This window comes from Barnesiella sp. An55 (assembly GCF_002161555.1).
GTDB lineage: Bacteria > Bacteroidota > Bacteroidia > Bacteroidales > Barnesiellaceae > Barnesiella > Barnesiella merdipullorum.
On sequence record NZ_NFHZ01000005.1, the window covers coordinates 1 to 194,923 of the forward strand.

Here is a 194,923-nt window from a genome sequence, read left to right on the forward strand (position 1 = left end):
TCCATTGCCCTGCCCGAAATTCCCGAAGGAGCCTACTTGGGTACACCCTCGGGCGACACCCGCATACTCGACGCCCACATAGCCGACGGCTACCTCTACTATACGGGTAGCGACGACATTGAACCGGGTGAGGTATATACGCTCTTTGTCCCCGTGGGCGAAGGGGTGAACTACCGTATCTTTGCCATTCTCGTGCAGCTCACCGGCAACGAGGTGAGCGGTATCCAGTCGGTCGATGGGGATAACCTCCGCATCTTCACTACCCCCGGCCAGTTGCATATAGCGGGTACGGCAGCCCCGGCTACCGTCTATAACCTGCAAGGTCGCCCGGTATATCGGGGAACCGACCGTACCATCACGCTGCCCGGTGGGGTTTATATCGTGCAGGTGGGCGATACCGTGCAGAAAGCGGTCGTGCGGTAAGTGCTGTCGTTGTAGCGGCATGTTGCCTGCGATAGCATGAGAAACAGAAATCGCGTAATGCACAAGATCAAGTCTCGGCTCTTGAGGTCGGGACTTTGCTTTATCGAGAACCGGGCATCGCCGCCTACGGGTCGCCCTTCGCCTCGCCGGCCGGGGAGGTATAAATATGCCGGTTCCCTTATTTTTTTGATGCGATTGCCCGGGGAAAGCCCTTGTTTACATGAAGAAAAAAACTTATCTTTGCATCGCTGAAAAGAGCATAAAAATACTCATCAAATAAAAAGAGCGAATTATGGTTTATTCACACGAAGTAGAACACATGTGTGTTGTAAAGAAAGGTCCTAATCACGGACCGGCTCCTATCCCCGAAGAGGGAAAATGGGTGAAAGCAAAAGAAGTGATTGATATTTCGGGCTTGACCCATGGTATCGGTTGGTGCGCTCCTCAACAAGGTGCTTGCAAACTGACGTTGAATGTAAAGAACGGTGTTATCCAAGAAGCTCTGGTAGAGACTATCGGTTGCTCGGGTATGACTCACTCGGCCGCCATGGCATCGGAGATTCTCCCCGGTAAAACCATCTTGGAAGCCTTGAATACCGACCTCGTTTGCGATGCCATCAACACGGCTATGCGCGAACTCTTCCTGCAAATCGTTTACGGTCGTACTCAGTCGGCCTTCTCGGAAGGCGGTCTGATGATCGGTGCCGGTCTCGAAGACCTCGGTAAAGGATTGCGCAGCCAGGTAGGTACGCTGTATGGAACATTGGCCAAAGGTCCCCGTTACCTCGAAATGACCGAGGGTTACATCAAGACTCTGGCTCTCGACGAGAACGACGAAATCATCGGTTACGAATTTGTTCACATGGGCAAATTCATGGAAGAGGTGAAAAAAGGAACCGACGCCAACGAGGCTCTCAAGAAAGTAACCGGTACCTACGGTCGTTTCACCAAAGAAGCCGGCGCAGTGAAATATATTGATCCCCGTAACGAATAAAATAAGGAGGAAGAGACTATGATTAGAGAAGTGAAATTTGAAAGTCAAGACCGTCGTATCAAGCAAATTCTTGCTGCCTTGAACGCTAACGGCATCAAAGATATTGAAGAGGCCAACGCCATCTGCGAATCTTACGGACTCGATCCTTATAAAACTTGCGAGGAGACTCAACCCATCTGCTTCGAGAACGCCAAGTGGGCCTATGTAGTAGGAGCTGCCATCGCCTTGAAGAAAGGTTGCAAAAACGCCGCCGACGCTGCCGAGGCCATCGGTATCGGTCTGCAGTCGTTCTGTATCCCCGGTTCGGTAGCCGACGACCGTAAAGTAGGTCTCGGTCACGGTAACCTCGCTGCCCGTCTGCTCCGCGAAGAGACCAAATGCTTCGCCTTCCTGGCCGGTCACGAGTCGTTTGCCGCTGCCGAAGGTGCTATCAAAATTGCCGCCAAAGCCGACAAAGTACGTAAAGAGCCCCTCCGTTGCATCCTCAACGGTCTGGGTAAAGACGCCGCACAAATCATCTCGCGTATCAATGGTTTCACCTATGTACAAACTCAGTTCGACTACTATACGGGCGAATTGAAAGTAGTTCGTGAAATCCCCTACTCCAAAGGCGAACGCGCCAAAGTAAAATGCTATGGCGCCGACGATGTACGCGAAGGTGTAGCCATCATGTGGCACGAAGGTGTGGACGTATCGATCACGGGTAACTCGACGAACCCCACGCGTTTCCAACACCCCGTAGCCGGTACTTACAAGAAAGAGTGCGTAGAGAGAGGTAAGAAATACTTCTCTGTTGCATCGGGTGGTGGCACGGGCCGTACCCTGCACCCCGACAACATGGCTGCCGGTCCCGCCTCTTACGGTATGACCGACACGATGGGTCGTATGCACAGCGACGCTCAGTTCGCCGGTTCTTCGTCGGTACCTGCCCACGTAGAGATGATGGGCTTCCTCGGTATCGGTAACAACCCCATGGTAGGTTGCACCGTAGCTTGCGCCGTAGATGTAGCTACCGCCCTGAACAAGTAATCGATAACACACAAGTATCGATACAGCAAAACCCCGTGACTCCTGTGAGTCGCGGGGTTTTTTGTTAGTGGCATACCGTGCTGCCACGGCGGCATCCATGCCGGGTGTGGCTGCCAAAATGTCCAGCAGAGAATCGGACAAGATTGCGCCGGTGGCGAAAATACGGCACGAAAATAGGGGTGGAGCAGTGCCTTGGAACTGACAGTGGGGCATACTGGTTGCTGGTTTGGTAGGTGGTACAGTTTTTGTAGAACTATCTGTGGTTTTGAAAACTGAATATTAAACTTAAAAAATATAGCATTATGATCTCACAGAAATTACAAGAAGCCATTAACGTACAGATTACGGCCGAGATGTGGTCGTCGAACCTTTATCTGTCGATGTCGTTCTATTTCAAGAAATTGGGATATGACGGATTTGCCAACTGGATGCGTAAACAGTCGCAGGAAGAGTTGACTCACGCCTACGAACTGGCCGACTATATGGCTAAACGTGGTGGTGTGGCCAAAGTGGATAAAATCGATGTAGTTCCTCAAGAGTGGGAAAACGTGCTCGATGCTTTCGAGAACGTATATCAACACGAGTGCCACGTATCGTCGCTGATCGACGAGTTGGTCAATGTGGCTTCGGCCGAGAAGGATAAAGCTACCCAAGACTTCCTCTGGGGCTATGTTCGCGAACAGGTTGAAGAAGAGGCCACTGCCTTGAATATTGTTGAGAAACTGAAACGTTGCAAAGACGAATCGGGTATCCTCTTCCTGGATGACAAACTGGGTGAGAGAGAATAATCGATCGTTGAGTCTAAACCTCAGTTGTGATTGAAAAAAATGCTCCGATAGAAACAGTGTTCCTGTCGGGGTATTTTTTTGTGTAATCAAATAGGGAGTGAACGATGAAAAAGTTGTTATGCCCGCAGTGTAAGGTATCGGCCCTGTATGTGAAGAACGGGCAGGGCGATCGGCGGTCGGTTTATGTAACGGACGACTATCGGGTGGTGCCCCGCAACGATGGCGAAAGTCTCGAGGGGTTCGACCTGGAGACGGTCTATTGCCTGGGTTGCTCGTGGAGCGGTTCGCCCAGGCGATTGGTTCTCAGGTAGTATCGATGGCCTGATGACCGTGACGCAACGAAAAAGTCCGGTTCCGCAGGTGTGCGGGGCCGGACTTTTTTTGTAGCGATAACCCTATCGAGGCAGAGCCAGCGGGGGTATGTGGTTGCGGTCGCCTGCCACGGTTATGTAGAACTGTTGAGGGCAGAGGTAGCGGCGGGCGGCCTCCAGCAGGTCGTGGGCGGTGAGCCGGCGTATAGCCTCGTCCTGGCGGGCAAAGTAGTCGATGGTGAGGGCGTTGGCCTTGAGCGACAGGTAATAGTCGGCAATGGAGAAAGGCGAGTCGAGAGTGCGGGCCATCTCGCCACGCAGATAGTTCTTGACGACCGTCAGCTCGTCGGCGGGGATGGCTTCGTTGCGCAGCCGTTCTATCTCGGCAAAGGTCTCGTCGATGAGGGGACGGGTAAACTCGGTGCCGGTCTGGGTCGAGATGACCAGGTAGCTGCCGTATCGCATGGCGGCTACCGACGAGGCGATGCCGTAGGTGTAGCCCTTCTCTTCGCGTATGTTCGACATGAGACGGCTGCCGAAGTACCCGCCCAGCGCCGTGCATAGCATTTTGAGGGCGAAGAAGTCGGGGTGGTCTCGGTTGATGACCGGCAGTCCCATCCGTATGCCCGATTGCAGGGCGTGCTCTTTGTGGGTGATGACAATGTGTTGCCCGGAGGGGCAGATGGGATAACGAGCCTCGGGTTGCAGGGCTTCGACGGGGTAGGGCCACGACTGGCCGAAGTGTTGCTCCAGATTGTCGAGCAGGCGGTCGGTCACTTTGCCGGCGATGAAGATGTGGCATCGGTCGGGGCGGATGTGCTGTCGGTGATAGGCCTTGAGGTCGGCGGTTGTGATGCGCTCGAGATGAGCCGGGGTGACGGTGCGCCCGTAGGGATGTTCCGACCCGAAAATCTGGGCGAGGAAGGTGTCGGAGGCGAGCGAGTCCACCTTTTCGTTCTGCACGAGCAGTTGCTGGATGCGGCGCTCCCGTAACCGGTCAAATTCGGCCTGTGGAAAATCGGGACGCACAACCAGGTCGGCCAGCAGGCCGATGCAGGTGTCGAGATGCCGGTTGAGGGTATAGAGGGTCACATACTGGTAGTGGCTCGAGGTGGTGGTTTGCAGCCAGGCTCCGTGGTAGTCGAAGGCCTCGGCTATCGTTTCGGAACTTTTCCCGGCGGCTCCCTCCTTGAGCATGAGCAGCGTGAGCGAGGCGGTGCCGGGCAGCGTGTCGGCATAGTATCCGCCGTCGAACATGAGGTCGATGCGGCACACCTCTTCGTCGCCCTGGTTGCAAGCGACAACCTCTATGCCGTTGGAGAGGCGGTAGCGGTCGGGCTCGGGCAGCGAGAGGGGCGGAAAGGCCCCGACTGCCGGTGGTGTAATGCGGTCGAGAATCGTGTTCATGGCAGTAGGGCGATAGCTTTTTGCAGGTCGGCGGGGGTGTCGATACCGATGGTCTCCTGGGTGGTGATACCTACCTTGATGGTGTAGCCGTTTTGCAGCCAGCGCAGCTGTTCGAGCGACTCGGCCAGCTCGAGCGACGACTGAGGCAGACGGGTAATCTGGGCCAGCACGTCGGCACGGTATCCATACATGCCTATGTGTTTGTAGTAGGTGTGGCGAGCCAGCCATTCAGCCGGTTCCACGCCTCGCAGATAGGGGATAACCGAGCGGCTGAAGTAGAGTGCCTCGTGACGTTCGTTCATCACCACCTTGGGCGAGTTGGGGTTGGCCAGCGCCTCGTAGCCCTCTGTTGCCTCAAAGGGGCGAACGAGGGTAGCAATTTGGGTTTGCGGCGAATCGAAGCAGGCGATGAGGCTTTCGATTTGCTCGGGTTTGATAAAGGGCTCGTCGCCCTGGATGTTGATGACCACATCTTCGTGCCCGCCTAGGTTGTTGTAGGCCTCGAAACAGCGGTCGGTCCCGCTGCGGTGCAGGGTCGAGGTCATCACCACCTGCCCGCCAAACGACTGCACGGCGTTGAAGATGCGGTCGTCGTCGGTAGCTACGCACACGCGGTCGAGCACTTTACTGGCCTGCTCATAGACCCGCTGAATCATGTATTTCCCTTTCATGTCGGCCAGCGGTTTCCCGGGGAATCGGGTCGATGCATAGCGGGCCGGAATGATGCCTATGAATTTCATATCGATAGTTGTTTTTATAATTGTTTTTTATTTGTCTTCAACTACATACAGTTGGGCATTCTCATACTTGACTACCCGCACGGTGGCTCCCTGCTCGATATAGCCGTGCAGAGCTACGGCGTCGAACTGGTTGCCATCGATGACAATCTTGCCCGCAGGGCGCAGTATGGTAGCTGCCACGCCTGTGCTGCCGATGTATTGTTGCAATTCGGTGGGTACACCTATATAACCCTCCTCCTTGTCTTGGACCGATTGCAGGGCCAGTCGGCCGATGGGACCTTTGCTCGTGAGTTTCTTGAAGAAGAGGAGCAGCAGCACGGCATAGACGATGATACCCGAGGTGACGATGATGAGTCCTTTGCCTATCTCGTGGGCCGGGACGAACTCGAAGTTGAAGTTGACATTCCCCACCAGTGCCAGTACGAGGGCGGCCAGGATGAGGATGAAGCCCGAGATGCCGGCAATGCCGAAGCCCGGGATGACGAATATTTCGAAGATGAGCAGGATGATGCCCACGACAAAGATGAGTATCTCCCAGTTGGCCGCCAGCCCGTCGATGTAGAGCGGGGCAAAGTAGAGCACCGCGGCGGTGCAGGCTACGGCGGCGGGCAGACCCACGCCGGGGGTCTTCAGCTCCATGAATATGCCGCCGAAGATGAGGGTGACCAGGATGGCTTGCAGGGCGGGATTGGTGAGGAAGCCGGCAATCTCGTCGAAGAGCGTGGGCTCGAACTGCCGCAGCGTGTAATGGGAGCGGTGCAGCTGTTGGGTGACAAGCTCATCGACATTCTCGACCACCCCTTCGCAATAGCGTTGGGCCATGGCCTCGCTGGCCGTGAGGGTAAGCACCTTGCCCGAGTCGCACAGGTGGGGCACGACAATACGTTCATCGACCATGGCTTCGGCAATGAGGGGATTGCGCCGCCAGTTACCGGTCGAGTCTTTGCCATGTGCTTCGGCCGTGGCCCGCATGGTAGCCCGCATGTACGACTGGTATTTGTCGGGCATGGCGGCCCCCGTCTCGTTGACCACCGTGGCGGCTCCCATGCTGGCGCTGCTGCGCATGTAGATGCTGTCGCAGGCGATGGCGATGAGGGCACCCGCCGAGGCGGCGTTGTTGTCGATGAAGGCATAGACCGGCAGAGGGTAGTTGAGGATGGCGGTGCGCATGGAATCGGCATGAACTACGGTGCCCCCGTAGGTATTGAGCCTGAGTATGATGGCTTTGGCTCCCTCTTGTTGGGCCCGATGCAGGCCGGTACGCAGGTATCGCCAGGTGGTGCTGCCTATCTCCTTGTCGATATCTATCTGGTATATAGTATCTTGTGAATTCGCCGCAAAGAGAGTGAAAAAGAATGAGATAAAAAGTATGTATTTGTGAAACTTTTTCATAAACGAATGTGTTTATTGTCAGGAAACAAAATTAAAGCGACGAGAAACATGTTACAAAGTAAATAAAAAAATAAAAAGAAGTGATATTGTTGTGTTGTATTTTGCGAAAATAGAATCTTTTGGACTTTCATCGAGGTGGTTGTAAATCTCGGGATTGTTTTGAGAATATGGAATTTCAGATAGTAGTAGTTGATAACAGATTTTCGATGCATTTTCGTAATACAAAGTAGTAGTAAAAGGGATAAACAGAAATTACAAAAGTCATCAGGAGAATTATCAAATATGAACTCTTTAAAATTTCAAGATCGATTGCTCGACCTGCAAGACAATCTGTTGAATTTTGCCTATATGCTCACTGCCAATCGCGAGGAGGCGAAAGATTTGCTCCAGGATACTACGCTCAAAGCGCTTGACAACGAGGATAAATATATCGACAATGTCAATTTCAAAGGATGGGTGTTTACCATCATGCGAAATATTTTTATCAACAACTACCGCCGGGTAGTACGCAACCAAACCATCATCGACCAGACCGAGGATTTGTATCACCTGAATTTGCCTCAGGACTCGGGTTTCACTTCGCCCGAAGGATCGTTTACCGTCAAGGAGATTACCAAGGCCATCAACAGTTTCGGCGAGGAGTATCGGGTGCCTTTTGCCATGCATGTGGCGGGGTATAAGTATCACGAGATTGCCGAGAAGATGGATTTGCCGTTGGGCACGGTCAAGAGCCGCATCTTTTTTGCCCGGCAACGGTTGCAGGAGATTTTGAAAGACTATAAATAATCTGTCATTGTTATGGGTCAAACCGCGGGTTGCCCGCGATGAAACGCTCTCGACACCCTTTCCAGCAGGGGGTGTTCAGAGCGTTTTTTCGGTAATGGCCCGGACGAGTTGCTCGATGTTGCGGCGGTTGTCGTAGGGCTCGAGCAGGCGGATGCGCTTCTCCCTCTCGGCCTGTCCGAAGGGGGCCTTCAGCAGGGTGGTTACCGCATGGCTCAGGGCTTGCGGGGTATCGGCTACGGTGCAGGCTCGGTCGAGCCCTGTGCCTACGAGCATCTTGCTGTTGACGATGCAGTGGCCTCCCGCATAGAGGGCATGGAGCAGCTTCAGTTTGAGGCCCGTGGGCTGGAAGGTGATGAGTACGTTGGCCGCGGCTCGGGCGATGAGTTGTTCTATCTCCTCGTCCGAAGGGTTGGCTACCAGCCGGGTGTCGGGTGTATCGGCAATCTTTCGGGCCAGGCGTTCAGCGGGGTTCTTGCCGGCAAAGATCCATTTCACACCGGGGGTAGCCGGTACCACCTGTTGCAGCAGGTATTCGGCGGCCTCGATATTCTCTTCGACCGACAGGTTGCCGTGGTAGAGGACATACTCTTCGCGGGGCCCGAGGGGAGCTACCGTGTGGTGTGCCTGGAAGGCCGGGAGCCACAGCGAAGCAATCTGCGGATATTTCGAAGCAAAGTAGCAGCGGTCGCTCTCGGTAATGGCCAGGATGAGGTCGGCCTGGTTGAGGATGTGTTCGTAGCGTTTCAGCCGGGCGGCCTCGAGCCGGTAGTAGAGGCGTCGCCATCCGGTGGCTTTGCGGGCCAGCTCGGTGTAGTATTCGTGCTCGACGTTGTGCATGCGCACCAGTTTGTAACGGCCGGCCAGTCGGGGATCGGCCAAAAAGGCGCAGCAGTGTATCCCCTCGAAGAGGATGGGGGCATCGTCGCTCAGCAGGTCGTCGAGCAGTTTTGCCGAGCGTCGGCTCGAGACGATATAGGGCTCGACCGAAAATTGGCGCATGAGCGAGCGGTTGCGGGGATAGTAAAACACGCGGTCGGCCACCTCGTCGAGTTGCGGAGCCTGCTGCCGGTCGTACTGGTAGGTGTGCAGATAGACCTCACAGCCGGCGTCCTTGAGGGCCTTGAGCTTGTAGTAGATGTCGATTACTCCTCCGTAGTCGGGGGGGAAGGGTACTTGTAGCGATACTACATGGATGCGCAGGCGAGGAGACGACAGCGGCATGGCGGTCAGAATTTATACCCCAGACCGATGGAGACATGGGCCTGGTGGAATTTGTCGATGAAGATATATTTCCCTTCGATGTGGAGGTCGAGCCGTCGCGAGAGGTTCATCTCGAATCCGGCACCGGCGTTTATTCCAAATTTGTTTATGGTGTTGGAGAGTTCCTTGTCGGTTTGCAATGCGTTTCCTCGCCAACTCTGGAAGGTGATACCGGCCAGCGGATAGAACGAGAAGCGACCGGCAAAGGGTATCAGATAGTGTACATCGCCGTTGATATCGAGGTTGTATCGGTTGTGGTTCGAAAAGGCATAGTTGATCGAGGGGGCTACCCGCCAGTGTTTGGAGACGGGCAGATGGATGAAAATGCCGCCTTGCACGTTTTCGGTGTCGAACAGATATCCGGCCGCAACGCCCAGGCTCTTGGTGTTATAGGTTTGGGCTTGGGCCAACTGTACAGTCAACAATACAGCTAATGCTAAAAGTCCTATTATTTTTTTCATCTTCAAAAGTTTGAGCAACAAATATACGGTATCTTTCTGGGAATGTGCGCACGATGAAATTTTTTTTGTTCTGGGAAGGGTTAAATAAAAAAAATTTTTCGGTCCTTGTCGGTGACGACAGGATGGTTTGCTTCCCGAATCTTTGACAAAAAAGGTTAATAACTTGGGATAGAGGAGATAAATGTAGCTACATTCTTGGTAATTTTGTGACGGTTTTTAGAAAGGTAAGTTATGAAAGGTAAAAATACGGGAATATTCTTGTTTATTCTTTTGGGAGCATTGACGGCATTCGGGCCATTTGTTACCGATATGTATCTGCCCAGTTTGCCGTCGATGGTCGATTATTTCGACACGCAGGCCTCGATGGTCCAGTTGGGCCTTACGTCGAGTATGATCGGGTTGGCTCTGGGTCAGCTCTTTTTCGGTCCGTTGAGCGATCGGTATGGTCGTCGTCCTCCGCTGCTGGCCGCCATGTTGCTCTTTATCGTATCGACGGTGTGCTGTCTCTTCTCGAGCACGATCGAGAGTTTCATCTTCTTCCGATTGATACAGGGTGTGGCCGGTGCCGGCGGCATAGTGATTTCGCGCTCGATAGCTACCGACCTCTTTACCGGTAAAGATCTGGCCAAGGTCATGGCTATTATCGGGGCCATCAACGGTGTGGCACCGGTCGCCTCGCCGGTGTTGGGTGGATTCCTTACCGACTCGATCGGGTGGAAAGGCATCTTTGTGGTCTTGTTGGGTATCGGGGTCTTACTGCTGCTGGGGAACCTGCGGTTCAGGGAGTCACTGTCTGTCGAACGCCGCAAACAGGGCAGCCTGAAGGGGATGCTCACCGGTTTCGGTATCGTGTTGCGCAACCGCCGTTATCTCTACTATGTCTTGCAGATGGGCTTTGCCATGGGTGTGCTCTTTGCCAATATCTCTTCGTCGCCCTTTATCATGCAGCAGCACTACGGATTTTCGGCTTTCGGTTTCAGCCTGTTTTTCGGAATCAATGCGTTGGCAATCGGGGTAGCTGCCGGATTGTCGGTCAAGTTCAGCAATCCCGAGCATGCCATGTTTGCGGGTTGTGTGGGCATGACGCTGCTGTCGATTCTCGAGTTTGTCGCACTCAGTTTGGGTTGCAGTTTTGCCGTGTATGAGCTGTTGCTCTTCCTGCTGCTTTTTGCTTTGGGGCTCACTTTCACGGCCAGTACCACACTGGCCATGGATTGCGAGCGAGCCAATTCGGGCACGGCTTCGGCCCTCTTCGGGGCTGCGGGATTTGCTTTCGGTGGCATTGTTTCGCCTCTGGTAGGGTTGGGCAACATACTCTCTACTACGGGGCTGCTTTTCCTGATCTGTTCGCTGTGTTCGTTGGGGTTTGGCCTGTTGGCATTGCGGCAGACACATCCCAGTTTGTGGCACAGCTTCAAGGGGCGCTTGCGTCCCGTCGTGCGGCTGGTTTTTCTGCGACGTGCAAAATAGTAAGCCGGTCGATATGAATCGAATAAAACAAGGGGCTGTACCTCGCGGTACGGCCCCTTGGCACTTAAAAAAATAGAGGGCTAATCGGTCCCCGGGCTGATGGGTAACAGCCCGGAGCCGACTAATGAACAATTATCGTTTGATTACCTTCACGGCCTTGCTGTCGTTTACTCTGACAAAGTAGATACCGCTGGCCAGATCGGAGAGGTCGATCGATACCGTGTGGGCACCGACGTGAGCCACTCTCATCACTTGAGCACCGGCGATGTCGTAAACCTCGACATTCTCGATTTCGGCAGTCGCCGAGATGTGAATGAGCCCGGTCGTGGGGTTGGGAGCGATGCGGGCGGTTACCTCTACATCTTCGATACCGGTGTAAACGCTATTGAGGACGAGCGATTTCTTGGCCGGGGTGATGCAGCTGTTGTTCGATGTAGGCATGGCCCATACCGACAGGCGTTCGCCAGCGTTGGAAACGGCATAGAGGTTACCGGCGTAGTCGAACTCAAAGTCGTTGATCGACCCGCTCATCTCGGGCATCACAATCTTGAACTCTTCGGTTACTTCGGGGATACCCTCTTTCATCTTGTAGGAGTAGATGGCTACGCCGCCGTTTACACTCAAGGCTACGAGCGACTCTTTCTCGTTGACAGCCAATGCGCCGTTTTGCGACGATTCGCTGATGATGTTGGGTTCGGCCGAGTTGAATACGGCATCGCCATACTGGTCGCTGTAATAGAACATGCAGGGGTTGGCGGTCGTGTTACTGCCGGCACCGCGGTAGCTGGCAGCCCAGTAACCGGTCGAAACGGGAACGATGCTGCTGTTGTCGTTGCCTACATAGCTGCTGGCAGCTTTCGATTCGTTGGGAGCGGCAGTCCAGGTGTTGTTCTCGCCGATGTTATAGACATTGACAAACTTCTTCCACGAAGAGCCCGAAGCCGTTTTGTCCACGGCATAGAGTTGGGTCGATTCACCTTCGCCGCGTATGCCGATAGCCGTAATCTGGCCGCATACATACGTGCCGCCGATGGAGAGGCTGCCGGTGTTGTTGGTAGCACCCGGGAACAGGGTAGCGATTTCGAAGGTTTCGGGATTCATGTAGTAGATGCCGGCGTTATCGGCACTGGCATCGCACAGGAATACACGACCGTCGGCTGCTACGGCAGCTTTGCGGGGCCCCATACCGGAGGTGCCTGTCCACGAAATCGTGCCGGTGTAGGCGGCAGAGCCTTGGGCCGTGATGTCGCTGATGTCGGCACCCAGTACATATACACCTACACTCGAGGTTTGCGGTTGTGCGGGGTTACCGGCGCTTACGGTACCGGCTGCGGTATTGGTCACATAGATGCGTCCGAAGTAGTCGCTCTCGGGCGATTTGTCGATAGCCACGCCGTAGGGCGAGTAGTATTGATAGAGGGCGCTGTCGTCAGACAGTTTGGTAAACCGGGTTACATTGTCGGCCGTAGCCTTGATGCTCCAGTTGAGTTGTTCTGCAGGCAGTTCAGTGCGCGAGAGGGTTGTTTCGTTTTCACCCTTCTCAAGAGCGCCCAGCGAGATGGTCTTCACTGTTTCGCCACTCTCGGGATCGGTGAGGAGCAGATCGACTGCCGTGGCATTCTCGTTGAGTTTGAAGCTGATGGTATAGCTGTTTTCATCCTCGGTGTAGGCGAGGTCGTAGGCAAAGATGCGAGCCGGCGAGGTGGCTTGCTCAATGCCCTTGGTCGTGTATCGCACGATGTTGTTGCCCGCCATCAGGTAGAGGTCGATGTCGGCATTGTCAACGACGCCGGTGCTGGCCATGGGCAGCAGGTCGGTCGAGGTGATAACCGGCTCGGTGTCGCCTACGTTCTGGGCGTGGTCGATACCGTTGGTGATATCGTACAAGCGTACTTTGTAGGAGTAGCTTCCTTCGTTTTCTTCACAGATGGGAGCACTCATGTAAATCTTGTCGGCATAGCGGAAGTAGTTGGCTCCGTTTGATTCTACCGGAATATCGTCGGAGAATTCGGCAAGTATTACACCCGTCTCGCTCATCCAGTCGAGCACAAACTCTTGAGGTTTGGTAATGGCGCCGTCGATGATGAAGCGGCTCTTGGCCAGCGGCGATAGGGTCATTTGGGCCTGTTCGCCAATTTGGGGAGCCGAGAAGGATGCATTGTTTTTCTGATATCCAATCCACTCTCCGTTCTTGAAGTTCCAGCAGAGGTAGCGCATGTCGTAGTCGGTTGTCCAGTCGTTGCCGGGGTGAGAGTCGAAGTAGAGCTGGAATTCGGCGCTCGAGCCGCTCACGGCAATGGTGTTGGCAATGAAGTTAGAGTTGTTGTTACCGGCTGCGGCCAGGCTGTTGCTGGTGTTGGTAGGCAGGGTGGCCAGTACGACGGGGGTAGCATCCTCGAGTGGAGTGGTGTCGTCGCCTTGCCATTTATAGACATAGAAGTCGCCCGTCTGGTACGCGTTGTCTTCTTTGCCGATAATGGTCGAGTTGGTACCGATGAGGGCTCCGTCGGTGGTGAAGCCGATATCGGAGAGTACATAAGGCATGGTCTTGCCGTTGTATCCCTCGGTCACGATACCCGTGGTGCTCATCTCTTTGATGAGTGTGCCCGTAGTGGGGTCGAGAACCATCAGTTTGGGAGCCTTTTCGGCATCCACGGCCAGCACATAGTATTTGCTGTCGCGCAGGATAGCCCGGCGCACGGTGAGACCCTCAAGGGCAGCTACGTTGGTGAGTTCGAGGTCTTTGGTGAAGTTGTAGTGGCCGGCGGCAGCGATATCGCCATCCTGTTCGGGATGCGGATAGTCGAGCACCTCTTCTACCACCTCTTCGTCAGAGGGTTCCTCGTGTTCGAGGTCGGTGAGGCGTTGGTTGATAAAGGCCGTTTCGTTGGCAACGACTTCGATGGGTTCGGTCTCGGGCCAGAAACCTTCGATGTCGAATACCAGGTTGTAGGTGCCGGGTTCAAGGTCGGTAAATACAAACACGCCGTTGTATTCGTTGTCGGTGGTGTATCGTCCCACTTCCTGGCCTTCGGCATCCTGAAGAACAACCGTTACGTTGTTGAGCGGTGCATAGGCATCGACCGAGTTTACCTTGTAGTTGTAGAGGTTGTTTTCGAGGCTGTTGTATTTATCTTTCACGGTACCCATGATGCAGCCCTGGGTCTCGCTGTTGTCGCCAAACCAGGCGCGTATGGCACGGGCATAGCGCATACCCTCCTGTTTGCAATAGTCCTTGTTGAGCAGGCGTTGGCGCTCGGGCTGGTAGGTGTGGAAGCACCCTTCGCTCAAGAATCCGTCGCAACTGTGCTTGAGCACGCCCAGATAGCCGGTGTAGCCCATGCTGTTGGTCGAGGAGCTGCCATAGAACGAGATATCGCCCCGGCTGTTGTTGGAGGTCTCGCTGGTGTAGGCCGACTTGTAGGTGATATCGTTTTTGTTGATATACTGCCAGGCTTCGCGAGCCATGTCGCGGGCGTTGGTCAAGCCGTTGCCCGAGGCGTCGTCGGTACCACGGTAGAGCAGCAGCGGGTAGTTGGTGCTGGTACCTTCGGTGGCGGCGTTACTGTGTATCGAGATGAAGTAGTCCATGTTGTTGGCCTCGACATCCTGGGTGATTACCGAGAGGGTAACCAGCTGTTGCGTGCCGCTTTCGCCGGGTTGAGTCTCGGTGTATTGGTCGTTTTCGGTTTTGTTTTTGTCGTCGGGGGCCACTACGCCGTTCACGGTACGCGACATTCTCACGTATCCCACGCCGGCCTTTTCGAGTTCGTCTTTAAGCGAGAGAGCCTTTACCAGGTTGGTGTTTGTCTCGAAAAATCCGAGGGTGTCCAGTACGGGATGGTTGATGGTGGCCATGGGACGGTCGTTGGGACCCCAGCCGCCATGCCCCGGGTTGATGTATATGCGGGCTTCGTTCAGATCGCTTGCATTGGCCGAGAATGCCAGCAGCACACCCAAACCCGCGCCAAGAAGTGTATGAAGTTTCATGGTGATGATTATTTAGAGGTTGCTACTTTCATTAAATAAATTTCTCCTTTTTGCGTAGTATAGACGATTTTCGAGGCATCGTCCGAGGCCGAGGGGTACATGCAGATTTGCGATTTGTCGGTCAAGGCCGTGCGGTGGGTGCCTTGTGCCGTTACGGCGAAGATTTGAGAGTAGGTTACGACTTCGCCATTGTCATAATCGACCATGCCTACTACCCAGTCGTTGCCCATCCATACGGGAGCCCGCAGGGTGCCCAGCGATACGGGGTTGGAGCCGTCGATGTTGCACACATAGGCTTTGGCTTCGTCGATGACATAGTAGAGCAGTTTGGTCCCGTCGGGCGAAACCGAAGGCCACAGGTAGCCTACGTTTGTGCCGTTGGGCGAGAGTTGGCGGGTCTTGCCGTTGACCGTGATGTAGAGTTGGCTGTTCTTGATGCTGGGAATGGCAGGAATCGTTTTCAATTTTGCGCCTGCAATTCGTTTGGTCACCAGTTTGCCGTTGTTCACGGCGAGAACCGTGCCGTCTTTTACGCTCACCCCCTCAAGGTTGCGGGTGGGTTTGATGAGCCGTTTGGTCTCACCCGATTGCAGGTTCACGCTGTTTAACGACGTGTAGCGCAGGCGCCCTTTGTATTCGCTTTTGCGATAGACAATGGTCGAACCTCCGTCGGCAAATTGTGCGTTGAATCCGGCGTTGCGATCGGTGGTGATGGTGGTCATTTCGCCGGTGGCGAGATCGAATTTTCGTAAGCCGCTCATGTCGTCGCCGGTCACCAGGATGTAGTCTCCCTTGGGACTTATTTTCGGGAGGAATGCTCCTTGCCCGTCGAGTGTGAGCGCTTGGGTACTGATTACCTCAATTCCTTGAGCAAAAATCAGCTGACTCATGAAAACGAGTACTCCTAAGAATGTTTTTCTCATAATGATTAAAATTACGTGGTTAATATAGATTATTAAGGATAATTTAGTGTCGTTTCGAGTCTTTGTGAAAATTTCAGATATTCAAAAGTAGTAAAATTTCTTTGATATTCTCGACTTTTAAATATAAAAAGTGTTTCTAATATGTAATAAATATGAATAAAGATAGGCCTTATTATTTTCTCGATGAGTCTTCGTCCCCAAACGGAATAAGGTTCGGACAGGTATAGCGTAGGAGCCGATGGCGTGGAGTGTGAAATGGCTCGAGTGTGGCAGATTGAAGTTGTGCCTTTGTCGTTGTTTTGTTGACTTGGGACCGGATATATAAAGATAGACTGGAATCTCCCCGATGCAGGGATAATTCCAGTCTGCTGTCTCTTCGCCTGTTTTCAATGGCGATCGTTCCTTTTGGGGTATCTCTCCTTTGCGGGGGAGGCGAGAGCTGATGACTTGTTTATCGAATGAAATGGGTGGGAGTCCACGGCTCACGTTCGGGAATAGCTTCTCCGCCCTGCTTCAGGTTTTTCAACATCCAGGCCATGTTGCGACCCAGGGTGCGCATGGTTTGCAATCCCTCGATGTCTTGGGTGGCTTCACCGGGCCGGCGGCCGTGTACGCTGTTCCAGTATTGCGACGAAACCACGGGCATGTTGTTGATGGTAAAGTACTTGTTCAGACGGTCGAATGTGGCGCTGGCTCCACCGCGGCGACACACGGCCACTGCGGCTGCCGGTTTGTAGGCGAGCAACTCACCTGCCGAGTAGAACAGACGATCGAGCAAGGCGCACAGCGAGCCGTTGGGGCCTGCGTAATAGACGGGTGAGCCCACGACTATTCCATCGGCATCGGCCAACTTGTTTCTGATTTTATCGTACAGTTCGTCGTTGAATACGCATCGTCCCAATTCGACACATCGTCCACAGGCGATGCAACCTTGTACGGCCTTGGTGCCGATAGAGACGATTTCGGCTTCGACGCCGTTGGCTTCCAATGCCTTTGCTACTTCCGATAAGGCGATGAAGGTGTTCCCCTCTTTATGGGGGCTACCGTTGATGAGTAAAACTTTCATATGCAGTTCCTATGTCTATTATAAAAATGATGACTTTTTCACGTAAGTTCATATTCCCTCTTCAAAGATAACACTTCCTTGTCTTGTTTGTTTTTTTGCTTTCGAGTTTAGTCTCTTCCTTAAGGGGAATGTAAAAAGAAAAGGCCCGATAATCAATCGATTATCGGGCCTTTCATTCAGTCGGGGTGACAAGATTCGAACTTGCGACCACACGCCCCCCAGACGCGTACTCTAAACCGGGCTGAGCTACACCCCGCTGATTTGGTGATGCAAAAGTAGCTCTATTTTTTACAATGACAAAATTTTTGTGGACTTTTTTTCGAACTTTTTTCGTTCCATTTCTTAACTGCTTGCAGGTGAGGATGCAACGTTTATAGCTTGAAAAGGTCGCGATAGAGGTCGAAGGCGACGAATATCTGCTCTTTGTCGGCATGCTGGTCGATGACGGGGTGGCCGATGGCCTGCAGCAGGGTGAAATTGATGTGTCCGCCCTCGTTTTTCTTGTCGTGGGTCATCAGTTCGTAGAGGGTCTCGTAGTCTTTGCAGGTGATGGCAAAGGCCCCGTAGTGGCGATAGATATAGTCGGCAAGTCCGGTAATGATGTCGCTGGGGAAGTGCAGGTAGTGGTGCGAGAGCAACAGTTCGCACACGAGCCCCCAGGCCACGGCATACCCGTGGGCAATGGGTTTGCCCCGGCGGTGCGAGAGGCTTTCGAAGGCGTGCCCTACGGTGTGCCCCAGGTTGAGTGCTTTGCGTATTCCTGTTTCGCAAGGGTCTTGGGCTACGATGCGCTGTTTTACCTGCACCGACTCTTCGAGCAGGAGGAGCAGTCGGTCCCAGTCGGGGTTCGAGAGATCGTAGTCGAGCAGGGCATGATAGGTGTCGGGGTTCTCGATGAGGGCGTGTTTCAGCATCTCGGCGTAGCCCGAGAGCAACTCTTCGTGAGGCAGAGTGTGGAAGAACCGGGTGGAGACGACGACGGCATCGGCCGGTCGAAAGGCGCCTATTTCGTTTTTTAATCCGTTGAAGTTGATACCCGTTTTTCCTCCTACGGCCGCATCGACGGCACCGAGCAGGGTGGTGGGGATGTTGACGAAACGGATGCCCCGCTTGAAACAGGCGGCGGCAAAACCGCCCAGGTCGGTAACCATACCGCCGCCCAGATTCACGAGCAGCGATTTGCGGCTGGCGCCGTGGCGGCTCAACTCGTCCCACACATGGGCAAGCGCCTCGAGGGTCTTGTGGGTATCGCCGGCCTCGATGTCGATATATTGGGTCGAGGGGGGCAGAGCCTCGGCAATGACGGGCAGCGCCAAAGCCCGGGTGTGAGTGTCGCAGAGGATAAAGAGGGCATCGGGGGCGATGCTGCGGGCTACGTTGGCGAGCGCTTCGCCGGGGTTGGGGGTGAATATGATTTTTTGCGGCTCCATAGCGGTGCGGGTATTATCGGGTATTTCTGAGTGATTCGATGAGCGAGTCCACCTGGTCGGCAAACTCGGGCATGGAGGGATATACCAGGTCGGCTCCGGCCTCGGTGAGCGCTTGTGCCGGGATGGGCCCGGTATTGACGGCCACGGTAAATACCTGGGCGGCCACGCCGGCTACGACACCCAGGGGAGCGTTTTCGATAACGATGGCCTCGTTGGCGTTCACCCTGGCTTTGGAGAGCCCCATCAGATAGGGCTCAGGGCTGGGTTTGCCCACCTTCACGTCGTAGGCCGTTACCTTGTAGGCGGGGGCAAACACGTCGGGATAATCGTGGTCGAGCCGGTCGAGCAGCGAACCTTGTCCCGAGCCGGTAACCAGCACGGGGCGTATGCCGTTGGCGATGATGCGTTGCAGCATGCGGTCGGCTCCCGGCATGGGAGCGATTTCGGGCAGTTCGTTGAAATATTTTTCTTTGATGGCATAAATCTCGGTGCACTCCTCGTCGGTGAGTTGCCGGTTGAATTGCTTGTCGAACAGGTATTTGATGGTGCTGTTGCCGGTGCGGCCCTCGTAGAGGTAAAACTCGTCTTTGCTACATTTGATACCCATGGGGATGAGGGTGCGGTACCAGGCCTCGACGTGGTTCTTCATCGAGTCGTAGAGGACGCCGTCCATGTCGATGAGAGCGGCTTTGGGGGTGATGCACGGTACCTGGTGCTTGTCGAGATAATTCTTGATAGCTTTATTTACCAACATGTTATATCTTTTGTTTTCTCTTGCAAAAGTAGAACTTTTGGGGCAAATGGTCAAGGGGAAGGTGGTTTCACTCGAAAAATCTTGAGCGACTTTCTCTCACTTTTTTCTGTGGAAGAGTGCTGAACAGAAGATAATTTGGCAAAAAAACTCACACAGGTTTAGCTTTTTCTACTCGCCTTTCACTATTTTTGCGGAAAATAGGTGCGGCCTGGCTTTGCCAGGTTTGAAATTCAGGGAGTTTTAGGTTGTCTCTGTTCGGGTCGTTCACTATTTTTGTAGAAAATTATGGATAGATATATGAGTACAGTTTTGAAAAGATGGATTCCGGCTTGCGCACTGGGTATGTTGCTGTGCGCTTGTGGGAGCAAGGTTGCCGATGGCGATTATGCAGGAGCGTTCAAGGAATATGTAAAATCGGAATTGGAGGCCGGGACGTGGGTCTTGACGGCCGACGAGGGGCTGACCCCCGATCAGGTCGATTCGATTCAGGTCGAGGAGCTGCATCCGGTGACGATTGCCGACAGTTTGCGGGTAGGTCGTCAGATGGCTATCGATACCTATATTTCTACCGAACAGCAGTTGAAATACGATATGGAGGTGGCCGAGCATAACTATAAACTCGACGAGAACAGTCTCTTTGCCCGTCGTGCCGAGTATGCCCGCCGACTGGCCGAGGCGCGTCGTACTCACGGCAACGATATCAATTATGCCTCGAAAATCAAGAGCTATGAGGAGTCGATGGAGAGCCTGCCCAAGGATCACCAGGCGTATGTCAAGTTTGATACCGATCGCGATTTCTCCTACATCCGCAAATATGAGGAGGCCAAGACGGCTTATGACCAGTTCGTGTCGGTGAGTGTCGAGAATTATATCGACTCCTGCATGGTACAGTATGCCGGACGAGATACAACCGAGGTGCTGGGTAAGGTGGCCCGTGTAGAGTTTATTACCCCCGACGGATACCAGTCGGCCGTGGTGCTGTTTAACGAGTCGCCCACCTATGTAAAATCGATTATTACCGACTCGCAGGCTATGGAAGACGACGATGTCGAAGTCGATGCCATGGAGTATGAGGCTGATGAATAATTGCGCCAATCGACAAGGTGGGGAGAGGTGAGCGCGCTTCTCCTTCGGTCCCGATACAAGCGAGGGCTCCACAAGGAATGTGGAGCCCTCTTTATTATCTTATCGGTGCAAGGTACGGTCGAGTGGCTGTCAACGTACCACGACTTTGGTAGCGTAGCTGCCGCAGCGCAACAGGTAGAGCCCCGGTTGCAGGGCGATGGTGTTGTCGCCCTCGTGGCCGACCCGTTGCACGACGAGGTGCCCTTGCAGGTCATAGACGGCCAGGGAGGTAGCCTCGGTCAATTGTACCACCAGGCTGCCGGGCAGGGTGATGACTTTCACCGGGGTGTCGTTGCCGGTTATCTGTTCGACCCCAGCCGGGATGGGAACCTCGGTCAGTGGAGTCCAGTCCGATTGGTAGAGCTTGCCATCGGCCTCGGCATAGGCACTCATGCGGAAGGCAAAGCGGTCGCCCCAGGCTTGAGGCAGATCGGTGAAGGTGCAGCTGTTGGTGCGCCGTCCCTCGATGAGAGCGTAGTCGTAGTTGTAGCTGAAGCTGTCGCCTTGTGCGAGATCTTGCGTGAGGGTAATTTCGTCGAGATACATCTCTTGGGTATAGTCTTTCTGGCGGAAGTAAATCTCGAGATAGGTTGCCTCGCTGCTATGGTCGAAGGTAATCGATATCACGTTGTAACCCGAGTTCATGAGGGTAGCGCTTTTCTTCTCGGCGGTTCCCGACAGGTAGTAGTTGTTGAAGTCGATTTGGTCGCCCATGTTGCCATACACGCGGGCTGTGACCGTGTAGCCGCTGCTGTTGCTCATGGCGATGGTGGGACTGGTGATGCTGATGCCGCCGAGCATGCCGCCGGTCCAGCAGCCGTAGAAGGCCGACCAGTCGGGCACGGTAGTATAGTCGTCGTAGTTGGTGGCCCCCATGTCATCGACCGGCAGGTCTATGGTGCCGCCGGTGAAGGCGTCGAAGTTCTCATGGAGTACCGTCTGTGCCGGTTCGTTGCGCTGTGCGGTGTGTGTATAGACGTTGTAAACGACGTAACCGTCGGCTCCGATTACCGTATTCCAGTTGGCGGTATATTGCCCGCCATGCACCTCGGTGAAGTCGTTGAGCCGAGGTTGCTCGAGACTGCCGGCAAAGGCAAAGACATCGACGATGTTCGACTCGGCCGAGCTCTCTGCCTCCAGCGTGCTCTGTACGGTGTAGAAGTAGTCGGTATTCTCTTGCAGACCCGTTACGGAGGCCGAGGTGTTGGGGGTGGCTTGGCCTTCGACCAGGTAGTCGCGGGTCTTGACCATACCGCCATAGGTGATGGATACGTCGTCGATGGCGGTGGGACTGTTCATGTCGGGAGCATCGTCGGTATAGGTGATTTTGAACTGGATGCACCCCACGGGAATTTCGCGGGTATATTCTACGATACCGCCGGTGGGGTAGTAGATGGTCGAGGTCTCGCCCAGCAGTGTCCACGTGGAACCGTCGTATCCATAGACGGCCACGTTACCGTTGCCATTGGCATTCTTAACCCAGAACGAGAATCGCGAAGCGGGAGCCGGTAGCACCGGGGTGACAATCGAGTCGCGCTCGGAGTCGAAGGCGAGGGCTATCGAGCCCGAGTGGACCGAGGTGGTGTCGGTGGCAACCGAGGTGGTGTAGAGCTGACGTACCGATCCGCCGGTTACGTCGAGGCTCCACCCTTCGGGTAGAACCGACTGCTCGAAGTCGATGTATTTGTTACGCTTTGAACCCAGGATGGTGGGGACCAATCCTTCGAAACTCTCGGTGAGTGTGGTCTCGGGAGAACCCGAGTCGGCCATTTTGTAGGCAAAGACGTGGAGCAGGTAGCCCGTAGCCTCTTCGGCCGGCTGCCAGTTGGCGGTGAACGAGTTGGCGGTCACATCGGTGGCCGGGAGAGCGACTGGTGCCTGAAGCGCGGCATGGGTAGCTTGAAGCCCACCGAGCGACAGGAGGATGACAATCAATTTTTTCATGGCTCGGGTGAATAAAGTTTACTCGGTAAAGATAGGTAAATATGTGGAAAAATGTTACCGAAAGGCTATTTAAAGTAAAAGCCTGCCAAGAATTGGCAGGCTTTTGTATAAAGTCTCTATAAAACGGATAATCAGAGACGGGCTTGGATGGCTTTGCTCTCCTCTTCGTAACCCGGTTTGTTGAGCAGGGCAAACATGTTGCGCTTGTAGGCCTCTACGCCCGGTTGGTTGAAGGGGTTCACGCCCAGTATGTAGCCGCTGATTCCGCAGGCTTTCTCGAAGAAGTAGATGAGTTGGCCCAGATAGGTTTCGTTGAGTTCGGGAACCACAATCTTGAGGTTGGGTACACCGCCATCGACGTGGGCGATTTGCGTGCCGAGCTCGGCCATCTTGTTGACTTCGTCCACCCGTTTGCCGGCCAGGTAATTGAGGCCGTCGAGGTTCTCCTGGTCGGAGGGAATGGTGACGGTGTGCTTCATCTGGGCCACCGAGAGTACGGTCTCGAAGATGATGCGTTCGCCCTCTTGAATCCATTGCCCCATCGAGTGGAGGTCGGTAGTGAAATCGACCGATGCCGGGAAGATGCCCAGGTGGTCTTTACCCTCGCTCTCGCCGTAGAGTTGTTTCCACCACTCGGCGAAGTAGTGCAGTTTGGGGTTGAAGTTGACCAGAATCTCGATCTTCTTGCCACTTTGGTAGAGGGCATTGCGGGTAGCCGCATAGATGGCGGCGGGGTTCTGCTCGAAGGGAACCTCTTCGCCGCAGGCTTTCTCCATGGCTACGGCACCGGCTACGAGGGCACGGATGTCGAATCCGGCAATGGCGATGGGCAGCAGACCTACGGGGGTGAGTACCGAGAAGCGGCCGCCTACGTTGTCGGCGATAACGAAAGTCTTGTAACCCTCGGTATCGGCCAGTTTGCGCAAGGCGCCTTTGTGTGCGTCGGTAACGGCCACGATGCGATGTTTGGCCTCCTCTTTACCTACTTGAGCCTCGAGTTGCTCTTTGAGCAGACGGAAGGCGATGGCGGGCTCGGTAGTCGTTCCCGACTTGGAGATAACGACGATGCCAAACGATTTGCCCTTCAGGAGGGTTTGCAGTTCAAACAGGTAGTCTTCGCCAATATTCTGTCCGGCAAAGAGGACAATGGGGTTTTTATGTTCGTGGCGGAGGAACTCGAAGGAGTCGGAGAGGGCTTCGATCACGGCTTTGGCACCCAGATAGCTGCCGCCAATACCGATAACCACTACGATTTCGCAGCGCTCTCTCAGTTGTTTTGCTGCGGCTTCGAGGTCGGCCAGATGGGCTTCGGATATCTCGGAAGGCAGGTGCAGCCAACCCAGAAAATCATTACCCTTACCGGTGCCTTTGTGCAGCATTTCGATGCCGTTGTCGGCTTTGTCTTTCAAAGCGAAAACGTCGCTCTTGGATACGGTTCCTAAAGCTTTTTCGATGTTCAATTCGATTGATTTCATAGCTTTGTCTCTATTTGTTTATTATAGAAATGTATCGTAAATATTTTCGATGGCATGCCGGGGCAATACTTTTTTGTAGAGTATATCATAAACGCATTGCAGGATGGGCATGTTCACGTGGTAACGTTCGTTTATTTCGTAGATGCATTTGGTGCCATAGTATCCCTCGGCAATCATCTCCATCTCCATCTTGGCGGCGTTGACCGAGTAGCCTCGCCCGATCATGGAGCCGAAGTTGTGGTTGCGGCTGAAGCGGGAGTAGGCGGTGACCAGCAGGTCGCCCAGATAGACCGAGTCGCTGATGTTGCGCCGCTCGCAGGGCGATACGGCCTGCAAGAAGCGATCCATCTCGTTGAGGGCATTGGAGACGAGCATGGCCTGGAAGTTGTCGCCGCTCTTCATGCCGTGGCAGATGCCGGCGGCGATGGCATAGACGTTCTTCAGCACGGCCGAGTATTCGATGCCTTTCACGTCGGACGATACGATGGTTTTCAACTTGGCACTGTTGAGGGCATTGGCCAAACAGTGCGCCTTTTCCAGGTCGTTGCAGCCTATGGTGAGGTAGGAGAGTCGCTCGAGAGCCACCTCCTCGGCATGGCAGGGGCCGCCGATGACGGCCAGTTGCGACTCGGGCACATGGTAGAAATCTTTCAGATACTCGGTGACAATCATGTTTTCGTCGGGGACGATGCCTTTGATGGCGGTCACCACAAACTTGCCGCTGATATCGGTCGTGAGTTTCTTGAAATGGGCCTTCATGTAGGGCGATGGCGTCACCAGTATCAAGGTGTCGGCCGCCTGGGCAATCTCGTTGATATCGGAGCTGAAATAGATGCGCGAGGTGTCGAAGGCGACATCCGACAGATATACCGGGTTGTGGCCGGTCTGTTTGAAGTCGGCGATTCGGTCGTCGCGCCGCATGTACCACAAGATACTGTCGGCATTATTCAGCGTCAACTTGGCCAAAGCCGTAGCCCAGCTTCCGCCTCCCATGATTGCTATTTTACCAGGGATGGTCATGGCTTTGAGAAATAAGGTTTGTTGGTTATTTTTTTGCGTTCTCTACCCAGTTCTTTACCTCCTCGGCCGTGGGGTTGGCCAGGTCGAGTTTGTATTTCTTGTTGATACCGCAAATCTCCTGATGCATCTTGTTGGGGTTGGCTTCGGCCAGATCGGCTACGGTAAGGTAGCCGGCTTTCTGGATGGGAGCCACCCATTGTGCCGGTACGCCCAGGGCCGTGTAGGCGGCCTCTTTGTCGCGTTTCTGTACCTTCTCGGGACGCATCTGCGGGAAGAAGAGAACCTCTTGTATAGTGGTCTGTCCGGTCATGAGCATGACGAGACGGTCCATACCGATACCCATTCCCGACGTGGGGGGCATGCCGTATTCGAGGGCGCGGATGAAGTCGTTGTCGATGAACATGGCTTCGTCGTCGCCTTTCTCCGACAGGCGCAGCTGCTCTTCGAAGCGCAGGCGCTGGTCGATGGGGTCGTTCAGCTCGGAGTAGGCGTTGCACAGCTCCTTGCCGTTGACCATGAGCTCGAAGCGTTCGGTCAGTTCGGGGTTGTTGCGGTGACGCTTGGTGAGAGGAGACATCTCGATGGGGTAGTCGGTAATGAAGGTCGGTTGTATGTAGTTGGCCTCGCATTTGGCACCGAAGATTTCGTCGATGATTTTGCCTTTGCCCATGGTCTCGTCAATCTCCACACCAATCTTTTTGCACACTTCTCTCAACTGCTCTTCGTTCATGCCGCTGATGTCGATGCCGGTGTGCTCTTTGATGGCGTCGAGCATGGTGATGCGCTTGAACGGCGGTTTGAAGCTGATGACGTTGTCGCACACCTTGATTTGGTCGGTGCCGTTCACATCGAGGCAGATCTTTTCGAGCATCTTCTCGGTGAAGTCCATCATCCAGTTATAGTCTTTGTACGAGACGTAAATCTCCATGCAGGTGAACTCGGGGTTGTGGGTGCGGTCCATACCCTCGTTGCGGAAGTTCTTGGAGAACTCATATACCCCCTCGAAGCCACCTACAATGAGGCGTTTGAGGTACAGCTCGTCGGCAATGCGCAGGTAGAGCGGGATGTCGAGGGCATTGTGGTGGGTGATGAAGGGACGTGCGGCGGCACCACCGGGAATCGATTGCAGAATGGGGGTCTCGACCTCGAGGTAGCCGCGGGCGTTGAAATATTCGCGCATCGAGGTGTAAATCTTGGTGCGTTTGATGAAGATATCTTTTACTCCCTCGTTGACTACCAAATCGACGTAGCGTTGGCGGTAACGCAACTCGGGGTCTTCGAACGAGTCGTAGGCTACACCGTCTTTCATCTTGACGATGGGCAGCGGGCGCAGCGACTTGGCCAGAACCGTCAGCTCCTGGGCGTGCACGGTGATTTCGCCCGTCTGAGTGCGGAACACGAAACCGCGTATGCCTACAAAGTCGCCAATATCGAGCAACTTTTTGAATACCGTGTTGTACAACTCCTTGTCCTCGCTGGGGCAAAGGTCGTCGCGCGAGATATATACCTGGATGCGGCCTACCGAGTCCTTCAACTCGATAAACGAGGCCTTGCCCATGATACGGCGGCTCATGATGCGGCCGGCGATAGATACCTGGCGGGGAGGTTCGGCCCCATCGACAAAATTATCTTTTATTTCCTGTGAGTAAGCATTTACCGGATATTCGGCTGCGGGATAGGGTTCTATGCCCATTTTGCGCAACTCGTCAAGACTGTTGCGGCGAATGATCTCTTGTTCGCTCAGATCGAGAATATTCATAGACGTAAGTTTGTAAATTTTCGCAAAAATACAAACTTTTGAGCGAAAACGGCTACGATTTGGCGTAAATTATTGTTATCGAGCGGCCGTTCAGGCGGTTGTGCCGGGTTGGGTCGGGTCGTCGTCCCGGGGTTTGTCGGTATCGTCGGGGGCGATGATGTCGCTCTTCCCCTTGAACCACTTGAAGATGTTGATGCGCACCCGGCTGCCGTGAGCCTCGAAGTAGTTGTTGAAACACGAGTTGATTTCGCAGCCATAGACTACCAGCAGCACGATGGCCGGTAGCACGGGTATGCCGAAGGGGGTACCAAAGGCCTCGCCAAAACTTGTGGCCACCAGTATCCAGCACAGGTAGTCGATAATCTTGTTGATGCTGCGACGCACGGCGCGGCTCTTGCGGATGACTTCGCCCCGATGGCGGGCGGCGTCGATACCAAATTTCAGGTCGGCCACGACCAGGGCCAGGGCCGCCAGCAGAAACCAGCGGATGGGAGAGACGAAGTCGGCCACCCACGCCAAATACGAGGCCAGGGTGCCGTTGATTACGTTGCGTTCGTTCATATCGAAATTTGCATTTAAGTGGTTCTGCTGCAAATTTCGTCTGCTCGCCAAGCCTATCTGTGGCGTGGTGATAAAAAGAGCGGGGGCTCCCGCACGACGATGCACCCGGTGTCACCCCGCACAGCGATGCGGGGTCCAGGAGGTGTCGCAACGAGGGAAGTAGGGGCGCACGGCTCGTGTGTCCTGAGGAGAATCCTTTGCCGGTATTCCCCTGGTTTGGGTATTCCCTGGATTCCGCGTCGTGGCGCGGAATGACGAGCCCCTTTCGCGTCGTGGTGCAGGAAGGAGCCAGGTGCGGGAAAAAGAAAAATCCCGCGGGCTCGCCGGTGGTAGCGGGGCTCCGCGGGATGTGTATGGATGGTTGGAGGTATTGTTATTGTGCGCTGTTCTTTTTCAGCCATTCGAGGCGGCGCAGGTCGGGCAGGTGCTTTACCTTGAAGTGCTCGAAGGTAGCCTGGAAGCCTTCGCCGTCGGGGCTGGCACCCATGAGTCCCACTTGCACGGGGGGGTTGTCTTGCAGCCAGGCGTTGCGCATGAGGGTGTATTCGTTGTCGTCGAACGAGTAGAATATCTCGACGGCATCGAGACGGCGCACGGCCTTGATCCAGATGTAGGGCACGGCCCGGTCGAGGGTGATGACGCTCCAGTCGGAGGTGTGGTGGGTGACTACGGTGCTGAGGTTGAATTTGCCATCGACAAACTCGATGCCGGCTTTGATGTAGTTCTCATGGTCGATGCGCAGCATGATGCCGGCCTGGTCGAAGCGGGCCTTGTAGTCGCCCGAGACTTTGACCTTGACCTCGAACTCACCGCCATAGGTGGCGTAGTAGAAGGGGGCGTCATCGACGGTGAAGCCGTAGTGCGAGATGCGCCAGTAGTCGGTCTTGGGGGTTACAAACATGGAGAGGGTCTTGTCGTTGATTTCCCATTGTTCGGGTTCGTTGAACCATTGCATTTTTTCTAACGATTGGGCCATGCCAGGCATGATGGCCAGCAGCATGGCGAGGTTTAACAGAATTGAGTGTTTCATTTGTATTATTCGGTGTAGGTAAATAACCATTAAATTTTTTACATTTGCAAATGTAGAGTCTTGAAAAAGAATGTACAATGATTATAAATAACCATTTTTTGCCGAACCATGGGTATTGTCGATAAACTGAACCGCCTGATGCTCTCGCAGGATAGCGCCAAAGGCAAATGCTATCGCGATGAGATGGAGCGCTACAAGGCGGCGGCTCGCAGTTACAGCCTCGTCGAGGGGACGGTGGCGGTGTTGAGCGACATGCATGCCAACGTGAGTTACATCTATTATGGAGGGTTTGCCCAGGCGCTCGGTCTGGCAGGTGCCGATACCGAGGAGTTGATTGGCTCGATATGGGAGGAGCGCATCTTGGGGCTGATTCCGCAGGAAGATCTATATGATAAGTATTTGCAGGAGTTGCGTTTTTTCAATTTTGTGAAGCGCATGCCCAAGGGCCGGCGGTCGCACTATTTCCTGGTGAGCAAGTTGCGGATGAAGTCTTCCTCGGGCGACTACCTGTGGGTGTGCCACCGCATGGCTTACGTTCCCGACCCGTTCAACAACACGCTGTGGCTCACTCTGTGCCTGTATGGTCCGTTGACTTTCGACTGGCCGGGGGGTGGTCGGGCGGTCGATACATACACGGGCACGGTGACCGAGTTGGGGTTGCAGGGAAAGTCGAAGGTCTTGTCCGACAGGGAGACTCAGGTGCTTCGTCTTATCGATAAGGGTTTGATGAGTAAACAGATTGCCGATACGCTATCGATCAGTGTGTACACGGTGAGCCGTCACCGGCAGGAGATTCTGGCCAAGTTGCAGGTGAAAAACTCGATCGAGGCGTGCCGCGTGGCCAAGGATCTGGGGCTCTTGTGACACGATGGCGTGCCGGTGGGGTGGCTTGTATGTGGCCGCCGGTCGGCCGGGGTTACGCTTTGGGTTGGTAGGGTTCGATGTGCACGTTGACTTGGGTGCGTTTGCCAAAGGCTGCCTTGAGGTTGTTTTCTACCTGAGTAGCAATGTTGTGTGCCTCGACAATCGATGAGCGGGCATCGACCTTGATGTGCATGTCGATGATGAAGGTATTGCCGTTCTTACGGGTGCGCAGGTGGTGGAAGGTGATGACTCCGGGAGTCTCTTGTATCTTCTGTTCGATATTCCGCTCGATTTCCTGTGGCAGCGACATCTCGAGCAACTCCTGTATGCTGGGGCGGGCCAGTTTGTAGGCTACGCCTATGATGAAGATGCCCACGATGACCGAGGTGATAGGGTCGAGTATGCGCCAGCGTTCGCCCAGGAACATGGCGCCCGAGATGCCGATGAGGGTGCCTATCGACGAAAAGGCATCCGACCGGTGGTGCCAGCCGTTGGCAATGACGGCGGGGCTCTCGATCTTGCGCCCGATGATGATGGTGTACCAGTAGAGCGCCTCTTTCACCACAATCGAGACGGCGGCCATGATGAGGGCCAGGTAGGTGGGGCGCTCGATGGTGCGGCCGTTGAGTACCTCGTAGATTTTCACGCTGCCCGAGTAGAAGATGCCGATGGCCACGATGAAGAGGGCAAAGCTGATGAGCATGGTGGCAAAGGTTTCGAACTTGCCGTGCCCGTAGGGGTGGTCGCTATCTTCGTGTTTGGAGGAGATGCGGATAAAGATGATGACGATAAAATCGGTCACAAAGTCCGACAGAGAGTGGATACCGTCGGCAATCATGGCGCTGCTTCGGCCTACGACACCGGCTACAATCTTGGCGGCCGAGAGGATGAGGTTGGTGAAAAAACCTACCCAAGTGACCCGGGCTGCTTTTTTCTCCCGGGCAATATCGGTCATTTGGTCTGTCTCGTTCATCGAGGTTTGGATAAAAAACAATGCAAATATAGAGCGTTTTGTGCTATGTTATATCGTTTTTTGTTTCAAGAGTATTAATTTATACCTGTTCTATATAGCGTTTTGCTTGAGGAAGTGAAGAAAAAAGAATACAATCGTTCTGCATTTATCGGGTTTTTTGTAAATTTGTAAGAAACAAATACGAAGGAATATGCATAGCGAGTCATTACACATACGCCGACAATTGATTGAACCTCACCGGGGAGCCCTGCTTGTGGCCGAGCCTTTTCTCGACGAGGGGTGTTTCCGCCGGGCGGTCATCTGTTTGGCCGAGTATTCCGAGAAGGGGGCGGTGGGCTTCGTGCTCAACAGCCCCACACATTATCATCTGAATGAATTGCTCGAGGGGTTGGGTTCTATCCCCTCGATACCCGTCTATTGTGGTGGGCCGGTGGGTACCGACCATCTGTTTTTTCTGCACGATATAGCCTCGTTGCCGGGAGCGGTCGAGGTGGCATCGGGGCTTTTTGCCAACGGCGACTTCGATATGTTGCTCGATTTCATGCGAAGTGACGAAGGGGTGTGCCGGCATGTGAAATTTCTCATCGGGTACAGCGGCTGGTCGCCCGGTCAGCTCGACGGGGAGCTGCGGCAGGAGTCGTGGGCGGTCACTACTATGCAGTCGGCAGCCAGTTGTCTGGCGGCAACCGACGATGCCTTTTGGCGCGAGACGGTGCGCAGCATGGGCGAGGGCTATCTGTTGTGGCTCAATTCGCCTCAGGAGCCGTCGCTTAATTAGCCGATTTCGGCCGGATTGATTTTCTGGAGAACGATCGCGTCGGCATAGCCGTGAGGTAGCCGCACCCAGTCGGTCAGGTGGCCGCACTCGTTGAATCCGCAGGTGCGGAAGAGGGCCAGGCTGGCCGTGTTGCACGCAGCAATGTGTACATAGAGCTGGTGCAGTTGCAGTAGCCCGAAGGCATATTCCATGAAGGTTTCAAGGGCATCACGCCCCAGTCCCCGGCGGGTATGGTTGGGGTCGATGAGTAGCCCTAAGGCGGCCCGGCGGTTTGTGGCGTCGTAGTCGAAGCAGTCGAGCACCCCCACACGTTCAAGACTGTCTCGCAGCACAATCATGAGTCGCAACTGGTTGTCGCGGGTAATGTCGGCGCTGTAGCTCTCGATATAGCGTTTGATCAGGTAGCGCGAGTAGGGGGATACGGTGCAGCCATACTGCCACAGCGAGGTATCGTTTTCCCAGCGGTAGAGGTCGTCGAGATCTTCGGGCTCGAGGGCCCGCAAGGCTATCTGTTTTCCCGATAGGTAGTTCATGGTTGCTTGTAGATTTCTTTGGGTGAAACAATTACATGGGCGTGTGGGTTGTAGATGAGGAACCGGTTGCGGTCGTGGCAGCCCTGCTGTATGGTGTCGATAATTTCGCGGTAGGAGAGCCAGCCCGAGTCGAGTATGATGTAGCGCAGGGCCGACCCTTTGCGGGGCATCGGTAGCTGTTGAACCGACTCGATGGTCGTGACATGTGGGCCGCCGGGGATGAGACCGGCAATGCGTTCGGCCTCGTTGGAGAGGATGTACCATTCACCCCGTTCCCGTTTCTCGCCCTGGCGACGATGGCGGAAGGGATAGGCGACGATGCGGTGGGCGGCGGCCAGCATGGCCCTGAAGAAGATCGAGAACTTCACCGCCAGGTAGTAGCCCTTGCTGTAGTGGGGATAGTGTTTCTTGAAAAAGATGAGCATCGCCTCGTAGAAGATGCGCACGTAGCGCAGACTCCCCTTCTTGGTGCTCTCGCCCTTGTAGTGGATGATGGGCGTGGGCATGTAGTAGTTGTGATATCCCGCCAGTACCAGCCGGTAGGAGAGGTCGATGTCCTCGCCATACATGAAGAAGTCCTCGTCGAGCAGACCGCTCTTGTCGAGCGTAGCCCGTCGCATGAGCATGAAGGCCCCCGAGAGGATGTCGATGCGGTGGTACTCGTCGGGCGAGAGGTATTTCATGTGGTAGCGTCCGAAGAGAGGCGAGCGGGGGAACAGGGACGCCAGTCCGAATATCTTGCAGAACGACACCCACGGCGAAGGAAATCCCCGTTTCGACTCGGGCAGGAAACGCCCGTTGCCGTCGAGCATCTTCACCCCTACGCCACCGGCATCGGGGTGCGTGTCCATGAACTGGCATACCTCCTGGAGCGTATCTTCGGCGATGACCGTGTCGGGGTTGAGCAGCAAGACATACTCGCCCGTGGCCAGTGCCATGGCCTGGTTGTTGGCCCGGGCAAAGCCCACATTCTCGGCGTTGGCTATGAAGCGCACCTCGGGAAATAGGGGGGTGAGGTAGTCGAGCGAATCGTCCTGCGAGTGGTTATCGACTACGAAAATCTCGGCCTCCATGGGATGAACCGTCAGTGCAGCCCGCACCGACCGGAGCGCCTGCTCCAGAAAGTGTTTCACCCGGTAGTTGACAATGACGATGCTGATTTTTACCACGGAACCCGACTCCTCTTATTTATATAATGTATAACGATGCCCTGCCGAAAATAGTGTGCGCTATCCCTTGAAACTTTCGCTGAAGAGCGTGCGGTTGAGAATCGAGCGACCCAGCGTGATTTCGTCGGTATATTCCAGTTCTCCTCCCACCGAAACCCCTCGGGCAATGATGGTAATCTTCACGTCGAAGGGGGCCAGTTTGCGGAAGATGTAGAAGTTGGTCGTGTCGCCCTCCATCGTGGCGCTCAAGGCCAGAATCACCTCCTTGATACCGCCTGCCGCCACCCGATCGACCAGACTCTCGATTTCGAGGTCGGCCGGCCCTATGCCGTCCATGGGCGAGATGACCCCACCCAGCACATGATAGAGCCCGTGGAATTGGCGGGTATTCTCGACCACCATCACCTCCTTCACGTTCTCGACCACACACAGGGTCGAGGTATCGCGCGACGGGTCGCTGCAAATGGCGCAGGTGTCGGTGTCGGATATGTTGTGGCACACATGGCAGTGCTTGATCTCCTTGCACAGTTTGATAATGGTATTCCCGAATTTCTCGGCCTCGCCCTCCTCCTGCCGCAACAGGTAGAGCACCAGGCGCAGCGCCGTCTTGCGGCCGATGCCCGGCAGCTTGGCAAACTCGCTCACCGCGTTTTCGAGAAGAACCGAAGAGTATTGTTGATCCATATGAATAGACATCCTTTCGCGGCTCTCCGCCGGGTTGTCGCAGCACTTTGCCACCCTATTCCCCGGCAGAACCGTGGTACAAAGATAGTGAAAGGTGAGAGCAGAGGCAAAGGAAAACGCAGTTTTCAACTTTGCCTGGGCCGAGCCGCATCCTGTCTTATTCAAAGATAGTGAAAGGTGAGCGAGTAGGAAATCCGGGAAAAAACTGTATATTTGTCCTCCCTGAAAATTCTGAAAACAAGAGATCGATATGGAGATTAAAAATGCCAAGTTTGTGGTGAGCAGCAGTCGGGTGCAGGATTGCCCGTCGCATCGGTTGCCCGAGTATGCCTTTATCGGACGCTCCAATGTGGGCAAGTCGTCGCTCATCAACATGCTCACCCGCCAGAAGGGGTTGGCCATGACCTCGGCCACGCCGGGAAAGACGATGCTCATCAACCACTTTCTCATCGACAACAGCTGGTATCTGGTCGATTTGCCCGGTTATGGCTATGCCCGCCGGGGCAAGGAGAGCCGCGAGGCGTTGCGCCAGATGATCGAGGGGTATGCCCTCTACCGGCACGAGCTCACCTGTCTATTTGTGCTGCTCGACTGTCGGCACAAACCGCAGAAAATTGACCTCGAGTTTATGGAGTGGCTGGGCGAGAACGGCGTGCCTTTTGCCATCGTCTTTACCAAGACCGATAAGGTGGGTCCCGTGGCGCTCAGAGACAGTATCGAACACTATAAATCGGTATTGCACGAGACGTGGGAGGAGCTGCCCCCTATCTTCACTACCTCGTCGGAGCGGGGAACGGGTCGTGACGAGCTGCTAGACTACATCGACCGGGTGAACAGGAGTTTGACGGCCGAGGCGAACCCCGACTGAAATCGGGTGGGGGAGGGAGAATAACCCCCTTTAAGACAGGCTCGATGCCGCAGCCGTGTGGACCGACCACGGAAATTGTCGAATGTCAATATTTCGACGGGCGGTTCTTTTTCGGCGAGAGTTCTTTTGTTCGTCCAATCTGTTTTGTATCTTTGCATTTGGCGCGTGTCGAAATCGACTTCGGTCGAGGCAGCACCAATTTTTAGAGTAAAAGATTATGTGTGAGAAAGATACCTTTATGCGCGAGGCCATAGACCTCTCGCTCGACAACATAGACCATGGCGGCGGTCCCTTCGGAGCCGTAATCGTGAAGGATGGCAAAATCATTGCCCGCGGAGCCAACCGGGTGACGGCCTCGAACGACCCTACGGCCCATGCCGAGGTGAATGCCATTCGCGAGGCGGCCCGTGTGCTGGGCACTTTCGACTTGAGAGGCTGCGAGATATACACCTCGTGCGAGCCTTGCCCCATGTGCCTGGGTGCCATCTATTGGGCCCATCTCGACAAGGTATATTATGGTAACACCAAGGCCGACGCCAAGGCCATCGGCTTCGACGACTCGTTTATTTACGACGAGTTGGCCCTGCCACTGGAGAAACGCCACCTCAAAATAGTTTCCCTCATGCGCGACCAGGCCATCAAAGCCTTCGAAAAGTGGGACAACAAGAGCGATAAAATAGAGTATTAAACGATATAACGAACACACCTCCTTTTTTTGAATAGAAACGTATGGCAAACTGGTTTGAATGTAGAGTCAAGTATGATAAGATGCTGGAAAACGGCATGCAGAAAAAAGTAACCGAACCCTATCTCGTCGATGCCCTCTCCTTTACCGAGGCCGAGGCCCGTATTATCGAGGAAGTGTCGCCCTTCATCTCGGGCGAGTTTTCGGTGTCGGCCGTGAAACGGGCCAACTTCAGCGAACTCTTCTTCGACGAGACGGGCGACCGCTGGTACAAGTGCAAACTCAACTTCATCACCCTCGACGAGAAGAGCGGCATGGAGAAACGCACCGCATCGTATATGCTGGTACAGGCTGCCGACTTCGAAACCGCACTCAAGAATCTGAACGCCGGCATGAAAGGCACCATGGCCGACTGGGTAATCGTGTCGATAGCCGAGACCCCGCTCATGGATGTCTATCCGTTTAATCCCGAAGGCAAGACGCAGGAGGAGGACCGTCCGAAAGAACAATGAACGAGATAGCCCAACATATAGCCACCATACGACAGGAGCTGCCGGCGGGTACCCGCCTGGTGGCCGTGTCGAAGTTTCACCCTGCCGAGGCCCTGATGGAGGCCTACGAGTCGGGACAGCGCATCTTCGGCGAGAGTCGGGTGCAGGAACTCGTGGGTAAATACGAGGCCTTGCCCAAGGATATCGAGTGGCACTTCATCGGCCACTTGCAAACCAACAAGGTAAAATATATTGTGCCCTTCATCACCCTTATCCACAGTGTCGATAGCGAGAAACTGCTTGCGGTAATCGACAGCGAGGCGGCCAAGTGCGGCCGGGTAGTCGATTGTTTGCTCGAGATACATGTGGCTCGCGAGGAGAGCAAGTATGGATTCACCCCCGAGTCGTGTCGCGAGTGGTTGCAAGGGAATCCCCTGGCTCGATATCCCCATGTGCAGGTGTGTGGCCTCATGGGTATGGCATCGCTCACCGACGACGAGCAGTGTATCGACCGGGAGTTTGGCGAGTTGAAGAGCCTGTTCGATGAATTGAAAGCTTCGGGCAAGGTCGATGCCGAAGCCTTCAAAGAGTTGTCGATGGGTATGTCGCACGACTATCGGCTGGCCTTACGCCACGGCAGTACGCTGGTGCGCATAGGGACCTCGATATTCGGCGAGCGGGCCTATTAACCGCTCCGTGGCGTAGGCATGCGGCGGGGAATAATCTGTTTTTATGTTCAAGAACATATCTTTTTCGCGTCCGTGGCTAAATAATAAGCATTAATTTTGTCCTTAATTTTAAGTAGCCAGAAAACAGAAGGTCTAAAGAAAACAGTCCATGAAATAGACACGCTTATATCAATAGAAACATTTACATCTACTAAATACATTAATTAAAATCTTATAAAATGAGTACGGTACAAGAAAAGAGAAATTATACATTGCCTATCATAGTAATGTTTTTTCTGTTTGCAATGATCTCGTTTGTAACCGGTTTTCAAAACCCGTTCGGCGTAATTCTTAAAGAACAATTCCATTTGAGTAACTTGGAATCTCAACTGGGCAATGCGGCAAACTTTATTGCATATGCCTTTATGGGAATTCCTGCGGGACTCATTCTTCAGAAGAAAGGCTATCGCTACTCGGCTATTGCCGCAGTTCTCGTAGGCTTGGTAGGCGTGTTGTTGATGTTTGTGTCGAGCATGCTGGAGACAGGAGTATTTGCCGTGTATTTGATGGGCGCTTTTGTTGCCGGTTTTTCGATGTGTATGCTTAATACGGTAGTAAACCCCATGCTGAATACACTCGGTGGTGGTGGTAAAAAAGGTAATCAACTCATCCAGTTTGGTGGGGCCACTAATTCATTGGCCGCTACGATATGCCCTGTGTTGGTTGGTTATCTCATGGGCGATACGATGAAGGGTCTCACTCTTGAAGCCGCCCGTCCCGCCTTGTATATTGCCATGGGCATATTTGCTTTGGCTTTTGTTGTGCTCCTCCTCTCGAAGTTACCCGAGCCTATTTTGGAAGAGGCAGCCAAGGGCGAGAAGAGCAAGGCCGAGAAGGTATCGGTAAAAGGAGCATTGAAATATCGCCATTTTGCCTTGGGTGTTGTCGCTATCTTCCTGTATGTAGGTATTGAGGTGGGTATTCCCAACATGGCCAACCTCTATATGACTACCCAGACTCAAGCGAGCGCTCAGGCTACAGTCGATGAGTACAACAAGCAGCAGAGCGATCCCCTGTATCTGGCTTCGTTGCAAGCCGCCGATGCCCAGAATGCCGAGCAGATGAAAGCTTATCAACACGATAAAGGCCTCTTTACCCCGGCCGAGGTAGAGAAACTGGTGAATTATGAAAACAAAGTTATTTCACTCTCGCAGTACGAGGTAGCTTCTGAAATTGTGAGTGGCGTGAAATCGCCGGGTGAAGGCATGAACCCGTCGGCCGCAGGCACACTTATCGGCATGTATTGGCTGTTGATGCTCGTGGGCCGTCTGATTGGAGGTTCGATAGGAGCCAAAGTGTCGAGCAAGGTACAGTTGATGGTTGTCTCTGCTCTGGCCATTTTGTTTGTCCTCATCTCGATGTATGTGCCCGACAAGACAATACCTATCCCGGGATTCCAAAATATGAGTTTTACTCTCATCGACGCTCCCATTAGCATCCTCTTCTTTATCCTGTGCGGTCTGTGTACGTCGGTAATGTGGGGTGGTATCTTTAACTTGGCAGTCGAGGGCCTGGGCAAATATACAGCAGTAGCTTCGGGTTTCTTCATGGTGATGGTTTGTGGCGGCGGTATCTTGCCGTTGGTTCAGAGCGGTATCGCCGACGTAGCCGGCTTCCTCAGCAGCTACTGGGTGATTATCGTAGCGCTGGCCTATATTCTGCTGTATGCGCTGGTAGGCAGCACTCCTAAGAAAGTAGAAGAGTAAAATACTGTTAAATAAGATATTGATTCTGTTTATTTCGAAGAGGCCGGAGTAAAAACTCTCGGCCTCTTTTCCTTTTTGTGAACTTTTGACCGTTTTTGTAGGTATATACTCGTGAATTGTATTATTTTTGTAAAAAAAATTCCATGAACGATACGAACTTGTTGAACAGAGCGGCCGACAATATAAGAGTATTGACGGCGGCAATGGTTGAAAAGGCAAAATCGGGACACCCCGGAGGTGCTATGGGCGGTGCCGATTTTACCAATGTGTTGTATTCCGAGTTTCTGGTGTACGATCCCCAAGACCCGAAGTGGATCAATCGCGACCGCTTCTTCCTGGATCCCGGGCACATGTCGCCCATGCTGTACAGCGTGTTGGCCATGGCGGGCTTCTATACGATGGACGATTTGAAGTCGTTCCGTCAATGGGGCAGTATCACCCCCGGGCACCCCGAGGTTGATGTGATGCACGGCATCGAGAACACATCGGGACCTCTGGGACAGGGGCATACGATGGCCGTAGGTGCCGCAATTGCCGAACGCTTCCTGGCTGCCCGGTTTGGTGAATGGTGCAGCCACAAGATCTATGCGTTTATCTCCGACGGTGGTATTCAGGAAGAGATTTCGCAGGGCGCCGGCCGAGTGGCAGGTTTCCTGGGCTTGCACAACCTGATTATGTTTTTCGACAGCAACGATGTGCAGCTCTCGACCGACACCGATGCCGTGACCGACGAAGATACGGCTGCCAAGTATCGTGCCTGGAATTGGAATGTGATAGAAATCGACGGGTGCGACCCTGCCGCTATACGCGATGCTTTGGCTCTGGCCAACCGCGAGACCGAGCGGCCTACGCTCATCATCGGCAAGACCATCATGGGCCGTGGCTGTGTGACGGCTACGGGCGAGAAGTTCGAGGGGAAATATTCGACTCACGGTCAGCCCCTGAGCAAGTCGGGAGCTTCGTATGAAAAGACCATCGAAAATTTGGGTGGAGACGTAGAGAATCCCTTTGTCATATTTCCCGAGGTGGTCGATCTCTATGCTCGCCGGGCCGAAGAGTTGAAGAAAATCGTAGCCGAGCGTAAAGCCGTACAGGCTGCTTGGGAGAAAGAGAATCCCGAGTTGGCTAAAGAATTGCACGACTTCTATGCCGGCAAACTGCCCGAACTCGACTTTGAGTCGATTGAGTATAAACCCAACGTGGCTACCCGTACGGCCTCGGCCAACGTGCTCTCTTACTTGGGCGAGCGGGTGAAAAATATGATTGTGTCGTCGGCCGACCTGGCCAACTCGGACAAGACCGAGGCCTTCTTGAAAAAGACCGGAGCCTTTGTCAAGGGCGATTTCAGAGGGGCTTTCCTGCACGCCGGCGTAGCCGAGTTGACGATGGCCTCGATCATGAACGGTATCTTGCTGCATGGTGGCATGCAGGCTGCCTGCGGTACCTTCTTTGTCTTCTCGGACTATATGAAGCCCGCCGTGCGCATGGCTGCCCTGATGGAGCTGCCTGTGAAATATGTGTGGACTCACGATGCCTTCAGAGTCGGTGAGGATGGACCTACACACGAGCCGGTAGAACAGGAGGCTCAGATACGACTCTTGGAACAACTGAAAAACCATAGCGGCAAGAACAGCGTGCTGGTATTGCGCCCTGCCGACAGCGCCGAGACTCTCGTCGCCTGGAAGCTGGCTATGGAAAACAGCGATACCCCCACGGCTTTGATTCTTTCTCGTCAGGATGTGCCCGATTTGCCGTCGGCTACGGGCAACCGCTATGCCGATGCCTTGCAGGCCGAGAAGGGAGCCTATGTGCTGATGCGTGACGAGAATCCCGACGTAGTGCTGGTGGCCAATGGTTCGGAAGTATCGACCCTGGTAGGAGCCAGTGAAATACTGCACGAACAGGGTGTGCGGGTACAAATTGTGTCGGTACCCTCGATAGGGCTCTTCCTGAATCAGCCACAGTCGTATCGCGAGGGTGTGATACCTCCCGGATTGCCCGTGTTTGGCTTGACGGCCGGTCTGCCCTCGACGCTGCTGCAACTGGTAGGGTGCAAAGGTAAAGTCTATGGATTGGATCGCTTTGGCTACTCGGCTCCTTACAAGGTGCTCGATGAAAAGTTGGGATTCACTCCTGCGAACATCGCTCGCGAGATAGCCGCTTTTATAGGCAAATAGACCCGAAACTGTTGTCATATGTAATCAAAAACGCTTCCCTGTCTTACAGAGAAGCGTTTTTCTTGTAAAATTAAATAAAAAATCCTTGTTGAGCCCAAAAAAAACGCTTACCTTTATCCGAAATTTTAGTTGGGTCTATGAAGCAGCCCATTCTTTTTTAACGAAAGAGATAGGTTGCAGATATTAAGTAGTTTAATTCTAAAAAGGAAAGAGTATGAAGAAGACTGTATTTGCGGCTTTGCTTATGACTACGGCAGTAGCTACGCCGGCAATGCTCGCAGCAGCTCCCCAAGAGGAAGCTAAAACAGAGCCTTCCAAAGAGATTGTCTTGAATAGCTTTAAAGACAATTGGATGATTTCGCTTGAAGGGGGTGCCGATTTTAGCTTAGGACGCTTTGACAGTCATGCTGCTTTTGGGAAGCGTATTGCACCGGTTTTTGGGCTTAATGTCGAGAAATGGTTCTCTCCGGTTATCGGTTTGCGCTTAGGTGCCGATTACTATGGCTTGAAAGGAGCCGCCTTGTGGGGCAATGGTATTGGTGGCGAAAAATTTGATAACGGTTATTACAAACAATCCTATGCCCTTGTAACACCTGCACTTGATGTGATGGGCGATTTGGCCAGCCTGTTCTGCGGATATCGTGAGCGGGTTTACTCGCCTATCCTGTATATTGGTATGGGTATTCCTGTTGTTGTCGCAGGCGATGGTACGACCGTCGATGGCGTCAATATGGGGATGCGAGGTGGTTTGCTCAACCGGTTCCGCTTGAGCGATGCCTGGGCTATTAACCTCGATTTGCGCTTTGACGTGCTGGAGGCAACAATCGCCGATGAAGGTAATCATGCCAAGACATTCTCGGCTTTGGTAGGAGTCACTTATAAATTCAAAGATCGTGGCTGGAATTCGCCCGAGGTTCCCGTCGTAGCTCCCGTGGTAGGCAAGTATAGCGATGCCGAGGGCGATGCGCTGGTAGCTCAGTTGCGCGATGCCAACCGCAAGATTGCCAATCTGGAGCAACAGTTGGCCGAGTGCAAGAATCGTCCGGCCGAAAAGGTTGCCGAGGAGCAGGCTCCTGTTGTTACCGTTTATTACAACATCAACAGCTCCGACCTGCAATCGAAAGATCGCGTGGTGCTGAAAGCCGTAGCAAAGGCTATCAAAGCCAACGAAGGTAAAAAATATGTCATCACCGGTTATGCCGATAGCGAAACCGGTACGGCTGCCTTTAACAACAAGTTGCGTAAAGCTCGTGCCGAAAGAGTTTACGATGCTTTGGTTTCTTACGGCGTAAATCCCGACCAACTGGAGCAAAAGACCAGCGATGCCAAACTCGATCGCTTTGGTTCTTATATTCTCGATCGTGCCGCTACTATCTCGCCGGCCGAGTAACTCTAAACGACAGATTTAACAAGATAATAGAGAGGTTGCCCAATAAGTGGTAGCCTCTCTCTTTTTTTGAAAAGGGGGAGGGGTGGTGAAGTCCCTTTCGAGCTGGCAGGGCATAGCACTTTGGAGCCCGGATAGAAAGGCAGAGGAGGAGTTCTGGAGGTTTGAAAGAATGTTAAAACAAAAGGTAATATCTTCTATTTTGGTATAAATTGTAAGGTCGGCTTGCCAAAACGGCCAGCTTTTATTACCTTTGCTCCCTGTTTAAGAGAGAAGCCGTGGAATCGTTTTATAGGACACACAAGTATCTCGTTGAGCATGTCGAGTCGCCGGTCAAACGCGACTTGATGTATCAAATCAACAAAAACAGCCGTCTGGTAGGCATCAAGGGCAGCCGGGGCGTGGGCAAAACCACCTTTCTGTTGCAATATGCCAAGGAAAATTACGGCTTGGATAGGTCGTGCCTGTATATCAATCTCAATAACCTCTATTTTACCGAACATACCTTAAAGGAGTTTGCCGAGCGTTTCTATGCCCAGGGAGGCCGGGTGTTGCTCATCGACCAGGTGTTCAAGTATCCCGGGTGGTCCGAGGAGCTGAAATACTGCTACGACAACCTGCCCGAGCTGAAGATTATCTTCTCGGGGTCGTCGGTCATGCGGTTGAAGGAGGAGAACCCGGTCTTGGTCGGGCTGGTCGATTCGTACAACCTGCGGGGCTTCTCGTTCAGAGAGTATCTGAACCTGATGGCATCGACCCACTTCCCCGCCTATACGCTCGACGATATCATGGCCCACCACAAGACGATTGCCCAGGAGATATGCAGCAGGGTCAATCCGCTCGACTACTTCCCCGGCTATCTGCACCACGGTTATTACCCCTTCTTTCTCGATAAGGCCAATTTCTCGGAGAATCTGGTAAAGAACATCAACATGATTATGGAGGTCGATATACTCCTGATCAAGCAGATCGAGCTGTCGTATCTGCCCAAGGTGCGCCGGCTCATGTACCTGCTTTCGGTTCAGTCGCCGGCACCCACCAATGTGAGCCAGTTGAGCAAGGACATACAGATATCGCGAGCCACGGTCATGAACTACATCAAGAGTCTGAAGGACGCCCGCCTCATCAACATGCTCTATCGCGATGGCGAGGAGTTCCCCAAGAAGCCGGCCATGGTCTATATGCACAACACCAACATTATATACTCCAACCGCTCGGTCGAGGTCGATGACCAGGCCGTGCGCGAGACCTTCTTCTACAACACACTGCACAAGGACCACCGGCTGAACATGGGCAGTAAAAACGCCCAGTTCCTGGTCAATCGGGAGAAACTGTTCCGCATCCAGGGCAATGCACCCCGCAACCGCATCAACCCCAATTTCTATTATGCCATCGATAATATGAAGATTGGAAGCGAAAACTTGATACCTTTGTGGCTGTTTGGGTTTGTATATTGACGTAACGATGAAAAAACAATATTAATTACTTAATAACAGAAAAGATGAGTAAACAGAAAAAATTCTTAACTTGTGATGGTAACCAAGCCGCTGCACATATCTCGTATATGTTTTCCGAGGTGGCTGCCATCTATCCTATCACTCCGTCTTCGACCATGGCCGAGTACGTAGATGAATGGGCCGCTGCTGGTCGTAAAAACATCTTTGGCGAAACCGTTCTCGTACAGGAAATGCAGTCTGAGGGTGGTGCTGCCGGAGCCGTTCACGGTTCGTTGCAGGCCGGAGCCTTGACGACCACCTATACCGCGTCGCAAGGTCTTTTGCTGATGATCCCCAACATGTACAAGATTGCCGGTGAGCTGCTCCCCTGCGTGTTCCACGTATCGGCTCGTACATTGGCTTCTCACTCGCTTTCTATTTTCGGTGACCACCAGGATGTCATGTCCACTCGTCAAACCGGTTTCGCCATGTTGTGCGAAGGTTCGGTGCAAGAGGTTATGGACCTGGCCGGTGTAGCTCACCTGTCCACGATTCGTTCGCGGGTACCGTTCATCAACTTCTTCGACGGTTTCCGTACCTCGCACGAGATTCAAAAAATCGAAGCTCTCGAGAACGACGACCTGGCTCCGCTCATCGACCAAGAGGCTTTGGCCGAATTCCGTGCCCGCGCTTTGAATCCCGAGAAACCGGTAATGCGTGGTATGGCCGAGAACCCCGATACCTTCTTCCAACATCGTGAGGCTGCCAACAAATTCTACGAGGCTGTACCTGCCATCGTCGAGGATTACATGCAGAAAATCAACGAAATCACGGGCCGTGACTATCACCTGTTCAACTACTACGGTGCCGAGGATGCCGATCGCGTAATCATTGCCATGGGTTCGGTAACCGAAGCTGCTCGCGAAGCCATCGATTACCTCATGGCCAAAGGCGAGAAGGTAGGTTTGGTAGCCGTTCACCTGTATCGTCCTTTCTCGGCCGAACACTTCTTGGCTGCTGTGCCCAAGACGGCCAAACGCATTGCTGTTCTCGACCGTACCAAAGAGCCCGGTTCGAACGGCGAGCCTCTCTACCTCGATGTAAGAGACGTATTCTATGGCAAGGCCGACGCTCCGCTTATCGTAGGCGGTCGTTACGGTCTGGCTTCGAAAGATACTACCCCCACTCAAATCCTGTCGGTTTACGAAAACCTCGCTTTGCCCGAGCCTAAAGATCACTTCACCATCGGTATCGTCGATGACGTTACCTTTACCTCGCTGCCCCCGAAAGAGGAGCTCGCTCTCGGTGGCGAAGGTATGTTCGAGGCCAAATTCTATGGCTTGGGTGCCGACGGTACGGTAGGTGCCAACAAGAACTCGGTAAAAATCATCGGTGACAATACCGACAAATATTGCCAGGCTTATTTCTCCTACGACTCGAAGAAATCGGGTGGTTTCACCTGCTCGCACCTGCGTTTCGGCGATACACCCATTCGCTCGACCTACTTGGTAAATACGCCTAATTTTGTTGCTTGCCACGTTCAGGCCTACCTGCACATGTACGATGTATTGCGTGGTATCCGTCAGAACGGTACCTTCCTGCTCAATACCATCTGGACGGCCGACGAGTTGGCAAAACACATGCCCAACAACGTAAAACGTACGCTGGCACAGAAGAATATCTCGTTCTATATTATCAATGCAACGAAGATTGCTCAGGAAATCGGGTTGGGTAACCGCACCAATACCATCCTGCAATCGGCCTTCTTCCGCATCACCCAGGTAATCCCCGTCGATCTGGCCATCGAGCAGATGAAGAAATTCATCGTGAAATCCTATGGTAAGAAAGGTGAGGATGTAGTCAACAAGAACTACGCTGCCGTAGATCGTGGTGGTGAATATGAAAAAGTAGCCGTAGATCCCGCATGGGCCAATCTCCCCGACGATGAGGTAGTTGAAAGCAAGGCTCCCGAGTTTGTAGAGAAGGTAGTGAAGGTTATCAACGCCCAGGCTGGCGACGACCTGCCCGTATCGGCCTTCTCGGGTATCGAAGATGGTACCTGGCCTGCCGGCACCGCCAAATATGAGAAACGTGGCGTATCGACCTTCGTGCCGGTATGGAACAGCGCCAACTGTATCCAATGTAACAAGTGTGCCTACGTTTGTCCTCACGCTTCGATTCGTCCCTTTGTACTCGACGAGAACGAACTCGCCGCTTCGCCTTTCAAAGAGGGTGAGACGCTCGAGATGAAAGTCCCGGCCACGATGAAGGGCATGCACTTCCGCATGCAAGTCGATGTGCTCGACTGTCTGGGTTGCGGCAACTGTGTGGATGTATGTCCGGGCAACAAGAACGGCAAGGCTCTCTCGATGGCCGATCTGGAAAGCCAGTTGAGCGAAGCTCCCCGCTGGGAATACTGCGCCGACGAGGTGAAGAGCAAACAACACCTGGTAGATATCAAATCGAATGTGAAGAACTCGCAGTTCGCTACCCCGTTGTTCGAATTCTCGGGCGCTTGCTCGGGTTGCGGTGAGACTCCGTATGTGAAACTCATTTCGCAACTCTTCGGCGACCGTGAGATGGTATCCAACGCCACGGGTTGCTCGTCGATCTATTCGGGTTCGATTCCTTCGACTCCTTATACTACCAACGAAAAAGGTAAAGGTGTGGCTTGGGCCAACTCGCTGTTCGAAGACTTCTGCGAGTTCGGTCTGGGTATGACGCTTGCCGTTGAGAAGATGCGTGACCGTCTGGAAAAACTCATGAAACAGGCTATCGAAAGCGACAGCTGCCCGGCTGAGACCAAAGAGCTGTTTGCCGACTGGATTGCCAACCGTGAGGATACCGACCGCACCGTCGAGCTCGAGGCTAAGATCACGCCTATCGTAAAAGCCAATGCCGACAAATGCGAAATCTGCAAGGAGATTGCATCGCTCAGCCAGTACCTCATCAAGAAATCGCAATGGATTATCGGTGGTGACGGTGCTTCCTACGATATCGGTTTCGGTGGTCTCGACCACGTATTGGCATCGGGCAAGAATGTAAATGTGCTCGTTCTCGATACCGAGGTTTACTCCAACACCGGTGGTCAGGCTTCGAAAGCTACCCCGATGGGTGCCATCGCCAAATTTGCCGCTGCCGGTAAACGTGTACGCAAGAAAGACCTCGGTCTCATCGCTTCGACCTACGGTTATGTATATTGCGCACAGGTAGCCATGGGCGCCGATCAGGCTCAAACCTTGAAAGCCATCCGTGAAGCCGAGGCCTACAACGGTCCTTCGATCATCATCGCCTATGCACCCTGTATCAACCACGGTTTGAAAGCCGGTATGGGTAAATCGCAGGCCGAAGAGGCTGCTGCCGTAGCTTGCGGTTACTGGCACCTGTGGCGTTACAACCCCGAGTTGGAAGCCGAGGGCAAGAATCCCTTCACGCTCGACAGCAAAGAGCCCGACTGGTCGAAGTTCCAAGACTTTCTCAAAGGCGAGGTTCGTTTCGCTTCGGTAATGAAACAATATCCCAACGAGGCAGCCGAACTGTTCAAAGCCGCCGAAGATAATGCAAGATGGCGTTACAACAACTACCGCCGTCTGGCTAAACAACAGTGGGGCGTAGAGCAGGAAGACTAAAAACTGCAAGCGTTTAATCGCTCAATAACACAAGAGGCCCGGGTCCTTGATTGGTCCCGGGTCTCTTTTTTGTCGCTAAATGAAATCGACGTGTATATGAAACTTTGGGGATAGGAGTATATTGGTAATGTTCTTGCCGGGTGGAATAATAAAGATATTTATTTAGTTTAGACTTTTTATGTATTTTCTTTTGGATAAATTGGACAAGCAGGGAAAGCCGGTCAAGATTGCATGGTGTGACAATCTTTGTTAATCGTTTGTGTTTTAGCTCGAATTGGAATTGAGGTGCGATGTCTTTTGGGAAATATTTAAATTTTTAAAGGAATGTATTGTAAAACATATTTTTGCAGATAATAAAAATATTTATTTAATATGAGTTTTTAAATGCAATATTTGTATATTTGCGCCACGTTTCATATTAATTCACATAATATCATGAAGTTTACTAATTATGTACTGCCTGCAGTCATGTTATTGACCAGCTATACTGCGGCTTTTTCTCAACCACAAAGCTATATTGAGTTTAATGGGACTGATCAATATGCTATGATTCCTTCTCATGAAGACTTCGATATTACTTCGGAAAAGAGTTTCTCAATCACCTGCTGGGCAAGTGTCGATGCCCTTATAAACGGCCAACGGTTTGTATCGCGCCGAGTAATGGGTGAAAGCTCTCAAACCACAGGTTATGAAATGTGGGGAGGTGAAACCAGTTCCCAGTATTATGCCGTGAATACACCTATTCCCGGTGGAGGCAATATCTTCTCGGACTGGTGTAAAGCCGGAACAGGAACTACCGATACCTGGATGCACCTGGCTATGGTCATCAATCGCGCCGACAATACCGTGACCCTCTATCGCGACGGTATGCAAGGAAATCAAAAACAAAACGATGCCCTCGACACGTGGACGGTAGTCAACAGCAACGACATCTATATGGGATGCTGTTTCAATGTCACTTCCAATGATGTTGAGCACCTGATGGATGGCAAGTTGGGTAACGTGCGTTTCTGGAACAAGGCGCTGACTGCCGCCGAGGTGACCGCCGATATGACCGCTACGGTGGGCCCCGATACCGAAGGCCTCATAGCCGCCTATGACTTTACCGGCATATCGGGTGTAACTGTTCCCGATATCAGTGGTCATGGCCATGCCGCCACCCTCTCAGGCTTCGATCCCGTAGGTTCCGACCTCTCTCTCTATTCGGTTACGGCAAAAGCCGATCCCAACTTTACCGGTCGTGGTAACACCAATGAACTCGCCTCTTCGATGGTTGTAGCCATCACGGGCCAAGACGACAGCAGCTATACCTTTGGCAACCTTTCGCTCGATTTGACAGGTACCACCAACGTGCAGGACATTGCTGCCATCAAGGTCTATATGACCAGCCAAAACTCGTTCGACAGCCGCAACCTGTCGGGCGCCGAACTGTTGGGTACTTGTGTCCCCGAGGGTAATACCGTAGAATGTACGCTGGAGGGTTCGAGCCCCGTAGGAACCAAATACCTGTGGGTAACATTCGATGTTGCCGAAAACGCTACTGAAGGCAACCGCATCGCTATCAAACCGACTATGCTCGACACCAAGGCCGTGAGCAACATGACCACGGGCAGTCGCGAAATCCTGTTGGCTCGCAAACTGCTCTTCGCTCCCGGCGATTACAGCTCGGTAGCCTATCGTATCCCGGGTATCATTACGGCTTGGGATGGTTCGCTCGTGGCCGTTACCGACAAACGTAAATATAATCAGGGCGATATTCCCGAAGACATCGATATTGTGGTACGCCGCAGTACCGACAATGGTAAGACTTGGTCCGAGCCCGTAACCATGGCTCAAGGTACGGGCGTGGGACATGGTTATGGCGATGCCGCTATCGTGAGAACCAATACCGAAAACGAGTTGCTCTGTATCTTTATCGGTGGTAACGGCTTGTTTGCCTCGACGACTTCCAACCGCATCAGAACCTATATCTCGCGCAGTGCCGATAATGGTCAATCCTGGAGCGAACCCGAGGATATTACCGACCAACTTTTCAGTGGCGAGCGTGCCTCGTGGACCGCTTCGTTCTGCGCTGCCGGTAACGGTCTGAAGACCCGCAACGGTGTGCTGATGTTTGTGGCCGCCATGCGTCACGATTCGGGCAATACCCTCTACAACCATGTAGTTTATTCGAATGACAACGGTGTAACCTGGAATGTATCGAACAGTGCCATGATGGGCGGTGACGAGTCGAAGGTGGTAGAGCTGAACGACGGCCACATCTTGATGAGTATCCGTCGCCAATCGAAAGGTGCCCGCTACTACACGATTTCGGACAACGTGCCCAGCAAGACCGAGCCCGTCAGCTGGACCGAGAAGAATACCAACACCGTAAGTTCGTGGCCCGAGATGATCGAGCCTGCCTGCAACGGCGACATCGTAAGATATACCTCGAAACTCGACGGTTACGATAAGGACCGTATTCTCCACACGGTTCCCAACCACGCTTCCGAAAGACAAAATGTATCGCTTTTCCTCAGCTACGATGAGGGCAAGACCTGGGATGTGAAGAAGACGCTTTGCGCTACCGGTTCGGCCTATTCGTCGATTGCCATACTCGACGATGGGACCATTGGCGTATATCTCGAAGAGAACTACAATACGACGAATTACAGTACCTATTTCTTGAACGTGTCGCTCGACTGGCTCACCGACCATGCCGATACTTATACCGAACCGTCGGGTATGGAGTCGGTAGCTACTCCCGTATTCTCGCTCGAAGGCGGATACTATACCGAGGAGCAGACCCTCACCATTACCACCGAGACCGAAGATGCTCAAATCTATTACACGCTCGATGGAACGACTCCTACTACCGAATCGATTCTCTACGAAGGCCCTATCACACTGAACCAAACCGTAACGGTGAAAGCCATTGCCGTGAAAGAGGGCATGTCGAACAGTGTGATGGCTTCGGCCACCTACACCTTCCTTACCGGATGGGAACAACCTACCGGTACGATTCACTCGACCGAGAATCGTTATGTGACTTCGGCTACTACAACCGATGCCGTTGACAATCTCAGTTACAGCCAGTCGTCCAAACCTTCGACCGTGTTTATCGACACCGAGGCTCCCTTCACGGTTGAGGCCGGTCAAACCTTTACGCTGCGTGTACAATGTACAGCCCAAATGGTTTGGTGTCATGCTGTTCTCTTTGCCGATTGGAACCGCGACTACGACTTCAATGACGAGGGTGAGATGATCGAGCGAGTAGGTAAAGAACCGTTTGAAGATAGCAATCTGTCCTCCAATGGTAATACCATGATGAAAGATTTCTCGCTCGATATCGCCGTTCCTGCCGATGCCAAGATTGCCGAGACTCGTTTGAGAATTCAGTTTACTGATGCATGGCATAAGAAAGATGACCAAGGCCATACCCACACGGCTATGGACAACATCGATAAAGGTGGTTGCTACGACTTCGTGATGAATATCGTGGAACCTGCTCCTGTAGATTTGGCTGTGTTGACTTTCAATTCGCCCGCCAATGGTACCATCGAGGTTCGCTATGCCGGTGAAGATGCTTTGCTCAACAACAACGACGAGGTAATCGTTGGCGAGCAGGTAGAGATAACCCTTATCCCCGATGAGAACTATCAGGTAGCAAGCCTTATGGTTAACTCGGTTGATAGAACTGCCGACGTGGTGGCCAACAAACTCACCGTGGATGTACCTGCCGAAAGTCTCGACATTGCAGCCGAGTTCGAAGATGTTCCTTCGGCTATCGAAGAGAACCCGATGGCTCAAACGAAGGTTTATCCCACGCTGTTCACTCAGTCTGTCAACCTCTTCTCGACAGCTGCCGGTGAGGCTCGCATCTACGACTTGGCCGGATGTCTGCTCAAGAGCGTGGCTGTAGCCGAAGGCGAGAACACGATCGAGGCCAATACGCTCCCGACCGGTAGCATGATTATGGTTGTGACTACCGCCGAGGGTACGAAGAGCTTCCACATTGTGAAGAAGTAAACCTCTGCACGGTTTCCCGGCACAGACCGGGAAACTGCTTGAAATACAAAAGAACCCCAAAAGTCAAATAGACTTTTGGGGTTCTTTCTTTATGCAGGGACGCTTGACAAGACTCCGTTTCAGGTGGTTGTCTCTGCGATAGTGCCCTTAGCCTATGATGCGATTGGCAGGCCGGTTAGAAATCTTCCTGGCTCGAGCTGAGCAGTAAATCTTTCAGGCGGGAGCGGTCGAGCACGACAATTTCTTTGGTGTCATAGTCGATAATACCCTCCTCTTTGAGTCGGTCGAGCGTTGAGAGAAATACCGATCGCTGTACCCCAAAGAAAGAGTAGAGGTCTTTCTGTTTGCAGATGACGTGAATATCGGTCGATTTCTGTTGCGTAAGGCTCAGAATCCAAAATGCCAGTCTCTCTTTCAGGTCGCTCGACGAGAAAGAGGTGAAACTTTCGAGCGCTTTTTGAGACCGCCGGGAAAGAATATTCAACAGGTTAATCAGGAAGATAGGCTCTTCTTGTAGCATCTGTACTACCGAGGCTTTTTCGATTTGCATGATACCTACGGTGCCTACGGCATAGAGGTTAGCCGGGAAATAAGTATCTCGGCCAAAGAGGTGCTCGGGTGCTATAACGTTGGGTGCCAGTATCTTTTCTGAGATTTTCATCTTTTCGTTTTGGGTAACCAGCTCAGATCTTATCTCTCCCGAGATGAGGAATTTCAAGTGATTACATTCTTCACCGCAGGTAACGATTTTTTCGCCGTCGGGGTATTTGAGAAAATGGAATTTCATCTTCTCAATCAACTCCGATATTTTATTTCGGCTTACTCCCTGGAAGATAGGGAGCTGTAATAAAACATCATACATGCTGTCCATATACTGTCTCCTTTAGATTTTTCAAAACTAACAAAATTTTTTTACTATGTTTCGTCAGAAATGCTAAAACATCTTCTTTGTTTAGAAAGTATTGATTTCTTTTTTTTTCATTAACTTTGCGGCGGCCCGAAAAGGAGCAAAGCCAAGTGAGGAGCGCTTTTGAACCCTTTTGGAAGAAGAGGATAAACACACCTAAACTATATGGAATATGGATATACTGTCGTTTAAATTTCAGGATTTCCTGAGTGCATTTATTATTTTGTTTGCCGTGATCGATATTACGGGTCTTACCCCTATCATTATCGACATGAAACAAAAGGGTCATAACATTGTGGCATGGAAGGCTGCCGTCTATTCGCTCATTACCTTCCTGGCTTTCCTGTTCATGGGGAACATGATACTCGAGCTGTTCCAGGTCGATATCTCGTCGTTTGCCATCGCCGGTGCGTTGGTAATCTTTGTGATGGCCATTGAGATGCTGCTGGGTATCGAAATTTTCAGAAACGACGGTCCCGAGGGCGCTGCATCGATTGTACCCATCGTATTCCCGCTCATCGCCGGTGCCGGTTCGTTTACCACCCTGTTGTCGTTGCGGGCCCTTTATGGGTTGGGCAGTATATTGGCAGCCCTGGTACTCAACATCGTCGTGATTTATATTGTCATTCGCAACGTGCATATTCTGGAGCGTGTGTTGGGTAAGACGGGAGTGTATGTGCTGCGCAAGTTTTTTGGTATCATTCTGCTGGCCCTCTCGGTGCGCATGTTCCTGCAGAATCTGGCCGTAGCGCTCGAGTCATTCAAATAAGTCATATTGTTCCACTTTATAGTCAAGGGGGAGACATCGACCGATGTCTCCCCCTTGACGCTTTTATAAATTGCAACCTTTTGTGTCTTTTCATTTTGCATGTGTTGTCAAACGGGGAAAAAGAGTTGAACTTTACAGAGAAAAGGTCTCGATTCGGGTCGGAACCTTTTTCATTTTATAACCGTTCTAAGCTACTGATATATTGCCATTTGTGAATATATGTTTAAGAACATACCTTTTTCGGTTGAAAAATGTTTGCATTTTATTTCGGTATATGTTAAATTCGAGTCAAATATGAATTGCTTGTTTCGGGTTCTTTGAAATAGGGCAAGGGGATATAGAACTTGCAAGAAGAAAAGGAGCCGATACAATTGTGAAAAAGAGAGAGTAAGAGAATTTTAATAGAAAGATATGAGTTATCTGAAATTTGACAAGAACCTGATGATAAACCTCGAATGGTCGCTGCCCAAGGAGATGCTGCGTACCAACAAATCGGGCGCCTATCATTGCACAACAATCGTCGATTGCAACACTCGCAAACAACACGGGTTGCTGGTGATTCCTATTCCCGAGCTGGACAAGGATAACCATGTGATGCTGTCGTCGCTGGACGAAACGGTGATTCAGCACGGTGCAGCGTTCAACTTGGGTTTGCACAAGTACAAGGGCGATTGCTTCAGCCCCAACGGGCACAAGTACATTCGAGAGTTTAATTGCGAGTCGGTACCCCAGACAATGTATCGTGTGGGCGGTGTGATTTTGACCAAGGAGAAAGTGTTTATCTCGCACGAGAACCGTATATTGATCAAATATACGCTCGTCGATGCCCACTCGCCGACGATTTTGCAATTCCGTCCGTTTCTTGCCTTCCGTAATGCCAACGATCTGTGCGTGGAAAACTATGCGCTCGACCAGCGCTACGAAGAGGTTGCCAACGGCATAAGCTGCTGCCTGTATCAGGGATATCCCCGGTTGTACATGCAGTTCAACAAGCCGCCCAAGTTTGTGTTCGATCCCCATTGGTACAAGGGTATAGAGTATATCAAGGACCAGGAGCGAGGCTATCCCTACCAGGAAGACCTCTATGTGCCCGGTTATTTCGAGATTCCCATCAAGAAGGGCGAGAGCATTATCTTCTCGGCCGGAACCGTCGAAGCCAAACCGCGTTCGATGGCCCGCACCTATGAAGAGGAGCTGGCCAATCGCCATATGTGCCGCTCGAGTTTCTATAACTGCCTGAAGAACTCGGCCCAGCAGTTCTACTTCAAACAGAAGAAGGGGCACTACCTGCTGGCCGGTTATCCCTGGTTCAGGGTGCGTGCCCGCGACCAGTTCATCGCCCTGCCGGGTTGTACGTTGGCCATAGGCGACGACCAGACGTTTGAAGATGTCATGAACTCGTCGGAGAAAGCCTTGCGTCACTTCATGACCACCGGCGAGCTCGACGAGAACATAGGCGAACTCGATTTGCCCGATATCCCCCTGTGGGCCATCTGGACGGTCTATCATTATGCCAAGGAGAAGGGCATGGAGGTTTGCCGTGAGAAGTACGGCCGCTTTGTGTGTGATATTCTCGACTACATCATCAAGGGCAAGCACCCCAACCTCTTCCTGCACGACAACGGGTTGCTCTACTCCAACGGCAAGGACCGGGTTATTTCGTGGATGAATGCCGTAGTCAACGGTCGTCCCGTGAACCCGCGTAGCGGCTATCTGGTAGAGTTCAATGCCCTGTGGTACAATGCCCTGAAGTTTGCTGCCGCACTCTTTGCCGAAGATAAGGATTTGGCTTCGAAGGTAGAACAGTGGAACACGATTGCCGACAAGGCCGGCGAAACCTTTATCGCTACCTTCCTGAACGATTATGGCTACCTCATCGACTATGTAGATGGGTCGATGTCAGATTGGAGCGTAAGACCCAATATGCTGATTGCCCTGGCTCTCGACTATTCGCCGCTCGACAAGCGTCAGCGCAAACGCGCGCTCGAGGTTGTTACTCGCGAGTTGCTCACTCCCAAGGGTATCCGCACGCTCAGTCCCAAGAGCTATGGATATAACCCCACCTATGTGGGTTCGCAAACCGAACGTGAGTATGCCTACCATCAGGGCCCCGCACGTCCCTGGCTCATGGGCGCTTATGCCGAAGCCTACCTCAAGGTATTTGGTATCAGCGGTGTGTCGTTCCTGGAGCGGATGCTCATTGGCTTTGAAGATGAGATGTCGCAAACCTGCATCGGCTCCATCTCCGAGTTGTTCGACGGAAATCCGCCCTTTGCCGGTCGAGGCGCCATCAGCTACGCCGCCAACGTGGGCGAGATCTTGAGAGTGTTGAAATTGTTGAAAAAGTATAATATGTAAAGCCTAATTCCTATATCTATGAAAGCGCTAATGTTTGGTTGGGAATTTCCCCCTCATATCCTGGGAGGTTTAGGCACGGCCAGTTATGGTTTGACCAAAGGCATGGCAGAGTGTGGCGGTATCGAAATCACCTTTGTCATACCTAAGCCTTATGGAGACGAGGATAAAACTTTTGCTCATATAATCGGGGCCGCCAATACCCCCGTCGCCTGGCGCGATGTAAGTTGGGACTATGTGCAGCAGCGGTATGGCTACTGTATGGATCCCCAGGAGTATTTCGACCTGCGCAGTCATATCTATGCAGATTTCAATTATCTGAAGACCAATGACCTGGGTTGTATCGAGTTCTCGGGACGTTATCCCGACAATCTCATGGAAGAGATCAATAACTATTCTATCGTAGCCGGTGTGATAGCCCGTACCGAGCAGTTCGATATCATTCACTCGCACGACTGGCTCACCTATCCTGCAGGCATCCATGCCAAGCAGGTGAGTGGCAAGCCGCTGGTGATTCACGTGCATGCGACCGACTTTGACCGCAGCCGGGGTAATGTGAACCCTACCGTTTACAACATCGAACGCGACGGCATGCTGCACGCCGACCACATTATCACGGTGAGCAACCTCACGCGCCAGACCGTTATCGAGAAGTATCACATCGACCCGGCCAAGGTGACCACGGTACACAATGCCGTGGAACCGTTGAGCGATGAAATCAAGTCTATCGAGATGCCCCACAATCCCAAGGAGAAGGTGGTTACCTTCCTGGGACGTATTACCATGCAGAAGGGGCCCGAATACTTTGTTGAGGCTGCTGCCCGGGTATTGCGCAAGACCAACAATGTGCGTTTCGTGATGGCCGGTAACGGCGACATGATGAACAAGATGATCATGCTGTCGGCCCAGCGAAACATTTCGGACCGCTTCCACTTTACCGGTTTTTTGCGGGGACGTCAGGTCTATGAAATGCTGAAGGCGAGCGATGTGTATGTGATGCCTTCGGTTTCCGAGCCCTTCGGCATCTCGCCCCTCGAGGCCATGCAAGTAGGAGTGCCCTCGATTATCTCGAAACAGTCGGGGTGTGCCGAGATTCTTACCAATGTCATCAAAATCGACTATTGGGATATCGATGCCATGGCCGACGCCATCTACTCGATAATCACCTATCCCGCCATTTATAAACAATTGCGCGAAGAGGGCGAGCGGGAAGTCAATGAGATTAAGTGGAAATATGCCGGACAAAAGGTACTCGACATTTACCATAATGTGCTGCGCAATTATAATTAATGAAAAAACACAACCTTATATGAAAACAATTTGTTTCTATTTTCAAATTCATCAACCGTTTCGTCTGAAACGCTATCGTTTCTTCGACATTGGTAACGATCATTACTACTACGACGACTTTGCCAACGACGATATCATTACCCGCATTGCGCAACGCTCGTATCTGCCGGCCAATGCCACTCTGCTCGAGATGATCAAAAATGCCAACGGCAAGTTCAAGGTAGCCTTCTCGATATCGGGTGTGGCTCTTGAGCAACTCGAACTCTATGTGCCCGAGTTTATCGACAGCATGAAGGAGCTGGTCAAGACCGATTGCGTGGAGATTCTCTCGGAGACTTATGCCCACTCGTTGGCTTCGTTGGCCGATCCCGAGGAGTTTAAGATTCAGGTGCAACATCACGACGAGAAAATCGAGCAGCTCTTTGGCGTGAAGCCCAAGGTATTCCGCAATACCGAGTTGATATTCTCCGACGATATTGCCTCGATGATTGCTGCCATGGGGTTCAAAGGTGTGATTACCGAAGGTGCCAAGCACATACTGGGTTGGAAGAGTCCCAACTATCTCTACTGTTCGGCTGCGGCTCCCAAACTGAAAATGCTGCTGAAGAACTACAAGATGAGCGACGATATCTCGTTCCGCTTCTCCAACTACGAGTGGAGCGATTATCCGCTCACGGCCGACAAGTTTATTTCGTGGATAAAGAACACCCCGGCCGAGGAGCCCATTGTCAACCTCTTCATGAACTACGAGACGTTGGGCGAGTTGCAACCGCGCGAGTCGGGCATCTTTGAATTCATGAAAGCTCTGCCGCGTTTCGCCGAGCAAGAAGGTATAGGTTTCTGCACGCCTACCGAGGCCATCAGCAAGCTCAAGCCGGTCGATGCATTGTCGGTACCATACCCCATGTCGTGGGCCGACGAGGCACGCGATACCAGTGCCTGGTTGGGTAACACGCTGCAAAACGAGGCCTTCAACAAGCTCTATTCGGTGGCCGAGCGGGTGCGCCTGTGCGACGACCGTCGGTTGAAACAAGACTGGAACTATCTGCAAGCCAGTGACCACTTCTATTACATGTGCACCAAATATCTCTCCGATGGTGCCGTGCACAGCCATTACAGCCCATACGACAGCCCCTATGAGGCCTTCACCAACTACATGAACGTGTTGAGCGACTTTATCGTGCGGGTTGAGGCTCAATATCCCGAGTCGATCGAGAATGAGGAGTTGAATGCTCTGCTGACCACCATCAAGAACCAGGCTGCCGAGATAGAGATGCTGCAGAAGGAACTGAAGTCGGCTCGCACCGAGCGTCACTCCAAACGGGCCGAGGCCAAGAAGGAGAAAGAGACCAAGAGCGAAGCTCCCAAGAAAGCCGCCGAGAAGAAAGAGTAGTCCTTGTCGGGCGAGCCCCCGGGCCGTACTGCCGCTATCGGTGAGGCGTGCGGTAGGCAATCGGCGTTATTTTAGACAAAATTAGAACAAACAATTTCGCAGATTCATACACAATCTGTATATTCGTACCACGCCGTCCTCCGATAGGGCGGCGTGGTAAAATTTTTAGCACTATGAAACATTTCCCAGAGTCAGAATTTATTATCAATGCCGATGGCAGTGCGTTCCATTTGCATTTGCTCCCCGAGCAGTTGAGAGACAAGGTAATCTTGGTAGGAGACCCGGGCCGGGTCAATTTGGTCGCTTCGTTTTTCGACACGCGCGATTTCGAGGTATCGAGCCGGGAGTTTCATACCATAGGCGGAACCTATAAGGGCAAGCAGGTGATGTGCCTCTCGCACGGAATCGGCACCGACAATATCGACATTGTGGTCAACGAGCTAGATGCCTTGGCCAATATCGATTTTGCCACACGTTACGAGAAGCCCCAGTTCCGCCAGTTGACCCTCGTGCGGGTAGGAACCTCGGGTGGTTTGCAGCCCCATGTACCCATTGGTACACCGGTCATTGCCGAGAAGGCCATCGGGTTCGACGGCGTGCTCAATTTCTATGCCGGGCGTAACGAGATATGCGATCTTGAGTTCGAGAAAGCCTTTTGCGAGGCAGTCAAGTGGAACCCCTTGTGGGCAGCCCCCTATGTGGTCGATAGCGATCCCGAGCTGGTGGCCCGTATCGGGGGTGACGATATGGTGCGGGGCGTGACCATATCGGCCAACGGGTTCTATGGCCCTCAAGGGCGTGAACTGCGTTTGCCGCTGGCCGATCCCGACCTGAACAAGAAAATCGAAGCCTTCAAGTATGGCCGTTATGTGGTGACCAATTATGAGATGGAGAGTTCGGCACTTGCCGGTTTATCGAAACTGATGGGGCACAAAGCCATGACCGTGTGCAGCATCATTGCCAACCGGGTGGCCCACCATGCCAATCCCAATTACAAGACAGCCGTATCTGATCTGATTCAAACCGTACTGGACCGTATATAATAAGACCAGAACCGCAACGAATAGTCAGGGCCGCGATTATACTCAATAGTCGCGGCCTTGTCGTTTTTTATTTCGACAGATAAATCGGTGAATTTGTGCCATAAAAGGTCTGTGAGAAAACAGAAAAAAGGGGCAATCCCCGTCATGTTGTTTGTGAAAAATGGTTACCTTTGAAGCACAAAACCGGGATAGAACAATCATCATATTAGGAGAATAGCAAATGGTAGCATTAAAAAGACTTTCGAGCGTATTGCTGTGCATGGCGGCATTGCTCTCTTTTACTTCGTGTAGTGAGTTGATGGACGAACTTTTTGGGGGAGACGACGAGCCCATACAGAACAACTATTCGACAGCCCTGGCCGGTAAATGGCGGGTAGTGAGCGCTGGCAGTATTCGTAGCGTATCGGGCGAAGTAGAGAGTGTCGAATCGGGTACCGAGGTAGCCACCTCGCTCGAGTGGATCGAGTTTTCCGACGGAAAGGCTCATTTCCATTTTTCACAACCGGTTGACCTTGAATATTGGGTCTTGGGTGGCACGCACATTCCCTCCACTCAAATCACCGACTATACCTGCAATTGTGAACTCGATGGTCGCGGATTCGGCAACTTTGTCTTTGGATTCAAGTCAAACGAAACGGGCGAAGGCTATGTCGAGACTTATACCGAGTATGTCATGGGCGACAGCGATTACCAGATTTACAATTCGGCCCGGTTGTGTGCCTATGGTCGGGACGAGGATTACGCCACTACGCTGATACTCTATGTCACTACCGACGAGTGTGTCGATTACGGTTATGTCATGGAGCGTTACGACAAGTAGTGTCATACGGTGTGCCGGGTATGTTTTTGTCGCGCCGGGGCCAACCGGCGTGTGGACCTTTCGCACACGACGAGATAAACAAGAGAATAAGAAAAGAGCGGCTCGAATTTCGAGTCGCTCTTTTCTTTGTGGTTGTGAGACCAATTACTTTCTGATACCCAGCTCTTTTTGAGCAATGATGGCACGGTAGCGGTTGATGTCAACCTTGATGAGGTAGTCGAGCAAACGACGACGTTTACCTACCAACATTTTAAGGGCTCGTTCGGTGCTATGATCTTTGTGATTTGACTTCAAGTGCTCAGTCAAATGGGCTATACGGTAGGAAAATAATGCAATCTGCGCTTCGGGTGAGCCAGTATCAGTATTGGACTTTCCGTATTTCCCAAAGATCTCTTTCTTTTTCTCAGAATCTAAGTACATTTCTTTGAGTTTTGTTGTTAATAAAATTATTGAGCGCACAAAGGTAAGCATTTGTTCTTGAGTTACAAAAAAATCGATACTCTTTTTTAGACTGGATTTCTGCTTTGCTCTATTTATTACATTGGTAGGCCGGGACAGGAGGGGATGACCACGCGTCGAGGGGAACACTAAAAATGGCAGAGAGATGCATCATTTAAAAAAATATAGTAACTTTGCACCTTGAAACGTGGAGGCTGGCGCATGCGTAACCCGCGTGACGGGCAGCTCTTTACTTGGTTAAAATAGGTTATATGCAGAAAATCAGAAACATTGCGATTATCGCTCACGTCGATCACGGCAAGACGACCCTGGTTGACAAAATGCTTTTGGCCGGACACCTTTTTCGCGAGAACCAGAACTCCGGTGAGTTGATATTGGATAACAATGATTTGGAGCGTGAACGAGGTATCACGATTCTCTCCAAGAATGTTTCTATTCGGTACAAAGATTACAAAATCAATATTATAGATACTCCGGGGCACGCCGATTTCGGTGGCGAGGTGGAGCGTGTGCTCAACATGGCCGACGGCTGTCTGCTGCTGGTCGATGCCTTCGAAGGCCCCATGCCGCAAACCCGATTCGTGTTGCAAAAGGCTATCGAGATAGGATTGAAACCCATTGTGGTTATCAACAAGGTCGATAAGCCCAACTGTCGCCCCGACGAGGTGCAGGAGATGGTGCTCGACCTCATGTTCAGTCTCGATGCTACCGAAGACCAGCTCGATTTCCCCACCATATATGGTTCGGCCAAGCAGGGGTGGTTCTCGACCGACTGGCGTAAGCCTACCGACAACATCACTCCGTTGCTCGATGCCATTATCAAATACATTCCCGAGCCCCAGTATCTCGAGGGTACCCCTCAGATGCTTATCACCTCGCTCGACTATTCGCCCTATGTAGGCCGTATAGCCGTAGGCCGTGTGCACCGCGGTGAGTTGAAAGAGGGGATGGAGGTTTCGCTGTGCAAGAAAGATGGCTCGACGGTCAAGCAACGCATCAAGGAGCTCGACGTGTTCGAGGGTATGGGTCGCACGAAAGTGCAATCGGTAGGCTCGGGCGACATTTGCGCGCTCGTGGGTATCGAGAATTTTGAGATTGGCGATACCATTGCCGATGCCAACGAGCCTGAGGCTTTGCCGCGAATTGCCATCGACGAGCCCACGATGTCGATGTTGTTCACGATTAACGATTCGCCTTTCTTCGGGAAAGACGGTAAATATGTCACTTCGCGTCACATTGCCGAGCGCCTGAAACGGGAACTCGACAAGAACCTGGCGTTGCGTGTAGAGCGTGGCGACAGCGACGATGCCTGGACGGTCTATGGTCGTGGCGTGTTGCACTTGTCGGTCCTGATCGAGACGATGCGTCGCGAGGGCTATGAACTCCAGGTAGGACAGCCGCAGGTAATCATCAAGGAAATCGATGGACAGAAGTGCGAACCTGTCGAGTTGCTCACCATCAATTTGCCCGAGGAATATGCCAGCAAGATTATCGATATGGTTACCCGCCGCAAGGGCGAGATGGTATCGATGACCACGCAAAACGACCGCATCCATATCGAGTTCCAGATTCCTTCGCGCGGTATCATCGGGTTGCGTACCAATGTGCTCACGGCTTCGGCCGGCGAAGCCATCATGGCACACCGTTTCCTCGAATACCAACCTTGGAAAGGAAATATCGATCGCCGCACCAACGGGTCGCTCATCGCCATGGAGTCGGGCACAGCCTATGCCTATGCCATCGACAAGCTGCAAGACCGGGGGCGTTTCTTCATCTTCCCGCAAGAGGAGGTCTATGCCGGTCAGGTAGTGGGCGAGAATGCCAAGGAAAACGATATCGTGGTGAACGTAACCAAGTCGAAGAAGCTGACCAACATGCGTGCGTCGGGTGCCGACGACAAGGCTCATATCGTTCCGCCGGTAATCTTCAGCCTCGAGGAGGCTCTTGAGTATATCAAGGAGGATGAGTATGTAGAGGTAACGCCTCACCACTTGCGCTTGCGCAAGATTATTCTCGACGAAACCGAGCGTAAACGCGCCAATCGTTAATCTGTTTCAGAAGGCCCGTTGCCGGGCTTGTAAGATATACGGGATGCGAAACAATTCGTGTCCCGTTTTTTTTGAGGGGTGGGGTGGTGGTCTATCTCCAAAAAATTGACTACCTTCACCAACGTTTCGCCGATGGTTCTATTCCCCACGCGATACTTGTTATGGAAAAGAAACGAGCCAAGAACAACAGAACCCTGACCGTCGAGCCCGACGAGATAGAGCGTTTGCAGCGCCTCATTACCCCGGCCGAGCAGTTGACCGTGGGGCTCGACTTCGATAACCGCATCATCCAGGGCGACCTTCTGTGCGTGCTCGATCGCATCCCCGACGGGGTGGCCGACCTTATTATCATCGACCCCCCTTATAACCTGTCGAAAAACTTTCACGGGCTCAATTTTCAGGCCCGTTCGCACGACGCCTATCTGGCCTATCTGCGCAGCTGGTTCCACCGGGTGTGTGCCAAGCTGAAGCCTGCCGGCTCGCTCTACCTGTGTGGCGACTGGCGTTGCACGGCGGCCCTGCAGACGGTGATGAGCGAGGAGCTCACGGTGCTCAATCGCATCACCTGGCAGCGCGAGAAGGGCAAGGGGGCGATGCACAACTGGAAGAATGGTATGGAGGATATCTGGTTTGGCGTGAAGGATGCCCGGCATTACTATTTCGATGTCGAGGCTGTCAAGCAGAAGCGCCGGGTGATAGCTCCTTACCGGCAAAATGGCAAGCCCAAGGATTGGGTGGAGACGAGCGAAGGAAACTTCCGCCTCACCTATCCCTCTAATTTCTGGGACGATATAAGTGTCCCCTTCTGGTCGATGCCCGAGAATACCGACCATCCTACCCAGAAGCCCGAAAAACTTTATGCCAAGCTCATCCTGGCTTCGTCGCGCGAGGGCGACCTCGTGTTCGATCCCTTCCTGGGCAGCGGCACGGCGGCCGTGGTGGCCAAGAAGCTGAACCGTCGTTATCTGGGCGTGGAGCTGAACGGTGAGTATTGTCTGTGGGCGGCCAAGCGGCTTTGCCTGGCCGAGCAGGATGCGTCGATACAGGGGTATGTCGATGGAGTGTTTTGGGAGCGCAACACATTGGCGGTGCAACGGTCGCATACGGCCTTGCCCGATGAGGAGTGATGGTTTGCCGTGAGCCAGAGATGGCCGATGAAAATCAGTCGATAGACTCTTGTACCAGCATACGCTCCAGGTCTTTACCCGAAATCTTGGTGGTGATTTTTCCGTTGTGGGCGAGCGAGATGTTGCCTGTCTCCTCCGACACGACGATGGCGAGGGCGTCGGTTACCTCGGTAATGCCCAGAGCCGAGCGGTGGCGCAGGCCCATCGATTTGGGTATCTTGTTGTTGTGCGACACAGGCAGAATGCAGGCGGCCGAGGCTATGCGGTTGTCGGCAATGATGAGGGCTCCGTCATGCAGGGGACTGTTCTTGAAAAAGATATTCTCGATGAGCCGGGCGTTTACGTTGGCATTGATGGTGTCGCCGGTGCTTTTGTAGTTGTCGAGCGACACCCCTTGCTCGATGACGATGAGGGCGCCGGTCTTGGTCTTGGACATGTTCATGCAGGCATAGACCACGGGTATGATGTAGGGTTTCTCGCCCGTCTCTTTGTGCTTGAGGAAGAAGTTGAAGAAAAACCTCCATCGCTTGTGCGAGCCCAGCTGCACGAGAAATCGCTTGATTTCGTCCTGGAACAGAATGACGAGAATGAGCAGACCCACGCTCATGAACTTGTCCATGATGGAGCCGATAAGCCGCATGTCGAGAATCTGTTTGACCACGATCCACACGCCCACAAAGGCCAATACACCGGTAAAGATGCTTATCGTGCCCGACTCTTTCATCATCTTGTAGAGCGTGTAGAGCAGCAGAGCCACGATGAGTATGTCGATAATGTCTTTTATGCCGAATGAAAACATGCTATTCTGTCGATTGTAAGGTTTTAGAAACTATTTTTATCGTCTCGACGGCCTCTTTCACATCGTGTACCCGCAGAATGTGAGCGCCACCCAGCAGGGCGAGCGTGTTGAGTACCGAGGTGCCGTTGAGACTCTCGTCGGGCGATGTGCCCAGCATCTTGTATATCATCGATTTGCGCGATATACCCACCAGCAGGGGGAGTCCTATGCGGGCAAATTCGTCGAGCCGGTTCATGAGCCGGTAGTTGTCGTCGAGTGTTTTGCTGAATCCGAATCCCGGGTCGATGATGATGTCGTTGACCCCGAGGTTCTCGAGCCGGGCAATGCGTTCGGCAAAGTAGTAGAGCATCTCGGCCATGAGGTGGTCGTAGCGGGTTTGCTGCATCATCGTTTGCGGGGTTCCCTTCATGTGCATGAGGATATAGGCTACCTTGAGATCGGCTACGGTCTCGAACATGTGGGAATCGAGTTCGCCGCCCGATATGTCGTTGACGATTTGTACCCCGTATTCCCGCACGCAGCGCGAGGCGATTTCGGCACGGAAGGTATCGACCGAGACGTGGGCCCGAGGGTAGAGTGTGCGTATGATTTCGAGGCCGGTGGCAAGACGCCGCATCTCTTCGTCGGGCGAAATGTCGGTAGCCTGGGGACGCGACGAGTAGGCTCCTATGTCGATGATGTCGGCACCCTCGTCGATAATCTGGCGCACCCGTGCGGCAATTTGCTCCCGCTCGGGGGTGCGGCTGCCGGCATAGAACGAGTCGGGGGTCACGTTGAGTATGCCCATGACCCGCGGCCTCGAGAGCGAGACGAGTTCCCCTCCCAGGTTCAACGATAGTGGTTTGTTAGGTACGTTGCGAAGTATCATATACACAGTCTCTTGCGGGCGCTGCCTCTGTGACCGGCCGGGCCGGTTGACTCCGGTTTAGGCGCCTCCGCTTTAGTTAAGCGAAGATAACGCTTTTTGTTGAATCGCGAGGTATGATTGGGACAAAAATTCGCCTGGGGTTACTCTTCTCTCGGTACCGGGTCCAGCTCTTTGGGTCGGCGGGGCTCCCGGGTTGTCGTTTGTTGGTGACGAGAGGCTTTGGGTTGTTCGTAGCGAAGCGAGTCGCCAAACTCTTTCAACTCCTGGCGGAAGGTTTCATGCACACTGGGCTCGCCGGTAGCCTGCCGGGGTGGCCGGTTTTGCTGCACAATGCGGGCCGCGACGAGAATCACCAGCACGACGACCAGCCACAGGGTGGCCCGTCGCTCACCTTTCGAGAGGTTGAAAAAGGAGTCGTGTTTGAGAGCCATATCAGATAATACCGAATCCCGACAAGAAGATGAGTATGATGATAATTGGTGCTATATATTTGATACTGAAAAATATAGCATTGAACAGTGGCTCGTGCAACTTGTTGCGGTTGGTGAGCTCCTCGCGGGAGATATGGCGCTTCAACACCCACCCGATGAAAATGCTGATGAGCAGCCCACCTACAGGTAGCAGGATGATGGCCGAGAAGTAGTCGCAGGCATCGAAGATAGTTTTCCCCAGGATGCGCACCTGGCTCCACGAGCCGATGGATAGCGAGAAGATGGTGCTCAGCACGGCAACAATGAGCATCATGATGCGAGTAGCCTTTTTGCGGCTCATGTGCATGTAGTTGATGAGGAATGCAACCGTTACCTCAAAGAGCGATACCGTCGAGGTGAGTGCCGCTACCGTGAGCAGCAGGAAAAAGAGTACCGACCACAGGGTCGATACGGGCATCTGGTTGAAGACGTTGGGCAGGGTCACAAACACGAGGTCGGGACCAACCACAGAGGCGGAATCGGTTGCGGGGTTTAGCCCGCAGGCAAACATGGCGGGGAAGATAATGACTCCGGCCAGGATAGCCACCGAGGTGTCGAGCAGGGCCACTGTGGTAGCGGTCTTGATGAGGTGGGTCTTGGCATTGAAATAGGAGGAGTAGGTGATGAGGATGCCCATACCCAGACTTAACGAGAAGAAGGCTTGCCCCATGGCCCGTATGATGACTTGTGGCGTGATCTTGGAGAAGTCGGGGTGGAGGAAGAAAGAGAGCCCTTTGCTGGAACCTGGCAGCGTGAGCGAGCGCACGCAAAAGACAACGAGTATGACAAAGAGCAGTGGCATGAGTATGTTGGACATCTTCTCGATACCTTTCTGTACCCCTCGCGACAAGATGATATAGTTGATAAAGAGGAATATATATGCCCACAGCAACGGGCGGAAATCACTTTGGATGAAGGCATTCTGCTCGGCTTTGAACTCGGCGGCCGTTTTCCCAGCCAGGTCGTTGGTAAAGGCCTTGAACAGATATTCGAGCGTCCACCCCGAGATGACCATGTAGTAGCCCAGGATAAGTACCGAGGCCAATATGCCTATGTAGCCTATGTAGTGCCAGCGGGTACCAGGAGCCAGTTTGCGAAATGCATCGACCGTGTCGCTCTTGGAGCGCCGGCCAATGACAAACTCGGCACACATGACCGGGATACCCAATATCAGCACGCACAGAATATAGACCATCAGGAAGGCACCGCCCCCGTTCATGCCGGCCTCATAGGGGAAGCGCCAGATATTTCCCAAACCTACCGCCGAACCTACAGTGGTAGCGATAATACCCAGTTTGGTTGCAAATTTTGTTTGTTCTCCCATTGTGTAGTAACTTGAATTTGGATGCAAAAATATAAAATTTAAATATATTGGCTGTAAAAAGCAACGATAAAAAAGCTGTGAGTCTCTGTTTTAACGAAAATGTAATTTGCTTGCGTCGTAATCGTTTGAAAACGTGTGCTTGGTTTTGCCGCGAGCAAACATTATCTTTGCCGACAATTTGAACGATAAGCATAGGTTCATGGTTGTTTCGTATGGATTCTTTGATGAGAATCTGCAAAAAAAAGATGTCGTATGCGATTTTTTAAAAAATGGGCTTTTGGTCCCACGGCTCTGGTATTGATAGTGATAACTTACCTGTCATTGGCCGAGGATCCCATGCATGCACAGGAGTTGCACCTTTTCAAGGGAGCCGACAAGTTGGTGCATGGATGTATGTATCTGGCGTTGGTCGTAGTGGGGTGTTTCGATATGTATCGGGCCAAGTTGCTCCCTTTCAGAACGAGCTGTGTGTGGTGTCTGGTTGTGGCCGTGGTCTGGGGCGGATTGATGGAGTTGTTGCAGGGGGCCCTGACGATGGGTCGTACGGCCGACTGGTTTGATTTCTTGGCCAACAGTTGCGGAGCGTTGCTGGGGGTACTTGCGGGCTTGTATGTAGTGCCCCGTATTCTTGACAGGAGGCATTAATCCATGTCGTCGATAATATCGGTGAGTTCGGTGCGCAGGGCCTTGAGGCGCTCGACCACCTGCTGGGTGCGGGCCACGCTATCCCGTTTGCTCTTGAGCACCTGTTTTGCCCCCTCGATTTTGAGTTTGCGCTCCTTGAGCAGGTAGTGGATGAGTTTTATCTCTTCGATATCTTTTTGTGAATAGTAGCGGGTGCCTTTGGGCGAGCGCTTGGGTTTGATGGTTTTGAACTCTGTTTCCCAAAAACGGAGTAACGACGGGTTCACATCGAGCATCTCGGACACTTCGCCGATGGTGTAGTACAGTTTTTGTTTTTCGGGGTCAGTCTCTTTCATGCGATAGTGTTTTTAGGTTAGTCCATAACGCGTCCCTGGTTCTCGGCCAGTTGAATCATGCGGTCGTAGTCTTCGGGCGACAAATCGAAGAAATAGTAGTTGATGGGGTTCTCGGGTTTCCCTTTGTAGAGCACCTCGTAGTGCAGGTGCGGACCGGTCGATTTGCCGGTGTTGCCCACCTCGGCAATCTCTTCGCCACGAACGACTTGTTGCCCCTGTCGCACCAGAATCTTGTTCAGGTGGGCATAGCGGGTTTTGTAGTCGTAGCCGTGGTCGATCACGACTGTGTTGCCGTAGCCCTGTTGCCAGCCGGTCTCGACCACCTGGCCGTTGCCGGTGGCATAGACGGGGGTCCCTATGTTGGCGGCAAAGTCCATGCCTTCGTGAAACTTGGTAGTCTTGTAAACCGGATCGACCCGATAGCCATAACCCGAGGCCGTGCGTTTCAAGTCCTTGTTGGCTACCGGCTGTATGGCGGGCAGGTGCTTGATGCGCTCTTCCTGGCCATGAGCCAGTTTCACAAGCTCGTTCATCGAGTTGCATTGCACATATACCTGTCGGGTGAGGTTATCGACCTTTTGGCTGGTCGATACCACCAGTTGGGCGTCGCTCATTTTCAGCAGGTCGGCATAACGGCTGGGGTTGTAGATGCCGTTGTCTCTCACCTCGGCGTTTATGGGGTCGGCCTGCAAGACCACCCGATACATGTTGTCGTCGCGTTGTTGCAGGTCGCTCATCACTTCGAGGGCGGCATCGACTCGTTTGGAGAGAAGCTTGTACTGGGTTTTCATCTGTTCGTTTTCGAGTTTGAGAATCTCTTCCTTGGGTGAGCCCAGCCAAAAGTAAAAGCCGGCGATGAGCACGATACTGAGCAGACTGCCAACGAGCAGGTGGCGCAACACCACGACAATGCGCTGGCGCAACGAGGGATATACCCGTTCGTAGGTCAGAGTCTTGGGATTGTATATGTAGAAAATCTTTTTGCTCATTGATATTGTTTAATCGGGCCTGTCCCGTCGGCACTAATTGGGATAAGTGCTCAAAAAAAAGATGTTATTGAACATTTTTTTAGCTGCACATGGGCACAAAAATAATAATTTGAGCTATTTTTGCAAATTGTTTTTGGTAATATTAATATACCAGGTGGATGATTTCGGTTTCGGTAACGGCCCGGGTCGCCACGAGAACTTAATTTAATTAGATTGTTATGCTTACAGCAAAAGAGATTCGTGAATCTTTTAAGGATTTTTTCAGGGAACGAGGCCATCAGATTGTGCCGTCGGCTCCCATGGTCATTAAAGACGACCCCACATTGATGTTTACCAATGCGGGCATGAACCAGTTCAAGGATATCATCCTGGGTAACGTTCCTGCCAAATACAAGAGAGTCGCGGATTCACAGAAATGCCTGCGCGTGAGCGGGAAGCACAACGATTTGGAAGAGGTGGGTCTCGATACCTATCACCACACCATGTTTGAGATGCTGGGCAACTGGTCGTTTGGCGACTACTTCAAGAAAGAGGCCATCAACTGGGCATGGGAATATTTGGTCGATGTGCTTAAAATCAACCCCGACCGGCTGTATGCCACCGTTTTTGAAGGGTATGCTCCCGAGGGGCTCGAACGTGACAACGAGGCGGCCTCTTACTGGGAGGCTCATCTGCCCAAAGAACACATTATCAACGGTAACCGCCACGACAATTTCTGGGAAATGGGCGACACGGGACCCTGCGGCCCCTGCTCCGAAATCCATATCGACTTGCGTAGCGATGCCGAACGGGCCGAGGTCGATGGCCTCACGCTGGTCAACCAGAGCCACCCGCAGGTAATCGAGATATGGAATCTCGTGTTTATGCAATACAACCGCAAGGCCGACGGTTCGCTCGAGCCGCTGCCTGCCCGGGTTATCGATACCGGTATGGGCTTTGAACGCTTGTGTATGGCTTTGCAGGGCAAGACCTCGAACTACGATACCGACGTGTTCCAACCCATTATCAAAGAGATTGGCCGCCTGTGTGGCAAGACCTATGGCGACGACCCCAAGGTCGATATCGCCATGCGTGTGATTGCCGACCACATCCGCACCATAGCCTTCTCGATTACCGACGGTCAGTTGCCCTCGAACGCCAAGGCCGGTTATGTGATTCGTCGTATCCTGCGCCGGGCCGTTCGTTACGGCTATACTTTCCTGGGTCAGAAGCAGGCCTTCCTGTACAAGCTGCTCGATATCCTCATCGAGACGATGGGCGATGCCTATCCCGAGTTGAAAGAGCAGAAGGTGCTCATCGGTAAGGTGATCAAGGAGGAAGAGGATGCGTTCTTGCGTACCCTCGAAACGGGTATCAAGTTGCTCGACAAGGTGATGGCCGATGCCAAGGCTGCCGGCAAGAACGAGATAAGCGGTGTCGATGCCTTTACCCTCTACGATACCTACGGTTTCCCCATAGACCTCACCGAGCTCATCTTGAAAGAGAAGGGGATGGGAGTCGATATCGCAGCCTTCGATGCCGAGATGCAGAAGCAGAAAGAGCGTGCCCGCAATGCCGCCGCCGTAGAGACTGGCGACTGGGTGGTATTGAGAGAGGGCGAGCCCGAGTTTGTGGGTTATGACCAGCTCGAGTGCGACTGCCACATTTTGCGTTACCGCAAGGTGAAACAAAAATCGCGTGAATATTATCAAATCGTGCTCGACCGCACGCCTTTCTATGCCGAGATGGGTGGTCAGGTAGGCGATACGGGCAAACTGATTTCGGCTAACGAGACGGTAGAGATTCTGCAAACGAAACGGGAAAACAACCTGAGTATCCACATAACCGAGCACATGCCCGAGGATGTAACGGCCCTCTTCCATGCCGTTATCGACAAGGAGGCCCGCCAGGCTACGGCCTGCAATCACACGGCTACGCACCTGTTGCACGAGGCTCTGCGCGAGGTTCTAGGAACGCATGTCGAGCAAAAGGGTTCGTATGTATCGCCCCAGTCGTTGCGTTTCGACTTCTCGCATTTCAAGAAGGTGACCGACGAGGAGTTGCGTCAGGTCGAGATGCTGGCCAACCGTAAGGTGCGCGAGGCTATTCCGCTGGACGAGCGTCGCCATGTGCCTATTGTCGAGGCTAAGGCCATGGGTGCCATGGCACTCTTTGGCGAGAAGTATGGCGAAGAGGTACGTGTCATCCGCTTCGGGTCGTCGGTCGAGCTGTGTGGTGGAACCCACGTGGCCAATACCGGTAATATTGGTATGATCAAGATTGTATCCGAGAGTTCGATTGCTGCCGGTATTCGCCGTATCGAGGCCATCACCGGGGCTCGTGTCGAGGAGACAATGAACTCGTTGCAGGATTCTTTGAAAGAGATCGCTACTCTGTTCAACAATGCTCCCAACCTGTTGCAGGCTATCCACAAGGCTATCGACGAGAATGCCGAGTTGCGCAAGCAGGCCGAGGAGTATGTGAAGGAGAAGATGGTTGCCATGAAGGATCGTCTGATCAAGACGGCCGAGAATGTCGATGGCTTGAAACTGATTCGCTTCGTAGGTCCTATGCCTGCCGATGTAGTGAAGGGCATTGCCTTCATGTTGCGAAACGAAGTGCCCGAGCATCTGGCCTTTGTGGCTGCCACGAAAGAGAATGAGAAACCGCTGCTCACGGTGATGTTCAGCAACGATGTGGTAGCCGACGGGAAGAACGCCTCGGCTATCGTGCGCGAAGCTGCCAAACTGATACAGGGTGGCGGTGGCGGACAGCCTTACTTCGCCCAGGCTGGCGGTAAGAATGTCGAGCATCTCTCCGACGCTTTGGAAAAGATGGTTTCGCTGGTTGTGGGCTGATAGTCCGCGACCAACGACGCGATATACAAAAAAACTCCGGTTCAATAAGAATCGGAGTTTTTTTGTGGTATTGTTTACAATTCCCGGGTTACAGCAACATGGCGGCTCTCACCTCTTTGGCCTTCTCTTCTCCGGCAATTTGAGTGATGATGGCGGTAGCGAAGGGGATGGCGGCACCCGGACCCTTGCCCGTGGTGATGTTGCGGTCGATGGTTACGAGTTCGCCCGTGACGGTGGCTCCCGTCAAGAATTGTTCGAAGCCGGGATAACACGTGGCCTTATAGCCCTCGAGCAAGCCGGCTTGACCCAGAACCGAGGGGGCAGCGCAAATGGCGGCGATATGTTTGTTGGCAGCGGCATGGCGTTGCAGCAGCGAAACCAGGGGCTTACATTCGCCCAAGTGTTTGGTGCCGGGCATACCGCCGGGCAGAACAAGCCATTCAACATCGTCGGCCGACAACTCTACCCAAGTACAGTCGGCAGTTACAGTTACTCCGTGGGATCCCTCGACTTGAAGATTTCGCGAGATGGAAACCGTGGTGATATCGATACCGGCACGGCGCAACATATCTACGACCGTGAGGGCTTCCAACTCTTCAAATCCTGTAGCGAGAAATAGATAAACAGTTTTCATTATTTCAAGTTTTTTATTGTCAGTAAAGATTGGTAGAGGCTCATGTACAACCCGGCCGGCCGCACTGGGGCAGCCGCCCGAAATCTGTAATGCAACTGCCGGCAACTGGCACCGGCAGTGCTATGAGTCTTGTGGAACGCTTAGAGTGTCCCGGCCTCGGCTTGTTGAATCATCTGCTGGCTGGCATAGAGATATACCTCTACGCGGCGGTTTTCCTGACGGCCAGCCTCGGTCGAGTTGTCGGCCACGGGATTGGCTTCGCCCATGCCTTCGACGGTCTTGATTTGAGTCGATGAAACACCGCAACCCAGCAGATAGCTGGCTACGCTTTGAGCCCGTTCTTGCGACAGGTTCAAGTTCTTTTGTTTGCTTTGCTCGGCTGTCGAGTTTTTCCAACCTTGGTTGTCGGTATATCCGTAAATGGCGACATCCATGTCGCGGTTTTGATTCAACACGTTGTTGGCAAACTTGCTCAACGAGGCTTTGGCCGATGCGCTGAGGGTGGCACTGCTCGTCGAGAAGAGGATTCCCGAGTCGAAGGTTACCTTGACAGCTTGCAGACCGTTGTTATCGGTTACCTGCTCGACTTGTGCGCCTTCTACCTGTTTGGCTTGCTCGGCGGCTTTGTCCATTTTCTTACCGATGAGGGCTCCGGCAGTGGTACCCACGGCAGCGCCCACGGCAGCTCCAATAGCGGCTCCTTTGCCTTTTCCGAAAATTGCGCCTAAACCGGCACCTACGGCTGCGCCGCTACCACCTCCGATGAGGGCTCCTTTTCCGGTGTTTGACATGTTACAGCCTGTCAATAGCATACCGGCTACCAGGACACAAGAGAGAACTTTGATGCATTTCATATCTGTTGGTTTTAGAATTTGCTTTACAAAAGTAAGAAAAAAAACGATATGGTATTTGATAATAATTATAATAAATGAGTGGGAAAATAGTTTGCTCCCGGTGAATTTTCGAATTTTTATTTATCTTTGCCCGGCCTAAGCAAGTGTCGCTTTGTTTGAAGAGCAAGCCTGAAGTGGCTGAATATGTGTGACTATCGGTAACAAGAAGCTGTTGATACCGCTGGATGTGAAGATGCAGATGCGGTTGTGTGCCGCAAGTGAGACCAGAATATATAGTGTCATAGACACTCTTTTTATCTTGAATTGAATAATAACCGTAACTTAGTAATATAAGAACGAATGAGAAAACCAGATTCCCTTATTTTGTGGTACTCGTGTGTGCCTTGTCGTGTACCTTGTGTGCCCAAGCTGCCGAAAAATGGTATATGAATACCGATACCGGTGTGAGTGTGGCCATGGACGAGGTCGATTATCTGTTGCGAAGCGACGACTCGACCCATTTTTCGGTCATCGTTAAAAATGGCAATCCCGTAGTGGATGTGCAGCGAGTCACATTCAGCAAGAAACAGGCTACCGAAGTCGATGATGTTGTGGCTGAGCAGGTGCGTATCTATCCCAATCCGGTGCAGGAGAGTCTGCATATGAGTGGCTTGAGCGAAGGTTGTCGAGTAGAGATTGTGGCTCTCGATGGCCGAGTGGTAAAGAGTGTGGTCGCTACCGGGAGCAAAGTGTCTATATTGGTGAACGATTTGCCGCAAGGCAGTTATCTGCTCAAGACTGCCGGAACTACGCTCAAATTCATAAAACGATAAACGATTAACAACAAACCCCGAAACATGATGAAGAAGTTTTTAATAATAATATGTGTATTGACAATTGTGTCGGCTCGGGCGCAGTTTGTCGTGGAGAAGCAAGACGGTAACCCGGTAACGGTCGAGGGCAATCTGCATTTTGCCAAAGATGTTACGGGCGAGAACTGGTCGGTAGGCGAGACTTACGACCCGGCTATGGATTTGAGCCAAATAAAGGGTATCGAAGCCCAAAAATGATACGGTTGATCCTTTTGCCGGTAAAACCTGCTGGGTGTATGGTGTGAAGGCTCCCGATTTCCCGGTAAAGGAGAACGTGAAGAGTTACCCGCCGGCAGTGGACGTCTTCCCGGCCGGGGAGTGGCTGCGCTACGACTATGAGAGTATGGGGGTTGACTTTGAGAAACAGCAACTCACTTGGTGCGATACCTGCGCCTGGTACGACTGCAACAAGACTTATGAGTTTGACGATGCTCCCGACGGCAGTATGTGTTGGGCTGCCTCGGCTTCGAATTTGCTGCACTGGTGGATTGTGAACAACAAGAAATATGTCGATCGTTATGACGAGATGTATGGCCAGCAGTATGACTTTGCCCGTCCGTCGGAGGTCTATAAGGCTCCCAATCCGGGCGACTATGCCAGCAACAAGAGCGAAATATTCAACTTCTTTATTTCCAGCTTCCAAGATCGGTCGGGATGGGAAGGCGGTGGAGTCAACTGGTTTATCAGCGGAAATTCGACCAATATTTCGGCTCCGTTCCGCGACCCCGATATGGAAAACAGTTTCCACGGTTTCTTTTCCAAAGTCTTCTCTCCGGAAGATGTTATTATCGAGGATAGCCGCAACATGTCCAAGGAGAATTTCAATAAACTCATGAAGAAAGCTTTTACCGAGAACAAGGCAATTGGGTTTACGGCATATAAATTTACCACCGGAGGCGAAAGCCTGCATGCCATGACCATTTGGGGCGCCGAGTTTGACGAGGAGGGGTATGTGTCGCACATCTACTATTGCGACAACAACCTGGTCGATCAGGACGCCAACGGGGCTGCGATTATTCGACTGGGAATTACATATGCGCAAAATCCGACACTCCCTTCCATGGGCGACGTGGCTTATACCATTCAATTGCCTAAACCTTTTGGAGGAACACGGAGGACGTCTCTTATCACGGCTCTCGTCCTGGTCGATTTGCGACAGGATATATGGAAGGAGAAGTTAGGCGATATAGAGTAATGAATAATGGATAATGGCCGGGACAATACCGACCATGCAGATAACGACAGGAGCTCCCTCTTAAGGAGGAAGTTCCTGTCGCTTTTTGGGGGGGCTTTGGTACTCAATATATGGGCACGGTTAATCGAATCGGCTGAATAGGATGGAGTCCTGGTGTATTGAATTCTCTCCATTATCCGTTCGGCTCTTTCGCTATCTGGGATGGTGGTAGGATGCGGCTTGGTAAAGTAGAACATTGAAAATCGTGCTTTTTGTTTGTCTCTACGCTCACCTTTCACTATCTTTGGATAGCCTAACATATAACCGTCAGAGGCAACACGATGAATACGATAGGAAATCTTTTTACCCTCACCTCGTTTGGCGAGTCACACGGCCCGGCCATCGGGGGGGTGGTCGATGGTATGCCTGCTGGCATATCGGTCGATATGGAGTTTATTCAGCACGAGCTCGACCGTCGTCGGCCGGGACAGTCGTCCATAGTGACTCCCCGCAAGGAGAGCGACCGGGTCGAGTTCCTGTCGGGAATCTTCGAGGGCAAGACTACTGGTGCCCCCATTGGGTTTGTGGTGCGGAACGAAAATCAACACTCTGCCGACTACGACAATATGCGGGATCTCTTTCGTCCTTCGCATGCCGATTATACTTATACCCGCAAATACGGTCTGCGCGACCATCGGGGTGGAGGCCGTTCGTCGGCTCGCGAGACGATAGCCCGCTGTGTAGCCGGGGCGTTGGCCAAGCTGGTGCTTGCTCGCCTGGGCATCGAGGTGTGGGCCTATACCTCGCAGGTGGGCGAGTTGTCGCTGTCGGGCGACTATCGCAGCTACGACCTGTCCGAGATTGAGAAAAACGCGGTGCGTTGTCCCGATGCCGAGATGGCCCGGCAGATGGAGCAATATATTGCCGGGGTGAAGTCGCAGGGCGATACCGTGGGTGGAGTCATCACCGGGGTTATTCGTCACGTGCCTGTGGGTTTGGGCGAACCGGTATTCAACAAACTGCATGCTGCCCTGGGCAGTGCCATGCTCGGTATCAACGCTGTCAAGGGGTTTGAGTATGGTATGGGATTCGAGGGAGCGAAGTGCCGGGGCTCGCAGGTGAACGACGTGTTCGAGATGTGCGACGGTCGTGTGACGACTCGCACCAACTATTCGGGCGGGATACAGGGAGGAATTTCCAATGGCGAGGATATCTACTTCAGGGTGGCTTTCAAGCCTGTGGCAACTTTGCTGCGCGATATTGAAACGGTCGATGCCCAGGGAAATCCCACCGTGTTGAAGGCCAAAGGGCGTCATGACCCTTGTGTGCTCCCGCGGGCAGTCCCCGTGGTAGAGGCCATGGCGGCGATGGTGATGCTCGACTACTATTTGCTGGCACAGAGTCATAAACTGTAAAAAACATAAAACATACCCCTATATGGATACAAGAAAGTATATAGCCGATCATCGCGATCGTTTCTTCGATGAGCTGTTTTCGTTGTTGCGCATACCCTCGATAAGTGCTTTGCCCGAGCACCGGGACGATATGCTGCGTTGTGCCGACCGGTGGCGTGAGTTGCTGCTCGAGGCCGGAGCCGACCGTGCCGAGGTGATGCCTACATCGGCCTCGCCGGTGGTTTTTGCCGAGAAGGTGGTCAACCCCGACTACCCCACGGTGTTGGTCTATGCCCACTACGACGTGATGCCGGTCGAACCGTTGGAGCTGTGGCACACCGAGCCTTTTGAACCGGTCATTAAGGAAGATCGCCTGTGGGGACGTGGTGCCGACGACGACAAGGGGCAGGGATTCATCCAGTTGAAAGCGTTTGAGATTGCCGTGCGCGAAGGTCTGTTGCGCTGCAACGTGAAGTTCCTGATCGAGGGCGGCGAAGAGATAGGCTCGCCCGGAGTGGAGGAGTTCTGCAAAAGTCACCTCGACCTGCTGCGTTGCGATGTGATTCTGGTCTCCGACACCAGTATGGTGGGGCTCGATACTCCGTCGATTACGACGGGTCTGCGTGGCCTGGCCTATTGGGAGATCGAAGTGACCGGTCCCAACCGCGACTTGCACTCGGGTATCTTTGGCGGTACGGTGGCCAATCCCATCAACGAACTCTGCAAGATGATGGCCGGTATTGTCGATGGCAACGGCCGCATTGTCATTCCTCATTTCTATGACGATGTCGAGGAGGTGTCGGCCCAGGAGCGAGCCATGCTGGGTGCCGTACCCTACGACGAAGAGAAATATAAACAGGCCATCGAGGTCGATGAATTGGCCGGTGAAGCTGGTTTCTCGCCGCTGGAACGCACCGCCATTCGCCCCACGTTCGATATCTGCGGTATCTGGGGCGGTTATACGGGCGAAGGGGCCAAGACGGTGTTGCCCTCGAAGGCCTATGCCAAGGTGTCGTGCCGACTGGTCCCCCACCAGAATCATGAGCAGATTTCGAAACTCTTTATCGACTATATCGAGTCGGTGGCTCCCCGCAGCGTGAAGGTAAAGGTTACCCCCATGCACGGTGGCGAGAGCTATGTATGCCCCATTGACTTGCCGGCCTATAAGGCGGCCGAGCAGGGATATACGCTGGCATTCGGCAAACAGCCGTTGGCCGTGCGCCGTGGAGGCAGTATTCCCATTATCGCCACGTTCGAAAAGGTGTTGGGTGTGAAATCGGTCTTGATGGGCTTTGGCCTCGAGTCGGATGCTACCCACTCACCCAACGAGAATTTCCGCATGGAGATGTATGAAAAGGGAATCGTTGCCGTGGTCGAGTTTTACAACCGGTTTGGACATTAATCGGCATGGAGCAGAAGCGATATCGCGATTTTGCCGATTTTCTGAGCGAACATTTCGACGGCAAGGTGCAGAAAATCTCGCTGCATGCCGGCTTTACCTGTCCCAACCGCGACGGCAGTATAGGGGTGGGGGGCTGCACCTATTGCAATAACCAGACTTTCAGCCCCGACTATTGCCACACGGGCAAGAGCATCACCTGCCAGCTTGACGAGGGTATTGCCTTCTTTGCCCGCAAGTATCCCGAGATGCGCTACCTGGCCTATTTTCAGGCTTATACCAATACCTATGGCGAGCTTGAGGAGTTGAGACGCAAGTACGAAGAGGCTCTGGCTCATCCCGGTGTGGTGGGTCTCATCATTGGCACCCGTCCCGATTGCATGCCGGCTGGTCTGCTCGACTACCTGGCCGAGTTGTCGCGGCGCACCTTCGTGTTGGTGGAGTATGGAGTGGAGAGTACCTGCGACGAGACTTTGCATCGCATCAACCGGGGGCACGACTTTGCCACCTCGGCCGATGCCATTCGCCGCACCTCGGCCGCCGGGGTGCTGGTGGGTGCCCACATGATACTGGGGTTGCCGGGCGAGACTCGTGCGATGATGCTCGATCATGCCCGCCGCATGTCGCAACTGCCTCTAGATACCATCAAACTGCACCAGTTGCAGCTTATCCGCCACACCCGCATGGCCCGCGAGTATGAGACTCGTCCGCAGGATTTTCACCTGTATGATGTCGATGAGTATATCGACCTGGCTATCGACTTTGCCGAACGGCTGTCGCCCCGCATCGCCATCGAGCGGTTTGTGTCGCAGTCGCCGGCCGAGCTGCTCATTGCACCCAACTGGGGGCTCAAGAATCATGAGTTCACCGCCCGCTTGTTGCGTCGCATGCGCGAACGCGATACCTGGCAGGGACGCTTGTGCGAGGAGGGTGTGTGAATAGCCGCGAGATTAAAACCGGGTCAGGAATTTGACCAGGTCCTCTTTTTCGGAGAGTCCCAGCTTTTTGCGCAACCGGTTTCGGCCCGATTCGATGCTGCGCACCTCCTTGAAGGTGATGGCGGCAATCTCCTTGGTCGAGAGGCCCAGCCTCAGCAGGGCGCAGAGGTGCTGGTCGTTGGTCGTCAAGTCGGGGTATTGAGCCGACAGCTTTTGGAAGAACGAGTCTTGTACGTTTTCAAATCGGTAGCGGAACTCCTCCCAGCTGCTTTGGGTGTTGTATTGATTGATTTTCGAGATAATCTCTTTGATGTGTTTCCGTTTTTCGGTCTCCTTGACATTGATTTCGAGTAGGAGTCTCTTCATCTCTTCGTTTAGTTTCTCGATGTAGTTTTCGTTCTGTACCGATTGAATCGAGAGCGAAACCATCTCTCTCTTTTGTTGCAGAAGCATTTCGTCTTGAGAAGCAAGTTGCTTTTCCAGTTGCGCTTTTTCCTCCTCCTTGCGTTGCAGTTCGGCCTCGAACTGGCGGTGAGCCTCCTGCAGCGATTCGGCCGAGGCGGCACGTTTCCGGGCCGACGATAGTCGGTTGCGCAGAAGCATGACGACGAGGCTCACGATAATCACAATCAACAGGGTGTAGACGATGGCGTTTTTCTTCCGCTCCTGTTCGGCTGCGACCGACTCCTGCCGGTTGCGCTCCTGCCCGGCCAGATACATCTCTTCAATATCGGTAACCTGGTGTCGGTTCTCGATGTCGGACAGGGAATCTTTGATCGATACGGCCCGGGCCAGGTTGCGGTAGGCGTTGGCATATTCGTTTTTCTCGGCATAGATTTCGGCAAACAGACTCAGCAAAGGCACCTGCTCCTTGTCGTTGTGGCAAAGGTCGGCTTGTTGCTTTGCCTTTTGCAGGGCTTCCAGTGCCGCGTCGGTGCGGTTGAGGTGCAGATATATTTGAGCCAACAGCCGGTAGGTATAGATGAGGAAGGGACTTTGCCCTTTCTGGCGCTGGTATTTCTCCACCTCTTGTATGATTTTCAGAGCCAGCAGCGGTTCGTTGCGATTGAGATAGATCGAGGCAATGCTCTGTTGCATGAGCATAATCATGTCTTTGTCCTTCTCGGCATCGAGCTGGTGTATGGCCAGGAAGGCGTATTCCAAGGCCTTGTCGTGATTTTGCTGTTTGGCGTAGGTGATAGCCAGGTTGTTGTAGTTGACAAACAGTTTCTGCTTGTCTTTATGAGCCTCGTTGAGTTGTATCGCCTTGTTGAAAAAGGTATCGGCTTGAGCATACTCTTTTTGATGCTGAAACGTGCTGCCCAGGTTGTTGTAGATGATGGCCGTCATATCGTCCATGCGATACTTTTTGGTCTCTTCGAGGGTGTTGAAGTAGATGTTGATGGCCGGGGTCGACATGCCCAACGACTGATAGGCCGAAGCCTGGATAAGAGCCAGATTGACGATGGCCTTCTCCTTGTCGAGCCCGTCGGAAAAGTTCTCCTGCAGGAAGCGCCGGGCCAGTTTGGTGTATTCGATGGTGGGGTTGTAAAGTCGGCTCTCACTGAGCTTGACCGCCATGTCGTACAGGGTGGCTATCGCAGTCGAGTCGGGGAGCGATGCCGTTTGCAACAGGTGTGTTGTTGAGTCGATATAGGCTTGGTTCTGAGAGGCATGACTCTTGTCTTTGAGGTTTCCGGCTGTATATATTTGTTGGGTCTCTTGGAGAAACTGTTTCAGGTTGGATGAGTAGTTTCGAGCCAGGCAGTAGTTGGAGGCAAGACCTATGAATAGAACTCCGCATAAGATAATTTTCAGGGGAAGAGGTTTTCGATAGGGTTCTTTCATGATCGTAGCACTTTGAATGTGTATGACAAAGATACGAAATATTTATAATTTATTATTTTCATTGCTGTGTGGAAAATGAATTTTTATCGCCCTTGAACTCCATTATGCTTTTTTATTACGCGCGAATCTATTTTAAATGGATATATAAACAACTGATTATTATATAAATGCAGTATTGTGCCGTAGTGTTTTATCGAATCGAATTTAATTTGCAGTAGTTGGCTGGGGGGATAAAACTTTATGGTTTATCAGTTTTTGTCTTCATTTGTAAAAAGACCGACAGATTGGAGAATTTGTCACACTGATTACCTCTATTTGGTTTTTGTTTATTTAATGGTTGTTTTTATGAAAAAGAGTTTACTGATTGTTTTACTTGTGCTATTGAATGTAAACCTTGGGTTTGCCGAATTGCACGAGACTTTCGATGGTGGAACATTCCCTCCAGAGGGTTGGACAACGACTTGCATACCGAGTACGCTGAACGATTATCCTCGATGGAGTTCGACCGCAGATATCGATCCGTTTGTATTGGGATACACCACCGGCGGCTATGCTGCCTATTCCAGGTCGGGTGGTTTCGGCGAAGGACTGGAGACCGACTCGTGGCTGGTGACCCCTCAAGTCGAAATCAAAGCGGGAGAGTATTTGCACTTCATGTTGGGTGCCAATTGGGCATCCGGTATTGAGTCCGAAGAGCGGGCGTTTGAGGTGCTTGTTTCCCAGTCCGATACGGCAAGAGTCAATTTTACCGATACCCTGATGTGCATCTCGCCGCAGAATTTATTGCCGTGGGGCGCCTATGTGTTCGACCTGTCGAAGTATGCCGGCAAGTCTATCTATGTGGCATTCCATGAAAGAGGTCACGGAGGATACTCTTTTGTTTCCAATTTGACCTATGTAGACGATGTGAACATCGATGGAAATCCGGGTGCCGACATGGCTATCTACGTGGTAGAGGGGTTGGGCACATCCTGCGATACGGAACACCCTGTCCAAGTCGAAGTTGTCAATACCGGTTTGTCGGTCACCTCGTATCGGCTGAACTATCGGGTAGGCGATGGCGACGTGGTTTCGGAGGTAGTGACGGAGCCGTTGCTTTCCGGCGAACATAAAACGTATCTCTTTGCCCTGAAAGCTCTGTGTGTAGAAAATGAGACGAGTGTGATAACGGCTTGGGTCGATGGTGTTTCGAACGACTTGAATGTCGAGAACGATACCCTTTCGACCGAGATTGAGGTGAGACCGTCGATTGAGTACCCGTATGAGATGAATACCGAGAATGCCACGACCGATTTCTCGAGTTCCAGTACACCCTCCATGCGCTCGGCCTATTGGGCATACAGCACCGATAACGAAGGTTGGGTTTCGGTACCGTATAAAGGCAACACGGCGTTGTTGAGAAGCAACTGTATCTCGCTGCCGGCCGGGAGTGTGCGGGTCGAATTTGAATACATGTCGAGTCTCGACTTTACCATGTCGGTCAAGACCGGCTATTTCGTAAAGAAAGAGTATGTCGAGGTGGGTGTATCGGACAAGTTGCCGGCATCGGAAACCGAATTTGCCAAAGCGGCGATTGTCTGCTCGATCGAAGAGGCCGGATTGGTTTCGCTGGCTTTGCAGGCCAACACCGAGGCTCAGGTTGTCGTGAAGAATATCCAGATAAAAGACCCCTACGAAGATATTATCGCCGAGCGCATCACCTCGCCCAAGCTGTCGGCCAAGCTGGTCAACAACCAGGTGACGGTTGCGGCCCGGTTCAAGAATGGCGGCAAGATGGCACAAAGCCATATCCCGGTCTATTTCCAGGTCGACAACGGTGAAATCGTATCGGGCGAGATCGACCAGTTGGCTGCCAACGAAAGCAAGGAGTATGTATTTGAAACTACGTGCGACTGGAGCACCCCGGGCGAGAAGGTGGTGAAAGTATGGTCGGCCATGGCTGCCGATGGTGACTTGACGAATGATACCGTCTCTACCCGCGTGGAGGTATATACGGCGCGCCCCTTCCCGCACGATATGGGATTCAACGACGACTCGTCCGACGTGATTTACTGGTCGTCGTATAATCCCGACCAGGACGGGGTTTACTGGGAACCCGTATTGAATGCCACGAAAGGTTTGCCCAAAGAGGGGAGCGGTATAGGTTACATCGATTCTTTTGCAGGCATCACGCACAACGACTGGTACATCAGTCCGGCCATTGCGATGCCGCAGGGAAAAGCCCGCATTTCGTTCTACTATGCAACCATCTATTCGACCGGCGAAAGCTCGCTGCAGGTCTATATGGGCCGCAGCGACGACCCCGACGAGATGACTACGCTCCTGTGCTCTTATCCGCTGGATGTGGCCGGGCAGTATCATTACGGGTATGCCAGTTTCGATATACCCGAGGCCGGCAATTACTATTTCGCCTTCTACAACGAAGGTACGGGCCGCAATGTGATTCTCGACGATGTGCGTATCGATGCGGCCGAGGATATAGCCATGACCTCGGTTTCGCTCGACTGCCAGAGCGGGTTCAACTTGAGCGAGGCAGCCGTGACCATGCGCTTCGTCAATGCGGGTGTTTCGCCTCAGGAGAACGTGAAGGTCTCGTATACGGTCAATAACAGCGAGACCTCCGTGACGGAACTGTTTGCCGGTCCGCTGGCTCCGGGCGACACGGCCACCTATACCTTTACCCAAAAGGCCGATATTTCGGCCAAGGGAAGCTACGTCTTTACCTGCTCGGCGAAGAGTTCGGCCGATACCGACAGCTACAACGATGCTCTGCCGAGTGCTACCTTGCAGAATTGGCCCAATGCTACCCTGCCGTACAAGGAGGATTTCGAAGATACCGCAACCGACCAGTACTGGAGCCTGCATTCGTCTACGTCGGCCACTCTGGTGATTGCCCACTCCCAGTGGGGTTCGGGCTCGGCCTACGATGGCACGGGACTGTTGGGTTGCACCGACCAGATGAGTGCCGATGTCGATGCCTGGGCCCGGTCGCAGTGCATAGAGATTCCGGCCGGCGAATATGAGTTCTCGATGTTCTATCGTACGATGTTGAATCAACCCTCGTCGCCGGATAGCCCTCTGTCTTATGTACAGAGATTCAGAGTCTATTTGACGACCGACCCCGACGACATGTCTCAGGCCACGCTGCTGTATGACAACGACAGCGTAATCGTGAAAGACAAGTATTATGCCAAGCTGCTGGTACCGGTAACGGTAGCTGCCGACGGTAACTATTATATTGTCATCAACTGCTATTCGCCCAAGGGTAACGGTTGCCTCTATCTCGACGATATTGAACTGAAGCCGACCTCTGAGGCCCAGACGACCCTCCCGTACAGTTCCGACTTCCTGACACACGAAGATGAGTGGTACCACTACAGCCCGGCCTCCAACATCGAGCAGTGGTCGGCCCAGACCGAGGGCGACGAGACCTTCATGGAGTCGATGTATATCTGGTACGACTACGACGTGGAGTCGAATGCGCTGCCGGGTCTGCTGGTGGCTCCCTCGGTGGCCTTGTCGGCCGGCGATTCGGTGAAGGTGACGATGGATTACATGATCATGATCGACGACCCCTCGAGCAACCACGGGCAGAACCTGAAGATCTACATGGCCGACAAAGATACCCCCGACTCCTATACCACGCTGGTGGCTGAGGGCGATGTGATAGACGAACGCAGCGAGGTATCGGGTACGGTTTGCATTCCTCACGACGGCATCTACTATTTTGGTGTGAAGGCCGATTGCCCGCCGGAGTTCTCGGCTACCCTGATGCGCATCTACGCCTTCGATATGGAGCGCACTCATACCGTATCGGGTGTGGAGGATGTGAACAACGATGCAGCCTCGTTCTTCTTCGATGGCGAGCGGCTTCACATCGTGGGCGACTATACGGAGGTGGCGCTCTACGACTGTCGGGGTGTTGCGATGGGTACCTATCGCGACGAGTCGATTATCGATTTGAGCAGCCTCTCGTCCGGAGTCTATATTGTCCGACTGCTTACCGGCAACCGGGTAATTTCGGGAAAGATACTTGTTCCATAATTTCAGATAACTAAGCAAGAGAGGGGTATGCTCTCACAGGCATGCCCCTCTCGTATTTAATTGGATTTTCGCATGAATAAGTTTTGTTTTGCAGGGCTCGCCATGGCGTTGAGCCTGGGAGTTTCGGCACAACCGATGTATGAGTTGCCCCGGATAAACACGTTGCTCCGGGAGCGTCCGTTGGATTCGAAAGTCATCTGTTATTCGACGGCGGGTGCCACCCTGCCGTATACCGAGAATTTCGACACCCCCGATGTGTCGACCGCTTTGCCCGCGGGCTGGAGCGTATCCGACGCGAGTGCTACCGCGGCGTTCACCATACAGGTAAATGCGTTGAGCGGAATTACGGCACACTCGGGCAAGTATTATCTGGTTTCGGGTCCCGACCGTCGCGGGAATGCCCGGGATGCCTGGGCCTTTTCGCCGGCCTTGAGTCTGGAGGCGGGCAAGCCGTATTATATTGCCTTGTATTGTTTTGCCCCCGGTTACCAAGGTGTGGCCGACCAGTTTGAGATTACGGTGGGCTCCGAGGCTTCGGCAGCCGCGCAGACGCAGCGCCTGGTCGACCGCACCGGCGAGCAGGCCGAGATATGTACCGAGTGGACCAAGGTAGAAGGGGTATTTACCCCCGAGACGGCGGGCGAGTATTACTTTGCCATACACCATTGTACCCCGGCCGGGACGCAGGGCAATGCGGTCGGCTTCGATGACTTTACGGTATCGAGTGAACCTCTCGTGGAGTTGCCGTCGGTCGAGGCCTACTATACGGGCGGCCTCTGGTCGTTTACGGCCGATACGGTCTATGTGGGCGATTCGGAGCCGTTGAACTACGGAGCTACCGGGCAGAACGTCGATTCGTACAGCTGGGAGTTCGGTACCGATGCCACTCCCGCGTCGGTACAGGCAGCCTCGGCCTCGGTCGTGTATGTCACCGATGGGGTGAAACAGGGTGTAGTGACAGCCACCAATGAGAACGGGACGGCCAGCGATACGCTGGAGACCGGGGTCGTGCACCTGTCGCCTGCCGTGATGGACTATGTGTGCAACCGTCGGAAATCGGACGAGCTGACGACCTATCAGGTGAGCGAGTATGGTTTCATGCTGGGCTTGAACTCGAATTACACGACGATTGCCGAGAAGTTTACCCTCCCCGACAATGCCCGGGGCGAGGTCGACGAGGTGGTCATCTATACCTACCTCTATGCTCTGGATGCCGCGAACCAGGAGAAGAGTTTGATTTTGAGTATCTATGACGAGGGTCCCGACGGTCTGCCGGGCGAAGCTGTCGCTTCGTTCTCGGGGCGCCTGGGCGAACTCTTCGGGAGTGAAAACTCGGTGGGCCAGTTCTGTACGGCATTCTTCCCGGCCGTAGAGGTGACGGGCAGTTTCTTCGTGGTGCTGGAATTCCCCGAGATTACACCCGATGCCGACAATATGCTCGGGTTGGTTTCGACGAAGAGCCGTACCCAAGACGACTGCACGGCTTATGCCAACTATCAGGGCCGCTGGTATGCGATGAACAGCCTCTATGGCGGCGCCAATCTGTCGTCGATGATTTCGCCCCGCTATCGGTTTGTAGCGGTTTCGGCGGTTCAGAATGTCGCAAACGACTCGGCCCTCTCGCTGAGTATGACGGGCGAGACACTGTATATACGGGGAACCGTTGCCGGTGACCTCTATCGCGTGTTCGACCTGTCGGGCCGTATGGTGGCCACCGGTGCTACAGATGAGGCCGAAACGGTCGTATCGCTGTCGGGCCTTTCGAGTGGCGTCTATGTGGTTTGTGTTGGCGGTAGGCCTGTGGGGAAGATGGTGAGATAGTATTTTTTTGACGACCAGTTGCTGTCCTGGAGAGCAGGAGGACAACCGGTCAAATTTCATAACGTGTGGGCCCTGTCGGAGCTGTAAAGGCAACCGATAGGGCTTACACGTGTATACAGGGTAGGGACTCCCGACCAGGCGGGAGGTCTTGTGTTACTGGTGGTTTTGCAACCGTTGGCGGGCCATCTGCTCATATTCGGTGCCGGGGCGTCCGTAGTTGCAATAGGGATAGATGCTGATACCGCCGCGAGGTGTGAAAAAGCCGGTTACCTCGATATACTTGGGCTCCATGAGGCGGATGAGGTCTTTCATGATAATGTTCACGCAATCTTCGTGGAAGGCTCCGTGGTTGCGGAAACTGAAGAGGTAGAGCTTGAGACTCTTGCTCTCGACCATGCGCTCGCCGGGGATGTAGTCGATTTGTATGGTGGCGAAGTCGGGTTGCCCGGTGATGGGGCAGAGGCTGGTAAACTCGGGGCAGTTGAATCGCACCCAGTAGTCGTTTTCGGGGTGTTTGTTGGTGAAGGTTTCCAACACCTCGGGGGCATAGTCTTGCCGATAGGTAGTCTTGTAGCCCAGCAGGGTCAGTTGAGGTTCTTTCGATTCCATATTCGTGAGTTATTGTAATTCTTTTATCTTGAAGATGTTGTAGGATACCTGCCGGTCATACACGTCGCTCCCGTCGATGCGTTTGACCAGACGCACTACGCGTATGGTCACGGGCAGGATAATGATTTCATAGGCAGTCTTGAGACAAGCCTGGGTGACGATGAGTATGGCCAGCTCTCTGACCGGTACCACACCACCGAAGGCGATGGGAAAGAAGAGCAGCGAGTCGGCACTCTCGCCCACGATGGTCGAGGTGACGGCCCGCAGCGAAAAGTGTTTGCCTCCGCTCGAGATTTTCATCTTGCTCATGATATAGGCGTTGAGAAACGAGCCAGCGAGAAAGGCGATGAAGCTGGCCAGCAGGATGCGCGGCGTGGACGAGAAGATGGTTTCGAAGGCATTTTGCCCCTCCCAGAAGGGTGCCGACGGCAAGACGATGGCCAGTTGGATGAAGATGACAGCCAGCAGGTTCATGAGAAATCCCATCCAGATGATGAGCCGCGCCTTGCGGTAGCCCCACACCTCGGCAATGCAGTCGTTGATGATGTAGGAGAAGGGAAAGACAATGAGGCCCGCGGTTGCGGTGATGCCTCCCAAAGAGATCATTTTCACCTCGAGCAGGTTGGAGCAGATGAGGCACACACAGAAAAGAACGCCCATGACGAGGAAGGGCAGGGATACGGTACGATTCATGAGTCTTGTTTTTTACGTGGTGTTCAAGCACACGGGAGGAGTCCTTGCGCTCCTCGCTGGTTATACAAATGAAATTTTTCGGGCGCAAAGGTACTACTTTTTTACACAATCGCAAACCGATGGGTGGGGGATGTCGGGTAACCATCCCTTCTTAAGATGAGCCTCGGGAGGGTCCCGAGGCTTCCCCCGTCTTGGGTAGAGCGGGTATGGGTCAGTCTTCCTCTTCGGGTGCTGTCTCGTGCCGCTGTACCAGCACCTTGTCGATGCGAGCCCCGTCCATATCGACGATCTCGAAGGTGAAGCAGAGCCATTCTACCTTTTCGCCTTCGGTGGGGATGTGTTGGAGCAGGTCGAGGATAAGGCCGCTCAAGGTGTTGTAGTTGAACTCCTGGTAGCGGTCGGTCATGTCGTAGTGGTCGAGGAAGTCGTAGAACGAGCATTGTCCGTCGATGAGGCACGAGCCGTCCTCGCGGGTGACGATATCGGCCGAAGGACCGGCCGAGGCCGAACCAACCAACGCATTCAGTATGTCGCTGATGGTGACGATGCCCTCGATGCTGCCAAACTCGTCGGTGACCAGTCCATAGCGGTGATTCCCGTTGCGCAGCCGCTCCATGGCGGTATATACGCTCATGTTCTCGGGCAGGAAATAGGGGGCCGATGCCACCTCTTTGATGTTGAAGGCGGGGTCGTCGATTTTGGCAAAGAGGTCTTTGAGGGCCACGATACCAATGATGTCGTCGAGACTGTCTTCGCACAGGGGATAGACGGCATGCAGGTCGTGGATGATTTTCGATTTGAGTGTGGCGTTGTCGTCCTGGATGTCGAGGCATACGAGGTCGCTGCGATGGGTCATGATCGATGAGATGTTGCGGTCGCCCAGGTTGAATACCCGCTCGACGATATCCTGCTCGACCTCCTGCACGCTACCATCCTCGGTACCCTCGCGCACGATGGCTTTGATTTCGTCTTCGGTAATGGCCTCTTTCTGCGACGAGAGCCCCAGGAACTGGCACACACCGGCTGTGCTCTTGGTGAGAATCCACACAAAGGGGGCGCCGATATATGAGAGCCACGACATGGGGCGCGATACGATCTTGGCCACCTGCTCCGAGGCTACCATGCCGATGCGCTTGGGTACCAGCTCGCCGATAATGAGGGTGAGGTAGGTGACGGCAACGACGATAATCGTTTTGGATATGCCCAGGGCATAGGGTTGCAAGGTGGAACTTTGGGACAGAATATCGGCCAGGTCGTGGGCCAGGGCATCGCCCGAATAGAGACCGGTGAGGATACCGATGAGGGTGATGCCAATTTGTACGGTGGAGAGGAAGCGGTCGGGGTCTTGCGAAAGTTTCAGGGCCGACTGTGCGGCTTTGCTTCCTTTTTTAGCGCTGTTTTCGAGTTTGACTTTTCGGGCCGAGACCAGGGCGATTTCGGACATAGAGAGCACTCCATTGCAAAGGATAAGGAGTACTATGATAAATATTTCCATGTGAGAATTAAAAAATTACAGGTCGAATATACGAAATATATTTTGAATGATATAAGAATATGAATTATGGAACTTATTTTTAATTTTATTTAGTCAAATTGACAGTTTGAGCGGTTCGAAAGGAGCACACCGTTGACTCTCGTGCAAGTGCTACCTATAGGAAAACAAACAGATAAATCGAATAAAAGAGACGAGAATGAGAAGAAAATGAAAAATAAATGCGATATTTGCACAACTAAACCTGAGAGGCTCCCTCGAGTTGCGTTTATTTGCGAAAAAAAGAGGCTTTTGCTTTTTTAGATGGGCAAAAAGCTATATATTTGCAGTCCAAAAAATTAAAAACAATTTATTAGTACATAATTTATAATTTATACAAAAATGACAAAGGCTGACATTGTAAACGAAATTTCTAAAAACACAGGCATTGAAAAAGCTGTTGTTCTTGAAACCGTTGAAAAATTTATGGAGACCGTAAAGGGTTCTTTGGCAAAAGGTGAGAATGTATATCTGAGAGGCTTCGGCAGTTTCATCGTAAAGAAAAGAGCTCAAAAGACCGCTCGCAACATTTCCAAGAACACGACGATTATCATTCCTGCTCACAATATTCCCGCCTTCAAGCCTGCTAAAACTTTCATGGGCGAGGTAAAATAAGAAGCATAAACAAACTCAATTAAATATTAATCTTTAAAACATACCGTTATGCCGAGTGGAAAGAAAAGAAAAGGCCACAAGATGGCTACTCACAAACGCAAAAAAAGATTGAGAAAGAACAGACATAAGAAGAAATAATGTCTGTCGGCTCTCAATGAATGACAGCACACAAAGAACAAATTTGATGCGTTTCGTTTGGAGGCATTGGATTTGTTCTTTCTGCTTTATCGCCTCCTGTTTTTACACGATGAAGAGGCGTTAAACTCTATCGGGCGGAATGGCTGTGTGGCGCGAAACGGCGCGCAGGCATGCCGCTTAACTAACAGTAATCTATAAATCACAATTATGACCAGCGAACTTGTAGTAGATGTACAACCCAAAGAGATCTCTATTGCTCTGCTCGAGAACAATCGGTTGGTCGAGCTTCAGAAAGAGGCTCGAAACATATCGTTTTCGGTGGGCGACATCTATTTGGGCAGGGTCAAGAAGCTGATGCCGGGACTCAACGCTGCGTTTGTTGATGTAGGTTACGAAAAGGATGCTTTCCTGCACTATCTCGATTTGGGCACTCAATACAACTCGAGTGCCAAGTTCTTGAAACAGTCGCTTGCCGACCGCAAGCGGGTATTGTCTCTCTCCAAATTCAATCTGCTGCCCGATATCGAAAAGGATGGCACGATTAACGACGCTTTGAAGGTGGGCCAGGAGGTGCTGGTACAGATTGCCAAGGAACCCATTTCGTCGAAAGGCCCCCGGTTGACGGCCGAAATCTCTTTTGCCGGCCGGTTCCTGGTGCTGATACCTTTCTCGGACAAGGTGTCGGTATCGCAAAAGATCAAGTCGAATGAGGAGAAACTGCGCTTGCGTCAGTTGATTCAGAGCATCAAGCCCCGCAACTTCGGGGTGATTGTGCGCACGGTTGCCGAGGGTAAACGGGTGGCCGAGCTGAACAACGAACTCAAAACCCTGGTGAAGTGCTGGGAAGATATGCTGGTGAAGTTGCAAAAGGCGCAACTCCCCTCGCTTGTCTATGAAGAGACGGGACGTACGGTGGGGCTCTTGCGCGACATATTCAGCCCCTCGTTTGAGAATATCTATGTCAACGACAAGGAGACCTACAACCAGATTCACAACTATGTGAGCCTCATTGCTCCCGATCGCAAGGATATTGTCAAGCTCTATCAAGGCGAATTGCCTATCTTTGACAACTTTGCAATTACTAAACAGATTAAATCTTCGTTAGGAAAGACTGTCTCTTTCAAAAGCGGAGCGTATGTAATCATCGAGCATACCGAGGCGTTGCACGTGATCGATGTGAATAGCGGCAACCGCTCAAAAGCCTCCTCCGACCAGGAGAGTAATGCCCTCGATGTAAACATGAACGCTGCCGAAGAAATTGCCCGGCAACTGCGGTTGCGCGATATGGGCGGAATTATCGTGATCGATTATATCGATATGGACGAGGCCGAGAATCGTCAGAAACTGTATGATCGTATGCGCGAACTGATGGCCAACGACCGTGCCCGACACAACATCTTGCCCTTGAGCAAGTTCGGGTTGATGCAGATTACCCGCCAGCGGGTGCGTCCGGCCCTCGATATCATTACCAGCGAAGATTGCCCGACTTGCCACGGTAAAGGCACCATTCCTCCCTCCTTGCTCTTTACCGATTTGTTGGAGTCGAAGATTCACTATTTGGTGTATAAGTTGAAGATCAGGAAATTCACTTTACACGTGCATCCTTTCGTAGCCGCGTATATCAATCAGGGGGTATTCTCTCTGAAGATGAAATGGCGCTGCAAATATACCTTCCAGATGAAGGTGATTCCCAATCAGTCGCTCGCTTATCTCGAGTATAAGTTCTTCGACGCCGAGAAAAACGAGATTGACCTGAAAGAAGAGATTGAAATTAAAAAGTAAAGAGACCGCAAGGTCTTGCCGGAGAGAGGGCTCGTCAACAACGACGGGCTCTCTTTTTTTGTCTCCCTACCGGGAATTGTGGCCGGCTCGGGATATGTGGGGATACGAAACAGCCCCGCCGCCGGTGAAGGCTGGGCAGGGCTGTCGGGAGGGAGGGTAATGGGAAGAGACCTTCGCCTATTCCCGGTAATAAATGCGTTTTACGCGGGTCGAGACCGAGGTGAGTATCTCGTAGGGAATGGTACCGAGCGTCTCGGCAATCTCGCTCACCGGCAGTTGCTCGCCGAATATCTCGACTCGGTCGCCGGGCTTGCAGTCGATGTCGGTCACGTCGATCATGCACACATCCATGCAGATGTTGCCCACGATGGGGGCGCGCTTGCCGTTCACGACCACGCATCCCTTGCCGTTGCTCAGGTGACGGTCCAGTCCGTCGGCATAGCCTATGGGAATGGCTGCGATGCGTGAGTCGCGGGTGAGTACCCCCTTGCGGCCGTAGCCCACGGTTTCGCCGGCCGGCAGCGACTTGATTTGCAGGATGGTGGTTTTCAAGGTACTTACCGTTTCGACCCCGCAGGGTTCCTCGATGGGCGATACACCGTAGAGCCCGATGCCCAGTCGCACCATGTCCATCTGGTATTCGGGAAACCGCAAGATACCGGCCGTGTTGAGGATGTGGCGCAGAATCTTGTGTTTGGAGTGCTGTTGCAGGTAGTCGGCACAGCGGGTGAAGGTGTCGATTTGCTGGTGCGAGAACTCGTCGAAGCGGGGCTCGTCGCTACCGGCAAAGTGCGAGAATACCGAGCGGGCAAGTACGACCGTCTGGTCGTTGAGAATATCGACCACCTGCGGCATGTCTTTCTCTTCAAAGCCGAGGCGGTGCATGCCCGAGTCGATCTTGATATGTACGGGGTAGCCGGCCAGGCCCAGTTTCTCGCCTTCGGCGATGATGGCCTTCAGCAGTTCGAAGCTGTATATCTCGGGTTCGAGGTAGTAGCTGAACAGGGTGCGGAAGCTGCTCATCTCGGGATTCATCACCAGGATAGGCATGGTGATACCTGCCTTGCGCAGCTCGGCCCCTTCGTCGGCCACGGCCACGGCCAGGAAGTCGGCGCCGCGGTCTTGCAGCGTCTTGGCCAGTTCGTAGGATCCGGCACCGTAGCCAAAGGCTTTGACCATGCAGATGATTTTTGTCTCGGGACGCAGTTTCGATTTGAACAGGTTGTAGTTGTGTACGATGGCATCGAGGTTGACCTCGAGAATGGTCTCGTGCTGTTTCAGCTCGAGTGTCTCGGAGATGAGTTCGAAGTGGAACTCACGGGCTCCCTTAATCAGTATCAGCTCGTTGTGGAAATCGGCCGGGTCGAGTTGCGCGAGGAAATTCTCGGTTGAGGGGTAGAACTCCTTCTCGAGGTTGAAGAGGTAGGCGTTGTCCGAGATGACGGGCCCGATGCCGATGAGGCGTTCGATACCTTTGTGCAGGATGATGTCGGCCACCTTGCGGTAGAGACTGGCCGGCGGGAGTCCCGTTTGGTAAATGTCCGAGAGGATGAGGGTGCGGCGCATGCCCTTGGCGGCAGCTCGGCGGTTTTGGAAATCGAGGGCGATGGTGAGCGAGTTGATGTCGGAGTTGTAGCTGTCGTTGATGATAAGGCAACTGTTTATGCCCTCCTTTACCTCCATACGCATGGCCACCGGGGTGAGCCGGGCCATACGCTCGGCAATGGCTTCGGGCGGCCGGTTGTAGTAGAGCATCACGGCCAGGCAGTGGATGGCGTTCTCGATCGAGGCATCCTCGACAAACGGGATGGTAAAACTGCTGTGGTATTGCAGGTAGGTGTAGTCGATTTTTGTCGAGTCGCTACCCTTGGTAATCTTCGATATGTAGAGCGGTTTGTCGCGGTCTTTGCGCGACCAGGCAATCTCGCGGCAACCGAAGCAGAGCTTCTCGACACACTCGCAGATGAGGCTGTTGTCTCCGTCGTAGATGATGCAGTCGCAGGCCTTGAGCAGGGTGAGTTTCTCGATACACTTCTGTTGGATGGTCTGGAATCCCTCCTGGTGAGCTTCGCCGATATTGGTAATCAAGCCCAGTGTAGGTTTGATTATCTCTTCGAGACGGGCCATTTCGTCGGGTTGGGAGATACCGGCCTCGAAGATGGCCATCTCGGTTTTGGGCCCGATTTGCCATACCGAGAGGGGCACACCTATCTGCGAGTTGTAGCTGCGGGGTGAGCGCACGGTATTGTAGTCGGGTTGTAGCAGTTGGTAGAGCCACTCTTTGACGGTGGTTTTTCCGTTACTTCCCGTGACGCCTATCACCGGTATGTTGAATCGGCGACGGTGTGCGGCAGCCAGCTGTTGCAGGGCGTCGAGCGTATCTTTTACGACGATGAAGTTGGCCTCGGTCATATCCTCTTCGCCGGGAATGGTGTGTTCGACCACAAAGTCGCGTACCCCTTTGCGATAGAGGTCCTTGATGTAGCGGTGGCCGTCGTTGCGTTCGGTCACGAGGGCGAAGAAGAGAGTCTCTTCGGGGAAGGTGAGCGAACGGCTGTCGGTGAGCAGCGCGGTGATGATATGATCCTTGTATGCCCGTTTCTGGGCTTTGACGATAGTTGCAATTTGGGTAGTCGTGTAGTTCATATCTGTTTGATTCTTGTTTTTAATTCGGCTGTTTCGGTTGTGATATCTATGTAGGGGTAGGTCTGCCCGAAGCGCTCGACCTTGTCGAGCGTGCGTTGCAGGAAGTCCTTGTAGCTGTCGGTATCGCCGGTGATGGGGCGATGGGCCAGGGCGGTGTGTATCTTGTACCATTGCGAGGCAATGTCGCGACTCTCGGGGGTGAGATACGACTCGGTGAGCACTTCGCTGATGTAGGCGACGGCCGAGGCCGAGGGGTGTGTCATGTCGGTGTCGTAGAAACGGTAGTCGCGCAGGTCGTCCATCATGATTTCGTAGGAGGGGAAGTAGTCGCAGATGCGGCTTTCGCGTTGCAGCCGGTCGATGGCCAGCAGCAGGGTCGATTTGCTCAACTGGTTGCCATGTGCGCCGTCGCTGAGGTGGCGTATGGGGCTCACCGTGAAGAGCAGGCGGCATTGGGGCAGGTTGGCCTCGATATAGCGCACGATGGGTAACCACCGCGCTACGATGGCATCGACCGTGAGCAATTCCCGGTCGAAGAGCGAGGCCGGTTGCTTGTGGCAGTTGGCTACTACCTCGCCGGTTGTCTTGAGCTTATATACATAGGCACTTCCCCACGTGATGACCATGCGGTCGGTCATGGGCAGGCGGTCATGAGCCTGGACCAGGCGACGGTTGATGAGAGCCAGTGCGCTCTCCCGGTCGCTACTCGAGAAACGCGAGTGGTGATCGTAGCTGTGCCACAGGCCGTTCGACAGAAACAGATTGTCGGCCGTGAAGGGCCTTCCCGAAACGATGCGCTCCCAGTTGCGGGCGATGGACTCGGGATTGTACAGCGTACCAAACGGGTTGATATCGACATTGAATTTGCGCTGTTGCAGCCATGCACCCATGTTTTCGACAAAGCACGAGCCCAGCAACAACAGGTGTTGCCGGTGATCGAGGTAGCCGGGATGGCGTGGCGGGTCGATAACAGTTCTGAAATTCATAGATATCGCGCGATTTATGGCTTCAAAAATAGCAAAAGGCGAGAACAGCAAGTGAAGTTCTCTTGAACTTTTTGCCTGGCCGCCTCCTGCTTTCTACAAAAATAGAGATTTTCCTACCGATAGCACGCTAATTTAACATCTGAAAAAATAAAAAAATATAACGAATTGGTAAAATAACCATCATTTTCTTGTAAAAATACCAAAATAGAATTATATTTGCACTACCTGTTTTGCCACGGTGCCGTGTGGCACCGCCGTTTGTAGCTCTTCCTGTAATATACAAGAGGTATGGAACTATATTACAAGGAGGAACGAGATCGCGATTTGTACCAGGCCTACAACCAGGTACTCAAGTCGTTGGGGATGGCCGCTCTGGATACCCCTCGTGAGAAGGTGGTTCATCGGGTGGTCTATTCGGTAGCACCCCGTTTTTACATCAGTTATGAAGAGGCACGCCGCAATGTGAAGCGCATCATCAGCGGGCGCCCGCCCCGTTGTGCCTCGGCCGTTCGCATCGAGATGTATAACGACCTGGCCAATCTGTTGGGCGGATATCTGCGCCGGCATCCCCGGGCCTCGTTCAACGAGGCGCTCTGTGCGGTATTGGCCGAAAAGCCGGCTCCCCGGTTCTATCTGTCGGAGCGGTCGGCTCTGCTCATCATTTATCGTATGCAGAGGGGAGGTGCTTCATGAGACGCCTGGCCCGTTGTCTCTGCCTGCTGCTTCTGTTGGCCGAAGCCGCCGGGTGCAAGAGTACCCGGCAAAGCACGGTGTCGCAGCACGGTCAGTGGAACGGCGAGGCCGAGCACAGTTTCACGACCCTTTTCGACTCGGTGATGCGCACCGAATTGACGGGGAGTACCCGGTGGGAGTGGACACAGCTCGACTATTCGCTCGATACGTTGCGACCCGATGCGGAAATACCGCGCCTGCGGGTGACTCGTCTGGCCCGTACGGCCACGGTGACAGCCCGTCACGAGCGGGCCGTGACCGATTCGCTGGTGGCTCAATCGAGGGTGCAGGTGCGTGCCCGGGGCGAACAGGTTACGCACGACGAACGCCAAACCCGCACCACGGGGAGCCCACTCATTGGGGCGGCTGTGGTAATCGCTATTGTTTTATCCATTATTTATATCCTTAAAAAAAGATGAAAGAGATGAACGAAGAGAAAAGAAAAATGTGGGAGGCCGTGGTGTTCTCGTTTTCTGAAGATGAGATATTGCGGGAGCTGACGGCCGAGAGTTCGTATGTAGCCAAGAGTGTGGCCAGTACGACCGAATTGCAACCGGGGTGGAGTCGCTCGATTATTGTCACCGAGGACGACAGGCCGTTTCTTGATCGCTGGCTGTCTGATGCCCGCGACGAGATGACGCGGGTCCTCTCGGCCTATCTGTCGGACGAGATTGCCTCGACCGACAGTCGGGTGGTCTTTGCCGTTGTGTTGCCCGAGCATCGTGCACAGGGTCTCGACGAGTCCATTTGTCACCAGCTCGAGCGGGCCATCGTACACTATGTGCTGGCCCAGTGGTTTGTCACCAAGTTGCCCGACGAGAGTGCCCGCCGGCAGTTGCAGTACCAGGGGGCTCTGGAGGCGGTCAAGAGCGATATCAGGCTGGCTCGTAACCGTAGGCCGCACCGCCCGACCAACTATTTTTGAAAAATCGAACCTGAGGTTGTTGGCGGGTAAGGAGGGGCGATGTATCTTTGTATCCTGATTTTAATGAGGATAGAACGATGATTTGCAAAAACTGCGGGACGGAGTTCGAGGGGAACTACTGCAACCAGTGCGGGCAGAAGGCCACGGTGGGGCGATTGACCTGGAAGAGTGTGTGGGATAACCTTTTGCATGGTATTTTCCATGTTGACAATAGCTTTGTCAAGACCACGCGTATGTTGATTGTCCACCCCGACCGGCTGCTGAGCGATTACTTCGAGGGACGCCGAAAGGGGTATATGGCTCCCATCCCGTTGCTGGCCGTGTGGTGTGTGATTCTTCTCTTCCTCGGGCACATCAAGGGGTTGCCCGGGAGCATCTCGACCATCGAGACGTCGGCTACGCACAATTGGATTGTCGAGCATTATACCCTGATTACTATCGCTACGGTGCCGTTTATGGTTCTGGCCGTGAAGATAGCATTCCGCAAGGTGGGATCTGCGCAGTACAACTGGGTAGAGTATCTGCTGGGCTGCTGCTATGTGTCGGTGCTGTACATCCTGCTTTCGATAATCGTGATACCGGTCGGGTTGGTGTTGGATGCTTCATATTATCAGGCCTATCAGTGGGGTAATATGTTTCTTTGTCTGATTCCTACTTATTGGGCTGCCTACTCGTTCTTCCCCGACAAGTTCTGGATAACCTTGGGGCGTACCTTGTGGGCCGTGCTACTCTATCTTCTGTTTTTTGTGACAATCGGTGTCGCTCTTGCTTACCCTTTTGTGAATTAGGAGCGAGGAGCGATAGAGATACAGCGAGGGGGAGACCGGCCGGTTGGCGGGTTCTCCCCCTCGTGTTAATGGTGGGTATGGGTCGGGAGCCGATTAGTGGCAGCCGTCGCAGCCATCGCCGCAGCCATCGCCGCAACCTCCGTGGTCGTGACCGCAACCACAGCCGCAGCTGTGACGGGGGTGCAGCTCCTCTTCGGTGGCATCGCGCACCAGTTTCACTACACCTACATAGTGCAGGTTCTCGCCGGCCAGCGGGTGGTTGAAGTCCATGAGTACCTTGTCGTCCGACACCTTCAGAACCGAGCCGTTAATGCGGTATCCCTCGGCGGTCATCATGGGCACGGTGTTGCCCTCGAATACGGTTTGGTCGTCGAATTTTCCATCGACCATGAAAATATCTTTGTCGAGTTCGATGACATGCTCTTCGTTACGTTCGCCGAAAGCTTCGTCGCAGGTGAGCACGAAGTCAAACTTGTCGCCCTCTTTCAAGCCGTCGAGCCGTTTGAGCATGGCAGGGAGGATATTTTGGTCCACGCCATACACGAACTGGTCGGGCATTTCGTCGGTGGCACGTATCATCAAAGTCTCTTCCGGTTCGCCTGCGCCTGCATAGAGGTCGTAGGTGAGAACCACAAATTTACCGGGTTTAATTTCCATAAGGTTTTGTATCGTTAAATGGTTAATATTGTCGGGGTTGGGTGGAGTACTGCTCTGTCTCGTCTATCGGTCGTAGAACTTGCGGTTGTACTCCTTGAGCAGTTTCTTCACGTTGAAGTAGAAGCCCTCGATTTTGAGGGGATTGCTCTCGATGGCGATGTAGTCGAAGTAGGGTTCGACAAAGACAAACTCGGTGGCGGTGAATCCCTGTCGGTTCACGATGTTGTACTCGTCGGTAGGATAGATTACATACCAGGCAGTCTCGGGAGCCTTGCCGTCGCCGGTCGAGAGAATGGCGTTGATAATGCCTTTGAGGCGATAGTCCCACACGTCGGCTTCACGGTTTTTGCCCTTTTGGCGCAGACCATAGACCAGGAAGTTGATTTGGCGCAGGTCCAGGGGAATATCGGCCAGAATCTTGCGGGCATACTTGATGAGCGAGTCACACTCCGATTCGGTGTGTATCGTTTGCAGGTAGAGCCGTTCGATATGCTCGGGCACCTTAACTTCGCGATAGGGGTTGTAATCCTCCTGGCTGGCATATCCCAGGTAGAGGTGGCGGAACTCCTGCAGGGTCATGGTGGTGTCGTTGCCAAAATATTTTTTCAGCAGGTCGGGGTAGTAGTAGGGTGAGCGGCTGTCTCGCACGGCCTCTTCGATCTTCTCCATGTCGGGGATATCGAACGCGGGTGTCTCGGCGGCCCGCAAAGAGAGGCTTCCAAGGCCGATGATGAGTGTGAGAATGACGTATAAATGTTTCATCGTTTACGATTTGTTGTCGGGGCGGGCTCTCGCCCGTCTCTCCCCGCAAGGGGATAATATGATTTTGTCTATCGGAATGAGCATTGTGGCTCATTCCGATAGACAAAGATAGAATTTTCTTCTGACAACGGGTCGCTTTTTTACCGTAAAAGATGATAAAACATTTTACAACGTCCGTCCATCGGGCTGCCGGGTCAAGGCTTTTCAACCCTGTTTGCCGGCGTGTTTCAAAATCTTGGCATCGAGGTAGAACACGATCTCTTCGGCGATGTTGTTGCAGTGGTCGCCAATGCGCTCGAGCCTGCGAATGATGCTGATGAGGTTGAGACATTCGATGGCTCTTTCGGGGAATTGCTGCAGGTACTCGGCAATGATGGGTACTGCGGCATGGTTGAGCTCATCGACACGGTTGTCTTTGTTGAAGACGGCAATGGCTTCGGACGATTTCTCTTCGATGAGGGCATTTTCGGCCTGTTCCATCATGGCCTTGACGATGTCGAGCATCTCTTTGATGCCGGTCTTCTCGAAGAGTTCCGACTCGATATTCACCTCGGGGTAGTCGATGACAAAGCGGGCGATGCCATCGCAAAAGTCGGCTATACGCTCGAGGTTGTTGCTGGTCTTCATCATGGCCAGGGTGAACCGCAGGTCGAGAGCTACGGGGTTGTAGAGGCCGATGATGTCTTCGCAGTCGCTGTCGATTTTCAGTTCAAAGGCATTGACTCTCTTTTCGCGGTAAGTTACTTCGTGGGCCAGCTCCTTGTCCATGGAGAGCAGGGCTTCGCCGGCACGGTTGAGTTGTGAGTTGACCAGGTCCCACATTTCGAGAACCTCTTTTTTGAGGTCGTCGAGTTCTTTTTCGATATATATCATGGTTGCTGTATATTAGACGTAAGTGATAACTTTCCTGTTTTAATGGAACAAAGAAAAACGGTTGTTGTTTCCTCCTCGTTACATCGGTTTTACAAATATATGACAAAAATTGTGATTATGCTCTTTATCTGCATAGGTAAAAGTTCTTTATGTCTTGTTAATGCAAGGCAAGGCATTTGGTGTAAATTTTTATTGGATTTCTTATTAAAATTTGGTATTTTAAAAATTTTAGCTAAGTTTGCACTTAGAGGCTTTTTTACAGAGATTGTGGTTCGAACACGCTTTCTTTTTTTAAGAATGTTTGAAGTTCGGAGAGTCTCTTTGGCACATGAAAAAAAATGATTATGAAAAAGAAAAGTAAATTGTTTTTCGGGCTATTGAGCCTTTGTCTTGTTGTTTGCCTTTCGGCGTGTCGTAGTGATGATGAACCGTCTTCTGAAGATATTGCGACTATTACGACTAAACTTATTGGTACGTGGAAAGGGAGTATGAAGAACTATGAAGAGAGTTGGTGTACTGTGGTATTTCGAGAAGATGCGACAGTGAGTCTTACGTCCAAACATGGGGATGCATGGGGTACTGAAAGATTCAATGGGAAATATACTGTTTTAAGTGATGAGATTTCTTTTGACGGATGGTTGAATTACGATGGCTCAGGTTCCAGTGGATGGGAATGGAAGAAAAGTTATCCATATAAGTTTGAAGGGAACACATTGCTTTTGCAGTTCAATGGTTCTCCTTGGGTTCTTTCGAAAGAGCAATAATACCTGACTCTAAATTGTTGGTGTGTAGATTATTGAATTTAGATAAAAAAAATAGAGAGGCCATTACAATGGCCTCTCTATTTTTTTAATAGGTAACTATTTGTTTGAGATCAGATGCGCCTTTACTCCTCGTCGATGACCGGTTTCTCCAATCCTGGGATACCCACCAGCTTCATGTCGAACACCAGCGTGGTGTAGGGGAGAATCAGCGACGACATGTATTGGGCTCCATAACCCAGCGACTGGGGAATGATTACCCGGCAGCTGTCGCCTACCTTCATCTGTTCGAGAGCTACAATCCACCCCTTGATGTTTTGTTTCACCTGGGAACGGTAGATGCTGTCGGTCCTTTGGTACGACGAGTCAAAGGGCGTGCCGTTGTAGAGCATGCCTTTGTAGATGACATCGACCGTGCTGGTTTGGTAGGGCGACTGGGCATTGCGGTTGAGGCTCGTGTCGTTGTAGTACTTCATGAGCACATAGATGCTGCGGTCCCAGCTGGGTACGACTTTGGTATAGACGGGATTCCCGTTTTCGTCCTTGGCCCCGAGCTGTTCGATAAACCAGGCGTTGTTGGTGTCGCGCCAGGTTTCGTATTGGGTCCAATAGTCTTCGGTCTTCTTGCACGAAATCATGCTCAAGAGGAGACAAGCTAATAGAAAGATTGGTAACTTTTTCATAATGAGTTATAAGAGCTATTGATTAAAATTCCACGACGGGCGCTTGGGCGGCACTCTCCTCGGCCTTGAACTGCGGCTTGGGATCGAATCCGAAAATCTTGGCGGTAATCACGGCCGGGAATTTGCGTATCTTCTGGTTATAAGCGTTCACCGCGTCGGTATATCGCGAGCGCTCGGTGGCGATGCGGTTTTCGGTACCTTCGAGCTGGGCCTGTAATTCCAGAAAATTCTGATTGGCCTTCAGGTCGGGGTAGTTCTCGGTGATAGCCAGTAACTTGCCCAATGCACTGGACAACTCGCCTTGAGCGGCCTGGTACTTTTGCAGGTTCTCTTCGGTGAGGTTGGCCGGGTCGATGGTGATTTGCGTAGCCTTTGAACGGGCGGCAATCACGGCTTCGAGTGTTTCGCTTTCGTGCGAGGCATATCCTTTGACGGTGTTGACGAGGTTGGGCACCAGGTCGGCTCGTCGCTGATATTGGTTTTCTACTTTCGCCCACTGAGCGTTTATATTCTCGTCGGCCTCCACGATGCTGTTGTAGCTGCACGACGAAAACGATGCTGCAATGACGATTGCAAAAATTACTCGAACAAGATTCTTCATATTCAGTACGTTATGTTTATTCTGCTACTTTCTTTAACAAGCTCTTCATGCTCACCTGGTCGCCGATGAGGCTCTGCAGCTGATCGATGGCCACGCGTTGCTGTTCCATGGTGTCGCGGAAACGCACGGTCACCGTGTTGTCTTCGAGAGTCTGGTGATCGACTGTGATGCAGAAGGGGGTACCGATGGCGTCTTGACGACGGTAGCGTTTGCCAATCGAGTCCTTCTCGTCATACTGGCACTTGAAGTCGAAGCGCAGGTTGTTGATGATTTCGCGGGCTTTCTCGGGCAGGCCGTCTTTGCGAACCAGCGGCATCACGGCAGCTTTCACCGGAGCCAGAGGAGCCGGCAGGCGCAGTACCACACGGGTTTCGCCTCCCTCGAGTTTCTCTTCGCAGTAGGTGGCAGCCATCACGCTCAAGAACATGCGATCGACACCAATTGAGGTCTCGATGACATAGGGGGTGTAGGACTCGCCCAGCTCGGGGTCGAAGTATTGGATTTTCTTGCCCGAGAATTTCTCGTGGTTGCTCAGGTCGAAGTTGGTGCGCGAGTGGATACCTTCTACCTCTTTGAAGCCGAAGGGCATCTCAAACTCGATGTCGGTAGCGGCATTGGCATAGTGGGCCAGTTTCTCGTGGTCGTGGAAGCGGTATTTCTGGTCGCCCAGGCCCAGGGCCTTGTGCCATTTCAAGCGGGTTTGTTTCCATTGCTCAAACCATTTGAGCTCTTCGCCGGGACGTACAAAGAACTGCATCTCCATCTGCTCGAACTCGCGCATGCGGAAGATGAACTGGCGGGCTACGATTTCGTTGCGGAAGGCTTTACCTATCTGGGCAATACCGAAGGGGATGCGCATGCGGCCCGTCTTTTGCACGTTCAGGAAGTTGACAAAGATGCCTTGTGCTGTCTCGGGACGCAGATAGACTTTCATCGAACCGTCGGCCGTCGAGCCCATTTCGGTCGAGAACATGAGGTTGAACTGGCGCACTTCGGTCCAGTTCTTGGTGCCGCTTATGGGGCATACGATATCGTAGTCGAGAATGATTTGTCGCAGTTCGTTCAGATCGACGTCGTTCATGGCCTTGGTGTAACGGGCGTGGAGCTCGTCGCGTTTGGCCTTGTGCTCGAGCACGCGGGGGTTGGTCTCTCTGAAGAGCTTCTCGTCAAACGAGTCGCCAAAGCGTTTGGCAGCCTTCTCGACCTCTTTCTCGATTTTTTCGTCCATCTTGGCGATGCAGTCTTCGATGAGGACGTCGGCGCGGTAACGTTTCTTGGAATCCTTGTTGTCGATGAGGGGATCGTTGAAGGCATCGACGTGACCCGAGGCTTTCCAGATGGTCGGGTGCATGAAGATGGCCGAGTCGATACCCACAATATTTTCGTGCAACAGCACCATGCTGTCCCACCAATATTTCTTTATGTTGTTTTTCAGTTCGACTCCCATTTGCCCGTAGTCATACACGGCAGCCAGTCCGTCGTATATTTCGCTCGAGGGGAATACAAAACCATACTCTTTACAGTGAGATACCAATTTCTTAAAAACGTCTTCTTGTGCCATTTTTTTTTAGGTTTATTGCTTGCTTTTCGTGTTATCTTTGCATTTTTTTGCTCGATTTATCGCTCAATCGGGCTATTTTAGAGCACAAAGTAAATGATTTTTTTCGATTAAATTTGTATTTTTGCAGGGGAATGTAGCAATACATTTCTTTAAAAAACAAAAAGAGCGGCACTTTCAAGTGAGCCCTTCCCCCGTTTCTAAATCCAAAAAGAGTCTATGAGCGACGAAATAACGACACCGCAGGAAGAAGATATACCCCAAGACCCCGCTGGCGAAAAGGAAGATTCGGCAGCGACCCACTCGGCCTACAAAGTGCCGGCGCCCGATAAGCCCGACACCAAGTTTCAACTCTCGGGCATGTTCCAGAACTGGTTTCTCGACTATGCCTCGTATGTGATTCTCGAGCGGGCGGTTCCCCACCTCTACGATGGGTTGAAGCCGGTGCAGCGGCGTATTCTCCATGCCATGAAGCTGCTCGACGACGGGCGCTTCAACAAGGTGGCCAATATCGTGGGTCATACGATGCAGTTCCACCCGCATGGCGACGCCTCCATAGGCGATGCACTGGTGCAGTTGGGGCAGAAAGATTTGCTGGTCGAGTGCCAGGGAAACTGGGGTAATATCCTCACGGGCGACTCGGCGGCCGCTCCTCGTTACATCGAGGCCCGATTGTCGAAGTTTGCCCTCGATGTCGTGTTCAACCCCAAGACGACCGAGTGGAAACTCTCTTACGACGGCCGCAAGAAAGAGCCGGTAACCCTGCCGGTGAAATTCCCCTTGCTTCTGGCTCAGGGGGCCGAGGGTATTGCCGTGGGTCTGTCGTCGAAAATTCTGCCTCACAACTTCAACGAAATTCTGGAGGCGGCCGTTGCCTATCTGCGGGGCGAAGAGTTTCACCTCTATCCCGATTTCCAGACCGGCGGTTATATCGATGTGACCAAATACAACGACGGGGAGCGTGGCGGCAGTGTGAAGGTGCGCGCCAAAATCGAGAAAATCGACAACCGCACCCTCTCGATTGTCGAGGTGCCGTATGGCAAGACCACCTCGTCGCTCATCGAGTCGATACTCAAGGCACAGGAGAAGGGTAAGATCAAAATCCGCAAGGTCGATGACAACACGGCCCAGCATGCCGAGATTCTGGTACACCTCATTCCGGGGACCTCGTCCGACAAGGCCATCGATGCCCTCTATGCCTTCACCGATTGCGAGGTGAGCATCTCGCCCAACTGTTGCGTAATCAACGACGACAAGCCGCATTTCATGACTGTGAGCGACCTGCTGCGCATCAGTGTCGAGAATACCAAGGAACTCCTCAGGCAAGAGCTGCTCATTCAACGGGGTGAAGCACAGGAGATTCTGCATTTCGCTTCGCTTGAAAAGATATTTATCGAAAACCGCATATACAAAGACCGCGAGTTTGAAGAGAGCCGCACGATGGACGAGGCTATCGCCCACGTCGATAAGCGGTTGGAGCCCTTCAAGCCCTCGTTCATCCGCGAGGTGACGCGCGACGATATCCTCAAGCTGATGGAAATCAAGATGGCGCGTATCCTCAAATTCAACTCCGACAAGGCCGACGAGCTCATCGCTGCCAAGCGCGAGCAGATTGCCCGCATCGACTACGACATCGAGCATCTGGTCGATTATACCATCAAGTGGTACGACTCGTTGCGCGAGAAGTATGGCAGCCGCTATCCCCGCCTCACCCAAGTGCGCAGCTTCGATACCATCGAGGCGACCAAGGTGGCCGAGGCCAACGAGAAGCTCTATATCAACCGCGAGGAGGGATTCATCGGTACGTCGCTCAAGAAGGACGAGTTCGTGTGCAACTGCTCCGATATCGACGACATCATTCTCTTCTACCGCGACGGCAAGTACAAGGTGGTGAAGGTGAGCGAAAAGATGTTTGTGGGCAAGAACCTGCTGCATATCGCCGTCTTCAAGAAAAACGACAACCGCACCATCTACAACGTGGTCTATCGCGACGGCAAGGCCGGCCTTCACTACATGAAGCGTTTTGCCGTGACGGGTGTGACACGCGACAAGGAGTATGACCTCACGCAGGGGAAACCCGGGTCGCGCGTAGTGTGGTTCACCGCCAACCCCAACGGCGAGGCCGAGGTGCTGCGGGTGACCTTCGTGCCCAAACCCCGCATGAAGACGCTCTTTGTCGATCGCGACTTCAGCGAGATTGCCATCAAGGGACGCCAGTCGATGGGTAATATCCTCACCAAAAACGAGATTCACCGCATCTCGCTCAAAGAGCGGGGTGGCTCTACGCTGGGTGGCCGCAAGGTGTGGTTCGACCGTGATGTGCTGCGCCTCAACTACGATGGGCGGGGCGAATACCTGGGCGAGTTCCATGGCGACGACCAGGTACTGGTTGTGCTGGATAACGGCGAGTATTGTACCACCTCTTCCGATGCAACCAACCACTACGACTCCAATATCCTGCGCATCGAGAAGTTCGAGCCCGACAAGGTGTGGACGGTGGCCCTCTTCGACGCCACGCAGGGATATCCCTACCTCAAGCGCTTTGTCTTTGAATCGACCAACCGCAAGCAGAATTTCCTGGGCGACAATCCCGCTTCGCGTCTCTTGTTATTGACCGATACCGCCTATCCGCGCATCGAGGTTACCTTTGGCGAGGGCGATTCCTTCCGTGAGCCGCTGGTGGTCGAGGCCTCCGATTTCATTGCCGTGAAGGGTTTCAAGGCTAAGGGAAAACGGCTCACCACCTACTCGGTGGCCGAGATTCGCGAGCTGGAGCCGCTTAAGCAGGCCCAGGAGTCTGATGATGGCGGAGAACCCGATGCCGACGGCAACCTGCCCGAAAATCAAGCCGATAACCAAGAGGATAACCCCTCGGGACAAATGACACTGTTTTAGTTATGACAATACGCAAGGTTCTTTTGTGCTCCTTTATCGGGGTAGCCCTTTCTATCCCTGTGACCCTATGGGCCGAGAAGCCCAAACCTCCCAAGCCGTTACGCCCTGTAGCTTCGGCTTTTACCTTCGAAATAGGCCGTCAGAGCGCTCTCGATACCTATCTGACCCCCATTCGCTATTGGGGTCTCGACGTGGCATTGGGTTACGAACGGTTGCGGGCTGCGAGTTTCGCTCCCGAGAAATGGTTCACCCGGCATAATGTGCTGGTCAACTATGCCACGATGAGCAACCAGTCGGGCAGCGGTTCCATGATGTCGCTATATCTCGACTATTCATTTGCCATGTTGCGTCGTTGGCGACTGCTCGACGGACTGTGGGTTGCCGGTGGCGGCGAGGCCGCGCTCACCCTGGGTGGGCTGTACAACCTGCGCAACTCCAACAACCCGGCCACGGCCAAGCTGGCTGTCGATTTGGGAGCTACGGCCATGGCCTCGTATCACTTGCGGTTGGGACGGTTGCCGCTCACCTTCCGTTATCAGGTGTCGTTGCCGGTGATAGGTACCTATTTCTCGCCGGCTTTCGGCCAGTCCTATTACGAGATGTTCTACATAGGCAATCGCTCGGGCATCGTCCAGTTCGGGGCGTGGCACAACCGGGTCGATTTGCGCAACTACCTCTCGGTCGATCTGCATCTGGGCAAGATGGCCCTGCGGCTGGGATACCGCCAGCTGATGCGTACCACCCATGTCAACCACATCGACACCCAGGTACTCAACCACATGTTTGTGCTGGGTATCTCGGGCGAAATATTCCGCACGGCTCCCCCGGCCAAGCGGGTAGTATCGGTTTACTATTAAAAGAGAATAGGTTATGATGCACAAGGTTGTAAGAATAGAATTTCTGGTTTCGCTCCTGGCCCTTCTCTCCCTCTCGTCGTGCCACAAGGTCGAGGTGTATGAGGATGACCCCTATGGCAACTTCGATGCGCTGTGGACAATCCTCGACGAGCGCTACTGCTTTTTTGAATACAAGGATATCGACTGGACCCAGGTGGGCATGAAGTACCGCAAGAAACTCACCGAGAAGATGACCTCCGAAGAGCTCTTCGACGTGTGTGGCGATATGCTCATGGAACTGAAAGACGGTCATGTGAACCTGATTGCCGCGCACGATACCTCGCGCTATTGGGACTGGCTCTACTCCTCGCCCGAGAATTATCAGGAGCGGCTCATCGACGAGCATTACCTCAACTTCGACTACCGCTATACGAGCGGCATCAAATACAAGATTCTGCCCCAGAACGTGGGCTACATGTACTACGGCAGTTTCTCGAGCGCTATCGGCGAGGGTAACCTCGACCAGATACTGGCCTACCTCTCTTCTTCGACAGGCTTGATTATCGATGTGCGCAGCAACGGCGGCGGTTCGCTGTCGAATGTCGAGACGCTGGTCTCCCGCTTTATCAACCAGGAGACGCTGGTGGGGTATATCTCGCACAAGACGGGGCCCGGGCATCAGGAGTTCTCGGGGTTGTATCCCATCAAATACTCCCCGTCGAACCGCATCCGTTACCAGAAACCGGTGGTGGTACTGGCCAATCGGGGTACATACAGTGCCGCCAACAATTTCGTGTCGGTCATGAAGGCCTTGCCCAACGTCGTGGTCATGGGCGATATCACTGGCGGTGGTAGCGGATTGCCCTTCTCGTCGGAGTTGCCCAACGGCTGGAGCATACGCTTCTCGGCTTCGCCCATCTATGACGTGAACCGCCAGCACACCGAGTTTGGCGTGGAACCTACCGAAGGGTTCAAGATGGACATGGACCTCGAACAGGCCGATAAGGGACACGACACGATTCTCGACCGGGCTATTGCCTATATTACCGGTGGCGTGTGAGGCTGGCGCCCTGTGCGGTGGCAAACTTTGTAACTCGATTCATTGTACATGTTATAAACTTCTTGTATATTTGTGCCATCGTTTGCGGACGTGGCGTAATTGGTAGCCGCGCTAGACTTAGGATCTAGTGTCTTGCGACGTGTGGGTTCGAGTCCCGTCGTCCGCACAAGACCTGTGAGAGTTGCTCTTGCAGGTTTTTTTTGTGCTTGCCTCAAACGTGCGGGGTGACAACTGTCTAAGCCGGAGTGCCGGGTAGAACTCGGGAGGTCATTGTTCGGGAGAGGGGGGTGGTAAAGAGCCTTTCGGGCAGGTACAAAAAAAATTGATTGTCTCACGACAACCAATCTTTGTTAACCTTAAATCTAATACCATGAAAAACACAGTGCAAATATAGCGCTTTTATATGTTGTACAACATGTTTTTGATAAAAAAGTGCGTTGCATTAACTCTTTTTTAGAAATAAGCGTTCTATTTAAAAAAACGCAAGAGAAATATACGCTTTTTAGATGACAGACATATATTTCTCTTGTGTAATTGAGCGATGATTATTGGATGTCGATGCTGTTGAGCCGATCGACTTTACCCTCGTTTACCAGCTTGAGAATGAGTTCGCCGAAGAGGGTGTTTTGCCAGGCAAACCAGGCGCGAGTGAAGTTGCTGGCGTTGTCTTTGTGGAACGACTCGTGCATGAATCCCGTGCCGGCATCGGTGGTCATGAGCATCTCGATGCAGTCTTTTATCTCCTGGTCGTCCTGGCTGGTGAAGGCTTTCATCATGATACTCATGGGCCATACCATATCGTAACCCACATGGGGGCCGCCAATGCCTTCGCCGGCTTTACCTTTGAAGAAATAGGGGTTGTCCTGGCTCCATACAAAGCGGCGGGTATTTTGGTAGATGGGGTCGTCTATGGCCACGTCGCCCAGGTAGGGCATGGCCAGCAGGCTGGGTACGTTGGCGTCGTCCATGAGCAACTGGTTGCCGAAACCATCGACTTCGTAGGCATAAATCGGTCCATATTTCGGGTGGTTATAGACGGCATATTTCTGCAAGGCATCCTCCACCTCCCGGGCCAGAGCGGTGCACTCCCGGGCCAGTGTTTCGTCGTGGTTGACGGTGCGCAGTATCTCGGCCGCTTTTCTGAGCGAGGTCACGGCGAAGAAGTTGGAGGGTACGAGGAACTGGAAGGTGGTGGCATCGTCCGACGGGCGGAAGGCCGAGCAGATGAGTCCCACGGGTTTCACGGGGTTGCCCAGGCCCCGGTTGGTCATTGTGTCGAGTGCCCGTTCGGTGCGACGCATGAAGCTGTAGGGACCCACACCCTCCTTGCGCTGTTGCTCCTTGAAGGTGCGCACGATGAGGGTGATGGCACCAATCCACTCGTCGCCGAATACCGAGGTGTCGCCCGTTACCTGCCAGTATTGGTAGGCGAGCCGGATGGGGTAGCACAGCGAGTCGATTTCCCATTTGCGCTCGTGTAGCTCGGGTTTCATGTCGGTGAGGTCCGATTGCCAGTAGCCACCGGTGGGGCCCATGTTGAAGGCGTTGGCATAGGGGTCGATGTTGATACACTTGAACTGGCGGTTGATGACGCCGGCCAGCATCTTTTTCAGTTGGGGGTCGTCGTTGGCCAGCTGCACATAGGGCCACACCTGGGCTCCCGAGTCGCGCAGCCACATGGCGTGAATGTCGCCGGTATATACAAAGGTGTCGTCGTTGCCGTCGAAGTGGACGGTGGTGTCGAGCGTATTGGGAAAACAGTTTTCAAACATCCAGGCGAGCCGGGCATTGGTGAGCAGGGCTTTTACACGCGCAATCTGTTTCTCGACAGCCGTCGAGGTGAACAGCCGCTCTTGCGGGCGTTGGCAGGTGTATTGTACGCGGGTATTGTCGGCCTGGGCCACAGGCACGGGACTGGTTGCCGCCTGTACACCAGGGACTCCGCATCCCAGGGCCAGACACAGGCAGCTTACTTGGGCTATGATTTTCATATGAAAAACGGGTAATATGAATAAAACAGGTTTATATTCGGGTTCTGTTTGACATCTGTCGGCCGATTATTTCTTGCAGCCGAGCTCGAGCACCACCTCTACGGGGAAGTGGTCGGAGGGCATGCGGGCTTCGTAGCTCTTGATGACAATCTCTTTGGGGTAGTCTTTCACCTGGGCATCCTGATTGTCGGCTTTGACCGTGCGGTAGTTGTCGGTGAGTACGCCGTATTTCAGCACCGTGAAGTCGGGCGACACGAACACGTGGTCGATGCGGCTTTGGGTGTAGCTGTCGGGGGCAAACCCGTTGAACGAGCCGTTGAGGGCATAGCGAAACCGGGCCTTTTCATACGAGTCGCCCAGTGCTCCGCTTTCGGTGAGAGCCTGGTAGGAGCGATGGGTTTGATCGACGTTGAAGTCGCCCGTAAGAATCACGGGCATATCTTGGCCTATCTCTTTCATCTTCTGTTGTACGAGGTAGGCGCTCTCGACCCGGGCCTCTTTCCCGATGTGGTCCATGTGCAGGTTGAAGAAGAGAAACTCGCACGGGCTTCCTTTGACCTTGAAGTGTCCCCAGGTGCAGATTCGGGGCAGCGCGGCATCCCATCCCACGCTGGGTGTGTCGGGGGTTTGGGAGAGCCAGAAGTTGCCGTGGTCGAGCAGCTCGAAGCGGTCGGTGCGGTAGAAGATGGCGGCATGCTCGCCTCGGTCCTTCCCATCGTCGCGTCCGGCACCTATGTAGTCGAATCCCGGCAGGCGGTTCTTGAGAGAGTCGAGTTGATGTTTGAGTCCCTCTTGGGTGCCGAAGATGTCGAATTCGTGGAAGCGGATGAGGTCGGCAATGACCGGGAGACGCTGTTGCCAGCCGTCGCCCTGGGCCGAATCGGCCGCATTGGCATTTCTCAGATTGTACGAAGCCACGGTGAAGGTGGCTGTCTTGTTGTTCTGGCAGGCGCAAAGTCCCAGCAGCAGGACGAGTAGGGGAACAATTCCCAGCCTATTGTTCATGTGAATGCTCATGACGAATGAAAGTTTTTTGCAGGTTATTGGTTTTCCTGAGAGAAGGAGTAGGGGGCGTCGGCCGCGTCGGTGCCTCGCTTGAGGTTGGGTTTATCGCCCATCACAAACTGGGCCCTCCCGCCGCGGGTGAGGTCGCCGTGAGTCAGGTAGTTGTGCGTGTAGCTCTTGCCGTTGAGTTTCATCGAGCAGATGTAGGGGGTGAGGTCGTTGTTGCCGTTGGCCTCGATGACAAATTTCTTCCCGTTCTCGAGGTGCAGGGTCGCCTTCTCGAAGAGCGGCGTCCCCATTACATACTGGTCGGAACCCGGGCATACCGGGTAGAACCCCAGGGCCGAGAAGATGTACCAGGCCGAGGTCTGACCGTTATCCTCGTCGCCGCAATATCCGGCGGGGGTATGGTTGTAGAGCTTGTGCATGATTTCGCGGATGTGGCTTTGTGCCTTCCAGGGTTGGCCCGAGTAGTTGTAGAGATAGACCATGTGCTGTATGGGCTGGTTGCCGTGGGCATACTGGCCCATGTTCATCACCTGCATCTCGCGCATCTCGTGGATGACGTCGCGGCTGTCCATACCCAGGTAGCTGGGCATGACAAATATCGAGTCCATCATGTGGTTGAACACCTGGTTGCCGCCCATGAGGTCGATGAGCCCTTGCGGGTCGTGGAAGACGCAGAAGCTCCAGTGCCAGCTGTTCCCTTCGCAGAAGTCGTCGCTCCAGTCGGTGCCTTTGAATAGGGAGTTGAAGTTGCCCTGGTCGTCGCGCCCCACCATGAGTCGTTTGTCGGGGTTATAGACCTGGCGATAGTTGAGGCTACGTTGTTTGTAGATATCGATTTCGCTGTCGGGTTTCCCCAGCAGCCGGCCCAGGGTATAGATGCACCAGTCGTTGTAGGCATATTCGAGGGTGCGGGCTACACTCTGTCCCACGCCTATGTTGTTGGGAACATAGCCCAGGCGGTTATAGGCTTCGAAAGCCACCCGTCCCGAGGCCGATCCCTCGAGGTGGTCGTTGGCTCCATGCTTCAGAGCCTCCCACAGTTTCTCGATGTCGTATCCCCTGAGCCCTTTGACGTAGGCATCGGTTACCACCGAGGCCGAGTTGTTCCCGATCATGCAGTCGCGGTGTCCCGGGCTGGCCCATTCGGGCAGGAATCCGCTTTCGCGGTAGGCGTTGACCAACCCCTCCTGCATCTTCTTGTTCATCGACGGATACATGAGATTGAGCAGCGGGAAGAGCGAGCGGAAGGTATCCCAGAAACCGGTATCGGTGAACATGTAGCCGGGCAGTATCTGCCCGTTGTAGGGGCTGTAGTGGACGGCCCGTCCCACGGCATCGATTTCGTAGAAGGTGCGAGGGAAGAGCAACGACCGGTAGAGACACGAGTAGAAGGTGCGCAGGTGGTCGATGCGGTTGTCGTCGATTTCGATACGCGACAAGACCTCGTTCCACCGGGCTTTACCTCGCTTGACCAGCCGGTCGAAGTTACCGTCGCCGAGTTCCCGCAAGTTGATTTCGGCCTGCTCGGGACTGATGAACGACGAGGCTACCCGGGCGTGAATCTGTTCACCTCGGCGGGTCGAGAAGCCTACGATGGCCCCGGCATGGTTGCCCCGGGCTTCGGTCTGGTTGGTCTTGATGGCGTTGTCGAGAGCCACCGACGTAAATTTGAAGGGTTTGTCAAAAACAATCACGAAGTAGTTTTTGAAGTTCTCGGGTACTCCGCCCGAGTTGCGGGTCGAGTAGCCTATGATTTTGTTCTCCTCGGGGATAATCTTTATGGCCGATCCCCGGTCGAAAGCATCGATAACCACATAGGAGTTGGCCTCTTCGGGGAAGGTGAAACGGAAGAGGGCCGCCCGCTCGGTTACCGTCAGTTCGGTGGTCACGTCGTGGTCGGCCAGGTAAACCTTGTAGTAGTAGGGCTTGGCCACCTCGGCCTTGTGCGAGAACCAGCTGGCCCGCTGTTCCTGGTCAAAGACCACACCGCCGGTCACGGGCATGAGCGAGAATTGTCCATAGTCGTTCATCCAGGGGCTGGGTTGATGAGTCTGCTTGAACCCCACGATTTTATCGGCCGTGTAGGTATAGGTCCAGCCGTCGCCCATGGGGCCGGTTTGCGGGGTCCAGAAGTTCATGCCCCACGGCAGGGCGATAGCCGGGTAGGTGTTGCCCGTTGAGAGTTCATATTTCGACAGTGTCCCGGCAAGGGGATTGACATAATCGACGGGTGAGGTTTTGGCCAGTAGCGGAAGACTACTGATGAGAGCGCCTGCAAAAAGCAAGTTGCGCAGGAGGGTGTGTCGCTTCATGGTGTTCGGGTTGTGGTGTTTCATAAGTAAATGAGCCGTAGGCTCTTGTTCGTCCCAGGGGAGCTTTTGCTCCCTATCTTCTACAAAGATAGTGATATTCTCGGGAACTGGAATAGCGTTGCCCTAAAAAAACGAGGTTGGGAAACTGCTTGAAACGACCGTGAAATTTGAAGCCTTTGCTGCACAAATTTGTCAAATCGAGCGTAAATCGCTACCTTTGTACGCTGCGAAAATAGGATGCGGTTCGGCATAGCCAAACATTGAAAACTTCGTTTTCTGTTTGTCTCTGCGCTCACCTTTCACTATCTTTGCCCGATATATGGCACGAATACTTTCGATAGATTACGGTAAAAAGCGCACGGGTATTGCGGTGACCGATCCCCTGCAAATCATCGCCAACGGTTTGACTACCGTTGCCTCGTCGCAACTTATCGAGTTTCTCACGCAGTATATGCAGCGCGAGGAGGTCGAGCGGATTGTCGTGGGGTTGCCCCGGCAGATGAACAACGAGCCGTCGGAGAGTATGCGCTATATTACCCCCTTTGTCAATCGGTTCAGGAAACTCTTTCCCCAGGTTCCGGTTGAATTTTTCGACGAGCGCTTCACCTCGGTGCTGGCCCACCGGGCCATGCTCGACGGCGGTCTGCCCAAGATGGCCCGCCGCAATAAGGAATTGGTCGATGAGATAAGCGCGACGATTATCCTCAGGGATTATTTGGAAAGTAAAAAACAATAAGAGATATGGTATTGCCTATTTATCTGTACGGACACCCCGTCATTCGTAAGGAGACCGAAGAGATTGATGCTTCTTACCCGCAGCTCAAGGAGCTGATAGCCAATATGTATGAAACGATGTATGCCGCTGAGGGCATAGGCTTGGCCGCCCCTCAGGTGGGGCTGTCGATACGGCTGATTGTAATCGATGTAAGCCCCATGGCCGAGTATTTCCCCGACTGTGAGGGCAAGAGACTTACCCTTATCAATCCCCAGCTCGAGGTGCTCGAGGATGGCCGCAAGGAGTCGCGCGACGAGGGATGCCTCAGTCTGCCGGGAGTTTACGAATCGGTTACCCGCATCGAGAAAATTCGGTTGAAGTGGTTCGACGAGGAGTTTGTCGCCCACGACGAAGTAATCGAGGGATACCTCTCGCGGGTGGTACAGCACGAGTATGACCACCTGGAGGGCAAGGTGTTTATCGACCGCATCTCGCCCATCCGCAAGCAGCTCATCAAGGCCAAACTGGTCAATATCATCAAGGGCAAGGTGCGCTGCGACTATCGGGTGAAAGCTACACCCGCCAAGAAATAAAACTCAACACCAATTACTCTTTTTTATATGGCCGACGACAAGAAGATTATATTCTCGATGGTGGGCGTGAGCAAAATGTTTCCGCCTCACAAACAAGTATTGAAAGACATTTATCTCTCGTTTTTCTACGGGGCGAAGATTGGTATTATCGGTCTCAACGGCTCGGGAAAATCGACTCTGCTGAAGATTATCGCTGGGGTGGAGAAATCGTACCAGGGCGAGGTAGTTTTCTCGCCGGGCTATTCGGTGGGTTACCTCGAACAGGAGCCGAAACTCGATCCCGAAAAGACGGTGAAAGAGGTGGTGCAGGAGGGCGTGCAACCCATTCTCGACCTGCTGGCCGAGTATGAGAAGGTGAACGAATCGTTTGGCGATCCCGAGGTGCTCGAGGATCCCGACAAGATGGAGGCCCTCATGGCTCGTCAGGCCGAACTGCAAGACCACATCGATGCTACCGATGCCTGGAATCTCGACAACAAACTCGAGCGGGCCATGGATGCCCTGCGCTGTCCGCCCGAAGATCAGCTCGTGAAATACCTCTCGGGGGGTGAGCGCCGCCGCGTGGCCTTGTGCCGACTGCTGTTGCAGCAACCCGATATCCTCCTGCTCGACGAGCCTACCAACCACCTCGATGCCGAGTCGATCGACTGGCTCGAGCAGCATCTGCATCAATATCCCGGCACGGTTATCGCCATCACCCACGACCGTTACTTCCTCGATCATGTGGCTGGCTGGATTCTCGAGCTCGACCGGGGCGAGGGTATCCCCTGGCAAGGCAATTACAGTTCGTGGCTCGAGCAGAAGACCAAGCGCATGGCTATGGAGGAGAAACAGGCCAGCAAGCGCCGCAAGACTCTCGAACGGGAGCTGGAGTGGGTGCGCATGGCTCCCAAAGCCCGCCAGTCTAAGGGTAAGGCCCGTTTGAACTCCTACGACAAACTGTTGAACGAGGACCAGAAGGAACGCGAAGAGAAACTCGAAATCTTCATACCCAACGGTCCCCGTCTGGGCAACAAGGTAATCGAAGCCCATGGAGTTGCCAAGGCCTATGGCGACAAACTGCTCTTCGACAACCTCGACTTCGTGCTGCCGCCCAACGGCATTGTGGGTGTAATCGGTCCCAACGGAGCCGGTAAGACCACCCTCTTCAAACTCATCATGGGGCAGGAGAAGTGCGACAAGGGCTCGTTTGAGGTAGGCGAGACAGTCAAGATAGCCTATGTCGATCAGACCCACAAGGATATCGACCCTGCCAAGACCGTCTATCAAGTGGTGTCGGGCGGTCTCGATACCTTCCGCATGGGGGGCCGCGATGTCAATGCCCGGGCCTATCTGTCGCGATTCAACTTCACCGGTGCCGACCAGGAGAAACTCATCGGCGTACTCTCGGGTGGAGAGCGCAACCGCCTGCACCTGGCCATGGCTCTCAAGGAAGAGGGTAATGTGCTGTTGCTCGACGAGCCTACCAACGATATCGATGTGAATACCCTGCGGGCACTCGAGGAGGGTCTCGAGAATTTTGCCGGTTGCGCCGTGGTCATCTCGCACGACCGCTGGTTCCTCGACCGCATCTGTACCCACATCCTGGCCTTTGAGGGCGATTCGAAGGTATTCTATTTCGAGGGTTCCTACTCCGATTACGAAGAGAACAAGAAGAAGCGTCTGGGCGATGTGCAGCCCCATCGGGTGCGCTATCGCAAACTCATGGAGTAAATCAAGAGACAATCAATAATTGCGATGATACAACGGCAAGTCCCTGGGGCTTGCCGTTGTGCGTTTCGGGCCTTGGAGCCGGGCGGTTGGTCGTGACAATCGCCCCGATTGTCTAAACTATTTTCAAAGGCCATATATTCGTTATTTCTTTGTAACAGAGAAAAAGGAAAACCAGAATGAAAAGTCGATTGAAAATAGGAGCTTTATTGCTGGTATGGTTGAGTCTTCTGACGACAGTGTGGGCCGGGGCACCGGTCAAGTCGTACAAGGATATCCCTTCGCCCGAGGGGAATGCCCGCCGCATTACCGAGGTGATGCGCACCCGGTTGGGGCTCACCGAGAAACAGGAAAAGAAAATCTATAAAATACAACTTGAGGAGCAGAAAAAGATATTCAAGTATCGGCCTACTCCGCAGAGGGGAAAAGAAAAAGGGGTTGGAGAGAGACCACCTCGTGGCCATCGCATGGCCGGTGGACCTCCGCCCATGAGTGGTGGATTGAATGGCATGGGAGGCGGTCGTCCTCCCATGCCCCCTCGGGAGGGCGCTTGGAATGACGACCGGCCCGATCCCGAGAAAATAGCCAAAGAGCTCGCCAAAGCGGCACAAAAGCGGGACAAGAAACTGAAGAAGGTGCTCGACCAGGAGCAATACAATCGTTGGAAAGTCTTGGAAAAGGAGGTGATGGGTCCCTTCCTCTTCAAGCCCGAACCCGATAAGCCAGGTAGGCCCGGGCCGGAGAAAAAAGACCTCTCTTTCGATAAAAGATAAAAATAGGTGTTTTAGGTATTCTATACAGAAGTCTCCCGGGGTGACATTTAGTCTTGCACCTCGGGAGATTTTTTTATCTGTCTCTACTTGTGTTTGGTGAACGTCAGCTGTTTGTGGCATAAATGAAAAGAACGAGGCACACCGATGTACAACCGATGTGCCTCGTTCCGTATCTGAATAGGATGGAGAGCCTATTTGGCTCCCATCTTGCCGCCTTTGAGTCCTTTGCCCAGGTTGAAGATGTTCTGGTCGTAGCTGACGGTCTTCATGGCCGACTCGCGTTTGCGCTTGAGGGCGAGATCGACCAAGCGATCCATGAGTTGGTCGAAGGGGATACCCGATGCTTCCCACAGGTAGAACGAGAGGGAGCCGGGGATGGTGTTGATTTCGTTCACATAGATGGCGCCGCTCTTGCCGTCGATCATGAAATCGACACGGGCCACGCCGTGGCACGAGAGTACCCGGAAGGTCTCGCCGGCCAGGAACTGCACACGGGCGGTCTCCTCGGGGGTGAGGTCGGCCGGGATTCGTTTCTGGATGGCCTGCATGCCCTTGTTCGATTTGCCGCCGCCCATGTATTTGTCCTCATAGGTGAGTATGTCGCCGCTCTTGATGGGCTCTTCGCACACCGAGGTGCGGTAGTCGTCGCAGTCGCCCAGTACCGAGCAGTTAATCTCTTTGAGATCCTCGACCATATCTTCGATGACGATGCGGGTCGAGTATTTCTCGGCCACGTCGATTTTGGCGATGAGCTCCTCGCGGTTGTCGGCGTGTGAGATTCCCACACTCGAGCCCAGGTTGGCCGGTTTCACAATGACGGGGTAGCCCAGGCGGGTCTCAATCTCCTCGATGAGTTTGTCGCGTTGGGCAAACCACTGCTTGTCGGTGAACCAGACGTAATCGACAATGGGGATTCCGCACTTCTCCATGATCATCTTCATGGTGATTTTGTCCATGCCGTTGGCCGATGCCAGGGTGTTGCAGCCGGCATAGGGGATGCCAATCGATTCGAGCACCCCTTCGAAGATACCGTCTTCGCCGTTGCTGCCGTGCAGCACGGGCACTACCACATCGAGCTTGGCCCAGATGTCGCTCCCGAAGAGGGGCTTTTTCTTGCGATAGACGTTGTAGTCGCCATACTCGGGTACCATATAGACCTCGGTACACATCTTTTGCAGGGCGGCCATGTCGCGGTAGTTCTTCACCGTGAGCAGGGCATCGCCGCTGAACCAGCGACCCTGTTTGGTAATGTATATGGGTATGATTTCGTATTTGTCCTTGTTAAAGGCATGGATGGCTTGCAGGGCCGAGATAACGGAGATTTCGTGCTCGGTCGAGCGGCCTCCGAAAAAAACACCAACGGTAGTCTTCATAATCTTTCTGTGATAAACTGTATTGCTTGTTTCTTGATAATATTCGGGTTTACTTGAATGTATCGGGCAGGTCGTTTTCGTAGAGGACGGTATCGCCGGCTTCGGCTACCTGGGCGAGCCGGGCCTGTGCCTCGGCAAAGGAGTCGGCCACGAAGAGTTTCTCCTCGGGGAATTTCTCCTCCTCCAGTCCGGCCAGAATGGCGTCGCGATTGTAGCGACCCACCACCATCACATAGTCGCAGGCGGTGGCGAGTTGGCGTCCCAGTGTGCGGTTGTATTCGACCTGCTTGTCGCCCAGTTCGATCATGCCCGGGGTGATGGCAATGCGCTTGCCCTGAGTCATGCGGCGCAGCACGTCGAGTGCCATGCGGGCACCGTCGGGGTTGGAGTTGAAGGCGTCGTCGATAATCGAGATTCCGCCGGGAGTCCGTTTCATGTTCAGGCGGTGTTCCACCTGCTCGATGCGGCTCACGCCATACTGTATCGATTGCACGGGCACTTGCAGGTGCCGGGCCACGATGACGGCGGCCATGAGGTTCGACAGGTTGCACTCGCCTATGAGCTTCGTGCTCAACTCGATGCGTTCGCCGCCGCCCACCACGGTGAATCGGGTAGCGTCGCTGTCGTAGCGGATATCCTCGATGTGATAGTCGGCGCCGGTATCGGCAATCGTGTAGCGCTTCACGGGCACGTTGTTGACGGGCCGGTTGGCGATGTAGGGGAAGTCGTTGTTGACCACGGCAAAGCCCGAGGCGGGCAGGGCATCGACCAGCTCGAATTTGGTGCGCTGCACATTCTCGATGCTCTTGAACGACTCGAGATGCTGTTCGCCCACGGCGGTGATGATACCTATCTGCGGATTCACCAGATCGCAAATCTCCTTGATGTCGCCAATCTGTTTGGCTCCCATCTCGCAGATGAACACGTTGTGGTAGGGTTTCATCTGCTCACGTATGGTGCGTATCACACCCATGGGGGTGTTGAAACTACCGGGAGTCATCAGTACGTTGTACCGTTCGCACAGGATGCGGTAGAGGTAGTGCTTGGTGCTGGTCTTGCCGTAGCTGCCGGTGATGCCGATGACGGTGAGCCCGGGCATCTGGGCCAATATCTGTTTGGCCTCGTTGTAATATTTGCGGTTAATCTGTTTCTCGACAGGCTGCATCAGCACGTTGGCCGCCATCATGAGGTAGGGGGCCAGAATAGCCAGGGCCAGCAGGGCCCGGCTACCGTTGTCGAGTTGGGTGATTGTGGCCGCCAGTCCGGCAATAATGAGGGTCAGCAGCAGTGCCGTGAGGTAAAGCCGTGTGGCCCGGCGGGTAAATACCAATGGCTTTTTGTACTTGGTCTTGAGTCGGTTCACGCTCTTGTAGAGGACGACCGTGATGGTAACAATCTGCACAAAGAGGGGCAGGAAATTGGTCGAGAGCAACAGGAGCAGAAACAGATCGACGAGTCGCGATACCGAGGCGAACGATTCGCTGCTCAACCAGCGGTTGTAGCGGTCGTTGCGGTAGGTATTCTGCTGCATCATCTGCAACTGAAATTTGATTTCGATTGCGGTGTAGAATAGCAGAGCGACGAAGGTGATGATAGAGAGTATCAGGTTCATGATTGCTGTTTTATATCGTCATGTAAGAAGTTTTGAACGACGGCGTTGAACTCGTAGGGCTTGTCGAGAAAGCTGTAATGGCCGGCGTCGTCGAAGGCCACAAGCCCGGCATCGGGGATGAGCCGTTCCATCGTGCGGGCATCGCGCAGGGGGGTGGCGGTATCGTTCTTGCCCCAGATGAGGAGCACCGGGCACTGGATGCGGGGCATCACCTCCTTGAGGTCTTCGTTGACCACTTTGACCAGAATATTGCGCATGGTGCCGGTGAGGGCGTTGTAGTCGGCCGAACCCGACTTGCGGCGGTAATTCTCGATAATTTCGCCGGCCCGTTTGCTCCCTGCGACGAGGGGCAGCAGCCGTTTCCACAGCTTGAACGAATAGACCTTCACATAGTATTTGAGCGGTCGGCGAGGTTTCACGCCGGCGGCATCGACCAGAATCACCTTGTGGGTGGCATTGCGCGAGGCGAAGAGTATCGATACCCGGCCGCCGAACGAGTGGCCTATGAGTATGGGGCGTTCTATCGCTTCGGCCTTGACAAAGGCCTCGAGCAGGCGGGTATATTCCTCCACCCCCCACACGGCAGGCGGGGTGCTGCTCCCGCCGAATCCCGGGAAATCGAGGTTATAGACCTTGAAGTGGGGAGCCAGCAGTCGCTCTATCGAAGCCACGGTGGTGTGGTTGCACCCCCATCCGTGCATGAGTATCACGGGATAGCCGTCGCCCTCGACGTTGTACTGCAACGTCACTCCACACAAATTTTTTGTTTGCAGCATTTTTTTGCGCTTGATAATTTTACCCGCAAAGATAAGTTATTTATAGCTATCGGCGTATAACATTCTTGGCAAATTATACCCGCTTTTCGGGGTAAAAGCCCTATATTTGTCATTCGTAGAACAGAGACAGGGGCAGGTTGTGGCCCGATGGAGCGCGCGGTTCGCAGGGCGCTCTGTGCCAGCCTGTCGCTGTAACGGTAAACTTCAAAAATGCGATGGATAGCATGGAATCTCCCCAAGAAAAAATAGCTCGGTTGCGCAAGGAGCTCGACGAGCACAACTATAACTACTATGTGTTGAATGCCCCGACAATCGACGACCGCACCTTCGACGAGATGATGCACGAGTTGCAGCAGCTCGAGGAGGCCTATCCTCAATACTTCGACCCCAACTCGCCCACACAGCGGGTGGGCAACGATATCAACCGGGCCTTCACACAGGTCGAGCATCGCTACCCCATGTTGTCGCTGGGCAATACCTATTCGATTGAAGAGGTAGCTGCCTTTTACGAGCGGGTACGCTCGGGGCTGATGGGCGAGGAGTTTGAACTGGTGGGCGAACTGAAGTTCGACGGTACCTCCATATCGCTCATCTATGAACACGGGCGCCTGGTACAGGCCGTGACCCGGGGCGACGGAACCCGGGGCGACGATGTGACCGAGAATGTGAAGACCATACGCAGCATACCCCTGCAGTTGCGGGGCGAGGGATACCCCGACTCGTTCGAGATAAGGGGCGAGATACTCATGCCCTGGGCCGTGTTCGAGGCTCTGAACAAGGAGCGCGAGGAGCAGGAAGAGCCCCTCTTTGCCAACCCCCGCAACGCGGCGGCCGGTACCCTCAAGTCGCAGAGCTCGGCCGTGGTGGCCGCTCGGGGACTCGACGCCTATCTCTACTATCTGCTGGGCGACAATCTGCCGGCCGATACCCACTACGAGAATTTGCAATATGCCCGCTCGTGGGGCTTCAAGGTCTCCGACGCCATGCGCATACTCCACTCGGTCGATGAGATGAAAGAGTATATCAATTACTGGGATGTCGAGCGCAAGCATCTGCCGGTGGCTACCGATGGCATGGTGTTCAAGGTCAACTCGTTGCGCCAGCAGAAAAATCTGGGCTACACGGCCAAGTCGCCCCGTTGGGCCATCGCCTACAAGTTCCAGGCCGAGCAGGCACTCACGCGGCTCAACTCGGTCTCGTTTCAAGTGGGGCGCACGGGCACGGTCACCCCGGTGGCCAACCTCGACCCGGTGTTGCTCTCGGGCACGATAGTCAAGCGGGCTACCCTGCACAACGAAGATATTATCAACGCCCTCGACCTGCACATAGGCGACATGGTCTATGTCGAGAAGGGGGGCGAAATCATACCCAAGATTACGGCCGTCGATACCTCGGCCCGCCTGCTGGTGGGCGAGAAGGTGCGCTTCATACGCAACTGTCCCGAGTGTGGCACGCCGCTGAAACGTATCGAGGGCGAGGCTGCCTGGTTTTGCCCCAACGAGAAGGGGTGTCCGCCGCAGATCAAAGGGCGTATCGAACACTACATCAGCCGCAGGGCGATGAATATCGACGGTATCGGCAGCGAGACCGTCAACCAGTTCTACAACGCCGGACTGGTGAAAGACGTGGCCGACCTCTACACCTTGCAGGCCTCGACGATAGCCGAGTTGGAGCACATGGGCGAACGCTCGGCCCAGAACATTGTCGATGCCGTGCGCCAGTCGTGCGAGGTGCCGTTCGAACGGGTGCTGTTTGCCCTGGGCATACGCTATGTGGGTGAGACCGTAGCCAAGAAACTGGCCATGGCCCTGCACTCGATCGACCGTCTGCGAGAGGCTTCGGTCGAGGAGCTCACCCAGATAGGCGACATCGGCGAGCGCATCGCCCAGAGTGTGGTGGCCTATTTTGCCGACGAAGACAACCTGCGGCTCATTGAACGGTTGCGGGGCTATGGCGTGCAGATGCAGATTACCGAGGAGCGCTTGGCCGATCGCACCGACAAACTGGCCGGTGCCACGATTGTGATAAGCGGTACCTTTACCCACCACTCGCGCGACGAGTACAAGGCTATGATCGAGCAGCACGGCGGGGTGAACACCGGTTCGGTTTCGAGCAAGACCACCTATATACTGGCCGGTGAGAACATGGGTCCGGCCAAACTCGAGAAGGCGCGCAAGCTGGGGGTGCGCATCCTGTCGGAAGATGAATTTTTGGAGATGATTCGATAAATAGATAGGCTTATGTGTTTTGCGTTTATTACCGAATGGCAAGTGAGGCGTAGGCTCAGACGGCCGATGCCCGAGAGCTTCTGTGCTTTCGACGACGCCCGCCGGCTGGTCTTGCTGGCGCAAGGGCGGGATATCCCTTCTCTGTTGCCGGTCATCGGCGAACTGACGGCCGCCGGTAAAAAGATAACCCTGGTTGTCGAGACCCGTCACAAAAACGAGATGCCGGTAGTGATACCGGGTTGCTATCCCATCTTGCAACTGCACACTTCGTGGTTGTGGAACCGTCCCACCCGGCAATTCCTCCAGAGCTTCGACAACAACGATGGCGAGGTGCTGCTCGATGTCTCGACCACCCGCTCTTTGGCCCTGCTTTGCCTGGCTATACATTCTCGGGCCGGGTTCAAGATGGGGATAGCCAAAAGAGAAGAAAACCCCTTCCAGTTGCAGATTATTATTCCCGAGCATCGCGCTGGCAGTGAGCCCGATGGAGCCGTGGCCACCTCGGGTAAAAGCCGTCCCGATGCAGGCGAATTGTTGAAGAATATGCTTTTTTATTGGAAGAAAATTGGTGTAAAAGAGAATAATCTGTAATTTTGGAAGCGAAAATAAATAGAGGGTAGAAATATGGCAAGAATCAATTTAAGTGGAATGGGAGTGGCACTTATCACGCCGTTTAAAGAAGACGAGAGCATCGACTTCGGGGCCCTTTCCCGACTGATTGAATATCTGATACAAAATGGCACCGATTATTTGGTAGTACTGGGTACGACGGCCGAGACTCCCACCTTGACCGAGGAGGAGAAGGCCGAAATCAAAAGTTTTGTCGTAGAGCGGGTAAAGGGTCGCATCCCCCTGGTCTTGGGGCTTGGTGGCAACAACACGCGTGGTATTGTCGAGCATCTGAAGCACGACGATTTCACGGGCTACGACGCCATCCTGTCGGTGGTTCCTTACTATAACAAACCTTCGCAAGAGGGCATATATCAACATTACAGCACCATCGCGCAAGCCTCGCGCCTGCCGGTCATCCTGTACAATGTGCCGGGACGTACCGGTGTAAACATGAGCGCCGAGACCACGCTGCGTCTGGCCAAGGAGTATCCCAACATCGTGGCTATCAAGGAGGCATCGGGCAACATCACCCAGATGGATGATATCATCAAGAACAAGCCGGCCGACTTCATGGTTATCTCGGGCGACGACGGCATCACTTTCCCGCTGCTCACGCTGGGGGCTGTCGGGGTCATCTCGGTAATCGGCAACGCTTTTCCCAAGGAGTTCAGCAAGATGGTACGCCTGGCACTCAACGGCGATTTCAAGAATGCCCTGCCCATACACCACCGCTTCACCGAACTCTTCAGCCTGCTCTTTGTCGATGGCAACCCCGCCGGTGTGAAATGTCTGCTCAACGCCATGGGCTACATCGAGAACAAACTGCGTCTGCCGCTCGTGCCTACGTGCATCACCACTTACGAAAAGATACGCGCCGTATTGCAAAGTCTGCACTACATTCCCTGACGCAGGGGCGGGGGCGAACAGCCCCGTTTTTCCCCGGCGATGGGGAGATGACAATGAATTTGTATTTCCTTTATATAGAAAGCGCAACCCACAGCGGGTTGCGCTTTTTTTGTGGAGGATTTCTCTATATGGAGATTCTTTATATAAACGAGTATTCAAGGAAGCAACGGGTGGTTTCCTTGCTCCATTGGCGTGAAGTTTATTAATGACATATAGTTCGCTATTGATCTAAACTTGCATTGAATATATACTAAATATATTGTTTTTGTAAAAATAAGAGTAGTGAATAATATTTATTTGTGCATTATTTGTGTAAATAGGCAATATTTTATATATTTGTAAATATTGAAATGCAAGATATATGAGTGCCGTGAATTCTGTTATTGAAGAGGAAATCCAGAAACGTATGGTGGTTGATAATCCTTGGTGGGAATTTGGAAGTATAGATGAGGATTTTATTCAACTCCCACGCCGAGCATATTTGGATGACTTTTATGAATTGGTGACAGACTTGTCTGTAAGACGAGCCGTTATATTGATGGGTCCACGACGTGTTGGAAAAACGGTTATGATCTATCACGCTATAGATCGATTGATTTCTTCGGGTGTTAATCCTAAGAAAATTATTTATGTATCGGTAGATACACCTATCTATAATAATATTTCTTTGGAAGATCTCTTCTCTCTTTCCAGAAAAGCTCTCAAGAATGAAGAAGATTATGCCGGATATTATGTGTTTTTCGATGAAATACAATATCTCAAGAACTGGGAAGTGCATTTAAAATCGATGGTCGATACATTCCGTTCATCTCGTTTTGTAGCCTCTGGTTCTGCTGCCGCTGCTTTGAAAATGAAAAGCATTGAGAGTGGGGCCGGTAGGTTTAGTGATTTCTTGTTACCCCCGTTAACATTTTATGAGTATATACAATTCAAGCAACTGGATTCACTGGTAGTGAAGAGTAGCAATGGCATATCTCCGTATGATACGATTAATATTGATGCTCTTAATAGGCATTTTATTGAATATATCAATTTTGGCGGTTATCCTGAGGTTGTTTTCTCGGAGACTATTCGTCGTAATCCCGGGCGATATATTAAAAACGATATTATCGATAAAGTCTTGTTGCGCGATCTCCCTAGCCTTTATGGAATATCAGATATTCAGGAACTTAATAAGTTGTTTGTGCACATAGCTTTTCGTTCCGGGAACGAATTTTCATACGAATCGCTTTCTACGGAGGCTGGTATTAGGAAAGAAACAATAAAAAAGTATCTCGAATATCTCGAGGCTGCTTTTTTGATAAAGGTCGTGAATCGTATAGATCAGAATGCAAAGCGTATGCAGCGTGTTACATCTTTCAAGATATATCTTACCAACCCTTCGTTGCGCAGTGCCTTGTTCACCCCGATAAGTGAAGGCGATGAGGTTATGGGGAGTATGGTGGAGACTACGGTCTTTTCTCAATGGATTCAAGGAGGAAAGACAGACTTCTTTTATGCGAATTGGGCGAAAGGTCGCCGCAAAGGTGAAGTGGATATTGTATGGGTGGATGTGGCAACGCAGAAAGCTATATCGGTTGCTGAAATAAAATGGACCGACCGTTTTGTTGAAAATCCTTCTGAATTAAAATCTCTTTACTCGTTTTTATCGTTGAACCCGACGGTAAAAAAGATCTTTGTGACATCGAAGACTCGTTTTGGAACATACGATATTTCAGAGGGAAAAATAATGTTTATACCTGTTGCCATCTATTCATATTGGATTTCAAACTTTCTTTATCACTCAAAACGAGTGGAAAATACATGATAAAATATCATATGTAATAATAAGCTCAAAAAAAAAGCTTATTGTTACATTTCTATATAAGCTATTGATTGTCATATAGTAATAGATGTAAAATAAGAATTTGATAGTGATTTTGATGCTTTCCTTGATTCTTAAGTTAAATCTTCTGTTATCGGTGGATTTGTTATTTTTCTAAGGCTTTGATTAATTCTGTTTTAATGACCTGTTACCTCTACGATTTCTCTCTTGGACCGATATCTTTGGATTTGTATCGGGGGAGTGGAATGATACACCACACTGTCGAAAATCCTCCGGTAAATACCTCCTTGTTTATTTGGGTCGCTGGTGGCGATTGGGTATTTTTGTAGAGAGAAAAACGAAGCGAGAAGATGAACCACCCCGAGAGAGAAGAAACGTATGCGTTTGACCCGTTGCGTCGCATCGGGGCCGTGGTGGTGCGTATCGACGAGTCGGGGTTGCGGGTACGTATCGACGAGCCGGACCTGCCGGCCGAGATGCGGGTACTCGTGCATCGGGTCGGGGTGAACGACGAGTTTGACGAGACACTGCGTCTGGTCGAGCCGGGGTCGCGGCTGAATCTGGTTGATGTGGCTGTGGTCGATGGCGCCTTGCTGCCGCACTACCTCATACTCGAGCCCGACTATCTGGTCGATGTGAGTGCTTTGGCCGAGTGTGTGCAGGAGTATGGGGCGGGGTGGCCGCGATACTTTTGGAACCGCATACGCCCCAAGGCAACGACCGCCTCGATACTGTTGGGTAACTCGGTGAACCTCATGTTTGACGAGTTGGTAACGGCCGACGATTGCCGGGTTGTCTCCTTCGAGTCGTTGATGCCCAAGCTGTTTGCCCGTTACCCGATTGAGTTTGCGGCTACTTCGTCGATCGACCGCTCGTTTTTCCAGACTTTGCGCCACCAGTTCGACACGTTGCAATACCTCATGGCCACGTTGCTCCCGGCCCATGCAATTGACCGCCGCCGGGCGATGGTCGAGCCCTCGTTTGTGTGCGAGGCGCTGGGGCTGCAGGGGCGTCTCGACTTCTTGCAGCGCGACGGCGGGGTGTGTGGCATCGAGTTGAAGGCGGGGCGTCCGCCTTTTCCCGAGGAGAATTGCACGAAGATTGCTCCTTCGCACCGGGTACAGTCGGTGCTGTATCAACTGATGATGCAGAGCGTGCTGGGAGTGCGTCTCGATGAGCAACGCTTCTATCTGCTTTATGCCCGCAGTCGCTATCCCGACGGACTGTTGCGACCGGTGAAGGCTACCCCCGGCGAGTTGCGCGCTATCCTGAACCTGCGCAACAAAATCGTGGCGGTGGAGCGCGATGTGGCCCGCTACGGCGCCGTGCAGGCCGAGTGGCTCACGAGTCAGTTGAGTGTCGAGAATCTCATTCCCCGGCCCAGCCGGTTTACCGAACATTATATCCGCCCCGAGATTCAGCAGGGGCGTGCCCGCCTCGAACGCCGTGCCGACAATCGGTTGGCTTTGAACTATTTCTATCGCTTCTATGCCTTTACAGCCCGTGAGCACTACCTGTCGAAGGTGGGTTATGCCTCGGGCTCGGGTATCTCGGGGGCGGCATCGCTGTGGCGTATGTCGCGCAGCGAGAAGGAGCGGGAGGGGTATATGTTCACTGGCTTGCGGCTGGTGCGCAACGATGCGGCGGCCGAGACTCCCGAGGTGGAGTTTGCCCTCTCGGGCGAACGGCTGTTGCCCGATTTCAGGGAGGGCGATATCGTGCTCTTCTACCGTTGCGACAGGGAGGCCGATCAGGTATCGACCTGCCAGATTTTCAGGGCTACGCTTGCCTCGCTTACCCCCGAACGCGTCGTGCTGCGCCTGCGCGACAGCCAACTTTTTGCCGAGGCATTGCCCCCCGATTCGCTCTATGCCATCGAGCACGACTATGTCGATTCTTCCTTTTCTACGCAATACAAGGGGCTCTATACCCTGTTGGGGGCTTCGCTGCACCGGCGGGGGCTGCTCACGGGAGACCCCGATGAGAGGCCGCAGAGCAACCCGCTGCGTCGGCCGACCTATACCTACGACAATGACCACCTGTTGCGCATCCTTACCAAGTCGGTGCAGGCCGATGACTACTTTCTGCTGGTGGGCCCACCGGGCACGGGAAAGACTTCGATGGCTCTGCGTCACATGGTGCGGGAGTTCATGGCGATTGACGATTGCCAGATTCTGCTGATGGCCTATACCAACCGGGCGGTGGACGAGATTTGCGACAAGCTCGACTCGATTGACGAGGTCGATGATTACATACGGGTGGGACAACCTCTCTCGTGCGATGCCGCTTATCGACCGCATCTGTTGGCCGAGCGCATGAAATCGTGCCGCAATCGCGAGGAGGTGTGTCGCGCTATCGGCGACTGTCGCATCTTCGTGGCTACCCTCTCGTCGCTGGCGGGCAAAACCGAACTCTTCAGTCTCAAACGCTTTGATGTGGCTATCATCGATGAGGCTTCGCAGATACTCGAGCCCCAACTCGTGGGGGTACTCTCGGCGACGACGCCTACCGGGCGCGATGCCATAGGCAAGTTCATCCTGATAGGCGATCACAAGCAGTTGCCCGCTATCGTGGTGGAGCCGCCCGAAGAGTCGGTCATTACCGACGGGCAGTTGCGGGCGGCCGGTTTCACCGATTGCAGGGTATCGCTCTTTGAGCGCCTCTACCGCTCGTTGCCCGAGGGGTCGCCTTTTGCCGACATGCTCGATTGCCAGTGGCGCATGCACCCCGATATTGCCACCTTTGCCAACCGTTATTTCTATCAGGGGGTGCTGCGCAACGGTACGGCTTCGCACCAGGTATCGCCCTTGCCGTTTGCGATTCGGGGCAACGACGAGTGGGAGCAGTTTGTGGCAACGCGGCGATTGGCCTTCCTGCCTACGACGATGGTTTGTGCCGGTAAGAAATACAACGACGAGGAGGCTCGCAAGGTGGCCGAGATGGTCAATGCCCTCTATCGGTTGTATGAACGCAACGGGCTTGAGTTCGGCAGGCAGTCGGTCGGCATCATCACCCCCTATCGGCATCAGATAGCCCGTATCCGCCAGGAGCTCGACCGGGCCCATAACCCGGCTTTCGAGGCGATACGCATCGATACGGTCGAGCGGTTCCAGGGATCGCAGAGCGACTGCATCATCTATTCGTTTTCGGTGAACGACGAGCAGCAGCTCGAGTGGTTGCCCAGCTATACCGAAGAGGCGGGGCAGCTCATCGACCGCAAACTGAATGTGGCACTCACCCGGGCCCGTTGTCAGTTGTTCGTGTTGGGCAATGAGCAACTGTTGTCCCGGAATCCCATATACCTGCAACTGGTCGAATATCTGAGAAATGCTCCCGATAAATAGAGGGTTAAAATAAGAAAGACCGATTGGGCTCGTGCCAACCGGTCTTTTTTGTATCGGGAAAGAATCAATCGTTCAACTCGTATTCTAATTGAGAGGATTGGCGCTCAGGCTCAGGGCTAACGTGCCTCCGGTATATGAGACAGAGACCGTTAATTGATATTCGGTCGTGGTTTTCTTATAGATGCCATACCCGTTTTCATCCACAAATCCGGCGGCTGTCAGTTTGTCGCAATAGTTGGTCTTAAGCGACTCTTCGCAGTTATAGTCCATGATGATGTATTGCAACATGCCCATCGTTTCGCTGTACCGGTGGTTCTCCAGCTCTCCGTCGTATGCCGGGAAATTGGCCAGAAACGGATATTTCTCTACCTCCGACGCCCAGGTCGTTTGGGACAATTGTCCCCCCAGTGTCGTATCGTCGTCTTTACTCTTGTCGTCGCAGCCGATTACTGCCAGCATCAGCAGCAGTAGGGGGCATAGCCATAAAATCTTTTTCATCATTGTTGGGGTAAATATGGTTGGTTAAAAACTTACGCCTATCGAGAGGGCCAAACCCGAGAGCATTTTTGACTTCAGTCGGTACTCCTGGTCGTCAAACGGTTTCAGCTTCTTGCCCAGGTAGCCGATGTTGGCAAATACATAGTTCTGGTATCCAAATTTGTAGGCTACCTCTACACCGGCACCGAAACCGTAGTTGATTCCGCTCAGGTCGGACCCGAAGTAGAGACCGCCCAACACCTTGGCATAGGGCACGAGATAGATAGGACCGCATTTGACAGGCAGCTGTCCACCGAGATTGAAGTCGATGTCGAATATGTTTTTGGGATACTCTCTCACGACTTCGGTCAAGTTTTCCCATTCAAGCTTCTCGGTATTGACTTTCAAGAGCGAGGCCGAGATTTCGTAGGTCATGAAGGTGAGAATGGTGCGCTTGAACGCTACGCTGTACGACAGGTCGAACGCATCGCTGTTGAACGGGGAAATGAGGCCCACGTATATCGAGGTGCCGAACCCGTAGCTCTTGGATATGCCGTTGGGCTCTATTTGGCTGGCTTTGACGTTTTCGGCATTGATCAACCGCCAGCGTCCTTGCTCCATAATCCATTGGGTCAAGATGGGTTTGTCGCCTACGGCATAGGTGACGTCGGCCGTTTCTCGGGTTGTATCGAGATTGCTTACCCCCGAGAAGGTATAGTTCTTTCCCGAGAACTGGCGGCAGATGATATCGGCCAGTCCTATGCGGATGCCGTCCAACGGATTGCCTTGCTCGAAGCATGACTTCATGGCGTCGGTTGCTGCATCGGAGGCTGCGATGACCAGGTCGTAGAATGTGTTGGCCGAGATGTTCGAGACATATCGATATGAAACAAAGGGCATGACTGCCTGATAGGACGACCGGGCTGCCTGGAGAAATGCATTGGCCTTGTTCTCTACTTCCGATTGGGTGAGCAGGACGCGGGAGTCGGCGGGATAGTTCTGCAGGAAATCGTCGATGGCACTCGTGGGTATGGCAAAGTTGGTATTCTCCCGGTCGGTTGCCTTCCAGGTATTGATGCCGATTACCGCAAATCCGGTGGCTGCCTGTTCGTCACGAATGAGCAGGGGGCCGCCCGAGCTGCCGGCATCGACTTGTGCCGTGTGTTGTATCAAGGGTAGATCCTTGCCTTGGGTAAGCGATTGGACGAGGGCATTGGCGTTCGACACGATGCCTTGTCCCAATTGCCACGAAGGTTTGTCGCCCAAGGCCGGGAATCCGGCCGTAAACACGGTCATACCGTCGGCAATGGGCTGGCGGGTTATGTCGAGTGTGGGGGCCTGGGCCTCTTGCGGGAGAGCGATGAAGGCGATGTCGAACTCGTCGTGTACCCCGATTACGGGACAGTCGGCAAATCGCTTGGTGCTGTTATCGGGCAGTGAAAATTCGATATTGACAGATTCGGCCTGTTCCACCACGTGACGGTTGGTGATGATGTATAGTCGGTTGTCGCGTTTGTCGCGGTAGGCAAATCCTGTACCGAACATGTTTTTTCCATAATTCTGGAGGTTGTCGGCAGCCGAATAGAATCCGTCGCTGCGGAGCGATTTGCTGAAATCGGCAAGGAAGGCCTGGGTTGTTTCACTGAGGTTGGGCCGTACGATGGCAACCGTCTCTCGAAGGTTTTGAGCCGAGGCTATGAAAATCGTAGTCAATGCCAAAAGAGTGAGAATCTGTTTTTTCATGATATGTGATGTTTCTGACCTTTTTGAAAGAGATATACAAAGATAGGAATTTACCGGATATAAAGGCCAATTTTATGGATGAATGTGCTTTTTATAATATTAAAGATGCTGTTGGAACCTGGAAATTATGGATGATAAAAAAACAAAATAGATTCAAGGCATGAAGCTGTCGGTGGGCTTGAGGTATAAAAATATCCGTTTGCGACTCATCCGAGGGGGATGGATGGCAAACGGATTGTATCTCTGAATCCGGGACCTTGCGGCGGTTATTTCGACTCTCGCTGTATGGTCATCTCGCACGCCTTGCAGTCAAAGTGCAGGGTGAGCCGTTCGCCTTTGTAGAGCAGGGTGAGCGGTTCGGGCAACTCCTTGCCGGCCGGTGTCTTTTTGCAGTATCCCAACATGTGGCGTATGCAGTGACGCGTGAACATGAGCGGTACCCCCTCGACCGGTCGGGTCTCGAAGGCGGGCTCTATGCGGGTGACGCCATGCTCGCGGTAGAACTGCTCGGCCAGGTGGTTCGATACGTTGCCCAGGTAGTTGAGGCTGCTCTGCGGATAGCGGGCACTCTTGTCTTCGGCTCGGCGACGTTCGGGACGATAGGCGATGCGGCGGGTCCGGTCGAGCCACTCGACAGCCCGTTGCCGCAGTTTCGACAAGGTCGAGGCGGGGATAAAGAGCTCTTCGTCGAGGTCGATATCGATGCGCGAGGCGGTATAGATGGAGGTACCCAGCTTGGCCAGTTGCTTCCGTTGCGTCTCCTTTTGGGGCGTTCGGGCCGGTTGGTGCGGGGTATCTTCGCGCACGGTTACCGAGAGGCCGCACTCGTCGGTGAGGGTAAGGGCAAAGCCGTCGGGCACGGCCTGAAGTCGCAGGGTTACCTCGATGCGGCGGTCGGCCGTGGGGCGTGACAACAGCTTTTCAAACTCATAGTCGAGGTTGCGGTAGAGTGTGGTGTGGGGCGTGATGCCGCTGCGAGATGCCGGGAAGATGCGGTTCCCCTCGGCCCGGTTTACCCGTACCCCTTCGAACTGGCCCCGCTCGTTGAAGAAACAGAGTCCGTCGCCGTTGTGCAGCGAGACGGTTCCGGCCACGACAAAAGAGTTGCGGTCGGTCTGTTTCACCTGCCCCACATATTCGCCCAGCGATTTGGGGGTGTCGGGCGAGGCGATGGGTACAGCGGTGCGCCCGTCGAGGAAGTAGTGGGTGAAGCCCCGGTTGAAACTCTTTTCGAGGCGGGGGGTAAAGTCGATGGTCGAGATGCCGGTCGAGGATCGCCGGTACTCGGGGCGTCGATTGAAGATGCGGTCGAGAGCCTGCCGATAGTAGGCGGTGCAGTTCTTGACATAGGCCATCTCCTTGAGTCGGCCCTCGATTTTCAGCGAGGAGACACCGGCGTCGAGCAGCTCTTCGAGGCGGTCGCTCTGGTTGAGGTCGCGCAGCGAGAGCAGGTGTTTGTCGCGGGCCACGATGTGTCCGCGGCCGTCGATGAGGGTGTAGGGCAACCGGCAGTACTGGGCACATTCACCTCGGTTGGCACTGCGTCCGCACATAGCCTGGCTCAGGTAGCACTGTCCGCTGTAGCTCACACACAGGGCTCCGTGCACGAAGACTTCGAGCGGCACCTGTGTGGTGGCGCTTATCGCCCGTATTTCGTCGAGCGAGAGTTCCCGGGCCAGGACCACTTGCGAGAATCCGCACCGCTCGAGAAACTGGACCTTTGCGGGGGTGCGGTTGTCGGTCTGAGTACTGGCGTGCAGGGCGATGGGCGGGATGTCGAGCCGGGTGATGCCCATGTCCTGAACGATGAGGGCATCGGCCCCTATGCGATACAGCTGGCCGATGAGACGCTCGGCCTCGGTCAACTCGTGATCGTGCAGCAGGGTGTTGAAGGTGATATAGATGCGGGCGTCGAAGCGGTGGGCAAAGTCGATAAGCCCGGCCAGGTCGTCGAGGCTGTTGCCGGCTGCGGCACGGGCCCCGAAACGGGGAGCCCCTATATAGACGGCATCGGCCCCGTGGAGGATGGCCTCTTTACCGATTTCGGCATTTTTGGCCGGGGCCAGCAGTTCTATGCAGCGAGAGTGAGTCATCGGATATCGTTCAGATTATAAGGAGTTTGTTGATATACAAAGTAGTTGAGCCAGTTGGTAAAGAGCAGGTTGGCGTGTCCCCGCCAGGTGACTACGGGGCGGTTGTCGGGGTTGTCGCCGGGGTAGTAGTTGCGGGGAATGGCTATGTCAATCCCTTTGGCTCGGTCGCGTCGGTACTCGATGTCGAGCGTGAGTGCCGAATATTCGGAGTGGCCCGTGATGAAAAACTCGCGGCCACCGCGGGCCATCACCATATATACGCCAGCCTCTTGCGATTCGGAGAGGATGGTGAGTTCGGGGTTCTTCTCGATGTCGCTGCGACGCACCTCGGAGTAGCGGCTGTGCGGCACCTCGAAGCGGTCGTCGAAGCCCCGGAATATGGGGTTCTTTTCGTCATACTTGTGGTGGGTGAATACCCCGAACAGCTTATGGGGCAGCGCATGCTTGGGAATGCCGTAGAAGTGGTAGAGCCCGGCCAGTGCCGCCCAACAGATGTAGAGGGTCGAGGTGACGTGGGTATGGGCCCAGTCGAAGATGTCGGTCAGTTCGTCCCAGTAATCGACCTCTTCGAAGTCGAGCTTCTCGACCGGAGCCCCGGTGATGATCATGCCGTCGTAGTTGTGGGTGCGTATCTCGCTGAATTCCTTGTAAAAGGTGTCGATATGTTCGACGGGGGTATTGTGCGAGATGTGCCCCGAGACGTTCATCAGGTCGAGCTCGATTTGCAACGGGGTGTTCGAGATGAGCCGCAGCAGGTCGGTCTCGGTGACAATCTTTAGCGGCATGAGGTTGAGAATGAGCAGTTTCAAGGGACGGATGTCTTGCGTCGAAGCACGCAAGTCGTCCATGACGAATATGTTTTCGGCTTTGAGAATCTCGACAGCCGGCAGCGATGACGGTATTTTTACAGGCATGGTTTCGTAGGATTTGATGTCATTGACTTCTGTCATGACAAAAGTATAAAAAAATGGTGGCACGATAAAATCTTTGGTAAAACGGCGATAAATAATTGATATTTATTTGGTTAATAGGTGTGTAGTGCCTCGAGTGTCAATCTCTGAAATATAAAATACATAAAAAAGCAACATATTTTTTTATGTTGTACAACATGTTTTTTGAGGAAATGGTATTATATTTGCCATGTAAAAAGAGAAAGAAAACAATCCGTTTTCCACAATGGGTGGAGAACAAAAAGGCTGAATTATGATGAAAGAACAAATGACAATTGAGATGCTTCGGTATCAGATAGCGAAGTATCGTGCCATGGGCAACGGTCCCATGTGCCAGGAGTTGACAGCCCTGTTGCAAAAAAAATTGGCAACGGCGGTTGCCTAACTTTGAGAGAAGGTTGAGGCCCCCTCTTTACAGTTGGAGCCCTTGAAATACGACGAGAGCGGAAATCCGATATTCGGTTTTCCGCTCTCGTTTTTTTGTATGCTGTTGTCGTGGCGCCGATTAGCAGGTGTAATCGACACAGGCGCGGTCGGCCTTGTGGCCGGCCAGCAGACCGGCGGCAGCCACGTGGGCCGGGTGTTTGGCATAGGTCTCCACGTCGGCCATGTTGTCAACCGTGGCGGTGAGCACTACATCCCAGCACTCGGCGGGATTTTCGTTGATACCCACTTCGATACTACGAAGCACGTCGATAACGGCGGGCAATTCGAGCAGAGCGTTTTTGAATCGTGTGGCCACCTCTTTGCGTTCCTCGGGTGTGCCGGTGAGTTTGAAAGTAACAATGTGTTTTACCATAACCGAATATCTTTTTTATAAGTTGTACAATCGTTCGCGGGCGGCCTGCACCTTCTCGTCGGTGATGTAGTCGTCGTAGTCCATCATCTTGTCGATGATGCCGCCGGGGGTGAGCTCGATGATGCGGTTGCAGACCGTTTGGATAAATTCGTGGTCGTGCGACGAGAGCAGCACGTTGCCCTTGAAGGTTTGCAGCGTGTTGTTGAAGGCCTGTATCGACTCCAGGTCGAGGTGGTTGGTGGGCGAGTCGAGTATTATGGTGTTGGCGTTCTTGAGCATCATGCGGGCAATCATGCAGCGCATCTTCTCACCTCCCGAGAGTACCGAAGCCTTCTTGAGCAACTCCTCGCCCGAGAAGAGCATACGCCCCAGGAACCCTTTGAGGTAGAGCTCGCTGGTATCTTCGGAGAACTGGGCCAGCCAGTCGATGAGGTTCATGTCGGTATTGAAAAACGAGCTGTTGTCGAGCGGCAGGTAGGCCGTGGTGATGGTCTGTCCCCACTCGTAGGTGCCGGCATCGGGTTTCATATTGCCGTTGATAATCTCGAAGAGGGCGGTCATGGCGCGGGGGTCGTGCGAGATGAAGGCCACCTTGTCGTCCTTCTCGATCGAGAAGTTCACATCCTTGAAGAGCAGCGTGCCCTCGATCGATTTTTCGAGGCCCTTCACCTCGAGAATCTTGTTGCCCGGTTCGCGCGAGGGGGTGAAGATGATGCCCGGGTAGCGGCGCGACGAGGGTTGAATCTCTTCGATGGTGAGTTTCTCGAGCATCTTCTTGCGGCTGGTCGTCTGTTTCGACTTGGCTACGTTGGCACTGAATCGCTGGATAAACTCGAGCAGCTCCTTGCGTTTCTCCTCGGCCTTCTTGTTCTGTTGCTGCTGTTGGCGCAGAGCCAGCTGGCTCGACTCGTACCAGAAGCTGTAGTTACCGGCAAAGAGTTGCACTTTGCCATAGTCGATATCGACCGTGTGGGTGCACACCGAGTCGAGGAAGTGACGGTCGTGCGATACCACGAGCACGGTGTTTTCGAAGTTGGCGAGGTAGTTCTCGAGCCACATCACCGTCTCGAGGTCGAGGTCGTTGGTAGGCTCGTCGAGCAGCAGGTTGTCGGGGTGGCCGAAGAGGGCCTTGGCCAGCAGCACACGCACCTTTTCCTTACCGCTCAGGTCCTTCATGAGCATGTAGTGCTTCTCTTCCTTGATGCCCAGGCCGCTGAGCAGGGTGGCGGCGTCGCTCTCGGCGTTCCAGCCTTCGAGCTCGGCAAACTTCTCTTCGAGTTCGGCGGCGCGTATGCCGTCGGCATCGCTGAAGTCGGGTTTGGCATAGAGGGCATCCTTCTCCTGCATGATGTCCCACAGCACGGTGTGTCCCATCAGCACGGTATTGATGACGGTAAACTCGTCGAAGGCAAAGTGGTCCTGACTCAAGACCGAGAGGCGCTCGCCCGGCCCCAGGGTGACGGTGCCGTGTGTGGGCTCGAGCTGGTTGCTCAAGATGCGCATGAGGGTTGATTTCCCGGCGCCGTTGGCTCCGATGATGCCGTAGCAGTTGCCCGGGGTGAACTTCAAATTAACGTCTTGGAAAAGAACTCTTTTACCAAATTGAATACCTAAATTGTTTACCGTAATCATTTTATACCTGTTATACCTTGTTTTTCAGGCCGCAAAGGTAGTGCTTTTTTTCGAGATATGAAATGTTCGGTTGGCGTGTAATTCTGTAAAGGTAAAGCGTGTAGTGGAACCGATGGGTCGAGATTGACCGCCCGGGGTTTGCGAAAGCGGGGGGAAAAGGCTACATTTGCAGCCAAAATGTGAGTGTTATGATGCGTATCGATATTATCACCGTATTGCCCGAACTGTTGCAAAGCCCCTTGAATTACTCCATTCTGAAGCGGGCGCAGGATAAGAAACTGGTCGAGATTGTGGTTCACAACCTGCGGGACTATTCGCTCGACAAGCACCGCAAGGTCGATGACTATCCCTTTGGTGGCGAGGCCGGTATGGTGATGCAGATCGAGCCGGTGGACCGGGCCATTACCCAGCTGAAGAGCGAGCGGGACTACGACGAGGTAATCTTCACTACCCCCGATGGCGAACAGTTTGACCAGCCCATGGCCAACACCCTTTCGATGGCGGGCAACCTCATTATTCTGTGCGGCCACTACAAGGGTATCGATTACCGCATACGCGAGCACTTCATCACCAAAGAGGTGTCGATAGGCGACTATGTGCTCACAGGTGGCGAGCTGGCGGCGGCCATCATGTGCGATGCCATCGTGCGGCTTATCCCCGGAGCCATCGGCGACGAGCAGTCGGCCCTCTCCGATTCGTTTCAGGACAATCTGCTGGCCCCGCCGGTCTATACGCGCCCGGCCGAGTACAAGGGTTGGCGTGTGCCCGACGTGTTGCTCTCGGGGCACCAGCGCAAAATCGACGAGTGGAAGCACGAGCAGTCGCTCGAGCGCACGCGCCGTCTGCGCCCCGACCTGCTAAAGTGAGAGGTCGCGGCTGTGTAGTTCGATTTCGGTAAATATCGTTGCCCGCGTCGTGTGCGAGAGTATGTAGGCGGCGGGTGTGGCTGCGGGTTCCTGGCGAGAGACCAGGCGGTGCAGCAGTTCCTTTTTGCGTTCCCCCACCAAGGCGATGAGAATTTCGCGGGAGGCGAGTATCACCTCGCCGGTCTGCGTCACCCGGTATTGTCCGGTCGCGGGATGTTGCGACACGGCATAGAGGTCGTCCGATTGCAGAAGCCCGGGGTCGTTGCCGAATATCGAGGCCACGTGTTCGTCTTCGCCTATACCCAGCAGGGTGCAGTCGAAACGGGGCACCCCGTTGCAGTCGGGCAGCCGCTCGGCTATGAGCCGGGCATAGCGTTCGGCTTCGTGCCCGGGAGGCTCTTCGCCCCGAATCCGGTAGATGCGGTCGGGCGATATCCCCACGGGTTTGAAGAACAGGCGTTCGGCCCAGTAGAAATTGCTCTCTTCGCTGTCGGGTGGTACACATCGCTCGTCCACCCAAAAAAAGTGTACGTTTTTCCAGCGTGCGGGCTCGTGGTAGCGGGTTCGCCACAACTCGAACAGCCGACGGGCCGTCTCGCCTCCCGAGAGGGCCAGGTAGAAGGGCTTTCGGGTGCGGGCGGCCACCGAGACGAGCAGTGCCTCGGTGAGGGCGATGAGCGACTTGGAGGCATCGGGGTAGAACTGTACGATGGTGGGGTTCATGAGTGGCGGGAATTACAGAGACAACAAACCGATTCGTTGAGCAGATAGGGTTGGGCGTGGATGCGGTCCACTACCTCGCGGGGCAGTTTGCTGCCTGCGGGATAGGTGATGAGTCCCTCGTCGCCGTCGCGTTCCCAACTCTCGAGCAGGGGGGCCAGGAAGTGCCAGCTCAACTCCAGGGCATCGCTGCGCGAATAGAGCAGGGCGTCACCCCGCATGGCATCGAGCAGGAGCCGCTCGTAGGCACCGGGCAGGCGGGTCTCGATGAGCGATTTGTAGAAGAAGTCCATACTCACCTGGCTCACCTCGAAGTTGGTCCCCGGCTGTTTCAGACCGAAGCGCAGACGTATGCTTTCGTCGGGTTGCAGGGTGATGACCAGCTGGTTGCACGAGTTGCCGCAACACTGTCCGGGGAAGAAGGTGCGGGGGGTGTTACGGAAGTGGATGACCACCTCCGATCGCTTCTCGGCCAGCCGTTTGCCGGTATAGATAAAGACAGGCACGCCGGCCCATCGCCAGTTGTCGATATAGAGCTTGAGGGCAACGAAGGTTTCGGTGGTCGATTGCGGGTCGATGTGTGGCTCGTCGCGGTAGCCGGGCACCTTTTGTCCGTCGATGGTGCCGGCCGAGTATTGCCCCCGCAGGGTGTTGCGGGCGATATCGTCGGGCGAGAGGGGCCGCAGCGAGCGGAATACCTTGCTTATCTCGTCGCGGATAGCCTCGGGCTCGAACGTGGCGGGTGGTTCCATGGCGATGAAGGCCATGATTTGTATCAGGTGGCTCTGCACCATGTCGCGCAGGGCACCGGCCGAGTCGTAGTATGAGCCGCGCTGTTCCACTCCCAGCGTTTCGGTGGCCGTGATTTCGATGTGGTCGATGTAGTTGCGGTTCCACAGCGGTTCCCATATGCTGTTGGCAAAACGCAGCACGAGGATGTTCTGTACCGTCTCTTTCCCCAGGAAGTGGTCGATGCGATAAATCTCCCGTTCGGGAAAGATGGAGCAGAGCAGATGGTCGAGCGCCCGGGCCTCGGCTTCGTTGCTGCCGTAGGGTTTCTCGATGATGATGCGCCGCCACCCCCGGGACGAGCTGTTTTGGTGTTGCTCCCGTATAAAGGCGGGTATCACCGGGTACATGATTGGCGGGGTGGCCAGGTAGAAGAGTATGTTGTCGTCGATGCCGGCAGCGTTGCGCAGTTGCTCGATTTCGGCGAAGAGAGGGCCGTAGGCCTCGCTGCGGGTGGTGTCGCACACGATGTAATAGACACAGCGCAGGAAATCGGTCAGATGCGGGTTGTCGGTGGCAGAGGTCTTGCCGCTTTGGAGCATCGACTCGTAGAGCGATTTGCGGAACTCCTCGGTATTTTGTCGGGTGCGGGCTACCCCCACGATGAGGAATTTCTCGGGCAGGAGTTTGCGCTCGAAAAGCGAGGGGATGAGTTTGCGGTGTGTCAGGTCGCCTGAGGCGCCGAAGATAACCAGTATCTGACTGTCGGGAATTTTGTTCATAGGGCTTTTTGCTTATTGTTCAGGAGCAGGTTGCGATGGATGGGGAGCGTTGGCCGGGTGATCCCAGTCGGTGTGAAAGAGTACCCCCTCGGGGGCGTCGGTACGTTCGTAGAGATGGGCGCCGAAGTAGTCGCGTTGGGCCTGGATGAGGTTGGCGGGCGATTGGGCACACCGCCAGCTGTCGAAGGCGGTGAGTGCGGCGGCCAGAGCCGGGACGGCGACTCCGGACCTCAGGGCGGCGCCCGTCACTTTGCGCCAGGAGGGCAGGCAGAGGCTTATCTTCTCGCGGAAGTAGGGAGTGAAGAGCAGCGGTTCGTATGACCCGGTTTGCCGATATACGGTGGCAATCTCGCGGAGGAAACGCGACCGGATGATACACCCTTTGCGCCAGATGGTCGCCAGGGTCGAGAGGTCGAGGTGCCAGTCGTTCAGGCGGGAGATCTGGTAGAGCAGGTCGAAGCCTTGGGCATAGGCCATGATCTTGGCGGCGTAGAGGGCGTGGTGCAGCTCGTCGGTATCGAGTTCGTCGATGGGCGAGAGGTCGGCATTGGGGTAGAGTCGGTGCATGCGGGCACGCTCCTGTTCGCGGGCCGAGAGAAACCGGGCAAAGACCGCCTGGGTGGTGACCTCCAGCGGAGTGGCACTGTCGAGTGCCGCCTCGACACTCCATTTGCCGGTGCCTTTTTGCCGGGCCCGGTCGGCGATACGGTCGAGCAGGTATTGGCCGTCGCTGTCGCGATAGCGCAGGATGATGGGGGTGATTCCCGTGAGATAGCTCTCCAGTACCCCCTGGTTCCAGACCTCGAAGGTGTGGGCCATCGCCTCGTGGTCGTTGTGCAGCTTGATTTTCAGCAGCGAGTAAATCTCGGCAATGAGTTGCATGTCGCCATATTCGATGCCGTTGTGTATGGTCTTGACCAGGTGTCCCGAGCTGTCGGGGCCTATCCAGGCACAGCAGGGGGTGCCGTCGTCGAGATGGGCCGCAATGGCTTGCAACATCGGCAATATGGTCCCGGCCACTGCTTCGTCGCCGCTCGGCATGATCGAGGGTCCGTGCAGAGCCCCCTCTTCGCCGCCCGAGATGCCGCAGCCCACCAGGTAGATGCCCGCTTCGCGCAAAGCCTTTTGCCGTCGCCGGGTGTCGAGGTAGTGCGAGTTGCCGCCGTCGATGACTATGTCGCCCTTTTCCAGGAGAGGCTGCAAGGCTGCAAGGGTCTCATCGACGGGTTCGCCGGCTCGTATCATCAGCAAGATTTTTCGAGGTCTCTCGAGCGAATCGACCAGCTCTTGCAACGAGTAGGTGGGGCAGAAGGCCTTTCCCTCGTCCTGGCTTGCGAGAAAGCGATCGACCGCTTGCGGGGTGTGAGGGTGTAGCCGGTTGTAGAGCGAAACCCGGTATCCTTTGGCCTCGAGATTGATGGCCAGGTTCTCGCCCATGACGGCGAGTCCCACGAGGCCGATATCCGATTTTTTCATAGCTGTCGTGTCGTTAAAACTATTGTCTATTAAACACTTCTCGAAATTTTTTGTTCAAGATAGAGACCCTCGTATTTTGTAGTCTCGATGACAGGGGGGATTGTTGTTCTCAATCTTTTTGCGTATCTTTGTCTCCGTCTTTTGAAAAGAGAGTTTTATGGTTATCAGTCCCGAAAATGTTTTGTTGGTAGGAGCCGTCTTGTTGTTCCTGAGTGTGCTTGTAGGTAAAACCGGTGCTCGGTTTGGTGTGCCCGCCCTGTTGCTGTTTCTGGGGGTAGGTATGCTGGCCGGTTCCGATGGGTTTGGCATCCATTTCGACAGTCCGCAAATAGCCCAGTTTATCGGTACGGTAGCCCTGTGTATTATTCTTTTCTCGGGTGGTATGGATACTTCGTACCGCGAGATAAAGCCGGTGTTGGCGCCTGGTGTGACGCTGGCTACGCTGGGCGTACTGATGACGACGGTCATCACGGGTCTCTTCATCTATTCGCTTGTCGATTTTCTACCCGGCGATTTTCAGTTGGGGCTGCTCGAGTCGATGTTGCTGGCCGCCGTCATGTCATCGACCGATTCGGCGTCGGTCTTCTCGATACTGCGGTCGAAGGGCATCTCGCTGAAAGAGCGTCTGCGCCCCACGCTCGAACTGGAGAGCGGTAGTAACGACCCCATGGCCTACATGCTCACGTTGCTGCTTATCCAGATTATCGAGATTGGATCGGTCAATTGGGGCGATGCCATTCTGTTGCTGGTGTTGCAACTGGTTGTGGGAGCGTTGGCCGGGTTTGCCCTTGGGTATGCCATCGTGTGGATTATCAACCGCATCGATGTGCCCAACGAGTCGCTCTATCCCGTGTTGCTGCTGGCTTGTGTCTTCTTTGTGTTTGCCTTTACCAACCTCTTGCAGGGTAACGGCTATCTGGCCGTGTATATAGCCGGTTTGGTGGTGGGCAACCGCAAGTTGGTGCACAAGCGTAGCCTCACTACTTTCTTCGACGGCTTCACCTGGTTGTTCCAGATAGTCATGTTCCTCACGCTGGGGTTGCTGGTCAACCCCTCGGAGTTGCCGGCCGTAGCGGGAGTGAGCCTGCTGGTGGCTCTCTTTATGATTGTGGTGTCGCGCCCTCTCTCGGTCTTTGTGAGTCTCTTGCCCTTCCGCAAGTTCACGACCCGGGCCCGGGTCTATATTTCGTGGGTGGGTTTGCGTGGTGCCGTGCCTATTATCTTTGCCACCTATCCGCTCATGTCGGCCGAGATACCCAATGCCCGCATGATGTTCAACGTGGTGTTCTTTGTGACTATCGTCTCCCTGCTGGTGCAAGGCACCACCGTGAGCGCCATGGCCCGTTGGTTGGGCCTCATAGGCAAGAGTGAGGAGAAGGAGATTTTCAACGTGGCGCTGCCCGATGAGATCAAGTCGGCCATGAGCGAAATCGAACTCACCGCCGAGACCTTGGCCGGGGGCAACAAGCTCATGAACCTCGCGCTGCCCGACAACACGCTGGTGGTGATGGTGAAACGAGGCGAGCAATATTTTGTACCCAAGGGGCATACTCAGCTCGAGCCGGGCGACAGGTTGCTGGTAATCTCGGATAACGACGAGGAGTTGCGCCGCAGTTACGAAAGCCTGGGCATCAGCCGCTATACCATGCGCAAGAACCGTTGAGGCAATTGGATGCCGAGGCGATTGCGCGTTGGCGTCCTATCCGGTGGCGTTAGCCAATCGATACAGATACGACACATCCCCATTCCTTCAGCAGGAATGGGGATGTGTCGTTTGTAGGGGAATCTCGGTTACTCCTGGAGGGTTGCTTGGGCCCTCTCTCCCTTCAACTCCTTTTGGAGCAGTTTGGTCCAGTAGTTCAGCCGGTGCTCGGTCTTCTCGGGTTCGTTCACCTCGTCGATGAGTAGCCCCACGAAATGACCGTCGATAAAGGCTTTGGAATGTTCGAAGGTGTAGTCGCCGGCCTCGAAGGCACCGACGAACCGGGCTCCGGTCTTCTGCAACCGTTGGTAGATGATGCCCACGGCGTTGCAGAAGGTGTCGCACATCGACTGGTCGCCGCAACCAAACAAGGCGATGGTCTTGTCGTGAAGGTCGAGCACTTCGATGCCGGTGAGAAAGTCGTACCAGTCTTCCTGCAAATCGCCGTTCCCCCAGGTAGATGAGCCCAGCAACAGCAGGTCATATTCACCTACATCTGAAGGTTTGCTGCGGGCCACGTCGTGCAGTTGGCTGTGGTCGATGTGCATGAGATCGGCCAGCCGGTAGGCCACATTTTCGGTAATGCCGGTTGTGGAGCCATAGAAAATACCACTCTTTTTCATGTTGCGTATCATGTTGCGTATGGAGTATGGTTGTGAAACAAATATCGATTTATCGGTTGCCGCCGGCCCACCATACCGGCTCGGTAGTGACATAGTCGCCGTTGCCGTAGGCCTGGGCCACGTGCTCGTTGCTCACCACGTCGCTGTTGCCATAGGGCAGCCGCAGCGGGAAGGGCAGCGGGTTGTCCAGTTTCAGCGCGTCGCCCTCGGCCATGGCCGAGAGACGTCGGTAGTCGTGGTAGGCCTCCAGTACCTCACCCTCGTAGCAGGCCAGGTACTTCTGGTTCATGATTTCGCCGATGGGGTCGGCTTCGAACCGGGGGAGTACCACGTTCTGGAAATAGTCGTTGGCCTGGTTGGCCGAGAGTCCCACTTGTTCAAAGGCGGCTACAATGGCGTTGTAGAGTGAGCCGATGGCGTCGCCGGTGAGTCCCAGACGAGTCTGCGCTTCGGCCTTGACAAACTGTAGTTCGTGGTAGCTGAGCAGCAGGGTGGGGCGAGTGGGCGAGAGCAATCCCGATATGCCATAGTAACCCTGGCGTTGCTCGGGTGAGCCGTTGGGGGCGAATACCAGTTGGCCTGTACCGGGATAGGCTTTGAAGAAGAGGCTCTCGCGAGGGTCGTTCCGTTCGACGAGTTTCTGATGCAGGCTTTCGCTGGCCCCGAAGTAGCGGCGGTTCAGGTAGAAGGCATAGAAGGGGTTGATCGAGGTGGAGCCGTCGTAGGGGTAGGCCAGCTGTTCACCGGTATCGACAAAGGAGCTGTCGGCATAGTCAATCACCTGGTCGTAGCGAGGCTCCCGGTAGGAGAGCCGCAGGGTGTAGCGGGCCTTCAGTCCATAGGCCGCCTTTATCCACAGTTTGGCCTGTTGGTCGGCGTCGTAGCTGCCATAGATGAGGTCTTGTTGTCCCACGGGAGTGAGGGTGGCCAGATCCTCTTTTTGCAAATTGGCAATGGCCTCGTCGAGCAGGGCGAATACATCGTTGTAGATCGACTCCTGGCTGTCGAGTTTGGGTTGATAAATCACACCGGGCTGAAGCGCTTCGCTCCAGGGAATGTCGCCCATGAGGTCGGTGAGGGTGGCCAGGTTGAGCGCCGTGAGCACCTGGGCCATACCCAACAACCGGTTGGAGCCCGCCTCGACACCGCCGGGAGCACAACGCTCGCGAATGATTTTCAGGGAGCGCAGGTTGCGGTAGGCGGCTCCCCAGGCGTTGTTGAAGGTGGCTGCCGAATAGACTTCGGAGAGTCGCATCTCGGCGTTGTACATCTGGTTGAAGATACCCGCCTGTTGCTCCATATAGACCGCCGTGTAGAAGGCAAAGTCGCCCGAGACGACGTTGACGGCCGAGGCCGTTTCGGCGTCGGTGAAGAGGTAGCGGGCCGGTACATCTTCGGGGTCGTTTTCGTTGCGGTTGAGACGATCCATCACATCGTCGGTACAGGCCGTGAAGAGGCCCGCCGCGCAGAAGAGATATATCCACTTTTTCATATCCATGTCGTGTTTGAAGGTTAGAAAGTTACGGTAAGCCCCCCTCCGTAGCTCGAGGTTTGGGGCAGGGAGAATCGCTCGAAGGTGCCGCTCATGTTGTTGTTGCCCTGCGACGACTCGGGGTCGAGGTTGGGCATCTTGGCCCACAGCAGCACGTTGCGGGCGAAAGCAAAGATAGAGATGTCGAATATCCCTACGCGGGGAAACTGGTATTTGACGGTGAGGTCGCGCATCTTGAAGAACGAGGCGTCGTAGATGTAGGCCTCGTCGATGTTGCCCAGTACGTCGGCATAGAGGGTTTCGTAGGCCCCGGCATCGTCGGCGCCTCCCCGCACGATGTCGTTGGGGGTGCCGTCGGACTTATAGCCGGGATAGACAAAGGGGGTGGTGCGGTCTTCGGTCTTCTTGCTCACCCCATAGAGGTCCATCAAGCCGTTGGTGCCCGAGTACATGTCGCCGCCGTGCCGCCACGAGAAGGTGGCCGATACCGAGAGGCGACGGTAGCGGAACGAGGTGTTGATGCCCATCGTAAAGTCGGGGGCACACTGCCCGATGACCTGCGGGTTGCCCGAAGCCATGGGCATACCGTAGGTGGCGCTGTTGGGGTTTTCATCGACGAGGATGCGCCCCTGGCTGTCGCGCTTGAAGGCGGTGCCGTAGATTACCGGGTAGTAGTCGCCCACACCGGCCCGTACCTGCGGGGTGACAAAGCCGCCAAGGAAGATGTTGGTCACTCCCGGTGCCAGCTCATCGACCCGGTTGCGGATGATGGTGAAGTTGACTCCCAGGTCCCAGGTGATGTCGGGCGAGGAGTAGAGTTGCCCGTTCAGGTCTATCTCGTGGGCGTCGGTGTGGATCTTGCCACCGTTGGTGAGGTATTGCGCGGCTCCGGTCGATCCGGCCAGCGGCACGGGAAATATCTGGTTCTTGATGTTCTGTCGCGAGAAGGTGTAGCTGGCGGCGAGCCGGTTGTGAAACATCCTCACGTCGAATCCCGCCTCGAACGAGTTGGTGTTCTGCGGAGTGAGGTCGGGGTCGTAGAGTTCGGCATAGGGCACATAGGCGGTGATGCCGTTGAGCGGATAGACTACCGGCGGGTTGGTCCAGAATCCACCCGTGTAGGTGGGCCGCACGTAGTAGTTGTTGTAGTATCGGCCGGCCTGGCCTACCTGGGCAAACGACCCCCGCACCTTGGCAAAGGTGAGGATGGGGTTCCCCCGCAAGGGTTCGAGCTCGGTGAGAACATACGATGCCGATACCGAGGGGTAGAAGAAGGCCCGGTTGCCCCGAGGCATGGTCGATACCACATCTTCGCGGCCGGTGACGTTGAGGTAGAGCTGGTTGCGCCACGACAGGGTGGCGTTGCCAAAGAAACCCACGGTGCGGGCCCGCGTGATGGTGGTCGAAGAACTCTGTATGGAGGTGTTTTGTATCGTGGGGTTGCCGCCAAAGTTGAAGCCCTGGCCGTAGTGCTCGTAGATACCCTTGTTCTCCTGGTTGACTTCGTTGCCCGCCATGGCCATGAGGTGCCAGTCGTCGGTAATGTTCATCTCGTAGTTGACGGTAAACAGCGAGTTGAAAATCACGTTGGTCACGCTGTTCGACTCGATGCTGCCGGTTTGCCCCTGTGTGCCGTACTCATAGATGTTTTTGTAGCGCGAGGTGTAGGCATCGACTCCGATTTGCCATCGGGCCGACAACTTCTTGTCGCTGCTCCAGTTGATTTTTGGGGTAAACTCGACGAAGGTGTTGCCGAAGAAGCGGTGCGTATTCTCGTTGAACGAGTTGTGACGGGTAGCCCAGTAGGGGTTGTTGAAGGTGAGCGACCGGTAGCTGATTTGGGTGTAGGGGTCCTCGGGCAGCGCGCTGGGAATACCCTTGAGGTCGTAGCTGGGCGGTGCGCCATAAACGGCACCCAACACGCCGCTGTTGGCCGTGGGCGCCTTGTCGATGTTGTTGCGCACGAAGTTGGCCGAGAAGCCGGTCTTCCACTGTTCGGTGAGGTTCACTTCGGCCATGCCCCGCACCGAGTAGCGGGTGAGGCCGGTCGAGGGGATGACCCCGTCCTGTTGGGCGGTGCCTATGCCAAACGAGTAGTTGCCCTTCTCGAACCGCTGGCTGACGTTGAGCGAGGTGTTGAAGGTGACACCCGTGCGGAAAAAGTCGTCGATGTTGTCATATACGGCCGGAGCCACCCACGGGTTTTCACCGGCCTGGGCCAGTTGGGGCACATAGTAGAGCCCTTGGGTGGACGAGGCGTCGAACTGGTTGAACTCGTTGGCTACGTTGCCGCCATAGGTGGGGTCGTCGGGCAGGGAGCCGATGCGGGGGCCCCAGCTCATCGACGAGGTGGGGTCGAAGCGCAGGGCCTGTTGCGAATTGCTGTAATAGCCTTGGGCCCACTGGCGTTGCACCTGAGGACGTCGCGACAGCGTCTCGGCGCTGAGGTTGGTGGTGAAGGTGACGTGCGGTCGGCCAATCGACAATCCCCGGCCGCTTTTGGTGGTGATGACCACCACGCCGTTCGAGGCCCGGATGCCATAGAGCGCTGCGGCCGCCTGCCCCTTGAGCACGTTGATACTCTCGATGTCGTTGGGATCGATGTCGATGGAGCGGTCGGCGATGTCGGTACCGCTCACACTCTGCCCCGTCGAGAAGTCGGGGGTCGATTGAATGGGCATGCCATCGACCACATAGAGCGGAGTATTGTTGCCGGTGAATGAGCGGGCTCCCCGGATGACCACCTGCGACGAAGCCCCCGGCATACCGCTCGAGGGAACAATCTCCACACCCGACAGTTTGCCCTGCAGGGCATCCGACAGGCCGGTGGTTCCCGCCTTGTTCAGGTCGCTGCCCTTCAAGTCCTGGGCGGCGTAGCCCAACCCTTTGCGGTCGCGCTTCATGCCCAGGGCTGTCACAACCACCTCGTCGATTTTGTGGTCGGAATTCTCGAGCACGATCTCCATGCGGTCGGTAATGGGAATCTGGCGGGTGGCCATGCCTATGTAAGAGACAACTACCTCGCGGGCCGATGGGGGAACCCTGAGGGTAAAGTTCCCGTCGAGATCGGTACTGGTACCTATCTGGGTACCCGGCACGAGAATGGTGGCGCCGATGATAGGCTCGTTATCGTCGGCAAAAATCACCTGGCCGGTGATGGTGCGCTCTTGAGCCCCGAGGGTCGAAACCGTCCAGGCCAGCAGCGCCAGGAAAAGAATTAGCTTTTTCATAATCGTTCTCTTTTCTTGGGTTAAAGAGGTTTGCTTTTTGAGAAAGGATAACGAAAGCGAAACTCCTTTTGTTCGGTTACGGGCAGCGATAACTCTGTTAAAACGAGCCGGGAAGAAAAGATTTGCCTCTTGGTGAAAAACTTTCGGCGATTATGCAAGGCAAAACCTATATATTTTTGTATTTTTGTGGCAAATTTATATGGTGTAATGCTTTATGCTTGAAAATAAGAAAATTAAAACAGCTCTTGTCTCGGTTTTTCATAAAGATGGCTTAGACGAAATTTTGAAACTCTTGCATGCCGAAGGCGTAGAATTCATTTCGACCGGTGGCACACAGTCGTTTATCGAATCGCTGGGAATCCCTTGCGGTGCAGTCGAGGACTTGACCGGCTATCCCTCTATTCTGGGCGGTCGGGTAAAGACCCTTCATCCCAAGGTTTTCGGCGGAATCCTCAATCGCCGGGAAAATGAAACCGACCAACAGCAAATCGCTCAATACGAAATCCCCTCGATCGACCTGGTAATCGTCGATCTCTATCCGTTTGAAGAGACGGTAGCCTCGGGGGCCGACGAGAGTGCTATTATCGAAAAGATAGATATAGGCGGTATCTCGCTCATACGGGCCGCTGCCAAAAACTATAAGGATGTGGTTATTGTGGCTTCGAAGGCCCAATACGCTCCGCTGCTGTCGTTGCTGAAAGAGAAGGGGGCCAATACCTCGCTCGAAGACCGTCGCTGGTTTGCCAAAGAGGCATTTGCCGTATCGTCGGGATACGACAGCGCCATCTTCAACTACTTCGACGGTGGCGAAGGCTCGGCCTTCCGCTATGCCGGCAACCACGCCAAGGTGTTGCGCTATGGCGAGAATCCCCACCAAAAGGGTGTATTCTATGGCAACTTCGACGAAATGTTCGAGCAACTCCACGGCAAGGAGATTTCGTACAACAACCTGCTCGACATCGACGCCGCCGTGTCGTTGATTGCCGAGTTTGACGATACCACCTTCGCCATCCTCAAACACAACAACGCCTGCGGTCTGGCCTCGCGCGACACGCTGCTCGAGGCTTGGAAAGACGCATTGGCCGGCGACCCCGTATCGGCATTCGGCGGTGTGCTCATCACCAACCGCACGGTCGATAAGGCTACGGCTGAGGAGATGCACAAAATCTTCTTCGAGGTATGCATCGCTCCCGGTTACGACCCCGAGGCCCTCGAGGTTCTGGAGCAGAAGAAAAACCGCATCATCCTCGTGCAGAAACCCTTCCAGGCTCCTGCCCGTCAGTTCCGCTCGCTGCTCAACGGCGTGCTGGTACAAGACCGCGACCTCTATCGCGAGAAACCCGAGGAGTTGCGCCAGGTAACCGAAAAGGCCGTAACGCCTGCCCAGGTCGAGGACCTGCTGTTTGCCAACAAGATTGTGAAACACAGCAAATCAAACGCCATCGTGCTGGCCAAGAACCGTCAGCTCTGTGCCAGCGGTATCGGGCAGACCTCGCGTGTCGATGCTTTGCGTCAAGCCATCGAGAAAGCCCACTCGTTCAACTTCGATCTGAAGGGAGCCGTGATGGCATCCGATGCCTTCTTCCCCTTCTCGGACTGCGTGGAGATTGCCCACGAAGCCGGGGTCGATGCCGTGATACAACCGGGCGGATCGATTCGCGACAACGAGTCGATCGAGTATTGCAACCAGCATGGCGTAGCCATGGTGATGACCGGCATACGTCACTTCAAACACTAATATAAACTTTTAATACAATAGAGTCCTATGGGATTGTTTTCTTTCACGCAGGAAATAGCCATCGACTTGGGTACGGCCAATACGGTGATTATCCACAACGATAAGATTGTGGTCGATGAACCGTCGGTGGTTGCGTTGGATAAACGAACCGACAAGCTGTTGGCTGTCGGGGAAAAAGCTCGTCTGATGCATGGGAAAACCCATGAAAACATACGCACGATACGGCCGTTGCGCGATGGCGTGATTGCCGACTTCTACGCCGCCGAGCAGATGATTCGCGGCATGGTGAAGATGGTGAGCTCGAAAAGCCACTGGTTCTCGCCCTCGTTGCGTATGGTAATCGGTATCCCCTCGGGGAGTACCGAGGTCGAGATTCGTGCCGTGCGCGACTCGTCGGAGCACGCTGGCGGACGCGATGTATATATGATCTACGAGCCTATGGCTGCGGCCATAGGTATCGGTCTCGATGTACAGGCTCCCGAGGGAAACATGATTGTCGATATAGGTGGCGGTACGACCGAGATTGCCGTGATTTCGCTGGGTGGTATCGTGTCGAACAACTCGATACGGGTGGCCGGTGACGACCTGACCAACGATATCCAGGAGTATATGGGTCGCCAGCACAATGTGAAAGTGGGCGAGCGCACCGCCGAGCTGATCAAGATCAACGTGGGTTCGGCTCTTACCGAGCTCGACAATCCCCCCGAAGATTATGTGGTGCACGGTCCCAACCGCATGACGGCCCTGCCTATGGAGGTGCCCATCTCGTACCAGGAGATTGCCCACTGTATCGAGAAGTCGATTTCGAAAATCGAGGCTGCCGTGCTCAACGCTCTCGAGCACACGCCCCCCGAGCTCTATGCCGATATCGTGCGCAACGGTATCTGGTTGGCCGGTGGTGGCGCCCTGTTGAGAGGTCTGGACAAACGGTTGACCGACAAGATTGGTATCCCCTTCCACATTGCCGAAGATCCCTTGCACGCTGTAGCCAAGGGTACGGGTGTGGCTTTGAAGAATATCGACCAGTTCTCGTTCCTCATTCGATAACTTACCCGACTGGAAGAGAGTAGGTTCCATCCTGCCGGGCATTTCAGTATAGACGAGTTGCAAAGGTACGAAAGGCCTTTGCAACTCGTTGTTGGTAGTCAAAAGCCGATGTCATGCGCAATTTGATCGATTTTTTGTTGAGGCATAGCTCATGGATTGTATTTACATTCTATGTAGTGATAAGTTGCGTCTTGTTGTTTGACCGCAACCCCTACCAGCGCAGCGTCTATTTCTCGTCGGCCAACCGGGCGGCGGTCGTGGTCTATGACCTGCAGTCGGAGGTTACCTCCTATCTGGGTCTGCGCAAGGCCAACCGCGACTTGCAGCTGCGCAACGGTGAACTGGAGATGGAGGTACTCAACCTCAAGGCTCAGCTCAACAGCTATCGCACGGCCGCGGGAACCGATACGATTCCGGCCGACTCGGTGCTTCACGACTACGATTTCGTAGTGGCTCGCGTGGTCAACAACAGCGTGGCCCAAATCAACAACTACATCACCATCGACAAGGGTCGTGCCGAAGGCGTGGAACCCGAGATGGGGGTAGTCGATCAGAATGGCGTGGTAGGTATCATCAACGTGGTGGGCGAGCATCATGCCGTAGCCATCTCGGTCTTGAATCCCAAGCTGCGTCTCAGCTGCAAGGTGAAGGGCAGCGACTACTTCGGGTCGCTGGTGTGGGATGCCGTGAATCCCCGCTATGCCGTGCTCGAGGAGATGCCCCGCCACGTCGAGTTTGCCCCGGGCGACACGATTGTCACCAGCGGATACTCGTCGGTATTTCCCGAGGGGTTGATGGTAGGAATCATCAGCGACTACAAGAAGCAGCGCGACGACAACTTCTATGCTTTGCGGGTTGAGTTGAGTACCGACTTTGGGGGCTTGGGATATGTACGCGTTATCTCGAACCGCATGAAAGAGGAGCAGGACAAATTGGAAAAGGAGGCCCGCGATGAGTAATTGGTTACGATATATCTTTCTCTTTATCGTCATGGTGCTCTTGCAGGTGACGATCGGGAACAACATTCATCTGTTTGGGGTCGCCATTCCCTTTTTCTATATCTACTTTATTCTGCGGCTGCCGTTGTCGCTCTCGATAAACTGGACTTATACGCTGGCTTTTCTGCTGGGCCTCACCATCGATATCTTCAGCAATACGCCGGGCATGAATGCCTTGGCATGTGTGGTTGTGGCCGCCCTGCGCAAGCCGGTGTTGAACCTCTATACGCCTCGCGGCGAAGATTATGCCGAGTCGATACCGTCGATTCGCAGTTTTGGAATGTCACTGTATGTGCGTTATGCTCTCACGCTTTCGCTCTGCTTCTGTGTGGTGCTGTTTCTGGTCGAGTCGTTGAGCCTGCTCAATATAGGGCGGCTCGTCGTGCGTGTCGTGGCCAGTACGGCGTTGACATTCCTGGTAGTTTTGGGCATGGATAGCTTAACGAAGACGGGACGTGAGAAAAGATTATAAACTGGCCAAACGCAAATATGTAATCGGAGGCATCGTGCTGGCGATTGCCTGCATCTATATCGTGCGTCTCTTTTCGTTGCAGGTGCTTAACGACGATTACAAGCAGTATGCCGATGGCAACGCTTTCCTCAAAAAGACACAGTATCCTTCGCGCGGACTTATCTATGACCGCAACGGCAAGCTGCTGGTGTTCAACCAGCCGGCCTACGACGTGATGATGATTGTGCGCGAGGTGCGACCGTTCGATACGCTCGACTTCTGCCGCACGGTGGGTATCACTCGCGAGCAGTTTGACAAGCGCATGGAGGATATGAAGAATCCCCGGCTCAATCCCGGTTACTCCTCCTATACGCCGCAGACATTCATGACACAACTCTCGGCTCAGGATTATGGCCGTTTGCAGGAGAAGCTCTATCGCTTCCCCGGCTTCTTTATTCAGAACCGTATGCTCAGGCAGTATGCCTATCCCGTAGCGGCCAATGTGCTGGGCAATATCCGTGAGGTTTCGCCCCGTGATATGGAGAAGGACGACTACTACAACCGGGGCGACTACACGGGCGACCTGGGTATCGAGCGTTCCTACGAGCAGGTGCTGCGTGGCGAGAAGGGGGTGGAGATTCTCTTGCGCGACGCTCACGGGCGCATCAAGGGCCGGTATGAGGATGGCCGCTACGACGTGGCTCCGGTGTCGGGCAAGAACCTGAAGCTCTCGATCGATATCGAGCTGCAGGCCTATGGCGAGAAGCTGATGCAGAACAAGATAGGGGCTATCGTGGCTATCGAGCCCTCGACGGGTGAGATTCTGGCCATGGTGTCGAGTCCCACCTACGACCCTTCGATGCTGGTGGGCCGGGAGCGTGGCAAGAACTATCTGAAACTGAATCGCGACAAATACAAGCCTCTCTACGACCGGGCTCTGATGGCGGCCTATCCGCCGGGTTCGACCTTCAAACCCACGCAGGGGCTCATCTTCCTCAACGAGGGTATTATTACCGAGAACACGCTCTATCCCTGCTACCACGGTTTTGTGGCTGGTAGGCTGAAGGTGGGTTGTCACGGCCACGCATCGCCCCTCTCGCTGCTGCCTGCCTTGCAGACTTCGTGCAATGCCTTTTTCTGTTACGGGCTGCGGTCGATGATCGACAACCGCACCAAGTACAAGTCGGCCGCCGAAGCCTTCAACATCTGGAAAGACTACCTGGTTTCGATGGGCTATGGCTATCGGCTGGGTATCGACCTGCCGGGCGAGAGTCGCGGTTTCATACCCAACAGCAACTATTACAACAACATATATGGCGAGAACCGCTGGAGCGCCCTCACGATTATATCGGTTGCCATCGGGCAGGGCGAGGTGCTGGCCACTCCGTTGCAGATTGCCAATCTGTCGGCGACCATAGCCAACCGGGGGTATTACATCACCCCCCATCTCATCCGCGAGATACAGGATTCGACGATTAATGCCGAGTTTACCACTCCCAAGCACACAATGGTCGATTCGCACTACTACGACTATGTGGTCGAGGGCATGCGCATGGCGGTGACCGGTGGTACCTGTCGCATCGGTGCCATACCCGGTATCGAGGTGTGCGGCAAGACGGGTACGGCGCAGAACCCCCACGGCAAGGACCACTCGGCCTTTATGGGTTTTGCCCCCATGAACAATCCCAAGATTGCCATTGCCGTGTATGTCGAGAATGCCGGTTTCGGAGCCACCTATGGGGTGCCCATCGGGAGCCTCATGATGGAGATGTATCTGAACCGCAAGATTGCTCCCGAGCGGAAGTATCTCGAAGAGCGTATGTTACAATCCAACACGATTATATACAGTGGAGTCAAGAAGCACTAACATATGGCGTTCGATCGACTGGATGACGGTGATTCTCTACCTCATCCTCGTGTTTTGCGGCTGGGTGAGTATCTATGCCGCCAGCTACGATTTTGACAATGCCAGTATCTTCGACTTTGCCGAGCGGTCGGGCAAACAGCTCATGTGGATAGGACTCTCGCTCATGTTGGCCTTCATGATACTGATGGTCGATTTCAGGGTCTATGAGACCTATGCCTATCTCTTTTACGGTATCCTGATACTCTTGCTTATAGCCACCATATTCCTGGCGCCCGACATCAAGGGGTCACGCTCGTGGCTGGTACTGGGGCCGGTGAGTCTGCAACCGGCCGAGTTTGCCAAGTTTGCCACGGCGCTCGCTTTGGCCAAGACCTTCGGCACCTATGGATTCTCTCTCAAGAACCGGCGCGACCTGTTCAAGGCCGTCTTCATCATCGTGTTGCCCATCGTACTCATCATTGCCCAGAAGGAGACGGGGTCGGCTCTGGTCTTTGCCTCGCTCATCTTCATGTTGTACCGCGAGGGGCTTTCGGGCCTCTTCCTCTTCTACGGGTTGTGTGCCATAGTCTATTTTGTGGTGGCGGTGAAATATTCGAGCCTCATGTGGGGGACGGTAGCCGCCGGCGAGGTGCTGGTGTTTATCCTCATATTCCTGGTAGTAGCCGGCATGTTGCTGTTTTACCAGAAAAACGGCAGGGCGGCCCGCTATCTCATGCTGGGCTATTTGGCCGTGGGGGTAGTGTGTGGCGCGTTGCTCTACTTCGGGGTAGCGCTCAATCTGCTGTATGTATGCGTGGGTGTCACCGTGGCTACGGTAGCCTATCTGTTGGTGCTTTATTTTTCGAGTCGTTCGTTGCGTGTTCTCACTATCCTGGCTACGGCGTTGGTATCGGTCGTCTTTCTCTTCTCGGTCGATTATGCCTTTAACGAGGTGCTGGAACCTCACCAGCAGAAGCGTATCAAGGTGGCACTGGGCATGGAGGAGGATTTGCGGGGAGCCGGTTACAACGTGAATCAGTCGAAGATTGCCATCGGCTCGGGCGGTTTCTGGGGCAAAGGATTCCTCAACGGGACACAGACCAAACTGAAATATGTGCCCGAGCAGGATACCGACTTCATCTTCTGCACCATCGGCGAGGAGGAGGGATTCTGGGGAGCCGCAGGTGTGATTCTGCTTTTCGTGACACTCATCTTCCGACTCATTACCATTGGAGAGCGGCAACACTCGGCCTTTGGTCGAGTCTATGCCTATTGTGTGGTCTCTATTCTGTTCTTCCACTTGGCGGTGAATGTGGGTATGGTCATCGGGTTGTGTCCGGTCATAGGCATACCCTTGCCCTTCTTCAGCTACGGAGGTTCGTCGTTGTGGGGCTTTACTATTCTGCTCTTTGTGTTGTTGCGCATCGATGCATCGCGCACCGAGCGCCATTGATTGGAGCTGGGTATAGATCCTTCTTTTCGAGTGAGTTATACTCCGTATCCTCCCTTCCTTCACGAGCCTGCTCTCTCGTGCACGAGCGGGTATGCAAGACTAATAAAAATTAACTGAAAAGTTAATTGAGCCTCTGAGTAATAGGATTTTTGAATTATTATTCTATATTTGTAATAATAGTTGTTGCTGTGTAAAACTAATAAAATAGTTTTTTTGTAATCAGAATGGGGGACAGTATCCTATCATAGTAGGAAAATTCCGATAGCCGGTATTCACGCCTGGGTTGGGCTTCGCCGGCAGAGCGTGGGGTAGAGTTTTTGCAGTGGTCGCCTCATGCTGGAAAATCGGATGGAAGGGCCTGTGTCGAACGGTCCGATCAGTAAAAAGCGGCACCACCGATGAGGGAGGTGCCGCTTTGGTTTTCAGTCGTTATCTATTTTGTGAGGTCATATAATTTGATTGAGTAAGCACATAAGTGGTTGTATTGCCGTTGCTCTTCTTGACCGTATATCGGGTTTCGCCCTTGAGGCCCAGACCGTTTCGCTGTTCCTTCCAGGTTATCTCTTTCACCGGCCGATCGTTTATGGCTATGATGGTGTCGCCTATCTCGATGCCGGCCCGCTCGGCAATGCCGCCTTGATAGAGGCCGTTGACAATCCAGCCGTCGCAGATGTCTGTGCGGTCAACGGTTGCCATGTGTGAGACCGACGATTGGGAATAGGTACCTTTGTTTGCATTTCGTTTTACCCATACCGAGGCGTGGAGCGGGTCTATGACTATATCGTAGAGCGACCAGATTTCATTGCCGATGATGCCTTCATAGGGACGGTTGGACGATAAGGCTCCTTTCTGGTTGAGCGAGCAGTCTATGACCAGATTGTCGAGTGTATCGACCATGCAGAACCGGGTGGCCCTTAGTGTCATATTTTCGGAACCGCCACCCACGCCGCCGGCTTGTGTGCGGAAATAGGCCTTGGGTATCTGGTCGAGATGAAGCGTCGAGGTTGTTTCGTTGGTGAGCGAGACGGTGGAACCACTGCCCAAATCCATGCGAAACCAGCCTTCCACCACGTTTGCAGAGTCGATTTGCATACGGGCTTTTACGTCGATGCGATTCTCTTCGAATCGGGCTTCGAGCTTGTGGTAGCTGACGAGTGAGTCGGGCGGGAGTGGCTCTTTCAAAGGTGCAATGTAGCACTCGCTGAAGTTAATCATCAAAGGGGCCTGTAACAGGTGGGTGTTGCCCAGCAGGCCGTCGATATATCGTCCCAGAATATCGCGCAACCCGATGATGGGGGTTATCTTGTTCTGGTAGTCCAACCTGCCGCACCGAATCTTGATCGGGTCGATGAAGATGTCGACCCGCTGCGGGTCGCTGCTGCCGGCACCGCCCATGTGGGCCGTACCTTTCCGGCCGAATGCGTCTTGCAGGTGGTTCAGGTTCAGAAAATCCTTGTCGAGATAGAGGAAGTCGGCCCCGGTATCGTAGATAATTGTGACCGGTACGGTATCGTTTAGCGTGGCTTGCAGATAGAGATGACTGTCGAAGATAAAGGGTATGGCGCCGTCGGGTCGTGCGGCATGGCTTTTGGAAAGACACAGAGCCCCCAAAAGGAAGATGAAGTAAACTGTTTTTTGCATGGCAGAAGCGTGTTTGTGCAGGGACTGAAACCGGGTAGGGGCGGACGAAGCTCTGGTCGGCTTCTTCTCCTGCACCCGACCCGATTTTCAAAGAGTAGTAAAAGGTCTCGCTTTCAGACTATTGAAGCTTGAAGGCAATGGGCAGGGTATATCGTACGTTCACCGGCTGTCCGTCCTGCATGCCTGGTTTCCAGTCGGGGAGGGTACGCACTACGTCGATGGCAGCCTGATCGAGCATCTTGTCGATGCTGCGAACAACTTGAATATGGCCTATTTTTCCCTCTTTATCGACCACGAATTGCAGGACCACACGCCCCTCGATGTGGCCGTCGATAGCGTTTTGAGGGTACTTGAGGTTTTGGGCAATTGTTTGGTACAGGGCTTGCGTGCCACCCGGGAACTCGGGCATCACTTCGGCAACTTCATATACCGAGTCGGGTGTGGTTGGGGCCGGAGCAACCGTTTCGGTGGTAGCTCCGGATTCGTTGGGAGCAGCTGTTTCAGTTTGTTGAGGGTTGGCATTACAGCTGGCCAACAGGAGGCTTACGGAGGCCAGGACAGAGAATAACAGTTCTTTTTTCATTGCAGTAAAGTTTTATTTAAGGTGTACAAATTGGTCAGGATAGTTTGAAGACAACCGGTAAGGTATATCGCACATTCACCGGCTTGCCGTTCTGCCTGCCCGGTTTCCAGTCGGGCAGCGTGTGCATCACGTCGATGGCAGCCTGATCGAGCATCTTGTCGATGCTGCGAACAACTTGAATATGGCCTACTTTTCCCTCTTTATCGACCACGAACTGGAGGATTACGCGCCCCTCGGTCTGGTTGTCGATAGCCTCCTGGGGGTATTTGAGATTCTCGGCGATAAACTCGAAGAGAGCCTGGTTGCCGCCGGGAAACTCGGGCATCACCTCGGCCACTTCGAATACGGGTTCTTGCTCGGGTACCTCGCGGGGTATGGCCGTTTGGGGCTGAGCTCCGCTTGTCGTTGACTGTATCGAATTGTCGTTTTGTACTTTATGACCCGACGATTGCTGGCAACTCTGGCTGCCGACGATAAGTAGGAGCAGAAGCGGAGCAACCAGAGGGTAGAGGCATAGCGACCACCGGGAGGAGCGCTTGCGGTTGATCATGGCGATGCGCGCCTTCAAAAACGAATGGCTGAAGGGGATGGCCGACGTGTGCGTTGGATTGTTGTTCACCAAGTCGAGCAGCAGGTATTGGTATGACCTTGTTTCGGGCTCGTCGAGCAGGGCGGTGCGGTCGGCCAGATACTCGAGATTGAGCCGTATCTCCTTCAGCAGCAGCCAGGAAACGGGGTTTATCCAGCAGAGAGCCGCCATGCACTCACCCAGCAGAATGTCGGCCGAGTGCATTTGCTTGATGTGGGTTCCTTCGTGTTTCAATATCTTGTCCAATGCCTCGGGCCTGTGGAGCATCGAGGCTGGCAGGAATATCCAGTTGAAGAACGAGCAGGGTTGTATTTCGTCGCGGCAGATGACAAGTCGCAGTCCCTCCTGGCGATGTATTTTGCCGCGTAGGCGCAGCCCGATAATCGAGATTAATCGCACGCCTATGCGCAGCCCCAGCAGCAGAGCTATGCCGCCATAGAGCCAGGCAGCCAGCCGGTAGAGGTCGAGTGTGGCTGGGGTAGCGTTTTCGTCGGTTGGGCTCACCTGCAGTTCGGATAGGGAGACTTGCAGTACCTGTGGAACTGCCTGCCCGATGACCGGGATGCGATATAGCGGGAAGGTGATGGCAAACAGAAGGATGCCCAAGAGCAAGAACCGTCGCATGGCAAAGTGGGTGTCGCGGCTGAACAGTGCCTTGTAGGCCATGTAGAGCAACGTGAGTGCGATGTGTACTTGTAGCAGATATAGCAGAAAGTTCATGATGTCTTGATTTTGGGTGTGGTCTTATTTTTTCTCTCGCTCGATCATTTCGATGATTTGGCGCAGGTCCTCCTCCGATAGCTTGTTTTCGTGAGCAAAGAAGGAGACCATCTCTTTGTAGGAGTCGGAGAAATAGCTCTTGACAATCCCCGACAGGAACTTTTTCTTGTATTCGTGCTGGCTGATGTGTGGCGTGTAGAGATAGGTGTTGCCTATCTTCTGGCTCGACAGATAGCCTTTCCGCTCGAGATTCTTGACTACCGAGGCAACCGTGGTATAGGGTGGGCGCGGCTCGGGTAGTTTCTCGAGAAAGTCTTTGATGATGCCTTGCCCTTTTTCCCAAATAGCGAGCATTACCTCTTCTTCTTGGTGTGTCAGTTTGTCCATGGTTCTATTTAATCTTAATTACGATTGTTTCGCAAATCTACGAAAATTTCGTAGAATAACAAATAAAATAATGAATTTTTTATGCCGGTTGAATTTAATAGGCTGATTTTATTGTATTTAATTCCCCTCTGTAATACCGGTGCAGAGCGGAGAGAGGGGGAGTGTCACTCCTGGAGAAGTATGGTGCGACAACTTCTGGAGCCAGTGGGGGAGAACTTCGGGGAGCGATGGAGCAGTTAATCGGTTGGGCCGACAATTGGACATGAACGGTCGTTCCCCCCTGTTGGGGTGGTTTAAGACCGGTTAGCCGGGGGACAATTTTAATTGTTGCCCTCTTTCTCTTTCTTGGCCACGCGAGGAATGAGGATAGAGGTGTATAGCTGCAGGGCTGCACCCACGGTGAGCAGCATTATCCAGTCGGGATCGTCGCGGAACATGAAGTACGACGAAGCCACCAGGAAGAGCGACGAGAAAGTCTCGATATGGAAGAGCCTCTTCAGTCTGAAATTTTTGCCCTTGTACCGGAATGTGAGGCGACAGATAGCCATGCCGGCAGCACCGCAGGCATAGAGGTAGGGAACCCACGGCAGTTTGATCATGAACAGCGGTAGGGCGGCCCCGACGATAACGGCGATAGACGATACCATAAAAAGCATGTCGCGAGTGTTCTGTTTCATATTCGGTTGGTTTTTAGCGGGTTATTTCTTAGGCTCGACGATATAGATATCTTCGTTGGGCTTACTCATATAATATTGTTCGCGGGCAATTTGTTCGACCACGTTTTTGTCGGTTTTCAGTTTCTCAATCTGGCTGTTGTAATAGTCGGTCGTGTCGTTTTGGGCCGCGATTTGCTGGCGCAGGTCGTTGATTTCGCCGTCGTAACGGATGCGTTGAATACAGCTGTTCTCGTCGATAAAGAGGATAAAGATTAAAAACACGACCAGCACGGCTTTTCCCGGAGAGAAATGCTTGCGTGCGTACTCGAGTATTTTGTTCTTTTCGAACTTGCTTTTGTCAAATTTCATCGCATCGAAAGAATGGTCACCTATTTTTGGGGTAAAAGTACGAAAAAAATTTTGTTCGACCAATCGTGCCGGGTTCTTACTTGGAGAAAGTCTGCTTGCACGAGCGGACATAATTTCAGTAACGGAGTGTGAAGAAAATTTTCTTATTGGCTGTATCTAATTGCCTATAGATTAAAATAGTATAATTCTCTGAGTCTTTAAGTCTTGTTAATCAATTACTAACATGAAATGGCATAAAGCTTGTTATATTTGTATCCGACAGGTAATGCAGCCTGTCGGGTATTAAAGATTGAAACAATGGGAAGATTTGCAGTCATGATGGCGATGCTTCTGCTTATAGGAGCAGGAGGCGCCGCAGCACAAGAACGAGAATTGACCAAAGCCGAAAAGAAAGCACTGCAAGAGCGCATCGACAGTTTGCAATATGTCGAGGCCGAGCGTGCTGTCAACGATCGGGCCTTTACGTTGGAGGCAGACCAGGTTATATTCAAGTATGGCCAAACGGCCTATGTGGCATCCAATACCAATTTCGTTTCGGTAAAAGACGACCATGCGGTTGTGCAAACGGCTTTCAATGTCCCCGTCAGCGGACTGAATGGTCTGGGTGGCGTGACCGTCGAGGGTACTTTCACGAACTATGACTTGAAGAAGGACAAGCGGGGGAATCTCTTGCTTTCCATGAATGTGTCGGGTGTAGGTATTTCGGCTCGTGTAGATATTACGCTCTACAAGGGTAGTAACGAAGCTATGGTGGATATTATGCCTAACTTCAATTCCAACAGGATAACCCTCAGAGGGGTGATTCTGCCGCTTGCCAAGAGCAGTGTGTTCAAGGGAGCTCCCCTTTGATTCGACCGGAATTGACCGGCGGTAACCGTCGGAAGTAAATGTTTTTGGAATGGATACCCGTCCCGCTCCCGGGGGAGTGAGGATGGGTATTTTTTCTCCCTCCCGCTCCTCTCTCGGGTTGCTCCAGTCCTTGGGCAGAGGGGGGCACCTCTATTGCCGGGGTAGCGATTGTCCCCCGATAAAAGCAAAGGCCCCTGCCTGGTGGCAGGAGCCTTTGTTATTGAATAGAGGCAAGTGGCGGTTTAGAAGCCCGATTCGGAGAAGAGTTTCGACTCAGAAACCTTCACGACTTTGCCATATTTCTCAAGAGCCTTGGTATCGAAATCTTTGGGGTTGCCCACGATGGCGATAACGATAGGTTTGCCTTTGATGTTCTCGTTGTAGAAGTTGATGATGTCGTCAAACTTGAGCGTCTCGATTTTCTTCATCTTGTCGATGGCCGGATCTTGGGTGTAGCCCATGCGTTTCCAGGCCTCATACACGGCGCTGGCCGAGCGGAACCCGGGTTTGGCGCTGAGTATCGACTCTTTGATGTTGGTCTTCACGACGTCGAAGTGCTCGGGCATCGAAGGCATGTTGGTGAGCAGGTTCATGTAGATGTCAATGGCATCGATGGTCTTGTCGCCCTGGGTGCCTACGAATCCTTGGAACATCGTGTTGCGACCGGCAACCGACGGGGTGGCAATGACACCGTAGGCGCTGTAGGCCATGGCCCGTTTTTCACGAATTTCGTCCATAACGAGGCTACCGAATCCGCCACCAAAGTAGTCGGAGAAGGCTTCGATCGAGATATCGTCTTTCACGTCGAAGGGTTTGCCCTCGATGAAGAAGTAGATTTTGCTTTGTGTAGCCTTGCTGTTGGGCAAGAAGAAGATGGTGTTCTCGCTGTATTGTTCGCGCGGACGAAGTTCAGGCGAGGTCGAGGGCATCTCTTGGGCTTTCAAGGGCAGGTTTTTGCTCAGTACATCGTACACCTCGTCGAAGGGTGCCGTACCCGTGTAGTAGATTTCGCACTCGTAGTTGGTAGCGGCCTGGAACTGTGTGGTGAGGTCGGTAATCGAGAGGTCGAGCAGGTCGCGGGTAGGAATACGTTGCAGGTAGTCGGAACTGTCTTTGTAGAGTACATACGAGGTGAGGGCACTCTCCAGCGTACTGATATCGCTGCTCTCCATCTGTCGCGACCCGAAGGCGCTACCGATGAGGCTTTGCAGCTGCTTGTCGTCGAGTTTGGGGAAGAGAATCTGTTTCGAGAGCAACTGGCAGGCTTTTACCAGGTCTTTTTCGTATCCGTTCATCATGACATACATATAGTTGTCATCGACGGCATAGGTGCAGTTGACGTTGAGCTCGCCCATGGCACGTTTGATGGCCAGCGGCTCGATGTCGGGCAGCATACCGGCGTTGTTCATGAGGGCTACGGCATACTCGAGTTTAGGCATGCGGTGGGTACCCACACCATACTTCAGGGTCATGGTGAACACGTCGTTCTCGGGGTTGAAGTTGTAGAACAGCTTGCTGCGCGTGTTGATGCGCTTTTGCTGAATCGAGTTGAAGTCGCAATATTTCACCTCGGGCAGGGTAACGGGGATGCTCTCTACCCATTTGGCATACTCCGACATTTCGCCCTTCTTCGTCTCGATGGGTTTGTAGGCCGGTTTCTTCAGTTTCTTGCCTTTGCTGTCGAGGTTCTTGGCTTCCTGAATGTTGAGGGCCAGATAGTTGTCGGTGAAGTATTTCTTGGCCGTAGCTTTTACCTCGTCGAGGGTAACGGCATTTACACGATCGGAATAGTTGAGTATCTCCGAGGGGTCGGTGCCTGTATTGAAGAGCGAAGCCAGAATGTAGGCTTTGGTCTCGTTCGACTCGAGTTGCAGTTCATATTCGCGAATCATGTTCTGCTTGATCGAGTTGAGCATGGTCTCGTCGAACTCGCCGTTTTGCAGTTGTTGCAGCGATGTGAGCAATATCTTCTCGACCGACTTGTGGCTGTCCCAACGGTTTTGGTTGGCGTCGAACGAGGGGATGGCATTGATCATGATCACACCGGCATCGCGCATCGAGTTCTGCCCGGCGCCTACGCTCATGATATCGCCGTCGAGTTGCAGCTTGTCGAGGATACCGGTCTTCTGCGAGTTGGAGAGCAGGTCGCAGCAGATTTGCAAGGGTATTTCATCCTTGTCGTTCGAGGGCACACCGTTGTAAACGAGGGCCAGCATGGGGTAGTAGAATATCTTGGCGCTCTTCTCGGTGCGGCCTTTGAACTGGGGCACGGGTTGTTTCTCGCGGTGGATTTCGGCCCGGCGGGGAATACGCTCGAATTTCTCGCGAATCAAGGGGATAGCCGTTTTGGTATCGACATTACCCACGAGGATAATCGACATGTTTTGCGGACCGTACCAGGTGTTGTAGAACTCGATGAGTTTGCTCAGCTGGGGGTTCTTCAAGTGCTCGGGCAGACCGATGATGGGGCGACCGTAGGGGTGGCTGCCGAAGGCTTGCTCGTTGATGAATTCGCCCAGACGCGAACCCCGGTTGTCGTTGTACATGTTGTACTCTTCATACACGGCCTCGAGCTCGGTTTGGAATCCGCGGAACACGGGGTCGATGAGGCGCTCGGAGTAGATCTCGAGCCACTTCTCGAGTTGCGAGGGCGGGAACGAGTTGTGATACTCGGTCTGGTCAAAGCCGGTGCTGGCATTCAGCCCTTTGCCTCCCATGTGATCGACCAGTTGCGAGAACTCATTACCGGCGGCATATTGGGCGGCCTCGCGGGTGAGCTCGTTGATTTCCAGGTCTATGGCATCGCGTTTGGCCTGGTCGGTCGTAGCGGCACGTTCGTCATATTTGGCAATGATTTTGTCGTAGATGGGTTTCTCCTTTTCCCAATCCAGGGCGTCGATAGTCTGGGTGCCTTTGAACATGACATGCTCAAGGTAGTGGGCCAGACCGGTATATTGCAACGGGTCATCTACCGAGCCTACTTTGAAGGCAACCATACCGAATACATCGGGCTTGCTCTTGTCTTCCCAAATGTAAACCGTGGCACCGTTGCGCAGGGTCATTACACTCAATTGCTGTGCTTTACCAGGCAGCCATAAAAGGCATAGCGCGATAAGACACAATAGTTGTTTGATTTTCATATTGTTAAGTTTTTGTGTGATTAAAATGTCAAAATAATGCAAACCTTGCGAGCAAAAGTAGCATAAAATTGCTAACTTGGGGACGATTTTTCGACAAATTTAATTTTTTAATGTTTATAAATTTATTCGTATGAAAAAGTTTCTATTTGCCGGATTGATGGTTCTCTTTGCCTCTTTGGGAGGTAGCGTTTCGGCTCAGCATGAGCCTACTACCATGTGGCCCTATCTGTTTGAAGATTTTACCGATGCAACGCTCTACTTCCGTTCGGGTGAGAAGGGTAAGGCTCGGGTTAATATTCATTTGCTGCATAATGACTTGCATTATTTGAACGGTTCGAAAATATTTACGACCGACAATCAGAACGATGTGGCACGCATCGTCTTGCCCGACAGCTCGGCTTATATGCGTTGTGAGAATCTGTATGTCGAGGTTTTGGACGAGACTCCGCAAGCGGTTCTGGGCCGCAAGACCACGGGCGACTTCGATCGGCTGTTTCAGGGTACGGGCGCATACGGCACCTCGTCATCGACTTCGGCTACCGACCAGTTGTCGAGTTTGCAGTTGGGAGGAATCACTAATCTCAATTACGACCTTATTCGGGTAGAGCGTGAGAATGGCCAGACGTTGCCACTATCGGTACGCTTTTGTTTTATTATAGATAACCAGATTGTCAATGCCAACAAGCGTTCGATTTCCAAACTGCTCACCAAGGCCGATCAAAAGGAGTTTAATGCCTTCTTGAAGAAGAACAAGGTGAAGTGGAACAAGGTCGAGGGGCTGCGCCAGGTGCTCGAGTATATCTCGCCGCTGCTGGCCAAGTAGTGAGTTGGAGCGACGGGCTGCGCTGCCGGGCGCATGCCGTGACCAAGAGAATAAAAAAAGCGGAGCAAGGTGAATTCCTTGTTCCGCTTCTTGTTTTTTATGGATGATAGATTTTATTCAAACTTGCGTTGCCAGAACCACATTTCGTTGAAGGTGAGGCTCACCGAGATTCTGAAGTGGTCTTCCGATATGAGTTTTGCCGGCGAACATTGGCGGTTGATATATTCGAAGGCTACGTTTACGACCGATTTGTCGGTGGCAAGCGGGAATCCAAAACCGCAGGTAGCACCAATCTCGTTCAGGTCGTTGCCGTTGATTTTCAGATAGGAGCGGTTGTAGAACAGACCGGCCCGGTAGTTGATGCGCTCGAAGTAGTTACCCCCGATGTTCTTGGGGCGGAATTCGGCACCCAGGGCCACCTTCAGCCGGTTGTTGAATTGCCCCGTAGAGGTTTGCAACTGTCCGGCATTGAGGTTGGTAAATTTGGCGTCGGCCCAGTTTTGGTAGGTGACGTCGGCCGCCACGGTAAGTCGTTTGTCGTAGTTGTAGCTGATACCACCGCCGTAGGTCGAGGCCAGCGAATAGTGGCTCTTCATGCTGAGGGTATCGGCATCGATCATGCTGCTCGAACTCACATCGTAGGTACTGGTGTAGGCTCGGCCCAGCAGCGCTTTGCCCGGTGAATAGACGGCACCCAGCGTGAGGGTGTGTTTCTTGTCCCACTCGATGGCATATTGCGCGCCAAATTGCAGGTGGAAGTCGCGCACCTTCAGGTCGGTCTCGAATATACCGGTACTGCCGTTTGTAGGAATCACCGAGTTGGCATTGGTGAGGTTGCCGAAGAGGTAGCTCACGTTGGCTCCAATCGAGAATCCTTTGAAGAGCTCGCCGCTTACCCCCACATAGGCCTGCGAGATGTTGCCCTCGCCCGAACGACTGTCCGATCCGTTGGCAATGGAGCTGACAAACGAGTAGCCCACGTTGGAGTAGGGGAGCAATCCGATGCTACCGGCCATGTGGCGCCCCAATGGAAATTGCATGACGATGTAGTCGAGCGAACCGCTTTGCGACGTCTCGCTCAGGTTGCCCTCGTGAGTGGTGACAGCCTGGTAGGTGAGACCGATATCAAACAAAAAGGTGAGCGAGTCCATGCTGGTGTATGAAGCCGGGTTCATCGCATTGATTTGTCTGTTGTTATGCAGGGCGTAACCCACGCCACCCATGGCCCGTTGGGCCCCTATGGCATTGTCGCCGAGAATACCGTATCCAAATCGGGAGTAGGGCGATGTGGTACCGTTTTGGGCCCATGCCATGGCTCCTATCATCAGACCGATGAAGAGAATTTTATATTTTAGCATTTTCCTGTAATATTCTATTTAAACCGGTTAGTACCAAATTTTCGTTCACAAAGATGCGACTTTTTATTTTCGCAGCCAATTTTAAGGCATCTCCCCCTGTTAAAAAAACGAAAAGCCCGGGGTAGGCCTCGGTGAGGCGGGCTATGTAGCCTTCGATTTCATAGGCTACGCCCAGGATGGCGCCGGCTCGCATGGCTGTCTCGGTGCTGAACCCGATTTCGGGAATCTCGCCCGAGTCGCCAATAAGAGGCAGTTTGCCGGTGTGCTCGTGCATGGCGAGCAACCGTAGCCTGATGCCGGGGGCAATGTTGCCGCCGGCAAAGGTGCCGTCGGCCGTGAGCAGGTCGTAGGTGACACAAGTGCCTGCATCGACAATGAGAACCGGCTGGCCGGGACACTCCATCGAGGCGCCCACCACGGCCGCAATGCGGTCGAGCCCCAGGGTGTGCGGGGTGTGATATCCAATATGCACCGGTATGCGCGACGAGTGGTCGAAGCATACGAAGCAGGGGACCCGCTGTTGCAGAATCGATAATGCTTCGGGGTCGGGCTCGGTTACCGTCGAGAATATGGCGGCCTCGACCGGATGGTTGTCGAGGTATTGAACGACGGAACTGGCGTCCCATTTCGGGTAGTAATCGACATTTTGTAATTGTCCGGCCCGAAAAAGTGCCATTTTGGTTACCGAATTTCCTTGGTCGATGATAAGATTCACAACTCAAAATTTTAGACAAAAATACAAAAGAGGAATGGGTATGCATGCATTTGCTGCACTTTTTTTCGCAGATTTATACCAATGAGGCAATTTTGTCTATCGGTTATGCTTTTTTGCAGCTTGAGATGACAACGCACTCGATTGGGAATGTGCGGTTGTAAATTGTTAATATAATAAACTTTTTGCGTTAATTTTTTGATAAGATTAGCGCGGTTTGATAATAATACGGTGGCAAGTATAGCCAATTTATATTTTATTAACATTTTGTATCCCTGTTTTTTTTCCTCTCTTCGGTTTGAAAAGAGATATTCTTCTATATGGTTGGTCCTTAATAAGTTAGTTGCGCTGTGAAAAAATGTGTAATTGAGAATCTCGGTGGAACGTCAAGTGCGGTTGTCAAAAAGAAAGGCGATGCGGGTAATTTTCTTTCAAATTGAATTTCATATTGTCGTTTTTTTTCTATCTTTGCATGCTGGATACTTCCATAAGAGGTATGAATGAGAGTGATTCTCAAGGTTTCAATTTAAGGTTTATATTATAATAAGGTTTAAAAGAAGAGGAGTTTTAAGAGTTGGTTTAATTGCAAAAGAGTGTAATGTAAAAGTCCGGCCTTGAAAAGCCGGGTGTGTGATAAGTAAAAGAAAGAAGAAGGAATAAATCGTTTATTTAAATTTAATTTCAGTCGTATGAGAAAATTAACATTGTTATTGTGCGCTCTGTTGGCTGGCATTTCGTTAGCGGTGGCTCAGACGAGCATCTCCGGTACGGTATTGACGGCAGAGAATGACGAGCCGGTGATCGGTGCGTCGATCTTGGTGAAGGGCACGAACGCTTCTACCATTACCGATAGTGACGGTAAGTTTTCAATTAAGATTCCCGATGGAGCCGGGCGAACCCTGGTGATTTCGTACATTGGTATGGAACGCCAAGAGGTATTTGCTCGCAACGGTATGGTGGTGAGATTGACTTCGAGTGATCAAACCCTCGACGATGTGGTTGTGGTAGGTTACCAAACCATTCGCAAGGAGGCCAAGACCGGTTCTATTGCCACGGTGAAAGGCGACGACCTGGCTTCAATCCCCGAGACTTCGGTCGATAAGATGCTTTCGGGTAAGATGGCCGGTGTATCGGTGTCTTCGACCAACGGTCAGCCGGGTGCTGCTGCTACGATTCGTGTGCGTGGTACCAGTTCTATCGGTGCTGCCAGCGACCCCTTGTATGTAGTCGATGGTATCCCCGTAGAGAGTGGTAACGTGGGAGCTCTCTCCAACAGTATGAACGCCATTGCCATGATCAACGCCAGCGATATTGCCTCGGTAACCGTGTTGAAGGATGCTGCCGCAGCCTCTATCTACGGTTCGCGTGCCGCCAACGGTGTGATCTTGATTACCACCAAATCGGGTGAAGCCGGTAAGTCGAAAGTTACCGCCCGCGCTCGTTATGGTGTTACTACGCTGGCCAACGACAACGACTTCGGTATGGCCAACCTGCAAGAGTATATCCAATATCAACGCGATGCCCGTATCAACGCCGGTTACGACGTAGATAACCCCGCATCGCAGTACTACTTCCCCCTCTCGCTGGCTGCCAAAGGCGGTACGAACTGGATGAAAGAGTTGACCCGCAACGGTAGCTTGCAAGAGTATGAGTTGATTGCTTCGGGTGGTACCGGTAAGACTACCTATTATACTTCGTTGTCGTACAACAAGACCGATGGTATCGTTCCCACCGTAGGTTTCGAAAAGATGCAGGTTCGTGCCAACCTCGATACCGAGCTCAACAAATGGTTGAAGGTAGGTACCCGTATCAATGGTGGTTACATGAAAGTATCGGACGTTACCAACAGCTTGGTTAATGGTGATGGCCTGGCTCCTTCGAACCCCTTCTATTCGGGTATGGCTTTGGCCCCGACGATGCGGGCTTACAACGAAGACGGCAGCTACAACTTCGATCTTCCCTTCGTGTTCAACGTGAACCCGATTGCTGCAATCAAAGGCTCGGATAAATATGACAAGCAATACAAATTCAACGGTACGGCTTATTTGGAGTGGAAACCCATCAAGCAATTGACCTTCCGCACCAACAACTCGGTTGAGTATGCCTATACCAACAGCCGCCAGTTCTCGCCGGCATTCATCAACACCGCTTCTTATGGTGCAGCTCTGAATACGGCCGATGTGCAATATCGTCTGTTGACTACCTCTAACACGGTTACTTACGACGACCTCTTCAACGACGTTCACTCGCTGAACATCATGTTGGGTCAAGAGGCCAATACCTATGAGTCTTCGTTCAACCAAGCTATATCGTATCACGTAAACGAGCAACGTCCCTATCACTCGGTAGGTATTTCGGCCGAAGACCAAACGGCCTACGACGGTCTTACTCAAACGGCCATGGTTTCGTTCTTCGGTGTAGCCGAGTATAGCTACGACGGTCGCTACTACATCAAAGGTTCGCTCCGTACCGATGGTAGCTCCAAGTTCGGTCCCGATCGCCGCTGGGGTACCTTCTGGGCCGCCAGTGCATCGTGGAACATCCACAACGAGGCTTTCATGCAAGATATCAAGAATGTACTGAATGTATTGAAACTGCGTTACAGCTACGGTGTGAACGGTAACGACAACATCGTCGCTTATGCTCACTACGGTCTCTACTCCGACATCGTTTACAACGGTATCACCGGTCAGCTCCCCTCGCAGTTGCAGAACCGCAAACTGACTTGGGAAACCAACAAGACTCACAACATCGGTGTTGACTTCCGTTTGTTTGACCGCTTGAGCGGATCGATCGACTGGTATACCCGTCGTACCGAGGACATGTTGATTGCCTCGCCGCTGCCCTATACCACCGGTTTCTCTTCGCAAGCTCAAAACGTAGGTCAAATCCGCAACAGCGGTATCGAGGTACAGTTGGATGCCGACATCTTCAACACCAACGACTTCAAATGGACCGCCGGTGTGAACTTTGCCGCCAACCGTTCGAAAGTACTTGAGCTGGCTCCGGGTCAGGACTTCATCGGAACAGCGCTCCGTTATGTAGTAGGCGATCAGCTCTACACCTACTGGTTGTATGACTACGCTGGTGTGAACCCCCAAAACGGTAACGCCTTGTGGCGTAACGAAGAGGGCCTGTTGACCGAAGATTCGCAAGAAGCTCGCCGTATTCGTTGCGGCTCGCCCGAACCTCTGTGGACGGGTGGTTTCAATACCGAACTCTCTTGGAAAGGTATTTCGCTGGGCATCCAACTCGAGGCCCGTTACGGTAACAAAGTGTTGAACCAAGACCGTCAGCTGTTTGAGTCGGATGGCGCTTATGCTGAACAGAATGTCTGGAAAGGAGCCATGAACTACTGGAAAAAACCGGGCGACATGAACGTATTGCCGAAACCGGTTTACAACAACCCCAGCAACAGTATGCAGAGCTCTACCCGTTATCTCGAGGATGGTAGCTACCTGCGTATCAAGGATATTACTCTGGCCTACAACTTGCCTTCGAGATGGACCAAGAAAGCTCTCATGAGCGGTGTACGCATCTATGCCAGTGCCCTTAACCTTTATACGTTCCACAACATGAACTACTGGGATCCCGAACACGGTACTCAAGGTGCTACCATCATCAGCTACCCGATGACCCGTTCGATGATCGTGGGTGTGGATATTACTTTCTAACCATTAAAAAAAGAATGTGACAATGAAAAAAATATTTTTATCGATAGCAGTTTTGGCGCTGGCTCTCACCTCTTGCGACGATTTCTTGACCAAAGAGCCGCCCATGGATCAGTCGGACGAACTGGCCCTTTCGACCTTCTCGGGTCTCGATGGTGCCACGGCCGGTAACTACCGGACAGTTATCTCGTGGTATGGCGCTTCGTTCCCCCTCACCTTCGACGTGATGTGTGGCAACGGTATGGTAGGTCCCGTAAATACCGGTCGTATGCGTATGGAGCCGGCCTGGAACTTTACTCCCACCAGCGAATTGGGTTTGTGGGCCAGTGCCTACAATGCCATCCTGGGTTGTAACAAAGTGTTGACCGCCATCAACGAAGGCAACTTCAATCGCGACGGTGTAACCGACGAACAAATCAACAATATAAAAGCCGAGAACCTCTTCCTGCGTGCCTTGGCCTACTTCGACCTGGTTCGTGTATATGCTCAACCCTATGGTTATATTAAGGAAAAAGGTATCACCGGAACCGAGGCTCTGGGTGTACCTATCGTACTGGAGGATGACCTGTCGGCCCGTCCGGTTCGCAACACGGTAGCCGAGGTTTATGAAAACCTCATTATCCCCGACCTGCAAGAGGCCGAGCGCCTGATGAGCACCTCGTATGTTCGTGCAGGTGTGAAGGATATGGTTGCCACGGTTACTACGCCGGTTATCCAAGCCCTCATGGCTCGTGTATATCTGACTCACGAAGACTGGCAGCTGGCTGCCGACTATGCCAACAAGGTAATCCGCAACGGTCGTTTCAGACTCCTCTCGGGTAACAACTACGTTTCGATGTGGGACGGCAGCCTCGATGTAGCTCCCCAATCGGGCAGCGAGACCATCTTTGAGGTTTACGTCTCGCAAAGCGATGGTTCGAGCAGCTCGCTGGGTGACTATCTGACCGCTCCCGAGACTGCCGGTGGTGCCGGTTATGGCGACGTGCGTGTATCGAACGACCTGTTATCTCTCTACGAAGAGAGCGATGTACGTCTCACCGGTTTGACCAAGACCAATGCGCAGTATCCCGGCTATCGCTGGTCAACCAAATATCCGGGTAAAGGTGGTCAGCTGGCCTACAACAATGTGCCCATTATCCGTATCTCTGAAATGTATCTGACTCGTGCCGAGGCTCTCTACCGGGGTGCTACGATTAGCGGTGTAACGGCTCTCGACGACCTCAACCAGGTAGCCACCAGCCGTGGTGCCAGCGCTTACAGCCAGGTAAATATCGATAACATTTTCAACGAGCGTCGCAAAGAGTTCCTCTTTGAAGGTCAGGTTTACTTCGATATGAAACGTCTGCAACGGTCGCTGACTCGTACCGACTACGACCTCGATCCTCTTACGAAGGATATCGACTTCCCCAGCTACCGTTGGGCCTTCCCGATTCCCGAGAATGATATCCTCTACAACTCCAACTTGGTTCAAAATCCCGGATATCAGAGCAAATAAATTTTAATAGAGAAAAGTTATGAAGATCAATAAATTTATATATGTAGCTGTTGTAGGAGCGCTGTTTGCTTCGTGTCAATCGGTGGAGACTCCTATGTTCAGCGACGCAGACGCTTTTGTAGCGTTTGACAGCAAAACGACGACCATCGACGAGAATGCTGGCAAAGAGATTCAGATCCCTATATCGTTGGTAGCATCGAAAGCCCTCGATGTAACGGTAAACTTCGAAATAGATACCACCGCCTATGCCGGCAAGAATGCCGCCAAAGAGGGTGTGAACTATCGTTTGAAAAATACTTCGAAAACTCTGACCTATACCAGTGGTGGTGAGTTGGTTCAATACATTGTTATCGAGCCTATCGACAACGACACTTATGATGGTGATGTTTGCCTCGATATCAAGCTTGTAGCTCCCAGCGGATGCAATCTGGGTGCCAATTATACGACTTCGGTAACGATTGCCGATGATGACCACCCGCTGGCTGCTGCCGGTATCCTGGGCTCTTATAAGGCAAAAGGTGCATCGCCCTTCCAAGGTGAAGAGGGGGTAACCTACACATGGAACTGCGAGATCCAGAAAGATGCCGACTATGTCAACCGAGTATGGTTCTCGCAAATTGTTCCTGATGCTCTTACCGGTACGGCTTCTTACAAGGCTGTGATGGGTGAGGTGAGCGACGATTTCACTCGCATCACGATCAAGGCTCCTCAAGATTTGGGTACTCTGAATAACGGCGCTTACACTCTGCAATTCGAATTGGGTAGCGGTAGCTCTGTTGATGCTCAAGTATCGAACGGTACGATCTCGATCAATGCGGTACTCTTAGGTAGAGCTTATGAGGGTACTTCGTTGGCTGGGAATATATCTGGTGCTCAAGCTGTTACGCTTACAAAAGTTGAATAAACGATAAAAATATAGAACAATGAAAAAGTATATTATAGGATTATTCTCAGCAATCTGCCTCATGGGGGCAGGTTGCACCGAGTTTGAGGATTATGCTCCTGTCAATATGGGTGAAGGTCCGTCTGTGACGGTTGCTCTCGAAAAGACTAATATAGATGCCTTCAACCTGACGGTGACTCCGGCCGAGGGTACGGTTTACTATGCCTACCTGGTAACCAACAAGGCCATGACAATCGACGGTGAGACTCTGTTGGAAGGCGATTACGAAGGTGCCGAATTGGTAAAAGCTTCCGAGACGGCTACTGTATCCAAAGCATACACCAACCAAGAAATTGGTACTACCTATTATGTATATGCCATCGCTTCGAATAAGGATGGTCTCTGCGGTGCTGTAGCATCGGCTACGCTCGAGTTGCCCGATACCGAGGCTCCCTATCTGACCGATATCCCCGACGGTTACCTCTACACAGCCAGCAACCATGGCCACTCGGTTACGCTCACCTATAACGAGGTGGTGACTCGTGGTGAAGGTGCCATCACCTACAATGTAACGAAGGCCGATGGTGCTACCTCGTATGCCAATGGTACCGTAGAAACTGTTGTTATCAACGGTGAGTCGGTAACCATCACGTTGCCCGAATCGGTAGTATTCGATGAGAACGAGGCTAAATCGTATGTATTCCTCGACTTCGCTGCCGGTGCATTTGTCGATGCCAGCGGTAACCAATCGGCTGCTCTGAAGGGAGGTGTAGATACCGAGACTCAAACTGTGGGTGCTCCCTACTGGGAATATGTTCCGGGTGCCACTGTTGACACTGAGTTTACGGGTACTTTCGGATTCCTGTTCTATCAGTATGACTTCGATAATCAACAACCGGGTCAAACGCCCTATGGTTTCGATACCGAGTTTGAATTGAAACATGAGGACAACCCCGATACGATACTCATCAAGAATTTCTATTTCGAAGCTTCGTCATTTACCGCTGGAGGAAACTCGTTGGAGGCTGTCGTAGAGGGTAATAACTTCAAGGTTGCCGATATGTTGCCTATGGGTGTGATTCCCATGAGAGATCAATCTGGCACATCTTTCAATTGTCTTGTATGTTTTGCCGGTGTACCCGAGAGCGAGACTGAACAATTTGAGTGGGTTAACTTCAATGCTACCGACGCTCAGGGTGTTACAGGATATGTTGCCGATCGCTGGTGCGGATTATATCTATTTAATTTCGACCTTATCCAGACACCGAATGCCGAAGGCTTCAATCTGGGTTGGTATGATGTCTGGAACTTGGCTGTATTTATGAAAGGCTCAGTTCAAGCTTCGCCTTCGGCCGGCATGAATGCCTCGGCTCCTGTATTGAAGAAACTGAATGTTCGCCAGGTTGACTGGTCGCTCTTCAGACCGTTGAACGGCAGCGAGAAAGCCAAAGCTCAAAAAGTAGTGAAGAGCATCAAGGCAAAACGCTTCTAATCAGCGAGATTGATATTGATATCTTTATATGGAATAGGCCGGTACCCGTGAGGTATCGGCCTATTTTTTCACCAGATCTCTATTTTTTTTCGCCCATTTGACTCTTTTTTGATAGAAAAGAGTAGGGGAATACAACATTTTGTATGTTTAAAAACATAGAGAATGTTAAATTGTTGCAGAATACATTCGAATTATCTATTTTTGTCAACCGATAAATCGTGTATCTGTAAAACGAAACCAAAAACCGATTATGAAATATAGATTATTCGCTTTCGTAATGCTGCTCTTCTCGTTTGTGGAAGGAGGTTTTGCAGCAGTAGTGTCTGAGAAGACCGCGGCAGAGACCGCAACCAAGTTGTTAACCGTGCGTGGCGGTTCGTTGTTCAAAGGTGGCGATGCCACTGTCGAAACCGTAGCACAAGACGGTGCTCCCATGTACTACATTGTTCGTTTTGAAAAAGGGGGTTGGGCTTTGATTTCGGCCGAGGATACGGTTGATCCCTTACTGGGTTATTCGTTTGACAGCGAGTATGTATCGGAAGGTCAGCCTGCTTGGATACAAAGCTGGTTGAAAGATTATACCGATCAGATTAAGTTGGCTCGCAAGTCGCCCGCTCTGCAGCGTCATTTCCGCTGGGCTGGCGATGTAGTGACTCGCGCTACCGAAGACCGCATCGAGCCGTTGGTGCAGGTAACCTGGAATCAGGGAACACCCTATAATGCCTATTGCCCTACTGTATCGGGCGGCCCCGGTGGTCGTGCCTATGTAGGTTGTGTGGCTGTGGCCATGGGACAGGCATTGTCGGTTGTGCGTTATCCCTTGCGTGGGACGGGTACGAAGTCGTACACTTCGCCGATGGGTTTGTTGAGCGTGAACTTTGATACTGAGCCCGATTACAACTGGGCCGCTATTCTTTCGGGAGCCAACAACTACAACGAGGTAGCCCGTCTGCTCTATCACTGCGGCGTGCTCATCGACATGGAGTATGGTGCCGATGGTTCGGGTGCGGTTACCGACAATATTCCGGGTTACTTTAGAACCTATTATGGTTTCCCCGAAACGTGTGTATGTTACTCGCGCGATACCTATAAAGGTGGCGACGATGCCTGGCACGAACTCCTCCGCAGCGAGTTGAAACGTGGCCGTTGCGTGATTTATGCCGGTAACGAGGGCAACAAGGTGGGCCACTGCTTCAACCTCGACGGTTGGGACGGTTTCAACCAATACCACATCAACTGGGGTTGGGGTGGCTTGAACAACGGTTACTTTACCCTCGACAACCTGGGTGATGATGTACAGGGCTCTTATCCCGACAATCACCGTGCCGTAGTAGGCGTGGCTCCCCTGTCGGAGACTCCGTATGACATCCGCTTGAGCACCACCCGTGTTGCCATCGGCTCTCCTGCCGGTACCCCGGTAGCCGATGTAACGGTATATAGCGATATCGCCGATGCTCAATATAACTTTGAGGTGAAAGGTCCGTTGCAATTTAATGGCGGCTATGCCGAGGCCAGCTACGAGGTGCGCGACGGCAAGCTCTACACGACCAAGCTTATCGAAGACAAGGCTATTCACAAAACCGTATATATCAAGGCAATCAATGCTTCGAGCGGCAATTCGTATGAGAAGAAGTTCGACCTGCAGCTCTACTCGGGTTCGGGTATCGACGAGGTATTGGCCGAGGGTGTGAAACTCTATCCCGTACCGGCCGACGATGTGCTCAACCTGGAGACTCCCGAGGCCGAGGGTCGATATGTGGTTTACAGTGTTACCGGTTCGCAACTCTTGCGTGGTAATGTAACTGACAACCACACCACCATCGACGTGTCGGGTCTCTCGAGAGGCAGCTACATGTTGCAATACTCAACGGCTCAAGGTGTGGTAAACAAAGCCTTCATCGTGAAATAAAAAGTATTGACCATAGAGGTTGAAGGGTCGTGCCCCGAGGGGTACGACCCTTTTTTTGTATCGGTCTGGCAGGGAGTGGCGATGTTCGGCCGGGCGGAAGCCTCGAGGAGAGGCATAATTTTTGCGGGAATATTTGGAGTGCCCTGCAACTATTTATAATTTTGCAACACAGATTCAGCAGAATGGGAAGAAAAGAGAATACCGACCGGTGGTTTATGCGCGTTTCGCGCTGGGGACTCGTGCTGTTTGTCGCCTTTCCCGTCTTGTGGAGTGCCTGTTCGGGCTCGAAAAACGAGATGGTCAAAGGCTTTGACGATGCGACCGAGGTGCCTACGCTGCGCACTCTCGATGTGGAGACGCTTATCTCCGATTCGGGAATAACCCGCTACCGCATCAAGGCCCCCGAATGGCTCATCTACGAGAATGCCAAGGAGCCCTACTGGTATTTCCCGCGAGGCTTGCATGTCGAGAAGTTCGACTCGGTGTTCGCTACCGAGGCCCTCATCCAGGGCGACACGGCCACCTATTTCAAAACCAAACAGTTGTGGCGACTCGACAAGAACGTGCGCATCGAGAATATCAAGGAAGAGGTGTTTCTCACCTCGCAGATCTTTTGGGACCAGCGCAAGCGCGAGATCTACTCCGACTCGTTTATCCATATCGAAACCCCCGACGAGGTAATCGAGGGGTATGGCTTCACCTCCAATGAGCAGATGACCCGCTATCGGATACGTCGCACCAGTGGCATATTCCCCATTAAACGCGATTCTGTTGCGTCCGACTCATCGCGGGTGGATAGCGTGGCTCCGAAACCTGTGCCGGCCGTGCGTGCCAAACAAAGAAAGAAATCATGAATTGGATTGTCATCATTATTATCGCTTTGCTCTTTTCGGCCTTTTTCTCGGGCATGGAGATTGCCTTCGTGTCGTCCAACAAGGTGCGGGCCGAGCTGGATATGAAACAGAAAGGCCTGCTTTCGAAAATGTTGAGCCTCTTTTATGGCAATGAGGAGCAGTTTATCTCGACCATGCTGGTGGGCAACAACATTGCTCTGGTCATCTACGGTATGGGCATGGCGGCCCTGCTCGAGCCGGTCATCGCCCTGGTGTGGGATCAAGAGGCTTTTGTGGTACTCATGCAGACCCTCCTCTCGACCTTGCTCATTCTGTTTGTGGGCGAGTTTATGCCCAAGACCATTTTCCGCATCGACCCCAATGCCACGATGCGATTCTTCGCGCCCCTGGTGTGGCTCATCTATGTGATTTTGTATCCCATCTCCCGGTTCACCTCGATGGTCTCGAAGGAAGTCATGCGACTGGCCGGGGTAAAGATTGCCCATCACACCAACTCGCTGATGAGTAAGATAGAGCTCGATTCGTTTATCCAGAAGAGTATTGAAGAGAGCGACTCGAAAGTCCCGGTGGAACCCGAAATGAAGATCTTTCAGAATGCCCTCGACTTTTCCAACGTGCACCTGCGCGACTGCATGATACCCCGCACCGAACTGGTGGCGGTCGATATTGACGAGGTTACCGACGAGGAGTTGCTTCATACCTTTGTGAGTACGGGCATCTCGAAGGTGCTGGTCTATCGCGAGAATATCGACAATATTCTGGGGTATATCCATTCGTCCGAGATGTTCCGCCAGCACGACGACTGGCGCAAGAGCATCCGCCCGGCCGTCTTTGCTCCCGAGAGTATGTTGGCCAACAAGTTGATGCGCAACCTCATGCAGCAGAAGAAGAGCCTGGCTATCGTGGTCGATGAGTTTGGCGGTACCGCCGGACTGGTAACTCTCGAAGACCTGGTCGAGGAGATCTTTGGCGATATCGAGGATGAACACGACACCCAGAATCTCGTGGCCCGAAAAGTAGGGGAGGACGAGTATGAGTTCTCGGGGCGCATGGAGATAGGGCGCATCAACGAAGAGTTTGGTCTCGACATACCCGAGTCGGACGATTATCAAACCGTGGCCGGTTACATTCTGCACCACTATCAAACCCTTCCCCGCCTGGGCGAGACGGTAGAAATTAAGAACTATCGGTTTACGATTTTGCGTCGCAAGGCTACGAAAATAGAACTTGTGCGCATGAAAATAGAGAAATAAGTTATTTTTTTTGACCATTCTATGCCGAGATAAATCCAAATTTTTGTATCTTCGTGCCCTTAGTAAAAGAGGATAAAAAAATAATAAAATATAAAACTAAAATTCATACAAAGTAACAAATGGCTACGTTAAACAAAATCAGAAGTAAAGCAGGTTTGCTCGTGGTGATAATAGGAGTCGCCCTGCTCGCTTTTATCGTAGGGGACTTCCTCAATTCGGGGCACACCTTCTACGCCATGAATAAGAGTAAAGTCGCCGTGGTGAACGGGACAAATATCGGAGTCGAAGAATTCCAGGAACGTGTGAAAATGCGTACCGATGAGCTGCAACAAATGTATGCTCAACGTGGAATGTCTATGCCCGAAGGATATGCATCGCGTATCAACCAGGAGGTTTATGACCAAATGGTAAACGAAATACTGCTCAACGAAGAGCTCGATGAACTGGGTATCGTGGTTAGCAAGGAAGAACTGGCCGACCTGCTCACCGGCGACAACATTTCGCCGATGGTACGTCAGTACTTTACCAACCCTCAAACCGGTGAGTTCGACCGTCAAGGTCTGCTCAACTTTGTGCAGGTAGTTCTCGATCCCGAGGCTCACGGCTACAACACGCCCGAGCAACTGGCCCAAATCGAGCCCCAACGTCAAATGTGGCTCCGCCTGGAGAAACAGGTGAAAGAAGAACGCGCTATTCAGAAATTTGCCAACCTGTTGAATCGTGCCATCATGCCCAACAAGCTGGATCTCGAAAACTCCTATGAAGAGGGCAAGACTTCGGCCGATATCGCCTATGCCCTGCAACCTTACACCTCGATTGCCGACTCGACCATCGCCATAAGCGACAGCGAGCTCAAGACCGAGTACAACAAAGTGAAAGAGCTCTACAAGATGCCCGAGCGTCGTGCCATCAAATACATCGCGGTAAATATCGTTCCCAGCGAGAGCGACTATGCCAAGGCCAAAGAGAAGGTGGAGATGAACAAATCGGTATTCGCTACGACCGATGATGTGGCCACTTTCATTGCCAACAACTCTGACGAGTCGTATGACGACAGCTTTGTAGCCATATCGTCGATGCCCGAGAAGATGAAGAAATTTGCCGAGGCGGCTGCCGTAGGTGAGTCGTCGCCTCTCGAGTTTGAAAACGATACCTACACCATGTATCGTCTGATGGATACCAAAACAGCTCCCGACTCGATCAAGGTGCGTCTGCTTTCGTTCCAACCCCGCTCGACCCAAATCGACAGCGTGCTCAACGTGCTCAACAACGGTGGCAGCTTTGCCGAGCTTTCGCCCAAGTTCAACGGCAACGACGAAGTTTGGTTGACCGAGAACATGGCAGCCACCATCGGTCGTCCCTTCATCAGCAAGGTATTCAGCGAGGGTGGTAACGGTTACTTCAAGGCCGAGAGCCTGGGTGGCGAGCACATCGTTCAGATTTTGTCGCGTACCGCTCCCGTGAAGAAAGCCAAAGTGGCTGCCTATGTAGTGGCTGTGAATCCCAGTACCGAGACGCATACCGCCCTCTACAACCAACTGTCGTCGTATAGCGCTACCAACAACACGGCTGCCAAGTTTGATGCAGCTGCCAAAGAGGCTGGTTACACGGTCAACAGCTATGAGTGCACGGCCGAGGATTACTCGCTGCCCGGCATCAACGATGCCCGTCAGGCTATCCGTTGGGCCTTCAACGCCGAAAAAGGTTCTGTTTCTGAAATCTTTACTCTCGACAATTCGTTTGTAGTAGCTGCTCTTGAAAACGTGTCCAAAGAGGGTTATGCTCCTATGGACCAAATCAAAGACATGTTGGCTATCCGCGTGCGCAACGACAAGAAAGCCGAGAAGATTATCGGTGACCTCAAGGCCAAGAAGCTTACTTCGCTGGCCGGTTATGCCGAGGCCATGAAGGCTCAGGTCGATAGTGCCAAGTTTGTATCGTTCGCTTCGCCCTCGATTGCCGGTGTAGGTTACGAGCCGGTATTGAGTGCTCTGGCTCCCACGGCCGAGAACGGTAAGCTCGTAGGCCCCGTGAAAGGTGTAAGAGGTGTGTATGTATTCACCGTGACCGACAAGACGGTTTCGGAGCAACCCTTCGATGCTCAAGCCGAGGCTCGCAAGCTCCAGCAGAATTATACCTACCTGATCAACAGCCGTCTGATGGAGGTGCTTCGCGACAAAGCCGAAATCAAGAATACGATGATTCGCTTCTTCTAATCGAGACGAAGAATCGTTTGAGATAAAAGACACACAGAGTGCGTATATCGTAGCTGGCGGCTCGATACACGCACTTTGTATTTGTATTACAGCAATACGAGGGTTATGGAAAAAGAACATTTGTTGGGGAAAAACATGGACGAGTTGCAGGCCTTGGTCGCCGAGGCAGGGATGCCCCGTTTCGCTGCCAGGCAGATTGCCGCATGGCTCTATGAAAAGCGGGTAGGCGATATTGCCGATATGACCAATATCTCGTTGCGTTACCGCGAACTGTTGTCGCAACGCTACGACGTGGGGCGTTCGCTCCCGATGCAGTCGCAGCGGTCGGTCGATGGCACGGTCAAGTACCTCTTCAGGGTAGGCGACAACGATTTCGTCGAAACGGTCTATATCCCCGACCACGACCGAGCAACCCTGTGCGTGTCGTCGCAAGTGGGATGCAAGATGAATTGCAGTTTCTGCATGACGGGCAAACAGGGCTTCAAACGTAGTCTTACCTCGGCCGAAATCATTAACCAGATTCTCTCGGTAGAGCACAGCGACAAGCTCACCAACCTGGTGTTTATGGGCATGGGCGAGCCCTTCGACAACCTCGACGAGGTGATGAAGGCGCTCACGATTCTCACGGCCGATTGGGGTTTTGCCTGGAGTCCCAAGCGCATTACCGTTTCGACTATCGGCCACCTCACCGGCATACGGCGATTCCTCGACGAGAGCCACTGCCATCTGGCCGTGAGCCTGCACTCGCCATATCCCCAGGAGCGCCTGCAGATTATGCCTGTGGAGAAGGCCTTTCACATGAACGATATCCTGGCTCTGTTGCGCCAGTACGACTTCTCGCACCAGCGTCGGCTCTCGTTTGAGTATATCCTCTTCAGCGGCTACAACGACGACCTTGTTCATGCCGATGCTCTGGCGCGTCTGCTCAAGGGGCTCGATTGTCGGGTGAACCTCATTCGATTCCACGCCATCCCCGGGGTGTCGCTCAAGAGCTCCGACCCCGAGTCGATGGAGGCCTTCCGCGACCGGCTCAATCGTCACGGAGTCGTGGCCACCATACGCGCTTCGCGGGGCGAGGATATCTTTGCCGCTTGCGGCATGCTGTCAACGGCCGAGAAAGAGCGCAAATAAGAGCCGCTCGTGTAAAAGTGCCTCCGGGCCGTGATGTATATCGGGGATTTTTCTTATCTTAGTGGGCCGAAAATTATTATCGGCCTCGGAAGAAAAAATAAAAACAGAGATCTATGGAACATAAGATAAAAGTGGGTATTACCCAGGGAGATATCAACGGGGTAGGCTATGAGGTGATTCTCAAGACCCTCTCCGACCCGCATGTCCTCGAGATATGTACGCCGGTAGTGTATGGCTCGGCCAAGGTGGCCGCCTATCACCGCAAGGCTCTTGAGATGCCGGCGGTCAACTTCAACATCATTGCCGATGCCTCGATGGCCGACGCCAACAAGGTGAACATGATTACCTGTATCGACGACGAGGTGAAGGTAGAAATCGGGAAGGCTACCCCGGTGGGTGGCGAGGCTGCCTATGCTGCCCTTGAGCGGGCTGCCGCCGATATCGAAGCCGGAACAATCGATGTGCTGGTGACGGCACCTATCAACAAACACGCCATCCAGTCCGACAAGTTCGATTTTCCCGGCCACACCGAGTATCTGGAGAAACGCCTGGGACGAGGCAAGAAATCGTTGATGATTCTGCTCAACGATGTGCTGCGGGTGGCTTTGGTCACGACACATTTGCCCATTTCGAAAGTCCCCGAGGCAATCACCCGGGAGGCTATTCTCGAGAAGTTGCGCATCTTTGAGCAATCGCTCAAGCAAGACTTCTGCGTGGTGAAACCCCGCATCGCCGTTCTGTCGCTCAACCCTCATGCCGGTGACGACGGCCTTTTGGGGAACGAAGAGATCGATATTATCAAACCGGCCATCCAGGCGGCCAACGACAAGGGTATGCTCTGTTTCGGGCCCTATCCCGCCGACGGTTTCTTCGGTACGGGTCATTTCAAGCAGTTTGACGGTGTGCTGGCCATGTATCACGACCAGGGACTGGCCCCCTTCAAGGCTTTGGCCATGGAGAGCGGTGTGAACTATACTGCGGGGCTGCCCGTGGTGCGCACCTCGCCCGATCACGGCACGGCCTATGATATTGCCGGGCAAAACAAGGCCGATGAGCAGTCGTTCCGCAATGCCCTTTATCTGGCGCTCGATGTATATCGCAACCGTCAGTTCCACAAAGAGATTACGTCGGCTCCGTTGCGCAAGCAATATTTCGACAAGAGCGGCGACAAAGAGGTACTCGACTTGACGGCCGATACCGACAAAGACGAATAATTCAAAGAAAAAATTCATATAGACAACAACATGGGAAAAGTACTTATTATCGGCGCCGGTGGCGTGGGAACGGTGGTAGCGCACAAGGTAGCGCAGAACCCCGATGTATTTACCGAAATCGTTTTGGCCAGCCGCACACAGTCGAAGTGTGACGCTATTGCCGAGGCTATCGGCGGCAATCGCATTGTGACCGACCATGTCGATGCCGACAAGGTAGATGAACTGGTGGCTCTGTTCAAGAAACATAAGCCCGATATTGTCATCAATGTGGCTTTGCCTTATCAAGATCTCACCATCATGGATGCCTGTCTGCATTGTGGGGTCAACTACCTCGACACGGCCAACTATGAGCCCCTTGACGAGGCCAAGTATGAGTATAAATGGCAGTGGGCCTATCGCGAACGTTTCGAGCAGGCCGGCCTCACCGCCATTCTCGGCTGCGGTTTCGACCCGGGTGTGAGTGGCGTTTATACGGCCTATGCCGCCAAGCACTACTTCAAGGAGATGCACTATCTCGACATTGTCGATTGTAATGCCGGAAACCACGGCAAGGCTTTTGCTACCAACTTTAACCCCGAGATCAATATCCGTGAGGTGACCCAAAAGGGTAAATACTACGAGAACGGCAAGTGGATCGAGACCGAACCGCACGAGATTCACCGTCCGCTTACCTATCCCAATATCGGCCCCAAGGAGTCGTATCTTATCTATCACGAAGAGTTGGAGTCGCTGGTGAAAAACTATCCTACCCTCAAGCGGGCCCGTTTCTGGATGACTTTCGGGCAGGAGTATCTCACACACCTGCGGGTAATCCAGGATATCGGTATGGCCAGCATCGAGCCCATCATGTACAACGGCATGGAAATTGTGCCCATCCAGTTCCTCAAGGCCGTGTTGCCCAACCCGGGAGATCTGGGCAAGAACTACACGGGCGAGACTTCGATAGGATGCCGCATCCGGGGTATCGACAAGGAGGGCAAGGAGTTGACCTACTATGTATATAACAACTGCAGTCACCATGCCGCCTATCTCGAGACGGGTGCTCAGGGCGTAAGCTACACCACGGGTGTGCCTGCCATGATTGGTGCCATGATGTTCCTCACCGGTAAGTGGAACATGCCGGGCGTTCACAACGTCGAGGAGTTCGATCCCGATCCCTTCATGGAGCAGCTCAACAAGCAGGGGTTGCCCTGGCACGAGGTGTTCAACGGCGACATCGAACTGTAAGAGATACAGTCAAGCTATTTGACATCGAGGCCGCTCCGGTATCCGGGGCGGCCTCGGTTGCTTTTGTGCGGTTGTTAACCAAGGATGTTTACCGAATATCTTTGGTTGATTTTGTTTTTACTCGGAATGTTCCTAAACAATCGGGGCGGAAAGTCAATCTCTCCGCCCCGACTTCTCATACCTGTTTTTATTTTTCCATTACATGTTCGTTTTATCTTACGACAGCTTTTTTCACCTCTCCTTCGGCTTGAACAACATAGACACCTGCCGGCAGGTAAATGGTGCGATCCTTACCCTTGTAAACCAGTACACCGCTCATGTTGTAGATATTTATTTCTGCCGTTGTACCCATGATATGCAGCATATTGTCAGACCCGAATACCCGCAGTCTGTCGTTTTCAGGTATTGACAAGTCTGAGGTCGATTTGAAAGCAGCTGTTACCCTTATTTTGAATGCCGGCATGGTGAAGCTACCGTCTGCATTCACGGTCACTTCTACAGTCGGGTCATCGGCCTTGAATACCTGGAGTGTGCCTTCCACATAAGCGTATAGTCCGTCCGGGACCGGTGTCAGCGTAACCACTTCACCGGCTCTTGCCCACGTCGTATCAGCCGCTACCGTACCGTTTTCGATTGCGTCGATGGTAACCGGATAGACCGTTTCCATATACAGTGCAAAGCCCGGATAGCTTTCGCTTCCATCCGATGTAAACCGGACAGTGAGCGTATTGCCAGAGGAAAGCAAAGCCGGTTCTATCGTTCCCATGCCGTTATAGTTGCCCAAAAGGCTGTTGTTACTGTCATGGATATACAAGTAGTCATATCTGGGTTCCACGTTGTAGTTACCGGTCAGGTAAATGCGGCAATCTTCCTGGGCTGTAATTACCGCAGTAGCCTCTACATCATTGGAATAATTTTCGTTCTGGCTACCGTCATCGGTAACTATCAGTGGATCGTTGCCCAAATCAATGGTTTGTGTCCCGCTTGTTTCCATTGAGGTGCTTGGATAGGCATATACCGTCAATAAAGTTCCTCTGCTACGCAAACCTTCCTCATCCACAATATAAAGCGTATAGGTGTAGATACCGTTCTCGGGAATCTGGTCTTGCCACGAAATTTCATTGACGGCAGTCGTATGCACAAGTGTACCGTCTCTGTAAATTTCGGTATGGTAGTCCGATGCATAATAATCCCACATCAGTACGACATTGTAACCGTTGTCCTCTTTACTGATTGCGTATGCAGCATATTCCAGATAGGGGATAAAGTCGGCAGACAGAATGACATTGGCAGGCGGCATGGTAAAGCTGAAATCCTCATACTCGAATCTCTGTCCGTCATCCGTATTTACATAGAGGCGAAGAGCTTCGTAGCCATAGTCCGGAGATACCGATACCTCCACTTCGGTCCCAGCATTACAGGAGTCGTAGGGTATGGATATATCTCCATGACGGATATCCTCGCTTACCGTAATCGAGAACAACTTGCAATCTACAAGAATCACCGTATCGGAGAGAAGTGTTATGGGCTCCGTCAGCGGATTGCCGAGCGTATCGGTGAATGACACTCCGCTATTGGCTCCCAGCTCTTCGGCCGTTGGCAATGGTATTTGTAAATTCAGGTTACCGTATTTGTCCATCATTTGCAGGCCTGTGGACTTGTGGATGAATGATGCGGCATAGACCCTGTGTTCGGACAGAAGCTCCGGCAAAGTATCGGCAGGCAAATCCTGGCCCCACATCTGCGTATCGTCGGTTATGGCATGTTGCAACAACCAGGCTACCTCGCCGCCGGCGAACTGTTCTGCTGTGCGCGATTCCATATTTTCAACCATTCCAAAATCCTCATCCACTCCCTGGTCTGCACTGCCCTGCAAGTAATAGCTGTCGGCAATGAGTCCATCATTATATGAAGTTACTCCGCCTATGGCCCCGAAGTCGTAATCGGCAGAAAGCAATGCCGTGCTGTAACACGAAGAGATGGAGCCGTAATTGTAGCCCACCACTCCGCCTACGTACGAGTCGGACCCGGTGGCATGAACCTTGCCCGTAGCATAGCAATAGTTCACCGTACCGTCGTTTTCTCCGACAACACCACCTAACGAATAATTCTCACCGACAATGGTGCCTGAATAGGAGCAGGCGGTGATGGTACCTGAATTTGTTCCTGTTATGCCACCGACATTATCCCGTCCATGTATATAGCTGCCGGTCACTTCTGTCCGGCTTACGTTGCCATCGGAACCAATGTGCCCGAACAATCCCTGCATATCGGCTGACGGTTGATTGATGTACAGGCCGGTGATGGTATTCCCTTGTCCGTCGAATGTGCCCTTGAACGATGCCGATTCACCTCCTATGGGTGTCCATGCCATTAAACCGTCGGTTTCTTCCACAAGCTCTCCGTCTGCCGTGAGCACATTTTCATTGATGACGATGTCGGCTGTAAGTACGGCATTTGCTTCCGGGTTTTGCAGCACGGTCGTCAAGGTGCCGTTGACCAATGCGGCAAACCAGTAAAGTTCCGCTATGTTGCTGATTTGGTAAACATTTTCCAGTTGATTCGGTTCGGTCAAAAAGATGAGGCCACAATAATCGCATTTGTGGTCGCCGTTGTTATCGGCATGTTCACCTACTTGTGACGGTCCCTGGTTATTGTAGGTTGTACTCCCCGGACAATTCCCTGTGGCATATACCGTTTCGTGTGTATTGTCCCATACGGGTAATGAATCCGTTCCCAAGGTCTGGAACCAGACGGGATTTTCATCTGACTGTCCGTTGAGCAGCCAGGTTACCTCGCCGTTGGCAAATTGTTCCGCTGTGCGTGATTCCACATTTCTAACCGTTCCCCCATTCTTATCCACTCCCAGGTCTGCACTGCCCTGCAAATAATAGCTGTCGGTAATGTGACCATCTTCATTGTATGAAGCTACTCCGCCTCTAATATCGGGGTTATCGGCAGAAAGCGATGCCGTGCTGTAACACGAAGAGATGGTACCATAATTGTCGCCTACCACTCCGCCTACATACGGGTCAACCCCGGTAGCATGCACCTTGCCCGTAGCATAGCAACCGCTCACCGTACCTCTGTTTTCTCCGGCAACGCCACCTAATGGAAAATCATTGCCGATTACGGTGCCTGAATAGGAACAGTTGGTAATGGTGCCGTAATTTATTCCTGTTATGCCACCGACACCATTCTGTCCGTGTATATAGCTTCCGGTTACTTTTGTACGGCTTACGTTGCCATTGTAATCAATGTATCCGAACAATCCCTGCGTATCGGCCGACGATTGATTGATGTACAGGCCGGTGATGGTATTCCCTTGTCCGTCGAATGAGCCCTCGAACGGTATCGATGCACTTCCTATGGGTGTCCATGCCATTAAACCGTCGGTCTCTTCCACAAGTCCTCCATCTGACGTGAGCACATTTTCATTGATGACGATGTCGGCTGTGAGTGCGGCATCCGCTTCCGGGTTTTGCGGCACAGTTGTCAAGGAGCCGTTGACCAATGCGGCAAACCAGTAAAGCTCCGCTACGTTGCTGATTTGGTAAACATTTCCCTGCTGGTTCGGTTCGGCAGGGATGACCCAGCCGCAGTAATCGCATCTGTGGTCATTGTCAAGGTCGGCATGAGGTTCCAATGATACCATCTGTCCGCAAACAGAACAAACCTTGCCATGGTATTGCTCATCGATTGCTATCCATTTACCTGACGGTACGCAGGGTTCCGGTTCGGTTTGATACCCGCAATGAATACAGACTTTCCGATGTTGATCGGCTCCTTCTACCGGCTCATAACGATAAGTGCACTCCTCCGTAACCGATTCATCGTTCAGTATTCTCTGATGCGTGCCGTCATTGTTGGAAACATATTGATAGCCAGGCATTAGCGTTACACTGCCCTGCGGACTGTTCGTGAAACTCGATGCACCATCTGTCGTTAACGTATTGACGAGGTTGAAGGTGGTATTGTGGTCCGAACTCCAAGCAAAGCCGCCAGCGGCTGTGTGCTGGTTTTCCAGTGTCAAAGTACCATCCAGCACAGAAAGGTTGATGATTAGGGGTGCGTTTCCGTTTCCTACTGCTTTCAACGCCGTATGATTGCCTGCACATACACGACTTGTACCCAAAGAATAGAGGTTCAGGACAATGGTATCTGTGGACGATGAACTTGAAATGGCTACAGCACCTTCCCATTCTCCGGCCTGTATGGTGAGGTCGCGGAAAGTAATGTCGAAGGTATGTTTCTCACCGCTTCCATTGTAGATGCTCAATGCATCTGCACCGGTAGCACCGGTAAGAACATAGGCGCCGGTATAGGGAACCAATTCAGCATTACTCCCCAACTTGTAGCCATTGTGATCAATCTCGATGCGAGTAACATCATCTCCATAAGAGAGTACTATTGGCTCACCGGTCTGTGCCCGCAGTTCCGTGCCTGCCATCAGGAACAGGGTGCATGCCATAAGAAATGAGCATTTCATAATAAATTGAATTTATGGTTTGTAATAACAGTTAGTTTTAACTTATTGCTTTTTCAGTCAAACGGAGTTTTAGAGTAAATAAAGGGTCAACATGTTATATACAGAAAAATTGATTTTAAGTATATTTGTGTATTCCCTGATGTTTTCAAGTGTATTGGTGTGTTTTTTGTATTATTTTCGTTATAAAATAAGTGAAAATATTTTATTTTGTAATTATTTGAAATTATAAAAAAGTATAAATTACTGTTTAGCCGATTAAAAATCATAGTTTGGGCTATTTGTGGCGTGTAGGCTATTGGGTATTTTACCGCCTGTCATTCCTTTATTGGTAAAGAATTGTGTTTTAATGATTCAAAACTATACGTTCGGTTATTTTTCATTTCTATCTGGTTCAGGGGTATTCAGTAAATATCCCTATTTAACACCCGCTACATAACAATCGAGGCCGCCCCGGTATCCGGAGCGGCTTCGATTGCTTTTGTAGTGGTTGGTATTATGTATGTTTTAGCAAAGGGAGGGGTATATTTAACGGTCTGAAATGAGATTTTTGAAGGGCTATATTAATATTATTATAAAAAGGGTCTATATTTGTATGAAAATGAGACTCGGAGTGTGATGGATATCGAAGCTTTTTAGGCATTAGTTTTAAGAAATGGAAAACCAAAGTTCTTTGCTGTCGAGGACAATATCTTTTCTTCGGTTCCCGATGATTTTTTTCATCCTCTATCTTCATGTGACGGTGCGTGGATGGAGCGATGGGCATATGGTGGGGACCGAGTCTTTTGTGGGCTATGAGCTTGTACGTTTCTTCTTTGTGGAGTCAGTCTCCCGCATTTTCGTCCCTTGCTTTTTCTTTATCTCGGGATTCCTTTTTTTCTATTACAGTGATTTCAATCGGGCTGTTTATTGCCGAAAGATGAGGCGTCGTTTCCGGACATGGGTGGTGCCTTATCTCTTTTGGAATTCTTTTGTGATTGTACTCTATTTATTGGGACAGAATTTTGTGCCTGAACTTATGTCGGGGCAGTTTGGAGACTTTGGTGAATTTAGTGTGAAAGAGTGGCTGATGTGCTTTTGGAATATCAATGGTGGATTCCCTATCAACCTGCCTCTTTGGTTCTTGCGCGACCTGATTGTATTGTCGGTGTTTTCGCCGCTGGTTTATCTCGTTGTACGTTGGGGCCGGTATTGGGTCGTGGGATTGACGGCGTTATTGTGGTTCCTGTGGGGGACTCCCACCAACTGTTTTGTAGGCCTCTTTTTCTTTACGGCTGGTGCTTGGTTGGGCGTGAAACGTATCGATTTTGTAGAGCAATTGCTGCCTTGGCGTGTTCCTTTCGTGTTGCTCTATGGATGCTTGATGATACTGGGGGTATCGATGCGGTGGAATGGACTCGATAGTGGAATTTATTTGCAGAAGGCGGGTATCCTTTTCGGATTGTGTGCAGTATTTTCGTGGACCTCCCGTCTGCTGGAACGACATTCGTGGAAAAACCGTCTGCTGGAACGAAGTTCGTTTCTGGTCTATGCCTATCACGGGTTGCCTTTGCTCTTTCTTTCTAAACTGTCGGTTTATCTTTTTCATCCCGATGCTTCGTGGCAACTGGTTATTCTTTTCTTTTTGTTACCTTGGATTGTCTCAGTTGTGGGTGTAGCTATTTACTATCTGTTGGACAGGTATTTACCCAAGTTGAATCGGTGGATTAGCGCCCGGTGATATTAAATAGTGTAAAAGCGTTGTGCGCTTGCTTGCTTTTGTGCGAAATAATATTTATGTTTGTATTAACAATTTTGTTAGACGATTTTGTTAAACCGATTTGTTTGTGCAGAAATGAAACCAAAAGATACTGAGGGTGAGATACTGCGGGCAGCCGAGCAGGAGTTCATGCTCAAGGGATTCGATGGCGCCAAGACGGCATCGATAGCCCGGGCTGCCGGAGTGACTCATGCCATGCTTCACTACTATTTCAGAACCAAGGAGCAGCTTTTCGACCGCATTCTCACCGACAAGATGAGTTTGATGGGACGGTCGGTTCTCACCGCGTTTGGAGACTCAAGACTCCCATTGCTGGAACGATTGAAGGAGGGTATTTCGCGACACTTCGATTTTCTGATGGAGAATCCCGATTTACCTCGCTTTGTCGTGAACGAAGTCTTCTCGCGTCCCGAGCGCTATGAGGTGATGCGCGAAAGTATTTCTCGATTGGCCAACAGTCTTATGCAAGGAATACAGTGCGAGTTGGATGCGTTGGCCGAGCAGGGTGAGATTGTGGCTATCGATGTACGGGTGCTCATGCTCGATATCATCAGTCTTAATGTCTTTCCCTTTATCGCTTATCCTGTAATCGAACCTGTATTTGGCAGCTTGGCTGCCGACCGGCAACAGTTTTTCGAAATGCGCAAGGCCGAGAATATAGAAGTAATCATGTGTCGAATAAAAAAATAGAGCTATTATGAAACGAATCGTTCTCTTGAGTTTGGGGGTGTGGTGCTGTGTGGCAGGAGCAAACGCCCAGCTTACGCTCGACGATTGCCGGCAGATGGCGCGGGATCACTATCCCGAGATACGGCAATACGATTTGATACGCAAGACCGAGTCTTATAATCTTTCCAATGCTGCCCGGGCGTGGATTCCGCAAGTGGCTCTCTCGGCCCAGGCTACCTGGCAGACCGATGTGCCGGCCTTCCCCGAGGCTCTCACCGGCATATTGTCGAGGCAGGGGGTGGAGATTCCCGGGTTGCAGCAAGATCAGTATAAGGTGGCTCTGGAACTGAACCAGACTATCTGGGACGGCGGTAAGTCGTCGGCCGACCGGGGTATTGCCCGGGCCGAAGCTGCCGAGCAGCGCTCGTCGGCCGATGTCGATATGTATGCTCTCGAGGGGCGTATCGACGAACTCTACTTCGGGATTCTCCTGCTCGACGAGCGCATAGCCCAAACTCGTCTCACCCAGGATTTGCTGCGAAGCAATCTCTCCAAGGTCGAGGCCCTGCAACGCAACGGGGTGGCCATGCAGAGCGATGCCGATGTGCTTGAGGCCGAGTTGCTCACCGTGGGGCAGCAGTTGGGGCAGTTCGAGTCGTCGCGTGAGAGCTACCGGGGCATGCTGGGGATATTCATCGGCGAGCCTTTGGGCGACCGCACATTGCTGCGGCCTGCCGTTGTGGAGGCTCCGATGGGAGGCAACGAGCGTCCCGAACTGTCTCTGTTCGATGCCAAAATCGAGAGGCTCGCGGCTCAGGAGAAGCTGGTGAAGTCGGCATCGATGCCCCGGCTGGGACTCTTTGCACAGGGTTATTACGGTTATCCCGGACTCGACTTCATGCAGGGCATGATGAACAGCGACTGGAGCTGGAACGTTCTGCTGGGGGTAAAGCTCTCGTGGAACTTCGGGGCCTACTATACTCAAAAGAACAACCTCGACAAGTTGCGCATTTCGCGTAAACAGGTTGAGGTGCAGCGCGACGTCTTCCTTTTTAACACCTCGTTGCAGACCACACAGAGCAATGGCGACATTGTGCGTCTGCGCCGGGCTTTGGCCGACGATGACCGCATTGTGGCCTTGCGGCGGTCGGTGCGCGAGGCGGCCGAGTCGAAGTTGCGCAACGGGGTAATCGATACCCACGACCTGTTGCTGAAGATTACCGACGAGGCCAATGCCTCGATGGCCCGCAGTATGCGCGAAATCGAACTGTTGAAAACGCTTTATGAACTCAAACATACGATAAACCGATAAATCCTGAACAAGATGAAAAAGATCGCAGTTTACAGCGCTCTGGCGCTTCTCCTTGCCTCGTGTGGCAACCGTGACGATTATGATGCGACAGGAACTTTCGAAGCGACCGAGGTGGTGGTCTCGGCCGAGGCGACGGGCCGTATCCTCTACTTCGACGTGGAGGAGGGCGATACCCTTGTGGCCGGTCGTCAGGTGGGGGCGATAGATACCGTGCAGTTGTATTTGCAGAAGTTGCAGCTTGAACGGCAGCGGGCATCGATTCACAGCAACCGGCCCGACATTGCCAAACAGGCCTCGGCACTGCGCAGCCAGATTGCCCAGCAGGAGACCGAGCGCCGCCGGGTCGAAAACCTGTTGAAGGATGGAGCGGCCACCACCAAGCAGCTCGACGATATAAACGCTTCGATCAAGGTGTTGAACGGTCAGTTGGATGCCCTGCTCTCGAACCTCAGGAACAACACTTCGGCCATCGACGCCAACGCTTCGGCGGTCGATTTGCAGATAGCCCAGGTCGAGGACCGTCTGGCCAAATGTCGCATTGCCTCGCCCATCGACGGTTTGGTGCTGGTGAAGTATAGCGAGGCGGGCGAACTGGCTGCGGCAGGGCGTCCGCTCATGAAGGTGGCCGATATGAACCGCCTCTACCTGCGGGCCTATTTCACGTCGGACCAACTGGCCCGTCTGAAGGTGGGGCAGGAGGTGACTGTCGTGGCCGACTATGGCGACGACCAGCAGCGCGAGTATCCCGGTCGCATCACCTGGATTGCCTCGGAGAGCGAGTTTACCCCCAAGACCATTCAGACCCGCGACACCCGGGCCAATCTGGTCTATGCCGTGAAGATTGCCGTCGAGAACGACGGACTGCTCAAGATAGGCATGTATGGCGAGGTGCGGCTGCACGAGTAGAACCGATTCTTACCGAGATATTTTTGCAATGACTACACAAAATGCCATAGAGAAACAGGCTCTAAGAGGTTTATTTTAAGACATAGGCAGACGTACCCAACAAGTATATAACTGTCTATGTCTTATTGTTTTAAGTGATACCATTTGAAACTACCATAATCAAACATT

At 53.1% G+C, this 194,923-nt stretch carries 154 protein-coding genes and 2 tRNA genes; 85 read left to right on the forward strand and 71 right to left on the reverse strand.

The window, feature by feature from the left end; translation table 11 throughout:
- The 5 genes from B5G10_RS12685 to B5G10_RS04230 form a co-directional block, all read left to right on the forward strand.
- The coding region (locus B5G10_RS12685) for a hypothetical protein (RefSeq protein WP_158098772.1) at window positions 1-423 on the forward strand (423 nt) is incomplete at its 5' end.
- 292 nt (window positions 424-715) lie between these two features.
- Entirely contained in the window at window positions 716-1,417 is a 702-nt protein-coding gene (locus B5G10_RS04215; RefSeq protein ID WP_025278272.1) for a nitrogen fixation protein NifU, read from the forward strand.
- Between the two features lie 18 nt (window positions 1,418-1,435).
- Complete coding sequence (locus B5G10_RS04220) at window positions 1,436-2,446, forward strand: GGGtGRT protein (RefSeq protein WP_087423499.1); 1,011 nt, start codon at window positions 1,436-1,438, stop codon at window positions 2,444-2,446.
- 302 nt (window positions 2,447-2,748) lie between these two features.
- Entirely contained in the window at window positions 2,749-3,234 is a 486-nt protein-coding gene (locus B5G10_RS04225; protein ID WP_087423500.1) for a ferritin, read from the forward strand.
- A 104-nt stretch (window positions 3,235-3,338) separates the two neighbouring features.
- Window positions 3,339-3,545, forward strand: a complete 207-nt coding sequence (locus B5G10_RS04230; protein ID WP_087423501.1) for a hypothetical protein — start codon at window positions 3,339-3,341, stop codon at window positions 3,543-3,545.
- Between the two features lie 84 nt (window positions 3,546-3,629).
- On the opposite strand, the gene B5G10_RS04235 is transcribed toward B5G10_RS04230, so the two are convergent.
- The 3 genes from B5G10_RS04235 to B5G10_RS04245 are packed head-to-tail and all read right to left on the reverse strand — an operon-like array spanning window position 3,630 to window position 7,084.
- Complete coding sequence (locus B5G10_RS04235; protein ID WP_087423502.1) at window positions 3,630-4,952, reverse strand: pitrilysin family protein; 1,323 nt, start codon at window positions 4,950-4,952, stop codon at window positions 3,630-3,632.
- Entirely contained in the window at window positions 4,949-5,692 is a 744-nt protein-coding gene (gene kdsB, locus B5G10_RS04240) for a 3-deoxy-manno-octulosonate cytidylyltransferase (RefSeq protein ID WP_087423503.1), read from the reverse strand. The genes B5G10_RS04235 and kdsB overlap by 4 nt, the downstream gene beginning before the upstream one ends.
- Before the next feature lie 27 nt (window positions 5,693-5,719).
- Window positions 5,720-7,084, reverse strand: coding sequence for an NfeD family protein (locus B5G10_RS04245; RefSeq protein ID WP_087423504.1), 1,365 nt, complete (start codon window positions 7,082-7,084; stop codon window positions 5,720-5,722).
- Between the two features lie 282 nt (window positions 7,085-7,366).
- Here B5G10_RS04245 and B5G10_RS04250 point away from each other — a divergent pair, with 282 nt between their 5' ends.
- A complete protein-coding gene (locus tag B5G10_RS04250) occupies window positions 7,367-7,870 on the forward strand; it encodes an RNA polymerase sigma factor (protein ID WP_087423505.1) in 504 nt (167 codons plus the stop codon).
- A 75-nt stretch (window positions 7,871-7,945) separates the two neighbouring features.
- On the opposite strand, the gene B5G10_RS04255 is transcribed toward B5G10_RS04250, so the two are convergent.
- Together B5G10_RS04255 and B5G10_RS04260 are read right to left on the reverse strand one after the other, a co-directional pair.
- On the reverse strand, window positions 7,946-9,091 hold the full coding sequence (locus B5G10_RS04255) for a glycosyltransferase (RefSeq protein ID WP_087423506.1): 1,146 nt from the start codon (window positions 9,089-9,091) through the stop codon (window positions 7,946-7,948).
- Window positions 9,092-9,096: 5 nt separating this feature from the next.
- Window positions 9,097-9,591, reverse strand: a complete 495-nt coding sequence (locus tag B5G10_RS04260; protein ID WP_143241054.1) for an outer membrane beta-barrel protein — start codon at window positions 9,589-9,591, stop codon at window positions 9,097-9,099.
- A 231-nt stretch (window positions 9,592-9,822) separates the two neighbouring features.
- Between B5G10_RS04260 and B5G10_RS04265 the strand changes: the two genes are divergently transcribed.
- Window positions 9,823-11,061 carry a multidrug effflux MFS transporter gene (locus B5G10_RS04265; protein WP_087423508.1) on the forward strand — a complete coding sequence of 413 codons (1,239 nt, stop codon included), beginning with the start codon at window positions 9,823-9,825 and terminating at the stop codon, window positions 11,059-11,061.
- A gap of 132 nt (window positions 11,062-11,193) precedes the next feature.
- Here B5G10_RS04265 and B5G10_RS04270 read toward each other — a convergent pair whose 3' ends face one another.
- The 6 genes from B5G10_RS04270 to B5G10_RS04295 form a co-directional block, all read right to left on the reverse strand.
- Window positions 11,194-15,051, reverse strand: coding sequence for a T9SS type A sorting domain-containing protein (locus B5G10_RS04270; protein WP_087423509.1), 3,858 nt, complete (start codon window positions 15,049-15,051; stop codon window positions 11,194-11,196).
- Window positions 15,052-15,059: 8 nt separating this feature from the next.
- Window positions 15,060-15,974, reverse strand: a complete 915-nt coding sequence (locus B5G10_RS04275) for a PD40 domain-containing protein (RefSeq protein WP_087423510.1) — start codon at window positions 15,972-15,974, stop codon at window positions 15,060-15,062.
- A gap of 451 nt (window positions 15,975-16,425) precedes the next feature.
- Window positions 16,426-17,040 carry a flavodoxin family protein gene (locus B5G10_RS04280; RefSeq protein ID WP_087423511.1) on the reverse strand — a complete coding sequence of 205 codons (615 nt, stop codon included), beginning with the start codon at window positions 17,038-17,040 and terminating at the stop codon, window positions 16,426-16,428.
- A gap of 180 nt (window positions 17,041-17,220) precedes the next feature.
- A tRNA-Pro gene (locus B5G10_RS04285) sits at window positions 17,221-17,296 on the reverse strand.
- A gap of 115 nt (window positions 17,297-17,411) precedes the next feature.
- Window positions 17,412-18,470 carry a 3-dehydroquinate synthase gene (gene aroB, locus B5G10_RS04290; protein ID WP_087423512.1) on the reverse strand — a complete coding sequence of 353 codons (1,059 nt, stop codon included), beginning with the start codon at window positions 18,468-18,470 and terminating at the stop codon, window positions 17,412-17,414.
- Window positions 18,471-18,483: 13 nt separating this feature from the next.
- Window positions 18,484-19,221: an HAD hydrolase-like protein gene (locus tag B5G10_RS04295; protein WP_087423635.1), complete on the reverse strand. Its 738-nt coding sequence runs from the start codon at window positions 19,219-19,221 to the stop codon at window positions 18,484-18,486.
- 300 nt (window positions 19,222-19,521) lie between these two features.
- Here B5G10_RS04295 and B5G10_RS04300 point away from each other — a divergent pair, with 300 nt between their 5' ends.
- A complete protein-coding gene (locus B5G10_RS04300) occupies window positions 19,522-20,310 on the forward strand; it encodes a hypothetical protein (protein WP_143241055.1) in 789 nt (262 codons plus the stop codon).
- Between the two features lie 129 nt (window positions 20,311-20,439).
- Here the strand turns inward: B5G10_RS04300 and B5G10_RS04305 are convergent, their stop codons facing one another.
- The 6 genes from B5G10_RS04305 to B5G10_RS04330 form a co-directional block, all read right to left on the reverse strand.
- Window positions 20,440-22,293 (reverse strand): T9SS type A sorting domain-containing protein, encoded by a 1,854-nt coding sequence (locus tag B5G10_RS04305; protein WP_143241056.1) that lies wholly within the window; start codon window positions 22,291-22,293, stop codon window positions 20,440-20,442.
- Between the two features lie 131 nt (window positions 22,294-22,424).
- The gene (locus B5G10_RS04310; protein ID WP_087423515.1) at window positions 22,425-23,768 is read right to left on the reverse strand and encodes a glucose-6-phosphate isomerase; all 1,344 of its coding nucleotides are present in this window, start codon (window positions 23,766-23,768) and stop codon (window positions 22,425-22,427) included.
- Window positions 23,769-23,789: 21 nt separating this feature from the next.
- Window positions 23,790-24,788, reverse strand: a complete 999-nt coding sequence (locus B5G10_RS04315) for an NAD(P)H-dependent glycerol-3-phosphate dehydrogenase (RefSeq protein WP_087423516.1) — start codon at window positions 24,786-24,788, stop codon at window positions 23,790-23,792.
- Window positions 24,789-24,813: 25 nt separating this feature from the next.
- Window positions 24,814-26,547 (reverse strand): lysine--tRNA ligase, encoded by a 1,734-nt coding sequence (gene lysS, locus B5G10_RS04320; protein WP_087423517.1) that lies wholly within the window; start codon window positions 26,545-26,547, stop codon window positions 24,814-24,816.
- Window positions 26,548-26,637: 90 nt separating this feature from the next.
- Window positions 26,638-27,108 carry a phage holin family protein gene (locus tag B5G10_RS04325; protein WP_087423518.1) on the reverse strand — a complete coding sequence of 157 codons (471 nt, stop codon included), beginning with the start codon at window positions 27,106-27,108 and terminating at the stop codon, window positions 26,638-26,640.
- Window positions 27,109-27,481: 373 nt separating this feature from the next.
- Window positions 27,482-28,138, reverse strand: coding sequence for a DUF1349 domain-containing protein (locus B5G10_RS04330; RefSeq protein ID WP_087423519.1), 657 nt, complete (start codon window positions 28,136-28,138; stop codon window positions 27,482-27,484).
- Window positions 28,139-28,246: 108 nt separating this feature from the next.
- Between B5G10_RS04330 and B5G10_RS04335 the strand changes: the two genes are divergently transcribed.
- Window positions 28,247-29,002, forward strand: coding sequence for a LuxR C-terminal-related transcriptional regulator (locus B5G10_RS04335; protein ID WP_143241057.1), 756 nt, complete (start codon window positions 28,247-28,249; stop codon window positions 29,000-29,002).
- 52 nt (window positions 29,003-29,054) lie between these two features.
- Here B5G10_RS04335 and B5G10_RS04340 read toward each other — a convergent pair whose 3' ends face one another.
- The gene (locus B5G10_RS04340) at window positions 29,055-29,975 is read right to left on the reverse strand and encodes a cation diffusion facilitator family transporter (RefSeq protein WP_087423636.1); all 921 of its coding nucleotides are present in this window, start codon (window positions 29,973-29,975) and stop codon (window positions 29,055-29,057) included.
- A 190-nt stretch (window positions 29,976-30,165) separates the two neighbouring features.
- On the opposite strand from B5G10_RS04340, the gene B5G10_RS04345 reads away from it, so the two are divergent.
- The gene (locus B5G10_RS04345; RefSeq protein WP_087423520.1) at window positions 30,166-30,753 is read left to right on the forward strand and encodes a YqgE/AlgH family protein; all 588 of its coding nucleotides are present in this window, start codon (window positions 30,166-30,168) and stop codon (window positions 30,751-30,753) included.
- Here the strand turns inward: B5G10_RS04345 and B5G10_RS04350 are convergent.
- The 3 genes from B5G10_RS04350 to recR are packed head-to-tail and all read right to left on the reverse strand — an operon-like array spanning window position 30,750 to window position 33,139.
- On the reverse strand, window positions 30,750-31,286 hold the full coding sequence (locus B5G10_RS04350) for a GNAT family N-acetyltransferase (RefSeq protein ID WP_087423521.1): 537 nt from the start codon (window positions 31,284-31,286) through the stop codon (window positions 30,750-30,752). The two genes, B5G10_RS04345 and B5G10_RS04350, sit on opposite strands and share 4 nt — an antisense overlap.
- Window positions 31,283-32,455, reverse strand: a complete 1,173-nt coding sequence (locus tag B5G10_RS04355) for a glycosyltransferase family 2 protein (RefSeq protein ID WP_087423522.1) — start codon at window positions 32,453-32,455, stop codon at window positions 31,283-31,285. The genes B5G10_RS04350 and B5G10_RS04355 overlap by 4 nt, the downstream gene beginning before the upstream one ends.
- 60 nt (window positions 32,456-32,515) lie before the next feature.
- The gene (recR, locus tag B5G10_RS04360; RefSeq protein ID WP_087423523.1) at window positions 32,516-33,139 is read right to left on the reverse strand and encodes a recombination mediator RecR; all 624 of its coding nucleotides are present in this window, start codon (window positions 33,137-33,139) and stop codon (window positions 32,516-32,518) included.
- A 250-nt stretch (window positions 33,140-33,389) separates the two neighbouring features.
- Between recR and yihA the strand changes: the two genes are divergently transcribed.
- The 10 genes from yihA (at window position 33,390) to B5G10_RS04410 (ending at window position 50,254) form a co-directional block, all read left to right on the forward strand.
- Complete coding sequence (gene yihA / locus B5G10_RS04365; RefSeq protein ID WP_087423524.1) at window positions 33,390-34,007, forward strand: ribosome biogenesis GTP-binding protein YihA/YsxC; 618 nt, start codon at window positions 33,390-33,392, stop codon at window positions 34,005-34,007.
- A 217-nt stretch (window positions 34,008-34,224) separates the two neighbouring features.
- Window positions 34,225-34,695 carry a nucleoside deaminase gene (locus tag B5G10_RS04370; RefSeq protein WP_162612477.1) on the forward strand — a complete coding sequence of 157 codons (471 nt, stop codon included), beginning with the start codon at window positions 34,225-34,227 and terminating at the stop codon, window positions 34,693-34,695.
- Between the two features lie 41 nt (window positions 34,696-34,736).
- Window positions 34,737-35,204, forward strand: coding sequence for a DUF4494 domain-containing protein (locus tag B5G10_RS04375; protein WP_087423525.1), 468 nt, complete (start codon window positions 34,737-34,739; stop codon window positions 35,202-35,204).
- Window positions 35,201-35,872, forward strand: a complete 672-nt coding sequence (locus B5G10_RS04380; RefSeq protein ID WP_087423526.1) for a YggS family pyridoxal phosphate-dependent enzyme — start codon at window positions 35,201-35,203, stop codon at window positions 35,870-35,872. Before B5G10_RS04375 ends, B5G10_RS04380 begins: the two co-directional genes overlap by 4 nt.
- A 218-nt stretch (window positions 35,873-36,090) precedes the next feature.
- Entirely contained in the window at window positions 36,091-37,617 is a 1,527-nt protein-coding gene (locus tag B5G10_RS04385; RefSeq protein WP_087423527.1) for an MFS transporter, read from the forward strand.
- A gap of 143 nt (window positions 37,618-37,760) precedes the next feature.
- A complete protein-coding gene (locus tag B5G10_RS04390) occupies window positions 37,761-39,794 on the forward strand; it encodes a transketolase (protein WP_087423528.1) in 2,034 nt (677 codons plus the stop codon).
- 214 nt (window positions 39,795-40,008) lie between these two features.
- Window positions 40,009-41,184, forward strand: a complete 1,176-nt coding sequence (locus B5G10_RS04395) for an OmpA family protein (RefSeq protein WP_087423529.1) — start codon at window positions 40,009-40,011, stop codon at window positions 41,182-41,184.
- A gap of 275 nt (window positions 41,185-41,459) precedes the next feature.
- On the forward strand, window positions 41,460-42,638 hold the full coding sequence (locus B5G10_RS04400; RefSeq protein WP_087423530.1) for an AAA family ATPase: 1,179 nt from the start codon (window positions 41,460-41,462) through the stop codon (window positions 42,636-42,638).
- Between the two features lie 44 nt (window positions 42,639-42,682).
- On the forward strand, window positions 42,683-46,246 hold the full coding sequence (nifJ, locus tag B5G10_RS04405) for a pyruvate:ferredoxin (flavodoxin) oxidoreductase (protein ID WP_087423531.1): 3,564 nt from the start codon (window positions 42,683-42,685) through the stop codon (window positions 46,244-46,246).
- A 468-nt stretch (window positions 46,247-46,714) separates the two neighbouring features.
- Window positions 46,715-50,254 carry a chitobiase/beta-hexosaminidase C-terminal domain-containing protein gene (locus B5G10_RS04410; protein ID WP_255375261.1) on the forward strand — a complete coding sequence of 1,180 codons (3,540 nt, stop codon included), beginning with the start codon at window positions 46,715-46,717 and terminating at the stop codon, window positions 50,252-50,254.
- 175 nt (window positions 50,255-50,429) lie between these two features.
- On the opposite strand, the gene B5G10_RS04415 is transcribed toward B5G10_RS04410, so the two are convergent.
- Complete coding sequence (locus B5G10_RS04415; protein ID WP_087423533.1) at window positions 50,430-51,125, reverse strand: Crp/Fnr family transcriptional regulator; 696 nt, start codon at window positions 51,123-51,125, stop codon at window positions 50,430-50,432.
- Window positions 51,126-51,333: 208 nt separating this feature from the next.
- Between B5G10_RS04415 and B5G10_RS04420 the strand changes: the two genes are divergently transcribed.
- The 6 genes from B5G10_RS04420 to B5G10_RS04445 all read left to right on the forward strand — a co-directional run bounded on the left by B5G10_RS04420 (window position 51,334) and on the right by B5G10_RS04445 (window position 58,831).
- Window positions 51,334-51,930, forward strand: coding sequence for a MarC family protein (locus tag B5G10_RS04420; RefSeq protein WP_087423534.1), 597 nt, complete (start codon window positions 51,334-51,336; stop codon window positions 51,928-51,930).
- Between the two features lie 411 nt (window positions 51,931-52,341).
- Window positions 52,342-54,288 (forward strand): glycogen debranching enzyme N-terminal domain-containing protein, encoded by a 1,947-nt coding sequence (locus tag B5G10_RS04425; RefSeq protein ID WP_087423535.1) that lies wholly within the window; start codon window positions 52,342-52,344, stop codon window positions 54,286-54,288.
- Between the two features lie 18 nt (window positions 54,289-54,306).
- Complete coding sequence (locus B5G10_RS04430; RefSeq protein WP_087423536.1) at window positions 54,307-55,575, forward strand: glycosyltransferase family 4 protein; 1,269 nt, start codon at window positions 54,307-54,309, stop codon at window positions 55,573-55,575.
- Between the two features lie 19 nt (window positions 55,576-55,594).
- Window positions 55,595-56,968: a glycoside hydrolase family 57 protein gene (locus B5G10_RS04435; protein WP_087423537.1), complete on the forward strand. Its 1,374-nt coding sequence runs from the start codon at window positions 55,595-55,597 to the stop codon at window positions 56,966-56,968.
- A gap of 173 nt (window positions 56,969-57,141) precedes the next feature.
- Window positions 57,142-58,011, forward strand: a complete 870-nt coding sequence (locus B5G10_RS04440; RefSeq protein ID WP_087423538.1) for a nucleoside phosphorylase — start codon at window positions 57,142-57,144, stop codon at window positions 58,009-58,011.
- 220 nt (window positions 58,012-58,231) lie between these two features.
- Window positions 58,232-58,831, forward strand: coding sequence for a hypothetical protein (locus tag B5G10_RS04445; protein WP_143241058.1), 600 nt, complete (start codon window positions 58,232-58,234; stop codon window positions 58,829-58,831).
- Between the two features lie 144 nt (window positions 58,832-58,975).
- On the opposite strand, the gene rpsO is transcribed toward B5G10_RS04445, so the two are convergent.
- Window positions 58,976-59,251: a 30S ribosomal protein S15 gene (rpsO, locus tag B5G10_RS04450; RefSeq protein WP_025278228.1), complete on the reverse strand. Its 276-nt coding sequence runs from the start codon at window positions 59,249-59,251 to the stop codon at window positions 58,976-58,978.
- A gap of 290 nt (window positions 59,252-59,541) precedes the next feature.
- On the opposite strand from rpsO, the gene typA reads away from it, so the two are divergent.
- Window positions 59,542-61,338 (forward strand): translational GTPase TypA, encoded by a 1,797-nt coding sequence (typA, locus tag B5G10_RS04455; protein ID WP_087423540.1) that lies wholly within the window; start codon window positions 59,542-59,544, stop codon window positions 61,336-61,338.
- A 161-nt stretch (window positions 61,339-61,499) separates the two neighbouring features.
- The gene (locus tag B5G10_RS04460) at window positions 61,500-62,465 is read left to right on the forward strand and encodes a DNA methyltransferase (protein ID WP_087423638.1); all 966 of its coding nucleotides are present in this window, start codon (window positions 61,500-61,502) and stop codon (window positions 62,463-62,465) included.
- 34 nt (window positions 62,466-62,499) lie between these two features.
- On the opposite strand, the gene cdaA is transcribed toward B5G10_RS04460, so the two are convergent.
- The 4 genes from cdaA to B5G10_RS04480 form a co-directional block, all read right to left on the reverse strand.
- Window positions 62,500-63,264 (reverse strand): diadenylate cyclase CdaA, encoded by a 765-nt coding sequence (cdaA, locus tag B5G10_RS04465; RefSeq protein ID WP_087423541.1) that lies wholly within the window; start codon window positions 63,262-63,264, stop codon window positions 62,500-62,502.
- Window position 63,265: 1 nt separating this feature from the next.
- Window positions 63,266-64,132, reverse strand: a complete 867-nt coding sequence (folP, locus tag B5G10_RS04470) for a dihydropteroate synthase (protein ID WP_087423542.1) — start codon at window positions 64,130-64,132, stop codon at window positions 63,266-63,268.
- A gap of 140 nt (window positions 64,133-64,272) precedes the next feature.
- A complete protein-coding gene (locus B5G10_RS04475) occupies window positions 64,273-64,563 on the reverse strand; it encodes a hypothetical protein (RefSeq protein ID WP_087423543.1) in 291 nt (96 codons plus the stop codon).
- Between the two features lies 1 nt (window position 64,564).
- Complete coding sequence (locus B5G10_RS04480) at window positions 64,565-65,926, reverse strand: sodium-dependent transporter (RefSeq protein WP_087423544.1); 1,362 nt, start codon at window positions 65,924-65,926, stop codon at window positions 64,565-64,567.
- 252 nt (window positions 65,927-66,178) lie between these two features.
- Here B5G10_RS04480 and B5G10_RS04485 point away from each other — a divergent pair, with 252 nt between their 5' ends.
- Window positions 66,179-66,571 carry a VanZ family protein gene (locus tag B5G10_RS04485; protein WP_087423545.1) on the forward strand — a complete coding sequence of 131 codons (393 nt, stop codon included), beginning with the start codon at window positions 66,179-66,181 and terminating at the stop codon, window positions 66,569-66,571.
- Here B5G10_RS04485 and B5G10_RS04490 read toward each other — a convergent pair.
- On the reverse strand, window positions 66,568-66,906 hold the full coding sequence (locus tag B5G10_RS04490; protein ID WP_087423546.1) for a MerR family transcriptional regulator: 339 nt from the start codon (window positions 66,904-66,906) through the stop codon (window positions 66,568-66,570). The two genes, B5G10_RS04485 and B5G10_RS04490, sit on opposite strands and share 4 nt — an antisense overlap.
- A 17-nt stretch (window positions 66,907-66,923) precedes the next feature.
- Window positions 66,924-67,895 carry a M23 family metallopeptidase gene (locus B5G10_RS04495; RefSeq protein WP_087423547.1) on the reverse strand — a complete coding sequence of 324 codons (972 nt, stop codon included), beginning with the start codon at window positions 67,893-67,895 and terminating at the stop codon, window positions 66,924-66,926.
- A 218-nt stretch (window positions 67,896-68,113) separates the two neighbouring features.
- Between B5G10_RS04495 and alaS the strand changes: the two genes are divergently transcribed.
- Window positions 68,114-70,732, forward strand: a complete 2,619-nt coding sequence (alaS, locus tag B5G10_RS04500; protein ID WP_087423548.1) for an alanine--tRNA ligase — start codon at window positions 68,114-68,116, stop codon at window positions 70,730-70,732.
- An 88-nt stretch (window positions 70,733-70,820) separates the two neighbouring features.
- Here alaS and B5G10_RS04505 read toward each other — a convergent pair whose 3' ends face one another.
- Window positions 70,821-71,366, reverse strand: a complete 546-nt coding sequence (locus B5G10_RS04505; protein ID WP_087423549.1) for a DJ-1 family glyoxalase III — start codon at window positions 71,364-71,366, stop codon at window positions 70,821-70,823.
- A 140-nt stretch (window positions 71,367-71,506) separates the two neighbouring features.
- Complete coding sequence (locus B5G10_RS04510; protein WP_087423550.1) at window positions 71,507-72,220, reverse strand: OmpA family protein; 714 nt, start codon at window positions 72,218-72,220, stop codon at window positions 71,507-71,509.
- A 425-nt stretch (window positions 72,221-72,645) separates the two neighbouring features.
- Here B5G10_RS04510 and B5G10_RS04515 point away from each other — a divergent pair, with 425 nt between their 5' ends.
- The 6 genes from B5G10_RS04515 to B5G10_RS04540 all read left to right on the forward strand — a co-directional run bounded on the left by B5G10_RS04515 (window position 72,646) and on the right by B5G10_RS04540 (window position 77,976).
- Window positions 72,646-73,032 carry a T9SS type A sorting domain-containing protein gene (locus tag B5G10_RS04515; RefSeq protein ID WP_158098774.1) on the forward strand — a complete coding sequence of 129 codons (387 nt, stop codon included), beginning with the start codon at window positions 72,646-72,648 and terminating at the stop codon, window positions 73,030-73,032.
- Window positions 73,033-73,056: 24 nt separating this feature from the next.
- A complete protein-coding gene (locus B5G10_RS04520) occupies window positions 73,057-73,269 on the forward strand; it encodes a hypothetical protein (protein WP_143241060.1) in 213 nt (70 codons plus the stop codon).
- Window positions 73,270-73,303: 34 nt separating this feature from the next.
- The gene (locus tag B5G10_RS04525; protein WP_087423553.1) at window positions 73,304-74,266 is read left to right on the forward strand and encodes an IdeS/Mac family cysteine endopeptidase; all 963 of its coding nucleotides are present in this window, start codon (window positions 73,304-73,306) and stop codon (window positions 74,264-74,266) included.
- 320 nt (window positions 74,267-74,586) lie between these two features.
- Window positions 74,587-75,660, forward strand: coding sequence for a chorismate synthase (gene aroC / locus B5G10_RS04530; protein WP_087423554.1), 1,074 nt, complete (start codon window positions 74,587-74,589; stop codon window positions 75,658-75,660).
- Window positions 75,661-75,682: 22 nt separating this feature from the next.
- Window positions 75,683-77,041 (forward strand): dipeptidase, encoded by a 1,359-nt coding sequence (locus B5G10_RS04535; protein ID WP_087423555.1) that lies wholly within the window; start codon window positions 75,683-75,685, stop codon window positions 77,039-77,041.
- 5 nt (window positions 77,042-77,046) lie between these two features.
- Complete coding sequence (locus tag B5G10_RS04540) at window positions 77,047-77,976, forward strand: TIGR01212 family radical SAM protein (protein WP_087423556.1); 930 nt, start codon at window positions 77,047-77,049, stop codon at window positions 77,974-77,976.
- A gap of 12 nt (window positions 77,977-77,988) precedes the next feature.
- Here B5G10_RS04540 and B5G10_RS04545 read toward each other — a convergent pair whose 3' ends face one another.
- Complete coding sequence (locus tag B5G10_RS04545) at window positions 77,989-79,824, reverse strand: tetratricopeptide repeat protein (RefSeq protein ID WP_087423557.1); 1,836 nt, start codon at window positions 79,822-79,824, stop codon at window positions 77,989-77,991.
- 345 nt (window positions 79,825-80,169) lie between these two features.
- Here B5G10_RS04545 and B5G10_RS04550 point away from each other — a divergent pair, with 345 nt between their 5' ends.
- Together B5G10_RS04550 and B5G10_RS04555 are read left to right on the forward strand one after the other, a co-directional pair.
- Entirely contained in the window at window positions 80,170-83,868 is a 3,699-nt protein-coding gene (locus B5G10_RS04550; protein WP_158098775.1) for a choice-of-anchor J domain-containing protein, read from the forward strand.
- Window positions 83,869-83,940: 72 nt separating this feature from the next.
- Window positions 83,941-85,689 carry a choice-of-anchor J domain-containing protein gene (locus B5G10_RS04555; RefSeq protein ID WP_143241062.1) on the forward strand — a complete coding sequence of 583 codons (1,749 nt, stop codon included), beginning with the start codon at window positions 83,941-83,943 and terminating at the stop codon, window positions 85,687-85,689.
- A 153-nt stretch (window positions 85,690-85,842) separates the two neighbouring features.
- Here B5G10_RS04555 and queF read toward each other — a convergent pair whose 3' ends face one another.
- The 3 genes from queF to B5G10_RS04570 all read right to left on the reverse strand — a co-directional run bounded on the left by queF (window position 85,843) and on the right by B5G10_RS04570 (window position 88,486).
- A complete protein-coding gene (queF, locus tag B5G10_RS04560) occupies window positions 85,843-86,298 on the reverse strand; it encodes a preQ(1) synthase (RefSeq protein WP_087423560.1) in 456 nt (151 codons plus the stop codon).
- Between the two features lie 9 nt (window positions 86,299-86,307).
- On the reverse strand, window positions 86,308-86,991 hold the full coding sequence (locus B5G10_RS04565) for a queuosine precursor transporter (RefSeq protein ID WP_087423561.1): 684 nt from the start codon (window positions 86,989-86,991) through the stop codon (window positions 86,308-86,310).
- Window positions 86,992-87,202: 211 nt separating this feature from the next.
- On the reverse strand, window positions 87,203-88,486 hold the full coding sequence (locus B5G10_RS04570) for a hemolysin family protein (protein ID WP_087423562.1): 1,284 nt from the start codon (window positions 88,484-88,486) through the stop codon (window positions 87,203-87,205).
- Window positions 88,487-88,864: 378 nt separating this feature from the next.
- Between B5G10_RS04570 and B5G10_RS04575 the strand changes: the two genes are divergently transcribed.
- Entirely contained in the window at window positions 88,865-89,137 is a 273-nt protein-coding gene (locus B5G10_RS04575; RefSeq protein ID WP_025278206.1) for an HU family DNA-binding protein, read from the forward strand.
- Between the two features lie 345 nt (window positions 89,138-89,482).
- On the forward strand, window positions 89,483-91,057 hold the full coding sequence (locus B5G10_RS04580; RefSeq protein ID WP_087423563.1) for an Rne/Rng family ribonuclease: 1,575 nt from the start codon (window positions 89,483-89,485) through the stop codon (window positions 91,055-91,057).
- A 177-nt stretch (window positions 91,058-91,234) separates the two neighbouring features.
- Here the strand turns inward: B5G10_RS04580 and B5G10_RS04585 are convergent, their stop codons facing one another.
- Window positions 91,235-93,703, reverse strand: a complete 2,469-nt coding sequence (locus tag B5G10_RS04585; RefSeq protein ID WP_087423564.1) for a bifunctional UDP-N-acetylmuramoyl-tripeptide:D-alanyl-D-alanine ligase/alanine racemase — start codon at window positions 93,701-93,703, stop codon at window positions 91,235-91,237.
- The gene (locus B5G10_RS04590) at window positions 93,700-94,689 is read right to left on the reverse strand and encodes a GSCFA domain-containing protein (RefSeq protein WP_087423639.1); all 990 of its coding nucleotides are present in this window, start codon (window positions 94,687-94,689) and stop codon (window positions 93,700-93,702) included. Before B5G10_RS04590 ends, B5G10_RS04585 begins: the two co-directional genes overlap by 4 nt.
- Before the next feature lie 288 nt (window positions 94,690-94,977).
- Here B5G10_RS04590 and B5G10_RS04595 point away from each other — a divergent pair, with 288 nt between their 5' ends.
- The 4 genes from B5G10_RS04595 (at window position 94,978) to B5G10_RS04610 (ending at window position 97,134) form a co-directional block, all read left to right on the forward strand.
- Entirely contained in the window at window positions 94,978-95,382 is a 405-nt protein-coding gene (locus B5G10_RS04595; RefSeq protein WP_087423565.1) for a hypothetical protein, read from the forward strand.
- Entirely contained in the window at window positions 95,379-95,840 is a 462-nt protein-coding gene (locus B5G10_RS04600; RefSeq protein ID WP_087423566.1) for a hypothetical protein, read from the forward strand. Before B5G10_RS04595 ends, B5G10_RS04600 begins: the two co-directional genes overlap by 4 nt.
- A gap of 5 nt (window positions 95,841-95,845) precedes the next feature.
- On the forward strand, window positions 95,846-96,346 hold the full coding sequence (locus tag B5G10_RS04605; RefSeq protein ID WP_143241063.1) for a hypothetical protein: 501 nt from the start codon (window positions 95,846-95,848) through the stop codon (window positions 96,344-96,346).
- Window positions 96,347-96,423: 77 nt separating this feature from the next.
- Window positions 96,424-97,134 carry a DUF3667 domain-containing protein gene (locus B5G10_RS04610; RefSeq protein ID WP_087423568.1) on the forward strand — a complete coding sequence of 237 codons (711 nt, stop codon included), beginning with the start codon at window positions 96,424-96,426 and terminating at the stop codon, window positions 97,132-97,134.
- A gap of 93 nt (window positions 97,135-97,227) precedes the next feature.
- Here B5G10_RS04610 and B5G10_RS04615 read toward each other — a convergent pair whose 3' ends face one another.
- The 3 genes from B5G10_RS04615 to phoU form a co-directional block, all read right to left on the reverse strand.
- A complete protein-coding gene (locus B5G10_RS04615) occupies window positions 97,228-97,791 on the reverse strand; it encodes an FKBP-type peptidyl-prolyl cis-trans isomerase (protein ID WP_087423569.1) in 564 nt (187 codons plus the stop codon).
- Between the two features lie 63 nt (window positions 97,792-97,854).
- The gene (locus B5G10_RS04620) at window positions 97,855-98,553 is read right to left on the reverse strand and encodes a DUF4919 domain-containing protein (protein WP_087423570.1); all 699 of its coding nucleotides are present in this window, start codon (window positions 98,551-98,553) and stop codon (window positions 97,855-97,857) included.
- A gap of 204 nt (window positions 98,554-98,757) precedes the next feature.
- Window positions 98,758-99,426, reverse strand: coding sequence for a phosphate signaling complex protein PhoU (phoU, locus tag B5G10_RS04625; protein WP_087423571.1), 669 nt, complete (start codon window positions 99,424-99,426; stop codon window positions 98,758-98,760).
- Window positions 99,427-99,770: 344 nt separating this feature from the next.
- Between phoU and B5G10_RS04635 the strand changes: the two genes are divergently transcribed.
- Window positions 99,771-100,190 (forward strand): hypothetical protein, encoded by a 420-nt coding sequence (locus tag B5G10_RS04635; RefSeq protein ID WP_143241064.1) that lies wholly within the window; start codon window positions 99,771-99,773, stop codon window positions 100,188-100,190.
- 122 nt (window positions 100,191-100,312) lie between these two features.
- On the opposite strand, the gene B5G10_RS04640 is transcribed toward B5G10_RS04635, so the two are convergent.
- From B5G10_RS04640 to B5G10_RS04650, 3 genes are read right to left on the reverse strand one after another with little or no spacing between them, the layout of a single operon-like run.
- Window positions 100,313-100,870 carry an FKBP-type peptidyl-prolyl cis-trans isomerase gene (locus B5G10_RS04640; RefSeq protein WP_087423574.1) on the reverse strand — a complete coding sequence of 186 codons (558 nt, stop codon included), beginning with the start codon at window positions 100,868-100,870 and terminating at the stop codon, window positions 100,313-100,315.
- A 22-nt stretch (window positions 100,871-100,892) separates the two neighbouring features.
- The gene (locus B5G10_RS04645; protein WP_087423575.1) at window positions 100,893-101,471 is read right to left on the reverse strand and encodes a LemA family protein; all 579 of its coding nucleotides are present in this window, start codon (window positions 101,469-101,471) and stop codon (window positions 100,893-100,895) included.
- A 16-nt stretch (window positions 101,472-101,487) separates the two neighbouring features.
- On the reverse strand, window positions 101,488-103,032 hold the full coding sequence (locus tag B5G10_RS04650; RefSeq protein WP_087423576.1) for a glycine--tRNA ligase: 1,545 nt from the start codon (window positions 103,030-103,032) through the stop codon (window positions 101,488-101,490).
- A 216-nt stretch (window positions 103,033-103,248) separates the two neighbouring features.
- Here B5G10_RS04650 and B5G10_RS04655 point away from each other — a divergent pair, with 216 nt between their 5' ends.
- The 4 genes from B5G10_RS04655 (at window position 103,249) to B5G10_RS04670 (ending at window position 107,986) form a co-directional block, all read left to right on the forward strand.
- The gene (locus B5G10_RS04655) at window positions 103,249-105,924 is read left to right on the forward strand and encodes a DNA gyrase/topoisomerase IV subunit A (protein WP_087879930.1); all 2,676 of its coding nucleotides are present in this window, start codon (window positions 103,249-103,251) and stop codon (window positions 105,922-105,924) included.
- A 2-nt stretch (window positions 105,925-105,926) separates the two neighbouring features.
- Entirely contained in the window at window positions 105,927-106,781 is an 855-nt protein-coding gene (locus tag B5G10_RS04660; protein ID WP_087423577.1) for a DUF3316 domain-containing protein, read from the forward strand.
- 13 nt (window positions 106,782-106,794) lie between these two features.
- A complete protein-coding gene (locus tag B5G10_RS04665) occupies window positions 106,795-107,820 on the forward strand; it encodes a S41 family peptidase (protein WP_087423578.1) in 1,026 nt (341 codons plus the stop codon).
- 84 nt (window positions 107,821-107,904) lie between these two features.
- Window positions 107,905-107,986: transfer RNA gene (locus tag B5G10_RS04670), tRNA-Leu, on the forward strand.
- Window positions 107,987-108,365: 379 nt separating this feature from the next.
- Here the strand turns inward: B5G10_RS04670 and B5G10_RS04675 are convergent.
- From B5G10_RS04675 to B5G10_RS04685, 3 genes are all read right to left on the reverse strand, one after another.
- Complete coding sequence (locus B5G10_RS04675) at window positions 108,366-109,811, reverse strand: glycoside hydrolase family 125 protein (RefSeq protein ID WP_087423579.1); 1,446 nt, start codon at window positions 109,809-109,811, stop codon at window positions 108,366-108,368.
- Between the two features lie 66 nt (window positions 109,812-109,877).
- Complete coding sequence (locus tag B5G10_RS04680) at window positions 109,878-110,816, reverse strand: endonuclease/exonuclease/phosphatase family protein (RefSeq protein WP_087423641.1); 939 nt, start codon at window positions 110,814-110,816, stop codon at window positions 109,878-109,880.
- Between the two features lie 35 nt (window positions 110,817-110,851).
- On the reverse strand, window positions 110,852-113,137 hold the full coding sequence (locus tag B5G10_RS04685) for a GH92 family glycosyl hydrolase (protein ID WP_087423642.1): 2,286 nt from the start codon (window positions 113,135-113,137) through the stop codon (window positions 110,852-110,854).
- A gap of 319 nt (window positions 113,138-113,456) precedes the next feature.
- On the opposite strand from B5G10_RS04685, the gene ruvX reads away from it, so the two are divergent.
- The 4 genes from ruvX to B5G10_RS04705 all read left to right on the forward strand — a co-directional run bounded on the left by ruvX (window position 113,457) and on the right by B5G10_RS04705 (window position 116,928).
- Window positions 113,457-113,873 carry a Holliday junction resolvase RuvX gene (gene ruvX, locus B5G10_RS04690; RefSeq protein WP_087423580.1) on the forward strand — a complete coding sequence of 139 codons (417 nt, stop codon included), beginning with the start codon at window positions 113,457-113,459 and terminating at the stop codon, window positions 113,871-113,873.
- 5 nt (window positions 113,874-113,878) lie between these two features.
- Window positions 113,879-114,445: a peptide deformylase gene (gene def, locus B5G10_RS04695; RefSeq protein ID WP_087423581.1), complete on the forward strand. Its 567-nt coding sequence runs from the start codon at window positions 113,879-113,881 to the stop codon at window positions 114,443-114,445.
- A 27-nt stretch (window positions 114,446-114,472) separates the two neighbouring features.
- Window positions 114,473-116,158, forward strand: coding sequence for an energy-dependent translational throttle protein EttA (gene ettA, locus B5G10_RS04700; RefSeq protein ID WP_087423582.1), 1,686 nt, complete (start codon window positions 114,473-114,475; stop codon window positions 116,156-116,158).
- Between the two features lie 176 nt (window positions 116,159-116,334).
- A complete protein-coding gene (locus B5G10_RS04705) occupies window positions 116,335-116,928 on the forward strand; it encodes a hypothetical protein (protein WP_087423583.1) in 594 nt (197 codons plus the stop codon).
- Between the two features lie 191 nt (window positions 116,929-117,119).
- On the opposite strand, the gene B5G10_RS04710 is transcribed toward B5G10_RS04705, so the two are convergent.
- Genes B5G10_RS04710 through B5G10_RS04720 form a run of 3 tightly spaced genes read right to left on the reverse strand, consistent with a single transcriptional unit; the run spans window position 117,120 to window position 120,689 of the window.
- Complete coding sequence (locus tag B5G10_RS04710; protein WP_087423584.1) at window positions 117,120-118,301, reverse strand: D-alanine--D-alanine ligase family protein; 1,182 nt, start codon at window positions 118,299-118,301, stop codon at window positions 117,120-117,122.
- Between the two features lie 49 nt (window positions 118,302-118,350).
- The gene (gene murF / locus B5G10_RS04715; RefSeq protein ID WP_087423585.1) at window positions 118,351-119,913 is read right to left on the reverse strand and encodes a UDP-N-acetylmuramoyl-tripeptide--D-alanyl-D-alanine ligase; all 1,563 of its coding nucleotides are present in this window, start codon (window positions 119,911-119,913) and stop codon (window positions 118,351-118,353) included.
- Window positions 119,910-120,689, reverse strand: coding sequence for an alpha/beta hydrolase (locus tag B5G10_RS04720; protein WP_087423586.1), 780 nt, complete (start codon window positions 120,687-120,689; stop codon window positions 119,910-119,912). Before B5G10_RS04720 ends, murF begins: the two co-directional genes overlap by 4 nt.
- A gap of 224 nt (window positions 120,690-120,913) precedes the next feature.
- On the opposite strand from B5G10_RS04720, the gene ligA reads away from it, so the two are divergent.
- From ligA to B5G10_RS04745, 5 genes are all read left to right on the forward strand, one after another.
- On the forward strand, window positions 120,914-122,917 hold the full coding sequence (ligA, locus tag B5G10_RS04725; RefSeq protein ID WP_087423587.1) for an NAD-dependent DNA ligase LigA: 2,004 nt from the start codon (window positions 120,914-120,916) through the stop codon (window positions 122,915-122,917).
- A 12-nt stretch (window positions 122,918-122,929) separates the two neighbouring features.
- The gene (locus B5G10_RS04730) at window positions 122,930-123,508 is read left to right on the forward strand and encodes a hypothetical protein (RefSeq protein WP_143241065.1); all 579 of its coding nucleotides are present in this window, start codon (window positions 122,930-122,932) and stop codon (window positions 123,506-123,508) included.
- A 33-nt stretch (window positions 123,509-123,541) separates the two neighbouring features.
- On the forward strand, window positions 123,542-124,435 hold the full coding sequence (gene dapA / locus B5G10_RS04735; protein ID WP_087423589.1) for a 4-hydroxy-tetrahydrodipicolinate synthase: 894 nt from the start codon (window positions 123,542-123,544) through the stop codon (window positions 124,433-124,435).
- A gap of 361 nt (window positions 124,436-124,796) precedes the next feature.
- Complete coding sequence (locus B5G10_RS04740) at window positions 124,797-126,242, forward strand: ATP-binding protein (RefSeq protein ID WP_241147711.1); 1,446 nt, start codon at window positions 124,797-124,799, stop codon at window positions 126,240-126,242.
- A gap of 368 nt (window positions 126,243-126,610) precedes the next feature.
- The gene (locus tag B5G10_RS04745) at window positions 126,611-129,604 is read left to right on the forward strand and encodes an AAA domain-containing protein (protein WP_087423590.1); all 2,994 of its coding nucleotides are present in this window, start codon (window positions 126,611-126,613) and stop codon (window positions 129,602-129,604) included.
- An 84-nt stretch (window positions 129,605-129,688) separates the two neighbouring features.
- Here B5G10_RS04745 and B5G10_RS04750 read toward each other — a convergent pair whose 3' ends face one another.
- The 4 genes from B5G10_RS04750 to metA all read right to left on the reverse strand — a co-directional run bounded on the left by B5G10_RS04750 (window position 129,689) and on the right by metA (window position 134,831).
- On the reverse strand, window positions 129,689-130,102 hold the full coding sequence (locus B5G10_RS04750; protein ID WP_143241066.1) for a hypothetical protein: 414 nt from the start codon (window positions 130,100-130,102) through the stop codon (window positions 129,689-129,691).
- 24 nt (window positions 130,103-130,126) lie between these two features.
- Complete coding sequence (locus B5G10_RS04755) at window positions 130,127-131,824, reverse strand: serine protease (RefSeq protein WP_087423592.1); 1,698 nt, start codon at window positions 131,822-131,824, stop codon at window positions 130,127-130,129.
- A gap of 266 nt (window positions 131,825-132,090) precedes the next feature.
- The gene (locus B5G10_RS04760; RefSeq protein ID WP_087423593.1) at window positions 132,091-133,917 is read right to left on the reverse strand and encodes a U32 family peptidase; all 1,827 of its coding nucleotides are present in this window, start codon (window positions 133,915-133,917) and stop codon (window positions 132,091-132,093) included.
- Window positions 133,914-134,831: a homoserine O-succinyltransferase gene (metA, locus tag B5G10_RS04765; protein WP_087423644.1), complete on the reverse strand. Its 918-nt coding sequence runs from the start codon at window positions 134,829-134,831 to the stop codon at window positions 133,914-133,916. The genes B5G10_RS04760 and metA overlap by 4 nt, the downstream gene beginning before the upstream one ends.
- 289 nt (window positions 134,832-135,120) lie before the next feature.
- On the opposite strand from metA, the gene B5G10_RS12900 reads away from it, so the two are divergent.
- Window positions 135,121-135,252 carry a hypothetical protein gene (locus tag B5G10_RS12900; RefSeq protein ID WP_255375260.1) on the forward strand — a complete coding sequence of 44 codons (132 nt, stop codon included), beginning with the start codon at window positions 135,121-135,123 and terminating at the stop codon, window positions 135,250-135,252.
- Between the two features lie 120 nt (window positions 135,253-135,372).
- Here B5G10_RS12900 and B5G10_RS04770 read toward each other — a convergent pair whose 3' ends face one another.
- On the reverse strand, window positions 135,373-135,666 hold the full coding sequence (locus tag B5G10_RS04770; RefSeq protein ID WP_087423594.1) for a Dabb family protein: 294 nt from the start codon (window positions 135,664-135,666) through the stop codon (window positions 135,373-135,375).
- Window positions 135,667-135,681: 15 nt separating this feature from the next.
- A complete protein-coding gene (locus B5G10_RS04775; protein ID WP_087423595.1) occupies window positions 135,682-137,298 on the reverse strand; it encodes an ATP-binding cassette domain-containing protein in 1,617 nt (538 codons plus the stop codon).
- Window positions 137,299-137,489: 191 nt separating this feature from the next.
- Here B5G10_RS04775 and trmD point away from each other — a divergent pair, with 191 nt between their 5' ends.
- Window positions 137,490-138,164 (forward strand): tRNA (guanosine(37)-N1)-methyltransferase TrmD, encoded by a 675-nt coding sequence (gene trmD, locus B5G10_RS04780; RefSeq protein WP_087423645.1) that lies wholly within the window; start codon window positions 137,490-137,492, stop codon window positions 138,162-138,164.
- Here the strand turns inward: trmD and pgl are convergent.
- Genes pgl through gnd form a run of 3 tightly spaced genes read right to left on the reverse strand, consistent with a single transcriptional unit; the run spans window position 138,156 to window position 141,871 of the window.
- Window positions 138,156-138,887: a 6-phosphogluconolactonase gene (gene pgl, locus B5G10_RS04785; protein ID WP_087423596.1), complete on the reverse strand. Its 732-nt coding sequence runs from the start codon at window positions 138,885-138,887 to the stop codon at window positions 138,156-138,158. The two genes, trmD and pgl, sit on opposite strands and share 9 nt — an antisense overlap.
- Window positions 138,884-140,395, reverse strand: coding sequence for a glucose-6-phosphate dehydrogenase (gene zwf, locus B5G10_RS04790; RefSeq protein WP_087423597.1), 1,512 nt, complete (start codon window positions 140,393-140,395; stop codon window positions 138,884-138,886). Before zwf ends, pgl begins: the two co-directional genes overlap by 4 nt.
- 12 nt (window positions 140,396-140,407) lie before the next feature.
- A complete protein-coding gene (gnd, locus tag B5G10_RS04795) occupies window positions 140,408-141,871 on the reverse strand; it encodes a decarboxylating NADP(+)-dependent phosphogluconate dehydrogenase (protein ID WP_087423598.1) in 1,464 nt (487 codons plus the stop codon).
- A gap of 157 nt (window positions 141,872-142,028) precedes the next feature.
- On the opposite strand from gnd, the gene B5G10_RS04800 reads away from it, so the two are divergent.
- The gene (locus tag B5G10_RS04800; RefSeq protein ID WP_087423599.1) at window positions 142,029-143,534 is read left to right on the forward strand and encodes a potassium/proton antiporter; all 1,506 of its coding nucleotides are present in this window, start codon (window positions 142,029-142,031) and stop codon (window positions 143,532-143,534) included.
- A 128-nt stretch (window positions 143,535-143,662) separates the two neighbouring features.
- On the opposite strand, the gene B5G10_RS04805 is transcribed toward B5G10_RS04800, so the two are convergent.
- The 3 genes from B5G10_RS04805 to B5G10_RS04815 are packed head-to-tail and all read right to left on the reverse strand — an operon-like array spanning window position 143,663 to window position 148,918.
- Window positions 143,663-144,196, reverse strand: a complete 534-nt coding sequence (locus B5G10_RS04805; protein ID WP_087423600.1) for a flavodoxin — start codon at window positions 144,194-144,196, stop codon at window positions 143,663-143,665.
- Window positions 144,197-144,245: 49 nt separating this feature from the next.
- Window positions 144,246-145,688 carry a SusD/RagB family nutrient-binding outer membrane lipoprotein gene (locus B5G10_RS04810; protein ID WP_087423646.1) on the reverse strand — a complete coding sequence of 481 codons (1,443 nt, stop codon included), beginning with the start codon at window positions 145,686-145,688 and terminating at the stop codon, window positions 144,246-144,248.
- A 20-nt stretch (window positions 145,689-145,708) separates the two neighbouring features.
- Entirely contained in the window at window positions 145,709-148,918 is a 3,210-nt protein-coding gene (locus tag B5G10_RS04815) for a SusC/RagA family TonB-linked outer membrane protein (RefSeq protein ID WP_087423601.1), read from the reverse strand.
- A gap of 214 nt (window positions 148,919-149,132) precedes the next feature.
- Here B5G10_RS04815 and purH point away from each other — a divergent pair, with 214 nt between their 5' ends.
- The 6 genes from purH (at window position 149,133) to rodA (ending at window position 156,451) form a co-directional block, all read left to right on the forward strand.
- Entirely contained in the window at window positions 149,133-150,656 is a 1,524-nt protein-coding gene (purH, locus tag B5G10_RS04820) for a bifunctional phosphoribosylaminoimidazolecarboxamide formyltransferase/IMP cyclohydrolase (protein ID WP_087423602.1), read from the forward strand.
- 27 nt (window positions 150,657-150,683) lie between these two features.
- Complete coding sequence (locus B5G10_RS04825; RefSeq protein WP_008861043.1) at window positions 150,684-151,703, forward strand: rod shape-determining protein; 1,020 nt, start codon at window positions 150,684-150,686, stop codon at window positions 151,701-151,703.
- A gap of 113 nt (window positions 151,704-151,816) precedes the next feature.
- Window positions 151,817-152,662 carry a rod shape-determining protein MreC gene (gene mreC / locus B5G10_RS04830; RefSeq protein WP_087423603.1) on the forward strand — a complete coding sequence of 282 codons (846 nt, stop codon included), beginning with the start codon at window positions 151,817-151,819 and terminating at the stop codon, window positions 152,660-152,662.
- On the forward strand, window positions 152,655-153,173 hold the full coding sequence (locus B5G10_RS04835) for a rod shape-determining protein MreD (protein WP_087423604.1): 519 nt from the start codon (window positions 152,655-152,657) through the stop codon (window positions 153,171-153,173). Before mreC ends, B5G10_RS04835 begins: the two co-directional genes overlap by 8 nt.
- A complete protein-coding gene (mrdA, locus tag B5G10_RS04840) occupies window positions 153,157-155,019 on the forward strand; it encodes a penicillin-binding protein 2 (protein WP_087423605.1) in 1,863 nt (620 codons plus the stop codon). Before B5G10_RS04835 ends, mrdA begins: the two co-directional genes overlap by 17 nt.
- Window positions 155,000-156,451, forward strand: a complete 1,452-nt coding sequence (rodA, locus tag B5G10_RS04845) for a rod shape-determining protein RodA (protein ID WP_087423606.1) — start codon at window positions 155,000-155,002, stop codon at window positions 156,449-156,451. Before mrdA ends, rodA begins: the two co-directional genes overlap by 20 nt.
- A gap of 429 nt (window positions 156,452-156,880) precedes the next feature.
- On the opposite strand, the gene B5G10_RS04850 is transcribed toward rodA, so the two are convergent.
- The 6 genes from B5G10_RS04850 to B5G10_RS04875 form a co-directional block, all read right to left on the reverse strand.
- Window positions 156,881-158,092 (reverse strand): PDZ domain-containing protein, encoded by a 1,212-nt coding sequence (locus B5G10_RS04850; RefSeq protein WP_087423607.1) that lies wholly within the window; start codon window positions 158,090-158,092, stop codon window positions 156,881-156,883.
- A gap of 118 nt (window positions 158,093-158,210) precedes the next feature.
- Window positions 158,211-158,675 carry an energy transducer TonB gene (locus B5G10_RS04855; RefSeq protein WP_087423608.1) on the reverse strand — a complete coding sequence of 155 codons (465 nt, stop codon included), beginning with the start codon at window positions 158,673-158,675 and terminating at the stop codon, window positions 158,211-158,213.
- A gap of 34 nt (window positions 158,676-158,709) precedes the next feature.
- Complete coding sequence (locus B5G10_RS04860; protein WP_087423609.1) at window positions 158,710-159,984, reverse strand: M56 family metallopeptidase; 1,275 nt, start codon at window positions 159,982-159,984, stop codon at window positions 158,710-158,712.
- Between the two features lie 24 nt (window positions 159,985-160,008).
- Window positions 160,009-160,371 (reverse strand): BlaI/MecI/CopY family transcriptional regulator, encoded by a 363-nt coding sequence (locus B5G10_RS04865; protein ID WP_087423610.1) that lies wholly within the window; start codon window positions 160,369-160,371, stop codon window positions 160,009-160,011.
- A gap of 320 nt (window positions 160,372-160,691) precedes the next feature.
- Entirely contained in the window at window positions 160,692-161,048 is a 357-nt protein-coding gene (locus B5G10_RS04870; protein WP_087423611.1) for a hypothetical protein, read from the reverse strand.
- Window positions 161,049-161,069: 21 nt separating this feature from the next.
- Window positions 161,070-161,396, reverse strand: coding sequence for a septum formation initiator family protein (locus tag B5G10_RS04875; protein WP_158098776.1), 327 nt, complete (start codon window positions 161,394-161,396; stop codon window positions 161,070-161,072).
- 297 nt (window positions 161,397-161,693) lie between these two features.
- On the opposite strand from B5G10_RS04875, the gene B5G10_RS04880 reads away from it, so the two are divergent.
- On the forward strand, window positions 161,694-162,245 hold the full coding sequence (locus B5G10_RS04880; RefSeq protein ID WP_087423613.1) for a DUF4251 domain-containing protein: 552 nt from the start codon (window positions 161,694-161,696) through the stop codon (window positions 162,243-162,245).
- A gap of 242 nt (window positions 162,246-162,487) precedes the next feature.
- Here B5G10_RS04880 and B5G10_RS04885 read toward each other — a convergent pair whose 3' ends face one another.
- Window positions 162,488-165,385, reverse strand: a complete 2,898-nt coding sequence (locus B5G10_RS04885; RefSeq protein WP_087423614.1) for a M16 family metallopeptidase — start codon at window positions 165,383-165,385, stop codon at window positions 162,488-162,490.
- Between the two features lie 130 nt (window positions 165,386-165,515).
- Here B5G10_RS04885 and B5G10_RS04890 point away from each other — a divergent pair, with 130 nt between their 5' ends.
- Window positions 165,516-166,208, forward strand: a complete 693-nt coding sequence (locus B5G10_RS04890) for a hypothetical protein (RefSeq protein WP_143241067.1) — start codon at window positions 165,516-165,518, stop codon at window positions 166,206-166,208.
- A gap of 113 nt (window positions 166,209-166,321) precedes the next feature.
- Here B5G10_RS04890 and B5G10_RS04895 read toward each other — a convergent pair whose 3' ends face one another.
- Window positions 166,322-167,566, reverse strand: coding sequence for a hypothetical protein (locus B5G10_RS04895; RefSeq protein WP_087423616.1), 1,245 nt, complete (start codon window positions 167,564-167,566; stop codon window positions 166,322-166,324).
- Entirely contained in the window at window positions 167,553-168,281 is a 729-nt protein-coding gene (locus B5G10_RS04900; protein ID WP_087423617.1) for a type III pantothenate kinase, read from the reverse strand. The genes B5G10_RS04895 and B5G10_RS04900 overlap by 14 nt, the downstream gene beginning before the upstream one ends.
- 686 nt (window positions 168,282-168,967) lie before the next feature.
- Between B5G10_RS04900 and B5G10_RS04910 the strand changes: the two genes are divergently transcribed.
- The 11 genes from B5G10_RS04910 (at window position 168,968) to B5G10_RS04960 (ending at window position 185,623) form a co-directional block, all read left to right on the forward strand.
- Window positions 168,968-171,952: a TonB-dependent receptor gene (locus B5G10_RS04910; protein ID WP_087423619.1), complete on the forward strand. Its 2,985-nt coding sequence runs from the start codon at window positions 168,968-168,970 to the stop codon at window positions 171,950-171,952.
- A 22-nt stretch (window positions 171,953-171,974) separates the two neighbouring features.
- Complete coding sequence (locus tag B5G10_RS04915) at window positions 171,975-173,444, forward strand: RagB/SusD family nutrient uptake outer membrane protein (RefSeq protein WP_087423620.1); 1,470 nt, start codon at window positions 171,975-171,977, stop codon at window positions 173,442-173,444.
- 19 nt (window positions 173,445-173,463) lie between these two features.
- Window positions 173,464-174,348 carry a hypothetical protein gene (locus B5G10_RS04920; protein WP_087423621.1) on the forward strand — a complete coding sequence of 295 codons (885 nt, stop codon included), beginning with the start codon at window positions 173,464-173,466 and terminating at the stop codon, window positions 174,346-174,348.
- A 19-nt stretch (window positions 174,349-174,367) separates the two neighbouring features.
- Window positions 174,368-175,819, forward strand: coding sequence for a hypothetical protein (locus B5G10_RS04925; RefSeq protein ID WP_143241068.1), 1,452 nt, complete (start codon window positions 174,368-174,370; stop codon window positions 175,817-175,819).
- Between the two features lie 250 nt (window positions 175,820-176,069).
- Complete coding sequence (locus B5G10_RS04930; RefSeq protein WP_087423623.1) at window positions 176,070-177,728, forward strand: C10 family peptidase; 1,659 nt, start codon at window positions 176,070-176,072, stop codon at window positions 177,726-177,728.
- 182 nt (window positions 177,729-177,910) lie between these two features.
- Entirely contained in the window at window positions 177,911-178,582 is a 672-nt protein-coding gene (gene lptC, locus B5G10_RS04935) for an LPS export ABC transporter periplasmic protein LptC (protein ID WP_087423624.1), read from the forward strand.
- Window positions 178,579-179,835 (forward strand): hemolysin family protein, encoded by a 1,257-nt coding sequence (locus tag B5G10_RS04940; RefSeq protein ID WP_087423625.1) that lies wholly within the window; start codon window positions 178,579-178,581, stop codon window positions 179,833-179,835. The genes lptC and B5G10_RS04940 overlap by 4 nt, the downstream gene beginning before the upstream one ends.
- A 119-nt stretch (window positions 179,836-179,954) precedes the next feature.
- Entirely contained in the window at window positions 179,955-182,051 is a 2,097-nt protein-coding gene (locus B5G10_RS04945; RefSeq protein ID WP_087423626.1) for a SurA N-terminal domain-containing protein, read from the forward strand.
- Between the two features lie 105 nt (window positions 182,052-182,156).
- The gene (rlmN, locus tag B5G10_RS04950) at window positions 182,157-183,182 is read left to right on the forward strand and encodes a 23S rRNA (adenine(2503)-C(2))-methyltransferase RlmN (protein ID WP_087423627.1); all 1,026 of its coding nucleotides are present in this window, start codon (window positions 182,157-182,159) and stop codon (window positions 183,180-183,182) included.
- Between the two features lie 113 nt (window positions 183,183-183,295).
- Window positions 183,296-184,396 carry a 4-hydroxythreonine-4-phosphate dehydrogenase PdxA gene (gene pdxA / locus B5G10_RS04955; RefSeq protein WP_087423628.1) on the forward strand — a complete coding sequence of 367 codons (1,101 nt, stop codon included), beginning with the start codon at window positions 183,296-183,298 and terminating at the stop codon, window positions 184,394-184,396.
- Between the two features lie 30 nt (window positions 184,397-184,426).
- Window positions 184,427-185,623: a saccharopine dehydrogenase family protein gene (locus tag B5G10_RS04960; protein ID WP_087423629.1), complete on the forward strand. Its 1,197-nt coding sequence runs from the start codon at window positions 184,427-184,429 to the stop codon at window positions 185,621-185,623.
- A gap of 211 nt (window positions 185,624-185,834) precedes the next feature.
- On the opposite strand, the gene B5G10_RS04965 is transcribed toward B5G10_RS04960, so the two are convergent.
- Window positions 185,835-189,008 (reverse strand): GLUG motif-containing protein, encoded by a 3,174-nt coding sequence (locus B5G10_RS04965; protein WP_158098777.1) that lies wholly within the window; start codon window positions 189,006-189,008, stop codon window positions 185,835-185,837.
- 861 nt (window positions 189,009-189,869) lie between these two features.
- On the opposite strand from B5G10_RS04965, the gene B5G10_RS12690 reads away from it, so the two are divergent.
- The 5 genes from B5G10_RS12690 (at window position 189,870) to B5G10_RS04985 (ending at window position 194,755) form a co-directional block, all read left to right on the forward strand.
- The gene (locus B5G10_RS12690; RefSeq protein WP_158098778.1) at window positions 189,870-190,103 is read left to right on the forward strand and encodes a hypothetical protein; all 234 of its coding nucleotides are present in this window, start codon (window positions 189,870-189,872) and stop codon (window positions 190,101-190,103) included.
- A gap of 661 nt (window positions 190,104-190,764) precedes the next feature.
- Entirely contained in the window at window positions 190,765-191,829 is a 1,065-nt protein-coding gene (locus tag B5G10_RS04970; RefSeq protein ID WP_087423631.1) for an acyltransferase family protein, read from the forward strand.
- A 114-nt stretch (window positions 191,830-191,943) separates the two neighbouring features.
- Window positions 191,944-192,558 carry a TetR/AcrR family transcriptional regulator gene (locus tag B5G10_RS04975; protein WP_087423632.1) on the forward strand — a complete coding sequence of 205 codons (615 nt, stop codon included), beginning with the start codon at window positions 191,944-191,946 and terminating at the stop codon, window positions 192,556-192,558.
- A 7-nt stretch (window positions 192,559-192,565) separates the two neighbouring features.
- Window positions 192,566-193,849, forward strand: coding sequence for a TolC family protein (locus tag B5G10_RS04980; protein WP_087423633.1), 1,284 nt, complete (start codon window positions 192,566-192,568; stop codon window positions 193,847-193,849).
- Between the two features lie 12 nt (window positions 193,850-193,861).
- Entirely contained in the window at window positions 193,862-194,755 is an 894-nt protein-coding gene (locus B5G10_RS04985) for an HlyD family efflux transporter periplasmic adaptor subunit (protein WP_087423634.1), read from the forward strand.
- The last annotated feature ends 168 nt before the right edge of the window (window positions 194,756-194,923 follow it).

What these genes read in the sequence shown, in the direction of transcription:
- B5G10_RS04215 (WP_025278272.1), top strand. Translation starts at nt 716, where the DNA reads ATGGTTTATTCACACGAAGTAGAACACATGTGTGTTGTAAAGAAAGGT.
- B5G10_RS04220 (WP_087423499.1), top strand. Translation starts at nt 1,436, where the DNA reads ATGATTAGAGAAGTGAAATTTGAAAGTCAAGACCGTCGTATCAAGCAA.
- B5G10_RS04225 (WP_087423500.1), top strand. Translation starts at nt 2,749, where the DNA reads ATGATCTCACAGAAATTACAAGAAGCCATTAACGTACAGATTACGGCC.
- B5G10_RS04230 (WP_087423501.1), top strand. Translation starts at nt 3,339, where the DNA reads ATGAAAAAGTTGTTATGCCCGCAGTGTAAGGTATCGGCCCTGTATGTG.
- B5G10_RS04235 (WP_087423502.1), bottom strand. Translation starts at nt 4,952, where the DNA reads ATGAACACGATTCTCGACCGCATTACACCACCGGCAGTCGGGGCCTTT.
- kdsB (WP_087423503.1), bottom strand. Translation starts at nt 5,692, where the DNA reads ATGAAATTCATAGGCATCATTCCGGCCCGCTATGCATCGACCCGATTC.
- B5G10_RS04245 (WP_087423504.1), bottom strand. Translation starts at nt 7,084, where the DNA reads ATGAAAAAGTTTCACAAATACATACTTTTTATCTCATTCTTTTTCACT.
- B5G10_RS04250 (WP_087423505.1), top strand. Translation starts at nt 7,367, where the DNA reads ATGAACTCTTTAAAATTTCAAGATCGATTGCTCGACCTGCAAGACAAT.
- B5G10_RS04255 (WP_087423506.1), bottom strand. Translation starts at nt 9,091, where the DNA reads ATGCCGCTGTCGTCTCCTCGCCTGCGCATCCATGTAGTATCGCTACAA.
- B5G10_RS04260 (WP_143241054.1), bottom strand. Translation starts at nt 9,591, where the DNA reads ATGAAAAAAATAATAGGACTTTTAGCATTAGCTGTATTGTTGACTGTA.
- B5G10_RS04265 (WP_087423508.1), top strand. Translation starts at nt 9,823, where the DNA reads ATGAAAGGTAAAAATACGGGAATATTCTTGTTTATTCTTTTGGGAGCA.
- B5G10_RS04270 (WP_087423509.1), bottom strand. Translation starts at nt 15,051, where the DNA reads ATGAAACTTCATACACTTCTTGGCGCGGGTTTGGGTGTGCTGCTGGCA.
- B5G10_RS04275 (WP_087423510.1), bottom strand. Translation starts at nt 15,974, where the DNA reads ATGAGAAAAACATTCTTAGGAGTACTCGTTTTCATGAGTCAGCTGATT.
- B5G10_RS04280 (WP_087423511.1), bottom strand. Translation starts at nt 17,040, where the DNA reads ATGAAAGTTTTACTCATCAACGGTAGCCCCCATAAAGAGGGGAACACC.
- aroB (WP_087423512.1), bottom strand. Translation starts at nt 18,470, where the DNA reads ATGGAGCCGCAAAAAATCATATTCACCCCCAACCCCGGCGAAGCGCTC.
- B5G10_RS04300 (WP_143241055.1), top strand. Translation starts at nt 19,522, where the DNA reads ATGAGTACAGTTTTGAAAAGATGGATTCCGGCTTGCGCACTGGGTATG.
- B5G10_RS04305 (WP_143241056.1), bottom strand. Translation starts at nt 22,293, where the DNA reads ATGAAAAAATTGATTGTCATCCTCCTGTCGCTCGGTGGGCTTCAAGCT.
- B5G10_RS04310 (WP_087423515.1), bottom strand. Translation starts at nt 23,768, where the DNA reads ATGAAATCAATCGAATTGAACATCGAAAAAGCTTTAGGAACCGTATCC.
- B5G10_RS04315 (WP_087423516.1), bottom strand. Translation starts at nt 24,788, where the DNA reads ATGACCATCCCTGGTAAAATAGCAATCATGGGAGGCGGAAGCTGGGCT.
- lysS (WP_087423517.1), bottom strand. Translation starts at nt 26,547, where the DNA reads ATGAATATTCTCGATCTGAGCGAACAAGAGATCATTCGCCGCAACAGT.
- B5G10_RS04325 (WP_087423518.1), bottom strand. Translation starts at nt 27,108, where the DNA reads ATGAACGAACGCAACGTAATCAACGGCACCCTGGCCTCGTATTTGGCG.
- B5G10_RS04330 (WP_087423519.1), bottom strand. Translation starts at nt 28,138, where the DNA reads ATGAAACACTCAATTCTGTTAAACCTCGCCATGCTGCTGGCCATCATG.
- B5G10_RS04335 (WP_143241057.1), top strand. Translation starts at nt 28,247, where the DNA reads ATGGGTATTGTCGATAAACTGAACCGCCTGATGCTCTCGCAGGATAGC.
- B5G10_RS04340 (WP_087423636.1), bottom strand. Translation starts at nt 29,975, where the DNA reads ATGAACGAGACAGACCAAATGACCGATATTGCCCGGGAGAAAAAAGCA.
- B5G10_RS04345 (WP_087423520.1), top strand. Translation starts at nt 30,166, where the DNA reads ATGCATAGCGAGTCATTACACATACGCCGACAATTGATTGAACCTCAC.
- B5G10_RS04350 (WP_087423521.1), bottom strand. Translation starts at nt 31,286, where the DNA reads ATGAACTACCTATCGGGAAAACAGATAGCCTTGCGGGCCCTCGAGCCC.
- recR (WP_087423523.1), bottom strand. Translation starts at nt 33,139, where the DNA reads ATGGATCAACAATACTCTTCGGTTCTTCTCGAAAACGCGGTGAGCGAG.
- yihA (WP_087423524.1), top strand. Translation starts at nt 33,390, where the DNA reads ATGGAGATTAAAAATGCCAAGTTTGTGGTGAGCAGCAGTCGGGTGCAG.
- B5G10_RS04370 (WP_162612477.1), top strand. Translation starts at nt 34,225, where the DNA reads ATGTGTGAGAAAGATACCTTTATGCGCGAGGCCATAGACCTCTCGCTC.
- B5G10_RS04375 (WP_087423525.1), top strand. Translation starts at nt 34,737, where the DNA reads ATGGCAAACTGGTTTGAATGTAGAGTCAAGTATGATAAGATGCTGGAA.
- B5G10_RS04380 (WP_087423526.1), top strand. Translation starts at nt 35,201, where the DNA reads ATGAACGAGATAGCCCAACATATAGCCACCATACGACAGGAGCTGCCG.
- B5G10_RS04385 (WP_087423527.1), top strand. Translation starts at nt 36,091, where the DNA reads ATGAGTACGGTACAAGAAAAGAGAAATTATACATTGCCTATCATAGTA.
- B5G10_RS04390 (WP_087423528.1), top strand. Translation starts at nt 37,761, where the DNA reads ATGAACGATACGAACTTGTTGAACAGAGCGGCCGACAATATAAGAGTA.
- B5G10_RS04395 (WP_087423529.1), top strand. Translation starts at nt 40,009, where the DNA reads ATGAAGAAGACTGTATTTGCGGCTTTGCTTATGACTACGGCAGTAGCT.
- nifJ (WP_087423531.1), top strand. Translation starts at nt 42,683, where the DNA reads ATGAGTAAACAGAAAAAATTCTTAACTTGTGATGGTAACCAAGCCGCT.
- B5G10_RS04410 (WP_255375261.1), top strand. Translation starts at nt 46,715, where the DNA reads ATGTTATTGACCAGCTATACTGCGGCTTTTTCTCAACCACAAAGCTAT.
- B5G10_RS04415 (WP_087423533.1), bottom strand. Translation starts at nt 51,125, where the DNA reads ATGGACAGCATGTATGATGTTTTATTACAGCTCCCTATCTTCCAGGGA.
- B5G10_RS04420 (WP_087423534.1), top strand. Translation starts at nt 51,334, where the DNA reads ATGGATATACTGTCGTTTAAATTTCAGGATTTCCTGAGTGCATTTATT.
- B5G10_RS04425 (WP_087423535.1), top strand. Translation starts at nt 52,342, where the DNA reads ATGAGTTATCTGAAATTTGACAAGAACCTGATGATAAACCTCGAATGG.
- B5G10_RS04430 (WP_087423536.1), top strand. Translation starts at nt 54,307, where the DNA reads ATGAAAGCGCTAATGTTTGGTTGGGAATTTCCCCCTCATATCCTGGGA.
- B5G10_RS04435 (WP_087423537.1), top strand. Translation starts at nt 55,595, where the DNA reads ATGAAAACAATTTGTTTCTATTTTCAAATTCATCAACCGTTTCGTCTG.
- B5G10_RS04440 (WP_087423538.1), top strand. Translation starts at nt 57,142, where the DNA reads ATGAAACATTTCCCAGAGTCAGAATTTATTATCAATGCCGATGGCAGT.
- B5G10_RS04445 (WP_143241058.1), top strand. Translation starts at nt 58,232, where the DNA reads ATGGTAGCATTAAAAAGACTTTCGAGCGTATTGCTGTGCATGGCGGCA.
- rpsO (WP_025278228.1), bottom strand. Translation starts at nt 59,251, where the DNA reads ATGTACTTAGATTCTGAGAAAAAGAAAGAGATCTTTGGGAAATACGGA.
- typA (WP_087423540.1), top strand. Translation starts at nt 59,542, where the DNA reads ATGCAGAAAATCAGAAACATTGCGATTATCGCTCACGTCGATCACGGC.
- B5G10_RS04460 (WP_087423638.1), top strand. Translation starts at nt 61,500, where the DNA reads ATGGAAAAGAAACGAGCCAAGAACAACAGAACCCTGACCGTCGAGCCC.
- cdaA (WP_087423541.1), bottom strand. Translation starts at nt 63,264, where the DNA reads ATGTTTTCATTCGGCATAAAAGACATTATCGACATACTCATCGTGGCT.
- folP (WP_087423542.1), bottom strand. Translation starts at nt 64,132, where the DNA reads ATGATACTTCGCAACGTACCTAACAAACCACTATCGTTGAACCTGGGA.
- B5G10_RS04475 (WP_087423543.1), bottom strand. Translation starts at nt 64,563, where the DNA reads ATGGCTCTCAAACACGACTCCTTTTTCAACCTCTCGAAAGGTGAGCGA.
- B5G10_RS04480 (WP_087423544.1), bottom strand. Translation starts at nt 65,926, where the DNA reads ATGGGAGAACAAACAAAATTTGCAACCAAACTGGGTATTATCGCTACC.
- B5G10_RS04485 (WP_087423545.1), top strand. Translation starts at nt 66,179, where the DNA reads ATGCGATTTTTTAAAAAATGGGCTTTTGGTCCCACGGCTCTGGTATTG.
- B5G10_RS04490 (WP_087423546.1), bottom strand. Translation starts at nt 66,906, where the DNA reads ATGAAAGAGACTGACCCCGAAAAACAAAAACTGTACTACACCATCGGC.
- B5G10_RS04495 (WP_087423547.1), bottom strand. Translation starts at nt 67,895, where the DNA reads ATGAGCAAAAAGATTTTCTACATATACAATCCCAAGACTCTGACCTAC.
- alaS (WP_087423548.1), top strand. Translation starts at nt 68,114, where the DNA reads ATGCTTACAGCAAAAGAGATTCGTGAATCTTTTAAGGATTTTTTCAGG.
- B5G10_RS04505 (WP_087423549.1), bottom strand. Translation starts at nt 71,366, where the DNA reads ATGAAAACTGTTTATCTATTTCTCGCTACAGGATTTGAAGAGTTGGAA.
- B5G10_RS04510 (WP_087423550.1), bottom strand. Translation starts at nt 72,220, where the DNA reads ATGAAATGCATCAAAGTTCTCTCTTGTGTCCTGGTAGCCGGTATGCTA.
- B5G10_RS04515 (WP_158098774.1), top strand. Translation starts at nt 72,646, where the DNA reads ATGAATACCGATACCGGTGTGAGTGTGGCCATGGACGAGGTCGATTAT.
- B5G10_RS04520 (WP_143241060.1), top strand. Translation starts at nt 73,057, where the DNA reads ATGATGAAGAAGTTTTTAATAATAATATGTGTATTGACAATTGTGTCG.
- aroC (WP_087423554.1), top strand. Translation starts at nt 74,587, where the DNA reads ATGAATACGATAGGAAATCTTTTTACCCTCACCTCGTTTGGCGAGTCA.
- B5G10_RS04535 (WP_087423555.1), top strand. Translation starts at nt 75,683, where the DNA reads ATGGATACAAGAAAGTATATAGCCGATCATCGCGATCGTTTCTTCGAT.
- B5G10_RS04540 (WP_087423556.1), top strand. Translation starts at nt 77,047, where the DNA reads ATGGAGCAGAAGCGATATCGCGATTTTGCCGATTTTCTGAGCGAACAT.
- B5G10_RS04545 (WP_087423557.1), bottom strand. Translation starts at nt 79,824, where the DNA reads ATGAAAGAACCCTATCGAAAACCTCTTCCCCTGAAAATTATCTTATGC.
- B5G10_RS04550 (WP_158098775.1), top strand. Translation starts at nt 80,170, where the DNA reads ATGAAAAAGAGTTTACTGATTGTTTTACTTGTGCTATTGAATGTAAAC.
- B5G10_RS04555 (WP_143241062.1), top strand. Translation starts at nt 83,941, where the DNA reads ATGAATAAGTTTTGTTTTGCAGGGCTCGCCATGGCGTTGAGCCTGGGA.
- queF (WP_087423560.1), bottom strand. Translation starts at nt 86,298, where the DNA reads ATGGAATCGAAAGAACCTCAACTGACCCTGCTGGGCTACAAGACTACC.
- B5G10_RS04565 (WP_087423561.1), bottom strand. Translation starts at nt 86,991, where the DNA reads ATGAATCGTACCGTATCCCTGCCCTTCCTCGTCATGGGCGTTCTTTTC.
- B5G10_RS04570 (WP_087423562.1), bottom strand. Translation starts at nt 88,486, where the DNA reads ATGGAAATATTTATCATAGTACTCCTTATCCTTTGCAATGGAGTGCTC.
- B5G10_RS04575 (WP_025278206.1), top strand. Translation starts at nt 88,865, where the DNA reads ATGACAAAGGCTGACATTGTAAACGAAATTTCTAAAAACACAGGCATT.
- B5G10_RS04580 (WP_087423563.1), top strand. Translation starts at nt 89,483, where the DNA reads ATGACCAGCGAACTTGTAGTAGATGTACAACCCAAAGAGATCTCTATT.
- B5G10_RS04585 (WP_087423564.1), bottom strand. Translation starts at nt 93,703, where the DNA reads ATGAACTACACGACTACCCAAATTGCAACTATCGTCAAAGCCCAGAAA.
- B5G10_RS04590 (WP_087423639.1), bottom strand. Translation starts at nt 94,689, where the DNA reads ATGAATTTCAGAACTGTTATCGACCCGCCACGCCATCCCGGCTACCTC.
- B5G10_RS04595 (WP_087423565.1), top strand. Translation starts at nt 94,978, where the DNA reads ATGGAACTATATTACAAGGAGGAACGAGATCGCGATTTGTACCAGGCC.
- B5G10_RS04600 (WP_087423566.1), top strand. Translation starts at nt 95,379, where the DNA reads ATGAGACGCCTGGCCCGTTGTCTCTGCCTGCTGCTTCTGTTGGCCGAA.
- B5G10_RS04605 (WP_143241063.1), top strand. Translation starts at nt 95,846, where the DNA reads ATGAACGAAGAGAAAAGAAAAATGTGGGAGGCCGTGGTGTTCTCGTTT.
- B5G10_RS04610 (WP_087423568.1), top strand. Translation starts at nt 96,424, where the DNA reads ATGATTTGCAAAAACTGCGGGACGGAGTTCGAGGGGAACTACTGCAAC.
- B5G10_RS04615 (WP_087423569.1), bottom strand. Translation starts at nt 97,791, where the DNA reads ATGGAAATTAAACCCGGTAAATTTGTGGTTCTCACCTACGACCTCTAT.
- B5G10_RS04620 (WP_087423570.1), bottom strand. Translation starts at nt 98,553, where the DNA reads ATGAAACATTTATACGTCATTCTCACACTCATCATCGGCCTTGGAAGC.
- phoU (WP_087423571.1), bottom strand. Translation starts at nt 99,426, where the DNA reads ATGATATATATCGAAAAAGAACTCGACGACCTCAAAAAAGAGGTTCTC.
- B5G10_RS04635 (WP_143241064.1), top strand. Translation starts at nt 99,771, where the DNA reads ATGAAAAAGAAAAGTAAATTGTTTTTCGGGCTATTGAGCCTTTGTCTT.
- B5G10_RS04640 (WP_087423574.1), bottom strand. Translation starts at nt 100,870, where the DNA reads ATGAAAAAGTTACCAATCTTTCTATTAGCTTGTCTCCTCTTGAGCATG.
- B5G10_RS04645 (WP_087423575.1), bottom strand. Translation starts at nt 101,471, where the DNA reads ATGAAGAATCTTGTTCGAGTAATTTTTGCAATCGTCATTGCAGCATCG.
- B5G10_RS04650 (WP_087423576.1), bottom strand. Translation starts at nt 103,032, where the DNA reads ATGGCACAAGAAGACGTTTTTAAGAAATTGGTATCTCACTGTAAAGAG.
- B5G10_RS04655 (WP_087879930.1), top strand. Translation starts at nt 103,249, where the DNA reads ATGAGCGACGAAATAACGACACCGCAGGAAGAAGATATACCCCAAGAC.
- B5G10_RS04660 (WP_087423577.1), top strand. Translation starts at nt 105,927, where the DNA reads ATGACAATACGCAAGGTTCTTTTGTGCTCCTTTATCGGGGTAGCCCTT.
- B5G10_RS04665 (WP_087423578.1), top strand. Translation starts at nt 106,795, where the DNA reads ATGATGCACAAGGTTGTAAGAATAGAATTTCTGGTTTCGCTCCTGGCC.
- B5G10_RS04675 (WP_087423579.1), bottom strand. Translation starts at nt 109,811, where the DNA reads ATGAAAATCATAGCCCAAGTAAGCTGCCTGTGTCTGGCCCTGGGATGC.
- B5G10_RS04680 (WP_087423641.1), bottom strand. Translation starts at nt 110,816, where the DNA reads ATGAACAATAGGCTGGGAATTGTTCCCCTACTCGTCCTGCTGCTGGGA.
- B5G10_RS04685 (WP_087423642.1), bottom strand. Translation starts at nt 113,137, where the DNA reads ATGAAGCGACACACCCTCCTGCGCAACTTGCTTTTTGCAGGCGCTCTC.
- ruvX (WP_087423580.1), top strand. Translation starts at nt 113,457, where the DNA reads ATGGCACGAATACTTTCGATAGATTACGGTAAAAAGCGCACGGGTATT.
- def (WP_087423581.1), top strand. Translation starts at nt 113,879, where the DNA reads ATGGTATTGCCTATTTATCTGTACGGACACCCCGTCATTCGTAAGGAG.
- ettA (WP_087423582.1), top strand. Translation starts at nt 114,473, where the DNA reads ATGGCCGACGACAAGAAGATTATATTCTCGATGGTGGGCGTGAGCAAA.
- B5G10_RS04705 (WP_087423583.1), top strand. Translation starts at nt 116,335, where the DNA reads ATGAAAAGTCGATTGAAAATAGGAGCTTTATTGCTGGTATGGTTGAGT.
- B5G10_RS04710 (WP_087423584.1), bottom strand. Translation starts at nt 118,301, where the DNA reads ATGAAGACTACCGTTGGTGTTTTTTTCGGAGGCCGCTCGACCGAGCAC.
- murF (WP_087423585.1), bottom strand. Translation starts at nt 119,913, where the DNA reads ATGAACCTGATACTCTCTATCATCACCTTCGTCGCTCTGCTATTCTAC.
- B5G10_RS04720 (WP_087423586.1), bottom strand. Translation starts at nt 120,689, where the DNA reads ATGCTGCAAACAAAAAATTTGTGTGGAGTGACGTTGCAGTACAACGTC.
- ligA (WP_087423587.1), top strand. Translation starts at nt 120,914, where the DNA reads ATGGAATCTCCCCAAGAAAAAATAGCTCGGTTGCGCAAGGAGCTCGAC.
- B5G10_RS04730 (WP_143241065.1), top strand. Translation starts at nt 122,930, where the DNA reads ATGTGTTTTGCGTTTATTACCGAATGGCAAGTGAGGCGTAGGCTCAGA.
- dapA (WP_087423589.1), top strand. Translation starts at nt 123,542, where the DNA reads ATGGCAAGAATCAATTTAAGTGGAATGGGAGTGGCACTTATCACGCCG.
- B5G10_RS04740 (WP_241147711.1), top strand. Translation starts at nt 124,797, where the DNA reads ATGAGTGCCGTGAATTCTGTTATTGAAGAGGAAATCCAGAAACGTATG.
- B5G10_RS04745 (WP_087423590.1), top strand. Translation starts at nt 126,611, where the DNA reads ATGAACCACCCCGAGAGAGAAGAAACGTATGCGTTTGACCCGTTGCGT.
- B5G10_RS04750 (WP_143241066.1), bottom strand. Translation starts at nt 130,102, where the DNA reads ATGAAAAAGATTTTATGGCTATGCCCCCTACTGCTGCTGATGCTGGCA.
- B5G10_RS04755 (WP_087423592.1), bottom strand. Translation starts at nt 131,824, where the DNA reads ATGAAAAAACAGATTCTCACTCTTTTGGCATTGACTACGATTTTCATA.
- B5G10_RS04760 (WP_087423593.1), bottom strand. Translation starts at nt 133,917, where the DNA reads ATGACTCACTCTCGCTGCATAGAACTGCTGGCCCCGGCCAAAAATGCC.
- metA (WP_087423644.1), bottom strand. Translation starts at nt 134,831, where the DNA reads ATGCCTGTAAAAATACCGTCATCGCTGCCGGCTGTCGAGATTCTCAAA.
- B5G10_RS12900 (WP_255375260.1), top strand. Translation starts at nt 135,121, where the DNA reads ATGATGAAAGAACAAATGACAATTGAGATGCTTCGGTATCAGATAGCG.
- B5G10_RS04770 (WP_087423594.1), bottom strand. Translation starts at nt 135,666, where the DNA reads ATGGTAAAACACATTGTTACTTTCAAACTCACCGGCACACCCGAGGAA.
- B5G10_RS04775 (WP_087423595.1), bottom strand. Translation starts at nt 137,298, where the DNA reads ATGATTACGGTAAACAATTTAGGTATTCAATTTGGTAAAAGAGTTCTT.
- trmD (WP_087423645.1), top strand. Translation starts at nt 137,490, where the DNA reads ATGCGTATCGATATTATCACCGTATTGCCCGAACTGTTGCAAAGCCCC.
- pgl (WP_087423596.1), bottom strand. Translation starts at nt 138,887, where the DNA reads ATGAACCCCACCATCGTACAGTTCTACCCCGATGCCTCCAAGTCGCTC.
- zwf (WP_087423597.1), bottom strand. Translation starts at nt 140,395, where the DNA reads ATGAACAAAATTCCCGACAGTCAGATACTGGTTATCTTCGGCGCCTCA.
- gnd (WP_087423598.1), bottom strand. Translation starts at nt 141,871, where the DNA reads ATGAAAAAATCGGATATCGGCCTCGTGGGACTCGCCGTCATGGGCGAG.
- B5G10_RS04800 (WP_087423599.1), top strand. Translation starts at nt 142,029, where the DNA reads ATGGTTATCAGTCCCGAAAATGTTTTGTTGGTAGGAGCCGTCTTGTTG.
- B5G10_RS04805 (WP_087423600.1), bottom strand. Translation starts at nt 144,196, where the DNA reads ATGAAAAAGAGTGGTATTTTCTATGGCTCCACAACCGGCATTACCGAA.
- B5G10_RS04810 (WP_087423646.1), bottom strand. Translation starts at nt 145,688, where the DNA reads ATGAAAAAGTGGATATATCTCTTCTGCGCGGCGGGCCTCTTCACGGCC.
- B5G10_RS04815 (WP_087423601.1), bottom strand. Translation starts at nt 148,918, where the DNA reads ATGAAAAAGCTAATTCTTTTCCTGGCGCTGCTGGCCTGGACGGTTTCG.
- purH (WP_087423602.1), top strand. Translation starts at nt 149,133, where the DNA reads ATGCTTGAAAATAAGAAAATTAAAACAGCTCTTGTCTCGGTTTTTCAT.
- B5G10_RS04825 (WP_008861043.1), top strand. Translation starts at nt 150,684, where the DNA reads ATGGGATTGTTTTCTTTCACGCAGGAAATAGCCATCGACTTGGGTACG.
- mreC (WP_087423603.1), top strand. Translation starts at nt 151,817, where the DNA reads ATGCGCAATTTGATCGATTTTTTGTTGAGGCATAGCTCATGGATTGTA.
- B5G10_RS04835 (WP_087423604.1), top strand. Translation starts at nt 152,655, where the DNA reads ATGAGTAATTGGTTACGATATATCTTTCTCTTTATCGTCATGGTGCTC.
- B5G10_RS04850 (WP_087423607.1), bottom strand. Translation starts at nt 158,092, where the DNA reads ATGCAAAAAACAGTTTACTTCATCTTCCTTTTGGGGGCTCTGTGTCTT.
- B5G10_RS04855 (WP_087423608.1), bottom strand. Translation starts at nt 158,675, where the DNA reads ATGAAAAAAGAACTGTTATTCTCTGTCCTGGCCTCCGTAAGCCTCCTG.
- B5G10_RS04860 (WP_087423609.1), bottom strand. Translation starts at nt 159,984, where the DNA reads ATGAACTTTCTGCTATATCTGCTACAAGTACACATCGCACTCACGTTG.
- B5G10_RS04865 (WP_087423610.1), bottom strand. Translation starts at nt 160,371, where the DNA reads ATGGACAAACTGACACACCAAGAAGAAGAGGTAATGCTCGCTATTTGG.
- B5G10_RS04870 (WP_087423611.1), bottom strand. Translation starts at nt 161,048, where the DNA reads ATGAAACAGAACACTCGCGACATGCTTTTTATGGTATCGTCTATCGCC.
- B5G10_RS04875 (WP_158098776.1), bottom strand. Translation starts at nt 161,396, where the DNA reads ATGAAATTTGACAAAAGCAAGTTCGAAAAGAACAAAATACTCGAGTAC.
- B5G10_RS04880 (WP_087423613.1), top strand. Translation starts at nt 161,694, where the DNA reads ATGGGAAGATTTGCAGTCATGATGGCGATGCTTCTGCTTATAGGAGCA.
- B5G10_RS04885 (WP_087423614.1), bottom strand. Translation starts at nt 165,385, where the DNA reads ATGAAAATCAAACAACTATTGTGTCTTATCGCGCTATGCCTTTTATGG.
- B5G10_RS04890 (WP_143241067.1), top strand. Translation starts at nt 165,516, where the DNA reads ATGAAAAAGTTTCTATTTGCCGGATTGATGGTTCTCTTTGCCTCTTTG.
- B5G10_RS04895 (WP_087423616.1), bottom strand. Translation starts at nt 167,566, where the DNA reads ATGCTAAAATATAAAATTCTCTTCATCGGTCTGATGATAGGAGCCATG.
- B5G10_RS04910 (WP_087423619.1), top strand. Translation starts at nt 168,968, where the DNA reads ATGAGAAAATTAACATTGTTATTGTGCGCTCTGTTGGCTGGCATTTCG.
- B5G10_RS04915 (WP_087423620.1), top strand. Translation starts at nt 171,975, where the DNA reads ATGAAAAAAATATTTTTATCGATAGCAGTTTTGGCGCTGGCTCTCACC.
- B5G10_RS04920 (WP_087423621.1), top strand. Translation starts at nt 173,464, where the DNA reads ATGAAGATCAATAAATTTATATATGTAGCTGTTGTAGGAGCGCTGTTT.
- B5G10_RS04925 (WP_143241068.1), top strand. Translation starts at nt 174,368, where the DNA reads ATGAAAAAGTATATTATAGGATTATTCTCAGCAATCTGCCTCATGGGG.
- B5G10_RS04930 (WP_087423623.1), top strand. Translation starts at nt 176,070, where the DNA reads ATGAAATATAGATTATTCGCTTTCGTAATGCTGCTCTTCTCGTTTGTG.
- lptC (WP_087423624.1), top strand. Translation starts at nt 177,911, where the DNA reads ATGGGAAGAAAAGAGAATACCGACCGGTGGTTTATGCGCGTTTCGCGC.
- B5G10_RS04940 (WP_087423625.1), top strand. Translation starts at nt 178,579, where the DNA reads ATGAATTGGATTGTCATCATTATTATCGCTTTGCTCTTTTCGGCCTTT.
- B5G10_RS04945 (WP_087423626.1), top strand. Translation starts at nt 179,955, where the DNA reads ATGGCTACGTTAAACAAAATCAGAAGTAAAGCAGGTTTGCTCGTGGTG.
- rlmN (WP_087423627.1), top strand. Translation starts at nt 182,157, where the DNA reads ATGGAAAAAGAACATTTGTTGGGGAAAAACATGGACGAGTTGCAGGCC.
- pdxA (WP_087423628.1), top strand. Translation starts at nt 183,296, where the DNA reads ATGGAACATAAGATAAAAGTGGGTATTACCCAGGGAGATATCAACGGG.
- B5G10_RS04960 (WP_087423629.1), top strand. Translation starts at nt 184,427, where the DNA reads ATGGGAAAAGTACTTATTATCGGCGCCGGTGGCGTGGGAACGGTGGTA.
- B5G10_RS04965 (WP_158098777.1), bottom strand. Translation starts at nt 189,008, where the DNA reads ATGGCATGGACACCCATAGGAAGTGCATCGATACCGTTCGAGGGCTCA.
- B5G10_RS12690 (WP_158098778.1), top strand. Translation starts at nt 189,870, where the DNA reads ATGTTTCTCACCGCTTCCATTGTAGATGCTCAATGCATCTGCACCGGT.
- B5G10_RS04970 (WP_087423631.1), top strand. Translation starts at nt 190,765, where the DNA reads ATGGAAAACCAAAGTTCTTTGCTGTCGAGGACAATATCTTTTCTTCGG.
- B5G10_RS04975 (WP_087423632.1), top strand. Translation starts at nt 191,944, where the DNA reads ATGAAACCAAAAGATACTGAGGGTGAGATACTGCGGGCAGCCGAGCAG.
- B5G10_RS04980 (WP_087423633.1), top strand. Translation starts at nt 192,566, where the DNA reads ATGAAACGAATCGTTCTCTTGAGTTTGGGGGTGTGGTGCTGTGTGGCA.
- B5G10_RS04985 (WP_087423634.1), top strand. Translation starts at nt 193,862, where the DNA reads ATGAAAAAGATCGCAGTTTACAGCGCTCTGGCGCTTCTCCTTGCCTCG.